The organism is Pseudomonas psychrophila (assembly GCF_001043005.1).
GTDB classification, from domain to species: Bacteria; Pseudomonadota; Gammaproteobacteria; order Pseudomonadales; family Pseudomonadaceae; genus Aquipseudomonas; species Aquipseudomonas psychrophila.
The window spans coordinates 398,795-629,480 of the sequence record NZ_JYKZ01000002.1; the positions used below are offsets into that span (position 1 = coordinate 398,795).

Sequence of the window (230,686 nt, forward strand, 5' to 3'; positions counted from 1 at the left end):
TCGCTCTTCACGCTTTTTACGGGTAACCCAGTAAACGAAGTAGCACCAGGCGATAAACGGCAGACCGAAGTACAGCGCGATTCGCTGCTCAGGATCAAAGGCAATACCGACGCAGGCCAGCAAGCAACACAGCAGAGCGCCGAGAGGTACCCAAGGGTAGCCGCGCACACGAAAATGCAGGTCCTCGACTCGCCCGCCATTGGCGACGTATTGGCGTCGAAAGGCTATTTGGCTCGCCGCGATGCTCATCCACACGACCACGACTGCAAGGCCCGAGATCGACACCAGGGCCAGATAGACCGTATCAGGGGCAACCACGCTGCTGAGCAGAGAGGCCATTGCGCCCACCATGCTCAAAACGATCGCGTTGACCGGCGTGCCCCGTTTCGAAAGTTTCACGTAGCGTTTAGGCATGTGGCCTTGGTCACTCAATGTCCAAAGCATGCGCGACGCGGCGTAGAGCCCCGAGTTGGCAGCGGAGATCAAGGCGGTGAGAATCACAAAGTTCATGATGTCCGCTGAATAAGGGATGCCTATCAACTCGAACACCATGACAAACGGACTTTCAATGACTCCCGCCTGTTCGCGTGGCAACAAGGTCGCCAGGACGAAAATAGTACCTACGAAGAACAGCGCCAGACGCACTACCGTCGTACGGATGGCCTTGGGCACACTTTTCTGAGGATCTTTGGCTTCACCTGCCGCAATCCCGATAAGTTCAGTTCCGGAAAAGGCGAAGGAGACCGCTAGAAGTGTCATTGCAATGGGAAGGAATCCCGTAGGGAAAAGCCCTTCACGGGTAAAGTTCGAAAGCCCGGCACCCTGTAGATTCTGGACCTGGAAGAGACCGCAAATAGCACCGCCACCAATGACGATAAACGTAATCACGGTCAAGACTTTGATGAGCGAGAGCCAGAACTCGGTTTCTGCAAAAAGACGGACAGACACCACGTTGCTCAAGAACACCGCAATGGCAAACAGCGCGCTCCAGATCCACACGGGCGTGTCTGGAAACCAGCGAACCATCAGGATGCCCGCCGCCGTGAACTCCGAACCAATGGCGACTGCCCACGTGAGCCAGTACAGCCAGGCCACCGTATAGCCCGTACCCGGGCCGAGGTAGCGCGTTGCATAGCTACTGAACGATCCGGTTTCTGGCATCTGTACCGCCAGTTCGCCGAGACAGACCATTACCAGATACACCATCACCGCACCGATGATGTAGGCAATCACGGCGCCGAGGGGCCCGGCCTGATTAACCGTGTAGCCGGAGGTGAGGAATAATCCCGTACCAATGACGCCACCCAACGCCAACATGACAATGTGTCGGGTTTCCATTTCTTTCTTGAACTTCAAGCTTGGATCGGATTGATCACTATTTGCCTGGATAGTCATGGTTGTATTCTCATGAAATGCTCGGACAACAATCTCTTGCAACTGCCCCGTCGGCAGCACAATGAGAGTGTCGCTAGTTGTTATTGTTTTCACTATTCATGAAGGACTGTCCGGCCTTAACTCCGGAAGCCTTATCGTTTTCAGACGCCCACGTTAGTGAAACGCTCTCTCTTTCCGGCCGGCAGACTTTCATGGCGCTGTTTGTCGCGAACTGACGCACAGGCTTGTTTAAGATCCGCCACCAAGTCTTCCGTATCTTCAATCCCTACGGAGATCCTGACCAACCCCTCGGAAATCCCGAGCGCCTCGCGCTCTTCCAAGGTGTTTTCTACATGGCTAGTTGTCCGTGCCGGCCCATAGATGGTTTCAACCGCTCCCAAGTTACCCGCCCGATGGGCGTACTTGAGCAGCGGTAACAACTGAATCACTGTGCCCATGCCCCCTGCCAGCACGAAGCTGACAATTGCGCCAAATCCGCGCATCTGTGAGCGTGCAATCGCGTGACCTGGATGCTGAGGCAATCCCGGGTAGTTCACAGACTCCACCAACGGCTCGGAGCACAGGTATTCAGCCAATGCTTGCGCGCTTGTCTGTTGCTGGCGAAGACGCAAAGCCAGAGTCTTGATACCCCGAATAATCAGATACGCCGAGAATGGGTCCAGCGAGGCTCCATTGATTTCACGATAATGGCGAACCTGAGACATCAGCTGTTCGCTGCCGCAGACCACGCCTCCCAGCACATCGCCATGACCGGACAGGAACTTCGTAGCACTGTGCACGACGACATCGACCCCGAGAGCAAGCGGGTTCTGATTCAACGGTGTCGCGAACGTATTATCGGCGATGACCAGCGCCCCGACACTTTTCGCCGCCGCCACAAGACGTCGAATATCCAGAACTTTCAGCGTGGGGTTCGTCGGGGTTTCCAGATAAAGGACATTGCAGCCTTTAGCGATCTGATGCTCGATGGCGTCTATGTCGAGGGTATCGCAGAGCGTGACTTCTACGCCCATGCGCGGAAGAAACTCTTCAAAGATCTTGTTGGTTCCACCGTAACTGTCGCGGGTAGACACCACGCGCTGGCCACAGGCCAGAAAGGTATGCAGCACGCCACTGATTGCAGCCATCCCGGTACTGAAAGCGACAGCCGACTCGGCGCTTTCAAGCTCGCAGAGCTTGTCCTCCAGCACAGAAACCGTTGGGTTGCTCATGCGGCTGTAGATGAAGCCAGGCTGTTTACCCAGCGCCACGTCATACCACTCATCGATGTCATGGTAGCCATAAGCGGCACTGACCACGATGGGAGTCTGAGTAGCGTTGTAAGGATGCTGGACCTGTTCCCCTCCCCACACCACTCGCGTCCCCAAACCAGCGCCCTGGTTCAAGCCGGGCTTTAACTTGTCATCCATAAATCTATCTCGCATCGATGGAACACGGATGTTCCGATTGGGCTTGCGAGGACTATATGGAAGGGTTGAGTGTGTGAAAAATCATGTTATCTGGGGCTAAGGGCCTGTTTTTTTAATGGGTGGCCGCTATGCAGGGCTGCCGTCAATGCCGGACACAGGCATTGCGGGCAAGGTGTCGAGAAAGTCGGCGATCTGACGGGTCGTCCTCAAGTGAATGACAGGAATATGCGGCCCTGCGGTTTTGCGTACTGCTTCGATGCCCGGACGCGAGCCTTGGTCGAAATTCCATACGTACTTGAGGAACACCCAATCGAACTTTTCTCCACAGCCGGCTGGAAGGTCAGGTCGAACGCGGTTAGTTACGCTGCGCATAATCACCCGGGTGAAACACGTGAGGCGCGGCGTATCCAGCCAAATGATCACGTCGGCACGAGGCAGGCGAAGGTCGAAGGTACGCCGGGCATAATTGCCCTCACACACCCAGGCATCCGATGCGACGGCCTGGCTGACCCGCATGCGGAACTGTTCAGCGTCCGGTTCGGTCCAGCCGGGCTCCCAGAACAAAGGGTCCAGGTGCACGACGGGCAGGTTGAGGCGTTTGCCCAAGGCTCGGGCGAGGGTTGATTTACCGCTGCCGCCATTTCCCAGTATTACAATCCGTTGCATGGTGACTTCCTGTTGAAAAAAACAGGAAATCTTACCGATATGGATGGCCAGTTAACAGCGGAAAAGAATGGCTTTGTGCTTATATATTTCGTATGCTAACTATTATATTTCACATGCGAAACAATATCATGACCCCTACCCGGCACACCGTCATTGGCCCTGACGCAAACCCAGTACAACTCACCGTTCACGGGGCGATCGGTACCGCCCTGGCAGTCGTTCAGATCAATCCTGCTACTGCAGTCACCGAACGAATGTATTTTCCGTTTGCACAGTTTCTGGCAGAAAACGGCTTCACCGTGATCACCTACAACTACCGGGGAGTTGGCAGAGACGGCCCACACCCCAAGGATGTCAAATCCGGATTTACAACGTGGGCCGACAACGACGTCGAAGCCGTTACGCAGTGGGCATCCGAGCATTACCCGGGCCTGGCCCATATGGCTGTAGGCCACAGCTTTGGTGGTCATGCCATCGGTTTGTGCGCAAGCAGTCGCACGCTGAGCGCCGCGGTGACAATCTGCTCACAAGCAGGCTGCCTCAGGTTTATAAAGCCAGGCATGGAACGCTTGAAAGTATCAATCCTTCTCAAGCTCATAGGCCCTCTTACCGCAAAGCTGCTCGGTTACGTTCCGGGGCGCAGGTTGGGCCTGGGAGAAGATCTTCCTGCGAATGTCATGCTCGAATGGTCCCGCTGGACCAGCCTGCGCCATTACTTTTTTGATGACCCGTCCGTCAACGCCGCCGCCAGATTTGCCCGACCCTCGATACCCATTCTGGCGCTGGGTTTCAATGACGATCCCTGGGCACCGGCGCAAGCCATCGACCTGATGATGGGGCACCTGACTGGATGCACTGTTGAGCGCCGCCAGCTAGGCCCTGAAGACAGCGACGGATCTGCTGTCGGTCATCTGGGATTCTTTCGCAAGCGACACGCGAATGCGTTATGGCCGATAGTGGCCGATTGGCTGAAGACCCAATTGCCGGATATTCAAAAATGAAACATGACCGTCGCTACATTTACCTGCTCAACACCGCGCAAAAAAGCCTGTCCAGGCATATTGAGCGGCACATGACCCATACCGCGGGCATCAGTGCGACTCAAGCCGGCGCCCTGTTTGTGATCCGTGCCCACGATGGCGCTCTCAGTGGAGAAGTGGCATCCGCCCTGGATATTGCGCCGTCAGCCATGACGGGGCTGGCGGATCGAATGGTGAAATCAGGCCTGATTGATCGTCGGGTCGATGACCAGGACAGGCGCAGCTTCCGGCTCTGGCTTACAGACGCCGGGCGACAAGCAGCACTGCAGGCGATGACTGAGTTGGCTCCCTTGAACACACGGCTGACGCAAGGGTTTACCGACAACGAGCTGGAAGTTGTTTCACGCTGGCTAAGCGCTGTGCGGTCTATAGGCGAGCCCGTTTAATGACCATGGCTGCGCACGCTGTGCGTGATAACCCCCCAGATCGACAGGTCGTCTCCTTCCATAACGTACCTGTCCGGGTATTTGGAGTTTTCAGACTTGAGGATCACATCCTTGCCGCGCAAACACAGGCGCTTGCAGATGGGGTCATTGTTCAGCAGCGCCACCACAATATGGCCGTGAACCGGCTCAATTGAGCGGTCAATGACAGCCAGATCACCTGAAAAAATCCCGACCCCTTGCATGCTGTCGCCTTCAATCGATGCCAGATAGACATGCGGCGCACGCACATTGAGCACCTGATCCAGAGAGATCACTTTCTCGATGTGGTCTGCAGCGGGCGACGGGAATCCCGCCGGGATCTTGAATGAGCAAAGCGGCAAACCTGTCCCGCCCTCAGCAAGAGGTCCCAAAAATGTGAAGCTCATGACGCACGCCTTCGTTTAACTGTATGAATATACAGTTAACGATGTAGGACGATTCTGGTCAATATTTCTGTCAGAGATTTCGACGAGAGGAACGCCCTATTGCTCCAAGGCTTCAGTGATACCCGTATCGCTGCCTTCACTCGCCGTGCTTCACACACTGGTTTCGCCCAAGAGCCTTGGCGCTATACAGCGCCTGGTCTGCCGCTTCGATTAAACCCTGCACGTTATCCAGCTGCGCACCTGTGGCAGAACTGATCCCGATACTCACACTGACTCGTCCCAACGGGCTGGCGTTGTGGGGGATGTTCTCTTGCTTCAAGCGGTCGAGGATAAGTTGCGCCACCACTGCTGCACCCTCAATGTCGGTGTTGGGCATGATGACGCTTATCTCTTCTCCGCCATAACGGGCCACTAGATCCGACGGTCGCCGAACGCACTCCTCCAAAATCCTGCCAACCGTCTGCAGGCAGGCGTCCCCGGCCACATGCCCAAGGGAATCGTTGTACAGCTTGAAATAGTCGAGATCGATCATCAGCAGTGCCAAGGGCGTCCCTTCCCGCTGCGCACGTCGCGCTTCTATGGCTAATGTCACATCAAAGCAGCGCCGGTTGGCCAAGCCGGTCAGGGCATCTTTCATCGCCAGTAGCTCAAGCTGGCGGTTCGACGAAAGCAATTGCTGCTGAGCCCCCCGTAACTGACCCTCTACCCGGGTTCGACGACGAATATCCAGGATCAAAAACCGACCGATCAGACCGGTGAGCCCCAGCAGAGCAGTCACCACCACGGCCGACAACAACGCCTCGATACGCCACGCCGCGAGGGCTTCGCGCTTTCCCAGTGCGACGGTCGTTATCAGCGGCAACTGATTACTCTTTCGAAAGGCGTAGAGCCGCTCCACGCCGTCAAGACTGGAGGTGAACGATGCGGTACCGACGGATCGATCTACCAGGTATTTTGCATAGATCGGCGACTTCGAAAAGTTGCGGCCCATGTCCTGCTCACGGAAGGGATAGCGAACCAGCAACGTACCGTCGGTATAGGACAACCCGATGGCCCCCTCCTGCCCCACGTCGATCTTGCCAAACAGACGCAGGAAGTTTTCCACGCCAAGGGTTACTGCTACCACCCCGGCAAACGCTCCGTGGGCATCATTGAAGCGCCGGCTGACAGTGACCACCCATTCATGATTGGCACGGCTCTGGATTGGCGGGCCGATAAAGGTCTCACGGGACGGATCGTCGCGATGGTGAATGAAATAGGCACGATCACTGCTGTTGGCCCCGGCCGGTATCGGCCGGTTGGAAGACATCAACCAGCGTCCGTGATTGTCGTAGATCGTGATCCCGCTGAGCTGTGGCATCAGGGGTTGCTGGCGGTCGACCAGCGCACTTAGCCGTTCGATCTGGAGGGAGCCGCTACCTTCAGTCTCCAGACGTTCCACGAGCCCGAGCAAAAGCAGCGAACTTTGCCGGACAATGCCTTCGGAGTAAGTAGAAAGCGCCTGGGTGAGGTTCAAACCATGGACGTTCACATCCTCCAGCGCTCGATCTCGAGAGGCCAGTACTTTCCAGACAGTCAGCGAGGCCAGGGAACAGCCGATAACCAACAGCAAAAGAACAACCAGGTGGGTATCGCGCTTCACGTCATTACCTAATGGAAAGTCCACTTTTCCGTTCAAGCTACTGTTGGGGAAAGGCAATAACGGCAGCTGTTTGCCTTCACCTTGAGCAAGGATACAAGCAGTTACACATCGCTGCAGCAACAGATTGTCGCGTCACGGGACAGATGCACTTAGCCCCGTGGAATGAGAAACAATCCACAAAAAAGTTACACCGTCGGCCAGCGCCCAAAGCCATGGATGCCTTGCACTTTCGACCCGTTATTGGGCTGGCGATAGAGGGTCACCCTTCTACGCTACGCTCGACCGTTTCTGTAGAAAGGGCTTCGAGCAGTACCTGCTCCAGAATGGCAAAAAAACACTTTATATGGGCCTGCTTCAAGGCCTGAGGTCGGGTCACCAGATAGACCTCCAGATCTGGAAGTTCAATGTCCTCGAACACCTCGATCAGATCCTTCGCCAGAACACGAGGCAGTACGCCAACCCCCAGACCTCGACGCACCGACTCGAGTTGCACGGTGAACGAGTTCACGCTGATTTGCGCACGGTCAAGACCAGCGGCTTTTGCTGCGCGCATTTGCGGCAACATGTCGAGCGGAGGAAGCAGGGCCACATTGACTGCAGTGGCCACCGTGACTCCTGGAAATCGCTTGAGGTACCCGGAATCCGCGAAGACACCGTAGGTGAAGCGACCAATGGGTCGATAAATCAGCGAGGGTTCGCCAAGGTGAAGGGTGCGTATCGCAATGTCTGCAACGCCGCGGACGATCTTGTGAAAATCGGCTGTGATCAGTAACTCCACCGAGCAACGCGGATGCAAAGTGGTGAAGCGACTCACGGCCTCCAGCACCCCAGAAGAAAACCCCTCCCCTGCACTGACCAGCACACTGCCGGACAGCTCTGTGTGCAAACCCGGGGTGTCAGCAACGGCTTGACGCCTCAAGCCTGCTTCAGCAGCCGTGGCCACGTCCACCAGGGATTGGCCACGCGAGGTTAACCGGCATCCTTCAACACCCCGCTCTACAAGGGGCTCGCCCAAGGCAGCTTCCAGCTGAGTCAGGCGGCGGGACACGGTAGAGGCCGCAATACCCAGCAACTGGCCCGCCCGAAGAAAGCTGCCACGCCGCGATACCGCAAGCAGCAGTCGAAGATCGTCCCAATTCGCTTGCAACGCCATGCGTCATATCCTCCCTGGTCTGCATATGTGCAAAGCCATTATGCAGTACTCGCTGTTTTTCAGAAGCGCTCTAAACGGTATATCTACAGGCCTTCGAAACCACTGGATTGGATTGTATGCCTACCGGCCAAAAGGACTCTGCACAACACGCGCCGCGCAACGTATTTGTGACCGGCGCAACCGGCTTGCTGGGCAACAACCTGGTGCGAGAACTTCTCGCTCGCGGCTATACCGTCAAAGCGCTGGTCCGCTCAAGGGCCAAAGGCGAACAGCAGTTCAAGGACCTGGCAAATGTGCAGCTTGTCGTTGGAGACATGGCCGAGGTCGAAGCATTCGCCGCTTCACTGCAAGGCTGCGATACGGTGTTTCACACTGCGGCGTATTTTCGCGATAGCTACAAGGGCGGCAGCCACTGGAAGGCTCTCGAACAGATCAATGTCACCGGTACACGAGAACTGCTTCAGCAGGCATACCATGCCGGAGTACGACGATTCATCCATACATCGTCCATTGCTGTACTCAACGGCGCACCGGGCACGTCTATCGATGAGACGTGCCTGCGGGCCGAGACAGATGCCGATGACTACTACCGCAGCAAGATCCTCAGCGACCGGGAGGTGTTGTCGTTCCTGGAAACCCACCCCCAGATGCATGCCTGCATGGTGTTGCCCGGCTGGATGTGGGGGCCTGCCGACATGGGACCGACGTCCTCAGGACAGTTGGTCAACGATGTGGTGAACGGTAAGTTGCCCGGGCTGATCCCCGGTAGTTTCTCCGTTGTCGACGCCCGTGATGTGGCAGTCGCGCTGATTGCTGCTGCCAGACATGGCCGGCGAGGTGAGCGCTATCTGGCAGCAGGCCGTCACATGACGATGCGTCATCTGGTACCTGCTCTGGGACGCATCGCAGGCGTCAAGACACCCGTGCGACAAGTGCCCACGCCCGTTCTGTATGCCCTGGCGGCGGTGCAGGAGATCTATGCCCGCCTGACCGGCAAGCCCGTTCTATTGAGCATGGCCACCCTGCGCCTGTTGATACGAGAGGAGCACCGCACCCACTTCAACCACCATAAAAGTGAACAGGAACTGGGCCTGAGCTTCCGGGCGCCAGAACTGACAATCATGGATACTGTGACGTGGTACCGTGATCACGGCTGGTTTGAAAGCCACGGGACGCGGGCCTCCAGGAAGAACCGCCCATCCGTCACCGCCGACAACTAACCTCCGGAACCCGACGGCCATCGCCTCCCAAACCGATGGCATGGGGCTTGTTACAAGTGAGCCTCCCCAAGCACAAGGACGTAAACACACTGTGAACAGGACAATAATCCTGATGCGCCATGGCCAGCCACAGCTGGACGAATTCGGCAAACTGTCAGCGCTCGACATGAAAGACTGGATCGAGCACTACAACCAATCCGGAATCACCCGCCAGCCGGCGCCCGATGCCAGCCTCGAACTCGCCGCAACCGCCACGGTGATCGTCTCAAGCAGCGCACCTCGAGCGCTGACCTCCGTTCGGGCGCTCGGCCTGAAACCTTCCTTGGTCGACGCGCTATTTTGTGAGGCCCAATTGCCTTATGGCCGCTGGAAGCTGCCACGCCTATCGCCGTTTACATGGGCATTTGTGCTACGCCTCTTGTGGTTGTGCGGTTACTCACCCGGCGTTGAATCCGCTGCCACTGCCAAGGGCCGCGCCTGCGCCGGGGCGCAACAACTGCAGTCCATGGCCAGCGAAGGAACGGTCCTGCTGCTCGGCCATGGGTTAATGAATCGCATGATTGCCAGGCAACTGGCAGCAAATGGCTGGACTCGCGAAAAACCCAGTGGAAACCGGTACTGGAGTCCGCAGGTGTATCACTGCGACGGTGGTTGATCGGCCCCCACAGGGCGCAATCAAGAACGACTATTGGTTCACGACTTGTTGCGCGTTGATCAAAATGAGTATGCTGAGCGCCGGCTGATACTGCCTGCCGCTCGCGCCCCCAGGGACTGGTGAAAGTATTTTTGCACTCTCCAAATCCTGTCGATTTTCTTGCAGTCGAGGTTTGGCAACGCGAGCACCCGTCTGCCTCGACTCCAGGAGGAACGATGATTTCAATTGAACACGCCAAGCAAATGGCCAAACGACTGCGTACTGTGCTTGAAGCGCGCGGCCAAGAGGTTACGCATTCGACCGCGCTGGAACTGGTAGCACAGCAACTGGGCTACAAGAACTGGAACACTGCGTCAGCGCTGCTGCCCCAGGAAACCACCCCAAACGCGATAACGTTCGAAAGCCCAATCCCCATAGTCCGAATGTTCGATGAAGCCAAGGCACGCGAGTTTTACCTTGATTTTCTGGGTTTTCATGTCGAGTTCGAACACCGCTTCGAGGCCGGCATGCCTCTTTACCTGGGGATCAGCCGCAACGGGTTGAACATCCACCTTTCAGAACATCATGGCGATGCGAGCCCCGGGACAACGATTTTTGTCCCGATGCACAATATCGAACTGCTTCGCGATGAATTGCTGTCCAGGCAGTACGGGTACGGACGTCCCGACATTGTCCAGCAGGGTTGGGGGAAGATACTGGAAGTCCATGACCCGTTCGGGAACCGGATCAGGTTCTGCGAAGACTGATTGAACCGTGCACGCGGGATAATCTGATCCAGGAGTGAACCCGCCCTGACCCGGGCTGGTTTGTTCCGGGATTCGCCACCACGCCGTAACAAAACCGGACCCCGCAGGTGCAGAAAACCTTACTGACCTGAAAGCCGACGTGTATTCATGGAGGAAAAAATGCGGATTTACATCACAGGTGCTTCGTGTGCGGGCGTGACCACTTTGGGTCAAAAGCTCGCAACATTGCTCCGCGTACGACATGTCGATGTCGATGATTTTTTCTGGATGCCCACCAACCCTCCTTTCACGACCAAGCGACCTGCCAGTGAGCGCGTGTCATTAATCCAGCAAAAACTGGGTCACGAAGACTGGGTGTTGACCGGTTCTTGTATGGACTGGGGAGATGCACTGGTGACCCGGGTCGACCTGATTGTATTTATCGTAACAGCAACACCTGTGCGCCTTGAGCGGCTGGCGGCGCGTGAAAAAAAGCTGTTTGGAAATCGGATAGCAGTCGCGGTGACATGCACCAAATACATGGGGATTTTCGGGAGTGGGCCTCGCAGTACGACAACCCGAATTTCTCAGGGCGCAACCGGGCGAGGCACGAGTTGTGGCTATCAGAACAAATAGCCCCCGTCTTACGGATTGACGGGGCTGACAGTGTTGAAAAGTTGGCAGTGGAAGTCATTCAAGCGTTACCGCCAACCCCTTAATAGCTCGAAATCAGGAGGGTCTATTCACTCATTCGATTGATAAGCCGGATTAAGGCTCCCCCCCCATATCCCTTCTGGGTCCGAGGTACCACTTCAAACGCAAGCCAACGACTTGTCTTCAGAGCCAAGTCACAGTAATCAAGTAACGCCCCGACTGCACTGGCTTGCCCGAACCATCCACCAACTCGAATCGTTGATTGTAATAGCGACCGTCTGGACTGCTGACAGCGAGCAATTTGACTTTGACGCTGGAATGCCCGGCAGCACTGACTGAGCGGGTCGATTCTACTGTGCGTACGTTAACCGCTGTACCCAGCATGGGCTGCGGGCATCTTTGAAGTTCAAAGCTCGAACTCATGTTTACGTGGGCAATACAGCTCGACTCCACAACACTGCCATGAAACTGGATAACCCCTTGGCCTAAAGGGACAGCAGCCTGGCTGCCACTGTTCAATGCAAAAAACAGACTTGCACCTATCGCCAATCGATTAATGCTCATGCTGATGCTCCTTTAGGTTGTAAGGAACGCATCGACAAGTCTGGCTGATATCTTGAATTTATTTTGGAAGCCGCTGTATTTTTCCTGAAAGTGAATCGCTAATCATTGTGTGGACTCATATTGAGTTCCACTTTGGCCGGCTGCTACCTCCCTCAATGGACTGCAACCTGACTGAAGCTGTCAGTCGACCTGAGGGCATTGTTTGGAGGGTGTGTACCAGTGGACTGCGGAGTCGGCATAAACGTGTTTTTGCTTTTGAGGCTTGAAGGGCGTGTCGAGCGTACCCAGTGCTATCGAAACCCAGTCGGCAAATTCGCCTTGTGATCGTGACCAGAATAACGTCGAACCACAGTGTGCGCAGAACTCGCGTAACACCGTCTCCGAGGAAGCATACGTTTTGATACTGCTGGCGCCGCCAAGTATCCGTAGCGCGCTGCGGGGAACGCTGGCGTACGAAGCGAATGCAGCCCCGTGGCCTTTACGACACTGGCTGCAATGGCAATGACTCACTGCTGTTGGTGGAGTGAGTAGTTCGTAGCAGACTGCTGCGCACAGGCAGCTTCCTTGATACACCTCTGTCATACGCTCAACCCTGCACGTGAAAAGATGCCAGCATAACCACCTCAACCAAGACCGTCGACCGACTGCTTTTGGCCCTGAGCGCTCAGTCATGACGAGGCATGGGTTCTGAATACCGGCCATGAAGGGGGGGTGAACGTACGGCCACCAACGCCAGATCTACATACTCAGAGGCCGCCATCAAGCCAATGGCGGCCTTGTGTACCGGTGACCCTGGCGCGACAAACGATTAAACTTGCGTGCTATCCAACGCGCTCTCAGGAAGAGGCCAAGCATGTTCGATCATCCAACCCAGCCCGAAATTGCTGAATGGTTCGCCAGGTTCGAAGTCCCCGAGGTGGCATACAGCGTCTGCTCCATCGACCTGAGCAACGAACCGCCCGAGCATTGGTTCTTTAAGCGCAACCGATTGCGGCCTGAAAGCTTGAAGCTCGACCTGTGCATACCCTCCAGCGGGAACTGGTGTGTCGACCTCTCGCGTCATGACAGACAGTTCAACATCCAGTGGCGCCAGAACGATGACTTGCGCATTGAGTCCCAGCAACTGCGCTACCGCAAGCTGATCAAGTGGCCTCGGCTGCACAGACTCATGGACTTCCCATTGCTGGTCGGACAGCTGGAACAGTGCCTTGGTGTACGCTTTGTGCGCCATGCCAATTTAGGGGCGCGCTTGCTGGAGCCCGAGGCGCTGGCGTGCAATCCAAAAATCCGCCAATGGTTGGCCCCTTGTGCCGACACCTTCGGCTGGAACAGGCAAATGCAAGCAGAGTAACGTGCAGGCAATCATTTAAGATTTCTGCCGCACTTTATACGTCGCGACCGAAACTGCACGTGTTGGCTGGACACACCTTCGGATAGCTGAACTGCCAAGGGCAGCCCGCCGCGCAAGCCATGACAAAAGCCTCAACCTGGCGTTGCACTCTCCCGCGCGAAGGCGAATGGAATATCTTGCTGGCAAGTTAATCTGCTCAACCACACAAGGAAGTCAATGCTGAGCTCACTCGTATCAAATGGTCAGCCATCTGCGTCCGACCGATCAGAACTGGAAGTGCCTTGGTGGAGTTTTACCAAGACCCTTCTAGCCGCTACCGCGCTGTGTTTGGTGCGTGATGGACGGCTCGGACTGGACTCCTCGATTCTTGATCAACCTTTCACGTTACGCCAACTGCTTCGACATGAGGCAGGGCTCGCCGACTATGGTGAACTTGCGGATTATCACGCCGCCGTCGCTAACGATGAGGCCGCATGGTCAGTAGAAGAAATGATGCAGCGCCTTGATGGTGCCCGGCTTCGATATAGCCCCGGAACCGGATGGCGTTACTCGAATGTGGGTTACCTGCTCATCGGCAGGCTAATTGAACAGGTGACCGATCTGTCGCTTGAAGAAGCCGTGGATCGATACGCACTGACGCCGCTGGGTCTTTCGAGCGTTCGCTTCGCCAAAACGCGAGCAGACTTACGAAATGCTCACCTTGGAAATGGATCAAATTATGACCCCGGCTGGGTATATCACGGCTTGCTGATAGGCCCCATTTCGCAATCAGCGCTATTCCTCGACCGACTTCTCGCGGGGCACCTCCTGCCTGCGGGTTTGCTCCAGGAAATGCAGGTAGCAAAAGCATTGGGGGGGCCGATTCCTGGACGCCCATGGCTTGCACCTGGGTACGGCCTGGGTTTGATGCAGGGTTCGATTGAAGGGGGTTTTACCCTCTGCGGGCACACCGGTTGCGGGCCCGGTGGTGTTATTGCCGTTTACCGTATCTGCGACGGCGGTGCATCGGCGTGTTGCGCTGTTTTTGACGCAGGCACCCCTGAAGGCGCCGTCGAAGTCCTCGTTGTCGAGAAACTGCTACAGGCTTTGCGATAAAGAATGGATTCGCCCAGGACCTTTGGACTACAGCCCCATAATCTGCGCACCACTGGTTTATGTCGATTGCAGCCCCTTGTGACAGGAAGCAATCGGCCAGAAGCGACCGAAAACAGAAGGCCGTCATCTGAGCGAGAGGGGCTTGTCGATCAAATGCCCACGCGCGCCCAAGACCTCGCCAAGAAAGACCAGGGCCCGACGAAAAACCGGGTGGCAATCGCCATAAGGCAAATGCTCGAATGAAGCCCAGAAAAACTCGAAAACATGACCATGGTCATCAAGCGTCTGATGTGACCATTGCTCAGGCAGTGGTCCAGTCGCCTGACACAGTTGAAACGACCAGATCTGGCCCTGATGACCGGAATCCCAACATCCCAGATCGTCTTCGATTGTAGCGGTGCTTATCCCTGACTCTTCCACCAATTCACGCAGAGCCGCACGACAGGGTGCCTCCCCCTCCTCAATCGTTCCCTTCACCAGTTGCACCCCGGCCTGCGGATGACGGAACAAAAGGATCTTGAGAGGCTGTGCAGAAGACAGAACTACTGGGCAGACTTTCTGGGCAAGCATGGCGATGTCCGTATCGAAAAAACGAAAGCTCACCATCATACGCTTTCAGCGATCACGTAATGGCAGCGGCTGGAGCCTGTCGTTTTGCCCAGCAGTCGCCTCACTGCTGCGGTGCAACCATCCGTAAGCGTATATCGATGTTGTCGGAAACAAGGCTGTCAGACCACTCGCCTGCGCCGACGTTGAAGTCACTGCGTTTAAGGACCAACTCTGCGTCGAAGATGCCAATGGCTTGATCTGATTTCAGAAGCACCGGCACTATGACCTCCCGGGTCAGCCCCCTGAGTGTAAGGTTGCCCGTGATCTGGTAGCGGTTGTTGCCCAGGTCTTTGATGAGGGTCGACTCAAAGGTCGCCACCGGATAAGCCGTGGTGTCGAACCAGGCGGATTTTTGCAGCTCAGTGTTGGCCTCTTCGCTACCGGAGTCGATGCTGTTGAGGTCGATGGCCAGTTTGGCCTGGGCAGCCTCGGGGTGAGCGGTATCGAAGTCGAGGGTCCCGACAAACTTGCCAAATGTGCCATACACCCTTGATCCCATCTGGTTGTAGGTAAAACTGATGGTGCTGGCTGTGGGATTTAAGTGGCTGTATTGGGCCCCGTCAGCGCCAGGAAAAAAGCCGAGGCTGAGCGTGACAGCCAGTGCGGTCGAACGAATAGATCGAGGGCTCATTGCATTCTCCAGGGCCGGCCCCTTATGGGTCGACGTGTCTAGCAGCAGGTGAACTGAAGCAAAGAATCACCGTTTGTTCCAGCCCGCACGCAGTTCACGACTCATGTTTTACCTGACCGTGTACAAAAGCGACTGATGACAGCTCCCGTCTAAACCCAGACGCTCACCCAGCACTTCTCTCAATCTGCAGCACCGTTGCCCTGCTCTAACAAAACCGCACCCTGGCCTTGCAGGCTTAAATGATCCCCTGGATTACGCAGGGGGCAGTCTTCCATCGACAGGCATCCGCAACCGATACAACCGTCAAGCTGATCACGAAGCCGGGTCAGGCTCAGAATCCGCTCAGTCAGCATGTCTCTCCACCCCGTGGAAAGGTACGCCCAGTCCTTTGAAGTCAAAGGTCTTCCCGTTGGAAGTTCGTCCAGCGCAGCCTTGATCGCGGCGAGCGGAATGCCCGCGCGTTTTGCAATCTTGATGATGGCAATGCGCCGAAGAGTGTCCCTGCCATAACGACGCTGATTACCTGCACTGCGCTGCCCGTGAATCAGCCCTTTGGCTTCATAGAAGTGGACGGTGGCTATCGTAACGCCGCATCGGCGGGCTAACTCTCCGACCGAAATAGGTACGCGCACATCAATCATGGATTCCGTTCCCCTCTTGACCTCATCTATACATGAGGTTTTATAAGGAGTGTCGGTTTGCCTTTGCAAGCCTTCATTCGCAGCTGCGGATGATTTCTTGAAGTGGAGCCAACATGGACAAGCGTCACATCCCATCAGATCAATCCTCACAACACGGATCGAACCCATGGCCCTCAGAAGATAGCGCCCCTTCAAGCACAGGCTGGGGAGCCCTGCTCTCCGGCAGGAATGGCATGCGCTCTCTCGCACTTGCAGGCGGAGTCGTCCTTCACGCAGTCAATGTCTATATTTCCACGACGATTCTGCCCTCTGTCGTTAGGGACATCGGCGGTATCGACTATTACGCCTGGAACACCACACTGTTTGTCGCGGCATCGATTCTCGGGTCGGCGTTGTCGGCCAGGTTGCTCCAGAGCGCGGGGCCCCGCGGGGCCTACATGATCGCAACACTGGTGTTTGCGATCGGTACGCTGATTTGTGCGTTCGCGCCCTCAATGCCTTTGATGCTTGCCGGACGCATTATTCAGGGACTGGGTGGCGGGTTTTTGTTCGCGCTCTCCTACGCCATGATCAGGCTTGTTTTCAGTGAAGCCTTGTGGCCACGCGCAATGGCCTTGATCTCCGGGATGTGGGGGGTAGCAACGCTCATTGGCCCTGCGGTTGGCGGCGTGTTCGCAGAGCTCGGCATATGGCGGGCTGCATTTTGGTCGCTGATTCCAGTCGCTACGCTGTTCGCCCTGCTCGCGGTGGTCGTATTACCCAAACGCGGCTCGCAGAGCACTCCAGCCTCCCCGCTTGCTCTCACTCAACTCGTTCTCCTGACATCGGCTGTTCTCGTTATTTCGGCGGTCAGTGTCTCCTCAGTTTTCATCTTGAACATGGTCGGCCTGGGAGTCGCCGTCCTGCTGACGGCCTTGCTGATAACAACGGAAAGCCGCGCCCGGCACCGCTTGCTGCCAGAAGGTGCGTTGCGGATTACATCGGCCCTGGGGGCGCTTTATGCAACCATGTCGCTGCTTGCGATCGCCGTAACCAGTGGCGAAATATTTGTGCCGCTCTTCCTTCAGGTTCTCCACCACCAGTCACCTCTGGCTGCGGGCTACCTTGCAGCGCTTATGGCAGCCGGGTGGACGCTGGGATCAATCGCAAGCGCCGGTGCCAATGGCAAAAACATCAGGCGCGCGATCCTCGCCGGCCCGATACTTGGATTGGCGGGTATGGTTGCGCTTGCCGTTTTGATGGGAACTGAAAGCGAAGGCAACTGGCTCGCACTTACCCCTATCTGCCTGGCGCTGGGCGCTATCGGGTTGGGCGTTGGACTGGCCTGGCCGCATCTGCTGACCCGGGTCTTCCAGGTATCCTCGGCAGGTGAGCAGGACCTGGCAGCAGCATCGATCACAACCGTACAGTTGTTCGCCACTGCGCTCGGTGCGGCCCTGGCGGGAATGGTGGCCAACATTGCGGGCCTGACCGATCCCGGGGGTATCGTGGGCGCCTCAAGCGCAGCAACCTGGCTTTTTGGAGTGTTCGCACTGGCACCGATGCTAGGTGTTTTGACGGTCTATCGAGTGCTATTCCATCATCCGAGTGCGGGACAACGGGAGCAGGCTGCAGACACTCCATCATTCTGACTCAAGCGTTCGTATGCCTTCCATTGCACGGTTGTCTACAGAGGAAGACAACCGTTTGTGCCGAGCACCGACTCCAGACGCTCAAGGAACACACCAACTCTATGGGGCACGTGCTGTCGGGTGGGCAATATTGCGGTGATGTAGAGCTGTTCAGGACTGACATCCTGCAACTCGATCAGGCGCAGGGTTCCGGCATCCAGATCATCACGGACATCCCAGTATGTCAGCATCGCCACCCCTAAACCTTGCCTGCTCGCCGCTCGTACCGCCTCGACGCTGTTAGCCGAAAAAACGCCCTCCGCCCGTATGGCAACCGCGTCACCGTCACGCATGAAGGGCCAGTAAGGCATTCCGTGCAACGCTATGCGACGGTGGCCCGACAGTGCGTCCATCGTGGCCGGTATGCCGTGGTATTTCAGATAGGCGGGGCTGGCGCACAGCACTCTGGGATTTGGGGCGAGGGGGCGCGCGATCAAAGCCGAATCCCGCAATGTCGCAATGCGGATAGCGACATCGATTCCGAGACCGACAATATCCACGATGCTATCCGAGAGTGTCAGATCAACCCGTAGCGCCGGGTGCTCAGCCAACAGATCGGGAATCAGGGGCATGATCACTGACTGTCCAAAAACGCTGGGAGCAGTGACCTTCAAGACACCACTGGCCGTACCGGCATTGGATTTGAGACTGACTCTAGCCCCTTCACTGGCTTCCAGCAGCGTGGTTGCAAAGGGTAGAAATGTTTCGCCTTCGGCCGTTAGCGACACGGAGCGCGTTGTTCGATGAAACAACCGAACACCCAGTTCGCCTTCAAGAGTGGCCAGCCTGCGGGACACTGTCATGGGCGACAGGCCAAGCCGTCTGGCGGCTGCCGAGAGACTGCCACTTTCGGCAATGGCGCTGAAAACTTCCACATCTGAAATCTGCATCATTGCATCCGTTTCTGATAAAGCGGCTTATCGTTTTCGCTGGCTTCTAAACGTTCCCATCCAAGCTTACTGTCCTCTGCATCAATTTCTACCGGCATTTTTGTCAAAAGAGGACTGGACACATGAATGACTATAACCAGCAGATATTATCTCACTATGATATTGGCGACCTGAGATTGAGAAATCGTCTTGCCGTAGCCCCCATGACGCGAGTGAGTGCCACCGAAGCGGGGCTAGCGACCCCTGAGATGGCGCGTTACTACGAGCGGTTTGCCAAAGGGGACTTTGGCCTGATCATTACCGAAGGGCTTTACACCGATCAGAAGTATGCCCAGGGCTACCCCTTCCAACCAGGGATTAGCGATGTTGAGCAGGCTCTGGCGTGGCGTGTTGTGACAGATCTCATTCATGCCCACAAAGGCGCTGCATTCGCACAACTCATGCACGCTGGAGCACTGAGCCAGGGCAACCGTTTTGAAACTGCAACCGCTGCGCCCTCCTCTGTGCGACCGAAAGGTACGCAAATGAAGTTCTATTACGGTGAGGGGCAGTATCCGATTCCCCAAGCGATGACGGATGAAGACATCGCTGATGCCATCACCGGATTCGCACAAGCGGCGACTTTGGCAACCCGTGATGCGGGATTCGATGGTGTCGAAATACATGGAGCGAACGGCTACCTGCTGGATCAATTCCTGAGCGACTACACCAATCAACGACAAGATCGCTGGGGCGGCAATGTCCGCGCGCGGATTGGACTGACACTGGAAGTCTTTAAGGCGGTCAGGGCTGCAGTCGGTGCGGGTGCGCCCGTCGGCGTGAGGATTTCCCAGAGCAAGGTGAACGACCATGCACACAAATGGGAGGGAGGCGAAGCAGCCGCCGAAGTGATTTTTGGTTCGCTCAAGGACGCTGGCGTGGACTTCATCCATGTGACGGAGTTTGAGGCATGGCAACCGGCATTCGCCGAAGGAAACTCAAGCCTGGTGGAGCTGGCTCGGCGATATGCTCCTAAGGTGGCGATCATTGCCAATGGCGGCCTGGATAAGTCGCAACGTGCTGGGCAAGTAGTGCGAGACGGCGCCGATATGATCGCGCTGGGCAAGGCGGCTCTGGCCAATCCCGACCTTCCCCGCCGTCTGGCAACCCACACCGACCTCGCCCGGTTCGACACTTCGATTCTGGGGCCGATTGCCGATATCAAGGACAGTGAGTTGAATGTGGCGTGACCCCACTCACAGATTTTGCGCGCAGACCCTAGATACCCGTTTGTGCCTGTACAGCTGAAAGAACATGCTCGAAGGTCGCAAGCACGCGCGCCTGTTTGCGACCACGTGGGTGAGCGACCGCTTCACGGCCTCAATCTGTGCAGGCTTGCCTTGCCGGTCTTTGGCTTGATATCCCCTGCCCCGGCAGCTTTCAGCATTTTTTGAAACGTTGAGCATTCAATATGAAGAGCAGCCGGGCACGACGCCGCACGACGAAGCTCATCGCGTACGGCACTGAGGCGCTCAATGGTGCGGTCCAGTTCATCAGCCTTTTGCGAAAGCCGCTGACGATCAATGGCTGGCTGACCGTCAACGTCCAGCATGGCGGCTATTTCGTCCAGTGAGAACGCCGCAGATTGCCCGAGCGCAATCAATGACAACTGCTGGAGCACGTCGGCCCGAAATACGCGGCTCAGGCCACGACGTCCTATCGAGCGGATAAGACCCTTTTCTTCGTAATACCGAAGGGTTGAAGACGGCAGGCCAGAATGTGCAGCCACTTCACCGATAGTCATCTCTTTCATGCTTGACCTCAAGTGGACTTGAACTTGCAGACTGCCCGGATAAAACCACCAAAGCGGGCTAAAGACAAAGGGAAATATGATGGAAACAAGTGAGACGATAATGCGCATTCTGTTTGTTGGAATGGCCGCCACGCTGATCATGGACGTATCGGCTTTGATTCAAGCACGGGTTCTGGGCGTTGCGTCAGCTGACTATGGACTGGTCGGTCGCTGGCTGGGCCACATGGTAGACGGGCAGTTTCGTCATGCCTCGATCAAGGCTGCGCCCAAGGTCAGGAATGAGCGCTTGGTTGGCTGGGTGTTTCATTACATTACGGGCTGCGTCTTCGCGATGGCGCTTGTCGGTGTCCAGGGCGTTGCCTGGCTCTGCAACCCCTCCTTGGTGCCTGCGCTGATGGCTGGTTTGATCAGTGTGACTGCACCCTTTTTAATCATGCAGCCCGCGTTTGGTTTCGGTATCGCTGCGTCCAAAACCCCGGCACCGAAGGTAGCAAGACGCAGGAGCGTGATTGCCCATCTGACGTTTGGGGTCGGGCTCTTTGGGGCCGGCTGGATGTTGGTGCTGCTCTTTCCTGCGCCGCAGTGCCTGGGGTGAACACCTGCGGGAGCACCGGCGCCAACTGAGCCTCCCGCTCCCGGCGGTATTCTGGCCGAAAGCGCAGGCTCAGTCCTCAACACTGAGGCATGTGAGCATGCACAATGGTTCGAGGGGTGCAGTGCTTAATCTACCCATGAATCATGCAAGCAACCAGCGTTCGACCTGATCTGCCCCGTGCTCCATTTTCCAGGCTTTAAGCGTCTTGTGATTACCGCCCTTTGTCTCGACGACTTCGTTGGTGAACGGGTTCAGATAACGCTTGAGAGTCCGGGCAGCCCGCTGAACCTTGCGCCCCTCCACCGTCCCGTCCATGGCACTGGCAAGATCCGGCTCAAGCAGAGCGACGATCTGATGCAGGTTGACACCGTACGCCTCCATCAGTTTATGCAGTTTGTTTTCAAATTCGGTTTCTGCCTGGAAGGACTTGTCGTTCTTTAGCGCTTCCAGAACCATCTGGTGTTCGATGATCTGGCGTTCGAGGTCCCGGTATTTAGCAACTTTAGACATGCGCTGATGCTCTCCAAGTAACGGCTGTGAAAAATAGACAGGTCATTGATAAGGATGACCAAAGGCCTGTCTGGATGCGGCAGGCGCTGATCGCTTTATAATGATCCGGTTTTGAGTGCCCCCCTAGTTGAGTCGTGAGGACCCAAGGGAGAAAAGTGCACCCTGAAACAAATAAAAACAGGTGACTACTTCAAAAAACACGCCCACCCACCTCACCTTCTCGAGTGACTGACAAGTCCCTCGATAAAAAACTCTATATGCCCTCGAGGACTGTTTGAAATTGGCCACGCATCGATCTTTTGAGCAATAGCCCTGAAAGCCTTTGCACTTTTGGAACGAGGGAAGCTTCGGTAAACAGCTCGTTGCATAAGCGCAGCCTTGCGCACATCCTGGTCGTACGGAATTGCCCCTACGTATTGCAAGGTGACACTTAAAAAACTATCCGTAATCTTGATTAACTTTGCGAACAGTCTTTGACCGTCCAGTGGCGTGTGCTGCATATTGGCCAACACCCGAAAACGGCTTATACCGTAGTCACGATTAAGCAACTTTATAAGTGCATACGCATTGGTAATTGAAGTGGGTTCATCACACACCACCAATAAAACATCCCGGGCGGCCCGAACAAAACTCACGACCGATTCACCAATACCGGAAGCGGTATCAATTACCAGGACATCAAGGGTGTCCGCTATATCGCTGAATACCTGAATCAAACCTGCGTACTGTGCCGCCGACAAATGCGCCATGTTCCGATCACCTGACGCTGCATGGGCTATGAGCACTCCGCCAGGTCCTCGCATCAGCACATCGGACAATTCGCAACGGCCTTCAATCAGATCGGCAAGCGTGTACTTCGGGTTTAAGCCCAGTAGAACACCAATATTCGACAATCCCAGGTCAGCCTCCAGCAACACGACCCGCTTACCGAGCTCAGCCAGCGCCAATGAGAGGTTAACCGCGACAACGGTCTTGCCTACGCCTCCCTTACCGCTTGTCACAGCGATAACTTGTACAAAATGTTCGCACTCCATACTCTCAACTCCTTCCCTGTGTGACGCGTGAACATTCTCGTAAAGCGAGGGATAACTAAATAAGCTTAACCACTACCCCTGATTAATCGGGCTCATGTTTAGTCGCTGATACGTTAAGTTCGACTGACGGTATGACACCGTTAAACCAACGATCCACCCACCTGTCCCAGACAGTCTGACGGACTAAATTGAACGCCGGCAGCATCGAACAGCCTGCCGTACAAGAGGGCCATGCATTTAGCCACAAAAGTGGGTGAGCACTGAGGTTTTATTGTTAATGAACAGCCCGGAGCTCCCCAAAAGCAGCTCAATGACGCCTTAATTGACCCGCCAGGGAGGTTAAATCAGACGCCACACCGCTAATTTATAAAAAAATAAAACAAAAGAAAAGCCACACGAAATAAAACCCAACCTTGAATTAATAAATAAGCCAACCAAATGACGCCAATAACTCGTCAACTTAACATGCTGAGATCATCATGGGCGCCTCCCTTATAAAGAAGATATCCCCCTTCAAGCCAGCACCCAGCCATTCAAATGGCGCCAGCAACCCGTCAACTCTATTGTTAAACTCAAAAAATAAACAGGGTGGCGGGTGACAAAAAATCAGCGCTGGCACTATGATCAACTCATTCCACACTCCAGCCCACACCCACAACTTAGACATCACTGTATAGCCTCCTACCCCCTTCAACTTGACGAGTCAAAACAGCGCTCATGAAAAGCACATGATCCGTCATTAATTAACTTACCCTGCACGACCTCACCTGCAACAATAACTTTTTAATTATCTGACAGCACCAATGCACTTAAAGGCCTGCGCGGATGATTGCCATCAGCAAGAGCCGTCGCACAAACAACTCATTAATCTACAATCAAGGCAGGCTTATGACAAACGTATCTGGACGAGGTTGGATGTGGGCTTATCGCAAGATGCGCAGTCTGTTATGCCCCAGACTGTCATCTGCCTACCGAGCAACCCTGTATGTACTTAGAGGCGATACTGGCGTTTTTTATAACACCCTCACGCATCAAAAAATCCGCATCCGCAAATAACCGGTCCGCCTTCAATTTTCTGAAGGCTGGATGACGACATTGCCGTCGCAACAGTTCGAGTCAACACGGTGCGTCCTTTCGTCCTCGCCGACATGCAAGCGGCCCGTAGCTATTGACTGATTTAAGGCAAGCCCCCCTGTGACCCTTATCGCGCCCCGGGTTACTTCATGGCCGGGCCTTCAATAGCGACGCGACTGGTGCTCTTGACCTCACGCAACGCCAGGCTCGACTGGATGGAAGCTATACCCAACTGGCGCCTCAACACGCTTTCGACAAAATCACTGTAACTATCAAGATCCCGGGCCAACACTTGTAAAAGGTAGTCAGCATCACCCGTGATCTTGTGGCACGACAAAACCTCTGGGAGTTGCTTGATGACCGCCTCGAAGGCTTCCGGGGTCTGATCGGTGTGCGTGGCAAAACGGATGTGCACGAATGCCATGATGTCCAGCCCCAACATCCGCCGATCCAGGTTCGCCTGGTAGCCCTTGATCACGCCCTCCTCTTCCATTCTTTTACGCCGTCTCCAGCAGGGCGTAAGACTCAAGGAAAGTCGTTCGCTCAACTCAGCGTTGGAAATGCTGGCGTCCTCCTGCAGCAAGGCCAGGATGGCCAGGTCAGTGTCATCAAGCGCCACACGTTTGGTATTTTTTTTCATATTATTTCTTTTTAAAGGAAAATATTACCCAAGATACTAATCTCACCAACAATAAAAGCAAAGAAATCGCATCTAACCCCGAACAAAATAGATACCTGAACAAAAACAATGGATGCGAATAAATGTTTACAGTTTTTAGCGACTCTCATCGATTGCACCACGGCACCGAACTGAAGGACGGCGTGCTCAAGCCCTCTTTCGAGCAGCCAAGCCGTGCAGATACCGTGCGTGACAGGGTCAGGCATGTCGGGCTCGGCGAGATCATCGCTCCGCGAACATTCGACCGGGCGTGCTACGTCAACGCGCACAGTGAGCGCTATGTTTCCTTTTTGGAAACGGCCTGGTCCGAATGGACGGCAACCGGCCGCACCCACGACGCCCTTCCCCTCGTATGGCCAGTGCGAGACTTGTCCAATGAACACGTCCCCGCTTTCATTGATGGCAAGCTGGGCTTCTTTGCAATGGATGCCGGTTCACCGATCACCAGCACCACGTGGGAAGCGGTCAAAACCAGTGCGGATATTGCACTCACCGGCCTGTCATTGATCAACGAAGGGCAAAACAGCGCCTTTGCCCTGTGCCGTCCGCCCGGCCACCATGCCGCACGTGAGTACATGGGAGGCTATTGCTACCTGAACAACGCTGCCATTGCCGCCCAGCAAGCAATTACTCAGGGGGCAAAACGTGTGGCGGTACTGGATGTTGACTTCCACCATGGCAACGGAACACAAAACATCTTCTATGACCGTCATGATGTGATGTTTGTCTCTTTGCATGGCGAACCCTCGGTTTCCTATCCGTACTACTCGGGCTTCAGTTCCGAATGCGGTGCCGGTGCCGGCGAAGGTTTTAACCTCAACTACCCGTTGCCAAAAAATACGACCTGGCAGCGTTATGAAAATGCCCTGATTCACGCCTGCAGAAAACTCAAGGACTTCGCACCTGAACTGTTGGTTATTTCGTTAGGCGTCGACACATTCAAAGATGACCCCATCAGCCACTTCCTTCTGGAAAGCCATGATTTTTTCGGCATGGGTGAAATCATCGCCACTGTTGGCGCCCCTACGCTCTTTGTCATGGAAGGCGGTTATATGGTCGATGAAATCGGGATCAATGCGGTCAACGTACTTCACGGGTATGAAAGTAAACAGCACTGAACCTCCGTACCCGATATAACTTTTACGACTCGCCACTTCGAGATAACTGAAAATGACTCTGTTCATAAACGTTGATAACGCCGCCTCGCTGTTTGGAAAAATGGGTATTGGTAATGCCATCCAACAAATGGCTCTTTATATCAAGGCTGATTACTGCCGCTGGGCAGACTTTGATAAATCTCCGCGCACAGCCAATCACTCCGAGTCCGGGGTCATCGAGTTGATGCCGACCGATGATGGCAAACAGTACTCATTCAAATACGTGAACGGCCATCCTGCCAATGCCATCAGAAACCTGCCGACAGTTATGGCATTTGGCGTCTTGGCCGATGTCCAGAGCGGATACCCCACCTTCCTCAGCGAACTGACCCTGACCACAGCGGTGCGAACCGCGGCAACGTCAGCACTGGTGGCGCAGTCCCTGGCACGCAAGAACTCGACATGTATGGCCCTTATCGGCAATGGCGCCCAGAGCGAATTCCAGGCCATTGCCTTTCATGAAATGCTGGGGATCAACGAGGTGCGGATCTTTGATATCGATCATGCTGCCTCGTTGAAGCTCAAGCGCAACCTGGAAGCTTACACAGGCATCACGGTCACCGTGGCCACCTCGGTGCATGAAGCGGTCAAAGGTGCCGATATCATCACTACTGTCACGGCGGACAAGGCATACGCGACCATTCTGACCCCCGACATGATCGAGCCTGGCATGCACATCAACGCGGTCGGCGGTGACTGTCCGGGGAAAACCGAACTTCATGCCGATATCCTGCGCAACGCCCGGATCATCGTCGAGTTCGAGCCCCAGACACGCATCGAAGGCGACATTCAGCAACTGGCCCCAGACTTTCCGGTCATCGAATTCTTCCGCATCGTCCGGGACAACGAACCCGGCCGCGAAAGTGACACTCAAGTCACAGTGTTCGATTCTGTTGGCTTTGCCCTCGAAGACTTTTCTTCACTTCGTTACTTACATGACCTGGCTTGCAAGTATGGCCTGGGCGAAAAGATCCATTTGGTGCCCTCCCCGAAAAACATCAAGAACCTGTATCAGTTGATTGAAGGAACTTCTGGTCATTCACCTGTCTTGCGCAGTCAGAAGTCACAACTCACCTCAAGCTGAACGTGTTCACCCTTGGCGTTTCAGTCAGGTGCCAATCCACCTGACACTTCATTAATCAGGCGCACGCCAATCAGCCTCAACGTGCAAGACATGACCACACACTTTATAAAAATAAACCTGCACTCTTTTTCTGCCAAAACTCAAAAACATAAAATCAAGAGGTTTTGTGATGAAAACTGACACCCATGATTTAACTGAACGGCCCGCATTACAGCGCACGCTCAGCAATCGTCACATTCAACTAATGGCCATGGGGGGTGCTATTGGCACCGGCCTGTTTATGGGTTCCGGAAAGATAATCGCCCTGTCCGGAACCTCGATCATTCTTATCTACATGATCATTGGGCTCTTTGTTTACTTCGTCATGCGAGCCATGGGAGAGCTGCTTTTATCCAACCTCAACTTCAAGAGTTTCGCGGATTTTGCCGGTGCCTACCTAGGCCCTCGAGCAGCCTTCTTTCTGGGATGGTCGTACTGGCTGAGCTGGAGCGTTGCGGTGGTAGGGGACGCCGTGGTTGTCGGGGGGTTCTTTCAATACTGGTTCCCTGATGTACCGGCCTGGATACCCGCCATCGGCATGATGTTTACCCTCTTTGCCCTGAATGTACTAACCGTCAGGCTGTTTGGTGAAGTTGAATTCTGGTTCGCAATCATCAAGATCATCGCCGTCGTTACGCTTATCGGCGTGAGTGCCGTGCTGATTGGCAGCTCCTTCGTATCCCCGACGGGGGTTACGGCTTCACTGACGCACTTGCTGGACAAACAAGCGGCCTTTCCTAACGGGCTATTCGGCTTTTTTGCCGGTTTTCAGATGGCGATCTTTTCCTTCGCGGGCACCGAATTGATCGGTACTGCGGCCGCTGAAACCAAGTCGCCAGAAAAGACGTTGCCCAAGGCCATCAACTCCATACCGCTCAGAATCATACTTTTCTATGTGCTGGCACTGGCCTGCATCATCGCCGTAACCTCATGGCAACAAGTGTCCGCCAACAAAAGTCCTTTCGTTGAACTGTTCCTGATCGCGGGGTTTCCGGCGGCCGCCGGCATTGTAAACTTTGTCGTTCTGACCTCTGCAGCCTCCTCAGCCAACAGCGGTGTTTTTTCGTCCAGCCGGATGCTGTTCGGCCTTGCCGACCTGGGTAATGCACCCCGTATCTTTAAACGGCTTTCGAAAAACAGTGTTCCACTCACCAGCCTGGCGTTCACTACGTTCCTCATGCTGTTGGGGGTGCTGCTGCTGTTCATCATCCCTGAAGTCATGACCGCCTTTACGATCGTATCGACAGTCTCGGCCATCCTGGTGATTTTTACCTGGTCGACCATCCTGGCGTCCTACATCGCTTACCGCAAAACACGGCCCGACCTGCATGCGCAATCCAGGTACAAGATGCCAGGAGGGCTGCCCGTGGCATGGTTGTCCCTCGCTTTCCTGGCATTTGTGCTGTGTCTGCTTGCCCTTCGACCTGACACCCGCCTCGCCCTGTGCGTGATGCCTGCCTGGTTCATATGGCTGGCCATTGCCTATCAAGTAACGCAGTTCAGGAACAGGCCGTCAGCCAGTCACGTAGTCAGGCAACCCGGCTAAAGCTTCTGATGATTTATGGCCATGGATTGGCCATAAATTGAACATCGAAGAGGATCAGGCCTTGTAGCGCAATGCTTCCACCAGTAAGGCAAACGCAGGTGAAGCCTGGCGTCGACTCGGGTAGTAGAGGTGAAACCCGGCAAACCGTGGCGACCAGTCTTCCAGCACATGAATCAGGCGCCCTGCATTGAGGTGGGGCACGACCAGATCGTGGGGAATGTAACTCAGCCCAAAACCATCCAGCGCAGCTTGCAGCAGTTGATAAACACCGTTGTAGGTCACCTGGCCCGTCACCCGGACATTGAGGCTTTCACCCTCCTTGGCAAACTCCCAGGCATACAGACCGCCGTTCGTGGGCAACCGCAGGTTATTGCACAAATGCTCCGTAAGCGCCCGAGGTGTCGTGGGTAATGTTCGATGGGCAAAGTAGGCAGGCGAACCCACTACCGACATGCGCATGTCCGGCCCGATGCGGGTGGCAATCATGCCCTGCGCCACATCCTCGCCCAACCTGACACCGGCATCAAAGCCTTGAGCGGCAATATCGACAAAGCTGTAATCGCAGCAAACTTCCACCGAGATATCCGGATACCTGGGGAGAAAGTCCTTGAGCACCGGCCGAATGATCTGATCCAGCACATGGTCCATGGCATTGATACGGATTGTGCCCGCAGGGGTGTCGCGCAAATCACTCAGGCCGGCCAGTTCGATTTCGATTTCTTCGAAATGAGGCCCCACCCGCTTCATCAACCGCTCGCCCGCCTCGGTGGGCGAAACGCTGCGCGTGGTACGGGTCAACAGGCGCAGTCCCAATCGAGCTTCCAAACCACGAATTGTGTGACTGAGCGCTGATTGCGAGACCCCGAGTCTGGCAGCTGCCTTGGTAAAACTTCGCTCCCTCGCAACAGCGAGGAAGGCAAGCAGATCGCTGGCGTTTTCCCTAAGCATTAATGAGGCACTCACATAAGTGTTTTCGAATTCTAGCGGCTAATCATGATAATTCGCAGCTGATAGAGTGAACAACTTGCTCCAAATGAGCGCACCTCAGCCTAGGCAGAGCGTACTGGGCTTCTCAATTTTTCACGCCGCTCTCTATCAGTCGTCACCGGCGGCCATTGCCTTAAGGGAATCGTCATGAACAGCCTCGCAGCCACGGCGTTATCGCTGTCATTGCTCGCCCTTGAAGTACCCGCAGAGGAGAAATCAATGCTCATCATCCATCCCAACGGTTCTCAGCCATCGGCCAAGGGCCCAAGTGATTACTTCACCGGTACCGTTCGCGTCGATGCGCCTTTCAAGGGAACCCAGGACGCCCGTGTCAGCGGCGCTACAGTGACCTTCGAGCCCGGAGCCCGCACTGCCTGGCACACCCACCCGCTGGGCCAGACCTTGATCGTGACCGCCGGGTCCGGCCTGGTACAGGAACTGGGGCAGCCCGCCCGTTCAATCAAACCGGGGGACACCGTGTGGATCCCGCCTGATGTCAAACACTGGCATGGAGCGACTGCCACCACGGCGATGACTCATATCGCCATTGCCGAAGTGCTGGACGAAAAAGTGGTGGACTGGATGGAGCAGGTCAGCGACGAACAGTATGCCCAAGGCCTTTGATTCCTGTGCGTTTAACGCTCTCGCCAGTTGCGGCTACGATAACTGCGGCAAGTCACACTTAGTCGCTGCAATCAGCACTCACTCGAGGTATTCATGAAGAACACCCGTAACGTCACCGTCGTCATAGGCGCAGGCTCCATTGGCCAGGCAATTGCCCGCCGTGTCAGCGCGGGCAAACACGTGGTACTGGCCGACCTGCGGCAGGAGAACGCCGATACGGCGGCCAAGGTGTTGCTCGACGCAGGCTTCGAGGTCACCACGGCTGTCGTCGACGTTTCCTCCCGCGAGTCGGTCCAGGCCCTGGTTCAATTGGCAACCACCATTGGCGAGGTCACCGCGGTGATCCACGCTGCCGGTGTTTCTCCGTCCCAGGCGCCGGTATCGACCATCCTGCGCGTGGATCTGTATGGCACGGCACTGGTGCTGGAAGTGTTCGGCAACGTGATCGCCGAAGGTGGATCAGCAGTGGTCATCGCCTCGCAATCAGGCCATCGCCTGCCCGCCCTCACACCGGAGCAAAACAAGGCACTGGCCACCACCCCTGTCGAAGAGTTACTGGCACTGCCGATGCTTCAGGCAGACCAGGTGAGCGATCCATTGCACGCTTATCAGATTTCCAAACGCGGCAATTCGTTGCGCGTCATGGCCGAGGCGGTGCGTTGGGGCAAGCGCGGGGCACGGGTCAATACCATCAGCCCGGGCATCATCTTTACCCCATTGGCCAGAGATGAACTCAGCGGTCCACGCGGCGAAGGCTACCAGCGCATGATCGACCTCAGCGCCGCCGGCCGTGGCGGAACACCCGATGAAGTCGGTTCGGTCGCAGCACTGTTGATGGGGCCTGAAGGGACATTCATCACCGGCAGCGACTTCCTGATGGATGGCGGTGTCACCGCAGCCTACTGGTACGGCGACCTGGCGCCTCAGGAGTAGATGCCCCGCCTGCCGGGCGGAACAAAAACTCGGGTCCACCGCTGGTCACAAAAGACGAACCCCGCCTGAGCGTAAAGGTCTGACACGTTATGGCAAACAGCGCGGCATGCGCTGCGAAGCGTCGGCCATCTACAGCGGAGGTTCAGTGATGAGTGCCCTGACAATTGAAGGTTGGTGTAAAAACAGTCCCGACGACAGTCCTACCCCGGTAGGTGAGATCCATTTTTATGTCGACGGCCCCCTCCATCGACGTATGGAACAAGCTGAGGAACGGCTGCAGAAAACCCAGGAACCTGAAGTCATGGTCGACGTCGACATGACCACACTGGATCTGACCCTGCCCGAGGGGTATGGCCCATTGTCAGACTGCCAGATGCGGGTCTATTTACATCTGGATCGTGGGCAGTTTCATTTGGTCGGACATCAATCGAGCGACTCAAGCTTGATCTACACCAATGCGGTCCTGATTGACCAACTGCTTTAGGCGCAGCGGCGCAACGCCTCTAAAACGGACTCCGCACGTTTGGCCATGCACTGGATCAAGCAAGGCGAGCACTGCGCCTGGCATGATCCAGTCTGTCGAACCGATGACTCGGCATACCTACTGACCCACTGAATTCTGACGGCACGCTGTCAGAATTTCACGCCTTGCCTCTTAGAAGTCCACGGTGGCGGAAAGCTCAAAAGTTCGCGGTGCGCCCAAGCCAAGACTGGATAACAACGGCGTGCCCCAATAGGCTTTGTTGGTCACGTTGGTCACGCTGCCGCGCAATGTTACCGGGCGACTGGCGAACTGGGTTGTGTAGCGCGTGCCCAGATCGTAGATGGTGTGGCCAGGCAGCGACTGCGAGTTGTCGGAATTGATGTACTGCTTTGACACCGACGTCGCATTGGCAGTCAGCGTCAAGCGTTCCACGATCGAGGTGTCCCATTCCACACCCAGCTTGCCTTGCAGCTTGGGCAGTCCGGTAGCCGTCTTGCCTTCGTTGACACCGCCTGCGGCCTTGGTGATCTTGGGATCGACATGGGCAACACCACCCATCAGACGTACGTCATGCAGCGGCGAGCCGAAAAAGCCCCACTCGATGCCACGGTTACGTTGCTCGCCGCCAAAGGAAAAGATATTGGTGTCAGGGTCCGTATAGCTATTGGGACGCTCGATCTGATACAGGCTGATGGTGTGGGTAAAATCACCTAGATCCACCTTCACACCGACTTCCTTTTGCTTGGATTTGTAGGGTGCGAACACATCCCCGGCATTCGCCGCTGTCATCGGTGCTGTGGCCCCCTTGCTCAGGCCCTCAATATAGTTCGCGTATACGGAAACATTCTCGCTGAGCTTTACCAGCAACGCGGCAGCAGGTGTGGTTGCACTCTCGTCATAACGGTTGGTACGTGCCCCGGTGGTGGTGCTGAAGGTGTCGGTGAGCACTTGCTGGCGGCGTACACCTAGAGTCAATTGCACCCGGTCCTCCAGGATCGACAACGTGTCCGCCACACCGTAGCTGGTAAGGCGGGTTTGCGAGTGTGCAATGTACGGAAAATTCTTGGCTGCAGCCAAGCCCCATACCGGGTTGTAGATATTGGTAATCCAGTCCGCGCCGGGCACCTGACGGCGCCCATAGTCTTTTTGGGTATCGCCGTAGTGCGTGGCATTCACGGTCCAGCGATGCCCGATCGAGGCTGTATTGAAGCTACCCGTCAGGCCAGCCTCCCCCGAAGTTTTCTCAAGGTCCATTTTCAACTGCCCCATGGATGTCTTGAAGTCGCCCGCGTCATTGAACACCTCGGCCAGCATGGTGCCGCTGTATTCGTAATGGGTCCTGCTCACTCCGTAGGCGGCATAAGCCATCAGGGTGTCGGTCAGGTCGAACTCACCGCGAATGATCCCCCCCCTGTCCTTGGTCTGCACATAAGCCCAGTCTGGGTTTAACAGGGTATCTGCCTTGGGGGGCTTGGGCACTGCAAGGCCGGAGGCCAGGTTGATCCCGCGATTCTGCCCGCGTACCCGGTCTTCACTTTCATACAGATCGGCAGAGAGCCTGACGCGCTCACCACGCCAGTCCAGGCCAAGCGACGTCAACTCGGCTTTCTGCTCCTGATGATTAATCGCGCCGTCACCATCACGGTACACACCGTTGAAGCGCACGCCAAACTGCTGGTCTTCACCGAAACGCCGGCCCACATCGAGATGCCCGCCGAACTGAGCATCAGACATGTAGGTGCCCGTCAGACGAGTCAGCGGTTCGGCGCTCGCACGCTTTGGCACCAAGTTGACGGCACCGCCCACCGAGCCACCCGGTGGCATTCCATTGAGCAGTGCAGACGGGCCTTTGAGCACCTCGATGCGCTCGTACATTTCTGGCGAAATTCGATAGTAGGGGGCCACGCCATACAGGCCACCAATAGTCACATCGCTAATATTGCTGGCGAAGCCACGTATGGAGTAGTTCTCGCTGAAAGTACCGGTCAAGCCATTGCTGAACACTGACGGGTCAGTCGCGGCAATGACCTGAGTGATGTTCTGGGCCTGGCGGTCGGCGATGTATTTTTCCGTGTAGCTGATGGTACTGAAAGGCGTCTCCATGAAGTCCTTGTTACCCAGTAAACCAACCCGACTGCCATAAGCGACCTGATCGCCGGCATAGCTGGCTGGCAACTCGGCTGGCGATGCCATTTCGCCCTCAACCATCGTGGCAGGGAGCGTTGATACGCTCTTTTTTTCCTCATTGGCCGAACTCTCGGCGTAAGCCGGCAGCCCCGTCATGGACAACGCCATGCCAAACAACACGGTCTGCACGGCTACACAGGTACGATTCAAGGCAAAAACTGCTCGTGTTGACGCAATACGGTTTTGAAAATGGTGTTTGCTCACGCGATGGCTCCGTCAATTGAGAAGGCTTCCTCTGAATCTAAATACAAGGAATGTTTTTAATGAGAATCGTTAATTATGAAATATGCGGCTGGCACAGCCCCGCCAGGGTTCAGCCTTGATAGCCCTTTATGACGTCCTCGATTACGCGCTTCAGGGAGGCTGGACTGGCGCCGGTTACATACCAGGCCTGGGCATCGACGAAGATCACCCGGCCGTTTTTCCAGGCATTGGTCTGGCGCAGCAACGGATTGCCCATGCTCTGCACATCCATCACCGCCCGGCGCTCCATCACGGCCGTGCGGTCAACCACGTAGATGATGTCGGGATTGGCTTGCTGGATGAATTCACTTGAAACAGGTTGGCCATGCAGCCCCGCTTCGGCCATCGGACTAGCAGATTTAACGCCCAAGGCATTGAAGATGAATCCATAGCGAGACTGCACACCGAAGGAACTGAAAGCACCGTTGTTATGCAGCACTACCAGTGCTTTTTCCGGCCGCCCTTCAGTGATACGCCTTGCTTCCTCAACTTTCGCGTCGAGTTCCAGGGCTTTCTGTCCTGCAAGGTTTTCCTTGCCGAAGATCCGCCCCAGGGTCAGCAAGTGATCCCTGATGACCTCGATATGGCGCGTCTCGCTATCTCGATAGTCGACATCGAAATGAATCGTCGGAGCCATTTCGCTCAGTTCCCGATAGTGGTTGGCCTGCAGCGACGTGATCAATATCAGGTCAGGCCTCGCCCGATGAACCCGCTCAAGGTTGGGCTGGACAATAGCGCCCAGATCCTCGACCCCCGGCGCGTCCTTGTAGCTGGACAGAAAGTGCGGGATGAAATCCTTGGGCATACCGGCCACAGGAACACCCAACTGATCGAGAAAATCGACCTCATTCATGTCCAAAGCAACCACGCGCTGTGGAGCACGATCGATCACGGTTGTACCCAACTGATGCTGCACCGTGACCGGCGCAAACGCCTCCTGCCCTGATTGCGCCCTGGCGGTTTCCCGGGGCGATTCAAGCGGCTTCTCATTGCACCCTTGCACCGTGACAAACGCGCCGATAAGCAGGGCCAGCAGCCACAATCGAAATGTGAGATCAGTGCTCATTTAGCTTCTCTTTCTGGATTGAAGTAATTGCACAGGCGTCCACGTGGGCTGTGGGTGATCTCGAAGTCCAGCCCGTAAAGCTCACCAAGCCGCGATTCAGTGATCACCTCATCAACGCTGCCGGCGCAATACACTGCGCCCTCCTTCATCGCGACAATGTGATCGCAATAACTGGCGGCAAAATTGATGTCATGCACGACTAGGATCACGGTGCGTGCGTGTTCGTCGCAGAGTCGGCGCAATGCCCGCATGATCTGCACGGCGTGTTTGATATCAAGATTGTTCAGCGGCTCATCCAGCAGCAGGTAATCCGTCTGCTGGGCGATGGTCATGGCCAGAAATGCCATTTGTCGCTGCCCACCACTGAGTTCGTCGAGATAGGCATGGCGCAGCGCTTGGAGCGAGAGAAAATCAATGGCCTCGTCGATCACTCGCTGGTCTTCACGGGTCAACACTCCACGGCTGTAGGGAAAGCGCCCGAAGGCGACCACCTCTTCTACTGTCAGACGCAAATTGAAATCCGGCGCCTGACGCAAGGTGGCCACGCGTTTGGCGTATTCGCCGACACGAATGCCTGCAACTGCACGGCCCTCGATGCGGACTTCTCCGGATGTTGGCTCCATCAACCGTGCGATCATCATCAGCAAGGTGGTCTTGCCCGCGCCATTGGGGCCGATCAGCGAAGTCAGCTGCCGAGAGGGAAAATGGGCGTCAACACCGCGCAAGACCGTCTTGGCGCCATAGACCTTATGGATATCGTGGACGGTGATCATGAGGCTCCCCGGGTGCGCACCATCAGCAAAAGGAAATACCCGCCACACACCAGATTGACGAGAATTCCAACGGTGGTTTTGTAGTTGAAGACATGCTCGACCAGAAGTTGGGCGGCGATGAAAAGCCCAATGGCAATCACGCAGCCCAACGGCAAAGTAACTCGGTGCCTGAAGGTTCGGGCAAGCGCATAGGTCATGTTTGCCACGAAGATGCCCATAAACGCGGTGGGCCCGAGCAGGCTGGTTGAAATCGCGACCAGAGCGGCAATTAGCGCCAGATGCAGGCGCACGTTACGCCGGTAATCAACACCCAGGGAAATAGCCTGGTCACGCCCCAGAGAAAGCACATCGAGGGTCGGCAAGGTTCTGATGCCTACTAGGCAAACACCGGCAACCAGCAGTCCGGCATACAGCAACTGCTGCGGCTGTGCCCGATTGAACGAGGCCAGGCTAAAGCTCTGCAGAATCGAGAACTCGCCAGGGCTGACCTTGAGCTGGACAAACTGAGTAAATGTGCCGATGACCATCGTCAGTACCAGCCCGATCAGCAGCAGGAAATAAACGTTGCTCTTGCCATTACGCAGCAGCCAGCGATGGATAAGCCACGAGTAACCAAGCAACAGCAGTACAGACAGCAGGAAGTTGCCGTTACTGCCCAACAACATCACGCTGCCGGCTCCCAGAAATAGCACCAGCAAGGCCTGCCACAACAAATAGACGGCTTCGTAGCCCATGATCGCCGGTGTCAGTATCCGGTTGCCCGTAATGGTCTGGAACGTGATCGACGACCAGCCGATACAGATCCCGCCAATCACCATTGCCGTCAGGCGGGCAATCCGCCTGGGAATGATGTAGTCGAAATCCAGCCCCGAACGCAGGAACACGAACCCCAGTGCCAACAGGAGCACTACGCCCCATATCCCATGCCTGGAAACGAGGCGCATCATCGGTGCCTCCAAATGATCAGCGCCAGGAACAGCACACCACCCATGCTGCCTGCTGTAAGACCAATCGGCACTTCAAACGGGTAGATAATCAACCGTCCAAGAATGTCGCAGACCAACAGCAATGAGGCGCCACCCAGCGCAACCATAGGCAGCGTACGGGCCAGATTATCGCCATAACGCAGCGCCACCAGATTGGGAATGACCAGCCCTACAAAAGGAATGGCGCCGACCGTAATGACCGTGGCTGCCACCGTGATTGCCACCAATAACAAACCCAGCGCCACGGTTGCCGAATAGTTCAGGCCCAGGCTCATGGCCATACCCTCACCCATACCGACCACGGTAAAACGGTGCGCATACACATAAGTCAGGACTACGATCGGCAGAATCAGGTAAATGATTTCGTAGCTGCCCTGTACGACCCTGGAAAAGTCACCCAGCAACCAGCCCTGCATGCTTTGCATGATGTTGTTGTGATAGGCATAGAACTCGGCGATGGCGCTCAGCAAGCCGCCATACATCAGACCTATGACCGGAACCAGTACCGTGCTTTTGAACCTGATGCGGCGGATGATCGCCAAGAAGATCAAACCGGCGGCGAAACAGAACACCAACGCAAACAGCATGCGCCAGATAGTACCGGCCCCCGGTGCCAGTACGATCGACGCCAGAATGCCGAGCCTGGCCGCATCCAGCCCGCCCGAAGTGCCCGGTTCAACGAATTTGTTGCGCACAATGTGCTGCAAGATGACGCCGCACACGGCCAGGCCAACCCCCGTCAGTATCAACGCCGCCAAACGCGGCAGCCGGCTGGCCGTCAATGTCAGCCAGGCATCGCCTGACAGCGACAACAGCTGCGTCCACTCCATCTGCCGTGCGCCCACCGACAGCGACGCGCCGCAAAGCAGGGCAAACAACACACATACACGCACCCGCATCAGACCCGCTCACTGTTCAGCGGTGTGCCGACCCGCCAGCCTTTGGCGGTCCGGCGCTGATCCAGAAAATGTGCGTAATGGCCTGCGTTGGCAAGCAAAGCGCCAGGTTCGCCCTGTTCGACAATCCGGCCCTTATCCAGCACCACGATCTGGTCCGCCATCGACACGGTCGACAGCTGATGCGCAATCACCACCACGGTGCGACGCCCGCGAAGTCCGGCCAGTACCTCGGCAATCACAAGCTGATTCTCGGCATCCAGGGCAGCGGTGGCTTCGTCCACCAATAGAATGGGAGCGTCCTTGATTAACGCACGGGCAATTGCGATACGCTGACGCTCACCGCCCGACAGGCGTGTACCGCCCTCACCCACAGGCGTGTCAAGGCCTTGCGGTAAACGCTCGACAAGCTCACTTATCCCGGCTTGCTGCGCAGCGTCCAGGACTTCGGCTGCGCTGGCATCGGGCCTGCCGATACGAATGTTGTCGGCAATGCTGCCCAGGAACAGATAACTGTCCTGAAAAATCTGGCCGACATGGTCCGCCAGCTGGCGACTGGACATCTGACGTACATCCACGCCCCCCACCAGCACGCAACCCTCGTTTGCATCGAAGAACCGCGCAATCAGCCTGACCAGCGTGGTCTTGCCTGAGCCCGAAGCACCGATCAAGGCTGTCATGCTGCCTGGTGCAATACGCAGGTTGACGTTATGTAGTACATCTGGCTGATCAGGGGCATAGCGCATGCTCACCCTGCGCAATTCCACACTGCCATCACGTGGCGGCTGCGGTTGGTCCGGCTCCAACAAAGGCTTTACCGCGAAGATGCCCTGCACAGCTTCAAGCTGACCGCACGCACTGCGCAGGATCTCGGCATAGCTGGCCACGTCCAGCAACGGGTCGATATAGCGACTGGTCAAGAGCAGCGCGACCATCACCGCAACCACCGAATCTGTATCCAGCGTGCCGCCCAATTGGGCGTTGAGCCACAGAGCAGCCGTAATCATCAAGGCTGCAAAAATGGCCTGCACGACCCAGGCATTGAGTACAACCGAGAGCGAAGACTGATAAATCAACCGCAAGCCAGACTGGCGTTGCCGCTCGATGGCCTGTTCGAGTAACTGTGAACTCCCGCCCTCACTATTGAATGCGCGCAGCACTGACTGGGCCTGTGCAAACTCGACCATACGCTGGCTGGCATCGGCGAAATGACGATGGTAAGCCTGATCGGTACGCCGCCCCAGGCGCGCGGTCAACCACAAAGCGACGGCCAGAATCGGCAGCCCTAGAAGCGCGATAAGCCCCATTGGCCAATGCAAAGCCAACAACGCAACGACGATCACCAAAGGCGTCACCGCCCCAGTGATTACCGGTGTAAATACGTGCGCTGGCAATTGGGCCACCGTCATCATCCCCTGGGTAATCACATGACCCAGATGGCTGGTGTTGTGGGCCGTGAACCAGCCCAAGGGCAAACGCGCAACATGATCGCCGATACGTTGGCGTGAACCCTGCAGGATAACCACACCCACTGCCACACCAGCCCTCTCCACCCTACGGCGCCAAGCCCAGCATACGGTCATTCCGGCAAGCGTCAGAATCAGCCACAGCGCCGCACCGCGCACATCTTCTGCCAGCAGATACCCCAGCACCGGTACCAGCGTGGTGAGGGTCAAGCCGCTGAGCAATCCATAAGACACCGTCATCAATACATAACGATGGAAAACAGGCGCATCGTCGCCCAGCAGCTCTATAAAGGCTTTCAGCATGACGACACCGCCGGTTCTTCGCAGTTATGGTAGTCACCCAACGCCCACAAATGGGCATATAGCCCCTGACGTGCCAGCAACTCGGCGTGGTTGCCTTGTTCATGGAGCGTGCCGTTATCGAGCACAATGATCTGGTCGGCATGCATCACGGTGTCGAGTCGGTGGGCGATGACCAGAAGTGTGCGGCCCTCGGCGAAGCGCGACAGGGCATCCTGGATTGCAACTTCACTTTCGGCATCCGCCGCCGCCGTGGCTTCGTCGAGCACCAGCACGGGCGGATCGAGCAAGACGGCGCGAGCAATACTCACTCGTTGCAACTCGCCGCCGGAAAACTGCGCATCCTCACCCACCACCGAGTCATAGCCGCGAGGCAACGCGAGAATGCGCTCATGGATATTGGCCATTCGCGCCGCCTCCTCTACCTGCTGCCGGGAGGCCGACGGCCTGCCCAGGGCAATGTTGTCGCACACACTGGCATGAATCAGCCGCACCTCCTGCAAGACGAAGCCGATATGCCGGTACAGCGTAGAAGTCTCAATGTGGCGCAGGTCCACGCCACCGAGGGTGATACGACCTTGGGTGGGGTCAAAAAAACGCAGCAGCAGGCGCGCCAGGGTTGATTTCCCGGCGCCGGAACGACCGACTATGGCCGTCGTTGTACCGGGCTGGAGTGCAAAGCTGATATCCAACACTCCCCTGCGCCCGGCGTCATAGGTGTAGCCGACGTGCTCCAGGCAGATTTCACTGCCCATAGGCAACAACTGCATGCCGGGCGCGGGTTGTTCAAGCACCGGGGTATCGAGCAGTGCCTGCACGCGGCTGGCAGCACCCGTGGCGTGGTTAAGGTCGTGAGTGACGTAGTGCAGCAATAGCAAGGGACCACATAAACCTGGAGTCACCAGGGCGAATGGCAGTACATCCAGCGGCACGATCCAGCCCAACGCAACGAAAGAAGTTCCAAATGCCAGCACCGTACCCAGTACAGCGACCGGAGATATCATCGCATTGGCGTTGGCCATTGAGCCCACCAGAGGGCGGGTGAAACCGATAAAAGCATGGGCGAAAGCGTCGATGGCCTCGCGGTAACTGTTATGCGCCTTGCCAATTGCCCCGAACGACTTGACGACCGGGATGCCATTGACGAACTCGACCACGGCATTGTCTATGCGCCCCATCCCCTCGACGAACGCCTGCATGTTGCGCTCGCTGGCCTTCATGGCGCGGGTGAAAAAGAGGAAGAATCCGGGAAACGGCAAGATCGACACGATCGCCATGCGCCAGTCCATCGCAAACAGGTAGACAAGCGAGATAACAATAGCGCCTACCGCGCGCCCCACCGTCGTATAGAAATGCGCGGTCAGGCTGTGCAGCGTATTGATGTCGTCCTGTATTGCCTGCTTGACCTCACCGGATGCACGACGTGTGAACCACCCCAGGGGTACGCGGCTCAGTCGCTGGATAATCGCCATACGCAGGTGATAAGTGATGCGATTATCAGCCAGGTGGGCGAGAAGTTCTGCGGCGGATATCAGCAGCATTCCCAGACACAGGCTGGCGATACCGGCGATCACCACCCACCACACTTCGTGGGAAACGATGCCCGAATCGCCGAGGGCCAGACTCGCTATATGCGCAATGCCTGCCAGCGGCACCAGCGTCAACATTGAACCGCAACCCGCGAGCGCGGCGGCAACAATCAGCCGCCCACGAATGGGGCTCAGGATCTGGCTGATGGGGCCACGCCCCTTGGGTTTGGCCGAGACCGTGTCAGGAGTGTCCATGTCAATCAAGCGTCCATAAATTCAGGAGGATGGAATGGCTTTCGCACTCCAGCGCAGGGCAAACAGAAGGGAGTCGGATCACATGGGATTGGCCCGGAAATCAGAATCTTAATTAGTTGCATGACTATAAACTAATTTGCGCAATGCTGACAAGACAGCTACAAGACACTCCTCACCGCTCAAGGAACAGCCATGAAAGCGTCACAACCACCCGCCTCCCGCGGGCGTCCGCGCACCATTACGCGAGAGCGCATCGTCGAAGCCGGTATTGAAATCGGCTTACCAAGCATTACTTTTGTCGGCGTAGCCGCTGCATTGGGGGTCAGCCACATGGCGCTTTACAAGCATGTTGCAAACCTTGAGGCGCTCAAGAATCTGGTAGTCGAAGAGATCTTCACTCGGTGGCAAATACCCCGGGCCGACGTAGAGCAACGCAGTGCGTTGAGGGAGTACCTGACGCTGTTCGCCACATCGGTACGGGTGTTTGTCAAAGCGCACCCCGGACTGACGCCCTACGTCATCCGCAGGCTGGCAGCGACACAACCCATGCTCGCCAAGATCGACGAGCATCAAGGCCATATCGCACAGGTCTATGGCCTCTCAAAGGAAAACGCACGCTGGCTGCTGGCGACAGTGGCATTCCACGGTATCGCCGTGGCCGATACGGTGTATTCGGTAACAAGCCGAGCGCCTGTTATCGAAGCAGATCGCTTGGCGGAAGAAACCGAAATGGAGGTGGAGCTGGACCAGGGCATGCGCGCGCTTATCGTAGGGGCACTGGTCCTGCTTGAGGAACAGGCTCAGAAGGATAGTCAGACGTTCAGTACCAAGTCGTAGTACACAGGGCAAGTTCGGCAGCCCCAATGATCACTGCCGTTCAATCGCAGCTTCGCGAATCAACCTGTCAACGGCCTCTATGACGTTCATCATTGAGGCCGTTTTTTGCAGCGTTTTTTGAAACGACCCCTTAATCATGTCTTGCGCCACCTCTTGCGAACAAACGCAGCCCTGAATGACACGCCTGCAACACATACTCCGTCTATAGAAAGGGAACTACTGAGCCAGAGCCGGTCCAAACAGGTTCAAGTCATTTAAGTTGTAGAAATCAGGGGTCAGGTGATGAACAAGCAGGAAGAAGGATGAGCGCCAAGACGAGCCACGGCTGGATCTGGGCATACACCAAGATTCGCGGCCTGCAATGCTCCCGGCTGACTTCGGCCTACAGGGCCTCCCTCTACGTGATGCGCGGTGATACGGGAACGTTTCACAGCGATCTGAGCTGGCAAAAAAATCGCATCCGCCGCTGAACCGGCAACCAGCACCCTCTCCCTTCAAACCTGCACGTTGCCGTGCGACGGGTTTACTTGCGCCATCGAAACCTTTACATAATTGGTTCGACCCGCCAAACAATACATAGACAGGAACACGCCCGGGTCCAATGATGGACCGCTGCATCCGGATACAGACCTCTAATAAAAACAATCGAGTGTCGTGAGCCGCCATGAACATCCTTTACGATGAACGCGTCGATGGCATCCTGCCCGACGTCGATCTAGCCCTGCTTCTGCACACCTTGCAGGCACGTTTGCCGGGCCTTGAAGTCCTGCATCAGCGTGAAGAGTTGAAGCCGTACGAATGCGACGGCCTTAGCGCCTACCGCACCACGCCCCTGCTGGTGGTGCTGCCACGTCACCTCGACGAGGTGCAGGGCGTGCTGCAGATTTGCCATGAGCTGCGCGTCCCGGTCGTCCCTCGCGGGGCTGGTACCGGTTTGTCCGGTGGTGCATTGCCGTTGGAAAAAGGCGTACTGCTGGTCATGGCCCGCTTCAACAATATCCTCCACATCGACGCCGCTGCCCGAACTGCACGGGTTCAGCCGGGGGTGCGCAATCTGGCGATTTCCCAGGCGGCGGCACCGTTCGGCCTTTATTACGCCCCCGATCCGTCCTCACAAATCGCCTGTTCGATCGGCGGCAACGTCGCGGAAAACGCCGGTGGCGTGCATTGCCTAAAGTACGGTCTGACCGTGCACAACCTGCTCAAGGTCGAGGTTCTTACCGTAGAAGGCGAGCACCTGACATTGGGCTCGGACGCACTCGACTCCCCTGGTTTTGATCTGTTGGCGCTGTTTACCGGCTCCGAAGGCATGCTCGGGGTGATCACCGAGGTCACGGTCAAACTGCTGCCCAAGCCTCAGACAGCCAAAGTGCTGCTGGCGGCATTCGATTGCGTTGAGAAAGCGGGTCGAGCCGTGGGCGACATCATTGCCGCAGGCATCATCCCCGGCGGCCTGGAGATGATGGACAACCTGGCCATCCGCGCTGCGGAAGACTTCATCCACGCAGGCTACCCCGTCGACGCCGAAGCCATTTTGCTGTGCGAACTCGACGGTGTTGAAGCCGATGTCCATGACGACTGCAACCGGGTACGTCAGGTCCTGGAGCAGGCCGGTGCCACCGAAGTGCGCCAGGCTAAAGACGAGGCTGAGCGGGTGCGCTTCTGGGCCGGGCGCAAGAACGCCTTCCCGGCTGTAGGTCGCCTCTCGCCTGATTACTACTGCATGGACGGCACCATCCCGCGCCGTGAGCTGCCGGGGGTTCTGCAAGCCATCGCCGCGTTGTCGGCCGAGTACAACCTGCGGGTAGCCAACGTGTTCCACGCCGGTGACGGCAATATGCACCCGTTGATTCTGTTCGATGCCAATCAACCGGGCGAACTCGATCGCGCCGAAGCCTTGGGCGGCAAGATCCTTGAGTTGTGTGTAAAGGTCGGCGGCAGCATTACCGGCGAGCACGGCGTGGGTCGCGAAAAAATCAATCAGATGTGCGCGCAGTTCAACAGTGATGAACTAACCCTGTTCCACGCTGTAAAGGCTGCCTTCGATCCCGGTGGCCTGCTCAACCCCGGCAAAAACATTCCCACCCTGCATCGCTGTGCCGAGTTTGGCGCCATGCACGTTCACATGGGTCGATTGCCCTTCCCTGAACTGGAGCGTTTCTGATGCACAAAGAATCCGATCTGGATGACAGCGACCGCCTGCTGGAACAGGTCCGGCAGGCCCTTCAGTACGCTACCCCGCTACGTATTCAGGGTGCCAACAGCAAGATGTTCCTTGGCCGCCCCGTAGCGGGTGAAGTGCTCGACACCCGCTCCCACCGGGGCATCGTCAGCTATGACCCAACCGAACTGGTGATCACGGCCCGCTGCGGCACCCCCTTGTCGGAGTTGGCGCAAGCTCTGGATCAAGCCCAACAAATGCTGCCCTGCGAACCGCCCTCGTTCGCAGATGCCACGGTAGGGGGCATGATTGCCAGCGGGTTATCGGGACCTCGCAGGCCCTGGTCAGGCTCGGTCAGGGACTATGTCCTTGGAACACGGGTCATCACGGGGCACGGTAAACATTTGCGCTTTGGCGGCGAAGTCATGAAAAACGTCGCCGGCTACGATCTGTCCCGCTTGATGGCTGGCAGTTATGGCGTGCTTGGGGTGGTGACCGAAGTGTCCCTCAAGGTACTGCCCAAGCCTCGGCAATGCCTGAGTATCAGCCTGGAACTGGACCCCGAACGCGCCCTGCTGCGCCTTGCAGAGTGGGGCCAGCAACCGCTGCCGATCAGTGCTGCATGCCACGATGGCCAGCGCCTGCACATAAGACTTGAAGGCGGCGATGGCTCGGTGGCAGCGGCCCATGAACGGCTCGGTGGCGAGCTGCTGGATTCTTCGTACTGGACCGATCTCAACGAACATCAGCTGAGCTTCTTCGACGAGACCCAGCCCCTTTGGCGGCTGTCCTTGCCCAACAACACTCCCTGCCTGGCTTTGCCCGGTACTCAACTGATCGATTGGGGCGGTGCGCAGCGCTGGCTCAAGTCAGATGCCGATGAGGCGTTCATTCGCAACGTCATGGCAGAAGTCGGCGGGCATGCGACCTGCTATCGGCACGGCCTGGTCGACAGTCCGTTTCAGCCCCTGCCCGATGTGCTGATGCGCTACCACCGCAATCTGAAACAGCAACTCGATCCACGGGGCATCTTCAACCCCGGTCGCCTGTACGCGGAGTGTTGAGCCATGCAGACCACCCTGAGCGACAAAGCACGCCAGTTGCCCCGCGCCCTGGAAGCCGAAAGCATCCTGCGCAGTTGTGTGCACTGTGGTTTCTGCAACGCCACGTGCCCGACCTATCAGTTGCTTGGCGATGAACTGGATGGACCGAGAGGCCGTATTTACCTGATCAAGCAAGTGCTCGAAGGCAACGAGGCCACACAAAAGACCCAGCAACATCTGGACCGTTGCCTGTCGTGCCGCAATTGCGAAACCACCTGCCCTTCCGGCGTCGATTACCACAACTTGCTGGATATCGGCCGGGCCGTGGTCGACGCTCAAGTGCCCCGGTCGCTAGGGCAGCGCTTGTTGCGCGAAGGCTTGCGCAGTGTTGTCCCGAGTACCGGTCTGTTCAAAGGGCTGGTCAGCAGCGGTCAGGTTCTACGCCCATGGCTGCCCGGTCCCCTGCAGGCAAAATTGCCCCGCACGGTGCCTGCGGCAAAACCTCGACCGACCACTCACCATGCCCGACAGGTGCTGATGCTCGAAGGCTGCGTGCAACCGAGTCTGTCACCTAATACCAACGCGGCGGCCGCCAGAGTTCTGGACCGGCTAGGGATCAGTGTGAAGCCTGCCCGTGAAGCCGGTTGCTGCGGCGCCGTGGATTATCATCTCGACGCCCAGGCGACGGGCCTTGATCGCGCCCGCCGTAACATCGATGCATGGTGGCCCGGCATTGAAGACGGAGCCGAGGCCATTGTGCAAACTGCCAGCGGTTGTGGCGCCTTCATCAAGGATTATGGCCACCTGCTCAGCAGCGATCCGGCTTATGCCCGCAAGGCAGAAAGGGTCAGCGCGCTGGCCAGGGACCTGGTTGAAGTACTGCACGATGAGCCCCTGGAAACGCTTGGCATACACAGCGATCAGCGCCTGGCGTTCCACTGCCCTTGCACCTTGCAACACGCCCAAAAGCTCACTGGGGCGGTTGAAGCCCTGCTGGCCCGAGTCGGGTTCAACCTGACAGCGGTTCCCGACAGCCACCTGTGCTGCGGTTCGGCGGGGACTTATTCGCTGACCCAGCCCGAGCTGTCCCGACAACTGCGCGACCAAAAACTCACTGCACTGGAGAGCGGCCACCCCGAGGTCATTGTGACGGCCAATATCGGTTGTCAGTCCCATCTCGACAGTGCAGGCAGAACCCCGGTCCGCCATTGGATCGAACTGTTCGAAGCCGCACTGCCCCAACCCGGAGAGCCACCATGCAAACCAAAGCCGTACTGAGTCAGAAAGAAGTCAGCCAAATCCTTGCCGTGGCCCGCAGCGAAGCACAGAACAACCAATGGGCCGTCACCATCGCCATTGTCGACGACGGCGGCCATCCGCTGGCCCTTGAACGCCTTGACGGTTGCCCGCCGATCAGCGCCTATATCGCCACTGAAAAGGCGCGCACCTCGGCGTTGGGTCGACGCGACTCCAAAGGCTATGAAGAGATGGTCAATGGTGGACGCTACGCCTTTTTGTCTGCCCCCCTGCTGACTTCCCTGGAAGGTGGCGTGCCGATCATCGTCGGTGGCCATGTGATCGGTGCCGTCGGTGTCTCCGGAGTCAAGGCCGAACATGATGCACAAGTGGCCAGGGCCGGCGCGCAATGCCTGAAATGACCCGGCCACGATGCACCCAAGCAAGCAGTTCCTCTATGGGAGCGAGCCTGCTCGCGAAAGCTTCAGCACGATCATTCGGGTAAACCGCGTCGTATGAATCGCGAGCAGGCTCGCTCCCACAATAATCCCTGCAAGGCGCGAATTCTCTGGGTGCCGAAGTCCTAGTGGGAGCGAGCCTGCTCGCGAAAGCATCAGCGCGATCATTCGGGTAAACCGCGGCGCATGAATCGCGAGCAGGCTCGCTCCCACAATAAACCCTGCAAGGCTCGAGTTCTGTGGGTGCCGAAGTCCTAGTGGGAGCGAGCCTGCTCGCGAAAGCATCAGCGCGATCATTCGGGTAAACCGCGTCGTATGAATCGCGAGCAGGCTCGCTCCCACAATAATCCCTGCAAGGCTCGAGTTCTGTGGGTGCCGAAGTCCCAGTGGGAGCGAGCCTGCTCGCGAAGGCATTACTTCGGATTAACGGGCAAACCGCAGCGCACGCCTAAAGGCGCTCACCACTGGCGTTTGTCCGGGCGCTCCAGGCCCAGTTTTTCTATCCGGTAGCGCAACATGTCCCGGCTCAACCCCAGCAGGCGGGCCGATTTGGTGACGTTCCAGTCGGTCTTGTCGAGCATCTTGCGCACCATGTCGCGCTCCACTTCCGGCAGGTTCATCGACTCCATACCGTTGTAAACCGCACGTGGCTCATGAAGCTGCGCCTCCAGTTGCATCTGGGGCTCATCCACCAGGCTCAGGCACACGTTCAATTGATTCGCAGCAATGGTGTCGCTTTGGGCCAGCAGCACGGTTTGCTCAAGCATGTTGCGCAGCTCACGCACATTGCCCGGCCAGCTGTAATTGAGCAGCAGTTCTTCAGCCTGATTGCTGAAATGCAGATGCTGCTTGCCATAGCGTTTGCCATGACTGGCGAGGAAGTGTCGCGCCAGCAACAGAATGTCCTGACCCCGGCTGTGCAGTCTCGGCACCTTGATCGAGATGATGCGCAGACGAAAAAACAGGTCGCGACGGAATTTACCCTGTTGAACCATCTGTTCCAGGTTGCAGTTGGTGGCGCTGATAACCCGCAGATCCACCTTGCGCTCCTTGACCGAACCGACACGGCGAATCGTCCGGTCTTCCAGCAACTTGAGCAGCTTGGCTTGCAGCAACAGGTCCATCTCTCCGACTTCGTCGAGAAACAGCGTGCCACCATCGGCGGCTTCCACCAGGCCCACACGCCGATCCTTTGCGTCAGTGAAGGCCCCTTTCTCGTGACCGAAGAGCTCAGATTCCACCAGATTGGACGGTATCGACGCGCAGTTGAATTCAATGAACGGGCCTTTGCTGCGTGGGCCGTCAAAGTGCAGCGCCCGCGCCACCAGCTCCTTACCAGTGCCGGTCTCGCCTTCCACCAGAACAGGCGGCAAGTCGGTGTTGGCCATCCGGCGCTCCGCGTCGAGCAACTGGGCAATGGTGCCCTTGAGGTATTGCATGGGCGCCGAATCGCCGATCAAGGCCTGAACCCCTGATTTCTGAGCCTCACGCTCCTGATAAAACGACAGGGTGCGCTCCATGCGATCAGTCGCCATGGCCTTGTCCAACAACAGCTTGAGCTCAGCCAGGGCTACCGGTTTGGTGACGTAGTGGAAGGCGCCCTCCTTCATCGCAATCACCGCATCTTCTACGTTGCCGTACCCGGTCATCATGATCACTTTCAAATCCGGCGCGCTGTCGCGCAGCTTCTGGATCAGGTCATGGCCACTCATGCCCGGCAGTGAGTTATCAGTCAACACCACGTCAGGGGTGAAGGCCGTCATTTTTTCAAGCGCCTCTTCAGCCGAATGGCAGATCGTCACCTCGAAGTTTTTACGCTCCAGATAAGTCTGAATATTCTCGGCTAAAAGCTCGTCATCCTCGACCAGCAGAATGCTGTGTTCCATATTCTTCTCCCGTTGCCACTTTAAAGTTGAGTCGCACGCGGGTTCCTTCCTGCTCTCGGCTGGTCAGTTCGACCGAACCTTCGAAGCGCTCCATGATTCTTTTAACCAACGCCAGGCCGACACCCAGGCCGCCTTGCTTGGTGGTAAAAAACGGTTTGAACACCATCTGTTGCTGCTGCGGGCTCATGCCTTTACCCGTATCGCTCAAGGTCATGCTCAATTGCCCCGGCTGCGAGGATTCGATGTCGATCATCAGCACGCCGCCCTTGGGCATGGCCTCCAGGGCATTGGCAAACAGGCTGTTGAGGATTTGCGTGAGCAGCACTTGCTGACTGACTACCGGCTCAAACGCCGGTGAATTGAATCGTACTTCCACATTCGAACTGCGGATCAGGGGTTCGAAAGCGCTCAAGGTGTCTTCAAGCGCCAGCACCAAATCCACGGCTTCGGACTCTTCAGTGGCCGGGCGCAAGGAAACAAGCAGCTCACGGACCCAACGCGACATGCGGTCGACCTGATTGATAATGTCACCGATATTTTTCTGTGCACCTAGGCTGGCGAGGCCCTGGGACAGTTCGGCACTTGACCGTATGTTTGCCAGAGGGTTGCGCAAGCTGTGGGCAACGGCTGACGACATAGCTCCAAGGGCGACAAAAGTTTCGTTAGCAATCAGCTGCTTTTGCTGGCTTTCGAGCAGTCGGGCGGCGCGGCGCACGATCCAGAACAACGCCAGGTAAATCACCAGTCCGCCCAGTATCGTCGCCAGCCAGATGCTCTTGAAGCCGCGCTGTATGCGCGCTACCAGGTCCGCGGGCTCCTTGTAGATCTCCACCATGGCAATAACGTGACTTTTGTCGGCGTTAAACATCGGTATGTAGTTTTCAACAAACAGGTAATCGGGCTCACGCAGCAGTCGCTGTTCAGGGCGTTCATCGTTAATTTCGTGATAACTGGTGGAGACCGCTTCCTTCATTTCAAAGGACTGATCCAGTTCATCGTCATTTTCAATACGCACCCCGATCAGTTCAGGATTGGTTGACCAGACCACCGTGCGGTCAAGGGCATACACGGTAGCCAGAAGAAGGTCCGGCAGGTGCTCCACATGGTCCAGAAACTCAATGCGCGCCGTTGTCCGCGTCTCGGGTGCAACGTCTGGATAAGCCTTGTCCTGACGCGGATCGAGCATCTCACCCATGGTACGGTCGGGCGTGATAGCGGCATGCCGGATCTCTGCCGCACCAATGGCCTGGATAAATTGCGCGGTCAGGATCGAGTCCCGCTCAATGCTCTCTTCGACCAAAAAGCGCGTGGATATGTAGCCCAGCCCCAGGGCTACCGCGGCAATGATCAGAAAGCTGCCCAGAGAAAACCAGCGCAACAGGTTGAACTGCCTGCGTTTGAGCAGTTGCGCATGGGGATCGGCTTCTGTTTTATCGGGTAACGGCATGGGTGTTCCCCGGTAGCTGATCTGAGTCCTTTCAGTCGAGTTCAGAGTCAGTGTAGGCGTCCGTTAACAAGACGGACGATACAATGATGCTATTTAGCCTCTACTGCACGTGCGCTGACAGAGACTGCTGGCGATCCGTTTCTTCCTGCAAGAAGTCCATGATTGCCTGCGCGGCGCTTTCATCCAGCCGCAGGTTGGGCATTGGAATCTTGCCGTATTGTTCGAACAGTGCCATCGCAACCGGATCCTTCTGCACCAGCATGCGATCCGGCTCACGTATCCAGCGGCTCAGCCAGACCGGATCGCGCTGCCGGGTCACCCCGATCAGATCGGGGCCGATACTGCGCATACCGATGCCTTGCCCGTCCTCCAGGCCCAGGCTGTGGCACGAGGCGCAACGCGTACGAAAAAGCTCTTCACCGTTGCTTGGTGGACGAATTTCAGGGGCATCTGCATAGCTTTGTTCGAGACTGGGCTGCTTCCAGTTTTGCAAGGTATTGGCCAGTTGATCAGCCAGAATCCAAGGATTTTCAAAGGGCGAAGCTTTCATCCAGCGACCGGTTTGCTGATTGCCTACGATCAGGCTGAGGTTGTGATCCTTGGTCCGGCCGTTGTCGACACCCTCAATGAACAACCCGAGTTTGTGCCGCAGTTCGGTGACGGCGTCGAACTCACCGGTGAGAAACTGCCAGCCGGGCCCTGCCTTGAAGCGTTGCGCGTAGGCCTTTAGCACCTGGGGTGTATCGCTCAATGGATCGATGCTGATGGAGTAAAAGAAAATATCTTTGCCGACCCGCTCCCCCAGCAGCTTTTGAACCTGGCGCAGACGCGCCGTTTCGAGGGGACACGAATCACTGCACGAGGTGAAGATGAAATTGATCACCACCACCTTGCCCTTGATCATGTCATCGAAAAAACGCATCTGCCGACCGTCCTGATTGGTCAGCAGGGTGTTGGGAAAGTAGTCACCGCCCCAGGGCGTTACGGGTTCATTGACCGGGACCGGCTCGGCTTCATGGGCGACACACACCTGAGTCCCCAGCAGGCAGGTGACCAACAACACCAAATGCATGCGCAGCGCACGGCAAAGGGCCAATTGAGCACCCATGAGGTTCATTGGCTCACCTTCACTTGTGGGCCCAGGCCATCGCCCTTGCGGAAAGTAGGCAATGCGGCCGAATTTACATAGCGCACACCGTCCCAGCTGGGCAGCGGAGTCGGCATCAACTGGAATTGCCCCGGTTTCTCTATGTCCCAACGCAGCAGCATGGAGTTGTCTTCATGCTGGGTGTTGTGACAGTGCTCCATGTAGGTGCCAGCAAATTCGCGGAAGTTGATCGCCATTTCGACGCTGTCCAGCCCATCTTTTTCCGAGCCGATACGGTACACATCTTTGCGAGCCCACTTTTCCCATTCCGGCGGAGCCTTGCCACCCCGACTGAGAATGATCCCTTCCTCGAAGTGCACGTGCACCGGGTGACTCCAGCCCTTGCCGCCGGCCTTGATGTTCCACACCTCAAGCGTGCCGAACCCGGCAGTCCCTGCATCGGTTGGACCGCTGGCCAGCTGGGTGGCCGCATTCAGCCGTCTGGGGTCCATGTGGAAGCCAAAACCGCCATCGGTCTTGACCGTCCAGGGTGCTTCGTCAGTCCCGTCAGAGCGGCCGAAGATGAATGTACGGTGGCGAGCCTTGGCCAGCAGAGCCTTGTCTGCCGCATTGTCGCGATGCAGCTTGAGCGGGATCATGACCAACCCTTCTGCCTTGCCCGGCTTCGCGGGTTCATAGGCAGCGGGGTCCATGGCCAGATCCTGCCCGGTGTAAGCCTTGACGTTGAACTGCAACACCATGCCGACTGCCGGGTCGCCCTTGTCCCATTGCGGGCCTTTGCTCGACTGCTTGATCACTGCCAGGTATTTCTGCGACAGCACATCGCCCAACGCTACGGGTTCTTTAGGACCCTTGCCGTCGTCATGCACCAGCAGGTTAACCATGAACAGCTTGTCCCCTGGCTTGATTCCGTTTTTCGCGAAATTAACGATGATGTCAAAGCGTTCGGCGATGCCCTGGGTCGGCAGGATTGCGTTGTGGTTTTGCTTGTCGCCGTCTGCATCCAGGTCCATGGAGCCGTCAAAAGGAACGCTGTGCTCCATGATGTTGCCGTCGTTGGCGATCATATGGAACGGCACCCGGGCATAGGAAACGCCAGAACCTTTTGGTCCCTGGAACTCGCCGCCAGTGCCTTTGATTTCACGCACCATGGCCAGTTTGAAGTAGCGCGATACCGAGCCATTGAGGATACGGAACCGATAGCTGCGAGCACGTACGTCCAGGGTCGGCTTCCATTGCCAGTTCACCAGCATCTGGTCACCGATAAAACCGTCGGTGTTGAACGGGTTGAACCACAGCTGACCATTTGCATCCCAGGCCTTGTCGGCGAGTACCAGATTGACGTCGTAGTCGCGATTGCCCCACGCCAGCGCGCTGCCACTGGGCAAGCGCAGGTTGACGCCGTCGTTCACTGATTCGTTGCCACGGTCCAGGGCGCTGTAGTAGTTCATCATGGCCGCGTTGCCCTTGTAGACATTCTGCGCGGTGAAATCGAGCATGTGATCGTGAAACCAGTGTGTGCTCATGGTTTCGCGCCAGTCGCCACGGATGTTGATCGTGCCGTTTTCGCAGGTCTTGCGGCTCGGCCTGAGATCGTTGGTCCACAGGGTTTCACCGGGCGCACACGGGAACGCTGCACGGGGGTCATGGGCGTCGGTGTTGATGCTGTCGTAGCCGGCCAGCTGGATCGGCCAGCGATAGTCGTAATACTGCCCAGGGAAGAAGAACGCGTTAGCATAGCCGTCGCTTTCAGCTGGCGCGTGGCCGTTGTGTTCGTGGGTGCTGATGGTGTGCAGGCCAAAGCCCATGTTGGCCGCCGGATCGATCGGCAAGCCGTTGTAATGCCGCATCAGTACCGGCTGACCGTAGCGCACCATCAACAGCTTCGGTGGCAAGGTGCCATCGAAGGTCCAGACCGAATTGTGGTTTTGCACCGGCATGTTGGGGTGAAAGCGCGCATCCACGCCCTTGGCTGTGCCATCGGTTGCCGCTACGCCCGCCACGTTGTGGTACAGGCCACCGGGGCCGAACTCGCCCAGCGCATAACCGTGCATCTGCCGACTGTCCCGCAGGCCGCCATTGGTCCGCGCCCCGGTCTGCACCGTCTTGTAGGCCAATTGCGGGTAAAATTCGTTCCAGCGCTGATGGGACCAACCCTTGCCTGGCGGACGCCCTTCGGCAGACGAGCCAATGCGGCGATTGAGAAAAAACTCGATTTGCGCCTGCCACGGGTTGCGATCCACCACATTCGAAAACTGGCTGGGAAACGGTGTCAGCCCCGGTTGACGCAAGAAAGCGTCGAGGGCCGCTCCCGGTGGCGCACTGCGGGCGACACTGGTGGGGTCCTGCTGCGGCAGCGGGCCAATCGCCGCTGCCGGAAACCCCAAGGGCGCTGCAGGTGTGGTCGGGTCAAGTTTTTCCGGGCCGAACTCTTCGAACAGTACCAACTGCTGGGTAAACGGTTGAGCGCCAAACAGCGGGCTGGGTTTACCGTTGGTGGGGTAGTTGAAGCTGGTCTGCACCGCCGGCGGCAGGATGTTCTCTTGACGCATGGTTGCACGGGTGCCTTTGACCCCATTGGGCAGGTCGAAGGAATCCAGGTTGGCTTCCGGCAAGGTCAGGATGGCGTTCAAGGCTGCCGGTTTGTCAGCCGGCTCATCATAAAAAGCGGACGGGTCTGAAGGTTCAGGCTGTCGTTCGTCATCGATGGGGCTGGCACGCAGAGGCGTGATGCCCAGGATCATTGTCAGCAGAACACTCAGCGGAGCTAGCACACCGAGCCATTTGGAAGGGAACCGCGCTTTTATGTCCATCACCAGCCGCCTCGAAATCATGAAGGGGGTAATGGAACAGGTGCAAGGAGCCCGCCACTTTTAAACAATTACTTACAAATAAAACAATCTGATAAAAAACAATTACCTGCATGCAACTATCTTCTGAAGCCTGCAATGTCTACCCGCAAGGCACCCGCTAGTGGGGAAAGCTCACACCCGCTTTCTGGGGTATTAACTTGAATGACAGTTGGACGCACGTCCCCTCTCCCTTGGAGCTTTGCAGGCTTGCCGAACCGCCGTAACGCTCCATGGTCCGCTTGACCAGTACCAGCCCCACCCCAAGCCCGCCTTGCTTTGTAGTAAAAAACGGGCGGAACGCCATGCTGCGTTGCTCCTCGTTCATGCCTTTGCCGTTATCGCTCAATACGACGCTGACAATGCACCCATCGTTTGCAACCAGCTTAATCGTCAGGGTTCCGCCCTTGTCCATGGCGTCCAGGGCATTGGACAACACACTGCTCAGAATATGGTTCAACTGCAGCTGCTGGCTAAGCACCATCGGTGTGGATTTCGGCTCGAACTCAACCCGGATCGCAGCCTTGGCAATCTGCTGCTCAAAAGCTGCGAGGCTGTCATGTAGCGCCGCCACCAGATTCACCGGCTCGGCATCGCCGCTGAGCGGGCGCAGTGATTGCAGCAGTTCGCGAACCCACTTCGACATCCGGTCAACCTGTAACACGATGTCGTTGATGTTCTTGTGGGCCGCGCCACTGTCGAACTCCAGCGCCAGTTCGGCACTGGAGCGAATGGTCGCCAACGGGTTGCGCAAACTGTGGGCGACCGCCGAGGACATCTCACCCAGCGCAACAAACGTTTCGTTGGTCACCAGTTGTCTTTGCTGGGCCTCAAGCAGCATGGCGGCCCTTCGTACGATCCAGTACAGCCCCAGGTAAATCAGCCCTCCACCCACAGCAGTGGCCAGCCAGATCAGCAGCAAACCACGAACCATACGATGGATCAGGTCGCTGGGTTCCTTGTAGATCTCGACCATCGCCGTAACCTTGTCGCCATCGGCATCGAATAACGGGATGTAGTTCTCGATGAAGATATATTTGGGCGGGACTAAAAATTTTTGCTCCATGCGCTCTTCATCGACACTGTGATAGCGGGCCGACACGGGTGTTTTGGAGTTGAAGGCACGGTCCAGGTCTTCGTCAGCATGGATGGTGGTACCGATCAGCGCAGGGTTGGTCGACCAGATTATCGTGCGGTCCGGTGCATAGATGTTGGCAAGGATCACATCGGGCAAGTGCTCGATGTGATCCAGAAACTCGCCTCGCGCACTGGCGCGAGCCTTGGGGTCGACGTCGGGGAAGTCCTTGTCCTGGCGCGGGTCGAGCAATTCACCCATGGTCCTGACGTTGGGTATCGAGACATGGCGAACCTCGGCCGAGGCAATCGCCTGGATAAACTGGGACGTCAGCAACGCATCGCGGTGCACGCTCTCGGCAATCACGAACTGGGTCGAGACCGCCCCCAGTGCTGCTGCCACTGTACCGATCACGGCGAAGCTGATCAGCGAGTACCAGCGCAACATATTGAACGCTGGCTTGCGTGAGCCCATGCGTTCATTGGCCTGGTCGACCCGAAGTGTTCTAGTCGGCACACTCATTGACGTTGCTTCCAACAATGCCCCTCTAGGGTTATAGCCCACTTACGGGCGTTTGCCCGATTCCGGGTGTCCCTCACCCTTCATTCCCCGCTACCCCCAATTGACCCCAGGTGTGGGGACTGATGCCCGTCCGGCACTGTCGGCTGGCAACCTGCCGAATGCCCCAAGGCTCTTGTAGCCGGGGCTTGCAGAGCCATCGCCACCAGTTGGTATGGAACTTGCCAAAACCGTCCTAACTGGCCCACCTCCGAGGGGCAGGTCTCCATTAGAGGGAATACACATGCACCCTTTACTGTCCAAAACGGCGGCCGTCCTGGTCGTCAGCGCACTGGCCCAAGGAATCTCCCAGGCGGCGCTGTTTGCAGTCGACACCGGGCCATACATACCTGCCAACGGGGGCTTTGCCGCCTGGTACCAAGACAGCCATGGCCGGACCCTCGACTTGTGCCTGTCCAAAGCAGTGAGTTCCCGGGTACCCGGCACACCGGGTGCACCTACCTACATGTGCAACCTGCTGCCAACCCCCGGTGTGTTTGATGATGCGCAGCCCGTGGTGTTTCCCACCAACTTTCCTGACGAAGCTTTCTGGTTTACCGCAGACGCAGCCATCGTCGATGCAGCCCGTGGCATCGACCTGTCCTACGGCTCGGCCATCGAGGCGGCCTTCGCCGCAGAAGAACCCGTCGAGGGTGATCAGGTCAGTTTTGCCCGCGTGCGGATTCGCGTCGATGTGCCGGTTGCCGGTACGTACGTGATTACCCATCCCTACGGCATCGAAGTGTTCAATATCGATACCCCGGGGCGGCGGGCAATCAACATGACCCGGGACATCGGCATCGGGTCACCCAAAACCTATGATGGCGCCCTCAAGGGTGATGTCGGGCCATTCCTGCGCAGCGTCAACGGGCCTTACACCGAGACCAATCCAGTGAGCGGTGGCGCCGAGCAGTTCATCGGTGACCCCAATCTCAACGAAGCCGTAACCGGCAGCCCGTTCAACACCAATTACATTCGCATCGAAGGCCCTGGCGGGCTGGATTTGCGCAGTACGGTGTTTGCCATCTCGGGCAAATTGTCGGCCGTGGTTCGCCCCACCCCCCTGATCACCCAGCGCAGCACCTACTCACGCAGACAGGGTGCCAGTGCCCCTATTGCACAGCAGGACGTATTTGTCCTGGCGCCACCGCCTCCGGCCACTGTCTCCCTTAGCAGCAGCACCCCGGCGCTGAAACTGACCGAGGCCGATACCACCGGAAACTGGTACGTCCAGAGCTCGATCAACCCGACCTTGCCAACCACCTTGCAAGTCACCGCCGACAACCATCTGGCGATCGCCAGCAGCACACCCACCACCCTGCCCATGGCCCTGACCGATCTGGTGGTAATCCAGCGTGCCGAGTACAGCCTGAGCTCCGGGCAACTGACGCTCGTGGCCTCGACCAGCGATGAAACGTCGCCGCCGGCCCTTACCGCAACGTCCGGCACCGGTGCTGCCATCGGCGCATTGAGTGGTAGCGCAGCGGTGAAAACGCTGACCACGGGCATCTCACCGATCCCGCCAGCCAAAGTCCGCGTGACGTCATCCAATGGCGGCAGCGATACCGAAGAAGTGGTCATTGTGCAATGAACGCTCACATGCCCAGACCCTCATCAGGAGGCATCATGAACAATTGGCCACGCCTGGCGCTCAACGCCCTGGGACTGACTCTATCGCTGTCCGGCAGCGCATTCGCTCAACTCGCTGCCGTCGACCCTGGCCCCTACACCTTCGCCACGGGTAAATTCCCCATGTGGTATCAGGACAACAATCTGCTGTCGATGGAGCTGTGCCAGTCCCGGGCGGCAAGCTCGCGGGTAGCGGTCAGCGTGCCGCCGGCGTACATGTGCACGTTGCTGCCGGAGCCGGGAGTTTACGACGACACACAACCGATGATTTTCCCGGATAACTGGCCTCCGGAAGCCTTCTGGTTCCTCGCCGAGGCCACCATTCCTGCGGTGGGTAACAGCGGCTTTGAACTGGATGCCTACGTGGCCGGGATCGAAGCCGCCTTCGCCTCGGAAAACCCGGTGGATGGCGACCAGCAAAGCTTCGCCCGAATTCGCATCCGGGTCTCGGTCCCCGTGGCGGGGGTCTACACCATCACCCACCCCTACGGCGTGGAAACCGTTAACGTGACGGCTCCGGGGCGCCGGGCTATCAACATTACCCGTGACGTCGGCATCGGTGCGCCAGGCAACTTCAGCGGTGCGGTAAACGGCGCCATTGGACCATTCCTGCGCAGCGTCAACGGGCCGTATACCGAAGTGAACCCGGACACCGGCGCGGTCGAAACCTTTGTCGGCGATCCCAATCTCACTGAGCTCGTCACCGGCAGCCCCAACAACACTAACTTCGTCCGCATTACCGGGCCGACGGGCAGTATCCAGACCAGTCTTTTCACTGTCGCGGGCAAGGTGCTCGATAACCGGGCGCAAACCCCGGTAGAGATTGCACGTGCGACCTACCGGCGGACCGCTGCCGGAGCCAGCAGTAACACTCGGGTCGAAGTGTTCGCCAAAGGCCTGAACAGCTCATCCGTGTGCTTTCGCGAATCCATTGCCCTGGTCGCCGGTCCACCCCTGTCGCCTTGCCAGACCAACCTGATTGGCGACAACAATGGCCTTTTCTTCGGGCAGCGCTTGCTCACCGGAGCCGTGCCGCCGGTCGTGGTGGTGACCGCCACCAACCCCACCGGCACGACACGCCCCACCTCAGTGTCGAGCAAACTGACTGACCTGGTGAAAATCCAGACCGCGCGCTACAGCTGGGACAACAAAAGCCTGCTGATCGAGGCGACTTCAACCGATGAAGTGGTGATTCCCGACATGGTTGCCCAAGGCTACGGGCGCCTGTCCAAAACCGGAACCTTGCAGAGAATTACCGTCGCTGGCCTGGTTCAGCCTCCCGCCAGTGTCACGGTCAAATCTGCAGCGGGTGGCAGTGATACCGAAGCCGTCGTGGTCGTCGGTACAGCCCCCGACATAGGCTCGAACCAGCCGCCGGTGGCCATTGCCGATACGGCCAGCACCAGCTTTGGCGTGCCGATTACCCTCAACGTGCTGGCTAACGACACTGACCCGGATGGTAATACACCGCTCAGTATCACCGCATTGACCCAACCACCTGCAGGACAAGGCACGGTGGCCCTGAGCGGCAGCGCCTCTGTGATCTACACCCCGCCGGCAGTGGTCAACGCACCGTTGACCGCCACCTTCACCTACAAGGCCCAGGACATTAAAGGCCTCGCCTCGACCACCGCTGCCACCGTCAGCATTACCGTAGCGCCAAACCGGCCTCCGGTAGCGGTCAACGATGCCGTCGCGACCCTGGGTGTCGCCATCCCGATCAGTGTGCTGACCAACGACACCGACCCGGAAGGCAACCTGCCGCTGGCAGTCGCCAGCTTTACCCAACCGGCAGCGGGTCGCGGCACGGTCACCAGTAATGGCACCGTCCTCACTTATACCCCGCCAGCCACGGTGACAGCAGCCTTCACCGCTACCTTCACCTACCTCCCGCGGGACAGCCTGGGATCGGTCGCCACGGCACCCGCCACGGTTACCGTGCAAGTCTCGCCAAGACCTGCGGCGGAAACCTTTACCGTCACCACGGCAACCGTCTCGGCGCGTTCCAACAACCGCTTCACCTGGGACTTTGCCGGTACATCATCGGTGATCACCGGCAACACCATCACCGTCCAGGTCACTACCCCCACCGGGCTGGTCACCCTGGGCACTACCACGGTACCGGTGACCGGGCGCTGGCGGCTGACGGTGAGCAACATCACCACCGTGGTGCCTTCGGCGAACCCGACCGCGACCATAACCTCGTCCCAGGGCACCGTACGCACTGTGTCGGTTACCGCGAACTGAGCCTGCGCCCTATCAGCCTTGCGCTGATGGGGCGCATCTCCTGCCAGAGGACACCCCCCATGAACACTTCAACCGTCGCCCTGCTCTGCATGCTTGCGCTCAGTTGCAGCGTGGGTGCGCAGGCCGATGACTTGATGGAAAACGACGACCTCGGCGCCGCATCCGACCTGGGCGAGTTGCCCGCGCCGGTTGGCCAGCAGGCATTGATCCAGCAGTACGGACAGGCCAATACCGCCAACGTGCAACAGAACGGCCAGTCATTGCTGGGCACCATTGTGCAGTCCGGCAGCAATCAGGAAGCCTTCATCCTGCAACAGGGCAACGACCTGATGGCAATGATCACCCAGCAAGGCAGTGGCAATAGCGCTGACATCAGCCAGAGCGGCAGTCACAACCGTGCGCAGATATCCCAGAACGGCAACAACAACGACGCCACCATCAATCAGGCGGGAACGGGGCAACAAAGCGCCGTCAACCAGGCCGGGAATGGCATGAGCGTTTCAGTCAAACAATATCGTTAAAGCACTGCGCTACCTGGAGGTTTCATCATGTTTAAACTGACGCCCCTCACTGCCGCCATCCTGGTCATCGTCAGTGCCCAGGCCATGGCTGACGACAGCCTGTCCACCCAAAACCAGTACGGTACGGCCAATATCGCCGACGTGAAGCAAAGCCAGGCTCCCTTCAGCACCGCGAACCAGCAGCAGTCCGGCCAGGGCAACGACGCTGCCGCTGTGCAAGACCATGCAACCAGCCCCATAGAGCAGCATCAGGACGGTGATTACAACGCGGCTTACGCCGAGCAACTGTACGAAAACTCCAGCACCATCACTCAGCAACAGCTTGGATCCTTCAACGTCAGCCATGCCAGCCAGTCCATCGGCGAAGGAGGCAGCGTGGTGCTGCAACAGCAGCAAGGCGTCGGCAACTTTTCGTTTGTCTACCAGGACAGTCAGGACGGTACCACCGGCCAGACGCTGCAGTTCGGCGACGGCAACGAGGCCTATATCGAACAGATTTCTCCGGGCGTGGCCAACAACGCCCTGGTCATCCAGTACGGCAACACCAACTACGGCACGGCTGAGCAAGTGTTCCATACAGCGGGCCAGATCGACATCAACCAGGCAGGTGATGGCAACTACGCCTACGCCGATCAGCGTAACGGCCTGGGTGGTAACGTGACGGTCAACCAGTACGGTGATTACAACGGTACCGAAGTCTGGCAAGAGACCCAGGCCAGCAGCCAGACCACCATCAATCAATACGGTATGAGCAACGAAGCGATCGTCGACCAGAGCTTTGGCGAGAACAACTTCGCCCAGATCCTGCAGGTGGGTGACTTGAACGCCATTTACGCCGACCAGTTCGAATCAGTCAGCTCGACCCTGGCGCTGTACCAGGAGGGTACGGGTAACGTGCACTTCACCTATCAGGCCGGTGAAAACCAGGTACTCACGGCCACCTCGCTGGGTAACGACAACAAGGTCTACGCCAGCAACTGGAAAGGGCCGCAAGCGGGTGGCCAGTTTGGCAAGGACCAACGCGCCACGGTTAACCAGGTGGGCAGCGCCAACGTCGCCAGCTTCACTCAGGACGGCGTCGGCCACATCATGACGACCCATCAATCCGGCACTGGCAACGCAACCACCATCAGCCAGGCCGATAACTACAACGAGCTGTACTTCGATCAGAACGGCAGCGACAACATCCTGATCGCTGACCAGCGCGGCACCACCAACCTGGCTCAGGGTTTCTCCAGCGGCAACGGTAACAGCACCACGTTCGAACAGTCCGGCAGTGGCAACCAGGCGTTCACCGCACAGGTGTATGGCAGTGATAACCAGATCACTGTCAAACAGGCAGACACCCTGAACGTGGCGTATGTAACCCAGGGCGGGACTGGCAACATCGCCCGTGTCGACCAGAGTGGCGTGACGCAACTGGCGACCGTGCAGCAATCCGGCTCGGCCAACCAGGCCACCGTGTTTCAGCAATAAACCCGAGGCAAAAAAACCGCGGCCCCTTCATACAGGGCCGCGGTTTTTTTATGGCTGCGCAGACTGCGTGCCTGCCAGTCATCGCGAGCAGGCTCGCTCCCACGGGTGTGGTTTAAGGTGTTGCGAGCACTGCTGAACTTGTGGGAGCAGGCTGGCTCCCACACACATTGAGTACTGCAAAGCCTGTGGGAGCGAGCCTGCTCGCGATGACTGGCACACGTAGCAATTCGGTTATTCAGCGTCGGGGTCTATTTTGTTTTGGGACAAGTAACGGCCCAGTGTTTCATTCTGCACCGGGGTTGAGCTGTCTCCCGCCACTTGCCACATCTTGCGCTCAATACCCTGGGCCACCAGGTGCCCGACCGCTGATTCAATTGCCGATAACACACACAGCTGCGCAGGCTCGTTGGTGGTGTAGCCCACTTCGGCTTCAAGCAGTTTCTTGAACTCGATGAACTTGAATACCCCGGCACTGCGGCCCACCGAATAGATGGTCTTGCTGGTCATGACATTCGCCAGCACCTGGCCGCTGCGCACATCCACCGCCCGCAAATTTACCGACACCTGATCGACCCGATATTCCCGCGAAATGTCGATGCCCAGATACCGTGCGCCCTCCCCGCCGCTGCGCACGTTGGTGTCGTAGGCAATGATGCCGCCTTCGAGCATCAGGTTCGCCGCCTGGAGCGGAGGCAACTCGCCCTGGATATTGACCGGTGTGTCGGCCTTTTTCTGCGAGGCGCGAATGATCTTGCGCTCGGTCAACAAGTTCTGCAGGCCTTCACGTTCAAGCACCACGAACCAGCCGCTGGATTGCATGGCATCCATCAACATACTTGCCGCACCCTGGGTGACGCTCGTGGAAAACGAGCTGGCCGGGGTCGGTTTGTATTGACCGGTCTGATCGCGAAAGTTGTACACCACGGCCATCAGGCGGCCTTTGGGCCGGGGCATTTTCAGCAAGTCGTAATAGGTCGACGCCCGAGGTGTCAGGGTCGGTGCCTCGGTATCCTGTTCGGCCGACATCGTGTCGCGCAGGCTGCAACCCTGCAAGGCGGCACACAATAGCCCCAGCATCAATATTGTCTTCATGTCCATCACTCCCCATCGCCCCAAAGCCCCGTCAGGGAGCGAGGCCATTAACCTGGATTTCAGAGATTTCACCGGTAGCCCGGTCGGTCACGACAATGGTCAGTGCCCCGGAATCATCGGTAACGTTCACGATAAAAGCGTCAGTGGACAGGCTCCCCGTGTTGCCGGTAGAGATGTTGTCCAGCAACTGGCCCAGCAACCGCGACTGCAATTGGCTGGTAAAACGTTCAAGGGCCGAGGTGCCGACAGGGGTAATGCGTGCCTTGATGTCGGGATCGTCAAAGTCATTCTGTGACTGGGCATTGTTCAGCAACCATGTGCCGTTCAACGGGTTGCCGCCAAACGAGGGGTTGATGGGCGTGTACACCAGTTCGGTGGCCTGTGCCAGGCCACAACCCCCCAGGCAAAACAGCCAGAGGCAGGCACGCTGCGCACGTTTTTTTGTTTTCATAGTTCGTCCCTCTCAAGGTCCGTGGTGTCTTGCAACAAGGTTTCCAGCTTGCGCTGGACAATCTGCCCGCGGACCAGGTCGGCAGCCTCGTAGGCTTCGTCCTTGAGTTCCACGGTGTTAGGGGCCAGGAAGCGCCGGTACACCAGGCGTTGCTGATATTCCACCGTGACCAGGCTGCCCCAGCGCGCAGAAGGTCGCTCGCGGACCACCAGGTTGAAATCCATCGGGCTGGTGGCACGCAGGCGCTCACTGAACGCGTAGTAAAAGTCATGGCCAATGTGTGAAATCGTGTCATCGACGATAAAACCCAGCATTTCTTCGTCCCCCCTGGCCGCACCAAGCGGCATCAGCAGAACCATGGCCACCGCGGCCAACGTGCGACATTTCATGGTTGCACCCCCTGCAGGGCACCGGACTGCCCTTTGTTCCGCCCGGAAGTACCGTCGAGAAAGGCTTTCTCGGCAACAAACTGCCAGTCCTTGTAGCTGTCCATTGCGCTGAAGTCCGACCACTGACTGGGAAAGTCCGCCTGTTTGAGCGGCTTGTCGGTGGAGGGGCTGCTGACGCCCGTTATGCGACCGTCGAAACCGCGCTGCAGGGTCCACTCACCGCCCCCGATCGGGTCCGGGTAGAGCTGACGGATATGATGCTTGGCATCGGGAAAACGCTCGTCCTGCAACAGGTCTTCCAGGGCTTTGGGGTACTGGGCCAGGCCCGGAGAGACGCGGTAGTAGCTACGCAATGCCTGGGCATATTGAGTGCCGACCCACAGCAATTGGCGTTCGCGATCGCGGCGCGCAGCGGTCGACCACAACTGGCCTGCACTGGCCAGCCCCATGCCCATGAGCATGATCAGGAACAGCACGCCCAAGTAAGTGAACCCTGCCTCACCGGACGGCCTACCACTCGGAATAAAGACTGCCATCACGCGCCCTCCCGGTAGCACCGCTTTTGATGTCTGCCACCCCACCCGCTACGCCTTCAGGAGGGGGGACCAGGACCCAGGTGTCCTTGCGTTCGGCAATCGGGTCCATGGGCGAATTGCGCAAGTAGCGTTGCTCCACCAATTGTTCAAGGGACTCGGGGTAGTGCCCTGTGTCGCCGTAGTAATGATCCAGCGCTTCGCGCATCGCCGACAGGCTCTGGCGCAAGGTGGTTTCCCTGGAGGCTTCCAGGCTGTTGAAGTAGCGCGGCAAGGCGATGGTCATCAACGTGGCAATGATTGCCATGACCACCATCAGCTCCAGCAGGGTAAAGCCTTGTTCCCGGCGCATAAGCTCACCACTCCCGGTACGCAATGCCGTTGAGCCCTTTGCCCCGGGCCTTGGAGTACACGTCAAACACGTCTTCACCTTCACGCGGGCTTTGCGCCGAGCTGTCGTAGGAACGCAACCCCCATCCACCCTCGTCGTCCCGTTTAACTGACATCAACGGGTCGTGGGGCACTCGCCGCAAAAAGTAGAATTTGGCCCCCTTGGCGCTGCGCACATCCCGTACACCGTCCACCAGCACTTGCAGATTGGGCGGATAGCCGCTGCTGTTCAGGGACTTCTCGATGTAACCGGCGTCGAATGCGCGCTTGTAGGCGTCGATGGCATCGCGAATCTGGTAGAGGGAGGTGCGCAGATCCTGCTCCTTGCCCCGACGCACCACCGTCTCGGTCAGCGGCGCAGCCATACCGGCCAGCAGGCCGATCAGGGCCATCGTCACCACGACTTCGATCAAGGTAAAACCACGTTGCGAGGCGTTCATGATCAAGGCTTCTCTACGAAAACTTGGGTGGTGGCAGCCATCGGGGTGTTAATGATTTCGGTGCGGGTCGCCGGCTCCATCCCGCGATCAGGGGCCTGTATGTGCATGCTGGTTTCGGTGCCGGTCGGGAACTCCATGTCCGAGGGGCTCTGGTACGGCAGGTTGCGCACAATGCGCGGGGTGATCGACAGCACCAGCTCCGACTGGCCAACGGTGTCTTTGTTGCTCCCGAACAGCCGGCCCAGCCACGGGATGTCCCCCAGCCCCGGGATCTTGTTGCCGGTGGCGCCATGGTCGTTGCGCACCAGCCCGGCGAGAATCTGGGTTTCGCCGTCGTGCAGGCGCAGGGTGGTCTGGGCGTTGCGGGTGTCGACCTGGACCGGAATCGTGCCTTGCCGGGTGGGTTGCAGTGGCGTGGCGTTACTCACTTCCAGGGCGATCTTGATAGCCACTTCATTGTTCAGGTGCACGGTGGGCTGGACTTCGAGCTTGAGGCCGACATCAAGGTAGGTAACGCTTTCGGTGATCACCGGGCCCTGAGTCGAGGGCACTGCAGTGGCGCTGATGATGGGTACGCGCTGACCGATATGGATGCGCGCCTGTTCGCGGTTGCTGACCCGAATCACCGGGCTGGCCAGGGTGTTGATGTCATTGTCCTGGGCGTTGATCTTGGCCTGGGGCGATGGCGAGATGCTGATCCTGCTGGAGGTGATGCCTTTGAGTTGATCCAGCACCGTCACGTCTCCGCCTGCACTGTTCAATACCCCGAAAGTGTTCGGCCATTGCAGGCCAAGGTCGAGAATGCGCTGGCGGGCGACTTCCATGACTTCCACTTCCAGCACCACTTCAGGGTTGGACTGGTCCTGGGATTGCAACAGTTTTTCCGCCATGCGCACGGCATCTTCGCTGTCGCGCATGGTCAGGGTGTTCAGGCGTTCGTCGACGAACACATCACGGGTTTTGAGCATGGTCTTGATCATGTTCAGCGCGGTATTGGCGTCGATGCTGGTCAAGTAGAAGGTGCGCATCACCAGCTCTTGATAGTCCTTGAGCTTCTGCGGCGAATCGGGGTAGATCAGCAGGGTGTTTTCGTTCACCACTTTCTGGTGCAACTGGTTCTGCTGCAGCAGCAAGGCCACAGCATCTTCGATGCGCACGTCACGCACGAAGATGGTGGCTTTCATGTCCGGGCGCAGGTCCTTGTCGAAGATGAAATTCAAACCGGCGACCTGGGACAGCACTTCGAAGATCGTCTTGAGGTTGGCATCGCGAAATTCCAGCGTCACCGGGCGATCAAGACGGGTGCGCAGTTGCGGGTACTGCACGACGTTGCGACTCTGAACCAGACGAATGCTGCCTTGCAGTTCGAGGGCACCGTCATTTTTCGGGTCCAGTTCCAGTATCTGCTTGACCTGGCGATCAGCACCGTAGATGTCACCGCGACGCAGGTCGCCACGGGCCAGCTCCAGCTTCTCATCCATGCTGCGCAGGTAGTCCAGCTGACGCAGGGAGTCCTGGGCACGCCGGTTGTTCGGCTCGATGGTCAACACCCGGCCGTATCCCATGCGGGCGGCGGCAAAACTGCGCTTGGCGCGGTCCTGATCGGCCTCGGTCATCAGTGCCGTAATCGAACGGGCGCGACCATGACTCAGGGCCAGGTGCAACTCGGTATCGCGGGGGTTCTCGCGCAGTCCGTCCTCGATCCGTGCCAGGCCGGCTTCATACTGGCCCGCCTCGATCAACTCTTTCGCTTCCTTTTGCGCGACCTTGGCGGTGCTGCACGCGACGAGCACGGCGCATAAGCCAAGGCTGATCATCAAACGGGATCGGTTCATTGCGAGCTCCCCACAGACAGTGTCTGAGACAAATGCAGCGGCAGGTAGACGAAGCTCAACTCCACATCGGAAATGCCCTCGATCCGCCACGTTTTGTCGATGACGTCGCCTTTGCGCACGACGTATATTTTTTCTCCGTCCTGCAAAAACACTTGCAGGTCGCGACGGTCATCAAGCCTGCCGACAAATTGGAAAGGCATGGGGGGTGCGGTCGGGGCTTGTTCGACCGGGGCCGCGCTGACGGGTTGCTCGATGACCGTGGCAAGGACCGCTGCAGCCTTCCAGCTGCGAGCGGAAAACAGATCGCCGACCGGGCTCAGGTCACGGATCGGACCGGCCTTGGCCGTGGCCGATACAGGAGGCAAGGCTCCCCGCAGGACGGATGCTTTTTTGCCCGCAGGGGCGACGACGGCAAGCGGGTCGTCGCTCTCCTGTACCGGTTGCAGGTATCCGGCGCCCCAGGTCAAAGCCGCAGCCACGCCAAAGAACGCGACCCAGCTCACCACGCGTTTGTTGTTCATCATGACCTCGACAGATAAAGGGTCATGCGGATCCGGCCGGTCAGGTCGGTGTCGGCGATCTTTTTACGTTGAAACTCCACGTCCTCCACCACCACCGCTGGCAACTGCCCCAGCAACGCGTGTAGAAAACGACGCAGTTGCGGATAACTGCCGCGTACCGGCAGCAAGATCTGATAGCGCGCCAGGTGGGTCTTGGGGTCGATACCCAAGGAGTATTCGCCACGAGCCAGGGTGATGTGTTCCAGGGCGGCCAGGGCATAGATCTTGTCGATAGCCACGGTGGCCTGGGGCTGGGACGGCAGCTTGCTGCGGAAATCGTCGAGCTGGCGTTGCGGGCCGGCCGGAGCCGCCACGCTGCCGTCTTCGACACGGGCCAGGTACTCGCTGGCTTCACGGGTCTGTTGATTGAGCTGCTGCAACGCTTGCCACTCGGGCATCAGCACGACCGGGCCATACACCAGCGCAATCAGCACCAGCGCCGCTCCGGCCAGGCCGGGAACACCCAGACCCTGGAGGTATTCGTGGACGATCAGCCTAGGGATTTGCATCGCCAATCTCCCACGTCGCCGACAGATTGAATTGCACCGGGTGTTCCGGCACGTTGGCAACGATTTCGTGACTGAGCAGGGACACATCGGACAGCTCGTCACTGGCCTCAAGGCGCCGGTGAAAATCGAGCATGGCCTCCAGATCGCGCGCTTCGGCACTGATGCGGACCTGACCCTTGCGTGCATCCGGGGTCAGGCTGAGCAAGGCGATGTTGTCCAGCGGCAGGCTTTCCAGGGTGGCAAACAGGCGCTCCCACGGGCGGCGCAATTGCTGAGAGACCTTGCGCATCTCCGCCAGGTTCTGTGCCTGCTCACGGGTTTGCGCCGCGGTCAGGCCGCCCTTGGCGCCGCTGTTGCCGGTCAGCACACGTTGGGTGGTTTGCAAGTCACCTTGCTGCTGCTGGGCCTGGGCGCTGAAATGCTGTTGCCCAACCAGGCAACCCGTTGCCAGCAGCACACCGGCCACCAGCAGGCTCCAGCCCAAGGGGCTCGAACGGCGAGGCGGTTGAAAATCGAGCATGAGGGCGCGCATGTCAGGCCACCGCCCGGGACATGGCATACAGGCTGTCGCGTACGCCCGTGCGGTCCTCGTCCAGCGTACACAGCAGCACACCCGGCACCTGGGGCGGTGAGTCCAGGCGTGCCGGAGCGTGCAGGTAAATGCTCAAGGGTTGCTCGCTGCTATCCCCTTGCAGCTGGAGCTCGCGACTGATTAATGCCCTTAGAGCCGTATCGCTGTCGCTGCTGCCCACCGAGCGCACTGCAACCCAGCGCCCTTGCCGAGCCAGCAGCAAAACGCTGCGCACAGGCTCAGCCACGACGAAGAGAAAGTCGTCGCTATCCAGGTGTTTGTCGAAATGGTTGAACGCAGCCATCAAGTAAGGCTGGACCGAATTCAGGTGCAGGCCGCGCCCCTTGGCCAGGCTGCGCAAGCGCTCCAGCAGTGCCTGGGGGAGCGCGGCCGCGATCCGGTCGTAGCCTGACGGCTCGGCCGACAACACCAGGCTCCAGGCTTGGCTCGGGGCGCCGTAAAGGTCCTCGAAACACAATTTGGCGAACCCCTGCAGCTCATCGGGACGGTTGATCTGCTCGCTCCAGGGCACGAGGCAAAAGCGGCTGAAGTGCCCGGAAATCACTACCCGCAATTGAGCTCCAGTCGCTGTGTGCTCACCCAAAAGACGGTCCAGGGTTTCCAGGGCAACCGCCCACGCATGGAAGCCTTCGTCGATAAATCCGACGCTGCTCAGCCAGCGGGTTTCGCCGCCGTGGCACTGGCCAAGGCCCACACCACTGGCGCCGAGCACGGCCACATACTGATCACGAGATAAAAGTGACACGGTTGATCTCCTCGAGCGTGGTCCGCCCTTCCAGCACCAGTTCCAGGGCTGACTCGCGCAGCAGGCGCAAGCCACGGCTACAGGCCAGGGCCTTGATCTTTGCTACGGGCTGACGCTCGACAATCATCTGGCGCAGTTCATCGTCCAGGTGCAGCAACTCAGCAATGGCCGTGCGCCCGCGATAACCGGTGCCCCGGCAATGGCCGCAACCCTTGCCATGAACGAAGTGGTAGCCAGAGACCTTGTCTGGATCGAGACCTGAGAGGTGCAGCTCATCGACACTGGGCTGATACGGCGTGCTGCAGGTTGCACAGACCAGCCGGATCAACCGCTGGGCAAGCACTGCGTTCAGGGCCGAGACCAGGCTATAGGGGTCGATTTCCATTTGGGTAAACCGGCCAATCACGTCGAACACGTTGTTGGCGTGAATGGTGGTGAATACCAGGTGTCCGGTGAGGGCTGATTGCACGGCAATCTGCGCGGTGTCGGGGTCGCGAATTTCGCCGACCATGATCTTGTCCGGGTCATGACGCAAAATAGAACGCAGGCCCCGGGCGAAGGTCAGGCCTTTTTTCTCGTTGACCGGAATCTGCAAGACTCCCGGCAACTGGTATTCCACCGGGTCTTCAATGGTGATGATCTTGTCCACGCCGTGGTTGATCTCGGTGATCATCGCGTAGAGGGTGGTGGTCTTGCCGCTGCCGGTGGGGCCGGTGACCAGCACCATGCCGTAGGGTTCGGCTGCCAGGCGCCGCAGTTGGCGCAGGGTTTCATCGGCGAAGCCCAGGGCCTGCAACTGTACGCCGCTGACCTTGTCGGCCAGGTCCTGCTTGTCCAGTACCCGCAGCACGGCGTCTTCGCCAAATATGCTCGGCATGATCGACACCCGAAAGTCGATCTGACGACCGCTGATACCAATTTTGAAACGGCCATCCTGAGGCACGCGCTTCTCGCCGATATCCAGTTCGGCCATGACCTTGACCCGGGAGATCACCTGCTCGGCGAACTCGCTGCCCTGGATCTTGCTGATGTTGTTCAGCACACCGTCGATGCGGTACTTGATCACCAGGCCGCCACCGGTAGTGCCCAGGTGGATATCGCTGGCATGCATTTTCAGTGCGTCGTAGAGGGTTGAGTTGACCAGTTTGACGACGACGCTGGCATCTTCACTGATGCTGGTCAGGGACAAGCTTTGCAGGTTATCCCGCTCAACATGGGTATCGGCCTGGGCATTGAGCGATTCCACGGCATGAAAGCTCTCTTCATGACGGGCCAGGTAGGCCTTGAGGTCATCGGCATGCACCAGGTACAGCGGCGCACCATGCAGGCAGTCATCGATCCAGGCCAACCGCGCGGTATCAAAGGGATCGGCAAACACACCAATGACCATGTCGTCATGGCGCAGCAGCATGAATTCGCGTTTGAGGCATTGGGCCAGAGTGACCCGGTCGAATACCGGGGTGGCCTTGAACAGGGTATCGGTGTGCAGAACGGGGTAGTGCAGCGTGCGACCGAGGCATTCGATGAAAGGCATGGGGGCCAGTTCACAGAGTACCCCTAGTGCTTGAAGTACCCGTTCGCCTGAAGTGACAGCCAGTGCGCGGGCCTGGGCCAGTTGTTCACTGGAGAAAGGAGACGGTACGCAGTCCGGGAGCGCCGGTTCTACGGCAAGGGATAGACGGTCCATGGCTTGCTCTCCAACGCCGGGGGCTTGATGCCCTGTCGACGCGGCGAGCTATTGCGGCCTGAGCCGGAACGTCTAGTCGCGTCACTACTTCCCGGTGAGCAAGTGTTCGTCGTCAGGGGCATTGGATGCCGTTGTTCGTCGGCGATCCGCCAGCACCCAACTGCCGTCGTACAACTGCAGCGGGAAACTCTCGTTCCTGTTCTTGCGTCGTTCGACGAATCCTTCAGCGCGGTTGGGGCTTGTGCCCGATTCGCGGTTCACCCCTAAAAGGTCAAAAATTGCTCGTGCCAGTTCGGCCAATGGAAACGGCTTGAACAGGATATGACTGACCCCTCGCTTGCGGGCCCGATCACACACTTCTGTGGTGGGGTGCCCGGTAATCAGTACAAAGTGACACGTCCTGTTCTGGCGAACGGTATCGAGAACTTCAAAACCTTCCATATCGGGCAAGCGGTAATCGAACACCACCACATCGGGAGCAAAACCCTCGGCTACACCAATGGCTCTGGCACCTTCGTGCGCTATCTGGACTTCCAGCCCTTGCGCCTGCAGATAATCCTGCAGGTTTTGTGCAAGCAGCTGCTCGTCATCAACAACCAGTACTTTGTTCACCAAGGTGGACTCCTTGTAACCGCAGGTCCGAGTATCAAGCCTGACGGAGTGCTCACCTTACTTAGGCTTGAGCACACTTCATGCCAGGCAGCGCAGCGGTCTTACTGCCGCTGCATCTCCTTGATACTCATGATAAAAAATTATCCCTGTTACTCCATCCCCCAAAGGCGGGGACGCGCACGGGTGTGGCTGGAAGCTTTTCCCCACTATTGGGGCCGGCTTCACTCAGTGTTAGTCCGTTCGATCCGGTTGCGCGACCTTAGCTGTTCCAGGACCTGAAGGCGCGCCTGAGACTGTTGCTGTTGGACGAGATAAGTGCGAACCATTGCAAATCCCTGTTCTTCTGTGACATCAACTTCATCCAAGTGGTTCTCCACATAAATCAGATGCCATCCCACCGCAGTGCGCACCGGCTGGCTGATTTCGCCTGGAGCCATGCTAAAGGCCACTTCATCAAACTCAGGCAACATGCGCCCCTTGGAAAAGTAGCCAAGATCCCCGCCGGCGCTGGCTGATGAGCCTTCAGAACGGCTTTTGGCCACGCGGGAAAAATCGGCGGCCCCGATAATTTCCCGACGTACCTCTACCAAGCGTAGTCGCGCGGCTTCGATTGTGGCGGCACTCGCCCCCTGAGGGACCTTGATCAGGATATGCCGGGCCTGCACCTGCGCCGGACGGTTCATTTCACTGCGGTGTTCCTCGTAAAAGTCGCGCACCTGCTGCTCATCCGGCGGGGCGACCGCTGTCATTTCGGCAAACACCTTTTGCGCCGCCAGTTCGCGGCGGGTGTACTCGGTATAACTGGCCTCGTCGAAGCCGGCATCGTTGAGCTTGCGTGCAAACACATCGGCGCCACCCACTGCCTGGCGCGTTTTCTCGACTTGCTCAGTTACCACCGCATCGCTGATCACTACGTCTCGCTTGACGGCTTCTTGCCAGAGCAATTCCTTGTCAATCAAGGCATCCAGCGCCTTCAGCCGTAATTGCTGATAAGCCTTGGGATTGCGAATGTTGCCCACTGCCCGTCCCTGATCTTCCAGGTACTCGGCGAAATAGCGTTCCAGGCGAAAGGCGGGGATTTCGACGCCATTGACCCGTGCCACGACGGGCTCATTGCTGCACAACGCCACGGGACCCCAGAGGGTCAGCAGGATCAACCAATTATTGAGTTTCATAAGGGGTCTCCGGTCAGGGCATCGCAGCAACGGGTTTGTAGGGGGCTACCAGGTAAAAGCGCTGATCCGGCAGTTCCAGTGTGACGACATGGGCTCCATTGAGCCCCAGCCGACGACCGGGACCGAAGCTGATCTGCGGTGTCAGCCCGGTGGCAAAGTCATGCAGGCCTTCCAGGGCACTGACCAGTTTTTCACGACTGGCATCCCTTCCGGCCTGCTTCATGCCTTCGGCGAACAACAGCATCGAACTGAAGGCACCTACTTGCACAAAGGCGTACTGCCCGCCCAGGCCCGCGGACTCGCGAACCCGGGTCAGCGCCAGACGCCCGGCCGGTGTCCAGTCACTGGGTATAAAGGGGTAGGCAATAAACACTCGGCGGGAAAACTCAACGGGGACTTGAAACAGATCCCCTGCCACCTGCTGCGCCGTGGCAAACAGATAAGGCGCCTGACCTGCCGCCTGCAAGCGGATGGCGAGACGACTGAAACCGCCGCTGCTACCCAGGTAAAATACCGAGCGGGAAGCAGGCGGGAGTGGCTCCTGCACCGGGTCGTAGGTCTGCACCTGGACGTTTTGCCAGGCATGAGCCTGTAAATAGAGGCCAAGTTCATCCGCGACCTTTTGCTGTCCGGGTGCGCCGGCGTACAGGATCAACGTGGGCCCCTGCAGCGCTTCAAGCTGCTGGCTGGCGAAGTCGGCCAACGCAATGAGTTGCTCGCGCAGCCCGGGCAAGGGTTCGAATATCAGTCTGCTGGACTGGCTCGTGCCGAGCAGTGACAACGCACCGATCAACGGAACGCCCGCCTGTTCCAGATGCTGTGCAAGCGATGTGTCCAGTGCAGGGGCCAGTGGCGCGATCATGGCGAATACCTGCTCCTGTTCGATCAGCCGGTCCAGTGCCTGCTCGGCGCTGGCGCGATCCGGGCCGGGATCGAGGATGGTCAGGCGCAGCTGCCGACCATGAATGCCTCCGGCCTGGTTGATTTGCGCCACGCTGCCATTGAGCACCGCAGCCAGGGTGGCGCCCTCTTCGGCCAGCGGTCCTTCGGCAGGCAACAAGGTGCCCAAGTGCAGGGTTTTGGCATCAAGGCCGGGATCACGATCATCGGTCACGCGCTTGAGATAAGCCGTGAGGTTGCGCTGGTCATTGATCGACAGCACGAACCGCGGCATGGCCGGGTCGAGCCGATTGCCGCCGGGATCACGGCCCTCCTGAACGGCCCGGGCCAACGCGCCGTCCGAGTACGCCGGGTAATTGCGGCCATTGACCTGCTGCTGGCCATGACGGCTGCTGAGCCGTGACCAGCTCAGGTCTGGCGGTCGTACCCCGCCCTCAGGGCGTCCGAGCCCATCGGTGCCGTGGCAGTTGGCACATGGCAGGCTGGTGGCGGGCAACAACATGCCGGCGACGCCGACCCTGGCCATGATGAGCTCACCGCTCGCCGACATACCCTCACGGTACAGGCGCTTGCCGGCACTTTCGTCGGGGGTCAGTGGCAATGCCTGGGCGCAGGCTATGACGCCTGAGAGCAGTAGCATTGCAGAGGCGAGTGAGGCGTTCATGGGACGCGCTCAACGCCCGACCACTGGCATTGTCAGCAGCTGCAAACGCTGGGCAATGGCAGCAGCCGGGGCATCGGGGCGTATCTTGCTCCAGCGTTTGTTGGCCACGTCGCCCACAATCAGCTGCGTGGAGTGTTGCTCGGGCGTTGGTACGATCTGGCCAATGCGCCCCAGCACCAGTTCCATCTGCGCCTTGTTGCCGGTCAAAAAAAGCCAGTGGGGATCATCGACCCCTTGTTTCAAGGTGTAAGCCTTGAGCACCGCCGGCGTGTCACGCAGCGGATCACTGGTAAGGGAAATAAAGGTAATGCCGTCGGCCTTGTCCCCCAGTACTTCACGCACTTCCTTGAGCTTGCGGGTGATCAACGGGCAGGCATCGGTGCAGCTGGTAAATATCACGTTCAGCAACACCACACGGTTTTGCAAGGCATCGCTGTAGAAGCGCAGTGTCTGACCATTCTGGTCCAACAGCGGGGTGTCGGTGAACCAGGTTTTTGCGTCGCGGGTGCCGGTGGCCGGCGCTGCCACAGTCGCGGTGGTCGCAGGTTCTTCTGGTACCGACGGGTTATGCCCTTCGTGGGCGAGCGCCGCTGTGCTGAACAGGCAAAAACACACACTCAGAGCAATACGGTCCAGGGTTTTCATGGATGCTGCTCCATTGCAACGGCGGTGTGTTTGGCATGGGCCCCGCGCTGGCCGCTGAGTTTTTCCACTTCATGAATCAGCACCGCAGGGTCGGTGAAACCGTAATAACGGGTCCAGTTCCGACTGTTGCCATCCCCCACCAGAATCAGCGGAGCATGATTTTTCAAGTTGGCACTGAACGTCCCCAAGCCCTTGAGCGTGTCATTGACCGATTGGGTCGACCCCGTCAGCCAGCTCCAGCCCGGTCCGCTCTGAAAGCCACGGGCGTATTCATTCAGCCGACCGCTGTCGTCACGCTGCGGGTCAATGCTGATGGAGACCAGTTGCACTTCGCTGCCGACCCGTGCACCCAGTTGTTTCTGCACCTTGCCCATGATGGAGGACACCACCGGGCAGACCGTGGTGCAGCTGGTGTAGATGAAGCTCATGACCACGATCTTGTTAGCCACCAGGTCAGGCTCCAGATGCACCGATTTGCCGTTCTGGTCGACCAGCGCGACGTTGGCAAAACTGACCGGGGCGCCCTGGGCGCTAGCGGGGGTTGCCGTCATGTCGTGGCCGGCATGTTCATCCGCCGAATGAGCCTGGGCCTGGCCAATACCGTAAGCCAACAGCCAGAAAGTCGTGAAAGCACACTGCGCAAATCGGTTCATGTCGATTTCCTCTTCAATGAGCAGCGCCGGGAGCAACCCGCACGCTGGCAAAAGTCTTGTCGTCGAAGCCCGCACCCAGGGACGCGGCACGTACATGCAAGTACCAGGCACCGGGCTGGTTGAGCGTCAGCGGAACTTCATAAACACCCTCACCCACCTCCAGCGCCGCCACCGATTGCGCTCGTGAGGACGGTGCGAGGAAGTAACGCACCTGGACATCCTTGACCCCGCTGCGTTGAGTGTTTTGCTTGCCCTGAACAATGCGAAAGCGCACCACATAGGGACTGCCAAGGGTCGCTGTGACGGTATCGAGCATGAACTCGACCTTGGGCACGCCCGCGACCCGGGTACTCTGTATGGCCGGCTCTACATCCGCCGTGAAGCAGTGAATGATGTTGGGTTGATTCAACAGGAAGGCCACATCGAAACGCCCGGCGGGAGGCAGCTTGATCCGCGCGCTGTAGAGCCCGGGCGAGACTTCCCGCAGGCTGCGGTCAATCACCATTGCTGCCCGCGCCACTTGGCCGCGGTTGGGGTAACCCGACATCGGGGCATTCATGCCCTCTGCATAGAAGTAAGTGGTGTTGTCCACCGGGTTGACCACGAACACCGCATTGTCGTCCCGCGACACCGCCAGACTTGAGGCCAGAGGCAAATCACCGGCAAGGCGCGGCGCCTGGGGACCGGCTTCGAAACCCTGACTGATCGGGGTGCGCCCTTCTCCCAGCGAGGCGAGGTTGATCATCGTGACCTTGGCCGACGCCAGGCCGCGTATGTAGGCATAAGCCTTGGTGAACACCACTTGATAAGGTTCGGCGGACACCGCCACGTCATGGATCAACGAGTCGTTGCTGGCGTCGATGACCGAAGCCTGATTTTCAAGGGTATTGAGCACGATGCCAAAGCGCCCGTCGGCACTGAAACCCATCGGCCCCAGGCCCTGCTTGAGCTTGATAACCCTGCGTACCGACAGGCTCACGGCGTCAACGACTGTTACCGTACCGTCCTGACCATCAGCAACGTACACGGCCTGGGACAGCGCAGAGAAGGCAATCGACAACGGGTGCGAACCGGTCTTGAGCTGCTTGCTCAGGGTCAGGCTGGCGATGTCGATGATGCTCACCGTGCCGTCATCGCGGTTGCTGACAAACGCCTGTCGGCTGTCCTTGCTGAAGGCGATTTCATGATGACCGGCACCGGTTGCCACATGTTTGAGTGGCTTGAGGCTCTGCGCATCGATCACCGTCACCCCGGACTGCTCGGGTGCCCTGGCATTGTTGCCCACCCACAACAGGCGCTCGTCCGGCTGCAAAGCCACCCGCACCGGATTGCTGCCCGCCGCGACCGAGTCAACCAGCTTGAATTGCTCGCTGTCGATGACCGCCACCGCATCGGCATTGGGCATGGAAACAAACACCCGTTTGTTGTCTGCGGGTGTGACCCAGTCCATGGGCGGCTGTTTCAGTTCGATGCGCGATAACGTACTGGTGATCCCCCCTACAGACACTTGCGGGTCTACCACTGAAACGCTCGCATCACGGTTCATGACCATCAGGTAGTAGCTGTTGAGATCAAGCAATGGACGCGCGCCGATGCTCGACTTCAGAAATACCCCGACCCGCGACTTGCAGCTGTGTTCACGCCCCTGAGCCAGGTCAGCGGCAACGGCCTGCGGGTCGAGCCAGGCACCTGGCGCAACCCCGGCCAGCGGCTGGCCGGAGGTTGTGTCCGTGACCCGGAAGCGAACATCGGCAAACTCACCTTCACGCAAGACGCCGTCTTTGGCCAAGGACTGTACCTGCAGGGCGACGGTTACACCGTCACGCACCAGTTTTTGTTCGCCCTCGCCCCGGGTTTCGGCCGCCCGGCACGCGCCTCCCGGGGCACTCAATGCTGTGGCGAGCAGCCACACACAAACACCGGTTCCAATGGCCTTGCTCATGGTATTTCTCCCCCTCAAATTCCCGCTTGCCGCTCCCCCCGTACGGCAGGAGCAGGCGTGCTCACTCCTGCCGATACCTGCGGCCCATCAAGGCGCGGGGGCCGGTTCGGGCTCATTGGAGACTCGCAACAGCCCCCACAACCCGGCGGTGTTGCCATAGGCCGCGTAATCCCGGAAGAGGTAGTCCCCCGGTATTGCATTGGTGCCCCCGGCGCTCGGATGCATGAAACTGAAGTGAGCAGCCGGCAGGACGCTCTCGTGGGCGCCGATATACATCGACATCGGGTTGTAGCCGAACCGCACCGAGCCCACCCCGGGAGTCCACATCGGATAGCCACCGGGATCGCTTTTTTCCGACTGGAACGGGTTGACTGACCACACGTGTCCGTCCAGCTGGAACGTGCTGCCACGACTGCCGCCGGTAGGCATCAGGATGTGGGTACGGAACGGTTGCCCCGGTTTCACATAGAGCACCGGCGTTTGCGGATCGCCTCCCACCAGCGCGTTGCTGTAAGCCATGTGCGCATTGGGCACGTCAGCGTAGCCCGCACCGTCGGCATGGCCGAAGGGTGCATCTGGCGCCAGCCCGAAGCGATACCACAGCGGTTCGGCCTTGTAATTGATCGCCATGCTGGAGTTGTCCTGCGGATCCGTCGGTACCCCCAGGCCTTCAGCCGCAATGCCTTCCACTGGCCGACCGCCGGCCCAGCGGATGTTCAGGGCTTTTTGCCAGACCATCGCAAAGTCGCGGTAAACCGCCTGCCCCGGCGCCGTAACGCTGGCATTGACCTTGCGGATATCGTCAACCCAGGTAGCCCCCACCGGCAGGATGCTCATGGCACCTCCCAGGCCTTTTTGCGGCTGCTTGATCACATCCGCCGGGGTGAAGTTCAGCCCGCCGAACTCCACGGCCGTAGCGTTGATGTTGTCGACGCTGCGACCCAGCTGAGTGATCGGTTTGCCTTCACGCTCAAGGTGACCGGCGTAGTACTGATAAGTACGGCTAGGGTACGCGCCGCTGTTGCCAAGCCGGGGAGCAACGGTCTGGACCGGGTTGGCACCGACGTTGGCACCATCAGACTTGGTGATGTCATACGCCAGCAGTTGCGCATGCAGGCCTACATGGCTGGAGGGCCGCATCAGGTTGTTGCTGAAGGTGCTCGATCCGTCACTGCCATTTCGATCACGCTTGACTACACCTTGCATCACGGCGGTCTGGGCCAGGTCGGGCATGACGCTCGGCAGCCGATTTTCCAGTGTGATGTTGATGCAGTCCCCGGCCGTTGCACGCAACACCAGCGGCTCTACCGGCACGCCGGGTTTGAGCTTGCCACTGATCGGGTCCAGATCGGCCTTGCGTACATAGAGGATGGCCGTTGGATCGTGCAGCGGGCCGCTTTGCCCGCCGAGGGTCATGGTTACCCCGTCTTCAGGATCGGTCACGGTTACTTGGGCGATACTCACCGGCCGCGAGTTGTACACCAGGGTCCCGCCAGCGGGTTTCAACAGCCCGCCCACATGCTGGCCAATGCCTGCCGGATCGCCGAGGGTCAGCCCCAACGGATTGCCGAGGATGTCGTTGGCCAGTGCTGCGACCACTTCATAGTTGCGCTGCACAGTGGGACGGGTTCCGATGCCATTGGGGTTGGCGCTGATTCTTGGGCATGAGCCTTCGAAGGCCACGGTGTTGCGCATACCGGCCGGTTTCGGGTTATTGGGCAACGCAAACAGGTCGGCTCGTTGTGCGGTGTAGTTGCGCATCACACCCCAGATCCCGCTCCAGTAACCCTCAATCGAAGCGTCCATCGAATACAGATAATCGCCAGTGGTGGCAGCTGAACTGGACAGCATCGAGATAGGCGCGATAAAGCCCATCTGTTCCGAAATCCCGATCATCTGCGAGGCGCGCCAGCCGGAGTTGGAGCTGTTGCCGAAGCCAGAGCCGCTTTGCAACCACTTCACGCCGTGCAGGGTCACGTTGTGCTCTTCTTCATGGCCGCCGGCATGCACCCGCAGCCGCACATTATCACCCGTGTAGGTACGCAACATCGGCGTGAACGGATCGCCCGGTTCGGCGCCGCCACGGTTGATGTGCGGTGGAAACAGCGTGGTGCCGCCCGTCGGCCCGGTGGCGGCCGTGATCAGGTTAGGTGCCAGGTTCATGGCCGCAATAGCCCGGTCGGTGCGGCTTTGCAACGCATAGGCAAGGTCTCCACCAAGGCCGTCTGCCTGCATGCCACGTTTGCCGTCGGGGCCGACTTTGTTCGGGTCGTATACCCGCAGCGCCAGTGGTTCATTGCGGTAATTGATCACGAACATGCCAGGGTCATCGACAGAGATGGCCTGTGGGCATGGACGACTTGGGCAACCTGCAACCCGTCCGCCCTGCACTTCGACGATGCCTTCGAGCAAGTTACTGGCGTTGTTGCGCACCGGCGGGTTAATGGCGTAGCGAAAGCTGTCCGCCGTGGCCGGAAAGGCCTGGGGATTGGGCACTCCGTTGGGGCCCGCACCCACATAGACACCCGCTTCATAGGCGTGCTGAAAATCGCTGTATTCGAGGAAAAACTCACGGAAGCTGTCGTTCTTGCCATCGCCGTCCAGATCACCGGTGGACACCACGGCTTGCCACGAGGTCGGCCCGCCATCCTGGCGCGCGCCGCTGTACAGGGGCTCACCCGTTTCGGCGTGGAACCAGGTGGAACCGGCCGGTTCAGCCAGCACGGTGGCGTACAGGCCAATCTGCTGATGGGTCGACGGGCCCAGATGGTCGTGGGTAAAGATCGTCCCCAGCCCACGGTCTATGCCTTTGCTGTTAACCACAGGGTCGACAAACCAGCGCTGCATCGCGGTGCGTGCGCCCACCCAATCAGCCCGGCCAAACTGGCCGAAGTACGGGTGATTCTTGGCTTTGGGACAGGCCGGAGTTCCATCGCGCACATCTGCCCCCGTGCACTGGTTGAAGGTGCGGATGGCATGGATGCGTTCCTGCACGGCGCCGGGCGATAGCACACCGTCTTCATAGTTCCAGCCGTTGGCCGAACCGTCTGCGGCAGTCAGGTCCCATTTAGGCAGGTGAATATGTTGGCCAATAACATCGGTTGGGGTGCGTACCTGATAATCGTCCATCTCATAGGTGGCCGGCACCAGGTTGGTCTGCTGGTACTGCACGCAGTCAAAGGTGTTCATGCGCATCACCAGTGGTTCAGGCGGCCGCTGCTTGGTGATCACCGGCCAGGCGTCTTCCCACAAGGCAAGAATGCGCGCCTGGGGAAAATGGTAGCCAACCTTGTTGTACACCGCGTCGAACTGGATATTGGCCGCTTTATAGATGCGTGGGCGATCCGCGGTAAAGGTCGAGGATCCGGTGAACGACATGCCATCCATCCGTTCGCCGCTGTTGAACTCGCCGGTTCCGGCGCCACTGGTCAGGCGTTTTTGCCGATCATCCATGCACGGCTCGTAATACGGCGCACCGGCGATTGGCAACGCGCCGTTGGTGCGGAAGTTGCGCGCGACAATCTGCTTGCCGGGTAACAGGGCATAGCTGGGGTGGTCTTTTTTGGCGTGGAAGGCCATGGCGGCCTGTTCGACCTCAGTGCCCTCTTCAGGCATGTAGATCGGCTTGGCCAGCGTCACCTCCTTGGAAAAATCCAGCGAGGTGGTAATGGTGTGAGCCTTGCCTCCGGAAGAAAATCCGGCCAGGGAGTGTCGTCCAAGGCCCCCATCCCAGCCGCCGGACTGAGCCGGGTCGAGGTTGGCCCACAGAGCCTTGCCGCTGGCTTTGAGTGCTTGAGCCTTGGTCGCGTCGAGCATATCCAGCGGCGGAGTGGGTGGACGTTGTCCGACCGAGCTTTCCATGCCGCCGATCCAGAACGGATAACCGGGGTTTTTCAGGCTGCCGTCAGCATTGCGGTTGGCTTCACTGCGATCCACCAGAGCCAGCGAGCCAATGGCCCGGGCGCTACCACCTTGATGCTCGCCGTCGTCATCATCGTCCCCTGCTGCAATCAGGGTTTCACTCACTCTGGGCACCACAGCCACCTTGCCTGGCATCGGCGCCATGGCCTTGCCGGGCAGCGGTACGACTGCAGGAATCGGGGTGCCTGCGACGATTTCACCGTCGGGCAATGCCCGGGCGCCAGCGGCCGGTTTGCCACTGCGCAAGGCAAAAGGCTCAGTGTGATAACCGTCGCTGCCCTGTTGTGACACCTCTAGCCGAGTGCCTTCTTCAAACACATCATGCACCCGCCACATGGCCCACATGCCTTGGGCAAAGTGCGGGTAGAAGTGGCAGTGATAGATTGCATCACCGGCTACACGGTTGCGGTTACCCGAACCGCCGTTGGCAATTTCGTAGGTGTACCCGGCCCCCGGACCAATCCCCTGGGCGTCCACATAATCGGAGTTGTCATCGTTGGGATTGAACAGCCATTGATGGCCATGCAAATGGAAGATGTGTTGCTCATGCCCGTTATGGGTATTGCGAAACTTGACGAAGTCACCGATGTAGCTGTGGTTGACGTTGGACGGCTCGGCCGGGTACAGCGCCATGCTTGCCTTGACCCCTGTTTGCTCGGCACGGGGCAGCTCGCCGGGGCGGATGCTCTCCAGCCCGACATTGGCCGGTACGTCCACCAGCATCGCTACGTCGCCAACCGTGTGCGAGCTCAGAAAAAACTCTTCATAGGCGCACGACAGGCAGTCATGCATTGGGCCAACCCCTAGGCGGTTGGCGACCACTTCGGCCCCCATGCCGCCTGAGCCATAGTTGATCATGAACGAATCGCGGGTCGGCTCAAGGACGTGAGCCATGACCGGGTCTGCCCAATACGCCGGAAAGGCCTGGGTGACAGCGGTTTCGTCCTGGAACTGCGAGGCAAAATCACGGAAGGGTTCAAGACGATTGGGCAACGCCGGGTTGCGTTTGCCGATGGACTCCAGCGGATAAGTCGCAGGCGGGAAACTGCCGTCGGCGTTGCTGCCCATCACAATCGCATCGCTTTCGCTGGAGATGATTTCATTGCCGTCGACCATGTTGATGATCGGCGTACCGGCCTTGCCTTCCCGGATCCAGGGTTGACGCTGCGGGTAGCGGGCCTGGTAATCGACAATCGGCTGGCCTGTGGGTGTCCGGCCGCTGGAAGCCAGGCGCATCTCTTCTTCGGTCACTGTATTGCGATAGTGGCGACCGCCCTTGGGCATCACCACCACTTCACCGAACAGACCGTTGGCAACGTTGCCTGCATCCCCTTCTCCGCCGAATGTGGCACCACGGCTGCTGGCGGCGAATGCGCCTTCGCGCTCGGCATAGAGGGTATAGGAACGGGTCGCACCGGGGGCTACCAGAGTATTGGCGTTGCGCCCGGTGTACGAAGAAATATCGTCGATGCTGTTGACCGCTTGCAGACCGTTGACCTGAAACCCGACATGGCGGTCACTGACCTGCTCATCGACCTTGAAGTTGTTGTTATCGACCTGGACTTCGCCTTCTATCTCGCCCTCCTCCCCGTCTTCCTGACTACCGGGGTTGGCCTGGTAGGCCAGCAGGTTCTGCAGGTTGATGGTCAGGCAGTCACCGGCAGCCACCCGCAACACCAGCGGCCGCGGGCGCTTGTCAGGCCGCAGCGTGACCTTGCCCGGCACCGCCGCACCCCCTGCGGACAATGGCTGGTCGTGGTCATCCACCACATCACGGCGCAAGGCGAACATCATGCCGTTGACGTTCTGCGCCCCCAGGCGGTTGAACATCAGCGGCTGGTCCAGGGCGACGATGTTCGCCACCAGATTGCGTTCGCAACGTGCTGCAGCCTGGGCCGTTTCAATACCGATCAGTGGCGTGACCATTAACAGCAGGTTTAACAAATGATGAGCGTGGGGGATGCCGTTCATGATCGCTGATCTCACTGTAGGTGCTCAGGGAGTGATTCTCGCTAAACCCAATACTGCATAGGCCATGCCATAAATATTTTTGCTTAAATTCAAATGCTTACGCTTTGAATCGGTTAATACGGGGGATATTCCCCACCCTTTCCCCACTTTCTGTACTGCCTGCCATACCCAAAGATCGGCTAATCAGCCCCAGCACCGCGTTCACAGCGGCGCGTCTGCTGCCAGACCCTGCAGACGCCGGTATTGGCGCAGGACGCTGGGTACATAACGCTGGGTTTCGGCGAACGGCGGGATCACGCCACCACGACTGAGCACCGCTTGCGGCCCGGCGTTATAGGCCGCCACGGCCAGGGCAATGTCGTTGTCGAACAGGGTCATCATGCGTTTGAGGTATTTGGCTCCGCCCTGAATGTTGGACTGGGGGTCGTAGACGTCCGTAACCCCCATTTCCCGAGCCGTGTCGGGCATCAATTGCATCAGCCCTCCCGCCCCCTTGGGTGATTTCGCTTTGGGGTCAAAGTTGGACTCGTGCTGAATCACCGCAGACAACAGCGCAGCCGGTAACTGATTGGCCGCCGCTGCCGCCAGAACCATCTCGGCATAGGGCTGTGCGGTGATCATCTGTGGCTGTTGATCGAGGCTGGCCTGCGCCTCTGCAGGCTCGCGAATCACACGTTCATAGTGTCGGCCGGGACGGTGCACATTGGACAATACGTAGCTGCCGCTGGCGTCCCGGGATACAAACACGTCGGCGTTTACGACAGCGCTCATCAGCAGTGCGCCGAGCAGTGCGCCGAGCAGTGCCGTGGTCAGTGTCTTGGTCATTTTTGCCTCCCCCGACCTGCCCCTGAAAATGGGGGTAATGCCCCAGTGGACGGTCGCGGGTTAGCCCTATGCAAGCACCGAGCCGTATCGTATGAGGGCTGAATTACGGGGGGTTCAGGCACGTCGAGGGGTCTTAGCATGGCAATTGCATAAGCCCTGCTGGCGACTGTGCTGCCCACTGTGTGAGGTCATCATGAATCTGCGTTTGCGTTGTGCACCGCGAATCCAACACGGGTTCACCCTGCTCGAATTGTTGGTGGTACTGGTGGTCCTCGGGTTATTGGCCGGGATCGTCGCGCCCAAGTATTTCGCCCAGTTGGGCCGCTCCGAGGTCAAGGTGGCCAAGGCGCAAATCGAAGGGTTGGGCAAGGCGCTGGACTTGTACCGACTGGAAGTCGGCCACTACCCCTCAACCGAACAAGGCTTGCAGGCATTGGTCACCGCGCCCAGCGACGAAACCCGCTGGACAGGCCCTTACCTTCAGAAAAAACTGCCCCAGGACCCCTGGGGGCGTAACTACACCTATCGCTATCCCGGCGAAAACGGTGAGTACGATCTGCTGTCCATGGGCAAGGACGGACAGCCCGGTGGCGATGGCGAAAACGCTGAAATCACCAGTTGGCAATGACGGGAGTCGCAACGATGCGCTTTCATCTCAAGGCAGTCGGCAAAACGGGCGTGGTCACCATGACCGTCGAGGCTCAGGGCGATGGCGAGGCCCGGCGCATGGTCGAAGATCAGGGCATGCGCGTGGTCAGTCTGCACGCCGAGCGCCGCTGGCGGGCATGGCATCTGCATCAGCGCGAGACCTTCAACCTGGTGTTGTTCAGCCAGGAACTGACAACCCTGCTCAACGCCGGCCTGCCATTGATCGATGCACTGGAAAGCCTGGCCGAAAAGGAAACCGCACCCCAGGCCCGTAAAACCTTGAGTGAACTGGTTCGCCTGCTGTACGAGGGCAAATCCTTCTCACAGGCTTTGGCGCAGTTGTCAGCCGTGTTCCCCCCGCTCTACGTTGCACTTGTGCAGTCCAGCGAGAAAACCGGGGCAGTGGGTGAGGCTCTGGGACGTTATGTCAGCTACCGGCAACGCATGGACGAGGTCCGGCAGAAAATCGTCAGCGCATCGATATACCCGCTGTTGTTGCTGGTGGTGGGCAGTGGCGTGGTGTTGTTCTTGATGGGTTACGTGGTGCCCCGCTTCAGCCTGGTGTTCGAAGGCCTGGGCGAGAATTTGCCTTGGCTGTCGCAGATGCTCATGCGCGGCGGGATGTTCCTTCACGCCCATCAGGGCGAGTTTTTTGGTGCTGTAGTGGCGAGCATCGTCGCCATCATCGTGCTGCAGCGCCGGCCGGCCTTTCGCCGGGCGGTTGGCCGGCTGATCGAAAAACTTCCGGCGGTCCATAAACGTATCGTCATGTATGAACTGGCGCGGTTTTACCGTTCCCTGGGCATTTTGCTGCAAGGCGGTATCCCGCTGGTCACTGCCATGGGAATGGTCCGTGGCCTGCTGACGGTGGCGTCCAGCCTGCGCCTCGATCAGGCCTGCGAACGGGTGCGCGAAGGCCAGTCACTGTCGACCGCGCTGGAGCTCAATCACTTGGTGACGCCGGTATCCCTGCGCCTGCTGAGGGCTGGCGAGCAGTCGGGTAATCTTGGGCAAATGATGGAGCGCAGTGCCGACTTCTATGACGAAGAGATTGGTCGCTGGATCGAATGGTTCGTGCGCTTGTTTGAACCCCTGCTGATGACTTTCATCGGCCTGCTGATCGGGGTCATCGTGATCCTGATGTACATCCCGATTTTCGAACTGGCTTCCAGTATTCATTGATCACTAGCAGACGCGTTGTATCTGTGGAATCTGACTACCCGGTTTAGCGCACGGACTGCGGTGAGGCCTTCGCGAGCAGGCTCGCTCCCACAGTGGGGTAGTGTCTGGCCCCAGATGTGGGGACACATTAATTGCTGTGGGAGGTTGCTGATAAGTTAAACCATTCACCCGTTCTTTCGTACTTGAACGCTGGAATATCAACAGTCATCTGACAACCTTAGCTAACAGCACTGTCGCGCAAGAGTTGCATGGGTGAAATAGAATGCTTATCGGTTACGCAGGTTGCTCATCGGATGATGTAACAACTCCCTTGCCCTAATAACAAAGCAGCGCTATTCCTTATGTCTGCCAACATATAAAAACAGGAATACCGTGATGCCTAGGTTCGTTGTTGTCCCTGCCGTTCCCAAGGAGACCGGATCAATGCGCATTGGATCGCGCTTCTACTGCACCACCGCCCCTATAGACTTCAATATCTATGACAGTGAGGCCCAGTGCAGGCTGCCAGACACCTTTCCCGACAGGGGGGACGCAGATAAAGCCTGTAAACAGCTCAATACTGCAAGCCTGCAACGCATGATCAATGAAAGTGTCTACGCCAGTTCACCCTGATACTCGGTTGCACTTGGGTATAACGTGTAAAAAACAAAACCGTCTGCGCCCCTTAATCGAAAGTATCGATTCAAACGAATAGCCCAACTAACTTATAACATCCAACCAGGTGAAGAAAGTGCGGTTAGTTACGTACCGCACACCGCATTGTTTGTACTTTTATATGGGGATGACTTGCCAAAGGTTCCCATTCATCCATAAAGACAAAGCCTTGTTTCAGATAGAAGCTGGAGGCTCTTGCGTTGTCCGGGGATACGTCCAGATAAACGCATTCATGCCCATCTTGCAGGGCCTGGTGTTTAACAGCCCTCACCAGTTGAGCGGCAGCGCCAGAACCACGGAAATCAGGTGCGATCCACATGCCGATCAAGTTGTAGCGATGGGTTTGACTCAACGCGGCACCGATCATGCCGACCGGCTTGCCATCCTTGATCGCCAGCCAGAATTTCGTTCCGATTGCTGACGATGCACGCTCCTGCCACTGGGCATCGGTGTAGTTGGCCGCCGTTTCATGGCTCACACCAAACGCCGCAGGTGAGTCCAAAAGTGCTGCAAGACGGACGTGCTTCAACAGCATCCAGTCCTGTGTTTGCGTCAAACGAATGTCCATGTTCTTCTCTGCTCCAATGACTGAAATTACTCGTTCAGTGACTTTTCAAAACGCACATCACCCTCAGGCAACTGTTCCACCACTTGCCAGCCCAGGCTTCGATAGAAGCCGCTGGCACGACTGGTTTCAGCGGTTTCAAGCCAGATGGTGCGGTGGTGTTGAAACAGGAATTCCTCGGCCCTGGCCATCAGGCGGCGGCCCACTCCGCGCCCTTCGAACTCTGGCCGAACAAAAGCGGCAAACACACAGCCATCTTCAGCGTCAGCCATTGAAAACCCGACCGGCACTCCCTCAACCTCTGCCACCCAAACGCATGGCGAAGCCGACATAGCTTGGCGTATGGCGTCGGGCGTAATGCCCATTTCGGTCAACTGATCATGGGAGAGGTGGTTCTCCGTGACACTGGTTCGAATATCAAAGATGGCGCTGATGTCTGCCTGATTGGCGATTCTGACTGTCGTTTCCATGAACGGCTCCTTGTCTGTCATCCGCCAGAGGGTATCTGCCCGGGCGGGTACAGCACAACAAACGGCAAATCAGCCATACCCAAAAGAGATGGCTCCATCTGAAATCAGCACTACAAGTGTGTACCAATCGCTGCCTAAGATGAGTCATGACTCCTTACAAATGCCGCCAGCGTCACGCGGCGCACAAAAACCGGAGATTGCTCGATGACCCTTCCTGCCGCCTGCGAACACCCGCCCCTTCCCGACCTAGTGCGCGATGAACTGAGCGATTTGCTCGGCACACGATTTTCTACCTCGGCCAGCGTGCGCGAGCACCATGGCAGCGATATTTCCGCACTCGATCCAATGCCACCGGATGCTGTGGCCTATGCCAACAGCATCGAAGACATCGTCAACATTAGCGCCGCGTGCTATCGCCACAATGTGCCGATGATCGCCTATGGCAGCGGCACCTCTCTGGAGGGCTGGTTGCAGGCGTCCCACGGCGGCGTAAGCATTGATGTTTCAGGCATGAACCGGATTATCGATATTCGTGTCGATGACATGGATGCCACCGTACAGCCGGGGGTGACCCGCAAGCAGTTGAATGCCGCGCTGCATGGCACCGGTCTGTTCTTTCCCATCGATCCGGGTGCCGACGCGTCCTTGGGCGGCATGGCAGCCACCCGCGCGTCCGGAACCAACGCCGTGCGCTACGGCACCATGCGCGAAAACGTCCTGGCCATGACCGCCGTACTGGCCGATGGTCGCGTGATCAACACCGGTGGGCGTGCGCGCAAGTCTTCATCCGGATACGACTTGACCCATTTGTTGGTGGGTTCGGGCGGTACGCTGGCGACCATCGCCGAGCTGACCGTCAAGCTGCACCCGATTCCCGAAGCCATTTCGGCTGCCGTGTGCCGCTTTCCGAGTGTCGATCTGGCCGTACGCGCCGTCATTCAGACCATCCAACTGGGCGTTCCAATTGCCCGTATCGAATTGCTAGACGCCTTGACCATGAGAGCCCTCAACGCCTACAGCAGCACCCAACTGCGCGAGGCACCCTCCTTGTTCTTTGAACTGCATGGCTCTGAAGCGGGAGTAAAGGAACAGATTGAGACGGTGCGCATGGTCGCCGACGAGCACCAGGGGCTGGACTTTGAATGGGCGGTCCATCCCGAAGATCGCAGCCGCTTGTGGCAAGCACGCCACGACGCTTATTTTGCCTCCCTGGCCCTGCGTCCCGGTTGCCGCTCCCTGACCACCGATGCCGTGGTGCCGATCTCACGACTGGCCGAGTGCATTGAGGCCACCGCTGCGGACCTTACTGAACATGGCTTGCTCGCCCCGATTTTCGGTCACGTGGGGGATGGCAACTTCCATGCGCTGATTCTGGTCGACCCCCATAACCCGGACGAAGTCGAACGTGCTGAAGCGGTGGCCCATCGACTGGCAGAGCGGGCAATTGCCATGCAAGGCAGTTGCACCGGCGAGCACGGCATAGGGCTGACCAAACAACACTTTATGGCGGTAGAACACGGAGCCAACGCGGTGAGCGTCATGCAGGCAATCAAGGCAGCGCTGGACCCCAAGCAACTGATGAACCCCGGGAAGATTTTCCCTCGCGGACACTCCACAGGCTGAGGCGCTGTACCATTATCGGCCCCTTACATTCGAGTCCTGCAGGAAGCGCCTCAATGGAAATCCGCCAGATCAAATACTTTGTTGCAGTCATCGATTGCGGCAGCTTGTCCAGGGCCGCACGCCAGGTGCATGTGGCGCAATCGGCATTGAGCAAGCAGATGTCGGCGCTGGAGGAGGATCTGGGGGTGCAACTGTTCCATCGCAGCCACAACGGCGTGGTTGCCAGCGAAGCGGGCAAGGTTTTTTACGAATATGCCCAGGGCATGCTCAAACATTTGAGCGATGCCCGCGCTGCCGTCAACAGCAGCCAGGAGGAAGTCAGCGGGTCGATTACGGTGGCGTTGCCACAAAGTGTCGCAACCATTCTGGCCATGCCTCTCATGCGCGCAGTGGCTGCCCGTTACCCAAAGGTGGCGTTTCATCTCAACGAAGAGTTGACCGGAAACGTCATGGATCAACTGCTCCATGGCCGAGTTGATCTTGCTCTGTTCACCTCACTTGATTTGCCCCCGCAGGTGATGTTCAGCGCATTGATCGAAGAAGATTTTTATCTGATTCACCGGGCCCATGCACCCGACGCACCGCCCGCCGGCGAGGTTTCCCTGGAGCAGGCGCTGGCCAGGCCTTTGGTGTTCCCCAGCCAGGCCCATGGTCATTGCACCCGTACCGTCGTTGAGCACGCAGTAAAACAGCGTGGTTTGGCAACGGGCGAAATCGCCATGGAAGTCAACTCCGTACACATCCTCAAAAGTGCGGTCGAAGCAGGTATTGGTCACACCATCATGCCGCTCAACCTTGCCATGCGAGAAATCGAGGACGGGCGCTTGGTCGCCCATCGGATCGCAGCTGAGGGCGTGTCACGAATCCTGGGCATTTGCAGTTGCGCCTCAATGCCCGCCAGCCACCTTAAAACCCTGATCAGTGAACTGATCCGCGAGATCGTGGGGGGGATGTGTCAGAGCGGTGACTGGCCTGGAGGTCGCGCCCTCGATCCGTAAGCCCTGCCATTTCACAATCGCCCCTACAACAATAAGAAAGAGGCTCGAGATGAACACCTTATCGCCGCTCCCCGGTGACATGCCGGACCACGCACTGCATTCGGCCTATCGCAAAACCGCATGGCGGGTCATTCCGCTGCTGATGGTCTGTTATCTGGTCGCTTATCTGGACCGGGTCAATGTCGGCTTCGCCAAGCTGCAGATGCTCGATGACTTGAAATTCAGTGAAGCGGTCTACGGGTTGGGGGCCGGCGTGTTCTTTGTCGGTTACCTGATGTTCGAGATCCCCAGCAATATCGCGCTGCACAAGTTTGGAGCCCGACGCTGGATTGCCCGAATCATGATGACCTGGGGCCTGCTGTCGGCAGCCATGATGTTTGTCGAAACGCCCATGAGTTTCTACCTGCTGCGCTTTCTGATTGGCATCGCCGAAGCCGGCTTCTTCCCCGGGATCATCTTCTACCTCACCACCTGGTTCCCGAGCCATCGCCGCGGGGTGATGATTTCATTGTTCATCGCGGCCTTGCCGATCTCAAGCATGCTCGGCTCGCTGATTTCCGGCCTGATCATGCAAACACTCGATGGCGTGGCAGGTTACGCCGGCTGGCAGTGGTTGTTCGTGATCGAAGGATTACCGGCCGTGGCACTGGGTGGCGCGGTGTTCTTCCTGTTGCGCGATCGCATTGCAGATGCCCACTGGCTCAGTCACGATGAAAAACGCGGCATGCAGGCCGCACTGGACCGCGAAGCCAAGGCAAAATCTCACCATTCAGTGCGCGATGGTTTGCTGAACCCGAAAATCTGGTTGCTGGGCGCAGTCTACTTTTGCCTGGTGCTGGGCCAATACGTCATCAGCTTCTGGATGCCGACTATCATCCGCAACAACGGTGTTGCCGAACCCTGGGCGATCGGCGTACTGAGTGCTATTCCCTACTCCGTTGCGGCCGTGAGCATGGTGATGGTCGGGCGCAGCAGCGACCGTTTTCGTGAGTATCGCTGGCACCTCGCGATCTGCGCTTTCATCGGTGCCGGCGGCGTGGTGTTCGGCACCCTGTTCGGCGCCAGCCTGTGGTTGTCGATGATTGGCCTGACTGTCGGTACCGCGGCGATGATCAGCAGTTTGCCGGTGTTCTGGGGCATGCCCACTGCCGTGGTGGGTGGCGCAGCGGCGGCGGCCGGGATCGCGCTGATCAACTCGCTGGGTAACGTGGCCGGTTTTTTCAGCACGATCGTGGTCGGCTGGTTGACCCAACTGACCGGCAACACCCAGGCCGCCATGTATTTTATGGCCGGCGCTCTGGTGATAGGCGGGCTGCTGGGGTTGAGCGTGTCGCGCACGCGTGATGAGCCGATTGTGGCGATGAAAACAGCGCCCTGAGCAGGTACTGAGACGGGGCTGAACACCACACGTCCTGTGGGAGCGGGCTTGCCTGCGATGCCATCGCGAGCAAGCCCGTTCCCACTTCAGCACGGCTCAGTTACCCCGCCCGCCCCCGAATGACCAGTCCTCGGCCTCTGTGGTGGTCACAACCACCATCACATCTTCAGGATCGAGGCCTGTGGCACGGTTCAGTTTCTTGACCAGGTCTTGATAAAAAACCTGCTTGGTCTGCGTAGAACGCGACCGCCCTGCCGTTATGGCAATCAACACAAAGTCATGGCTGCGCGGCCCGCCAAGGTAGTCACGATCGAAAATCAGCTCACCCGCCTCATGCTGGTCAATGACCTGAAAACGATCCGCCAGCGGCACCTCGAAACTTTCCACCAACGCATCGTGAACCCCCTGTGAAAGCGCCTGCAAATATTCGACAGACTTGCCCCGGTGCAGCGAAATTCGTGCAAACGGCATGGCGCATTGCTCCTTTGAAGTGGTGATCGTAAAAATCTATCAAGTCGCAACCCTTGCGAATATCAGATTAAATGACGCCCATCGTTCCAAAATTGTGGATGATCAAATGAGACGGCCTGCCTTCGACCTCGATGTACTGCGCACGTTTGTGACCGGCGTGGAGCTCAACAGTTTTGCCAGGGCGGCAGATCGCCTGGGCCGCTCGACGTCTGCCGTGAGTGCACAACTCAAGAAGCTTGAGCAACAGATTGGCACACCGGTATTGGCCAAATCCGGTCGGGGTCTGGCACTGACGCCAATGGGCGAATCCTTGCTGAGCCATGCCCGCCGACTGCTGGAACTCAACGACAGCATTTTCCAGATGTTGCATGAAAACCAGACGGCAGCAACCGTACGCCTGGGACTTCAGGAAGACTTTGGCGAGCACTTTCTCAGCGATATTTTGCGCAGATTCGTCACGACCTATCCGATGGTCAGCCTGGAAGTCAGGATCGCGCGCAACGCCGAACTGCTGACCCTGATGGACAACGGCGGGCTTGACCTGGCGCTTGCCTGGGACACCGGGCTGGCGTCCACCTGCGTAAAGCGTCTGGGTGAAACTCAACTGCACTGGATCGGGTCGCGAGACAGACCAACTGGTAACAGGCCTGCCGAGGCGCCACTGCCCCTGATCATGTTCGACGCCCCTTGCGTCATGCGCAGCGCGGCGATCAAGGCGCTGGATGAAGCACACATTGCCTGGCGAATTGCGCTGACCAGCCCAGGTGTGGGGGGAATTTGGGCAGCCGTAGCAGCCGGATTGGGGGTGACCCTGCGCACCCGCATCGGGCTGCCGAGTCATCTCGTCATTATTCGCGACTTACCTGCGCTGCCCACGTTGGCTTATGTGCTGCATCGCGTAAACGAGCACCTAACCCCTGCCGCCAGGCTGCTGGCCGAGCTGATAGAAACAAGCCTGCAAGAGCAGTCGATGACCAATGGGTTGGGCCCTGGCTGACCTCCCCTATTGGCTCTCTGACTTTGTTGCCCCCTGCATGAGCTTGCGTTTCACTTGCCTGAGGTAGCTATTGACGATGAGCTTGTGCGCCGGGCCCACCGGCACCATGTAGAGGCGACCGTAGGCGTTGTGGGTGACCACGGAGGATGTGACCAACAGCACATGATCGGTGGTTATCGAAAGGCAAATCATCACATCCAGATGCCGGTCACGCTCGGTCAGCACCAGCATCTGGGGAGCACTGTGCTCCACCAGGAAAAAATCCAGATAATCCCCCGCTTCCACGGTTTCTCGTCGGGTGCCGGAAAACCCACCAATGCGTTTCACGCCAAACAGGGAGGAGATTGCATCACGCGTCCGAAACGCCAGGCGCATGGGCATTCCCTGTTCGGCCGTCATGAGGTTCCAGGCTTCAAGCGCCGTGATTTGCGCTGGAAGCTGGACCGATCTGCTGTCGTGGTAATCGAGTTCAGACACTTTACGAAGCGTGCGTACTGGTGATGTGAAAGCCAAAGCCTACCTCCTGGATACTGACGAAAATTCCATTTTTTCAATCGCCCCGGGCAGATCCAAACAGCCTCAGCGCCCCGGCTGCCATTGCGGGTGCATCGCAAGCTGCTCATGGTTGAGCCATGGAGCATCATGCTCAACCCAAATGTGAAACTGCGCACGCACACCCGGGTCTTCGTCCAGAGTCGCGACACGAACAATCACTGCCGGTGCTGCGGTTCGCTCTGCCACAAGGTGAGAGCCGCACAGCGAGCAAAAGCGACGCAATTTCCCTGGGGAAGACTCGTAACTGCTCAGGTGCTCATGCCCCTTCGTCCAGCGAAAGTGCTCACGCAAAACACCCGCCGTGGTCACGAATGCTGCCGCATGGGTTTTGCGGCACGAGTGACAATGGCAGTGGCTCATCGGCATGTCGACACTGTCAATTTCATACCCGATTGTTCCACAGGCGCAGCTTCCTTTCATTGGATATTTCCTTGTTGATGAGGGGGATACGGTGACCATCAATAACCTAAAGCAGACGTGTATCGGTCACAACCCCAGCGCGCTAGACCGGCTGAAGGCGTCAGCGGTCTCTTCTCGCTTTGCGCGTCTTCGATTAGGCTCGTGCGCTTAACCGAATTGCCATTTTGGAAACGGAGTCTGACGTGAACACAGGGATTGTGACATTTGCCACGTGTGGCTATGCCGTTATCAACGGGCTGATCGGGGAGCAGGAACTGGCCTGGGCGAGAAAGATGACTGACGCGCTGGTGGAACGCTATCGTTCAGGGGAACCGTCAGCACGGGCCGCCGGGGTGAGCATTGGGGACGCCAGTCGACAACATCCGCAGCGCAATCCCGATGTTGAACCGGGTCAATACAGTCACGAACCGTTTATCATCGGCGATCTTGTCGCGCTGGAACCCGGCTTTGCGCGGTTCCTTTGTCAGCAGTCGATCTGGACGTGCGCCGCCCGGCTGCTGGACTGCGCGCCAGCTGAGGTGCTGTTTCATTTCAGCAATATCACACGTAAACCCGGTGAGATCGGCCCTGCCGTGGGCTGGCATCGTGACGCTGACAATCGATACTTTGCCAGCGATGACGGGCGCACCCTGCGGTTATTGATACCGCTTCAGCACATGAGCGCGGGCAATGGCGGCACAGCCGTGGTGCCAGGTTCACACCTGCATGCCGAGACCGCCATCGACACCGCGCTATCCCCCGACGTTCCGGCTGCGGGATGCCTGGCGTTGCACTCAGGCACGTTGCACGGTGGTTTACCCAATCGCAGCCGGCAGAACCGGGATGTCATAGTCATCCAGTTCGGGGTGCGCTCATCACACCTCAGAGCCCACGCGAGCGAAGCAATGGCGCTATCGTCTCGCGAGGACTTCCTGAAGGTGGTCAATGCCTAGTTTTTCTTGCCCAGGTTGCCCAGGCCGCCGAGCAGGCCGCCAAGACCGCCCAAGCCACCCGTGGCAGTACTTCCCCCCGTCGTGCCGGTGTTTACCTGACCGCCAGTTGAGGCCGTTGCCCCACCAAGACCGCCAAGACCGCCAAGCAAGCCACCGTTGCCACCATTACCCCCCAGCCCCAGCAAACCGCCCAGTCCACCCAGCCCGCCGGTATTTGTACCGGTGCCTGCACCTGCTGGCGGATTGAGATAGCCACCGGATTTATCCAGCACACCGCCTACGCCGCCAAGCACTCCGCCCACCAGGTTAGTGACCGGGTTATTGCCTGTGTCTGCCACTTTGTCACCTAGCCCCCCTACCGCACCGCCAACCTGTTTGAGCAAACCGTCCACTGGTTTGCCCAAACCGGTTGTTGTACCCACCTTGCCCGTTACGTTCTCAACCAGTGAAATCACCGGCACCACAACTTTGTCATTCACGCCGCCAGTCGCCTTGCCCAGTTGACCACTGGTTACGTTGGTAGTCAGCGTATTGCCGAGCATGGTGACTGTGGTTCCGACCTTGTTCACCAGACCACCCGTGGTGTCGGTGACTTTGCCCACAACGCCCCCGACGAGAGGAATCTGGCTGATCGGCGTGTTATCGACCAACCCGCTGACGCCCGTTCCGAGTGACGAAACCCCTTTGCCGACGTCGCTGACCCCAGTGGTGACACCGGCCACGGTGATACCCAGCGAGTTTTTATCAGTGCCCAGGGACCCCAGACCGTTGGTCACGCCATCAGTAATGGAGGACACCGCGTTGCCAGTATTGACCACTAGCCCGCCTGCTGCGCCGACCACAGGAACTTTGGTCAGGGTCGTCCCCACATCGCTGACCAGATCACCCACACCGCCCAGGCCCTTGCCCAGTTCATTGGTGACCTGGCCTGTCACCAAAGGCGTCTGGGTAGTGGTTGTGACAGGAGGCGTCGTTGTGTTGCTGGTGCTGATGGTGGTCTTGGAGCCACCGCCGCCGCTGCTGCATCCCGCCAAAGCGGCGGTCATGACCAAACATAAAGCGGTGCTCGTTTTCAACCCTAGTTGAGTGCTCATAATCAACTCCCTTGAACGTGCCATGCCTAAGTTCGAAAGCCCCCTGTTCTGAGTTCAAGGGACATTCCATCCGTGAGCACATAACAACTCCATAGGCTTCAACACACAATTCACAACTTGGTATTAACACTCTATATAGCGCGGCCGCGACTCAACTAAAGGACTAATACGCTCGGATTAATAACCGCCTATAACGTCATCACCATCAACCCCAACGCGGGTTTCATCAGTGCCCTGCACGTGGGCCACTCCTTAAGTTATAAGCACAATTAACAGCCCCCCTGTTTTCTAAATAGACGTTCAGAACCGGCCACCGGCCTGAAATCATCAAGGAGTATTGGCCGCAAGGGATTCAATACCTGCCTCAACCGCTCAAATCTCCTTGAATTGATAGCGGGGAACCCCCGCAACGGGCACACGGATACTGTAGATATTTCCGGCTGCCGGGCAGTCAGCCAGCTCGGCTGGTGACATGCCGAACCTGGCACTGGTGATAAACAGTGTGCTCATGTCGGGGCCGCCGAAACAGCAACTGGTGGGGCGCGGGACCGGCACGTCGAGCACACGGGTCAGCTCACCGTGGCGGTCATACCTGAGCAGACAGCCACCATTGAACTGGCATACCCAGATGCCCCCTTCACTGTCCATTGCCAACCCGTCAGGGCGTCCAAGGTCTGGCGGTGTAAGGGCAAACACCGACACGTCGTCCAGGCAGTTGCTGTGCGCTTGGTAACGAGCCCGAAAAAGGGTGCGGGCCACTGAATCGACAAAGAACACCTCACTGCCATCAGTCGACCACACCAGCCCGTTGGGCAATCCGAGACTGTCCAGGATCACCGAGGCATTCAGACCTGGGTCGTAGCGATACAGCTTTCCTGAGTGTTGGCTGTGAGCTTCGTCCATCAACCCCGTGACAAACCGGCCCTGAGGGTCGCAAGCGCCGTCATTGAAACGGTATGAAGAGTGCGTGCTGGCCGGTTGCGACTGGCGGGTAACCCGCAGGGTGTCACGGTCAAGGATGGCGATGCCGGCATCACGGGCAAATATCAGGTTACCGGCATTGGTCAGTGCCAACGCGCCGATCCGGGAGGGTGATTGGTAAAGCCGGGTAAGGTTGGCCTGGGTATCCAGGGCATTTATCTGCCCTCGGGAAATGTCCACGAACAACAGGCGATGACTGATTGCATCCCAGACCGGGCTTTCGCCAAGATCCGCCTGGCACGCAGAAAAAAGGCACAACGACTCCTGAACAGGCATCTCAACATTCCTTGATCTGGTCCCACAAGCGGGCAACCTGCTCGGCGCTGGAGGCCTTGACCCGAGCCAAATCGAGGGGATAGTCGACCCCCGGGTTCTCGACAAATCGCGTCGCGGTGAACTGGCCATTGCTGGCCCGTAGAATGTAGCCGGTGTCTTGGCACAACTCAGAAGCCAGAAAAATCACGCCGGATGTAACCCATTGAGGTTTCAAATTGTCCGGCTCGCCGCTCACGCCCCACATGCGGGTCTTGGCCACCGGTGATACGGCGTTGACCAGGATGCCATCGGCCGCGCCTTCCATGCTCAGTGCATTCATGATCCCAAGCTGGGCCATCTTGCCTGAGGCATAGGCCGTCAACCCCGGCTGCGCATAGTGCTGATACATGGCGCGGTCCGAAGATGTCAGCACCACCCGTGCAGCTTCTGAGCGCCGCAGGTATTTCCAGGCATGCTTGGAGAGCCAGATCGGGCTGTAGATGTTGATATCCAGCGCACGTTCAATAAACGTCGATTGCGCCTCTTCAATCGACTGATAACCGACCCAGCCCGCGTTGTGGATCACAATGTCCAGTTGTCCGAACGCGTCGATGGCCGTCTCGATCAATTGCTGACACACCTGCTCGCCAGCCAGATCACCATGATGGCCGATCACGTTGTATCCCTGGGCTTCAAGGGTGTGTGCCGCATCCAGAACAACGGAGTCGTCAATGCCATCACCCATCTTGTCCGCACCACTATCACTGATCACGACATTGGCACCCAACTTTGCCAATTCGCGTGCATAACTCAAACCCAGCCCACGGCCAGCACCCGTTACAACGGCGGTTTTTCCGGAAAAGTTCATGGATAATTCCTCGTATTTATCACGTCACCTTAACAATCGGACGGGAAGTTGTTTAATACTAAACAGGAACTCAGTTGATACGCTGCGCCTATCACGCGGCCTATTTAAAGCCGTTGAGGAATCAAGCCTTCTCTATAATTAATTGTTACCCTGCTCCGGCAACAGTGATCTATTCAAATCAAGGAACACTGGAAATGATCGAAACCCGACTGCTCAGGCAGTTCATCGCGGTGGCTGAAGAGCTGCACTTTCATAAAGCTGCAATTCGCCTGCATATGGCCCAACCGCCCCTGAGCCAGGCCATTAATCGCCTGGAAGGTAAACTGGGTTTCAGCCTGTTCACCCGCAGCAAGCGCGAGGTAAAACTGACACCCGCAGGCACTGTCTTTTTGCAGGCCGCCTATCAAACACTCAAAGCGCTGGAACGGGGGATTGAACACGCTCGCCAGGTGTCCGAAGGCAGTGCGGGGACCCTCACGGTGACTGCCGTCTCCATCGCGTACTACGAGCCATTGCTCAGCACCCTCAGGCGGTTTCGCCAAACCTTTCCCAAGGTTCAACTGGTCATCAAGGAAATGCCATCCTCCAGCCAGGCCAAGGCGATTCTGGCCGCAGAAGCCGATATCGCCTTTATGCGCAAACTGCCTTTTTCGGCGCAAAACATCGAATCGCGCCTGTTGCTCGACGAAGCCATTGTCATGGCGCTGCCCCTGGACCATCCCAAGGCGCGGCCAGGTCCGGTCGAGCTTCGGGATTTCGCCGACGAGGACTTCGTGTTCACCCCCCAGGCCCTGGGCAGCGGCTATCACAGCCAATTGATTGCCTTGTGCGAAGCCGCCGGTTTTTACCCAAAAGTGGTACAGGAAGCCGCGCAGATCCATACCCTGATCGGCCTGGTGAGTTGCGGTTTTGGCGTGGCCCTTGTGCCTGAGTCCATTGCCAGCTCGAACATGCGCGACAAGGTTGTGTTTCGCCCGATACGCCCGGTGGCAGAGTCTGCCAACCCTGCCATCGGGCTCTACATGAGCTGGCATACCCACAACCCGTCACCGCTGATCAACCCTTTTATCTCCATGTTCGACAGCGCCAGCCAACAGCCCGACTAGAACCTGGTCTGCAAGCCCACACGCAGGGTGCGCCCCGGAGCGGGCATGAAACTCTGAGCCAGCGGGTCGAGGTAATAACGGTCAGTCAGGTTCTGCAGCGAAACATTCAGCTGGGTGTGGTCCTTCCACTTGTAGTTGAGGAACAGATCAAACAGCGCCACTTGTTCATAGACCAGTTGCGGCGTGGTGGCGCCGGTTTGCCATTCATTGTCGGCCTTGACGGTCGGGCCGGAGGTATAAGTTCCACGGCCGCCGACGGTAAGCGTCTGGTCAAAAAAGCGCAGGCCCGTGGTCAGGTTTGCTGCAAAGCGTGGCGGGTTCTGGGTATTGGAATAAGAACCCATGAAGCTGCCCGGCGTGCAGTTGGGCGTTTTGCTCAAGTCCTGATAGGGATTGGAGCTCGCGCGCAAACGTGCTGCGAAAGTCGAGTCGCAGGTTTCGGTTTTCAGGTAGTAAGTGGACGATAAATCTGCAAACACCCGGCCCGCGTCGTAATGCGACTGCAACTCCAGGCCGCTGGTTTTGAAGCTGTCGGTATTGCTGAACTGCATCAGGCCCATCAGCCCCGGGCTTGGGTCGTAGTAGCGGGTGATGTAGTTCTTGATGTTGGTGTTGAAGTAGGCAACCTTGATGGCCGCCGAATCGTTGTCCACCAGCAGGCTTTTATGCAGGGTGCTGGCACCGATCTCCCAGTTGCTTGAGCGCTCGGGTTTCAGGCCCTTTCCGGGCATGGTCTGCAAGACGCCCTGACTGGTTTCGAACAGCGAGGGCATGCGCAGGCCCTGGGTGTAAGACGCATAAAAGAACGTGTCCGGCGCCAGCTCGACGTTGAAACCAATGGCAGGCGCAAAGGCACCGCCGCTGTCGCTTTGTTTACCGGAGTACGCGTAACCGCTGACCACCTCGCCAACCTGGGATGGATACACCGTAGATTCAGTTGCGCCGAAGTCGTTGTAGCGCGTGCCCTCGAAAGGGAAGTTGGTGTTGTTGAACACGATACCGTTGTTCAACCGCGGGTCCGTAGCGTCGGTGTACTGCCCGTTCTGATCCGGGAACCACATCATGTTGCCGTAGCTTTGCGGGCTAAAGACCCTCAGGTACCTCAACTCACGCTCCTCTCGCAGGGCCGTCGAGTGGGCAACGTGATCCTTGGTGCGGTAATAGGTGTAGCGACCACCACCCCACAGCGTCAGCCTGTCGACCGGCTGGTATTCCAGTTTGCTGTGCAGGCTAAACTCCTGCCGGGAACCGTCGCGCAGGCTGCGGTTGGCATTGATGTCGTCCTGATGGGTGACCACACCTTTTTGCGGGCGCAGTTCCTCGACCTGGAACGAGCCGCCCACATCCAGCTTAAGGTCGCCGAAGTTCGTATCAAACTGCGAGGTATTGGCCAGGTCGCCGCCAATGCGCCGGTCGGCCTGGCGGGTCCAGTTGCGATCCGAGCGATAACGTTGGGAAGCCGGCGCCAGCACCGAGGTCAGGTTGCTGGTTTGCGCATCCGTCATCCACAGGCTGGCTGTCAGGTCCACCAACGGGTTGGCGCTCGGGAGGTAGTTGTATCGGGCGGTATAGGTGTCGATTTTGGTGTGGCCCAGCGGGTACTGGTAGATGCCCCCGGTGCCGAAACGAAAAATGTCCGAGGGCATGATCTCGCCAATATGGCCGTCGTACCGTCTAAAGCCCAGCTCCAGCGTATGGTCATCGGCCGGGCGAATGGTGGTTTTGATCAGGTAGGAGTCGGTCTCTGACGATGAGTTGAGGACCTCTTCGCCGGGGTTATAAGTTGTGGCAACCGTCATGTCTTCGCGACCATAACGGTCAAAAGTGCGGTAACGGTCCTGACCCTTTTTACCGGCGAAATAGTTGCCCTGATTTCGATGCGCGTAGGCGGCCACCACATCGAAATAGTCATGGGTGTAGGCAAACGCGGCACTGCCGGACTGCGCCTCTGAGCCGAACAGCCCGCCACGGTTGCGGTGCGGCTCGGAGTAAAGGGTCTCAGTGGCCGAATGGCCGTCACGGGAGGCGGGAGCAACGCCGTTGTTCCACACATCGCCCTTCAAGCGCAGGCCAACGGTGTGACCGTCACGCAAAATGTCGTCTACGCCGATGGTGCGCATCTTTACCGTGCCGCCAATGGCACTCGATGTCAGGCTCGGGCCCTTGTCGATGGTGATATCGCTGATCAGGTCAGGGTCAATGTAGCTGCGCTGCTGGGTACCGGCATAACCACGATACACATCCAGCGCCTGTTGCGAGCCATCGACCGTGACGGCTACCCGGCTTTGCCCCTGGATGCCACGAATGTTCACATCCAGGCCACCGCCATTACGGCTGTCCCCCACCTGCACACCCGGCTGCCCCTTGAGCACATCACCCACCGAGATCACGCCAAATCGTTGCATGTCTTCGCTGGAGATATACACCGACGATCGCGGCGCCAGATAGACCTCTTCAATGGCCGGATCTTCCCCGGTGACCTTCTGCGAGGGCAGCACAACAGCCCCTCCCCCCTGAAACAACTCGACGCTACCATCCACCCGGCGCTGATAACTCAGGCCGGTGCCTGACAACAGTCGCGTCAGGCCCGCCTCAGTACTGAAGTCGCCCTGCAGTCCCTTGCTGCTCTTGCCTGCCGTCAGCGTCGAACTCCCCGCCATGCTGATGCGCGCCTGCACGCCGAAACGCGAGAGCACCTGATCCAGCGGACCTGCATCGATGTTGAAGTGCTGACGCTCGTCAGCAGCGAAAACGGCTGCGCTGTAAAGCGGTTGCAGGCCCAGAATAAGCAGGCCGAAGGTACGGGCGCACAAAACACTTGCGGGGGATATCATGCAGGGCTCCTGAAGGTGAAGACCCACCTGTTTCGGTGGGTTATTCCTGAAGGCCCCGCCAGATTCAAAAAACTATCGCGCTGCACAAAAAATAATTTCAGACCGGTACCACGGTGACCCAATAGCGGGTCCGGCGCTCGATGCGTACCGGTAACGCATGGGCCACCAACGCCAGCGCCGCATCGGTGTCGTCGAGCTGAAAACTGCCAGTCACGCGCAAACCCGCAACCTGTTCGCTGCAGCGCAAAATTCCGGGCCTGTAGCGTGACAGTTCGGCCAGCAGAACATCCAGACGCATGCGCTCAGCCGGTAAAATGCCACGCAGCCACGCCTGGGCCATGAACACATCAGTGAGGCTTGCCGGGTGGAGACCCTGAGCATCCACCCGCGTTCGCCAACCGGCCTCAAGCAGTAAGGGTGTCCGGTTGTGACGCGAGTTCACCTGTACCAGGCCACGCAACACCGTGACCTGAGTGCCCAGGCGATCATGGCGCACCAGCAGATTAGCCCCACGGCCATACAGCACGGCATCGGGGGTGACCAGTTGCACCGAACCTGACTTGGCCTCCACATTCAGAGCCAGTTCGCCTTCGATCAACTGCACATGGCGACGGTCTGCCTGCCAATCCACGTTGGCCGCACTGGCGGTGTTCAACCATAACGACGTGCCGTCGGCCAGCCGCCACTGACGACGCTCGCCGGTGGAGGTGCGGTAAGTGGCCAGAGCTGTTCGCATAACGGTGGACTGAGCGCCTTGCCAGGAAACCCCGCCAAACAGCCCCAGTGCCAACAAGCACTTGAGTACCTGCCTGCGGCGCCGAGGGTCTGTGCCGGCAGATTCAAGCGCCCTGCGCGCCGTTGCATCGGATAAAAGAGCGGCCCCGGGCTGCATCAACAGCGGCAGGCTACTGACACGTTGCCAGGCATGTTCATGCTCGGCGCTCGCCTGGCGCCATTGCTGCAACGCCAACTGATCAGTTGCACTCATGAGCCCGGACTGCATGCGGACGATCCAGTCGATGGCCGTATCACGGACACGGGGATTAACTGAAACACCGCTCATTCGAAACGGCTCGCGTAGCAGACACTGAACGCCTTGCCCATGGCCCTCTGCACTTGGGCCACGCTCAAGCTCAACTGCGCGGCGATCTGCGGATAGGTCAAGCCATCGAGTTGGGACAAAAAGAAAATCTGCCGGACCCGGGCAGTTAATCCGATCAGCAGCGAATCGAGTTGCAACAGGGTTTCGATCGTCAGGTAGCGGTCTTCGGGAGAAGGCTCCTCGCCTGCTGGCCGGGCAGCCAGGGCCTCAAGGTAAGCCCGCTCGATTGCCTGACGCCGCCAGCGGTTGATCAGCAGGCCATTGGCAATCGTTGCAAGAAACGCCATGGGTTGGCGCAGTGCCTGAGCATCGTGCTTTGAACGCAGTACACGGATAAACGTGTCGTGAGCCAGGTCCTCGGCATCGGCACTGTGCCTCAATCGCCGATGCAGCCAGCCCCGCAGCCAACCATGATGATTCGCATACAACTGCTCGACGGGCGAGACGATCCTGTCGTGAGACATGTGAGATTCGCTTGATCTAAATGATAATTCTTCTCATCTTATTATTTGTCACCGACTTTTGTACAGCTCCTGCGAAGATTCCTGGGATTCAGGCAGGTGAAAATAACCGTTTCAGGGAAAGACATTTCACCTGATCAGCGCACAACCGCGAGCAAGACCCCAAATCCCACCAGCAGCCCCCCGAAAGCGCGGTCGATCCAGTGACGCACGGCGAGCAACCGCCCCTGTACCGACCCAGTAGAGAAACACAGTGCAACCAAAGCGAACCAAACCACGTGCGCCACTGATATAAAAGCGCCATAGCCAATCTGCACCGCCAGCGATGTATCGGGCTGCACCACCTGCATGAACAAACTGACAGTAAACAGTGTGGTTTTCGGGTTGAGTGCATTGGTGAGAAAGCCCGTGCGCAGCGCCGCCAGATCCGACAGCGGTGCCGCCGGGCTTTCGGCTTGCCCGCCACGGGGCTTGGTCCGCAGCATCTTCACACCGAGATAAATCAAGTAAATCGCGCCCACCAGCTTGAGCGTGCTGAACAGCCAGGGCGACTTCTGGATCAGCAGGCCCACGCCCAGCAGGGTGTAGGTCACATGCACCAGCACCCCCAGACCTATGCCCAGTGCAGTCAGCACCCCGGCGCGGCGCGACAGCAGCAAACTGTTACGTGTGACCATTGCAAAGTCCGGCCCCGGACTGATGATCGCAAGCAGGGTTATTGTGATTACAGCTATCAATTCGGTCATGACGTATCCTGTCGATAGTTAACGAACAGACGCCATGCTATTGGCACCGACTGCAGATGAATAACGATGATATCTGACAACAATAGTGAGTCTGACTCACCACTCACGCATGGGCGACTGCCATCCCTGCTGGCCTTGCGTTGTTTTGAGGCCGCAGCGCGTCAGGAGAATTTCAGCCGTGCCGCCAGCGAGCTACACCTGACCCCCGGCGCAGTCAGCCGCGCCGTACGCTTGCTCGAAGACGAGCTGGGTGTGGAGCTGTTCGAACGTCGCAGCCGCCGGGTGTTTCTCACGGATGCGGGCCGCTTGCTGGCGAAGGCTGTAGGCGATGGTCTGGGGCTGATGGCACAGGCCATCGACACGTTGCGCGCCAACGCGCGCCAGAAACGGGCCTGGGTGCTGTCCTGCGAGCCTACGCTGCTGATGCGCTGGCTGATTCCGCGCTGGCCTGACTTCCAGGCCCGGCATCCGGGCATCGACGTGCATCTGGTCGCTGGCGGAGGACCGTTCAGCTTCGCCAATGACATCGATCTGGCCATCCGCCGTGACGATTTCCCCTGGGCCGACGGATACCACGCAGAGCCATTGTTTGCGGAAAAAATCGGCCCCGTGTGTCGCCCGGACAAAGCAGCCCACTGGTTTTCTACGCAGAACGGTAGCCCGGAGCAGCGGGGCGAAGCCCCCCGGCTGCACACCCGCACACGGCCGGGCGCCTGGCAGGAATGGGCCACGGCTACAGGCCTGACCTTGCCTGAGGCACCGGGACAGACTTTCGAACACTTCTATTTCAGCTTGCAGGCGGCCGTGGCTGGCCTGGGCGTGGCCATCGGCCCTTGGCATCTGGTGCGCGACGATCTGGACAGCGGTGTACTGACTGCGCCAGCGGGCTTCGTCGAGGACGGCTCACGTTACTGTCTGCTGTCGCCCCGGCCGTTGATTGCCGACAGCCCTCAAGCACAGTTGCTGGCATGGCTGCGAACGATGGTTTGAGCTCGACTGGCCGAGGCTATGCCAGCAACCGGGTAATCCAGCGGGCCTGCTGGTCGATTTCCTGCACCTTGTCTTCGGGCACGGCCTGCCGCGCCCGGGCAAAGCTGGCCAGCACCTTTTGCTTTTCGAGCAGCATGCGTTGCCACTTGCCCAGAAATACAGGACTGCGCGCCTGCATTTGCAAAGGTCCGAAGTACAGTTCTTCGGCGGTGTAAAGCACCGGCCCGGCGCGCTCGGCAACGATGATTTCGTAGTAGAAGCCGTTTTCCCGCAGCAGCTCTTCGCACAGGATGCGGTAGTTGTTTTCCATCAGCCACTGGCGCAAGGGTTGCTCGCCGCCATTAGGTTGCAGGATCAACCGCTCCCGGCCACTCAGGCGTGCCTTGCCACTCTCCAGGATGTCGCGAATGGTCTCGCCGCCCATGCCGCAAATACTGATCGCGGTGATTTCGTCTGCCGCCTCGATCGCCGCCAGACCGTTGGCCTGACGCACGGTGATCTGCTGCTCCAGACCGTTATCGCGCACCGTGCGTACTGCGGCGTGGAATGGGGTCTGCGCCACTTCCCCTGCCACTGCCGCCGCGATGGCTCCACGGCGCATCAACGCCACCGGCAGATACCCATGATCAGAGCCAATATCAGCCAGGCGTGCACCTGCCGGCATATGAGCCGCCACGCGCTCCAGGCGCATGGACAAAGTGTGTTCGTTCAACGTCAGTTCCTTTTAACCACAAATACCCGGCACCGTGGACATGGATGCTGGCGGCACATGATGCGTGGTGAGGCCGCCGGGGTAAAGCGCCTGCACCACCTCGGCAGGAGCAAAAGGTCGCACAATCGTTAATGACCCTCGCGAGCAGGCTCGCTCCAACAGTTGAGGTCACGCTTGCCATCACATATGGTTATCCGTATATTCGGATAACCATATGTATAGAGCCATCCCCCATGCTCAATCCCGCCGCACTGTTCAAATGCCTGTCCGATGAAACACGGGTACGGGCCACCTTGCTGATCGCCCGCGAGGGGGAGTTATGCGTCTGTGAACTGGTCTGCGCGCTGGATGACAGTCAGCCAAAAATCTCCCGCCATCTGGCTCAGCTGCGCGGTTGCGGGCTGCTGCTCGACCGTCGCCAGGGTCAGTGGGTGTATTACCGGCTCAATCCTGAACTGCCGGACTGGGTGCGCAGCGTTATTGATACAACCCTGACCGCCAACGCCCACTGGCTTGAACAAAACAGCGTTCGTCTTCATGCCATGGGCGACCGCCCGCTCAATACCACTGCTTGCTGCTGACCCGGCACCTGTCGAGACATCCCATGCTCATAGCATTCGCGATTTTTTTACTGACTCTGGTACTGGTGATCTGGCAACCCAAAGGGCTGGGTGTCGGCTGGAGCGCATCCTTGGGCGCTGGACTGGCGCTGATTGCAGGGGCTGTAACGTTCCAGGACATTGCGCTGGTATGGGCCATTGTCTGGAATGCCACCGCTACGTTTATCGCAGTGATCATCATCAGCCTGCTGCTCGACGAGGCAGGTTTCTTTCAGTGGGCAGCACTGCATGTGGCGCGCTGGGCCAAAGGCGACGGTCGTCGCCTGTTCGTGTTTACCGTGCTGCTGGGCGCCGTGGTATCCGCCCTGTTTGCCAATGACGGGGCCGCCCTGATCCTGACCCCCATCGTCATTTCCATACTGCTCGCCTTACGCTTCTCTGCTGCCTCTACCCTGGCCTTTGTCATGGCTGCCGGGTTCATTGCCGATACGGCGAGCCTGCCGCTGGTGGTGTCGAACCTGGTCAACATCGTTTCGGCAGACTATTTCGGCCTTGGCTTCAGTGAATACGCATCGGTCATGGTGCCGGTCAACGTCGTCTCCGTGGCCTGCACGCTGTTGGTGCTGTACGGTTTTTTCCGGCGTGACATTCCTCGGCACTACGCCCTGGATGACCTGCCAGAGCCACGCGAGGCCATACGCGACCCGCTGACTTTTTATGTCGGCTGGGCCGTATTGGTCCTGCTGCTCACAGGCCTGTTTGCACTGGAGCCAATGGGCATTCCGGTCAGTGTAATTGCGGCCGTGTGCGCTGCCCTGCTGTTCGCTGTTGCTGCCCGGGGCCACATCATTTCCACCCGGCGCGTGCTGCGCGAAGCCCCTTGGCAGGTGGTGACGTTCTCCCTGGGTATGTACCTGGTGGTGTACGGGATGAAAAATGCAGGCCTGACTACTTACCTCACCATGGCCCTGAACCACATGGCCGAATTCGGCCTCTGGGGCGCGACTTTGAGTACCGGGCTGCTCGCGGCGTTATTGTCTTCGGTCATGAACAACATGCCTGCGGTATTGCTGGGGGCGCTCTCGATCCAAGACACGCAAGCCAGCGGCGTAATACGCGAGGCCATGATCTACGCCAACGTCATCGGCTCCGACCTGGGCCCTAAAATCACCCCCATTGGCAGCCTCGCCACGCTGCTCTGGCTGCATGTCCTGGCACGCAAGGGCATCCGCATTACCTGGGGTTATTACTTCAAGACCGGGGTGATCCTGACCCTGCCAATCCTGCTGGTCACCTTGTGTGCCCTGGCCTTGCGCCTGAGCGTTTAGTGCCGTTGAAAAGAGGGAATACCGTGCGCGTTCTGTTTATGTGTACCGCCAACAGCTGTCGCAGCATCTTGTCCGAAGCCATGTTCAACCATCTGGCACCGCAAGGCTTCCAGGCTGTCAGTGCAGGCAGCTTTCCCAAGGGCCAGGTTTTGCCCCGCAGCCTGACCACCTTGCTCGAAGCCGGAATCGCTATCGACGGCTTGAGCAGCAAAGGCAATGACGCCTTCCAGAACAACCCGCCGGACATTGTCATAACCGTCTGCGACAAGGCCGCCGGTGAGGCCTGCCCTGTGTACTTCGGGCCGGCCCTCAAAGCTCATTGGGGACTGGAAGACCCCTCCGAGGTCAAGGGCGACGACGCGGCCGTGACTGCTGCGTTTCACGCCACCCTGGCGCGTATCGAAACACGCTGCCGGGCATTCCTCGCCCTGCCCTTTGCCCAACTTGATGCCGCGACCCTGAAATACGAACTCGACCGCATCAGCACCCTGTAACCGGAGCCACCATGATCGACTCGCTGCCCAATCTCGACACCTCGTTGGTTGATGCCAAACCCAGTGACCACGACGGCCGGCATAAACCGCGCATCCTGCTGCTGTACGGTTCGACGCGCGAACGCTCGTTCAGCCGCCTGCTTGTCGAAGAAGCCGCCAGGTTGCTCGAACATTTCGGCGCCCAGACACGGATCTTCAACCCCTCGGGCCTGCCACTGCCGGATGACGCGCCGAACGACCATCCAAAAGTCCAGGAACTGCTGGAGCTGATGCAGTGGTCTGAAGGACAGGTGTGGTGCTCGCCCGAGCGACATGGTGCGATGTCCGCCGTGTTCAAGGCGCAAATCGACTGGGTGCCGCTGGCCTTGGGGGCTGTTCGCCCGACCCAGGGCAAAACCCTCGCGGTGATGCAAGTCTGCGGGGGGTCGCAGTCGTTTAACGTGGTCAACCAACTGCGCGTGCTGGGACGCTGGATGCGGATGTTCACCATCCCCAATCAGTCTTCAGTGCCCAAGGCATATCTGGAGTTTGACGAACGCAACCGGATGAAACCGTCGGCGTTATATGACCGCGTCGTCGATGTCATGGAAGAGCTGGTGAAATTCACAGCGTTGCTGCGCGATCGCCCGGATCTGGTTGACCGCTACTCGGAGCGCAAAGAGTCGGCGCACGAACTTACCGAGCGCGTGAACCAGCGCTCAATTTAAAAGCGCCAGGATGAGGGCCGGGTGTTCTGAAAAGTCGACCCAACCCTCGGGTCGACTTTTTCATCCGGCCTTCAGAGATGCCTGAACACTGCCGCTGCTACAACGCCCGCCGCAATTGCGGGCAGTGGTTTCTTGAGCACCAGCATCACCACTCCAGTGGTGAGCAAGGCAAGTCGTGCGCCGTTGTCACCGTTAAGTGCCAGCGGCGCCAGCAGCGCGACCAACACTGAGCCCGACATGGCGCTGATAAACTGCTGCACACGGTAGTTGATGGGGACGAAGGACATTACGAAAACGCCCCCCAGGCGCGTGACCAAAGTGACCACGGCCATGATCAAAATGATGATTAATGTGCCGTAACCTGCGCTATCAATGCTCACTTTTTCTTCTCCATCCACACAGCGCCAAGAACGCCACCCGCCAGAGCCCCGACCACCACATGGCTATTTTCAGGCAAGTACCTGTGCGCCAGCAGTGACGAGGCGGCTGCCACACTCCAGATGACCAGCATGCGCAGGTTCTTTTGCCCTCCGACCACCATGGCCAGCAGAAAGCAGCCCATCACCATGTCCAGACCCAGACTGACCGGGTCCTTGATATCACTGCCAAAGTACACGCCCAGCCAACTGCCCAGCACCCATGCCGCCCACAGGGCAATACCGCCGCCCAGAATCAGGCCTATGCCTGACTTGCCGCTGTTGAATGCCTGCATCGACATCGCCCAGTTGGCGTCCGAGATCACCAGCATCACGCCGTAACGCTTGGCGGTGGGAAGCTCGCGCAGCCAGGGATACAAGGTCGCCCCCATCAAAAGGTGCCGCGCATTGATCGCAAACACCGTCACGATCAATGGCACAACGGGCACCTGCGCACCCCACAGGTCCAGTGCCGCGAACTGCGAGGCACCGGCAAACACCAGGGCGCTCATGAGCAGGCTCGCGCTGTCGTCCAGCCCTGTCTGCGCGGCAGCAAGACCAAACGCAACGCCAAAGACCACCACAAACAGAGAAATGGGCAATAGCTGTTTGAAGCCTCCCCAGACTTCATTCCAATTCAGCTCGACCGAGCTTTTATCACCACTCAACAAAACGTCACCTCATCTGTTCCACTGCATGCTTTTGTTATGCCAGCATTCTGCGGGTTTAAATTTAATCCAGACAAGGCTTAAGTGTTAAAAGCTACATTCGTTTCTCAATGGCCGGGCGAAACCCGTTAACCACGATGTACAGCAGTGGCCCCACGGACACGAAAACGGCCGTCACCACCATGTAAGGCAGCACAGCCCCCAACGATCGCCCTTTGGCGCGTGCATCCCGGTACATCCAGACACAGGCCAGGGCCGCGAGCACATAAAGATCAATCACCACCTGAGCCGTGTCAGGGCTAGACATCAGCCCCAGACCGAACTCGACAAGGGACTGATCCGCCTGCCACATCGTGTAGGCCGTGTAGGCAGAGAAGCCCAGTAAAGTGGCGAGTGCCAAATAAGGTCTGTTCATGTGGTTTCCCGGGATAACAGTGGGCGATAAGGTGCAGCCACGTTAGTGATACTTTTGCCTCACCCGCAATGACCTCGCAGGTCATGGACTCAGACCTTTACCAGTGCCAGAGTTGACGCATGAACAGCCAATCCTTTCCCCGCACCACTGCCCCGACAACCGCCGGCCCGCAGTTACGTTTGCTTCGTCGTCAAGCCAGGTTGAGCCAGCTGGAGCTGGCCTTGATCACGGGCATTTCCCAGCGCCATTTGAGTTGCATTGAAACCGGACGGGCCCGCCCCGGCCCCGGCACTCTGCACAACTTGCTGATGGCCCTGGAGGTCCCGCTGGAGCAGTGCAACAGCCTGTTCCTGGCGTCCGGTTACGCACCTCGCTACGAAACCACCCCGCTGTCCTCCCCGGCAATGGACGCCGTGCGCGACGCCATCACCCATGTGCTGCACGCCAATAATCCTGCTCCGGCGATTGTGCTGGGCAGCCACTGGGAAGTGCTGGCAGCCAATGCCAGCACCCAAGTGCTGTTCGATCTGCTGGGGCTGCCTACCGACGCTACGCAGGGCTTGAATCTGCTGACCACCCTGCTGCAACCCGGCGGCCTCGGCGACCACTTGATCAACCCCGAGCAAATCCGCAGCATTGCCTGGCAACGGGCAACCCGCGAGGCGCTGGACAACCCGCTCCTGGCCGAACTGCTGCAAAACCTCGATGCCCCGCCGTCCTGCTCAGCCGTGAGCAATGAGCTGCCACCGCTGGTGTTGACCCGTATCCGCTCCCCCCACGGCGAGCTGAATTTCATGTCAACGTTCACCACATTCGGCATGCCGCTCGACATCACGGTGACGTCTTTGCGCATCGAGCATCTGATTCCTGCCGATCCAAAAACCTGGCAGACCATGACGGCCGCATACGCCCGCTCACTGCTTGAGCAGCCTCCTGGCTAGAGGCTCAGCCCATCAACCCGACCACCCGGTGCCGCGACACATTGGCCTGGCATTGCACCAGTTGCGCCACTTTCAGGTAGTCACTGCCCTGCCCCCCTTCGCGCTCGAACACACGACCGGCAAAGTCGTGGGCCCAGCGCTTTTCGTCCTTGCTTTCGTGGCGACCGATCTGCTCCCTGACATGCCCCTGGCGCTGGTTGAGTTGCTCAATCACCCCGTTGACCCGCACCAGCCCTTTGTCCACCGTGGCCATCAACTGTCGCAGCTCGGCCCGGCCCGTACCTTTGGGCGCAATCAAGGGTGCGCCCAGCAGGTTTTCCTCCTTGCTGTGCACCGGGGTAAAACTGGCCCGGGCGAAGAGTTTGTCTTCACCCTGGATCGACATCTGGCCCTTGAGCTTGCCCCATTGCGACTCGGTAGCCGAGAAACGCAATTTCGCTTCGTCGTTGACCTCGGCATGCAGCCCGGCCTGGGCCAGGCTGGTGTTGAAGCGGCGCAGGATCTGGCGCTCGTTCATGTCATCGTCCAGCACCACGGCAATCGGCCCCGGCATGTGCCGTCCGGCACTGAACAGCAGGGTCTCACTGCCCGAGGCCTGCACGGCGTTCAGCGATTCCAGCCCCTGAATGCTGAAACGGCTGCGCAGCGGCTGGTCCAGGTTAAGGCCCAACTGGGCATCGACACTGGAGGCCGATAACCGGCTGCGGTTCTCCAGCAGGTCGTTGAGGCGCTTGACTGAACGGGACAGGGTTTCGCCATCCAGTCCGCTCTTGGCCGGGCCATTAAGGCTGCGGCCAAGATCGCGCTTGAAACTGCTCAGGTGTTCGGTCACCTGGGTCAGGTACAGATGCGCGGCCTGAATCGAAGAAGACTGCTGGTTCAACTGCAGGCTCAGCCCGGCCATTTTCCCCGGCTGGCGCTGCACGCTGGCCAATTCGGGCGGCTTGGCATTGCGCACACGTTGCTGGGGCACGCTATCGCGCTGCTGGGCCTGAGTGCGCATGCCCAAGTCATAAGAGGCAATGGCCGTGCGTTCGTTTACAACTTTCATGTCGGGTGTTCCGGTTCTGGGTTACATCAGGTCAAACAAGGAAATGGCGGCCACGCGGGTGTAGACCTTCTGGCTGGCCTGCATTGAAAGCTCGTAGCCACTGACCTGCAGGAACGCAGCGCCCAGGTCCAGCTGCGACAGATCGCCCTGGACTTTCTGGTTGGCCAGCGACACATCGGCGTTGCCGTTGCCCAGCAGGGTCAGGGTGTTCTGGCGCCCGCCCAGTTCGGTCAGCCCGCCGAGCACGCGGCCGTGGGTCTGGTCCAGGGTGTCCAGCGTGTCCTTGAGTTGTTGGCGGGTGGCCGGGTCGTTGGGCGCGGTCTTGAGGCTGTCGACCAGGCTGTGCAGAGTGTTCAGCAGGTCGGCATTGGGGCCCAGTATTTCCCTGGCCGTCACGTTGTCATCGATCATCACGCCATTGCCCACGACCGCCTGACGGTGCTGGTCGTTGCCAGTGACGCTATAGATGCCGCTGGCCGGGTCAAAGGTCACCGCCTGGGTGTCGCTGAGCGTGCCGGAAAACATGTAGTTGCCCGCTTCATCCTTGGCGTTGAAGTAACTCATGATGCTGTGTTCCAGGCTCGACATTTCATCGGCAATAGCCGAGAGATCCTCGCCGCTGTTGCTGTCGTTACCCGCCCACAGCAGCAGATCGCGCACGCTGAGCATGGCGTCGGAGCCGGACTTCAAATAGGTCTCCTGCACCATCAGGTTGTCCGATACCCGGCCGATATTGAGGTTGTATTGCCCCAGGCTGGCCTGCTCGCGTTCGATGCGCATCAGTCGGGCGTTGGCAATCGGGTCGTCCGAGGGCCTCTGGATGCGCAGGCCGCTGCCGATTTGCGCCTGCAACTTGCCAATCGCCTCGGCGTTGCGGTTCATGTTGGCGTGCATCAGGGCAGAGGTTTGTACGTTGGTCACTCGCATGGTCGTGGGCCTTTACTCAAGTCGGGGTGCCGGGCTTCAAACAGCCGCCAGAATGGTGTCGAAAATACTGTTGGCGGTCTGAATGACCTTCATATTGGCCTGCAGAGCCTTGTTGTAATCCATCACTGCCTGGGCTTCCTCGGTATCACTCACCGCACTCACGCTGTCGCGCTGGCTCTGGGCCTGCTCGGTGACGGTGATAGCGGACTTGAGGTCGGCCTGGTTCTGTCGGCTGGCACTGGCCACATCCCCCAGCATGCCGCTGTAGGCTTCGCTCAAGGTCACCGAGTTGCCGCCCACCGTGACCTTGGTGTTTTTCAGTTCGATCAGGTCCAGCAGCACCTGGTTGTTGCCGCTCTCGCCCGCAACGCCAGACAGCGCCAGTTCCTCGGGCTTGACGTTATTCATTTGCAGCAGGCCGTTGCTGCTGTTGGGGTCGAACGTCAGCAGCGGGTTGCCCGGGTTGCCATTGAGGTCAAAACCGGTCGCAAGGGTGTCATTGACCAGGGTAGCCAGCGCCCCGGCCATTTCCTTGAGGCTTTCACGGGCCGGCAGCAAGTTGTTGTACTCGGCGTTGTAGAGCCCGCCGAACGCGCCGCCCAGGGTGTCCTGACGCAACGGGAAACGGGTACCAGAAAAATTCAGCGCCACTTCCTGTTCACCCGCAGCGTTGAGGGTGATCGACAACTGGCCCGCGGTTTTGCCGCTGACCAGCGGCTGGCCGTTGGCGAAGGAGACGGTCAGGGAGCCGTCGCTGCTTTCGCTGACACGCACATCTGCGTACTTGCTCAGCTCGCCCACCAGGGATTCGCGGTGATCACGCAGTGCAGAACTGTCGGCGCCGGTGGATTCGGCCTGCACGATTTTCTGGTTGAGCAGCGCCAGGTTATTGCTCAGGCCGTTAATTTCGGTGCCCATCGCCGAGCGTTGCTCATGCAGGGCCTTGAGCTGATTGTCGATAGTGCTGTTGAGCCCGTTGAAGCGCTGGGTGAGATTTTTCATCTCGGACAGGATCTGCTGGCGCAACGGGATATCGCCGGGGCTGCTGCTAGCGGCGCTCAGGGCGGCATAAAAGTTGTTGAGCCCGGTACTCAGGTTGGAGCCCTCGCCCGACATCACGCCTTCAAGCGAGCTGAAGTAGTCCTGACCGGCCTGGTAGTAGTTCATGTCGGTGGTGGCACGCCACAGCTGCTGAGTCTTGAAGTTGTCGCTTATGCGCTTGACGCCGATCACGTTGACCCCGCCACCCACCTCCTGGCCCTGCCCGCCGACCGAACCCGTCTGGACGGTCAAGCGGCTGTAGCCCGGGGTGCGGATGTTGGCAATGTTCTGCGCTGCCGCGTTCAGGGCGACTTGCGCCGCCGATACTCCGGAATATCCGATCTGGCCCATGAGGCTCATGTTTCAATCTCCTTGCGCGCAACCCGCATGTTCTGGGCAAAGGCCGGTGAACGAAGTTCGGCTGCACGGCTGACGGTGGAAGTGAGGTCCTGTGTGCTTGAGGCGACCGGAACGGCGCCCGGCTTAAATACCAGGTCATCAATAGGCCCGCTGCGCGAAGTAGCAGACGGCGCCCTCGGCGACACACCGGTCTGGCCAAGGTCGGCCAGAATCGAACGGGTGTAGTTGCGGGTTTCTTTGAATGGAATACGCTCGACCCACTGACTGACACTGATCGTGCCCTTGCGCGGGTCGCCATTGCTCTTGAGCCACTCATCCACACGCCCGGGCCCGGCGTTGTACGCCGCCACCGCCAGCGCCGTAGCGCCGTCATAGCGCTTGAGCAGTTTGTCCAGATACGCCGTACCCAATTGCTTGTTGTACTCGCCATCACGGGTCAGGCGCTGCTCGCTGTAGTGCAGGTTCAACTCCTGGGCCATTTCCCGGGCCGTTCCCGGCATCAGTTGCATCAAGCCACGGGCGCCCTTGGGCGAGACCACCGCAACCCGCCCGCCCGACTCGTGCTGAATGACTTTTTCCACCAGCGCCACCAACCCGGCAGCCCCCTTGCCAAGGCTGTCGATACCGCGCTGCCAGGTGTTGACGATGGGTGCCAGCAAGCTGTCGACCCTCTGTGGTTTCGGGGCAGCAGACGGCAAATCATGGTGGGCTGCCCGCACATGGGTCAGCGCCTTGTTGGCTGCCAGCAGGCCAGCCGGTGCCACAGGCGCGCCACATTGCCCGCTCTGGGCCGGGGCCGCGGGGGATGTGGACGGCATGCCCGGAGACAGCTGCTTGACCAGCATGTCGGCAATCCCGGTTTTGCGATGGCCGGCCAGCTTTTCGGCCAGCGCTTCGTCGTGGAACTCACGCAAGGTGTCGCCCTGGCGGCTGCGCAATGGGCTGCCCTCGGACAACACATCGCCCGCCTTGCGCATTTGCTTGAGGATCTGCTGCAAGAACATGGCCTCGAACTGCTCCGCCACATTTTCAAGACGTGCCTGGCGTGGGACGGCCACATCGGCAGAAGACTCCTGCCCCGATTTTCGGTGTTGCGAAATTTGGGTAATGCTCATGGTGAAAAGGGCCTTAAATCACGATCAATTCAGCGTTCAGGGCACCGGCCTGTTCCAGTGCCTGCAATATGCTCATCACATCATCCGGCGTCGCCCCGAGGCTGTTCACCGTCTTGATGATGCTGTCCAGGTCGGCACCGTCGGGCCAGGCGAACATGGGGTTGCGCTGCTGGCTGACATCAATGTCGGAGCGCGGGACAACGGCGGTCTGCCCGCCCGAAAACGCGCCCGGCTGGCTGACTTGCGGGGTTTCGCTGATGGTCACGGTCAAGGTGCCGTGAGCCACCGCCGCCGCCTTGACCCGCACCCCTTGCCCCACCACCACGGTGCCGGTGCGGCTGTTGAACACCACCTTGGGCCGGGTTCTGCCTTCCTGCACGTCCAGGGATTCAAGGATGGCCATGTAGCTGACGCGCTGGCTGGTAGCAATCGGCGCCGTGACCGACACCTTGGTGCCATTCAGGGCCGTGGCGCTGCCGGCGCCAAAACGTGCGTTGACCGCTTCGGCAACCCGGCTGGCCGTCTGGAAGCTGGGTTTGCGCAGGTTGAGCATCACATCGCTGCGTTCGTTGAAATCGCTGGGGATCATCCGCTCGACCGTCGCCCCGTTAGGGATCAGGCCCGAGTTGGAGCTGTTGACCGACACACTGGAGCCACTGCGCCCCGAAGCCTTGACCCCGCCCACCACCACGGCGCCCTGGGCCAGTGCATAGACTTCGCCGTCCACCCCCATCAGCGGGGTCAGCAACAGTTGACCGCCGCGCAGGCTTTTCGCATCGCCCAGGGACGAGACCGTCACGTCCAGGGACTGCCCGGGACTGTACGATGCCGGAATGCTCGCGGTGACGGTCACTGCGGCCACGTTTTTGAGCTTGGGATCGACATTGGGCGGCAGGTTGATGCCGAACTGCTTGATCAGGTTGGCCACTGACTGGTTGGTGAACTTGACCTGATTCTTGTCGCCGCTGCCGTCCAGCCCCACCACCAGGCCATAGCCAATCACCTGGTTGGAGCGGATCCCTTCAATATCCACCAGATCCATCAAGGGCGCCGTGTGTGCTGGCATGCCCAGCAACAGGGCCAGCGCCGCCAGCCCACTGTATAAAATGCTTCGCATAAAAAACTGTCCACTCACATCGGAAACAAGGGGCTGGCAAAGAAGCGCGTCAGCCAGCCTGCCGAGTTGCTGTCGTTCAGCACGCCTCGCCCGGCATAGGAGATACGGGCGTTGGCCACACTTTGGGACGACACCTGGTTGTAGCGGTTGATATCGTCCATGCGCACCAGTCCGGCCAGACGGATGAATTCGTCGCCCTGATTGAGGCGCAGCGCCTTCTCGCCCTTGACCAGCAAGGTGCCGTTGGGCAGCACCTTGTGCACCGTTACCGCAATCGAGCCTCGCAGGGTGTTCTGCTGCGAACTGTTGGAGGAACCGGAAAAGTCACGCCCCGCACCCAGCTTGGTTTCCAGGTTGGGATAGGCCTTGCCCAGAATGGTCGGCACATCAATGCCCACGCCGGATTTTTTGCCAAAGCTGGTGCCGGCACTTTTGCTCGACTGGGTCGACTCATCGAGCACGATGGTCAGAATATCCCCCACCCGTACCGCACGTTTGTCCTGGTACAGCGAGCCGCCGAAACCCGAACGGTACAGCCCGCCACTGCTGGTCGGTGGAACGCTGTAATCCAGCGGCGGCGGTTCAAAAGCACTGGAATCCTCGTCAGGCAGGATTTCGTTGAAGCTCTGGCAACCGCCGAGCACCAACAGCAGAGAGAACAGGATGAAAATACGCATAATCCTGCTCAGACGGTCTGGTTGAGGAACTGCAACATACCGGACGAGGCGTCCAGTACCTTGGCATTGGCTTCATAGGCACGCTGGATGGCCATCATCGAGACCATGGCTTCCACCACTTCGACGTTGGACCCTTCCAATTGGCCCTGCTTGAGCACACCCAGGCCGTCCTGACCGGCAACACCTTCAACCGGCACACCGCTGGCGACGGTTTCCTGATACAGATTGCCGCCCAGGGCCTGCAAGCCTGACGGGTTGGCAAAGTTGACCAGGGTGATCTGCCCCAGCTGCACCGGCTCGGTGCCGCCCGGCAATACCGCTGTGACAATACCGTCGGTGCCCACCATAAAGTTCTTGTGCCCTACGGGCAGTTGGATCGCCGGGGTCAGAGGCAAGCCCTGGGTGTTGACCAGCATGCCTTCGGCATTGAGCTGCAATTGCCCGCTTTCGGTGTAGTACGTCTCACCGTTGGGGCCTTCTATCTGGAAGAAGCCCGGCCCACTGATGGCAAGGTCCATCGGCTGGCCGGTGGTCTGGATATTGCCTTCGGTGAAGACTTTTTGCGTGCCCACCACCCGCACGCCGCTGCCCAGTTGAATGCCAGAAGGCACGGTATTGACTTCATCGGCCTGGGCGCCGGGCGGGACTTCGATGCTGTAGAACAAATCCTCGAACACCACGCGGTCGCTTTTGAAACCCACGGTGTTGACGTTGGCCAGGTTGTTGGCCACGGTGGCCATCGCCTTGTCTTGCGCGGCGAGGCCGGTCTTGCTGATCCAGAGTGCGGAGCTCATGTGTTAATTCCTGTCGGCCATCAATTGGCGCGAATCAAGCTGTTACCCGCCGTGGACAAATCCTCGGCGGCTTTCATCATCTTTACCTGGGTCTCGAACAACCGGCTCAGGCTCATGGTGCCCACCAGTTCATCAATGGCCGAGACGTTGCTGGCCTCCAGAAAACCCGAAGCCAGTTGCACGTTCTCGTCGGTGGCTGCAGGCATGCCATCGCGGGTTACCAGCAGCCCGGCGTTGTCCTTGCTCAGTTGGGCCGCGGGCACATCCACCAGCTTGATCTGGTCGACTTCGACCATCTGCGGCTCACCCCGGGGCAACACGGAAATACGTCCGTCGTTGGCAATGCGGATGGAGTCGAACTGGGGCAGCACGATCGGCCCGCCCTCGCCCAGTACCGCACGGCCATTGATGGTCAGTTGCATGTCGGCGTCCACCTGCAAGCTGCCGTGACGGGTATAGGCTTCGCCGTCCTGCCCCTGTACCGCGATCAGGCCCGGGCCCTTGATCGCAAAATCCATGTCCCGGCCGGTGGCCATGAGCGCGCCAGCTGCCAGGTTCACGCCATTGCTCTGGGCCATTGCCAGATGGCGGCTGTCGTAGCCATAACCTTGCACCGGCACACTGACGGACTGTTCCAGATCACTGCGAAAGCCCGGGGTGTTGACGTTGGCCAGGTTATTGGAGCGCACGGCCAGGGCAGTCATCGTGCGGCTGGCGGCGGTCATTGCCGTGTATCCCAAACGATCCATGGGTCAGCCTCAAATGGAGTTGAAGAGCACTTGGGTCAGCTCTTTGTTGGTCGACAACACCTTGCTGTTGGCCTGGTAGTTACGCTGGCCTTCCATCAGGCCGACCAGTTGCTGGGTCATGTCGACGTTGGAGTTCTCCAGCGCCCCCGCCGTCAGGTCGCCAAACAGGCCGGTGCCCGGGGTGCCTATCAACGGGTTGCCCGACTCGCCCGTGGCGCTCCAGCGCGTGGCGTTTTCGTTTTTCAGGCCGTTGGGGTTGATGAAGTTGGCCAACACCACCTGGCCTTGCAGCATCCGCTCACCGTTGCTGTAGGTGGCATAGACCTTGCCATCCTTCTCTACGGTGACACCGGTGTTTTCACCTGCGGGATAACCGTTCGGATTGTTGGTGGCCACCACGAAATCCGAGGCACTCTGGGTGCTGCGGGTGTAGTCGATATTGATGTTCATGGCATCCACGCCCGGCAGCGCGAAGTTGATATTGACCGGCCCCACCGGGGTGCTCAGTTGGCCCCTGGTATCGAAGGTCATCGGCTCGGGGCCGCCCACCTCAGTGTTGCCAACGTAGTAATGGGCCTCCCAGGTGTTGTCCCCGGTCTTGACGAAATACTGCGTCAGCGAATGCTGTTTGCCCTGGGAGTCGTACACCGGCGTGGTTTGAGTGCTGGTGTAGCTGTTGAGGTTGGTCGGGTCGAACGGCGTGACTGTGACCACGTCCTTGTTGGCGTCCAGATTGACGGCAAAATCGATTTTGTCCGTGGCCTTGGCCCCCAGATTGCCGTTTTGCAGGCGCAGATCGCCCACCACACCGACCTGCAGATTGCCCGCAGCATCGACTGGGTAGCCTTGCAAAAATTGCCCGCTGGCATCCACCAGATAGTTGTCGCGGTCTTTGCCAAAGGCACCGGCGCGGGTGTAGTTGATATCACCGCTTGAGCTGCGGGTTACGAAAAAACCGCTTTCGGAGATCGCCAGGTTCAAGTTGTTGCCTGTCGCAAAGTGCGAGCCGCCCAGGCCCATGCTTTGGGTCTGGCCCAGTACCCCGACGCCCATCGCCTGGGTGCCGGAGTACAGGCTGCCAAACTCGGTACGCGATGACTTGAAGCCCACGGTGCCGGAGTTGGCAATGTTGTTACTGATGCTGTTGAGTTGCTGGGACACGGCATTGAGGCCGGTCAGGGCAATATTGAAACTCATGAACGTTGGCCTTGTGCAAATTGACTGAGAGAGCGCTGAAACGGGTTGGAACCACTGCGTGGCAGGAAGCTGGTTAACGGCGTGGGTTCACTGAACTCGGTGATCTTGTAGAACGGCACATCCCCCACGCCCTCAATGGCGAGCACCGGCCCGTCACCGCCCAGGCGCACGCTGCTGACCTTGCCCTTGACTTCAACCCTCAGGCTTTCACCGCTGCTGGATTTGACCTCGATATCGTATTTGCCCGGTTTGAGCCCCAGCGCCTGCGGATCGATTTCAAAACCGACACGGCCAGGCTCACTGGGTGGCAGTGGAATTTCGGTCTTCACGCCGTTGGCATCGGTGAGCACTACCACCAGATCCGAAGCGCTGTGCTCCAGTTCCACCTCACCCTGGATCGGTTTGTCGGTGATGTTCAGTTCATCAACCGCCACCTTGACCACCTGCCCCACCAGCGTGGAGGCGCTCAGGTACTGCAGGTTTTCCAGTAGCACCATGTTGTTTTCAGTCAGTGCCGACATTTTTTCCAGGCTTTGTACCTGGGACATGGTGGCGAACTGGCTAAGGAACTCGCTGCTGTCCACCGGTTTGGTGGGGTCCTGGTTCTTGATTTGCGCAACCATCAACTGAATGAAGGTGTTCTGCATTTCGGCACCGTTGGATTTGGGGCCTTGTTGACCGCCACCCCCCGGGGTGACGTTGTCATTGTTGACTGTACTCATCAGGCTTCTCCCAATTTCAGCAGGCCTTGCTGCATGCTCTTGATACGGTTGAGCACTTCCACCCCGGTTTCAAAACTGCGAGTGGCGGACATCATGTCGGTCATTTCTTCGATTTCGCTGATGTCCGGGTAGTACACATTGCCGGCGCGATCAGCCAGGGGATGGTCGGGTTCGTGACGCGTTTTCGCTTCGCGCCCCGCCGTCACCACATCCATGACCTGCACGTGGGCGCCGCCCATGCCGACGCCTCGGCTCAACTCGTTGTTTTCGTAAACTGCGGCGAATACCGGCTTGCGAGCCTGATAAACATCCTTGGCGGCGCCTGCGGCGGAATCCACGTTGGCCAGGTTGCTGGCCACGGTGTTCAGGCGCACGGTCTGGGCATTCATCGCAGAGCCGGCAATCTGGTAAATGGAGTCAAAAGCCATAGTGTTCAGCGTCCTTCGATGGCCTGTTTGAGGCCTCGAAATTTCATGTTGAGAAAGGTCAGGCTGGTCTGGTAGTCCGACGTGCTTTTGGCGAAGGCGGCCTGCTCCACACTCAACTCCACGGTGTTGCCGTCTTGTGCTGACTGCGCCGGTACGCGGTATTGCAGGCGGGCCTGCGTGCTCAGACCGGAAGATGACGCGTTGCGGCCCATTTCTGCGGCGAAGTCCAGATCCCGGGCCTTGAACCCCGGGGTGTCTTCGTTGGCCAGGTTGGCGGCCAGAATTTCGGTGCGTTTCATATGCAGCCCGAGCGCACGCGTATGCACACCGAGCGCGTCATCTATCCTTATACTCATTGCCTGTACCATTGATTGAAGTTGAGGTCATGCCTCTTGCCCGCAGGTAATTGCAGGAAGCGTGCCCACTTCAAAAAACAGGTTTAACTTGCTGATTTAAAAGAAATTAAATGAATACACGAAGAGTGTTAGCGGCCGCTTTGCTTCCGCTTCAGGCATCTAAGGGAGCACCAGGAGGAAGGCGCATTTCCTCTTGCGCGCCCATCGGCGCTCTACTGTTGCTGGCCTGCTCCGCGGCGGTGGCCGACGAGGCCCTTGACCGGCAAATCGATCAAGCCGTGGGGCAGTACTTCACCCTGCAGCTGATAGACAAAACCGCAGACCAGGGCTGGCAAGCGTCGCGCTTGACCCACAAGGTCTTTGCCCTGCCTGAAGGGGCGCCCACCGCCCCCTGCGAGCAGCCACTACAGATAGACAGCAGCGGGCATGACTGGCGGGGCTAAGGCCGCGTGCGCCTGACCCTCACGTGCGCTGCACCCCAGTGGTCGGTTGACGTCACCAGCCAGGCCACGGTGTTTATCCGGGCGGTGGCCGCCGCGCAGATCATTGAGCGCGGGCAACTCATCACCCAGGCCATGCTCGGGTACCAGGAAGTACCGGTGACCCGCCAGAGCACCGGGCTCTTCAACAAGGTGGATGAGGTGGTCGGCCTGAGCGCCAAGCGACGCACCCGCAGCCAGCAAGTGCTGACCCGGGACATGCTGGTTGCGCCCTGGCTGGTCCGCCGTGGCGAACGCGTGACGGTACTTGCCAACCACGGTGACATTCATGCCAGCACCCAGGGTGAGGCCCAGCAGGACGGACGCCTGGGCATGGTGATCAGGGTCAAGAACACCGCCAGCGGTAAAATCATCGAGGCCAAGGTGATCGGCAGCGGCAAGGTCAGCAGCACCTTTGAGCCGCCTGGAAAATAATTTGCCAAGGGATTTAAGTGCGTCGAATCATCGGTCGCCTTTTGAGTGTCAGCGGGCAGAACAAGCTGCACCGCCACAATTTCAACACTCAATGCTCACCAGGAATTTCGATCATGGCCCTGACTATCCACACCAACTACTCCTCGCTGCTGACCCAGACCAACCTGAACAAGACCAACAACGCCCTGGCCGTCAACCAGCAGCGCCTGGGCACTGGCCTGCGCATCAACTCTGCCGCTGACGACGCCGCTGGCCTGCAGATCGCTACCCGCATGAACGCTCAGTCCAAAGGCATGGCGGTGGCCCTGCGTAACGTCAGCGACGCGTCTTCGCTGCTGCAGACCGCTGATGGCTCGCTCAACGAATTGACCGACATCATGCAGCGCATGAAAGACCTCGCCACACAGTCTGCCAACGGAACGAACAGCGACGCCGACCGCACCTCGATGCAGGCCGAGTACGACGAGTTGGGCAAAGAAATGCACAACATCATGGAGAACACGGCTTACGCTGGCGAAAAACTGTTCGGCAGTGACGGCACCACCGGCAAATTCGGTTCGGCCGTGGCGTTCCAGATTGGCGCCAGCGCCGCAGAGACCCTCGACCTTGACCTGTCGGCACAAACCTCCGGCCTGGGCACTGAACTGGGCGGCTTGTCTAAGAGCTACGGCGCAGCCCCGGTATCCGGCACTGAAATCTCCACCAGCACCGCCGCCAACGCCCAGATCACCGCATTGAGCGCTGCGCTGGACAGCGTGGGCGAACTGCGCGGCCAGTTTGGTGCCAATATCAACCGCCTCAACCACACCGCCAACAACCTGTCCAACGTCAAGGACAACACCGAAATGGCCCGTGGGCGCATCATGGATGCCGACTTCGCCAGCGAAAGCGCGATGATGAGCAAGAACTCCATGCTGATGCAGTCGGGCATCTCCATGCTCAAGCAAACCGGGCAAATGCCGAGCATGGTTATGTCCTTGTTGGGCTAAAACCCAAGGCAGGACGCTTGAACAAAAACGCCCCCGAAGTGATTCGGGGGCGTTTTTTTATCCTGACGCACTGTGGTGTGAGAGGACGGAGGGGATGAAAACGCCTCCTGCTCCACCCATGCTTTTCTCGTCCCAATAAAAATGGCCCGCTGAGCGGGCCATGTTCACAGGTCTGTCAATCAGGCCTTGCGCCATTGCTCCATGCCGACCTCGTCGAGCATCCAGTCCCGGCTGGGTTGAATGGGGCAGCCCCAGACAGTCGTGCAGGGTGATCGCGGTGGCCGGTATCGGGTAATCAGGTGATTCCAAACCAGGGCATAGGCCGTGGCCGCAAAGGTATACGGCGTGGAGATCAACTCGCCTTAGATTTGCGGGGCCTGCAGGGCGGGCATCAAGGGGCGGGTCACATCTATGGGTTTGTCCATTGAAAATGTCTTTGCAGAGGGCGGCGATCCGCAAGCAACACAGGGTCAAGCCCGCCACCCTTGTCGGCCAGACTCTGCATGCCTGCGGTCTTGGGTGGGCCATTGCATCACGATTATTACAAACAGTTCTCAGCCTCATTGCAGGGACCATGCCACCTCTTAGATATTTTTTATCTTGTTGTTTTATATGCACTTATTATAAATTTACGAGGCCCTCCAAAGCGTGTTTTTCCTCCTCTGTACCCTGGCTCTTCCGCCAGAGGGAAGCAGGCTTTCCGCTGTTTGGCATGATTCGTACAGGCATTACGCGAGTGTTAGCCATTTACCCAAGCGTCACGTTCGGACAGGCCCGACAGAGTGCTTTTGGATACCGGAAAGTAGAGCTGCACCTCGACAGGTTAACCCTTTGAAAGAACACTCTTTTTGTGAATATTAAGAGCGGGGACAACCCGTCAAGGGCTTTGCTTTAGCCGGCTTCATTCAGGCTCAGTGCTGAGGGGGGATTACGATTCGCCCTTAATTAAAATCAGAAATACCCTACATGAGTCGCCGAAGACTGAAGCGTAAGATTGCGCTCCCTAGCATGGTGACTCCTCTGAATGAACACTTTTGATGCGAATATGAAGACCGGTCACAGCCAGCAACATGCTTTATTCTGCCCGGTGCTATACACGCTGACATTGTTCAAGGATGAAGAAAAACGCACTGTCGAATTGGGGTTTTCCGGCGGTCGCCTGCTTGAACGTCTGTTGCAAGAGCCCGGGCAGGTGATCGACCGCGACACCCTCGTGGCCTATGCCTGGTCAGACCGTGTGGTCGGCCCCGGCAGTCTCAACCAGCAGGTCTATACCCTGCGCAAGATCCTGGGTGACGAGAAAAACCTGCAGATCATCCAGACCGTGCCGCGTCGCGGCTACCGCCTGAATCCAACCTACATCATTGAACAAAGCAGGCTGGCAAGCGCCACACCGCTGCCCCCCCTGGCAACCGGGCAGGCAACCGCGCAGCCTTATGCAGCCCCTGCACGGGCGCCCTCCGGCATGGGCCGTCGGTTCATGGCCATCACCGCGATTACCGTGGCGGTTGCCGGCTACTTTTTCGCCCTGCCGTCTCCTGAGCTCTATGCCAGCATGCAGAGAGTAGGGACCAATACCGTGATGTATGTCGATCAGCAGGAACCCCAGGTCAAGGAGCTGATCAAAACGACCCGTACGCTCAGCGAGCGCATGATCCAGCTGAGTGATCAACCGATCGAGCTGGCGATCGTTGGCAGCGCCGATGGCGAGTACCAGATCTATTGCTCCCTGCACTCGGGCCAGCACCATGTGCTCAAGCTGCACCGTGACGACATTCAGAGCGTCAGTGATGCACGCCTGCGCGACTGCGTAAACTGAGCGCCCGCCAATAGAATCTGCGCGGCTACCTGCCGCGCAATACATTACCCTTCTAGTTAACCCCACGAGCCGCTGCTGGCTGGATGTAATCAACATCGCCCGGCGCATAACGCGCATGGCCGTCAGCAAACAGTTGGCGGTACAGCGCCTCCGCCTGACGCGTCAGCAACAGCAGTTCGATACGCCGGTTAACACCGCTTTGCGGCTCCTCAGGGCGCAGGGGCATGCCATCTGCCTGGGCCGAAACCTGCAACACGCCCTTGACCGGCAAGCCCGCGGCGACCAACCCCCCCCTGGCTTGCAAGGCACGCTCGCCGGACAGGTTCCAGTTGTCATAGTCGCGCTTGCCGCGATAAGGCGTGGCATCGGTATGGCCGCTGATGATCAGCTTGTTGTCGATCTTGGCCAGTTCTTGCGCCAAAGCCCCCAGCAGGGTACGAAAGTGCGGATTGATGCGGGCGCTGCCCCGCTCGAACATAAAGCGCGTGGCATCATCCTTGATCAGAATTCGCAGACCCTGGGGCACGACTTGCACCTCGATATTGGCCAGTGCATCCGTACGCTCGGCGAGCAGGCTCATCAGCCTGGCCAGTTCCTGCATATCAGCCTCGGATTCGTAGCGCTCGGCCTGCAGCGGTGCTGTGTCTGGCGCCAGTGGCTGTGCCAGGGATGCCACAGAATCGGCCTTTACGATCTCCTGGGCCACGGCGCTTTCAAGCGGCACGGCACTGACACCGTCGAAAATACCGGCACCCCCTTCGAACACGGTGTCATAACCCTCCCCCCTGAGTGCCATACGCTCTGCATCGGCCTGGGGCTGAATGATCCACAGCACCATGAACAACGCCATCATGGCCAGAGTGAAGTCCGCAAACGCGACCTTCCAGGCGCCGCTGTGCAGCACTTCATGTCCGCGTTTGCTGCGGCGCTTGATAATGATTTGCTCGCCTGACTCGCTAGCTCGTCTCATTGACCCGGTCCTCGTAAGCCGTCACCCAGTCTTCCAGGCGCTTGAAGGTCGGTTTGACGTCCTGCTCAATCAGTTTGCGCCCGGCGTCTACGGCCAGCAGCGTCGGCTTGCCCGCCAGATGCGCCACCAGTGTGGTGCGCACGCACTCAAGGGCCGACATCTCGGTGCGGATACGCTGAGCCATCGCATTACTCAAGGGCTCCATCAGGCAGTAGCAGAAGAAGATCCCCAGGAAAGTGCCTACCAGCGCAGCCGCAACATGGGCACCAATTTCGGCGACCGAGCCGCCGATGCTGTCCATGGTGATAATGATGCCGAGGATGGCGGCCAGAATCCCGAAACCGGGCATGGCTTCACCCACCTTGAACAGCGAACGGGACGGCAGCAGCAGGGCTTCATGCATGGCGTCCAGTTCTTGCTCCAGAAAGCCTTCCATCTCATGGGCGCTGATCTTGCCCATCGCCATCAGGCGAAAGTTGTCGGCAATAAACGCCATCAGGTTTTTTTCCTGAAGGATCAACGGGTACTTGCTGAAAAGATCGCTTTGCTCAGGCTCCTCGATATGCGCATCCAGCGCCTTGAGCCCCCCTATTTCAACGGTTTCCATCAACTCGTAGAGCAACATCAACAGCTCGCGCTGGAACTGTTCGCCACGGCGGCGGAACGAAAAAACCCCCTTGGTCTGATGCCACATTTCAATCAGGACTTCCTTGGGGTTACCGATGATCAGGCTACCCAGCGCTGCGCCCACGACGATCAACAATTCGGAGGGCTGCCACAACACGTTCAGTGAGCCACCCGCCCAAGCGAACCCCCCCAGCACGCAGCTGAGGATGATGATTGCACCTAAAATTTTCTGCACGTCACATTACTCTTGGTTAAAAAATGATGAGCCTTCTCGATCGCCTGCTTGCTGATCTGGCAGACCCTGGCATCGCTGATGTCGAGTACCAGGCCGATTTCCTTGAGGCTCAACTCATGCTGGTAGTAAAGCGTCAGCACCAGGCGCTCGCGCTCGTTGAGCGGGTCCAGTGCCTGAGCCAACAGGCGCTCGTTGAGCACACGTTCCTCAACACCGCGACCTGAATGTTGAAAGTCCTGACTGCCATCACACAGCAAGGTATCGAGGCTTTCGATGGCTTCGGCCGCTTCTGCCTGCAAGTAGCCTTGATACTGTGTTTCGCTCAGCCCCGTGGCCTTGAGCACTTCTTCATCACGGGGTGCTCGACCCAATTGCCGGGTCAGGCTGCGCAGGGCGTCGCGCACTTTGTGCGCCTGCTGGCGCACTTGCCGGGGGCGCCAGTCCAGGCGACGCAGTTCATCCAGAATCGCCCCGCGAACACGCAGGGCGGCAAAGCGCCCAAACTGCTCATCCGGGGTGCCGTAGCGGCGCAACCCCTGCAGCAGGCCCATCAGGCCAATCTGCTCCATGTCCTCACGGTCCAGCACCTGGCTGGCCTGTAGCGACAGCTGATTGACAATGCGCTTGACCAGCGGCAAGTAGCTCAAGATCCAGTGCTGCTCAACATCCGGAGTCAGTGTTTGCGGGCAGTGATCTGCGCCACTCGATCCGTGATCGACCAAACTATGATTGTTCATGGCGTTGTTACTGCACCAGCAACTTGCTGACCAGCGCACCGCTGAACGGTGCTGTCAGACCCTTGCTGGCAAAGTCCTGTCGCAACCGGGTCTCGATCCGGCCTTGCACCTGATCAATACCCAGTTGGCGCAACTCATCAAACGAAAGCTGAGACAACGAACTGATCACCGAATGGCGTACCAGCGGTTCGATCTGTTTGAGGGTGTCAGCTTTTAGACTGGTGTCCGCCTGCAGGGCCAGATCAAGCACCACATAGCGCTCACGCCCTTGCCCCGGCAGATTGACGATAATTTTTTCGATCGGGTAAAACGCCAGGTCACTACTCGGCTGTACCACCCCTGCGGTCGCACCCTTGATCATCGGGCGCAAATACAGATAACCACCCACCGCTGCACCCACGGTGATCACCGTGTTGAGCCCCACTATTAATAAAATGACGCGTGACATCGACATGTAAAAGTTCAATCCACTTGGAGTTCAGTTTCGGTTTGGCCGTACAACGGCGCCAGGGAGGTCAAACGGTCACCAGCACGCCGTTGTCGCGCTGCGTGGGTAAATCTGCGGGCGCCTGCCCATCCTGTACGGCATCGGCATCGGCAATGGCCGATTCACGGGCTGACCGGCCCTGATCACGGGAGGAATGCCCTCGCGAATCGCTGGACACCTGCACGTTCACTTGCAGGCTGTTCTGCTCCACCAGTTCCTGGCGCAAGCGTTCGCTGGTGGCCGCCAGCAAACGCGCAACATCGGTCTGGGCAGCGGAGATATGCACGCTCAGGCGGCCGGATTCATGACTGATGAAAATTTCCAGGCTGCCCAGTTCAGGCGGGTCCAGGCGAATCGTGGCTTGCTGAAAACGTTGCTGGACCTGCACCTCGACGGTTTCACGCAGGGCATGGAGCATTTGCTCCCCCCAGCGGGCCTGCGGTTCTGCCAACTTGAGCCCGCGTTCCAGCACCGGACCTGAAGTCTGGGGGGCCGGCGTCAATGGCGCAGGCGCAGGCGCAGCAGCCCCCTCTGTGCCCGACAGCGCCTCGAGCGTGGCGGTCACTGCCAGCGACACGCCTTCACTGGCGGCACTCATAACGGGCATGACCATTCGCACTGCCGGTGCATCGCGCTTTTCCAGCATCATTGCCAACCCGTCGACGGGCAGCTCGCTGGGGGTTCGGGCCTGCCCGGATACCGGCGCCATTCGGTTTGAATCACGGGCGGCAACCGGCTCCTGGGCGGTGTGTGACGCCATGCGGGCCAGCAGCCGTTCACCGGACACGGCTTGCACCGCCGGTGCAGCAACCTCACGGGCCTGAACCTGGGCGTTTTGCTGGCTCAGCATCATGTTCAACCACTGCTGCGGGTCCACGACAGGATCCTGTTGCAGCTCGGCTGCCGGCCCGGACTGCGCCTCGGCTTCAGCCTCGGGCAGTGGCTCGGTGGCGGTCAGCTCCACAGGCAATTCAGCCAACGGCAAGGGCGGATCGAGTTCGGGCTGCGGCGCCACGTACAACAGCGGCGCCAGATCGCCCATCACCAGGGCATCCTCGACAGGCAGGTTACGGGGATCAAAAGCGGCACCGATTCCGCCGAGCAGCGACAAGGACATGTCCATGACTAGACCTCCCCCTGCACACTATCGAGCAGGGAGTAGGCGCGACGCCCTTCCCCATGTTCGGTGTGACGGCCCAACAGGCCGCCAACACGCTGGCATTCTCGCGTGCAGCCCTGCAACGCCCGGGCATGCAGGGCTTTGAGAGGCTCCAGGCGCGCCTGCAGCTCTGCGCCCAGCTCACCGGTGACTCTCAAACGCTGCAGGCCCTGGCGGATCAGCGCGTCGATTTCGCCAATGCGCGCCCAGTCCTCTGCGGCCAGCGCGGCACTGAGCAATTGCCCCAGATGATCCAGGCGGCGCAAATCAATGGTGTGAGGCATTGACACCTTCCCAGCCGTCACGAATCTGCCCCAACAGATGCACAACTTCATCAATACCGGTAACCGACAGGGACACACTGACGTCCACCAGACGGTGCAGGCAGTAGTCGTAAAGCCGTGACAGGTCCTGCACCAGCTCACCGCCCTCTTCATAATCGAGTGTGCTGTTGAGTGCGGTGAGAATGTTCATGCACTTTTCCAGCGATTGGCCCTTGAGTTCGTAATGGCTGGCCTCGATGTGCCCGCGTGCCCTGCTCAGTTCATCGAGCAGACCATCGAACATCACCAGCACCAGTTCATACGGCGAAGCGGCACACACACGGACTTCAAGGTCGACTGCGCGGTACCCGTCATAGCTATCATTCATTTTTCAAAATCATCCAAACATGCTGAAGGTTTGCTCCATCGACGCCATGACCTGCGCCAATTGGGTGTATTGCTTGAGGTAACGCTGGTAGTGGTTCTGGTACTTGTTCTCCAGTTCGTCGAACTTGACTTCGACTTTCTGCAGCATGCTGTTGAGGTTGTCCTTGCGGGCCTTCATCGCTCCGGTGCTGGAGCTGGTGTAAACCGCCAGGCTCTTGTCCATGCTGTCGATCATGTTTCCCTTGCCGGAAAAGAGCTGTTCAAAAGCATCCGGGTTGGCGTCGAGCATCTTTTCAAACGCCTTGGTATCGACTTTCAACTTGCCGCTGGAATCCGCCAAAATGCCGAATTCCATCAGGGTGATACCGTTGAACTGGGTACGCAGCACGTTGTTGACCATCGACTCGACCGCGCGGATGCCCGAGTCGCCAGCCAGAGGCCCGCGTCCGCCCTTTTCTCCCCCCGCCGAAGTCAGCGTGTCGAAGGTGGCGAACAACGTATTGATCGCCGAGATAAATTCATTGAGCTTGCTGTTGGTGGCGCTCTGGTCACGGCTGATGTTCACGGTCAGCGGCTCGTCACCGGCCTGATGCACCTTGCTGAAAGTCAGGCTGACGCCGTCGATCATGTCCTTGAATGTGTTGGAGCCCTGTTGCAACTTCATGCCGCTGGCGTCAGCACCCAGGTACACAATCGCGTCCTGGCCCTTGGACAGTTCCTGCCGGTTGCCCAGGCTGGCTTCCAGGGCACTGCCAGTGGCATCGGTGCGTAATTCAATGCGGTTGGCTTCGCCGGTTTCCTCGGCGCTCAGTACCATCGTCACTTCGCCGCCGCTGCGTACCAGCGTGGCCTTTACGCCCTTGTTGTCAGGGTGGGCATTGATAGCCGCCGCCAGCTCTTCCTGGGACAGGCTGCCGTCGCCATTGCTGTCGCCCGCGCTCAGGTCCACGGCAAATTCCTCGCCGTTCTGCTTGATGTAGAACGTGCCGCTGGATGCCGCATCGGTACCCAGGCCTCCGAGTGCAACCTGATGCCGGCTGGCCAGTTGCTCGACAAAAAACTGGTAGCTGCCTTCCTTGGCGCTGGGGCCGAGGGTGGCACTGGCCATGCCTTCCTTGCTGAACACCGCCTGGTTGATCAGCATGCTCTTGTCGGTGCCCTTGAGCCCCTTGACCGCTGAACCGAGCGCCTTGAGCGCAGTATCCAGAGTCGTCACGGCCGCCAGCTGTGCCTTGTATTTGGTCTCGTTGCGCTGGGCCTGGGCCAGTTCACGCTGAACTTCATATTCAGCAAGAATCTTGGCCTGGGTCTGGATGTAGTTGGTATCAATTGCCATGTCTAATCTCTCCTATCCAAGGTAGTTAGCAAAGCCTATGCCAACATTTAACCTATTGATTTATAATGGTTTTTATAAAATTACCGAGAAACTCACCTTCCCCATCGCGGGTTTTCTCAGCCCCGGGTGGAAGGTGCGTTTCCGCCCTGTCGCCCACACTTAATCGTCAGGGCCTGTTTGTTGAAGGCGACCTGAATGGACAGTTGATTAATCCCTTGAGGGCAACGTGGCGGTAAACGATTGGGGGGCAGGCACCCGGTGCTGGCTGTGCACGCACCGGGTCAAAGCGAAGGGGAATACACCTGGGCACTGTCGTGATGGGCCAACTGCTGAAAAATCTCGCTGTGCATGGCCAGCAACTTGCCGTTGCGCTCATTGAGGTCTCGGCAACGCTCGACACTGACGATCAGGGTTTTCCAGGCGCGCACCAGGGTCGCGCGCCGATCGGGGGGGTACAGGTCGATCAGGCTTTGCATCGCATGGGTGTCGGTGCCCAGGTGAAACACCTCAAGCACCCGGCTGCGGCGCCGGGCACGGGCACCGGCGGCATCCATCAACGCCGAGATCTGCTCATTGGCCGTGGTGATGGCGTCACACTCGCGGGCCATCAAGGCCACTTGCAGATGGCTCATGCATCCGTGCAGCCGTGTAAACCCAGTCAGGTCATCGTGCACATCCTGCTCGATAACCTTGAGCAACTGCTCGCGCTGGCTCACCGCTCGCCCCGGTGATAGGTCAGCATGGCCCCGGCCAGCGTGGCGCTGTCGCTGCTCAGCTCACCGGCGGCCAGGGCGGCCTTGAGTTGCGCGACTTTGCTCAGGTCCACTTGCGGCAATTGCCCCAGCGCCGACTGGATGCGTTCCAGGCCCGGCTTGACCGGCGCCGGTGCGCTGATCGGGGCCACAGGACCGCCCGTGCTGCGCTCGCTGCTGCCGGACGCGGCGAGCTCGGATGGCTGGCTGATGCTGATAACAGGCTGTCGAGTGATTTCCATGATGGGTTCCAGAACGGGTAATACGGTGTAAAGGCGACCCTTTGGCGAACCGCTTAAGGACAAAAGGCAAAAAATCAGCCAAACACTTCCTGCGCCTTGTTGCGCCACCAGGTCTGGCTCGCCAGACCGTCCTGGATTTTCTGCTCCTGTTGCGCCAGGGTCGCCTGCCACTGGCGCATCTTGTCCTCGATAACCTGGACCAGCACCTGCTCCTGGCGCACCACGTGCTGCAACTCGTCCTGGATGCGTTTGAGGGTCTGTTCGGCCAGTTTCAGCTCGCGCACCTGCAAATTGATCATGGCATGCAACGTCGCCTTGTACTGTTGCTGGTTGTGGCGCTGCAAGGGTGTGGTCGTGGCGCTGGTAAAGCCGCACAGTCGGGTCAACCCGGCAATGTTGTTGCGATAGCGGTCGCACAGGTTCTGCTGATATCCGACCCGGCCCATGACCTGGCGCGCCTGGACTCCGCGCAATTGGGCCAGGCGGTTGAGCATGTTGATGCGGTTTTTCATGGCTGCATGCCCCGTTCACTCAAGCGATTTTTGCTTCTGTGGGAGCGGGCTTGCTCGCGATGATCGTCAACGATGACGCGTACTGGCTGAGTCAATGCGGCGCCCTGAAGACCATCGCGAGCAAGCCCGCTCCCACACACAAGCAGCGTTGTTTCACGACCGGTCATTTGACGATGCTCTGCAACGTGTCGATGCACAGGTTCAACGGTGCGCCGACCCCAACATCCTGACGCAGGAACCGCTCGATATTGGGTGCCAGCTTGACTGCACGATCCGTCACCGGGTCCATACCCGGGGTGTAGCCACCCAGCGGGATCAGGTCCTTGATACCCTCATAGGTGCTGCTGTACTCCTTGAACGTACGGGCCGCCCCCAGGTGTTGGCGCCCGGCCACCTGACTCATGCAGCGACTCACCGAGGCCGCCACGTCGATCGCCGGGTAGTGCCCCACATCCGCAAGCTTGCGCGACAACACGATATGGCCGTCGAGAATGGCCCGGGCACAGTCCACGATCGGATCCTGTTGGTCATCGCCTTCGGCCAGCACGGTGTAGATCGCACTCAGGCTGCCACTGCTGCTTTCCCCGTTGCCCGCACTCTCGACCAGCTCCGGCAGCATGCCGAAGACCGAAGGCGGATAGCCCTTGGTGGCAGGGGGTTCGCCCAGAGCCAGGGCGATTTCACGCTGGGCCATGGCATAGCGGGTCAGGGAGTCGATCAACAGCAGCACATGCTTGCCCTTGTCGCGGTAATACGCCGCAATGCTGTGGCACAACTCGGCGGCCTTGAGTCGCATCAACGGCGATTCGTTGGCCGGGGCCACCACCACCACGGCCTTGCGCAGGCCTTCAGGACCCAGGGAGTGCTGGATAAACTCCTGCACCTCGCGGCCCCGCTCGCCAATCAGGCCAACCACTACCACCTGTGCCTCGGTCTGGCGCGTGATCATGCCCAGCAACACACTCTTGCCCACCCCGCTGCCGGCAAACAGCCCTACGCGCTGGCCCTTACCCAGGGTCAGCAGGCCATTGATCGCCCGTACGCCCACATCCAGCGGCTCGCTCACCGGTTGGCGCTTGAGCGGGTTGACCCTGGGCAACTCGACTTGCAGGGTGTCGCGCCCGCTGAGCTTGCCCAGATCGTCCATCGGTTCGCCCAGACCATTGATCACTCGCCCTAACCACGACTCGTCGATGTGCAAGGCCTCTTCCTGCCTGGCGGCAAACACCCGCGACCCCGAACTCAGCCCCACCGGTTTTTTGAACGGCATCAAGTAGGTGATATCCCGATTGAAGCCCACCACCTGGGCATCGAGCATCTCCCCGTCAGCCTGCTCCACATAACACCGCTGCCCGGTCACCCGATGGCAACCCAGGCTTTCGAGCAAAATGCCGGACATGCGCACCAGCCGCCCGCTGACCTTGGCCAGTTGCACGGTATCCAGTGAACGCAGCGCCTCATCCAGTACAAAAGGTTTGTACACGCCTTACTCCTCGCTCAGGTTCATATGCTCGGACAGGGTCGCGACGCAGGCATCCAGACGCTGCTGGCAGCCCACGTCCACTTCGGCCTGGGGCGTCACGATGCGGCACTCCCCCAGCGCCAGCGTTTCGTTCGCCACCAGCCGCCAGCTTGCGGCGCGCTCGGGCACCAGATCCTTGATCCGTGCAAACTCCTGGGGATGCAGGTTGATGTGCACATTCACCGCCTCCAGCGGCATGGTCGACAGAGCCTCTTCCGCCAGGGTCAGCAATTGGGTGGGGTTCAGGGTCAGTTCGCAGCGAATCACTTGCTCCGAGACCTTTTTGACCAAGGCCAGCAGCTCCTGGCGACGGCTGTTTTCAAAGCTCGCCAAAAAGCTTTGCAGTTGCCGGTTGACGGCTTCCAGCGGCGCACTGGCCAGGTCAAAAGACGCTCGCCCCTGCTGGCGGCCCTGCTCCTGGCCTTCCTCTAAGCCCTGCTCACGGCCAGCGTCATAACCTTGCTGGCGGCCATGCTCCTCGCCCTGGACAAGGCCTTCCAGATAGCCCTTTTCATTGCCTTCCTGAAAGCCGTCCGCGATGGCGCGTTGCAGGGCAATCGGATCGTTTTTCCACTCCGGCGCCAAAGCCTCCGGTAACGGTGGAAAACGGTAGGGGCGCCAGTCTCGGGTCTTGCCCTTCAGTACGTTGATCGACACAGCGCACTCCTCACTCTACGGTCTGTTCACGGAACAGCTGTACCGCAAGGCCGCCTTCGGTTGCCAACTCCCGCACCACCGCCATGATTTCTTTGCGTACCTGCTCGACCCGGCTCATGGGCACCGGGCCCTGTCGACGGTTCAATGCTTCCATCTGCTGCATCTGGCGACGGGGCATGGCGCCCTGGATCGCCTTGACCAGGGCCGGTTCCGCGCCCTTGAGCGCTACCACCCACTCACTCAGGGGGATGGCCTCCAACAATGCCTGCAACACTTCCTCACTCTGGCGCGAGAGGATAAAGAAGTCATACATCTCATCTTCAATGCGCTCCACCAGGGAGGTGTCCTGGGCACGCAACAGCTCGAACATCTGGTCGCGGTTGCCCTTGTAACGATTGAGGATGTCGGCCGCCTGCTTGACCCCGCGCACTTGCGAACCCTGGGTCGAGAGCACTGACAGGCTGCGGTCGATCAGTTGCTCCAGCTCCTTGATCACATCACCGTTGATCTCACTGAGGTTGGCAATGCGGTACAGCAACTCGTCCTGACGCCAGGTCGGCATGCTCTCCAGCACTTCACCGGCCATGCCCGGAGGCAGGAAGGCCAGGAACACCGCTTGCATCTGCGCATGCTCCTTGGCAATCAGCGTGGCGAACTGCTTGGGGTCGACCCATTCGAGCTTGACCATCTTGGCGCGGATTTCCTCGCCGTAGATGCTGTCCAGCAGGCTACGGGTAATGTCACTGCCCAAGGCCTTGCCCAGCATGCCCGACAGGTAGCTGCGTGAAGCGCCCTTGATGCTGCTTTGCTCTTTGTAATCGTCGAAAAAGCGGCTTATCACCTCGGAAACCATCGGCTGCTTGACGTTGCTCAGGCGCGCCATTGCCTGGCTGATCAGCACGATTTCCTCACGTGAAAAGTGACGCAGCACCCCTGCCGAAACACTGTCACCCATACTCAGCATCAGGATCGAGGCTTGCTCAAGGGAGTTCATGGTGCGGCTCTGCGCCGTACGGGCATTAACTCCCTGCAGGGCATCAGAGGGAGGTGTTGAGATGGTTTTCATTGCGGCCTATCCACTGTTTGATCACTTCCGACACGCGTTCGGGGTCGTTTTTAGCCAACATCTGCAAATGCTCGATTTGCAGTTCCAGTCCCGAGCCCGGTGCCGGGAGACAAATTTCAGACAGCGGATTCAATCCGCCCAGTACCGACACCCGGCCTGAGTCCTCATTGCTCTCGGCGATCTTCGTCAAGGCATGCTCATTGCCCAGTGCCAGCTCGGCATCGGCCATCGGCACCAGCCCCTGCTCCTTGCGACCCATAAGGCGAGACAGTGCCGGGCGCACCACCATCAGCAGCAACAACAGGCTGATCAGGCCAAACAGCCCTATTTTGACCAGCTCATGCAGCTTGTCGTCCTGCCACCACAGCGGTTGCTCGATTGACATGTCTGCAGCGGCAAACGGGAACACACTCAGGGTCAGCACGTCGCCGCGACTGCTGTTAAAGCCCACCGCGCTCTTGAGCATGGTTTCCAGGTCGGCGCGGGCTTGCGGCGACCAGCCGCCATCTGCCTCGGCGGTGCCGTTCAACACCACGGCAATGCTCTGGCTGCGCAGGCTGAACGGCGAGTATTTGACGTGGGTGACGCTCTGGTCGTAATCGAGCTTGCGATTGGATTCCTTGCGGATCGACGTCGCCCCCTTGTCGGTTGTCGTGGTCGTGTTGGCGGTGTTGGCCGTAGTGCCCGGCGCCGGTTTGGCGGGCGGTGCCAGCGGGCGATTGCTCAGCGAACCCGGAACCCCCAGGGCCAACTGGTCCAGAACGCTTTCATCCTGCAACACCTCATTGCGCAGGCGCGGGGTGTCGCCAAAAGCTTGAACGGTTTCTTCTTTCTGACTGAAGTCGATATCAGCCGTGACGCTGATTCGGTAGTTGCCGTGGCCCAGGATGGGGGCAAGCACCTGTTCAACATTGCCCGAGGTTTTTTGCTGGTACTCCTCGACCAACTGCCAACTCTGCGCCGGGGCGCCACTGGTGTTGAGCCCGCGGGACAACAGCGCGCCGTACTGGTCGACAACGCTCACATCCTTGCCTTGCAGCTTGGGCACACTGTTGGCCACCAGGTTGACGATGGCGCCCACCTGCTCCGGCGTCAGTTTGGCTCCCGGGCTCATCTGCAACATCACCGAAGCCTTGGCCGGCTCACGGTTGCTCACCACAAACGAGCTGCTTTCCTGCAGGGCCAGGTGTACCCGGGCATTGTCGATACCCTTGAGGGCCATGATGGTACGGGCCAGTTCGCCTTCCAGGCTGCGCTTGAGGCGCACGTCCTGGACAAACTGGCTGGTGCCCAGCGGCTCGTCCTTGTCGAACAGGTCATACCCGGCGGGCACGGCGACCTGCACGCCTTTGGCACTGAGCAGCATGCGCGCGCGGCCCAGGTCGGCTTCGCGTACCAGAATCTGCCCGCTCTGGGGGTGCAGCTGATAGGCGATCTTGTCGGCATCGAGCACCTGCATCACGTCGGCGGCGGGGTACGCTTCCCCGGCACCGTACAGCGAGCGCATGGCGCCTTGATCGCGCCACAGGTAAAACACCACGGCGAGGGCCAGCAGGCCTGCCAGCCCGGCCATAAGCCCCAGCCCCAGACGCGGATCAAGCTTGACCCCGCCCAGCAGCGGCTTGAGTTTATCGTTGATTGTTTGCAGCACGTTCAGCACTCACTGGTCGGTTACAGCGGCATTCTCATCACGTCATCAAATGCCGTGGTCAATTTGTTGCGCACTTGCAGCAAGGCACTGAATGCCACACTGGCTTTCTGACTTTCGATCATCGCCCCGGCCAGATCATCGCTCTGGCCACTGTCGACGGCGGCCATCGCCTTGCCCGCCACATGTTGCTGGGCGTCTACCGAGCGCATGGCCTGTTCGAACGCCGTACCGATACCGCCGCTGGCCGTTTGCTCGAACAGGGCTGCGGGCTGGATCATCGGGTTTTGCACCAGGCCTTTGGCCTGCTCCATCTGGCCCAGCATGTTTTGCTGGACACTCAAAATCGAACTCATGGGTATTGCTCCACTGGGGTTGGAATATCGGGTGAAGGTGAACGGACAGACTCAGAAAGCCGGCATCGATATTCCTTGTTCGCGCATGGCACTCAGTCGATAGCGCAAGGCGCGGGGGGTCATGCCCAGGCTGTGCGCCGCCTTACTTTTATGGCCGTCGAATTTGCGGATGGTATCCAGCACATGCTGGTACTCGGCCCACTTGCCGGTGGCCCGCAACGCGGCCTTGCCGTCACCAGGCTCGACTTCGAGCAGCGGCAGCGGGCTGGCGCAGGCAGCCGTGGCGGCCAGCCCCAGGTCCTGCGGCTGGATGAACAGCCCTTTGCGCAGGATCAGCGCCCGTTGCAGGGTGTTTTCCAGTTCGCGCACATTGCCCGGCCAGTCATGCTGCAAGAGCGCCTGGCAGGCCTGTTCGGTGAGCAGGCCATCGGCATCTTCCTGGGGGGCGTAGCGCCTGATAAACCGCCGGGCAAGGGCCAGCACATCGTCCTGGCGCTCGCGCAACGGGCTGATGTGCAAAGGCAGCACGTCCAGACGAAACATCAGGTCGGCGCGAAAGCGCCCCTGGGCCACCTCTTCGCTCAGGTCACGGTTGGTCGCGGCAATAATGCGTACGTCCAGGGCGATTTCCTTGTGCCCGCCCAGACGCTCCACCTTTTGTTCCTGCAACACGCGCAACAGTTTGGCCTGCAGTCCCAGGGGCAGCTCGCCGATTTCGTCCAGCAGCAAGGTGCCGCCATTGGCCATTTCAAACTTGCCGCACTGGGCCGTCACTGCGCCGGTAAAGGCGCCGCGTTCATGACCGAACAACAGGGATTCGAGCATCTGCTCGGGGATGGCAGCACAATTGACCGCCACAAACGGGGCATTGTCGCCGGAGGCAAAACGGTGAATGTAGCGCGCCATCATTTCTTTGCCGGTGCCGGTTTCACCGGTAATCAGGATCGGCGCGCGGGTCACGGCCACCCGCTGGGCCATCGCCAGCAGACGGCGCCCCGCAGCCGAACACGACACAAAGCTTTCCTGGGCAGTGGCAGCCGCCGCATGGCGTTGCAGCAACGCCTTGATCTGGGTGGCACTGAACGGCGCCAGCAGGTAGTCCACGCACCCTCTTTCAAGCAGCGCCGTTGCACGTTCCTGCTCGGCGTACTCCACGACCGGAACCACACTTATATGGCGGGCATGACGAATGAAGTTTTCAGTCTCGGCATTTAGCAGTTGAACTGAAAAACCGCTGACAAATACAAACACCAGGGGGGCTTGATTGAACACATGCGCGTGCAACTGGGTATAACTTTCAACACAGATTACAGGGCAGCGCTGTTCAGACAAACTGTCCACTAATATTGAATACCCTTTATTGTCCGGATGACCCACCACAATAACCGGGGGCTGTTCGGTGCGGGTTTCAAACAAAGCAGAAGTTGTATGACTGTACGAATTAATAACCGGTCTCACCGTGTATACCTGCGGTTTGGATCGCGAGTGTCTGTCGACATGAACCCTGGCACCCGGCGTGGGGAAGTGTTCATGACGGTGCGATACCTGTGCGTGTTCGTTTCGGGTGCTGGCTGCACTCAAGCGGCCTGTAAAGACTCACGTTCCTGTGACCGGTCGAACTGTAGGCAAGGCCGCGACAAAACTGAAATCATTAACCATCAAATCGCCATGATCCCTGTCAAACGCCGATTTGACAGTTTTTGATTTAGGAATTTTAAGGCGGATTCCTATACTCGCCACCAGCCAGGCGCTCCCCGACCCCAGCAGGCAGTGGAGGTCTGCTTCTCGATTCCAGGAAACGAATCACCTGCCCCCCGGCAGGCACGAGATACAAAAGGATGCGCGCTACAACTTCCAGGAACGATCTTTTCACTATGACTGGTTATAGAAAAGTCCAACATCAGGTGCCTGCAGACGACCTGTTGTTTTTAAAGCCCGAGAAACTGGGCCGGTACTATCACAAAGTACCTATTTATATAAAAGAGCTGGCCGGTAAATACCCGAAGGCACTGAGCGATTATTTTTTAAGTACCTATCGAATCAACAGTGACCTGTGCGAAGTGGTTGTCCATGAAACACAACAACCGGACCCGCAATGCAGGTTCATGACCGCTATCGGCAAAATCGGTTTCAGTATCGACCGCCCGTTATTAAGCGAGTTGCTGGAAAGTTACTACGGTGGATCCACGCCCCCCGCCCAGGATGAGCCGCCGGTCAGTTCGTCGGAACACCGCATGCGGACGCGGCTGGGTGTCGATGTGTCGACCATTTGCGCACGCATTCTGATGGGGGATGTCCCGCTGGGCACGATCAACAGTTCGGTGAGCACCTATGAAGAGATTCACTGGGCCTACTGCATCGAGTTCGTGTTTTGCAGCACCGCCACCCAGTGGGTGTCGTCGGTGTTCCTGTCTCTGGATGCCCAGGCCGTCGATGAGCTGACCCGCCGCCTGAGCGACGATCAACCCTTGCCCCAGGCCGAGGGCGCCGGGTACCGCATCGTCGAACTGCCGGTACACCTGGACTGCGTGCTGGCCCGGACACTATTGCCACTGAGCAATGTGCTTGCGTTGCAAGTGGACGACATCCTGATGGTGCGTTTGCTGGACCGCTGTGAAGTTCATATCAAGCAGCAAAAACTGTTTCACGGGGCCATTTCCGAAGATGACGGCGCCTTGTTTTTAACCTCTCTGGACAGTGTTAACAGCCAATGAACAACTCCATTTCCGATTCCGACTTCGACCACCTTCTCAATGACACGCTGCCCGCCTTTGACGAGGACCTTGCGCCAGAGGCCAGCCCCCCCGAAGCCGCTCCCCTGCCACAACAGGACTTGAAGTTTTTCGGCAAGATCCCGGTCACCGTCACCCTGGAAGTGGCTTCAACCGAAATTTCCCTGCGCGAGCTGATGGACGTTAATGCCAGCAGTGTGATTGCCCTGGACAAACTGGCTGGCGCGCCGCTGGACGTCAAGGTCAACGGCGCCCTGTTTGCCAAAGCCGAAGTGGTTGTGGTGCATGGCAACTACGGCCTGCGCATTGTGGAACTCAGCGGTTCCAGCCTGAGTGACCTGGCGTTATGAAACTGATCAAGCCAGCCGTTTTCTGCATGTTGGTCGCGCTCGTGGCGTGTGTGCCGCAATGGGCCTTGGCGGCCAACGGCGAGATCTCGCTGTTTAGCCTCAATGACGGTGAAAACGGCCAGGAACTGAGCATCAAGCTGCAAATCCTGGTGATGATGACGATGCTGGGTTTCTTGCCGGCCATGTTGATGATGATGACCAGCTTTACGCGCTTCATCATCGTGCTGGCCATCTTGCGCCAGGCCCTGGGCCTGCAGCAGAGCCCGCCCAACCAGATACTGATCGGCATCGCGCTGTGCCTGACCATGCTGGTTATGCGCCCGGTGTGGCAAGAGGTCTACCAGGATGCCTACCAGCCTTTCCAGAACGATCAGATCACCATGGATCAGGGCCTGGACGTGGCCAAAAAGAGCATCAGCGGTTTTATGCTCGCACAAACCAACAAGGCCTCGCTGGAGACCATGGTGGCGCTGGCCAACGAAACATTGCCCGAGAACCTTGAAGATCTCGACTTCTCCCTGCTGCTGCCGTCTTTTGTGCTCAGTGAGGTGAAAGCTGCGTTCCAGCTGGGGTTCATGATCTTTCTGCCCTTTCTGGTGATTGACCTGGTGGTCGCCAGTGTCTTGATGGCAATGGGCATGATGATGCTGTCACCCATGATGATCTCACTGCCCTTCAAGCTCATGGTGTTTGTGTTGGTGGACGGCTGGGCCTTGTTGATGGGCACTCTGGCCAGCAGCATCCAGCCCTTTGGAGGTTCGTGATGATGACTCCCGAAGTCGCCGTGGGCCTGGTGGGCCACGCCGTATTGGTCACGGGCCTGATTGTCTGCGTACTGGTGGTGCCCAGCCTGCTCGGTGGCCTGCTGGTGAGCGTGTTTCAGGCCGCGACCCAGATCAACGAACAGATGCTCAGCTTTCTGCCGCGCCTGCTGATCACCCTGGGCATGTTGATGTTTGCCGGCCACTGGATCTTGCGCAAACTCAGTGACCTGTTTATCGAAACCTTCAAAATCGCCGGGTCCCTGGTGGGCTGAACCGATGAACGCGACCGAACCCCTGATGAACGCCACCCAGTACTTGCACACACTGCAAGGCTACTGGTGGCCGTTTTGCCGGCTGCTGGCAGTGTTCAGCATGGCCCCGCTGTTCAACCACAAGGCCATGTCGAAGAAGGTCCGGGTACTGCTGGCCCTGGTGGTCACCGCAGCCATTGGCGGCGCCCTGCCCCCGGTACCGGATGTCAACCCGCTGTCGGCCCAGGGTGCGCTGCTGGCCCTTGAACAGATCGCCTTCGGCCTGATCCTGGGGCTGTGCCTGCAACTGGTGTTCACCGTGTTCAGCGTGGTCGGCGAAGTCGTGTCGGCGCAGATGGGCATGACGATGGCGCGCTACAACGATCCGGTCAACGGGGTGTCGTCGTCATCGATCGTTTACCAGCTGTATTTCGTGTTGCTGGCGTTCTTGTTTTTGTCCATCGACGGGCACCTGGTGACCCTTAGCGTACTGTTCAAAAGCTTCAGCCACTGGCCCGTTGGCAGCGGGCTCAACTACCAGAGCTACACCGTGTTCATCCAGGCCGTCGCCTGGGTATTCAGCGCCGCCGTGCTGCTGACCCTGCCCATGGTGTTCTGCGTAGTGCTGGTGCAGTTCTGCTTTGGCCTGCTCAACCGTATTTCACCTTCGATGAACCTGTTTTCCCTGGGGTTCCCGATCACCATTCTGGTGGGCCTGCTGTGCATCTACATGACCTTGCCCAACCTGCCGGAAAACTACCTGCACCTGACCCGCGACCTGCTGGACAACATCGGTGCCATGCTCGAAGGAGGGCCGGATGTCTAACAACAGCGCCCAGGAAAAAACCGAAGACGCCACGCCCCAGAAGCTGCGCAAAAGTCGCGAAGACGGTGAGGTCACCCGTTCCAAGGACCTGTCCACCACCGTGTCGCTGATTGCCACCCTGTTGATCCTCAAAATGGTGTTTTCCAGCTATTACCACGGCCTTGAGGAAAGCTTCCGGATCTCGTTCCTGAACTTTCATTCCAGCGAAATCACCCAGGAGGATCTGGGCCTGATTCTGAGCCACAACATGGCCCTGTTCGTGAAGATACTCGCCCCCCTGCTGCTCACCAGCATTCTGGTGGTGGTGTTTTCACTGATCCCGGGGGGCTGGGTGTTTGTGGCCAAGAACTTCTACCCCAAATTCAGCAAGCTCAACCCGATCACGGGCCTGGGGCGCATCGTCTCGAAACAGAACTGGGTCGAACTGTTCAAGTCGATGGCCAAAATTGCCGTACTGATCGGTGTGGCCTGGATGTTAATCAGCGACGCTGTCCCTCAACTGATCGCCTTGCAGCGCACCAGCCTGCCCACGGCCATCGGTACGGCGTTCAACATGACGTTCAACATCCTGATCGCGCTGATGGGCATATTTGTGGTGTTTGCAGCCATCGACATTCCGATCCAGCGCTACTTCTTCCTGAAAAAACTGCGCATGACCAAACAGGAACGCAAGGAAGAGCATAAAAACCAGGAAGGACGCCCCGAGGTCAAGGCCCGGATCAAGCAGATCCAGCGCCAGATTTCCCAGCGCCAGATCAGCAAGGTGATCCAGGACGCCGATGCTGTGATCGTCAACCCGCAGCACTACGCCGTGGCCATCAAGTACGACACCAACAAGGCCCAGGCGCCCTTCGTGATCGCCAAGGGCGTCGATGACATGGCCCTGTATATCCGCAAAATGGCCATCGCCCACAAGCTCGAAGTGCTTGAGATACCGCCCCTGGCCCGGGCCATTTACTTCACCACCCAGGTCAACCAGCAGATCCCGGCGCCGCTGTATGCAGCCGTCGCCCATGTGCTGACCTACATCCTGCAACTCAAGGCATACAAGAGCGGTATGCGGGTCAAGCCGCAGTTGCCGGACAACCTACCGATACCCGAAAGCATGGCGAACAAGGCATAAACATGAACGTATTGCACAACCTCCTCCCGACGCTGCGCAGTGGCCGGATCGGGATCCCGCTGGTGATTCTGTCGATCCTGGCGATGATCATTCTGCCCTTGCCGCCGTTGCTGCTGGATATTCTGTTCACCTTCAACATCGCCATGGCCGTGCTGGTGCTGATGGTCAGCGTGTCGTCGAAAAGCCCGCTGGACTTTTCCCTGTTCCCCACGGTGATCCTGATCACCACCCTGCTGCGCCTGACCCTGAACGTGGCCTCGACCCGGATCGTGCTGCTCGAAGGCCATAACGGCACGGGGGCCGCGGGCAAGGTCATCGAGTCGTTCGGTGAAGTGGTGATCGGCGGCAACTTTATCGTCGGGATGATCGTGTTCGTGATCCTGATGATCATCAACTTCATGGTAGTCACCAAGGGCGGCGAGCGGATTTCCGAGGTGACGGCGCGCTTCACCCTGGATGCCCTGCCCGGCAAACAGATGGCCATCGATGCCGACCTCAATGCCGGCCTGATCACCCAGGATCAGGCCAAGCAGAGGCGCCAGACCATCTCCAAAGAAGCCAACTTTTACGGCGCCATGGACGGTGCGTCGAAGTTTGTGCGCGGCGATGCGATTGCCGGGATCCTGATCCTGATCATCAACCTGTTCGGTGGTTTCGCCATCGGCCTGTTTGTGTACGACTTGCCGGCCGGGCTGGCCTTTAAGCAATACGCCCTGCTAACTATCGGTGACGGTCTGGTGGCCCAGATCCCTGCGCTGTTGCTGTCCACCGCCGCGGCTTTGATCGTGACGCGGATCAACGAATCCGCCGAAATCACCACCCAGGTGCGCCGCCAGTTGCTGGCATCGCCGAGCCTGCTCTACACCGTGGCCGGGATCCTGCTGGTACTGGGCCTGGTGCCCGGCATGCCGCATATCGCATTCCTGGGTTTTGCCGCGGTTGTCGGTGGCGTGGCCTGGAGCGTCTCGCGCTTTCAGCCACCGGCCGAGGCCGTTGAACTTGAAGCGGTCAGCGCACTCAGCGCGGCCATGCAAAACGAGCGCAGCCAAAGCCTGGCGTGGGATGACATCCCCCACGTGGAACGGCTTTCGGTGTCACTGGGCTACAAACTGGTGGGGCTGGTCAATGTAGCGGCGGGCGCGCCCCTGACACAACGCGTGCGCGGTTTACGCCAGACCCTATCGGAAAACCTGGGTTTCCTGCTGCCCGAAATCCAGATCCGCGACAGCCTGCGGCTCATGGCGGCGCACTACTCCATCCATATCAACGGCGAGCAGATCGAAGGCGCCGAAATCCATGCCGATCACCTGATGGCCATCCCTTCGGCCGACCTGTATGGCGAAGTGGACGGGATCCTGGGCATCGACCCGGCCTACAAAATGCCGGTGGTATGGATCAAGCCGGTCGACAAGAGCCGGGCCCTGAACCTGGGTTATCAAGTGGTTGACTGTGCCGGAGTGATTGCCACGCACCTGAACAAGGTGATCCGCGACAACCTGGCGGACATCTTCAAGCACGATGACGTCGACAACCTGATGCAACGCCTGACCGAACTGGCGCCCAAACTGACCGAGAACCTCAAGGCCCAGCTGTCCTATACCCAGCAGCACCGGGTGTACCGCCAGTTGCTGGTGGAGAACATCTCGTTGCGCGACATCGTCACCGTGGCCACGGCACTGGTGGAAAGCAGCGAAAGCACCAAAGACCCGGTCCTGCTGGCTTCCGATGTGCGCTATGCCTTGCGCCGCAACATCGTCTCGAGCATTACCGGGCGACGCGATGAAGTCAGTGTGTTCGTGCTCGACAATGCCCTGGAAAACACCCTGCTGGGGGCCTTGAGCATTGCTCAGCAAGCGGGCCCGGTGAGTCTGGACAACATTCCCGTGGAGCCCAACCTGCTCAACCAACTGCAAAACGCCATGCCGGTGGTCAAGGAAAAACTGCGCAAGGACGGTCATCCACCGGTGCTGACGGTCATGCCGCAACTGCGTCCGTTGCTGGCGCGCTATGCGCGGGTATTCAGCCCGGGGTTGCATGTGCTGTCGCAGAACGAAATCCCGGAGAACGTCAGCGTCAATATTGTCGGGACGCTGGGGTAAACACCCGGCCATGCGGGCTTGCTGTTTGCGGATGGAGGTCAAATCCGATGCACCACAACAACAAAAAACGACTCACGGAGACGCTATGACCGAGACACCGGAAATGCCTCAGGTTTACACCCGCCGCCTCTTGCTCAGACCCTTCACGGAGCAAGACTTCCCGGCTTTTATGGGCTATCACTCACTGCCTGAAACCTACCGCTACCTGTTTAAAGTGCAACCTGACCCACAGGCCATCCGGGAGCGCTTCGAGCGCGCCTTGAACCCCCAGGCTGAACATGACGGAGATGAAATCCGTTGGGCCGTAATCAAACATCCGGAAGGAATCCTGACCGGTGAAGTGATGATTCGACTGACCTGCAAGGCGTCCCGACAGGCAGAGATCGGTTGCATTTTCGCCCCGTCGTTTCACCGGCAAGGCATCGCATCGGAAGCGCTGACGGCGCTGATTGGTGTGGCTTTCAAACGCTACGATTTGCATCGCTTGTTTGCGTCCATCGATATCCGCAATACCGGCTCATATACTCTGTTCAGCAAACTGGGATGGAAACAGGAGGGTTGTCTTATTGAAAACATGTGGGTCAACGGCGAATGGACCAGCCGTTATATCTACGCCATGTTGGCTCGCAACTGGCAGACCTAACGGGTTTAGTGCTTTTGAAGAACTCATACCGCTCCGTAGCAGTTGACGAGTAGAACGAGGCTACGTTCGATCGCGAAGCGGTCGCAAATCAGCAACACGCGGGGGTGGGCGTGGCGCCGATAAGCCTGACACGACACTTTCAGACAGATCCGCGGCCCAGGGAGTGACATTTCCTACAGGCCGATTCTAGTATGGCCGCGCATCACTCCCCGCCCCATAAAAAAAACGTATGGAAACTCTGAAAATGCCCTTCACCCGTACCCTTCTTGCCCTCTCTTTGGGCATGGCTTTACTGCAAAACCCGGCCTTCGCTGCACCGCCACTGTCGATGGCCGACGGCGTCGCCCGCGTCAGTACACAGGACAGCAATGCCTGGGTCGAGATCAACAAGGCCGCGTTCGAAAACAACATCCGCGTGCTGCAAACCACCCTCGCCGGCAAGTCGAAAATCTGCGCAGTGCTCAAGGCTGATGCCTACGGCCACGGGATTGGCCTGCTGATGCCGTCGATCATCGCCATGGGTGTGCCTTGCGTCGGTGTTGCAAGTAATGAAGAAGCACGTGTAGTGCGTGAAAGCGGCTTCAAGGGCCAACTGATCCGCGTGCGCACGGCGGCACTGAGCGAGCTGGAAGCAGCATTGCCGTACAACATGGAAGAATTGGTGGGTAACCTCGATTTCGCCGTCAAAGCCAGCCTGATCGCCGAACAACACGGTCGTCCGCTGGTGGTTCACCTGGGTCTTAACTCAAGTGGCATGAGCCGTAACGGTGTTGAAATGACCACGGCTGAAGGCCGTCGCGATGCAGTGGCTATCACCAAGGTACCGAACCTTGAAGTGCGGGCGATCATGACCCACTTCGCAGTCGAGGATGCCGATGACGTGCGCGCCGGTCTCAAGGCGTTCAACCAGCAAGCCCAATGGTTGATCGACACGGCTCAACTGGATCGCAGCAAAATCACCCTGCACGCGGCCAACTCGTTCGCCACCCTTGAAGTGCCAGAGTCGCACCTGGACATGGTCCGCCCTGGCGGCGCGCTGTTCGGTGATACCGTGCCGTCCCACACCGACTACAAGCGCGTGATGCAATTCAAATCCCACGTGGCCTCGGTCAACCGCTACCCCAAGGGCAACACCGTCGGTTACGACCGCACCTACACCCTGGGCCGCGACTCGAAACTGGCCAACATCACCGTTGGTTATTCCGACGGCTACCGTCGCGCCTTCACCAACAAAGGCATCGTGCTGATCAACGGGCACCGTGTGCCCGTGGTGGGCAAGGTCTCGATGAACACCCTGATGGTCGACGTCACCGACGCGCCGGATGTGAAGAGTGGCGATGAAGTGGTGCTGTTCGGGCATCAAGGCAAAGCCGAAATCACCCAGGCAGAAGTTGAAGACATCAACGGCGCACTGCTTGCCGACCTGTATACGGTGTGGGGCAATTCCAACCCCAAGATCCTGACCGACAAATAAGCCGATCTGTAGCCCCTGTAACCCTGACAAGCTGGGCGAGGCTGCGGTTACAGGGGTTCAGCCCGTCATTGGAAACACCAGGCAACATTCCCGAGCATGCGTTAATGAGAAGCGCTATCATTGCGATCCTTGTCAGTGTCTGCTCTGGAATTGCAATCGATGCTCACGTCCTCTTCTTCCACACGCTGTGCCTTGGGTGAACTCTACGTTCAACACCATGGCTGGGTGGTGCAGTTGCTGCGCCGCAAACTGGGCAATCATGAGCAGGCGCTGGATCTGGCCCAGGACACCTTTTTGCGGATGCTGCGCACTGACACGCAACCGGTGTTACGAGAACCGCGAGCCTATCTGACGACCATTGCCAGCCGCCTGTGCGGCCAGTATTTCCGCCGTCAGGCACTGGAGCGGGCGTACATGGAGTCGCTGGCGACCCTTGAGCCAGAGCATATGCCTTCCCCGGAGGCGCGCCTGCTGGTGCTTGAAGCACTGGACGCTGTCGGCCAGGTTCTCGATGGCCTGGGCGCCAAAGTGCGGGAAATCTTCCTGCTGTCGCAACTGGACGGACTGACCTACCCGCAAATTGCCGCGCGCATGGGCCTGACAGTCAACGTCGTACAAAAAGCCATGCTCAAGGCTTATCGTCACTGCTATAGCGCGGTCTACACCGGGTGAGCCTGTTCGAGCCCGGCAACGCTCAGCGCCTGGACCAGGACGTGGTCGAGCAGGCCCTGCAGTGGATGGTCATTGTGCAATCGGGAGTCAGTACCGAAGCCGAACGTCAGGCCTGCCAGCATTGGCGCACGCAATCCCCGCAGCATGAAATGGCCTGGCTGCGGTTAACCGGGCTAAACGCCGATTTTCGCGACAGCACCCGCATGCTCCCCGCCGCAGGAGCGCGCACCTTGTTGCGCTCACGCAACGTCACTTCTCGACGCACCCTGCTCAAGGGCTTTGCCGGTCTAGGAGTGGCGCTGGCCACGGGCTACAGCGTTCGTGAGCGGATACTGCTGCCAGAGCTGTTCAGTGACTACCGCACCGCGACCGGTGAACGCAGGCAGGTGTCGCTGGCCCAGAATACCGATCTGACACTGGACACCCATACCGCCCTCGATGCCCGGACCACGGGCTCGGCTACCGACCTGACGCTGAACCTGGGCCGTGTACTGATCACCGGGGCCAACATCAGCCTGAGCACCGCCTACGGCCGGGTGCAGCCCACGGGCTACTCACGATTAGTGATCAGTCAGAACCTGCCCGGAGTCGATGGCACACGAGTGCAAGTTTTGACCGGCAGCGCGTCGATCGAGCTGGCATGGGGCGACAGCTTCAGCCTTGGTGCCGGTCAACAGGTGACGTTTGACAGCAGCGCTGCCGGACCTCGTGGCCAGGTCATGACCGGAGCCGATGCCTGGGTCAACGGCCTGTTGATCGCCGAACGCATGCCGTTGTCCCAGGTCATTGCCCAACTCAACCGCTATCGTCCAGGCGTGGTGCGCTGCGACCCGGCAGTGGCCGCATTACAGGTATCGGGCTCGTTCTCCATCGACCGTCCGGATGCCAGCCTTGACCTGCTTGCCCGCGTGCTGCCGATTCGTGTGCAGCGTGTGTTTGGCTACTGGGCCAACGTGGTCGCCGCCTGAAGAACATTTATTTTCAGTACAGGCGGCAGTTTTTTTCATCTGGTGCATCAAGTTCAGGGAAGACGCTGATTAACAGCGCAATGCCGACCCTTTTCACACATGGACAGTCTTTATGCACAGCCCACTTACCCCCCTTGCCGGTGCATTGCGCACCGTTGTACTCGGTTTATCCATCGCCACGGCCAGCCACCCAGCATTCGCAGCAACGGGCGACGAGCACGCCTACCACATCGCTGCGGGCAATCTGGACTCGGTATTAGGCAGCTTTGGCCAGCAATCGGGCGTGATGATCGCCGTTGATTCGACGCTGACCACCGGCATCCACAGCAGCGGTTTAAGCGGCAACTTTGCCGTCAGCGAAGGCCTGCAGCGACTCCTTGAGCCGCTGGGCCTGCAAGCGGTGAGCGAAGGCGACGGTTTCAGGGTTATTGCACGACCGACCCAGAACAACGGGCAACTGGAGTTGCAGGCCACTCAGGTCATGTCAAACCAGCTCGGCACCATCACCGAAGGCAGCGGCTCATACACCCCCGGCACCATCGCCACGGCCACCCGCATGGTGCTCTCGCCACGTGAAACACCGCAGTCGATCACGGTGATTACCCGTCAGCACATGGATGATTTTGGCCTCAACTCCATCGACGAAGTGATGCGCCACACCCCGGGGATCACCGTGTCGACTTTTGACAGCGAACGCACCAATTACTACGCCCGCGGTTTCTCAGTCGAGAACTTCCAGTACGACGGCATTCCCACCCTGCGCAACTCGGCGTACTCGTCGGGGCAAACCCTGAGCGACATGGCCATCTATGACCGGGTGGAAATCCTCAAGGGAGCAACCGGCCTGCTGACCGGTGCCGGCGCGCCCGGTGCGACGATCAACCTGATCCGCAAAAAGCCGACCCGCGACTTCAAGGCCAGCGTCGAGGTAGGGGCTGGCAGCTGGGACAATTACCGCACCCAAGTCGACGTCAGCGGCCCGCTCACCGACAGCGGCAACGTGCGCGGCCGCGCCGTGGCGGCCTATCAGGACAAAAACTCGTTCATGGAACGTTACGAGCGCAAGACCGGTGTCTATTTCGGTACCCTGGAAGCCGATCTGAGCGATGACACCCTGCTGACCGTGGGCTTCGACTATCAGAACAACGACCCTCATGCCTCGGGCTGGTCAGGCAGTCGCCCATTATTCGACCGCACGGGCGAACCTATCGATGTAAAGCGCTCGTATAACAATGGTGCCAACTGGAGCCGCTGGGAGCAGACCACCCAGAGCGTATTCGCCACTCTGGAGCACAGCTTCGCCAACGCCTGGGTCGGCAAGGCGCAGCTCACCCATCAGGTCAACAGCTACGATGCACCCCTGGGCTCGGTCATGAGCGGCCCCTCTCCCGCCACCGGCCTGTCATCGATCTATGCCAACAAATTTACCGGCAACACCCGCACTGATGCTGCCGACGCCTACTTCAGCGGCCCCTTCAGCCTGGCCGGCCGCGAACATGAACTGGTCATCGGTGCCTCAGCGTCCAGCGCCCACTGGCGAGGCAAGGACTACGGCAACCCGACCTTTTTAAGTGCCAACGTGGTTGATTTCTGGAACTTCGATGGCAAGACCACTGAGCCGAACTGGGGCGCACCGACCCAATACAATGACACCACCACGCGACAAACCGCAGGCTACCTCAGCGCCCGCTTCAACCTGACCGATGAGCTGAACCTGTTGCTCGGTACACGGGTCGCCAACTACTGGCTGACTGGCGATTACGACACCACCGAAACTGGCCGTCTGGTGCCATATGTGGGGGCCACCTACGACCTGAACGACAACTTCACGGCGTATGCCAGCTACACCGACATCTTCATGCCGCAGACCTACAACCGTGATCGCAACAACAAAGTGCTTGAGCCGGATGAAGGCAAAAACTACGAAGTGGGGATCAAGGGCGAGTTCTATGGTGGCAGGCTGAACACCAGCCTGGCCTACTTCGAGGTGCATGAAACCAACCGTGCCGAGCCGGATGCCGAATACAACGCGGACCCGACCAACCCGTCGATTCTTTATGCGTCGATCGGCACCAAAGCCAAGGCCAAGGGCTTCGAAGCCGAAATGTCCGGTGAACTGGCACCGGGCTGGCAAGCGCAGGCAGGTTTTACCCACAAAATCATTCGCGACAGCGAAGATAAAAAAATCTCCACCTGGGAGCCTGAGGACCAATTGAGCGTTTACACCACCTACAAATTCAAGGGGCCGCTGGACCGTTTGACCATCGGCGGCGGTGCGCGGTGGCAGAGCCGCAGCTGGCAGAACATCTACAACCGCGCCAGGGACCAGTACCAGGACTTTAGCCAGGATGCCTACTGGCTGGTCGATGCGATGGCCCGCTATCAAGTCAACGAGCACCTGTCCACCACACTCAACGTCAATAACCTGTTCGACAAGCTGTACTACACCAACATCGGCTTCTATAACACCGCCTATTACGGCGACCCGCGCAACGTGATGCTCAATACCCGCTGGGATTTCTAGGCCGTATGTCAGCAGCCAAAGAGTCCTGCCACAGCCCCTTGTAGCCGCTGACGAGTAGAACGAGGCTGCGTCCGGCTTCGAAGCAGTCGTAAATCCAGAAATGGCGGTGAGCCAGTTAAAACCGGATATCAGGATTTGCGATCTCTACGTCGCAGTGGCGCACCAACCGGTCGCAGCCTTCGTTTCTCGTCAGCGGCTACAAAATCTGCCCGTAGCCATTCTGCAACCGAAAACGGTAAGCCGTGCGGGCTCGTGAATGCGAATAGTAAAGATTGGTAAATAGAATTGATTATCATTGGTGTAGATGTAAAACTTTGTAACCAATTCTCGTTTACGCAGTTCCAGTCCGGAGTATTCGCAGATCATGCGCCCACTGTTCACCCTCCCCACGTCAGCACTCACGCTGGTTGCCCTGGGTATTTTCAATCACGCCCTGGCCGATGAAAACACCCTGAATCTACCGTCCACAAGCATCACCTCCACGGCCGACAGCGATGAAGCGCCACAGGGTTATCAGGCCAAGCCGAATGCAACGACTACACGGTTGAACCTCACGGCAGGTCAAACGCCACAGGGCATTACCAGCATCAAGCGTGAACAACTGGATGACTTCAAACTCAACAGCATTCGCGATGTGCTGGAGAGTACTCCGGGGGTGAACGTGCAAAAGGTCGAGACCGACCGCACCTACTTCACCGCCCGCGGTTTTGATATCACCAATTTCCAGTACGACGGCATGGGCATGGGGCTGACTGGCGGTGTACTGGTGGGCGATATCGACACGGCCCCCTATGAGCAAGTCGATATTCTGCACGGTGCCAACGGCCTGATGACGGGCACCGGCAACCCTTCGGCCACGGTTAATTTCATCCGCAAACGGCCCACGTATGAACCTGAAGCCAAGGTCAGCGTCAGCGCCGGGTCCTGGGACAAGCGCCGCGTCGACCTGGATGTGTCCGGGCCGCTGACGGACTCAGGCAATGTGCGCGGGCGAGTGATCTATGCCAACGAAGTGGGCAATTCCTATCTGGATCGTTACTCCCGGGAAAAGAACATTTTCAGTGGCATGCTGGCCTTCGACCTGACCGACGACGACACCCTGACCGTGGGTTACGAAGACCAGAAGAGCGACGCCAACGGTGCCAGTTGGGGGGCATTGCCATTGACCGACAGCAACGGCAATGCGTTGCACTACAGCAGCACCCGCTCCAACATTGCCCAGCCCTGGGTGTACTGGGACGTACGTACCACCCGCGCCTTTGCCGAGTGGCAGCACAGTTTCGCCAATGACTGGAAGTCGACGCTGACCCTGACCGCCATGGAGCACCGCGAAGACACCGACATGTTCTACATTTATGGCGATAAAGCCTCGGCTACCGGTTACACGGGCCTGGCCTCCAACTACAAGGGCAAAACCCGCGAGCTGGATGGCGACCTTTCGTTCAGCGGCCCTTTCAGCCTGGGCGGTCGCGAACACCAACTGACGTTCGGCGCCAATGTGGCGCGCTCACGCACCCATGAAACGTCGCTGTACGGCACCTCGTCATATTACACCCCGGTGTCGCTGGAAGACGCCCTCAATGGTTCCATCCCCAAGCCCACTTACAGCAATACTGCCCTTGCAGACGCGACATCGAACTATACCGACCGCCAGAAAAGCCTCTATGCCGGCGCCCGTTTCAGCCTGACCGACGACCTGCACCTGATCACCGGTGCGCGCATGCTCAGTGCCGACAGCGACGGTGACAACTACGGCTCGCGCCGCGACGTAAGGGTTCATGGCAAGATCACGCCGTACGCAGGCGTGGTCTACGACCTCACGCCGAAATACTCGCTGTATGCCAGCTACACCAAAATCTTCAATCCGCAGTACTACCTCAACACTCAGGGCCAGGTACTGGAACCCCTGGAAGGCAAAAGCTACGAGGCCGGCATTAAGGGGCACCTGCTGGACAAGCGACTGGACGTTTCGGCTGCGGTGTTCCACACCAAGCAGGACAACGTCGCCACTTATGTTGGCTTTGACTCTGCCCTGGGCGGTTACCTGTATGACGGCATGTCGTATAAAAGCAGCGGCCTGGAACTCGAAGCCTCGGGGGAACTGGCACCAGGTCTGCAAATCAGCGGCGGCTACACCTATGTCTACATAACCGATGCCGACAACAACCGCGGGCGCAAATTTATCCCGCGCAATGCACTGACCTCATCCATGACCTACAGGTTGCCGATGGCGCCTAAGGTCAAAGTGGGTGGCAGCCTCAAATGGCAGAGCAAAATCGAGAACGACGACGCTCCGGCCGCGAACCAGGCCGCTTATGCGCTGGTGGGCCTGATGACCAGCTATGACATTGATCCGCACTGGAGCACCCAGCTCAACCTCGACAACCTGACCAACGAGAAGTACCTGCAAAGCGTTCGATACGGCCAGAGCAACTACGGTGCACCGCGCAACGTGACGGCGTCGGTCAGCTGGAAGTTCTAAACCTGGAACGTGACCAGTTGCAGCCTGCTCGCGAACGACCTTCGCGAGCAGGCTCGCTCCCACCATAGTTCCTGCAAGGCTCAAACTCTGTGGGCGCCGTAGTTCCTGTGGGAGCGAGCCCGCTCGCGAAGGCAGCACAGTGATTGCACCGTGTGGTGCATGAATCGCGAGCAGGCTCGCTCACACACTTGAATGACCTGCCACACTGGTGTAACAGGACCACTACGCCACGCAGGTATGCCATGGACTATCCCCGCATTACATGGATTGCGCTCAGTATGAGCCTTGCATTCACCGCACAGGCCAGCGATACACCTGTCCACAAGGCTCTGCTGATAGGCGTGGACGGCATGCAATACCAGATGCTGCAAACAGCCATTCAACAGAATATGGCCCCCACTATCGCCAGCCTGAAACTGCATAAAAGCTACACCGGCGGCGTGCTGGGTACCTCCACGGAGCAACCCACGGTCAGTGGCCCCGGCTGGACAACCATTCTGACCGGCAGCTGGGTTGACCGGCATCAGGTCAGTGCCAATGACGAGGCGTTGCGCAATCAGGCGCCCAGCCTGTTCAAACAGTTCAAGCTGGCATTCCCTGACCGCAAGACTGCCAGTATCGTCAGCTGGAACGTGATCAACGCACACTTCGCCGAGGATATTACCCAGGGTTACATTGACCTGGCCGTCAAGTGCTCGGGGGTCGATCCGTGCGTCGTCGACAACGTCAGTCATGAACTGGAAACCGGCCAGCCCGATCTGTTGTTTGCCCACTTCGATGAACCCGATATCACCGGCCACCGACTCGGCTTTACCCCCGAGTATCAACAGGCGATTCAGACCGTAGATGCCCAGCTCGGGCAGATTCTCCTGGCGCTGCAACGCCGTGAAAAAGCCCATCCCGAAGAAGACTGGCTGGTGATCGTATTGCCCGATCACGGCAGGCACTTGCCTGAAGGCAAGGACCACGGCCAGCAAACCCTGAGCGAAAAAACCACTTTTATTGCCATGAACAAGACGGGCAACGCACACTTGCGCGCCCCCATCGTTAATCCGTCAAATCCCGACTTCAAAGGCCTGTATGGTTTTGCCAGCCAGGCCGACATTAGTCCGACCGTGCTGGCCTGGCTTGGGGTAAAACCGGATCTGACCCGTTACACGATGGATGGCCTGCCCCTGATCGGGCCCGTGGGTGTCAGACAGCTCACTGCGCAGCAACTACCAGATCGCGCCCAGGTCAACCTGTCCTGGCGTACAGAGACCCCGACGGGCAAGCCCGTACAGATTTACCGCGACGGCCAGCCCATCGCCCGGCTCACCGACCATGAACATTCCTATGTCGATAACGATATCCAAGCGTTGAAGGGGCCCATCAACTACACGCTGGTGTTTAACGGGGTACCGGTATCGCGTCTGGTAACCCTGCATGAGCAAACGTCGACGCCATAAAAAAGGCGCTACCCGATCACTCGGGCAGCGCCTTTTTCAAGACCACTGTTGTTCACTTAAGCGATTTGCGCCTCTGTGGGAGCGGGCTTGCTCGCGATGAACTCCAGAACACCGTATTTACTCAGCCAATACGCGTCTTCGTTAACGACCATCGCGAGCAAGCCCGCTCCCACATTTGAAAGTGAACTGGTTTACACCAGGCTTTTGCTTACCACTTCAAACACGTCGCTGGACAGATCGCCCGAATTGCGGATGCGTTCCAGTTCAGCCTTCATCAACGCCTGACGGGCAGCATCGTATTTGCGCCAGCGGGTCAACGGCGCCAGCTGCCGCGAAGCAATCTGCGGGTTAAAGCCGTTGAGCTGGATCACCAGGTCCGCCAGGAAACGATAGCCGGAGCCATCCGCTGCATGGAAGTTGATCAGGTTTTGTCCGGCAAACGCACCGACCAGAGCCCGAACCTTGTTCGGATTCTTGAGGTTGAATGCCGGGTGTTCCATCAACTGACGCACACGCTGCAGACCACCGGGCAGTGTGCTGCCTGCCTGCACGCTGAACCACTGATCCATGACCAGCGGATTGTCCTTGAAGTGCTCGGCAAAACTGGCCAGCGCCGCGGCTTTTTCAGCCTCGTATGGCGAATTGACCAGCACCGCCAGCGCAGTCAGGCGCTCGGTCATGTTGTCGCTGTGTTCGAACTGCTCCAGAGCCGCCGCCAGCACTTGCGGCTTACCGGCAAGCATCAAATAAGACAGCGCGATATTTTGCAGTGCACGACGGGCGAAGTGTTCGGCTTCGGCCACGTATGGAGTGACTTTCGACACTTCCCGGTTAGCCTGGTAGCGTGCCCATAAACCATCAAACAGGCTGTCTGCCAACTGCTTGCGGGCACATTCGCGGGCGATGTGAATGGCCTCGACATCGGCCACGTCACTGATTTCAGTCAGGTAGGCTTCGCCTGGCAACGACAGCATTTCGGCCACCATGGCCTGATCCAGCGCCTGATTCCCCAGCACACTGCGCAAGGCTTCAATCAAACGCGGGTCCATGACCAGTGCTTCACCGCGCTGATGCTGCCCTATCAGCTCCTGCAGCACCTGCACCGACAGTTGCTGGCCTGCATCCCAGCGGTTAAAGCCGTCGGTATCGTGTTGCATCAAAAACATCAGTTGGTCGCGGCTGTAGGCAAAGCTCAGTTTCACCGGTGCCGAGAAACCACGCAGCAGCGAAGGCAACGGCTTTTCGTTGACGCCCACGAAGGTGAAGGTCTGTTGGGCTTCGGTTACAGACAAGACACGGCTAGTGCCCTGGGCCACAGACTCACCCGCCAGTTGCAGGGCGATTTCAGTCCCTTGGGCGCTCAACAGGCCCAGCTCCACCGGAATCACGAACGGCAGTTTTTCGACCTTGTCCGGGGTTTCCGGGCAGCTTTGGGCAAAGGTCAGGCTGTAGGTTTTCTGTGCGGCATCATAGTGCTCGCTGACGGCCAGACGCGGCGTGCCTGCCTGGCTGTACCAGCGCTTGAACTGGGTCAGATCGGCACCATTGGCGTCTTCCATGGCCTTGATGAAGTCATCGCAGGTCACTGCCTGACCATCATGACGCTCGAAGTACAGATCGCTGCCTTTACGGAAGCCCTCGGGCCCCAGCAAGGTGTGGATCATGCGCACCACTTCCGAACCCTTTTCGTAAACGGTCAGGGTGTAGAAGTTGGAGATTTCGATAAAGCTGTCTGGACGCACCGCGTGGGCCATGGGGCCCGCGTCTTCAGCGAACTGGTGGGTACGCAGATAGGCCACGTCCTGAATGCGCTTGACGGTGCGCGAGTTCATGTCTGCCGAGAACTGAGAGTCACGGAACACCGTGAAGCCTTCCTTGAGCGACAGCTGGAACCAGTCACGGCAGGTCACGCGGTTGCCCGTCCAGTTGTGGAAGTATTCGTGGGCAACGATGGCCTCGACCCGCTGGTGAGCGGCATCGGTCGCGGTTTCGGCGCGGGCCAGCACGGCGCTGGAGTTGAAGATGTTGAGGCCCTTATTCTCCATCGCGCCCATGTTGAAGTCATTTACGGCCACGATCATGAAGATATCCAGATCGTATTCACGACCGTAGGTCTCTTCATCCCAGCGCATGGACTTTTTCAGGCTGACCATGGCGTGCTGGCATTTGTCGATGTTTTCGGGCTCGACATAAATGCGCAGCGCCACGTCACGATTGCTCATGGTGGTGAAGCTGTCTTCGACGCACCACAGATCACCGGCCACCAGCGCAAACAGGTAGGCCGGCTTCATGAACGGATCTTCCCAGGTTGCCCAGTGTCGACCGTCTTCGTCGGGACCACTGGCAATCGGGTTGCCGTTGGACAACAGGATCGGGTAGCTGTGTTGCTCGGCCACCACGGTGGTGGTGAATTTGCTCATCACATCCGGGCGGTCGAGGTAATAGGTGATCTTGCGAAAGCCTTCGGCCTCGCACTGGGTGCAGAACATCCCGCCGGACTTGTACAGCCCTTCCAGCGCGGTATTGGATTCGGGGTGGATCCTGACGCTGGTATCGACCACAAATTGCTCGGCGGTCGGGTGCAGGATCAGATGGCTGTCGCCGAGTTGATAGTCGTCAGCCGCGAGTTCGATGTCGTCCATGCTGACCGACAGCAACTCAAGCTGCTGGCCGTCCAGCACCAACGCCGGCAACCCAGCGCCACGGGCCGGGTTGCGACGCATCACCAGTTGCGCATGGACCAGCGTGTGGTCTTCGAACAACTCAAAGGTCAGGTGCGTTTCGTCGATCAGGTACTCGGGCGCCTGGTAGTCCTTCAGGTAGATCATTTGCGGTTGTTCGGTGCGCATGCTGGAGTCCTTTTACTGATGCACGGCCAGTTGATAGGCCGTGTATTTGCGAATGTTGATTACGCCGGTGTCAAAGATCAGGTACTGGCCCTTGATCCCCATCAGCGTGCCTTCTACGATCGGGTCCTTGTCCAGATTGAAGCTGACGATCTTGCTCGGGTACTGCTCGACCGGGTAGCGAATCTCGATGGGCTCAACGTTTGACAAAGGTTGGACCGCTTGCAGGCCAAAACGCTCCTGCAGGGTTTTCATACCTTCGGCGCAGCTCTCGAACAGTTGTTCACGCACCGCGGCAAGGTCAACAGGTTCGGCATCGCCCTTGAGCAGTGCACGCCAGTTGGTGCGGTCGCCCACTTGCGAGCGGAACAGGTCTTCGACAAAGCCCGATTGCTGACGGGTTGCCACCCGCACAATCGGCAGTGCCTGGCTGGCGCCCTGGTCGAGCCAGCGTGTCGGCAACTGGGTGGCACGGGTGATGCCCACCTTGATCCCGGAGGAGTTGGCCAGATATACCACGTGGTCGGTCATGCAAAACTGCTCGCCCCACGACGGATCACGGCAGGTGCCTGCCTCGTAGTGGCAACGTTCCGGGCTCATGATGCATACATCGCATTGCGCCAGCTTGGTCATGCACGGGTAGCAGTAGCCCTGACTGAAGCTCTTTTTGGTCTTGCGTCCGCAGTGAGTGCAGTTGATCTCACCCAGGTATTCCAGACGCAGTTTGGTGCCGATCAATGGATTGACCGGCACCTCGGTATCGCCCAAACGAAACGCATACTGAACAGTCGGCGTTTCAAGGCTTGCCGACATCTTGCTGATTGCACCGCGACCAATCTCAATCAATGGATAGCATCCGACTTGAACAGGATGTTAGGCACTGGCGCCGATTTGGAGCTGCACTCTTGCGGCCCCATGTAACCGGTGCGCTGATCTTCAGGCAGGTTGTGTACTTCCCAGGCAATCATCGCCTGCAACGACAGCTCGCGCTGTTCAGGGGTGAGTTTGTTGCCGTCTGCCCATTTGCCGATTTCAACGGCCAGTTTCAGGCTCTGATAGATCTCGGGGGTGATGTTTTGAATCATTTCGTTGAAAGAGGACATGGTTCTGTTTCCGCTCTAAAAAGTAAACCTGTAGTCGCTGCCGCAGGCTGCGATAAGGTCCAAAGGACCTTCAAAAAAATAGGGCCGCTGCGCAGCCCATCGCAGCCTGCGGCAGCGACTACAGAGTTAAGCCATCTGTTTGCGCCGCGCCCACAGACCGCCCAGCAAACCGGTCAGGCACCCAATCACCAAACCGCCCACATGGGCCGCGTTGGCGATCTGGCCAAAGCCGATCATCGACACCAGCCCGGACATGCATAGCGCCAGCCACACCAGCATCATCACCAGGACCCCGCGAGGCAGGTGATACAGGGGGTTTGGCGCCATCATCTGGTAAATCCAGATATGCCCCAGCAGCCCGTACAACACTCCCGACAACCCGCCAAACAGGCTCGGGCCACCAAACAGGTACTGGGCGAAGTTGGATACCAGGCTGAACAACAGGCTCAAGCCAATCAGGTTGATGCTGCCCTGACGCACTTCAATGCGCCGCCCCAGCTCCCAGAACCACATGCCGTTCATGGCAATGTGCAGAAAGCCGAAGTGGATCAACATCGGGGTGAACAATCGCCACCACTGCCCCGACGCCAAGCTGTCGGACAACGGGACAAACTGGATGTACTGGCCTCGAATGCTGAAATCGAGAAACGTCAGCCCGCTCAGGGCCGACAAGTTGTCCCCCAGTTGGGTCACTGCAGCGACGATTACACACAGCAGCAAGATGATCCCGGTGGCCGGGCTGGCACGCAGTTGCTGGGCGAAACCGGGCCGGGGCATGGCTGCCGGGCGCTCAACGATGGGCAATTCGTGCTCGGGGTCACCCACAGGAAAACGCTGGTACAAACTGCGCACATCGTCGGCGATGTTCTCTGGCGCCCACAACACTTGCTCGCCCGCCTCTTCGCTGACCCGATGCGGTACTTGCATGCGCCTGAGCAACGCGACAAAACCGCTCAGGTCGACGGACAGCGGCAAACGTAAAACAGCTACAGCACTCATTGAATGGCCTCTGGGCGATCTACATTCACCCATACAAATTTGTTCGGATCGAGCCGGGTTTCCTGATCCAGGCGGTAAGCCACCAGCTTGCCGTACAACACCGCGCTGTAATCCAGGCACGCCAGGTTCGGCCGGATTGGCGCAGGCCGACCGCTGCGCCAGTAGTGGCCGACAAACAACAGCGGCTCATCAATGCCGTAGCGCAACAAGGCACTTTTCTCAGTGGAGGACAGCGGTTGTTGCGCCACCCGATCGGGCAATGCGTCAGGCTGGAACACGATATCGCCGTAGGTCTTGGGGTCGTCTTCCCAGAATTTGGTGCGAAAGAACGCCCTCGTCAGACCATCACCACCTGTCAGGGTCATGCCGCCCGGCAAACGCATGTCAGTGCCGCGCAACAATCGATTGAAGCTCAGGTCGGCAAAGCTGCCCGACACCCCGGCCGCCGTCAAAAAAGCCTCATCAATGCAGCCTTCGGGGTATTGCTCGCGCAGGGTCGCAATCACTTCGGCGTCCCAGCATGCGTGCACGACCCGGAAGCGCCCGGCGTCGACAAACAGCGGCATGTCGTAAAACCACTGCACGAACTCGCGCCATTCGCCGGGATACTTGTCGAACTGCTCCAGTGTTTCGTGAATCAGTCGGGCATGGCGCGGGGTGTGCTCACGCACAAACTGCTTGCCACTGCCGGCAGGCGCGGGTGTGCACCAGCCCAATGCGTTGAATTCATGGTTGCCCATCAGGCACAGGGCCTGACCGGCCTTGACCATGTCGTAAACAATATGCAGCGACTCGCGAATACGCGGGCCGCGGTCAATGATGTCACCCAGGAACACCGCCATCCGTTGCGGGTGTCGCCAAATACCGGCGAGTTTTCGATAGCCAAGACGCTCCAGCAGGTGCTCAAGGGTATGAGCACAGCCATGCACGTCACCGATCAGATCGTAACTGCGCGCTGGATCGAGCATCAGTCAGCCCTACCGCCCAGTCGGCTACCCCAGCCAAGCTTGGTCCGACACACCTCATAGTAGTTGTGGTCCAAGGGGTGAATCAGGCGCAGCTTTTGCGCTTTTTTGCTGACGGTGATGGTGTCGCCCGGAGCACAGGTGAAATGGTTCTGACCGTCGCACGAGACTTGCGGGTAGATCTGCATGTCCTTGGCCACCACGATTTTCAGCTCACTGTTGCCATCGACCACAATCGGGCGACTGCTGAGGGTATGTGGGTACATGGGCACGATCACAATGGCGTCGAGTTTGGGGTGCATGATCGGGCCGCCCGCAGACATCGCGTAGGCCGTAGAGCCGGTTGGCGTGGCCACGATCAGGCCGTCGGCCTTTTGGCTGCACACAAACTGGCCGTCGATATGCAGTTCGAACTCGATCATGCGCGTGGACTTACCGGGGTGCAGCACCACGTCATTCAGGGCGTCGCCCTGACCAATGGCTTCGCCATGACGTCGAACCTCGGCTTGCAGCAGAAAGCGGTTTTCAACCAGATAGTGACCGTCGAGCACTTCAGCCACTTTGACTTCCAGCTCATCGGGACGGATATCCGTCAAGAAGCCCAGGCTGCCACGGTTGATGCCCAGCACCGGGACGTTGTGTCGGGCCAACGCGCGGGCGGCGCCCAACAAACTGCCATCGCCGCCGACCACAATCACCATGTCGCAGACTTCGCCGAGCATTTTGCGCGACGAGGTTTGCAAGCCATGACCGGGCAACACCTCGGCGATGGTGTCTTCGAGGATCACGTGCATGTGCCGCTCAAGCAGGAATTTTTTCAGTCGGCGAACCGTGTCGAGCACTTGCGAGCTGCCCAGACGACCTATGATGCCGATATTACGAAATTGCTCCATGGGGCTCCTGCGGGATTCAATGCGTGCGAAAACAACGATTATGGGCGAAAGACGACGATAGACAAAACCCTTTCAGCCCCCGGCGTCTGGCAAACAGCTATGCTCGCACAATGACACTCTTCCCCGACTTGCTTGACCTGCCCCATCAATTGCGCCACCCCGAGGTGCGCGATCTGGCGTGGGTGATTCTCGCCCCGCCAATGCTGAGTCGCACTCCCTGGCCACAGCGTCATCCACTGGCAGGCAGCGACTGGGTAAACGCTCCGCAGCAACTTGAACACTGGCTGCGTGAACTGGACCAGTGCAGCGAGCCGCTGCTGCACTGGCTGGCACTGGCAACCACCCGGCGCCTGGGGCGCTACTACGAACGTCTATGGCAATTTGCGGTGCAGCACGCCCCAGGTGTTGAGTTGATTGCTGCCAACCTGCCAATCCGTCTGGGCGGGCACACCTTGGGGGAACTGGACCTGTTGCTGCGGGACCGCGACGGCGTGCATCACCTGGAACTGGCAATCAAGCTCTACCTCGGCCCCCAGGACGGAGACGGCACAGACCACGGCCAATGGCTCGGCCCCGGCAGCAATGACCGGCTGGACCGCAAGCTCAAGCACTTCAGCCAGCATCAGCTACCCATGTCCAGCCGCCCCGAAAGCCGCGAAGTCCTCGCCAGCCTCGATATCCAGACGTTTAGCGCACACCTGTGGCTCGGTGGCTATCTGCTTTACCCGTGGCCGGGGCAGTCACAGCCTCCGGCTGGCGCCAACCCGCAGCACCTGCGCGGAAGCTGGCTGCATCAGCGCGACTGGCCGGCGTTTGTGCGCCAGAGTCCTGCCGGGTGCTGGCAACCCTTGCCCCGGCATGCCTGGCTTGCCCCGGCACACTATGGCCCTGAAGGTATCTGGACGGCGCAGCAGCTGGACGTGTGGCTTGCCGAACTGCATCCCCAGGCACCGGCCCAGCTGTTGGTCCGTCTGGTGCCAAACAATGACGGCGACTGGGAAGAAGCCGAACGTTTATTTTTAGTGTCCGACCTTTGGCCAAATGTGCCGGGCAACCCTGAAAGCTGACGTATCTCAGTGCGAAATTACCCAACTCGCTTAAAGTAAAGGTACTCCGTCGCACAAGAACGGAGGCTTCAGACCTGAACTGTGAGGAAACACCATGTCCTGGAAAAGCACCGCCCACCACTACAGTCGAATGTCCATCGCCCTGCACTGGCTTATGGTGCTGTTGTTTGTACTGATTTACGCCGCCATTGAGTTTCGCGGGATCTTTCCCAAGGACAGCGACGGCCGCAACCTGATGAAAGACGCGCATTTCATGCTCGGCCTGACGGTGTTCGCGCTGGTCTGGCTGCGCCTGCTGGCCCGAACGCTGGGCGTTGCACCGAAAATCACCCCCACCCCTCCCGCCTGGCAAACCGCGTTGGCCACACTGATGCACTGGGCGCTGTACCTGTTCATGATCGCCATGCCGGTACTGGGCTATCTGGTGTTGAGTTACAACGACAAACCGGTGTTTTTCTACGGCTTCGACATCCTGCCACTGACCGCCAAGGACCCGGACTTCGCCAAGCAGATCAAGAGCTGGCACGAACTGGGCGGCACCATCGGTTATTGGCTGATCGGTTTACACGCAGTTGCAGGGCTGGCGCACCACTACTTGATCAAGGACAACACCCTGCTGCGCATGCTGCCTGGACGCGGTTAAACCTGCAGGAGCGGGCTTGCGCGGCAAAACGCAGCGCGAGCAAGCCCGCTCCCACATTGATCCTGCATTCCGGGTGATTACGCAAACCCCCGGCGGCCTTGCAAGCCGCCGGTGTGGACAAACACCAGACGCATCCCCCGCGCAACGACCCCTTCCTTGACTGCCTGCTTCAGGGCCATCAACGCCTTGGCTGTATACAATGGCTCCAGCGGCAACCCACTGGCCGCTTCGCTGTCATGAATAAACCCCAGCAAATCGTCATCGACCCTGGCAAAACCACCGCGACTGGCTTCTATCAACTGAAAATTGCGCTCCGTTGCCCCGCCCGCCTGCAAAATGGCCTCCACCTGCGGCGCGACACCGTGATCCAGTGGCACCGCCAACGCGCCATACACACACCGCACGCCCTCCTCGCCCAGCACCAGCCCGGCCAGAGTCGTACCCGTGCCAGCCGCCAACCACCAGCCGTCGTAATCATCCCAGCTAACATCCGACAGTTGACGGCGCACCATGTCCACCAGCGGCCGGCATCCCGAGGCTCCCGCCAGCCCGCCACCGCCCTCGGGCACCTGATGCAACTTCGGGTACATGGCCTGCCAGGACTGCCAGAAGCCGGGTTCATGGCGGGCCCGATAACCGGCAAAACCCAGCCAGTGCAACTGCATGCCATAACGCTCAAGGTCCATCGTGGTGGGGGTTTGCTGAGGATGACCGCGCAACAGCCCCACGGTGGCAAAGCCAAAACGCTTACCGGCTGCCGCCAGGGCATGCAAATGATTGGAATGGGCGCCCCCCAGGCTGATCAACCCCTCAGCCCCTGCTGCATGGGCCGCCAGCAAGTGCTCGGTGAGCTTGAACCACTTGTTGCCGCTGATCAGCGGATCGATCAGGTCCAGACGCAGCACCGCCACCTCCACCCCTGCCTGTTCCAGCCAGTCAAGGTGCAGGCGCTGCAAGGGCGCATGGGGGTGCCAGTTGATCAAGGGCAGCATTAATGGGGGCTCCGTTTGAAAAAGTGCAGTTTACAGCCACAACAGCCCGTCGGCTTTCATATACAAGCCACCCAATAAACTGACTCGACATCAGGCTTCTTGGTAAGGTGTGCGCCGAATTTTGTAGCCTGGCTGGCTGCTGCTATCTGTTGACTTAAGCGAGACACCCCACTCATGCCCGAACCGATCCCTCTTAAAGATCACGAAAGCGAAAAACGCCTGGTCAATAAAAGACTGATCGCCTGCGCGGGGCTAGTACTGGCTATCAGCTGCGCGCTGATCGGCCGTATGTATTTTTTGCAGGTCACCGAGTTTGACTACAACTCGACGGTCTCCGAGAACAACCGGGTACACGTGCTGCCCATCCCCCCTGAACGCGGTTTTATCTACGACCGCAATGGCGTGCTGCTGGCCGATAACCAACCCAGCTTCAATATGACCATCACCCGCGAACGGGCCGGCGATACCGCCAAAGTGCTGGACTCAGTGATCAGCATCCTGCATTTGCCTGTAGAAGACCGTGCGGTATTTGCCAAGGCCATGAAGCAGGCGCGCCACCCGTTTGATCCCTCCACCCTGCTGTACGAGCTGAGTGAAGACCAAATCGCCCTGCTGGCCGTGAATCAATTCCGCCTGCCGGGTATCGATGTCGAGGCACAGTTCGTGCGCCATTACCCCCAGGGTGATCACTTTGCCCATTCGGTCGGGTATGTGGGGCGAATCAACGAAAAAGAAGCCAAGCAACTGGATGCCACCCAGTACCGGGGCACGCAGTCCATTGGCAAGACCGGCATCGAACGCTTTTATGAAAATGAACTGCACGGCAAGGTCGGCTTTGAAGAAGTCGAAACCAACGCCCAGGGCCGGGTCATGCGCGTACTGCGCCACACCGATGCCGTGGCCGGTAAAAACATCGTACTGAGCCTGGACATCAAGCTGCAGGAAGCTGCCGAAGAAGCCCTGGGCGATCGTCGTGGCTCGATCATTGCCCTGGACCCGAAAACGGGCGAAGTGCTGGCCATGGTCAGCAAACCCAGCTTCGACCCCAACCTCTTTGTGACCGGCATCAGCTCCAGGGACTATTCGAGCCTGCGTGATTCCATCGACAAGCCGCTGTTTAACCGGGCCTTGCGTGGCCTGTATGCACCCGGCTCGACGATCAAGCCCGAAGTGGCGATTGCGGGTCTGGATAGCGGCGTAATTTCCGCCTCCACGCGGGTGTTTGACCCCGGCTATTTCCAGTTGCCCAATGTCGATCACAAATACCGCAACTGGAACCACAGCGGCGATGGCTGGGTGGACTTGAACGCGGCGATCATGCGCTCCAACGACACCTACTTTTATGACCTGGCCTCCAAACTGGGCATCGACCGCATGCATGACTACATGGCGGAGTTCGGGCTTGGGCAGAAGGTGTCCCTGGACATGTTTGAAGAGTCGTCCGGCCTGATGCCGTCCCGTGAGTGGAAGCGCAGCACCCGTCGCCAGGCCTGGTTCCCCGGTGAGACTGTCATTCTGGGGATCGGCCAGGGCTACATGCAGGTCACCCCCCTGCAACTGGCCCAGGCCACCGCACTGATTGCCAACAAAGGGGTATGGAATCGTCCGCACCTGGCCAAAACCGTTGACGGCACGCCGCCAGTGGATGAGCACCCGATCCCCAATCTGGTGCTGCGTGATCCCCGGGATTGGGATCAGGTTAACCACGCCATGCAACTGGTGATGCACGACCCGCGCGGCATCGCCCGGGCAGCGGCCCAGGGTGTGCAATACCGGATTGCCGGCAAAAGTGGTACTGCGCAGGTGGTGGCGATCAAACAAGGCGAGCGTTACAACCGCCTGAAAACCGCCGAGCGCAATCGCGACAACGCCTTGTTTGTGGGCTTTGCGCCGGCGGAAGATCCCCAGATCGTGATTTCAGTGATGATCGAAAACGGCGAAGCCGGTGGCCGGGTGGCGGGTCCCGTGGTGCGCAAGGTGATGGACGCCTGGCTGCTGGACAACCAGGGCGTGCTAAAACCGCAATACGCCAGCCCCCAGGTCAAGGCGCACACCACACCGCATGTTTGAACAGCGGCCCTCACCACGCCTCTCCTTCCGGGAGAGGCGTGGTGAGAGGCTTTTGCTATTGCTCTAGCTCTTAATACCGTGCATCTACCGGTTTTCCGCCTTTGGGCCAATCCTTGGCCTTGTCGACAAAGTCAGGCCGTGGCTGATGGGAGAAGTACTCAGCCACATCCACCGCTTCCTGATCCGATAACCCGCCCTGCCCCAGCGGGAATTTTTCGTGGAAACCGATCGGCATGTTGCGTTTGACGAACGCCGCCGCCGTGTACGTGCGTGCCATGCCCGCGCCGATATTGAACGACTCGTCCCCCCACAACGGCGGGTACACAAAGCTGCCGTCGGCATGCTTCAGGCCCTGACCGTTGTCACCGTGGCACACCGCACATTGCTGCGCATAAATCACCTTGCCGTTTTCAGGATCGGGCTTGATGTTGGGATCAACCTTACCCACGCCCCGACCTGCCACCTTGTCGCCCGCGACGGTGTTCATTTTCATCCAGTCAAAATACGCCACCATCGCCTGCATATCAGGTGAAGCCACCGGCAACGGTTTGCCATCCATCGAACGGCGAAAACACCCATTGATCCGTTCTTCCAGCGTGACCTCCTTGCCCGCACGCGGCGCATAGCTTGGGAAAAAAGCCGAAACGCCCACAAACGGCGAACCATCAGCCACGGTACCCGCGTTCAAGTGGCAACTGGTGCAATTAAGCGCATTGCCGACGTTGTCCGGCAGCAGCGCTTTGGTTTGCAAGTGCAAGCGCATGCCGCGCACCACCTGATCGGCATTGGCGGCGCTGAGCAAATTGGCCAGTCGCGGCGTCACAAATGCGCTCTCGTCAGTGGTTTGAGGGTTGAGCTGCTTGCGCATCCTGGCCACTTGCGCGGGTTTGATCGCCGGGGCGTCATTACCCCAACTGCTGCGCACAAAACTCAAAATTTCAGCCATTTCATCATCCGCCAGCCGCGCGAACCCTGGCATGGTGTAAACCCGTGGGTGCGTCGCGGTTTGCGGGGTTTTCCAGCCGGTCAGGGTAATGTGCAGCAGCGTAGTGGGGTTGGCCGCCACGATCCCCGGATTGCCGTTCAACGGCGGGAACATGCCTTTGACACCGCCTCCATCCGGGCGATGGCAATCGGCGCAGAACTGCGTGTAGCCCAAGCCGCCACGGCTGGTAAATAGCGTGTCCGGCGCCTTGACCGGTTCGATCGCCACAGCGGGCATCGGCAAATCATCCTTGCCCGGTGGCAGCGACTTCAAGTAACTGGCGATGGCGGTCAAATCCGCGTCGGTGAAGTGCTGGGTACTGTGATGAATGACGTCGGCCATGTTGCCCGAGACCGTGGCAAACCGGTTTTGCCCGGTTTTGAGCAACTGCACCGTGTCCTCTACCGTCCACAGGTTGCGCAGACTCAAGGCGCGCCACTCTTCCACGGTTTCACCCGCCAGGTAGTGCTTGCCACGACTGCCCCCATCGTCCATAGCCTTTTCCTGGAAGGCGATACCCCGAGGCGTGTGGCAGGAACCGCAATGCCCCAGCCCCTGCACCAGATAAGCACCCCGGTTCAGCTCGGCACTTTTACCGGGGTCGGCAACGAACGGCTGATGATCGACAAACGCCCAGTTCCACAGCGCCAGGCCCCAGCGCTGATTGAACGGAAAGCCCATGTCCGCTTCAATATTCGCCATTTTTACTGGCGTTACGTCCTGCATCAAATAGGCGTAAAGCGCGCGCATATCCTCTTCGCTCATCTTGGCGTAGGACGGATACGGCATGGCCGGGTAGAGGTTCTGCCCCGCAGGTGTCACGCCTTCGCGCATGGCCCGGTCAAATTGCTCAAAGCTGTACTGACCGATGCCGGTCTCGGGGTCTGGCGTGATGTTGCTCGAATAGATCGTACCCATCGGCGTTTTCAGCTCCAGCCCACCTGCCATCACAGCCCCTCCCTGGGCGGTGTGACAGGCTATGCAGTCGCCAAGCCTGGCCACGTACTGGCCCCGCTCGATCAGGGATTTTTCGGGGACAGGGGCCGTTGTCGGCTCACCGGCCTGCACCTGAACAGTGCAAAACAACGTCAGGCCGACCAGCGCCAGACGTGGGAAAGTAGAAAGCATCGCGTTATTCCTTTAAGGCGTCGATCTGGGGTGATCCCCTCGAAACGGGCCGTGCTGGTATTGTTATTGACTCCTCACACAGGGGTTGTACTGGCTTTTAAAGGCGGGGCGTTTGACCAGGGTCATGGCCGTGGCAACAAGGTCGCGCGAGCGCTGGTGGCACGTATCACAAGCGCCGCCAGAGCGACTGGCCCGCAGGCCTTGATCGCCACTGGGCCTGTATCGGCAATAAATTTTTGCCGTAATAACAAGCTGTTATCTGCTGGCACAACAAATGCTTTCTTACCCCCAAAGCACAGAACCTTGTATCGCCAGCCCCGACCTGGAGATGCAACAACCTGCGTGAACCCCGACGCTAAACGCGTCCGGGGTCATCTAGAGGAGCGTAAGGATGGCAACGCCTGTTACAGCGTCACCGATCAACATGCCCACGGTAAAAACCGTGGGCTTTCTGGTGATACCAAACTTCACCACCATCGGTTTTGCCTCAGCCATCGAAACCCTGCGCATGGCCAACATGGCCGCTCGCTGTGAAATGTTTCGCACCGTGATCATCGCCCCCACCCTGGACCCGGTCACTGCCAGCAATGGCATGCGCATCCTGCCCGACCATGTGGTGGGTGAGACGCCAAAACTGGACATTTTGCTGGTGGTGGGCTCAAACCCCATCGTGTCCCATCTCAGTAGCCGGCCGGTGCTCAACTGGTTGCGCAAGCTGGCCCACGAAGGAGTTGCGCTGGGCGGAATTTGCACCGGAAGCTACTGGCTTGCCCGCGCGGGTTTGCTCAAGGGGTATCGCTGCACCATTCACTGGGAAGACATCGAAACCCTCAAGGACCATTTCCCGGGGATCATTATTTCCAATCAGCTATTTGAACTGGATCGCGACCGCTACACCTGCTCGGGCGGCGTGGCGTCGATGGACATGACCCTGCAACTGATCGCTCGCGAGCCGGGAGGCCGGGAAATCGCGGCCCATGCTGCCGAACTGCTGCTGTGTGACCGGGCGCGGGGAGCGCAGGAGCAGCAACGGGTGCCGCTGCGCCAGAAGCTGGGGACCTCCCAACCCAAGCTCAGCCAGGTGGTAGCCATCATGGAAGCCAACCTTGAAGAGCCGGTCAGCCTTGAAGACCTGGCGCGCTTGAACGAGGTGTCGGTGCGTCAACTGGAGCGTCTGTTTCACAAACACTTGCAGCGCACACCGAGCCAGTATTACCTGGAACTGCGCCTGGCCAGAGCGCGAAGCCTGTTGCTGCGCAGCGAGTCGCAAGTACGCGATATCGCCCTCGCCTGCGGCTTTGTCTCGGCGGCACATTTTTCGAAATGTTATAGCCGGTTGTTTGGGGTTTCGCCGATTGGCGAGCGCAAGCAAGTGGCGTTGCACTGAGCCCTGCCCACAGGCCAAAAAACCTGTGGGAGCGGGCTTGCTCGCGATGGCTTTGACGCGGCCTGACAATCAGTGCGCATCGATGCAATCGCGAGCAAAACCGCTCCCACAGGCGTATTTCAGCGGTGTATTTAGTCTTGCAACGCGGTGTGCGCTGTTTCGCGACTGGCCAGCATCGCAACCAGCGCCACCGCAGCCGCTGCCAGCAAATACCAGGCCGGGGCCATTTTGTTGCCGGTCATATGAATCAGCCAGGTGGCAATAAACGGGGCAGTCCCGCCGAACACCGCGTTGGCCACGTTAAAACTGAAGGCAAATCCGCTGAAACGGACCCGGGTCGGGAAAATCTCGGCCAGGAAACACGGCAAGGTGCCGTCGTTCATGGCCAACATCGCGCCGAAGGCAATCTGAATCATCAGAATTACCAGCAGCGACGGGTTGCCAAGCATCCCGAACAGCGGAAATGTCAGCAGCAAAAACAGCACCGACGCGGTGACCAGCATGGTCTTTCGGCCATAACGGTCAGACAGCGTGCCCATCAGGAAAATCAGGCCGATATAGGTCGCCAGCGACACTGTCGAGGCGGTAAATGAATCACTCTCGCTCATGCCCATTTCAGTCGACAGATAGGTCGGCATGTAGCTGAGCAACAGGTAGAACGCCACGGCGTTCAGGCAGGTCACGCCAATCCCGATCATCACTGCCCGACGATGCACGGTCAGCAATTCACGGACCGGTGCATGGGTCGCACACTCCTTGGCTTCAAGCCGCTGCTCCATTTCCAGGAACTTGGGTGAGTCCTGTAAATGCACCCGGATATAGCGCCCTACCAGACCAAAGGGGGCCGCCAGTAAAAACGGCAAACGCCAGCCCCAGTCATGAAGGTTTTCGGCAGTCATCAAAGCGTGCATTCCGGCAACAAACATCGCGCCAAACAGCAATCCTGCTGCAGTGCTCGCGGGCACAATGCTGGTGTAAAAACCGCGCTTGCCCTCGGGCGCGTATTCGGCCAGGAACGCCGAGGCCCCCGCATACTCCCCCGACGCTGAAAACCCCTGCATCAGGCGAATCAACAGCAGCAACGCCGGGGCCCACAATCCGATTTGGTTGTAGGTGGGCAGAATACCGATGCAAAAGGTCGAGAGGGTCATGATCAGAATCGACCAGGACAAGGCACTGCGCCGTCCGTACTTGTCGCCAAAATGACCCCAGACCAGACCACCGATGGGGCGCACGATAAACGACAGGGCAAATACCGCGAAGGTCGCCAGCAGCCCTGTTGTGGTATCGGTTTGGGGAAAGAAGGTCAGCGCAATGACAGTAGCCAGGTAACCATAGGCTGCGTAGTCAAACCACTCGACAAAGTTGCCCATGAAGCTGGCCGTCGCAGCACGTCGCAAGGCCTTGCGCTCGCTGAGGCGCTCCGTTTTCTGCTCGAGGGTCAGAGGTAAAGAAAGGCTTGGACTTGGGATACTCATTGAGCACCTCCGGAGAAAGAGATGCTGGGTTGGAAAACGGCAAGCGACGTCGGGACGCGGGACATGACAGATACCCTCATTGTGTTCTTTTTGGCAGGGGTAAACAGGTCAGAAAACGCTGCGTAATCTGCGTACGCATGCGCTGGTATCGGGCTTGGCAATTTTGTGGGAGCGGGCTGGCCCACTCCCACAGGGGCAACGCAACTCTACTTCTTGATGATGTTGTGCTGCGGGCCGTACGGGAAATGAGTAATGTTCTCCCCGCCCTGTTCGTTGACGATCAGGATGTCATGCTCGCGATACCCGCCCGCACCCGGACGACCTTCGGGAATCATGATCATCGGCTCGATGGACACCACCATGCCCGGCTCCAGCACCGTGTCGATGTCTTCACGCAGCTCCAGCCCGGCTTCGCGGCCATAGTAATGGCTGAGAGTGCCAAACGAGTGGCCATAGCCAAAAGTGCGGTATTGCAGCAGGTCATGCTCCAGGAAGATTTCATTGAGTTGCAAGGCGATGTCCGAGCAACGCATGCCGGGCTTGATCAGTTTCAGACCGGCCTCATGCACCTGGACGTTAACTTCCCACAGCCGTAAATGTTCGTCCGAGCAATGATCGAGAAACAGGGTGCGCTCCAGCGCCGTGTAGTAACCGGCAATCATCGGGAAGCAGTTGAGACTCAGAATGTCGCCCTTGTTCACTTTGCGGCTGGTCACCGGGTTGTGCGCACCATCGGTATTGATCCCCGACTGGAACCAGGTCCAGGTGTCCATTAGCTCGGAATCGGGAAAGGTACGGGCAATTTCCCGCACCATGGCCTGGGTCGCGTGCAGCGCCACTTCATATTCGGGCACCTGATCACGCAGCGCTTCCACGATGGCCGCGCCGCCAATATCGGCGATCCGTGCACCGTGGCGAATAATGGCGTGTTCTTCGGCTGACTTGATCATGCGCATACGCATGCACGGCGCGCCAATATCCACGAGCTCGGCCTGGGGGTAACGGCTGGCGAGCTTGTCGCGATTGAGCAGGTTCATGTGATCGAACTCGATCCCGATGCGACCGGCCTTGGGCAGCGCCTGCTGGATCGCGACAAAGTAGTTATCGCGCTGCCAGTCGGTATACACAATGTTGTCGGTGCCCATGGTCCGTCGCCACGGCTGGCCGCCATCAATATTGGCGCTGATGGTCACCGCACTGTCCTGAGTCACCACCAGCGCATAGTTGCGGCCAAACGAGCAGTACAGGAAATCGCTGTAATAGTTGAGGTTGTGATAGGACGTGAAGACCGCAGCGTCGATATTGTTCTGCGCCATATAGACTCGCAGCTTCGCCTGACGGTTGGCGTACTCCTGGGCCGAGAACGTGGGAGAGACCTTTTCACCGTTTTTGATCTGAATGGTTTTCGGCATTTGCATGTCTTGGGTCCTTGTCTGTGATCGAGCATCAGAAGCCGCCAGAGGGCGAGTCGTTGAGGATCATTCGAACAGATACAAGAACGGCTTTTTTGTGCGAATCCGACCTGTAGTTGATCAGATCCGCTGTGTAAACCTGCCCCCATTGCTTGACTCACAAAACAGCCCAACTTGACCCAGCGGCTACAGGTTTCGTCGTCAACTGCGCGTCGTAGCAGTTGACGAGTAGAACGAGGCTACGTTCGATCGCGAAGCGGTCGCAAAACCGGTAGACGCGGTATGCCTGATAAGCCGTGAAAGCTGATGTTACGACGGCTACGTCGGGGTGCCGCATCACGCCGCACGCAGCCTCGTTCTACTCGTCAGCTGCTACGGATCGCAAGTACCCTTTTGCGCGCAGCCACTAGAGGAGCGCGTTTGACCGGCAACAGAGTAGCTACAGCTTAATTAAGCATTTGTCTCTCGACGCTGAAGCCTTAAAGTACCCGCCCCTGAATAACAGACTGCAGGCGAAGTTCGCGTGTTTGAATTAACCAGCTATTTCGGCCTGTTCCTGGCGGCATTCGGGGCCGCGTCACTCCTGCCCATGCAATCGGAAGCCGTGCTGGTCGGCATGCTCCTGTCCGGCAAGTACGTCGCCCTGACACTGCTGGTCGTGGCCACCCTCGGCAATGTCCTGGGTTCAGTGTTGAATTGGGTATTGGGCCGCTCGGTCGAGCGCTTTCGGCACAGGCGCTGGTTCCCGGTCAGCGAGCAAAAACTCGACAAGGCCCGCGCGTTCTATCTGCGCTATGGCCGATGGTCGCTGCTGCTGAGCTGGGTGCCGATAATCGGCGACCCGCTCACCATGATTGCCGGCATCATGCGCGAACCGCTATGGAGTTTCGTGCTGATCGTCACCCTGGCCAAGGGCGCCAGGTATCTGCTGTTGACGGCAGTCACGCTGGGCTGGACGTAAGCGACCAGCCCGCACTCACTCAAACCGGGCTTGCAGTGATGCGTTGCTCCATCACAGGCGGGTATTCAGGCAGCCAGGATAGCGGCATCAGTTGATTGTATTTTTGATAGAACGAGGACTGAATCCGGCCGCGAATCTGCTCCAGCTGTTCAATCAGATCCACCAGCGCTTGCTGCTGCGAGGCCAGACAAATTTCATCCTCAGCCACATCGCTGTCGGGCAATGTGATTGCCTGCAGCGCAATACGTTCACTGAAGTAAGCAGGCACTCGTCGACCATTGCGATGCAATTGGTTTTCGGCGCGATAGCATTGAACCAGCCCGGCCAGGATCATTTCGGCCTTGTTCAAACCGCTGGCCATCCGCGGCTTTACATTGCGCTTTTCGTCCAGGGCCGACTGGTAGCTGACCAGTTGCTCATTGCACGCCAGAACATCCGACTCAAGCTTTTCAAGAAACTGCTGCTTGAGCGCCATCAGTTCATTGCGCACGTCGGCAATCTCGTCCTGATAGATCCCCAACGCTTGATTGCGGCGCTTTTGATGTTTTTCGAATCCCGAGTGATGCTCTGCCTTGTAGGCACACAATTCAGCCTCGCGCTCGCGCACGCTGTACTCCAGGCGCTGCAGCCGTATCGCGTAATCGCTCACCAGGCTGTCTATGGCACGTTCGAAATCCTGGTCAACCTGTATACAACGGCTCACCGTAGCGCCGATATCCAGTGCATCCAGCCGGTTTTGAACCGCAGTGAGCCGCGATTCGGCCCATGCCAGAACCTTTTCTCGCTCCAACTCAAGGGTCACACGGATGGTCTCTTCAGTCGCCGTCAGCCGGGTTGCTTCCTCAGGGGGATAGCCCTGCTCACCGTGGCGCCGGGCTTGCTCAACGATGTTGAGATCCCGTTTCAGGTGTTCAAACTCAGGCGGGACAAATAAAGGATTGCCAGTACGCTCGCGACTGCGATCAGCCTGCTCCAGAATGTTCATCAGTTTTTTGAATAACTGCATGGCGTTCGCTCCGAAAAAGAGGTCGTGAAGCCAAATCACCGATTTGAACGTAACGGCCGAGCTTGAAACTCGCCGCAATCGTCAGTGCCATCAAGCGATTCCGGGAAAATTCAGGAGATACATCAAGGAAGCAGCGAGGTGAGGATGATGCCTGCATCAAGCAGAGCGTGATCCGTGATCCCGACAGCAAACACTTAGGGAATAACCTTAGTGTCAAAATCATGCCAACGCCTGCCATGAATGACAAGCAATAAGTAGCACATAGCCATCAATCACGGGCATACGCTTGAAAAACGGGGATTTTTTGCGTTTAAACGACAACGTTTTTGCCGCAAGAACGGGCCAGAAAGTACAAAGGCCTGAAGAATCAGGCCGGCGGGAAATAATCCCGGAGCGCCTTCAAGCGCTCCGGGTTTTGCACATCAGCGCTGCATGCCCCAGCGCTTGACCGTGACCCGCTCAAGGGTAGCGAACACCAGGTTCTCCACCAGCAAACCGATCAGAATCACCACCGCCAGCCCGGCAAACACCTTGTCGGTGTACAGCTCGTTGCGGTTCTGGAAGATATACCAGCCCAGGCCGCCCTTGCCGCTGGTGGCGCCGAACACCAGCTCGGCAGCAATCAGCGTGCGCCAGGCAAATGCCCAGCCGATTTTCAGACCGGCGAGGATCGATGGCAGCGCTGCAGGGATCAGGATAAACAGCACGAAGCGAATGCCTTTCAACCCATAGTTGCGCCCGGCCATGCGCAGGGTTTCCGAGACGCCGAGAAAACCCGCATACGTGTTCAGGGCCAACGCCCAGAGCACCGAATGTACCAGCACGAAAATCAGGCTGTTCTGCCCCAGCCCGAACCACAGCAATGCCAGTGGCAACAGGGCAATGGCCGGCAACGGGTTGAACATCGACGTCAGGGTGCTCAGCAAATCACGACCCAACTGGGTCGAAACCGCCAGCGTGGTGAGCGCAAACGCCAGAATGATCCCGATCAAGTAGCCCTTGAGCAGCACCACCATGGAAATGCCCACTTTGCTCAACAACTCGCCGCTGATCAAACCGCTATACAGGGCACTGCTGGTTTGCAGGAACGTGGGTAACAGCAGATCGTTGTTCTGGTAACGCGCAACCAGCTCCCAGAGCACGGCCAGGACTATCAGAATCAGGCTTTTACGTAACCAGCCATGCTGCCAGAGCCGCTGCCCGAGGGGCAGTTCGCGCTCCAGCGGTACCGTCAGCAACGGCTCCAGGACCACTTCATACTCCTGGCGTACAGATGATGATTGGCTCATCGGGCAATCCTCCACGGCTCAATAAGCGATACGGATATCAGCGAAATTCAGGGGTTGTTCGTCAGTGCCTGCATCGGGTTCATCGAACAGCAGCCGATGAATGCGCCGCGCCGTGTGCTGGAACCCCGTACCGCCCAGGCTGTGCAGGTCGTACTGATGGCTGTTGATTTCAGCGCGCACACGACCCGGGTGCGGCGACAGCAGCAAGATCCGGTTACCGACTACCAGCGCCTCTTCGATGGAGTGCGTGACAAACAACAAGGTAAAGCGCACCTCCTCCCAAAGCAGCAGCAACTCTTCCTGCATCTTGCGTCGGGTCAGGGCGTCGAGTGCGGCAAAGGGCTCGTCCATCAACAGGATTTTCGGCTGCATCGCCAAGGCCCGGGCGATCGCCACGCGAGCCTTCATGCCACCGGACAAGGTGTGCGGGTAAGCATCGGCAAATGCAGCCAGGCCGACCTTGTCCAGATAATGCAGTGCCCGCTCCTCGGCTTCGCGCCGTGGCAGGGTTTTGGAGGCCAGCAAAGGGAACATCACGTTTTGCTTGACCGTCTTCCAGGGCGGCAGTTGATCGAACTCCTGGAACACCACCATACGGTCCGGCCCCGGCGCGGTGACGGCCTGGCCCTGGAGGCGGATCTGCCCCTCGCACGGTGTGTGAAACCCGGCGACTGCCTTGAGCAACGTCGACTTGCCGCAGCCCGAAGGGCCAAGCAGGATAAAGCGGTCCGCCGGATCGATTTCAAAACTGACCTGATGGGTTGCCCTCACCACACGTTGCGGCGTGCGGTACTCAAGGCTTACCTGATCGACCGACAACAGGGCAGGCCCTGTTGCGTTCAAGTGGCTGGCCGTGTGGCCTTGCACGGAGGCGTTCATGGCTGTCAGCTCCCCTGCAGCGGTTTGGCGTCCTGGAAGAAGTAATCTTTCCAGGAGTCGGGTTTGTTTTTGATCGCGCCAACGCGGTACAGAAACTCAGCCAGTGGGTAAGTGTTTTTCGGCGTCACGCTGAACTCGTACTCCGGGGTGTCGATGATCTTCAGCAACTCGTCGCGATCGACTTTGGACTTGGTTACACGAATGTATGTGTCAGCGGCAGCAGCCTTGTCGTTCTGGGCAAACTCGGCCGCCTCGGTCAACGCCTCGACGAAGGCCTTGTAGGTTTTAGGGTTGTCGTTACGGAACTTCTCGGTGGCAAACAGCACGGTCGGTGAGTTGGGGCCGAGCAAGTCGTAGGTATTGAGCACCACGTGTACGTTGGGGTTTTTCAGCGCCTGATCCTGGAACGGCGGGTTGGAAAAATGCCCGCTCAGCTCTGTACCACCGGCAATCAGCGCAGCCGTGGCATCAGGATGGGGAACGGCGATGGTGTACTTGTCCAGCCGGTTGAATTCCTTGTCGCCCCATTGCTTGGCAGCCGCGTATTGCAAGAAGCGTGACTGCACGGAAACACCCACTGCAGGCACGGCAATGCGGTCCTTATCGGAGAAGTCGGCAATGGTTTTGACGTTCGGGTTATTGCTCAGCAGGTAGTACGGAAAGTTGCCCAGCGATGCCACGGCCTTGACGTTCTGCTTGCCGTGGGTGCGGTCCCAGATAGTCAGCAGCGGGCCAACCCCGGCGCCGGCAATGTCAATGGAACCGGAAAGCAAGGCATCGTTGACCGCCGCTCCGCCGGACAATTGAGTCCAGTCGACCTTGATGTCGATGCCCTCCTCCTTGCCGTGTTTCTCGATCAGGTTTTGATCGCGCACCACGTTGAGCAGCAGGTAGACAATGCCGAACTGTTCGGCGATACGGATCTCGCCTTCGGCATGGGCCACGGTAGGTGCGACCAGGCTGCCGGCAAGCAGACTCAAGCCCAGGCCTACACTGGCAGCGACGGTTTTGAATGATTTGGGCATGGTTATGCTCCTTGAAATAGGGACGATCAGTAAGGGGCATTGCCCTGAATGGTGGTGCGATAGAGCTTGCGCCGCAGATGGCTTGGGCATCCGGCAGCGAGATGGATCAGCGAACGGTTATCCCAGAACACCAGGTCATGGGGCTGCCATTGATGGCGGTAGATGTTTTCAGGCAGCACGCTGTGGGCGAATAGCTCTGCCAGCAACTGGCGGCTTTCATCCTCGGGCAGACCTACGATGCGAGTCGTAAAACCCTCGCTGACAAACAGGGCCTTGCGGCCATTTTCCGGGTGGGTCCGTACCACCGGATGCACCACCTCGCTGACCTGAGCCAGTTGCTCCGGGGTCAGGGTCGGGCGCCAGTTGCCTTCAAATTTGGTTTCGCTGTAGCGCGCCGTATACGAATGCGCGGCCGAGCGGCCCTCCACGGCGCTGCGCAAGGCTTGCGGCAGGCCGTCCCAGGCTTTGTGCATGTCAGCGAACAGCGTATCCCCGCCTTCGCTCGGCAGCTCCTGGGCATGCAGCATCGAGCCCAGGCTCGGCAGCTCTTTATAGGAAAGATCGGAGTGCCAGAACTTACCCGCATCCCCCAAGCCGATGGATTGGCCGTTCTCGATAATATTGGAGACGATCAGAATTTCCGGGTGGCCGGTGAGCAGAAACTGCTTGAGCACATGAATCTGCAAGATGCCAAAACGACGACTGAAGGCGATCTGTTGCTGCGGGGTAATGCGCTGATCGCGAAACACCACCACGTGATGCTCCAGATGCGCGCGGTGAATGCGCGCAAAATCCTGGTCATTGACCGGCAACGCCAGATCAAGCCCGATGATTTCGGCACCCACGGCACCGCTGAACGGGCGGATTTCAAAAGACTGGGGGGCGATGCTTACAGCAATCGCAGAGGCAGACGGTGCAGACATAAATCACTCCCACGCAGAGCACACCCAATGGCGCGCTGATCGATCAGAAACTCACGGAGGTCCCGTGTTGGTTCATTTCGTGCGGCGCGTCGATTGGTCGACCTGTACGCAGGGGTATGACTTTATAGGTATAAGAAATTTAATTTAAATACCGTTAAGGAATAAGCATATGACCTGTGATCCGGCTTATTTCGCTCCACGGCCTAAAGCACTGATGCGCCCTGCCGATGGACTTGAATGGCATAAGGTTTAAAGGACGAATCGACATGGTCGGCAGCATCAATCCCTTGGCATCCAGCCTGAATATCCAGAGCGTGGCCAGCACTGCATCCAGCAAGGCGCCGGACAGCAGCGCCGTGAGTGACGCCAGCACCACGGCCACCGAGCAGGTCAAGCCGCGAGCGTCCAGGGGCGCCAATGCAGCACCTGCGCCAGACAGCAATGACGACAGTTCAGACACGGTCAAGCAGCTGAAAAAACAGATCGCGCAACTGCAAAAACAGCTCCAGCAGCAGATGCAGGCACTGCAAAGCATTCAGGCCAGCGACCAGAGCCCGGACGCCAAGGCCGCTGCCGTTGCCGGGGCCCAGGCACAAGTGACGGCGACCACTGCGGCGCTGCAAGCGGCCACGGCCGCATTGCTGCAGGCACTGACAGCCCAGGGCAGCAGCGGCTCGGGGTCGATGGTCAGCACCAAGGCGTGAGCTTTAGGGCAGGCGCGCAGAGCGCCTTATAGATACTTAGGTGGGAGTGAGCCTGCTCGTGAATGGTTATAGCGAGCGGCTTGCCCCCACGGGTGAAGCCACTCTGCAGCCGCTGAACCTCAGGTCGGTAAACCGCTACGCTGTAGCCGGTATACGGTCCAGGCGTAGAACACTAGCGCCAGGCCCGCCAGCGAGCCCCCCGCCAGCCCGATCCAGGCAAAGCCAAAATGGCTGCCAACCGAACTGCCCAGCAGTGCACCGCCGCCGATCCCGATGTTGTAAATCCCCGAGAACATTGCCATCGCCACATCGGTTGCATCGGGCGCCAGCGTCAAAACTTTGGACTGCATCGCCAATCCAAAACCCATGATCGCCATCCCCCAAATGATGCTCAGCACACCCAGGGACTCAATCCAGTTGCTGGCCGGCAACATCAACAACAGGCTAAGCGCGATCAAGCCCACTGCCGTCAGCAGAAAGCCTTGGGGGTTGTACTTGTGGAACCAGCTGAAACACAGGGAGCCGATAATCCCTGCCCCACCGAACAGCAGCAGGATCAAGGTCACAGTGCTGCCGCTCATGCCGGCCACCCCTTGCACAAAGGGCTCAACGTAGCTGTAAGCCGTAAACTGAGCAGTAATCACCACAGCGGTCAACACATAGACCGCCACCAGCGCAGGTCGCTTGAACAGCACCGGCAGGCTTCTGAGTGAGCCCGAGTTCTGGCTCGGCAACAATGGCAGGGTTTTGGCCAGCCAAAACACCAGCAACGCGGCCAGCCCGGCAATGACAACAAAGGTGGTGCGCCAGCCCATGGCTTCACCCAGCAAGCGACCCAAAGGGACGCCCATGACCATCGCCAGCGACGTACCGGTTGCCAACAAACCCAGCGCCTGTACCTGCTTGCCCTCTGGGGCCAGCCTTACCGCCAGTGACGCGGTAATCGACCAGAACAGGGCATGAGACAACGCTACCCCGATCCGGCTTAACAGCAGGATGCCAAAGTTTGTCGCCAGGCTCGATAACACATGACTGGCGATAAACAACCCGAACAGCACGAGCAACAACTTGCGTCGCTCGACGTTGCGGGTCAGCAGCATGATCGGCAGCGATGCCAGTGAAACCACCCACGCATAGATGGTCAGCATCAGTCCGACCTTGGCAGTGGACAGATCAAAACTGCTGCCAATCGCACTCAACAACCCCACAGGTACAAATTCGGTGGTGTTGAACACGAAAGCGGCCAGCGCAAGCGCGATGACCGGTTGCCAGTTGGCAGTGGAGGTAGAAGTGGGGTTGGTCATTTAAAGAATGCACTACTCGCTATCGATGATCTAACAAGCCCATGACACGACCGCCCTTGCAGACCCTTCGAGCCAGAACCACGCAGACGGTAGTTTATAGCCTTCTCAAGGGGCTGTTGATGAACATCTGCTCTTGCTCTGAAAATTTTTAATGGATCCACTGAAGTAACTCATATTTTTATTTTGTGTTCGGTAATCGCCAAAATAACCCAAAAAACCCAATAATCCATCAATGTGAAATTGACTTGAAAGATCTGGATACCGCCTAATGGATCCATAAAAGCAATAACACCTGATCTGGAGATTGGTCATGTACCCAAAAAACACCTGGTATGTCGCATGCACCCCCGATGAAATCACCGACAAGCCTTTGGGCCGGCAGATTTGCGGCGAGAAAATGGTTTTCTATCGCGGCCACGAAAACAAAGTCGCCGCTGTCGAGAACTTTTGCCCGCATCGCGGTGCTCCCCTGTCACTGGGTTATGTCGAGAACGGCAACCTGGTGTGCGGCTATCACGGACTGGTCATGGGCTGCGACGGCAAAACCGTCGAGATGCCCGGACAGCGGGTACGCGGTTTCCCGTGCAACAAGACCTATGCCGTGGTCGAACGCTACGGCTTTATCTGGGTATGGCCCGGCGATCAGGATCAAGCCGACCCTGCCTTGATCCACCACCTGGAGTGGGCGGTGAGCGATGAATGGGCCTATGGCGGCGGCCTGTTTCATATCGGTTGCGACTATCGCCTGATGATCGACAACCTGATGGACCTGACCCACGAAACCTACGTACACGCCTCCAGCATTGGCCAAAAAGAAATCGACGAAGTCGCCCCGACCACCACGGTTGAAGGCAACGAAGTCGTCACGGCGCGGCACATGGAAAACATCATGGCCCCGCCGTTCTGGCGCATGGCATTGCGCGGCAACAACCTGGCCGACGATGTGCCGGTGGACCGCTGGCAGATTTGCCGCTTTTCGCCACCCAGTCATGTGTTGATTGAAGTCGGGGTCGCCCACGCGGGCAAAGGCGGCTACCACGCAGCCCCCGAGTTCAAGGCATCGAGCATCGTGGTCGATTTCATCACCCCTGAAACAGACACTTCAATCTGGTACTTCTGGGGCATGGCGCGCAACTTCAACCCTCAGGATCAGGCTCTCACCGCTACGATCCGCGAAGGTCAGGGCAAGATTTTCAGCGAGGACCTGGAGATGCTCGAACAACAGCAACAAAACCTGCTGGACCACCCGCAACGCGCATTGCTCAAGCTCAATATCGACTCGGGCGGCGTGCAGTCACGCCGCGTCCTGGACCGCATCATCGCCAGCGAACGCACACCCGAGCCACACCTGATCGCCATGGCGCAGTAATTCCCTGACGGGGGCGAGCGCACGTGGGCCAGCCCCCTCAATGGCAACGCTTTGAGGAAGCAGCATGATTGATGTGGTGGTGGTATCACGCAACAACGAAGCACAGGGCATTTGCACCTATGAACTGGCCAACGTCGATGGCAGCGCCCTGCCCGCGTTCAGTGCCGGTTCGCACATTGATGTGCACCTGCCCGGCGGGCTGATCCGCCAATACTCCCTGTGCAACCATCCTGACGAACAGCATCGCTACCTGATTGGCGTGCTCAAGGACCCAGCTTCACGGGGCGGCTCGCAAAGCCTGCATGAACACATCAAGGGTGGCGATCGTCTGCGCATCAGCGAACCGCGCAACCTATTCCCGCTGGTCCACGAAGCCCGCCGCAGCTTGCTGTTTGCAGGCGGGATAGGGATTACCCCGATTTTGTGCATGGCAGAACGACTCGCCCACAGTGGCGCAGATTTCGAAATGCATTACTGTGCCCGCTCCAGCGAGCGAGCGGCTTTTGTCGAGCGCATCCGCAACTCGCCTTTTGCTGACCGGGTGTTTTTGCATTTCGACGAGCAGCCAGAAACCGCCATGAATACCGCTCAGGTACTGGCCAACCCGCAGCCCGACACCCATTTGTATGTGTGCGGGCCCGGTGGTTTCATGCAGCATGTTTTAGACAGCGCACGCGCTCAGGACTGGCAGGAAAACGTCCTGCACCGCGAGTACTTCGCCGCCGCCCCGGTTGACAGCAGCAACGATGGCAGCTTCTCGGTCAAGGTGGGCAGCACCGGCCAGGTCTTCGACATTCCGCCCGACAAAACCGTGGTTCAGGTCCTGGAAAGTCACGGCATCGATATTCCCATGTCGTGCGAACAAGGGGTCTGCGGCACATGCCTGACCCGCGTACTTGAAGGTGTGCCGGATCACCGCGACATGTTTCTCACCGAAGAGGAGCAAGCCTGCAACGATCAGTTCACCCCGTGCTGTTCGCGCTCGAAATCGCCCATGCTGGTGCTGGATATCTGAACCTCAATCGGAGCGGTGAATCACTTTCATCCGCTCATTGGCGGTGGCCGAGCCGAAGATTTCGGCATAGCGCAATGTCGCGTTGGCGTGCTCGCGCATGATCGCTTCGGCGCGGGCACCCTGGCGACTGACCAGCGCATCGAACACCGAATGATGCTGCATATGGGCATAGTTGAAGCGCCGGTATTCACGGGCCATGTCTTTTCGATCAACCGCCAGCGCCGTCACTGAAGCAAACGGCAAATGATCATTGCGGGCCAGGGCATCGGCAATGGCCGGGTTGTGACTGCCTTCAACGATGACCTGATGGAAACGCATATTGAGGTCGTGATAGACCTCAAGATCGTCCTCGGTGACGAAGCCTTTATCGAACAGCTCGTCCCCTTGCAACAGGCATAACTCAAGGGCGGCCCGCGCCTCTGGCGACAGCCCGCGCTCGGCAGTCAACCGTGCCGCCAGACCTTCGAGCACCCCGCGCACTTCCACCGCCCCCGCGATGTCATTGGCACTGACCGAGCGCACCTGAAAACCGCGCCCGCCGAAACGCACCAGCAAGCCTTCCTGCTCAAGCGTGCGAAAGGCCATGCGTACCGGCATGCGGGAGACGCCGAACAACTCGGCAGTGGGAATTTCCATGAGGCGTTCGCCAGCGGCAAGCTCGCCAGAGGCAATCATCTTGCGCAGTGCAATCAGCACCAATTGACCGGGTTTGCTCATCCAGGCAGCATCCAGAAAACGTGAACGGCCATAGTAACGCATGAGCGGCTATAGAGACTGAGCGGCGCGCACACTCCTCAGCATCCACCGCCTGGCACACCTCCTTGTGGGAGCGGGCGTGCTCGCGATGGTATCGACGCGGTTCGGCAGACACACCGCACGGCCTGCATCGCAGGCGCCCCTACATCGACAACGGATAACTCACGATCACACGGGTCTGGTCGAAGTCGCTGTTGAAGCTGCGACGGTTGGTGGCGTTGTTGACGCGCAAGCTGAGGTTCTTCAGCGAGCCGCTCTGGAACGTATAGCCGACCTCGGTATCGCGCTCCCATTCCTTGCCGTTAGCCCCCTGTTTGGTAGTGGCGTTGTCGCCATGACCATAGCGAACCATCGCCAGCAATCCAGGCACCCCGAGCGCGGCAAAGTTGTAGTCGTAGCGCGCCTGCCAGGAGCGCTCGTCGGCATTGCTGAAGTTACCGTTGAACATGTCGTTGCCCAGCGTGCGCCCGCTGCTGCCGTACACCGACATCCAGCCGCTGTCCCCGCTGACCCGCTGCAACCCCAGGTACAACGTGTGCCCGCCCGTAGCCGCGGAGAACAATCCGTACGCCGTGCGGCTGCTGACCCGACCGATACGCGCGCTGCCATCGTCCTTGTCGATGAAGTAACCCAGATTGGCGCCCAGCACCCAGTCACCCACCGGCTGTTTGTGCAGCAGATTGAAATAGCTCTGCTGGTAGATATCCGCCAACTGCGAATGCCACGCCCCCACCTGGGTACGCTGCTCATTGAAACGGTACTCAGCCCCCGCGTAGTTGAATCGGTCGGAGGTCACGCCCGGCGCAGCCCAGGCCGCCAGATCCTGCATGTCTGAAGAATTGCGCAGGCTCACGGCCCGGTATTGCCCCGCCTGCAGCCCCAGGCCTTCAATCTCCCTGGACACCAGCATGGCGCCACGGAAGGTCTGCGGCAGCAGTCGCCCATCGTCGTAGCGCAGCACCGGAACATCCGGCAGCAGTTCGCCAACCTTCACTTCCGTTTCCGAAAAACGCGCCTTGGCCGCCAGTCCTGCCCGGCCAAAGTTATCGGCCGCGCGACCATCGCTGTTCACCGGCAGCAGTTCGGAACCACTGGCCACGCGACTGCTGTCGAGCTTGACCCCAAGCATGGCAATCCCTTCCAGGCCAAAACCCACAGGCCCCGGGGTGTAGCCTGAGCTGAATTTCAGAATAAAGCCCTGCGCCCATTCATCCACCTTGCTTTTGCCGGCGCTGTGGTCACGAAAATCACGATTGAAGTAGTAGTTGCGCAGCATCAGATCGGCCTTCGCGCCGTCAAAAAACCCTTCATCCTGGGCCATTGCCGAGGCACACACCGACAACGACAGCAAACCTGTAAGCATCTTCATTATTATTGTTCTCCGATTGTTGGGCGCAGCCGCTCCCCGCAGCTGATACAGCCCGCCCAGACAGATAGATAGATAGATAAGGGTATGCGCCCGGCCAGGCCGGGCATTGATCAGAAGGTTGAATCAGGCCTGGGCGAACGCCGGTTGTGCCTGCGAAGTCGACGGCTTGAGCAGCAGCAAGCAACCGGCCGCGATCACGAAGACGATGGCAAACACGCCATACAGGTGCAGGGGCTGCCAGCCGGCATCCAGCAGAAAACCGGCCACAATGGGCGACAGGATCGCGCCGATACGACCAATGCCGATCCCCCAGCCCACGCCCGTCGCTCGTACGGATGCGTCATACACCACTGGCGACAATGCATAGAGCCCGGCAACGCAACCGTTGGAAAACAGCCCAATCAGCAATCCAAGCCCAAGCGCGGCCATGACCGAAGACCCTGAGCCGACAAACAGCACCAGCAACCCTGCGGTAATCAACATGAACAGCGACAACACCCGGGTCAGCGGCCAGCGCGATGACAAGCCGCCGATCAGCGCCGCGCCAAAAATCCCGCCAACACTCAACAGCACGCCACCGGTAATACCTTGTTGCGCAGAAAGCCCAGCTGACACCAGCAGTTTTGGCGTCCAGCTCATCACAAAGTAAAAGCCGAACATCACCAGGAAGAACAACAGCCAGATCAGCAGCGTGGTACGGCGCATGGCAGGCGCCAACAGCTTGGTCAGGCTTGAACTGGATCCTGCCGGGCTCGCCACGACAGGGGGCATTTGGCTCAAGACCGGCTGACCCAGGCGCCGGGCCAGGTTATTGATGCGCTGCAAGGCCGTGGCCGGGCGGCGCGCAAGCAAAAAGTCCAGCGACTCGGGCAGCCACAGCAACACCAGCGGGATCACCGCAAAGGTCACAACCCCGCCGAAGACAAACACCGAACGCCAGCCCCAATGCGTCAACAACCAGACCGCCAGCAAGCCGCCCAGTGTCGCGCCCAAAGCATAGCCGGTGGATTGCAGGCTCACTGCCAGGCCGCGCCAGCGCTTGCTGGCGTACTCGCTGGCAATCACGTTGCTGCTGGCCAGAATCCCGCCAATCCCCAGCCCCGTAAGCCCGCGCAACAGCGCCAGCTGCAATGGGGTCTGGCTCAGCGCCGAAAGCAGCATGCCCGTGCCGCTCACCACCAGGCACAACAGGATCAATGGGCGTCGACCGATGCGGTCCGCCCAGGGCGCAAGAAACAGTGAACCCGCCGCCATGCCAAACAGCCCGGCACTGAGCAACATGCCGATTTGCGCTCCACTTAGGGCCCACTCCGCCGACACTGAAGCCGCCGTGAACGCCATTACCAACACATCAAAGCCATCGATCATGTTCAACACGATGCAGATCCCGATGGCGAGCCACTGGAAGCGCACCATCGGACCGTCATCCACGCGAGCTTTCAGATCGATATCCATCATTGCACCTGCCTGTCGCAAGCGACCCGGGCAAGGCAAACGCAAAACACGGCAGTGCGCGCAGACATAAAGCGGACAGAACCCTGACAGTTCTGTGCTCTGGATAAGCCTTTCATGACGAGACCCTTTTTTTGTAATTTTTATGGGCGACGGTCAGGAAGGAATCCAGCCATCGCCAGGGCGTAGTCAACCTGTTAATGGATCCACAGGCAATATGATGGATTGTCACAATCTCAAGAACCCCTACCCTCAGATCCTGAAACCGGCGCAGGGATATTATTTATTTCCTTTAAATACAACAGCTTGTATTACAAATACCCTCTACACTTTAGCGTTCGATTATCGACCAATCTCGTAGCCAGAAATCCTGTCTGGCCACGAACCCAGTATTAGTCACTTGAAAATCGATTTATTGGATCCACTGAAGCAGTGTTTTCCGGGTATCACTCGACAAACGCCAGGCTCGCCTGTGCGCCACGAATGGAGGCGATTCGGTAGTCGGCTTCTGGCAATAGATAGGCAAAAAAGAACTGCGCAGTTTGTAGCTTGCCGGCGCGTACAGGGTCGCTGTCGGGCAGCAAACGGGACACCCGCGCCCCTCGTACCCAGGCAAACCCCATCAGGGCCACCCCGCACAACCGCAAAAAGTCCCCGGCAACCCGATAGGGATACTCGACCTCTTCGCCAGCGCGCTCACGAACTGCGCCCACCAACGCTTCAAGCTTGTCGCACAGTCGCTCCAGCTCAGTGCCAAAACCGGCACACTCCGAGACCTCCAAAGCCAGCGCGGACTCCTGGCGCATCACCGCCAGCAACTCGGCAAACGCCAGGCCGTCATCGCCCAGTACTTTGCGCAACAGCAAGTCATTGGCCTGGATCTCGTTGCTGCCTTCATAAATCATCGCGATCCGGCTGTCGCGCAGGGTTTGCTCGATCGCGAACTCGCTGACATAGCCGTAACCGCCGAACACCTGCAAAGCGTTGCTGGCCTGGCGAAACCCCTGGTCGGTGAAAAATGCCTTGATCACGGGCGTCAGCAGTTCTGCCAGTTGCAGGGCGCGCTGTCGCTCGGCCGGACTCTCTTGGTGCTCAGCCTCATCGAGCAGATGCGCCACCCAATAGCCCACGGCCCGCATCCCCTCGGTGCAGGCGCGCAACTCCAGCAAGGTGCGGCGCATGGCCGGGTGAAAATGGATCGGGTCGGCGGCGTCGGCACTGACGCCTACAGGCCGCACCGGCGCACGCATCTGCTTGCGTTCCAGGGCATAGTCGCGAGCGTTCTGCCACGCCGCTTCGGCGTGCCCCAGTCCCTGCAGACCCACGTGCAGCCGCGCCGAGTTCATCATCACGAACATCGCCGCCAGGCCGCGATTGGCCTCGCCAATCAGCCAGCCTTGAGCCTGCTCGAACACCAGCGAACAGGTCGCGCTGCCCTTGATCCCCATTTTGTGTTCGATACCGTCGCAACGCACGGTGTTGACCTGATGGTGGTCCAGCAGCTTGGGCACCAGAAACAGCGAAATACCCCGGCTGCCAACAGGCGCACCGGGCAGTCGTGCCAACACCAGATGCAGGATATTTGCGCTCAGGTCGTGTTCGCCGCCAGAAATAAACAGTTTGCTGCCGCTCACACGATAACTGCCGTCGTCTTGCGGCTCGGCACGACAGCGCAGCAGGCCGACGTCGCTGCCTGCCTGCGGCTCGGTCAGGCACATGGTGGGCAAGACTTCACCGCTGACAATCTGCGGCAAATAACGCGCCTTGATCCACTGCGGGGCATGGGCCTTGAGGCACAGGTAGGCACCATGGGCGATGCCGGTGTACATGGCCCAGCCATGATTGCAGGCATAGAGCATTTCCTGCAGCGCCGCGTCGAGCAGCTGCGGCAAGCCCTGCCCGCCGTAGGCCTCATCGCACGCCAGGGCTGACCACCCGCCTTCGGTGTAGGCGCGATACGCCTCGACAAATCCGGCGGGCGTCGTCACCCGGCCCGCGTCGAAACTACATCCCTGGCGGTCGCCACTGCTGTTGATCGGCGCAAGCACCTGGGCGCTGAACCGCCCGGCCTCTTCAAGCACCTGGCGGGCCAGCGCCAGATCGAGGTCCTGGAAGCGCTCTGTTTGCGCCCAGGCCTGTGGGGCCTCAAGCCAGTGTTCAATCACAAAGTGCATGTCGCGCAGCGGCGCCTGGTATTGCCACATGGGAAAACCTCAAATCGTGGAAAAATGCGGATTCTCGATCAGTACCGCCATGCCCTGGCCACCCCCGACACACGCAGCGGCAATGCCATAACGCAGATTCTGCTCACGCAGTTGCCGGGCCAGGGTCAACACCAGACGCAATCCGGTGGCGGCCAGGGGATGCCCCAGGGCAATGGAGCCGCCTCGGCAGTTGAGTTTTTGCAGGTCGAGTTCCAGCGCCTGAGCCACGGCCAGAACCTGTGCACCCTGCGCCTCGTTGATTTCAAACAGATCGATCGCGTCCAGTGCCAAACCGCTGCGCTGCAGCAACAACTGGATCGCAGGCACCGGACCTATCCCCATCAATTGCGGCGCTACGCCGACCACCGCCGTCGCCAGCAGAGTGGCCAGGGCCGGCTGCCCCACCGATGCACGGGCGACCAGCGCGGCAGCGGCGCCATCCACCACTGCGCAACTGTTACCCGCCGTCTGCACACCACCCGGGTGAATTGCCCCCAGCCTGGCCAGGGCTGCGGCGTCGGTGGAACGCGGATGACTGTCGAGGCTGACCGACTCACATCCACGCGGCAGGCTGATACCCCTCGGCTGGTAGCCCTCCAGCTCAAACACTTCATTGCGCAGGGTGACGATCTCACCTGCCAGCCAGCCGCTGGTCTGTGCGTGAAGTGCCTGCTGGTGACTGTTCAGGGCATATCGGTCCACCGCCTCACGGCTCAGGCCGTACTCCGTAGCCAGGATTTCCGCCGTGGCGATCATGTCCACGCCGGGAGCCGGGTCGTACAGCGCCTCCCAGAGAAAATCCTTGAACTCGACCGGCGCCCCCAGGCGGAATCCACCGCGATGGGTGTAGCCGGCAATCGGGTTACGGGACATGGACTCCGTGCCCACGCACAGCGCCAGTTCCATGCCGTCCTGCAGCTGCCCGGCAGCCTGGCGCAGCAGTTCAAACCCGGTGGCGCAAATCCGTTGTACCGCCAGCGCAGGCACCTGTTGTGCCACGCCACTGTAAAGGCCTATATGGCGCGGCAACATGTACGCATCGAAACTGGCCTGGGCCATTGAACCCGCCAGTACCGAGTCCACTGCCCCCCCGTCCAGCCCGGCACGGGCCAGTACTTCACGGGCGACCTTGATCCCCATGTCGATCGGTGAAACCTGGGCCAATGCCCCGCCCAGGTCGACCCACGGTGTACGAACTGCCTCAAGAATGGCGACATCGGTGAATGCCGAGTACTGCCCCCCAGGGCTCACGACGGCTTGCCAGCACGCAGGATCGAAGACGCCTGCCCGCGATATAGCGCTTCCACATGCGCCGCTCGCCATTGCAGCACTGCACGCTGATTGATCGAACCCTTGTCGGTGATTTCACCGCGATCGATCGACGCGGCCTCATCCTGCAGCGCGATCCATTCCAGGCGACTGGCATTGCCACTGGCCTGAAGATTGAGCCGCTGCAACCAGTCAGCAAACCACTGGCGCACCGGCTCACTGGCCAACACTTGCGCCTCACTGGCATCGGCGGGCAAACCCGATAACTGTCGGCACTCATACATTCGCGCAAACACCAGGGCCCCCAGGCATTCGCGATCCGGCGCTGCAATCACCAGATCCTGAACATAGGGCGAACCTTCGAGCACGGCCCGGTTGCGCAGCGGCCCCACGCTGACAAACACCCCGGATGACAATTTGAAGTCCTCGGCCAGTCGTCCATCGAACATCAACCCCCATTGCGGGTTGCAAGGATCGGCCAGCTTGATGGCGTCACCGGAGCGGTAAAAGCCTTCATCGTCAAACGCCTCGGCACTCTGCTCAGGGGCGCGCCAGTAACCGGGCATGATGTGCGGGCCGCGAAAGCGCCCTTCCAGCTTGCCATCCACCGGTACCAGACGGACCTCACAGCCCGGCGCCGGCAGACCGATGTAACCGGCCATCGACAACGGCCCGGTGGTGAAGGTGCATGAAGGCGAAGCCTCGGTCATGCCCAACCCGGCCATCATGCGGATGCGTTCGCCACAGTGTTGCTCGGCAACCCGGTCGAGGCGGTCCCAGATACTTTGCGAAAGGCCCGCCGCGGCGAAAAAGAACAGTTTGATGCGGGCAAAAAAACGCTCGCGCAACTCGCTGTCGGTTTCCAGCGCCGTGACCAGTTCTTCCCAGCCTTTAGGCACGGTGAGGTAGGCAGTAGGCGAGATTTCCTTGAGGTTGCGCAGGGTTTCGGCAAAGCCCTGAGCCGTTGGTTTACCGCCATCCAGATACAGCGTACCGCCGTTGTACAGGACGATCCCGAGGTTATGGCTGCCGCCAAACGTGTGGTTCCAGGGCAGCCAGTCCACCAGCACCGGGGGTTCTTCGGCAAATACCGGAAAGGTCTGCAACAGCATTTGTTGATTGGCACAAAGCATGCGCTGGGTGGTAATCACCGCTTTGGGCAGCTTGGTCGAGCCTGAAGTGAAGAGAAATTTGGCGATGCTGTCCGGGCCTGACGCCATGAACGCAGCCTGGGCCTCGGCGCCGCCCGGCTGCTCCAGCAAACTGGCAAAGCTCACCTGGGGCCGCCCCGCCATCTCGCCGCGTACCGCTACCAATGGCGTGTCTGCGGGCAATACCGCGTCCACGGCACGCTGGTAGACCGCAGCATCACTGACAAAGATCAGGCCCGGCTGCAACAGGTCGCAGACATGGCGCAACTTGGCAAAATCCTGGGACAGCAACGAATAGGCAGGCGAAACCGGGCAGTAAGGAATACCGGCGTACATCGCCCCCAACGCCATCTGCAAATGCTCAATATCGTTGCCCGACAGGATCGCCAGCGGACGCTCTGCTCCCAGGCCATAGGCCAGCAGGCTTTGTGCAATGGCGCGAACGTCTTCCAGCATCTGGGCATAGCTGATGCGACGCCATTGGCCATCAGCGTCCCGTGCAGCGATAAAGGTGTGCCCGGGCCGGATCTGCGCCCAGTGCACCAAGCGATCAAGCAAGCGTTCGGGCATCGGCTCCAGGGTTTCCAGGGAGCGCATGTGCAAGATGCCGCCGACCTCCAGCACTTCGACCGCCGGCTGACCGATGGCCACCTCGCGATAACGTGGCGCCGGTGTAGGGGACTTGGCCGGGGAATTGAATTCGAAACTCACGTCATGCTCCTCCATCAAGGCATGCGCTGCCCGTCCGACACTTAAGCGGCATGGCGCAGGCATGGCTCCTTGTTATTGTTATGCCTTGTGCAGACGATCAGATCGGGTAGTGACGCGGCCCGTTCTGCAAGGTGATCCATCGCAACTGGGTGAATTGCTCGATCGACGCCTTGCCGCCAAAACTGCCGTATCCGCTGGACTTGACCCCACCGAAAGGCATTTGTGCTTCGTCGTGAACCGTAGGGCCGTTGATATGGCAAATGCCCGATTCGACCCGCTGGGCCAGCGCCAGGGCACGCCCGGTGTCGCGACTGAAAATCGCCGCCGACAAACCGAACTCCGAATCGTTGGCCAGGCTCAGCAAGGCCTCATCACCGTCACCGCGCAGCAGCACGGCAACCGGGCCAAAGGACTCTTCGCGGTACAGGCGCATGCTCGGGGTTACGCCATCGAGCAACGCCGGTTGCATGATGCTGCCCTCGACCTGACCGCCCACCACCAGCCGCGCGCCTTTGCCGACCGCATCGTCGATCAGTGCCTTGATCCGCACACCGGCGCTGGCATCCACCAGAGAGCCGAGTACCGAGCCGTCCGTCTGAGGGTTACCTGCGCGCAAGGTGGCAACCTTGGCCGCCAGCTTGTCGATAAAGGCATCAGCCACCTTGTTGTCCACGATCAGCCGCTCGGTGGACATGCAGATCTGGCCTTGATTGAAGTAAGCGCCAAAGGCTGCGGCGTCGACTGCGGCGTCAAGGTCAGCGTCGTCCAGCACCAGAAACGGCGCCTTGCCCCCCAGCTCCAGAAGGGCCGGCTTGAGGTGACGGGCTGCCAGTTCGGCAACAATGCGCCCCACGTGGGTTGAGCCGGTAAAGTTGACCCGGCGCACCGCCGGATTGGCGATCAGTCGCTCGACAATCGCCGGTGCATCTGCCGGAGCATTGCTGATGACGTTGACCACGCCATCGCCCAGTCCCGCATCCTGCAACACCTGGCCAATCAACCGGTGAACGGCCGGGCTCAGCTCGGAAGCCTTGAGCACCACGGTGTTGCCGCACGCCAGCGGCATGGCCAGCGCACGGGTGGCGAGAATCACCGGGGCATTCCAGGGCGCGATGCCCAGGATCACGCCACAGGGTTGACGCAAGGCCATCGCAAAGCTGCCGGGCACATCGGAAGGGATCACTTCGCCGTTGATCTGGGTGGTCATGGAGGCGGCCTCACGAAGCATGCCGGCCGCCAGCTTGACGTTGAACCCATACCAGTTGGCCATAGCCCCGGTTTCGCCCGCCGCCTCGATAAACTCGCTCGCCCGTGCCTGCATCAACTCGGCAGCAGCGAGCAGCCGCGTACGTCGTTCATTGGGCGCCAGCGCAGCCCAGGCAGGAAAAGCAGCCTGAGCCGCGGCAACTGCGGCATCGGCATCTTCCAGAGTGGCGGCGGCCACGCGTGACACCACCTCACCCGTCACCGGGTTGCAGCGCTCGAACGTTCGGCCATCACGGGCCGGGCACGACTTTCCGCCGATGAGCAGGGGCACGTCCAACATGGTGATTCCTCTTTATTGTCGTTATCGGGAATTCATTTACAGGGTGCGACCGGCGCACCCTGAACAGCGAGATTAGCGCTTGTAGGCTTGCAGGCCTGGCTTGATGCTCTTGTCATCGAGGAATTGCTTCATGCCCTGCTCACGCCCGCCTTCGGTGTCCAGCAGTCGCGACTGGTCGAGTTTGGCGTACAGGTAATCTTCGTTCTGCTCCCAGGTCAGTTCGCGGCAGCGCTTGAAGCCATGCTTGGCCGCACGCAGAACAACCGGGTTTTTCTCCAGCAGATTGCGCGCCAGTTCAATGGTGACTTCACGCAGCTGCGCCAGCGGCACGCTCTCATTGACCAGGCCCATCTCGGCGGCTTTACGCCCGTCGAAGGTCTTGCCGGTCATGATGTAGTACAGCGACTGGCGGTGGCCTACGGTGTCTGCCATTGCCTTGCTGACCAGGTTGCCCGGTGGAATGCCCCAGTTAATCTCCGACAGGCCAAACGTAGCCTCGTCGGCGCAGATGGCCAGGTCGCACGCCACCAGCGGGCTGAAGCCGCCACCAAAGCACCAGCCATTGACCATGGCAATCGTTGGCTTGGCGTACATGCGCAGCAACTTCCATTGCCACTGCGACGCTTCACGGCGGATTTTCTCCTGAAGAATCTCGGGACCGGCGTCCACTTCGCGAAAGTACTCTTTCAAGTCCATGCCCGCCGTCCAGGCATCGCCCGCACCGGTCAACACCAACACGCCAGCTTGCGGGTCCTGCTCGAGGGTTTCCAGCACGTCGATCATTTCACGGTTCAGGGTCGGGCTCATGGCATTGCGTTTTTCCGGACGATTGAGAATCACCCAGGCGATGCTGTCTTCGATTTCGACTTTGACGGTTTTCCAGCGGCCTTCGTATTGGCTCATAGCGATTGCTCTCTTGTTGTTCGCATGAAGATGAGTAAAAACTAACCGGCAAAATTAGTTATGTCAATTAACCATTAATTAAATTAATCAAATTTTTTGGCAGCAAACGCTCGTAAAATAACGCAGCGGTGGCTATCAACCTTCAACCGCGGCAAACTAGATAGGTTTATTAACTTCATTCGAGCAAGGACCCCTCTATTTATGGCCAAGTCAGCCACCCCTGTCGTCGCCCAAGAGGCCCTGCCTGAAAGCCCGGACGTACAGGCCCCCCTGGACACCGCGCTGGACGAACTGATCGGCTATGCCATGCGTCGCGCCCAGCTCAAGCTGTTCCAGAACCTGATCAGCCGACTGTCGGCCCATGACCTGCGCCCGGCGCAGTTTTCGGCAATGGCGATCATTGACCAGCATCCCGGCCTGATGCAGGCAGACCTGGCCCGTGCGCTGGCGATTGAGCCTCCGCAGGTGGTGCCATTGCTCAACAAGCTGGAGAGTCGGGCGTTGGCGGTACGGGTTCGTTGCAAACCCGACAAGCGCTCCTACGGCATATTCCTGAGCAAGACAGGCGAAGCCCTGCTTAAAGAGCTCAAGGCCATCGCTGCCCAAAGCGACATCGACGCGACCTCGGCGCTGGATAGCGCCGAGCGTGAAGAACTGCTGCGCCTGCTGAAAAAGGTGTATCAGGAGTAAGCCGGGGCTGTAGCCACTGCGTAGCCGGACGCAGCCTCGCATGGCTCGTCAGCGACTACAGATTCGCCACCCTCTCCGTGTTGTAGTCGCTGACGAGTAGTACGAGGCTGCGATCGAGCGCGCAGCGGTCGCAAATCCGCAACACGCGCAGTGCCTGATTAACCGTGCAAGCCGGTTTCACGACTGCTTCGCAGCCGGACGCAGCCTCGCACAGCTCGTCAGCGACTACAGATTCGCCACCCTCTCCGTGTTGTAGTCGCTGACGAGTAGTACGAGGCTGCGATCGAGCGCACAGCGGTCGCAAATCCGCAACACGCGCAATGCCTGATTAACCGTGCAAGCCGGTTTCACGACTGCTTCGTCGCAGTGGCGCACCAAACCTGACGCAGCCTCGCACGGCTCGTCAGCGACTACAGATTCGCCACCCTCTCCGTGTTGTAGTCGCTGACGAGTAGTACGAGGCTGCGATCAAGCGCGCAGCGGTCGCAAACCGCCCCTACCAGATCGGCAAGGTATAGATGGCCAGAAAGCGGGTCTGGTTTTCATCGCGAAAGGCCGCACCTGTCGGGAAGTCGTTTCGGTAAATAGACTTCCTCGCCAAAAGACCCAAGTTTTTCAGCGGCCCGCTCTGGATCACGTACCCCAGTTCCATCTGAAACTCGCGCTCCTTGCGATCATCCGCATTCAAGGACGCCAGTTCGATATTGTCACCGCGCACATAACGCAACCGCCCTTTCAATCCCACCACCCCCACCGCCGTGAAGTCGTAGTCGTAAATGGCCTGCCAGGTGCGCTCCTTGGCATTGAGAAAGTCCGAACTCATGGTCATTTCGCTCATGCCCATCAGCTCTGTGCCGGAGATATATGGCGTTGCCGTATCACCGCTGGAATGCATATAGCCCACGCTTAAACGATGCCCCCCCAATCGATAACCCAAGAGCGCCGATGCGTTGATGTTGTCGACCTTGCCTGCTTTGGCACTGCCCGCCTCATCACTGAAAAAACTGCGCAGGTCGGTGGTCAGCACGCCGTCACCCAAGGGCAGGTCATGCAGCAATGCCAAGGTGCTTTGCTTGTACAAATCCGCCACCTCGACATGGTAGGCACGCAGGCTCAAGTTTTTGTTGACCTGATAATCACCGCCGCCGTAAGCCAGGTGCGAGGTTTCGGCCGAGCCCTTGAATCGGCCATTGGGGGACGCGATGGTCATGGCCTGGTAGTTGGTGGAGTCACGTTTGTTGATCGCGTCGATATAACCGGTATTGAAGGTCAGGCCGTCAATCTCCTTCGAGCTGACGATGGTTCCGCGAAAAGTCTGGGGTAATAGCCGCGACGGACTGGCAAAGGCAAACGGCAGAAAGATCGAGACATCACCGGTCTTGAGCGTGGTCTGGCTCACACGCAGCTTGCCGGTGAAAGCCAGTCGCGAGTACTCATCCGCCGCCTGTTTGTCGCTGTTGACCGGCAGCAGTTCGGTGCCGCTGCGGTCAGGCGACGAGTCCAGCTTGACCCCCAGCAGACCGCGCACATCAAGTCCGAAGCCAACCGTACCTTCAGTAAAGCCCGACTCCATGTTGGCAATGAAGCCCTGAGCCCATTCCCGCGCTGCGGTCTTGGCGCCACCGTCCTTGTAATCACGGTCCATGTAGTAGTTGCGCAAGGTCAGGGTGCCGTGACTGTCTTCGATAAATCCCTGGGCCCAAACCGGGGTGCTGAACAGGCACAGGGCAATGCACGAAAGCGGGAACAAGCGCAGGGCGCCTTGGTTGAGCGTATGCATATTGAATGTCCATTTATTGTTGTTTTTGACAGAACCAGAACGCTCTCTTGGCGTTTCCTGAGCCAGAGAATGGAAACAAGTCAAAGCAACGTCAATCATAAATGACCGATAATCGAACATTATGTTTCTTATCTAGTTTTGATAATCACTGGCAGATACGGGCTAAAAGCCTGTCTTAAACACCTTAAATCTCATATTGAAGCCAATAACAATCTCAGCTTCTTTTTTTAGTTATCTTTGTTAATCTTTATTTGGCTCGCAGAAAGCCCCCCTACAAAAACAATAACGAGGTTCGTCCATGAACACTCCACAGCATCGCTCGACGCTGACAATCGCTTTGTGCTTTATCGTTGCGCTTATCGAAGGGTTCGACCTGCAAGCCGCCGGCACTGCCGCCGCAGGCCTGCGCCAAACCTTTGCCCTGGACCCGAAAATGATGGGCTGGGTGTTCAGTGCCGGGATCATCGGCCTGCTGCCCGGCGCCTTCTTCGGCGGCTGGATTGCCGACCGCATTGGTCGTAAAAAAATCCTGATCGGCGCGGTCATCCTGTTTGGCGTCTTCTCCTTGTTGACCGCCTATGTAGACAGCTACTCCCATTTGCTGCTGGTGCGATTCATGACGGGCCTTGGTCTGGGTGCCGCCCTGCCCAACCTGATCGCTTTATGTGCCGAAGCGGTTGACGAACGCCGTCGTGGCACAGCGATCAGCATCATGTATTGCGGCGTGCCACTGGGCGGCGCATTGGCAGCGGTAGTGGCGATGTTCTCCCATGACCACTGGCAGACCACCTTTATCATCGGCGGGCTGGCCCCGTTGCTGGTGGTGCCGCTGATGATCATGCTGCTGCCCGAGTCCCGGGTTTTCCGCCAGGACGTCAGCCAGGCCTTGCGCGTGTCCACCGGCCAGGCACTGTTTGGTGAAGGTCGTGGCCGTTCGACCCTGGCGCTGTGGCTCAGTTACTTCTTTACCCTGACCGTGATGTACATGCTGCTGAACTGGCTGCCCACGTTGCTGCTCGCCCAGGGCTTTACCAAGCCGCAGGCGGGCATGGTGCAAATGCTGTTCAACATAGGCGGTGCTTTGGGCTCCTTGCTCGGTGGCCTGCTGCTGGACCGCTGCAACCCGATCAAGGTGGTTCTGGGCGTCTATGCCGGGCTACTGGCATCACTGGCCGGGATCGGCTTTTCGGTAGGGATTATGCCCGTGGCCACCGCAGGCTTTGCCGTGGGCCTGTTCGTCATGGCGGCGCAGCTGGTGCTGTATGCAATGGCTCCGCCGCTGTACCCGACCGCCGTACGAGCAACCGGTGTCGGCGCTGCGGTCGCTATTGGGCGCCTGGGTTCGGTTGCAGGTCCCTTGGCCGCAGGTCAGATCCTCGCCGCCGGGGCAGGTACGGCCGGGGTGCTGCTGGCGACCTCTCCGGGACTGGTGATTGCGGCATTGGCGGTGATCACGGTGATTAACCGCGCCAATCAAAGTGCGAGCCTGAAACCGGGCTTTGTGGCCGCTGACCAGTAACCCAAGGCTGCGCTCTGTGGCTTGGAGCGCCTCGACAGCGTGTTTGTTTAGGTTCTGCCGATCTCAGGATTCAAAGGTTTGAATCCTGAGATCACCGGTTGTCTGTTATTAACGTTCGATGCACCGCACAACCATAATCGAACCTCAAGGACGACCCGCAATGCCATCCACTCCTCCCCAACAGGCCAAGGGCGTCTTCGGGCTCTTCTGCCTCGCCAGTTACCTGTTGTCGCTGTCTTATGGCACCACTTTTTTACTGGCCATGATGCTCAGTGCCCACGGCGGCAGTGAGTCGGATGCGGGTACGATCATCTCGGTCGCCATGCTCAGCACCTTCATGGCCGTGATTTTTTCCGGCCATCTGACCGACCTGTTCGGCGCTCCCAGGGCCATAGCCTGCGGGGCTCTGCTGCTCGCCGCGGCCTGCCTGGGTTTCGCCACCTTGCCGGGTCATGGCACCGCAGTACTGATCTTTGGCTTGGTGCTGGGGTTGGGCTGGGGAGTGTTTTACACCCTGGGGCCGATCGTCGTGGCCATGCTCATCGAGCCCGCGCAACGGGTGAAACACTTCGCCTTGCTCTCGGGCAGCATGATGACCGGCATCGGCACCGGGCCCTTGCTCGGCCGGGCCGCCCAGGCATTGGGTTATCCAGTGGAGTCGGCGTTCCTGGTGGCGGCCTTTGCCAGCCTGCTGGGTGGTCTGGTGTTTGTGGTCATCGGCCCTGAAATCAAGCGCCAGCACAGCACCCTAGGCCCTGTCATAGCCTGCAAAATAACGTTGCCGGCCACTGGGCGCGTACTGCGTTCCAGGGCCGTGTTCGCGATCATGATGGTTGGCCTGGGCGGTGCCATCTTCGGAGGGTTGTCCAGTTTTCAAACCTCCTACGCGACGCTCAATCAGCTGGACTATTCACTTTTCTTCCTGGGCTTCATGGGTGCCGCAATCACCTGTCGCCTGCTGGTTGCGGGGTTGATTGTCAGGCGCGACCCCTATGTCATGTCCTGCTTGCTGACGGCCTTGATGGTGGTTTCGGTGTTGATGCTGATGTTCTTTGTCAGCTCCGGGTTCACCTATTTATTGGCTGCCATTGTGCTTGGGGTCGGCTACGGCCTGACGTACTCGGTAATCAACGGCCTGGCTGCCAACGAAGCACCTGCCGGGCTGACGCCACAGTCGCTGGTGCTGTTCAGCCTGGCGTATTTTGTCGGGGTATTTGGTTTCCCCTGGCTGGCCGGGCAGATCATCGTTAACTACGGAATGCACACCCTGCTCTGGATAATCCTGGGGATTGCCTTGTGCAACTGGTCCATTACCCTGGGCCGCCTGGTATGGCGGCTGCCTCTGTTCCAGAACACCCCCCCACCCCGGACCTTCGCGAGCAGGCTCGCTCCCACGGTTAAAGTCCCTCCGGTCACTCAGCCAGGGAGCCTGCCTTCACCCCCCCACACTCCAACGGAATAATCTGCGCAGTGCCATGCCGAACCCCGCGTTCGGCCATCACATGACGCGCCAACTCCGTCACCTCCCCCACTGTGCCCTTGAGCACCGAGACTTCCATGCACTTGCCCTGATCCAGGTGCACATGCAGCGTCGACAGCGTCAGGTCATGGTGCTCATGAAAGGCCGTATTCAGACGCTTGGACAACTCCCGCGTAGCGTGGTCATACACGTAGCTCAAGGTCGCGACACAGGCACTTTGCGGGTCACCCTGCTCCGGTTCCAGCAACCCGGCACGCAACAAATCACGTATGGCCTCGGAGCGCCCCTGATAGCCGTGGGTACCAACCCGCTCATCAATGGCAGCCAACAAATCATCGTCCAGCGAAATAGTGACCCTCTGCATCCAATCAGCCTCGCAGTTATGAACTTTTGACATAGACTTCATACCCAGCATCTGATCAGGCCAATAGCCATCAATTGAGGGAGAAGCAGTGTGAAGCAGTCACGGACTAAAAAACAGCTGGCTTTATGGATGATTGGAGCCTGCCTGAGCGCAGGTATCTCGACTGCCTGGGCCGCCGCCCCGGCACCCACGCTGACCTATTCATGGCCCACCAATGCTGGTCCGCTGGACCCCCGAGGCTATTCGCCCAACCAAATGTATGCCCAGGCAATGGTCTATGAACCCCTGGTGCGGTACACGGCACAGGGCACTCTGGAACCCTGGCTCGCAACTCACTGGACCGTGTCGCCGGACGGCAAGACCTACACCTTCACCCTGCGCGACAACGTAACCTTCAGTGATGGCAGCCCATTCAACGCGAGTGCCGCCAAAACCAACCTTGATGCGGTGCTGGCCAACAGTAAGCGCCACCAGTGGATGGAGCTGGTCTCCACCCTTGAGCGCGTCGAAGCGCCGGACGAGCACACGTTGGTGCTGGTGCTGAAACATCCTTATTACCCGACCCTGATGGAGCTGGCACAAGTACGCCCGTTGCGTTTTGCCGCGCCAGACGCCAAGCCAGGCACGCCGGTGGGTACCGGGCCTTGGGTGCTTGCCCAAACCCGGCGCGGCGAATACGACCGCTTCGACCGCAACGAGCACTACTGGGGGCCGAAACCGGCCTATGACTCGGTACTGGTCAAGGTCATCTCCGACCCGGACAGCCGTGCCATCGCGCTGCAAACAGGTGAAATCGATCTGATCCAGGGCGCCGACGGCGAAATTTCTCCGGGGACCTTTGTGCGCCTGCGCGATTCGGGCTTCAAGGCTGCCATTTCCGCACCGCTGGCCACTCGCACCGTGGCCATGAACACCGGCCTGGCACCGACCAATGAGCTGGCGGTACGCCAGGCGATCAATCAGGCCGTGGACAAGGACACCATCATCGCCAAGGTGCTGCATGGCCAGGAACCCCGTGCCGATGCGCTGTTCGCCAGCAACATGCCCTATGCCGATCTTGGCCTCAAGGCATTGCCCTATGATCCCGAGCAGGCGAAAAAAACCCTTGAGGCCGCAGGCTGGAAAGTCCCTGCGGGCAAGAGCATTCGCGAAAAAGACGGCAAAACCCTGAGCACCGAGCTGGTATTTCTGGGCCCCAGCGCCCTGCAAAAAAGCCTGGCTGAAATCATTCAGGGAGAGTTGGCCAAAGTCGGTATCGAGGTCAAATTGCGCGCTGAAGAAGACGGCGCACTGGTCCAGCGCCAGCGTGAGGGCAAGTTCGGCATGATCTTCGCCGACACTTGGGGCGCGCCCTACGACCCGCACTCATTCGTCAGTTCCATGCGCTACGCAGGTCACGCGGATTACATGGCCCAGCGCGGCCTGCCGATGAAGGACGCCATCGACCATAAAATCGCCGAGGTACTGGGCGAAAAGGATGAAAAAAAACGCGCCGAAGATTACCGCGAAATTCTCACCACCCTGCACGATCAGGCCGTGTACCTGCCGATCTCGCACCTTACGGCCATCAGTGTCAGCGGTAAAAACGTCGACAACGTGCAGTTCGGCAGCACGTTGTTTGACGTGCCGTTCGAGGTCATGCACCCAACCACCGGGAAGCCATAAATCATGCTGCGCTATATCATCCTGCGGCTTGTGCTGCTGATCCCGGTGCTACTGGGGGTGTCGCTGATCGTCTTTGTCCTGCTGCATCTGGGCAACGGCGACCCGGCACTGGATTACCTGCGCCTGTCGCAGATCCCGCCGACCGACACCGCGCTGGCCGAGGCCCGCCACGCACTGGGCCTTGACCGCCCCCTGCCCGAGCAATACTTCACCTGGCTATGGAATGCCCTGCATCTTGATTTCGGCATTTCCTATATCACCGGGCGTCCGGTGCTCGACGACATTCTCTATTACCTGCCTGCCACCCTGCAGCTGGGCGGGCTTGCCCTGCTCACCACCCTGGTGATGAGCATTCCGCTGGGCCTGGCGGCGGCTCGCTGGAAAGGTCGCTGGCCCGATCAGGTGGTGCGTTTCATCACTTTTATCGGGGTGTCGATGCCCAACTTCTGGCTGGCATTTCTGTTGATCGCCTTGTTCTCTCTGTGGCTGGGCTGGTTGCCACCGATGGGCCGTGGTGGCCCGCAGCATCTGCTGATGCCGGTACTGGCCATTGCATTAATGTCAATGTCGATCAACGCCCGTCTGCTGCGCGCCAGCCTGCTCGACGTGCGCCAGCACCGTCATGTGTTCTACGCCCGGGCCCGCGGCCTGAATGAGAAACGGGTGTGGCGGGACCATATCCTGCGCAATGCCTGGATGCCGCTGGTAACCGCAACGGGCATGCATATCGGCGAGTTGCTGGGCGGCGCACTGGTGATCGAAACCATCTTCGCCTGGCCCGGTGTCGGGCGCTTCGCGGTCAGCGCGGTGCTCAATCGCGACTTTCCGGTGATGCAGTGCTTCACCCTGCTGCTGACCACGCTGCTGGTGGTGTGCAATCTGGTGGTGGACATCTGCTACGCCTGGCTCGATCCACGTACGCGTTTGTCGGGGGTGATGGCATGAGCGAAATAGCTGCGGCTTATACAAGCAAAAAACACGGCCTGCGCATCGGTTATGTACTGGTGGCCCTGCTGCTGGTGATGGCGTTGCTCGGCCCATGGCTGGCGCCTTATGACTCGACACTGGTGAATCTCGACGACCGTCTGCTGCCCGCCAGCGCCAGTCACTGGCTGGGTACCGACCATCTGGGTCGCGACGTACTCTCGCGCCTCATCGTCGGAACGCAACTGTCCCTGGGCAGCGTAGTACTGGTGCTTGGGCTGGTTCTGGTGCTGGGCGTGGTTATTGGCGGTATCGCGGGCATCGTCGGCGGCAAGGTCGACATGTTCCTGATGCGTCTTTGCGACATGTTCCTGACCTTCCCGACACTGGTGCTGGCGTTCTTTCTGATTGCCTTGCTGGGTACCGGCCTGACCAACGTCATCATCGCTATCGCCCTGTCCCACTGGGCCTGGTATGCGCGGATGGTGCGCGGCATGGTCCTGGCGCAGCGCAATCGCGACTATGTGCTGGCTTCGCAACTGGCCGGCGCTTCACGCCTGACCCGCCTGCGCCAGCACGTGATGCCCAACGTCGTGGGGCAACTGCTGGTCCTGGCGTCGATGGACATCGGCCATATGATGCTGCACGTCTCGGGACTGTCCTTTCTCGGTTTGGGCGTCAGCCCGCCGACGCCTGAGTGGGGGGTAATGATCAACGACGCCAAGGAGTTTATCTGGACCCAACCGCAGCTTCTGCTCTGGCCCGGCCTGATGATTTTTATCTCGGTCATGGCCTTCAACCTGCTGGGCGATGCATTGCGTGACCGGCTCGACCCAAGCGTACTGGCGGAGATCAAGGAATGAAGCACACATTGACCATTCGCGACCTGACCCTCAAACACCAGCAACGCACCCTGGTTGACCGGGTGGAACTGACCCTCAAGGCTGGCCAGGTGCATGCGCTGGTGGGCGCCAGCGGTTCCGGCAAGTCTCTGACCAGCCTGGGCATCCTCGATTTATTGCCCCCCGGTGTACACAGCAGCGGCGCAACCTTGTTGCTGGACGGCATTCCGGTTGAAGCCGCGCACCTGCGCGGCCGCGAAGTGGCGCTGGTGTTGCAAAACCCGCGCAGCGCCTTCAACCCCGTGCGCTCATTACGCCAGCACGCACTCGAAACCTTGCAGACCCGCGGCCTGGGAGGCGCAGAGGCCGAGCAACTGATCCAGACCACCTTGCACGAGGTCGGCCTGCACGATGATCAACGGGTGCTCGACTCATTCGCCTTTCAACTGAGCGGCGGCATGCTGCAACGAATGATGATTGCCCTTGCGCTGCTGGCCGACAGCCGTTTTTTGCTGGCCGACGAACCCACCAGTGATCTGGATGTAGTGGCCCAGGCCCGCTTTCTCGACCTGCTCGAGCGGCTGGTGGAACAACGCAACCTGGGCGTGCTGCTGATCACCCATGACATGGGGGTGGTCGCGCGCTGCGCCGACCGGGTGAGCGTCATGGCCAACGGGCGGATTGTCGAGCATGCCGGTGTGCATGAGCTGTTTAACGCACCGCAAAGCAAGGAAGCGCGCACGCTGCTGGCGGCGCATCACTCATTGACCCTGGAGGGCTGCGCGCCATGAGCTTTATTCAAGTACGCGACCTGAGTCACGGTTACACCGCTGGCGGTTTTTTCAGCAAACGGCATCGAGTGCACGTGCTCGACGGATTGAATCTGGACCTGGAACAAGGCCAGAGCCTTGGCCTGCTGGGGGGCAGCGGCAGCGGCAAAAGCACATTGGCGCGCCTGCTGATGGGCCTGGAAAACGCCGATCAGGGCAGCATCGTGTTCAATGGCCAGCCGCCGTTTTTGCAAAGCGTGCAGATGGTATTCCAGGACGCCCTCAGCGCCTTCAACCCCCAGCGCAGCATTGGCTGGAGCATTGCCGAGCCTCTGCGCCATCTCAGCACAATGTCTACCGAGTCGTGCAAGGCCCGGGTTGAACACCTGTTGCAGCAGGTCCAGCTGGAGGCCCGGGACATCGACAAACTCCCCGCGCAACTGAGCGGCGGCCAACTGCAGCGCGCCGGTATCGCCCGAGCCATGGCGATCGGGCCGCAACTAATTATTCTCGACGAAGCCCTGTCCAACCTTGATCGGGTGCTGCAAGTGCAAATTCTGGATTTGCTGGCACAAATACGGCGTGATTCGGGCACAGGCTTTTTGCTGATCACCCATGATTTGAGCCTGGTGCAGCGTTTTTGCCAGCGGGTGGTGGTATTGGCCGAAGGCAAGCTGGTGGAGGACATGCCCGTTACCCCGCAGATGCGCTTTACCCACCCGGCAGCACGGACCTTGCAAGAAGCAGTGCTGCCGGCAATGCCGAGGGCGAGCAAAGTCTATCGCGAGACGGCGATCCTGTAGCACTCCTGTGGGAGCGAGCAAGCCCGCTCCCACCGTGATGATGAAGCTCTGGTTTTGTGAGGCTCACGTCCCGCTTTTAACCTTGCTCCATACCCGTGTCCGTACCCGCTCAAGTTTCAGGGGCAGCGGCTCAAGCGGGAACAGCGTCTGCATGACGTCCTTGCCGGGGTAAATCTCCGGATTGTCGCGGATCTTTTCGTCTATCAGTGCCCTGGAGTCCTGATTGGCATTCGGGTATTTGAGATAGGTAGTGGTCTGCGCAATGACTTGCGGGCGCAGCATGTAATTGATAAATGCCAGGCCCTGTTCGGGGTTGGGAGCTTCCTTGAGCAGGACCATGCTTTCGACCCAGATCGGCGCGCCTTCACGGGGGATGCTGTAACGGATGTTTCGACCATTGCCGGCCACTTGGGAGGCGGTCTTGGCGTCCTGCACCCCGCCTGCCCAACCCACCACCACACACACGTTGCCATTGGCCAGGTCGGTAATGAATTTGGACGAGTCAAAATAGCGAATATATGGGCGCAACGTCAGCAGCAATGCCTCCGCTTTCTGGTAGTCCTCAGGGTTGGTGCTGTTGTAGGGCAGCCCCAGGTAATGCAGGGCGATAGGGATGATTTCGCCGGGAGCGTCCAGCATCGCCACGCCACACTGGCTGAGCTTGCTCAGGTTCTCGGGCTTGAAGATCAGGTCCCAGGAATCGACCGGCGCATCCGCCCCCAGTACGGCCCTGACCTTGTCGACGTCATAGCCCACCCCCGTGGTGCCCCACAGGTAAGGCACGGCGTAGCGATTACCCGGATCGTTACTCTGCATCTTGGCCAGGATGTCCGGGTCCAGGTGTGAGCGATTGGGCAACTGCGCAGGGTCCAGCTCCTTGAGCACCCCGGCCTTGATCAGGTTGGGCAGCAGATCCCCGGTGGCCACGACAACGTCATAGCCACTGCGCCCGGCCATCAGCTTGCTTTGCATCACATCGCTGTTATCGAACACGTCGTACATCGAGCCGATTCCAGTTTCGGCCTTAAAGTTTTTCATCGTGTCGGGGGCAATAAAGTCGTACCAGTTGTAGATGTTTACCTGCTGCTCAGCCGCAACCGCGCTCGCAAGGCTGCAACTCAACACCGCGGCCAGGGCCAGGCGCATACCGTTTTTATTTTTCATGTTCAGGCTCCGATCAACAGTTCGCGACGACCGTCTGCATGTTCGAGCTGTGTGCCCGACAACAACAAACGGCGATCCTTGAGGTAGTCGTAATCACGGCGGGCAGCCTTCAGTTGATCAAAATCCAGCGCCACCACCTGGCGATTTTCTTCGCGCCCGGCTTCAACCAGCACCCGCCCAAACGGGTCGACCGCCATACTGCCACCCGCAAACACCAGCCCGTCGTCCCCAGCCCCTACGCGGTTGACCATCACGGCGAATGCCTGGTTTTCCTGGGCGCGGGCCATGATTGCAGTGCGGTGCACAGGGCCATAGGGATCCATGTTGCCGTTGGTGACGATGATCAGTTCGGCCCCCAGTTGCGCCAGGGCCCGGCTGGTTTCCGGCAGTTCGATGTCGTAACAGATCAGCAGACCAATCCGAACGCCCTGCCACACAACGGTGGTAAAACGGTCGCCGGGGCAGAAGTCGCCACGCTCCGAGGGCCAAAGATGGGTCTTGCGGTACTGCAGCGTGATCCCCTCGGGCGTCACCAGTACCGAGGTGTTGTAGAACGTGCCCTCATGGACCTCGGCAATCCCGACCACCACACCGACACCACGCTCCCGTACGGCCTGCAGCACAGCGTGCAGAGTCGGGCCGTCCAGGGGCTCGGCCACCTGCGCCAGCTGTTGGCCGCCGACAAATCCGGTCAAGTGGGTCTCGGGAAATACCAGCAAATCCGTATCGCCAGCGCAGGTGGCGATGGCATTCAGTGTGCGCGTCAGGTTATAAGCGGTGTCGCCGTCACGGCCAGCCAGTTGCACCAATTCAATGTTCATCTCGGATCCTTGTACCCAGGGATGAGCCGAGTATGGTGCGCGGCACAGCGCCAATAAATGACTTCGATGGGGTAACACCCGGTGGGTAGTGAGATGAATCTGACGTTGCAGGATGTGGCTTGGCACGACGCAGTGGGCCGGGTGATCGAAACCCTCGACCAGTCCAACTTCTGGACGGGGCTGGTGCGTTTGCTGGGCCGTTATGTGCCCGTGGACAACTGGGTGGTGCTTGTTTACAGCGCGGGCAAGCCGCAGGTTCTGGCCGAATCCCCCGGGGAAGACGGCGGCATGGACTCGTTGTTCCAGGATTACCTCAAGGGCCTGTACCTGCTGGACCCGTTCTATATTGCCAACCGTGAATCACCGAAAAGCGGGTTGTTCCGCTTGCAGGACGTGGCTCCGGAATGCTTTGAGCAGACCGATTACTATCAGCGTTACTTTCGCCTGAACATCGTCACTGACGAAGTGCATATCAATGTGCAACTCGACAACGAACGCACCCTGAGCCTGTCACTGGGCAGCCAGTGCCGGTTCAGCCTTGAGCAGACCGCGTTGCTGGGGCTGGTGCAGCCTTGGGTGGCCGCACTGATGCGCCAGCGTCTGATCTTTGAACGCGAGCCGCGGGAGGCGCCCGAGCTGACTCCCAACTGGCAAAGCCGCCTGGAAGCCGCTACTGAACAGTTGAGTACACCCCTGACCGCGCGAGAAATGGAGGTGGGCCTGCTGCTGCTCAGCGGCTGCTCGAACAAGGAAATCGCCCGAAAACTGGCAATTTCTGCAGAGACGGTGAAGGTGCATCGCAAGCACATGTACAGCAAGCTGGGAATCAAGTCACAGTCCGAACTGTTCTCGCTGTTTTTACAGGCGCAGGAATAAAAAGCACCTACCGTTGCACTTCCTTGCAGTGTAAGTTTAGAAATGTTTTGTTTCATTCATCCCACATTTCTACCCAACTGACTGCAAAGGAATGCCCAGCACAATGGATTTTTCACTTAAGCATCTGGCCGTGGCAACCATGATGATGGCCAGCCTGTCCGCGTTCAGCAACGCTGCACACGCCGCCATCACACCGCAACAGAGCGCGGTTATTCTCAAGACATTCAGTGGCACTTCAGCCACTGATTTCAGGGAGTTCCTGAGCGGTCTGGCCAAGAGCGATCTGGCCAGGACCGACAACCTTGAGCAAACCATCAACGCCTACCTCGATAACCAGGCCCTGGCACCTGAACAACAGAACGAAATCTATCGCCTGCTGGGCCTCTACACGCGGTTGAAGTATGGCAGTGAAGCCACGCAAACCCTGCGTGAGCTGGTTGCGATCCCGACCGTCAACGTGGACGGTGTGCCCACGTACGAGAACCCTCAGTTCATCAAGATTGCCGACAAGATCAAGGGCCTTGCCCAGGCCTTCAACCTGAACTTTCGCAATGTCGACAACCGCGTTTACGAAATTACCCTGCAAGGCAGTGGCGATGAAGTCGTCGGTATTCACGCCCACGCCGACGTAGTGCCCGTGACCCCGGAAAACTGGGTGTTGAAGGACGGAACCCGACTCGATCCGTTCAAGGTCACCCTGATCGGTGATCGCATGTACGGTCGCGGCACCGAGGATGACAAAAACGGCATCGTGGTGGCCATGTACGCCATGAAAGTGATCAAGGAAGAGAAGCTGCCACTGGCGAGGAACTTCAAGCTGCTGATCGACACCACCGAGGAAACCTCCGGTGATGCCATCCCCTATTACTTCGAAAAAAACCCGGTCCCCAATTACAACCTGGCGCTGGATGGCGGCTATCCGGTAGTGATTGCCGAGAAAGGTTACGGCACCGTCATGGCCAGCTTTGCACGGCGTAACGCCGAGGGTCAGGGCGCTGAAATCATCTCGCTCACGGGCGGCATGGCAACCAACCAGATCCCTTCGACCTCGGTCGCCACCCTGATCACGGACAAGCCTGCAGAACTGGCCGCTGAATTGAATAAGGCCGGGGCGCAATACGCTAAGCGCAACGGCGGTAATTTCGAAGTGAATGCCAAGGTGGTCGGCAAGGATGTAGTGCTGACCGTCACGGGCGTGTCTGCGCACTCCTCTGAGCCCGAGTCCGGGGTGAACCCGGTGGCAAGGATGCTGGATTTCATCAGCAGCGTTGACGGCCAGATCGCCCTTAAACACAACCACATTACCGACGCGGCTCACTATGGCGCCGAGAACTGGGGGCTGGACTACGAGGGTGGCAAGTTGGGGATTGGCTTTGCCGATGCGTTCATGGGCCCGCTGACCACTTCACTGACATTTGTCGGGCTGGACGACAAGGCCCTCAAGCTTGCCGTCAACCTGCGCGTGCCCAAGGGCAAGTCCCCGCAAGAACTCAAGGCGCAAATTGCCGAGAAGCTGGATGCCTGGAGCAAAAGCAAGCACGTTCCGGTGACGTTCGACTACAGCATCGCCGAACCCATGTACCGCAACCCCGAAGGTGAATGGGTCAAGGCGCTGCTGGCCGTAGCCAGCGAAAACCTGGGCATGGAACACACCTTCGGCACCTCGGCGGGTGCTACATCGGTTCATGAACTGCCTAACGGCGTGCAATTCGGTCTGGCCATGCCCAACGTCAAATACACCGGGCATACCGACAACGAGTTCAAGACGGTCGAGCAGTTCATGCTGGACTTGCAGATCGTCACCGAGATGATGGCTCGCGTCGGGCAATTGCCCAAGCTGTAAGGGAAACGCCACAAAACCTGTGAGAGCTGGCTTGCCTGCGATGCATATGACGCGGTTTATTTGAACGATCGCGGTGATGCCATCGCGAGCAGGCTCGCTCCCACAGAATCTTCAGCACCTACAGAATCCGAGCCTTGCAGGGATTTTTGTGGGAGTGAGCCTGCTCGCGATGCAGGCGACGCGATCTGTCTGGGCTACTGCGGCGATACCATCGCGATCAAGTCGAATAGTCGCACTGCCGCTCCCACAGGTTGGATTCGAGTCAATCCGCAGGCTTCCAACCCACCTGCTGCAACGCCGCAAGCAATCGCTCAGGCTTGAGCGCCAGCACCGTGTTGCCACAGCCTGTCAGGTCATCAGCGCCGAGCATGGCATTGAGAATGGCTTCTTCCACTGCATCGGCCGCTGCCACAAACAGTGGCGAGATGTAGTCGTTATTGACCATCTGCAATGCCGTTGTCGGCTCACCCGGATGACCGAAATTGGCCGCCGGCAAGTTGTTGTTGCCCACCGCAAAGGCAATGAAGATATCGCCGCTGGAGTCCTCGGTTCCTCCCCCCACCCGCGCCAAGCCGACACTGGCACGCTGTGCAAGACGGGTGCACTGATGGGGCAACAAGGGCGCGTCGGTAGCAATGGTAATCACGATCGACCCCATGCCCGGCACGCCGACATTGACCCCGCTTTTGAAGGGCGATGGCACGTCATCCAGCACCGTGCCGACCGGGTAGCCGCCCACCCGCAAGGCTTCACGCACGCCGTAGTTGGCCTGCACCAGTGCCCCTACCGTCCAGCCCCCCTGCTCCGGGCTCAATACCCGTGATGACGTGCCGATCCCGCCCTTGAATTCGTGGCAGATCATTCCGGTACCGCCCCCGACGTTGCCCTCTGCCACAGGCCCGGACTCGGCCGCTTGCAGGGCAAGTTGCAGATGCTCGGCAGTCACGTGCTGGCCCCAGATATCGTTCAACGTTCCGTCGTAGGTCTCCAGCACCACGGGCATGCACCAGTAGGTATGTTGCTTGCCCATCTCCCGCTCGGCAGCTACCAGCGCATCGCGAACCACGCCCACACTGTGGGTGTTGGTATAGGCGATGGGCGAGGTCAGCAAACCCGCCTCGCGAATCCACTCCAGCCCCGTGGCGTCGCCATTGCCATTGAGCACATGCACACCCGCAAAACACGGCTGCAAATGGGTGGCTCCGGCCCGCGGCTCAATCACGGTGACACCGGAATGGATGGAAACCCCATCGGTTTCAACATTGAGCGTGTGATGCCCCACTCGCACACCCGGTACGTCGGTGATGGCGTTGTACACGCCCGGGGTACCTGAACCGATAGTGATGCCAAGCTCTCGGATACGCATGGTGCTGTTCTCGTCATTCGATTAAGTGCCCCCAGTTTAGGAACCCGGCAGGCACTTGACGATAACCCCCATTCACTACCCCTGAGGGGTTACTTGTCCGACTTGATGCTGGTCCAGACCCGGGTGCGCACCCGTTCCATTTTTTGCGGCAGCGGTTGCACCACATACAGAGACTTCAACGCCTCGCTGGTCGGGGTCAGGTTCGGGTTGCCAGTGATGTCCTTGTTGATCAGCCCCAGCGAGTCCTTGTTGGCATTGGGATAACCAAGAAAGTCGCTGATCCCGGCGATAACCTTGGGCTCCAGCAGGTTATTGAGAAACTCGTGGGCTTCTTCGACATTTTTCGCGCTTTTAGGGATGGCGAAGGTGTCAAACCAGATCGGCGCGCCCTCTTTGGGCAAGCGCCAGTCGACCACTACACCGTTACCCGACTCTTTGGCGCGATTGCCGAACTGGTAGAAGCTCCCTGAATAACCGATGGCCACGCAGATGTCGCCATTGGCGATATCAGTCATGTACTTGGCCGAGTTGAAGTAGGTCACGTAGGGACGGATCTTGAGCATCAGCTCCTTGGCTTTTTCATAATCGGCTGGATTCTGGCTGTTGGGGTCCAGGCCCAGATAGTGCAGCGCCAGCGGCAGGATTTCCGACGGTGAATCGAGCATGGCCACGCCGCAGGATTTCAGCTTGGCCATATTCTCGGGCTTGAACACCAGATCCCAGCTGTCCACCGGGGCATTTTCGCCCAGCGCGGCCTTGACCTTGGCCGGGTTAAAGCCGATCAGCACCGTGCCGTACATGTAAGGCACTGCGTACTGGTTGCCGGGGTCGTTGGTGTCCAGCAACTTGAGCAGGGCCGGGTCCTGATGCTGCCAGTTGGGCAGTTTGGACTTGTCCAGTTTCTGAAATACGCCAGCTTTGATCTGGGTATCGAGGAACTGGTTGGACGGCACCACCAGGTCATACCCCGAGTTGCCTGTCAGCAGTTTGGCTTCAAGGGCTTCGTTGGTGTCGAAAGAGTCCCAGGTCACCTTGATGCCCGTCTGTTTGGCGAAGTCCTTGGGTACGGACGGCAAGATATAGTCCGCCCAGTTGTAAACCCGCAACTCGCGCTGCTCGGCATGTACGCCGCCGGCCAGCAGCGTCAGCCCGCAAACAGTGGCGCCCAGTAAGCATTTCAGAGTGTCCATGGATCAGTTCCCCAGGTTCGGCGTGAGATCGATAGTTGTTATGTTCTGTACACGGCAGAGGCCTGCAGAAGGCCGAGGGTAATGACGAAAGGATTTGTTGTTATTTGAGTGGTGGGGTTGATTCTTGCCGACAGCCAGAACCGATCACAGAGGGAGGCAGGCCAAAAGGGGATTTATATGGCCATTGTGCGTGTCCGATTCTATGTCCGGGACGCAGATTCAGGGGCTAACACTAGATCTGTAGGGGCTTGCTTGCCTGCGATGCTGACGACGCGGTCTTTGCGCCGTACCGGGTAGATGCCATCGCGAGCAAGCCCGCTCCCACAGGGATTTGTGCCAGACAGCGGATGCAGCCGACGCGGTCTGTCAGGTCAAAACTCTACAGCCAACCGATTGGCCAATGCCTTGGCTTGTAGTGCAACGTCCGTCACCGCAGTGCTTTCCCACCACATGCCACGCAACGGCGGGCCCATCGCAAACAGCTTTTGTCCCGGCTCGCCGTCGGCATTCAAAACCGCTCCGCCCGCGTCAGCGGCAATGCCCAGCCCCAGGTTGCCGGGCCGTATCAACCCGCGCTGCAGCAGTTGCCGGGGCAAGGCTTTATCCACCCGGCGCCAGTCATACTCAATGCCGGTGGAGTTGATCAGCCCATCCCCTTCTACCCACACCGCTTCAGTTTGCCCACGGTAACGCAGACGAATTCGAAGGCCGGCACTGTCTACACCTTGCATGGACGCGGCACGCACCGTCAGCCGACCTTCCTTGAGCAACCGCTCCAGCAAGGCATTGCCCTGGGGCGGCGAGCGATGGTGATGGCTTTCCCACCAGGGCCGCACATGACGCACAAACTGTCGGCGCTGTGCGTCGCTGGCCTGGCTCCACAGCCGGGCGATATGCACCCGCACAGTGTCCAGCGGCGCCTGCCAGTCGATGCCCTGCTCCAGGGCCAGCGCACATTGGCGACGCAGTTCGCGCAGCAGTTGCAAGGGGCTGCGGAGATCCGGCGCCAGGGACAAAAAATCCTCCCAGGCTGGCGGCTGGCGGCGTACATGGGGCAGTAGTCCGTGACGCGAATAGACCTCAATAGGCCCGCGATGCCCGGCCTGACTCAAGGACTCCAGGGCATCAACCATGGTCAGCCCCGAGCCGATGATCAGCACCCGGGCATCCGTGGGCAGCGCTCGTAGTGCGTCGACATTCCAGGGGTCCAGTGCTGCTGCGTTAAGGCCGCTGGACTCGCGCTGGGCAGTTCGGGCCGCCGGGAACATGCCCGTGGCCAGTACGGCCGCAGCGGCCTGCCACTGGGCACCGTCCTTGAGCGTTGCCCTCACCCCCTGTTGGAGGGTTTGCAGGTCGATCACTTCATCACGCACATGGATCAGGCTTGAGCCATTGGCCTGACCGATGATCAGTGCTTGCGCCAGGCGCTGCTGGGTATACAAACCAAACAGCCCCCGGGGCGGGAATAATTCACTGACCGGCACATCCTGGGTACCGGACTCGGGCCAGCCGCCCTCATCAAGATGGGCCTGCAGCCAGCGTGTCAGGTCATCGGCATCGTCCGGTTCGATACTCATGCGCGCCGCATTACCGTTCAGGGTATGCCCCAGTTCGGTGGCGCTATAGGCTTCGCCCCGGCCCAGTTCGGGCCTGGGCTCCACCAGCACGATGCGCCGGGCGCCGGGTAAACGCAGCAGTTGCATGGCTAACAAGGTGCCGCTCAGGCCACCTCCGACAATCAAAACATCGGCCTCACGGATGGCAGGAGTTGCCTGTCCGGTTTGCGGCTCACTCATGGTTACTCACTCATTCTTGGATTTATTAAGCGCTGAACGCAGGATCGATCGCCAATCCTGCGTTCAGCTCCCCCGCTGTGTCCAGCACCGGGGTTCAGGCCCGTTGTTTTTCCTGGGCGCGATTAAGCTCTCCCAGGTTGCGGTAGCCAGGCCAATGAGCTTTTACCAACTGTTGCTGGGCTAGCAGCTCTCCTGCAACGCCCGCGGGCGATGGCTGCGCAACTCGGCTGCGGGGGCGGCGGCCTGCTGCAGCTGGAAGTCGAATGCAAGCTCGGCATAGCGCCCCGTCACATCACGGGCGCCATCGTCGCGAAACTGCACCTCGCCGACCAGACCTTCACGGGTGGCATAGGCAAAGTCATCCCACAGGTACTTTTCGCCCGACAGGTTGATCTGCGTGGTCAGATGCCGGTGGCCAGGGGCCGAGATAAAGAAGTGCACATGGGCCGGACGCTGGCCGTGGCGCCCCAGCAGATCCAGGCATTCCTGGGTCGGCCCCTGTGGATCGCAGCCGTAGCCCGATGGCACGATACTGCGGGCGCGATAGCGACCTTCGGCATCGGTAATGATGCGCCGACGCAGGTTGTACTCAGACTGGCTCTGGTCGAAAAACGAATAGGTGCCCTTGGTGTTGGCGTGCCACAGGTCGACCGTGGCGCCAGCCAGCGGCTTGCCCTGAGTGTCGAACACCTGACCTTCAAGGAACATCACGGTGGCAACACCCTCTTCACTGCCGTCGTCCATCCGTGCGTGCCCTGCGGACAGCGGCGCACCGGCCACGTACAGCGGGCCTTCGATGGTACGCGGAGTGCCGCCGACCTGACCGGCCTGCTCATCCTTGGCGTCCTGCAACAGGTCGATAAAGTGCTCGATGCCCAGGCCTGCTACCAACAGACCGGCTTCCGAGCGGCCGCCCAGACGGTTGAGGTAGTCCACGGACTTCCAGAATTCGTCCTCGGTGATTTCAAGGTCTTCGATGATTTTTGCGCTGTCCTGCAGCACACGCAAAATGATGCTTTTGAGGCGCGGGCTGCCATTGTCGCTGCCAAAGCCGGCGGCTTCTTTAAAGAAGCTCTGGATACCGTCAGTGTGGGAAATTTTCACGGTCATGGGGCTCACCTTATCTTGTTCTTGTGCGAGGGAATGAAAGGGTTAGCGGTCGTCGTCATGGATCGAGGACGGGTGGCGGCACAGCCCTTCGATCTCGATATCCATGTACGGAAAAAGCGGCAATTGCAGCAGGGTGTCGTGCAATGCCTCGACGCTGGCCACGTCGAATACGCTGTAGTTGGCGTAATGCCCGGCAATGCGCCACAGGTGGCGCCACGTGCCTTCCTGTTGCAGGCGCTGGGCCAGTTCCTTTTCGTCGGCCTTAAGCTTCGCAGCCTTGGTCGGGTCCATGTCCAGCGGCAGGTTTACGGTCATTTTTACGTGGAAAAGCATGGGGTTCTCCTTGAAGAAATAGGGGAAGAGGCTGTGGGAGCGGGCTTGCTCGCGAAGACGTCGAGGCGCCTGCATCGCGAGCAGGCTCGCTCCCACAAGGTTTGGTTCAGCGGCTGAAGCGCGCCAGGCGCTCTTCGTCCAGCGTCAAGCCCAGGCCCGGGGTACGCGGGATGTGCAGTTCAAAATCGCGGTACTGAGGTGCCTCGGTCACGATGTCTTCGGTCAACAACAGTGGCCCGAACAGCTCGGTGCCCCAGGTCAGTTGCTTGAGGGTGAGGAACGCATGGGCCGAGGCCAGCGTGCCTACCGAGCCTTCAAGCATGGTGCCGCCGTACAGCGCGATCCCCGCTGCCTCGGCAATCTGCGCAGTACGCAGCACGGCGCGTGGGCCGCCGTTTTTGGCGATCTTGAGGGCGAATACGCTGGCCGCGCCGTCAGCCGCGAGGCTGAAGGCGTCCTCGACACTTTCGATGGATTCGTCGGCCATGATCGGCGCCGGACTGCGCTGGTTCAGGCGCACCTGGCCCGAGCGGTTGACCCGTGAAATCGGCTGTTCAATCAGGTCGATACCGTTGTCACCCAGCACCTGACAGCCCCGAATGGCCTGGGACTCGTCCCAGTACTGGTTGACGTCGACGCGCACGCTGGCCCGGTCGCCCAAGGCCTTTTTAATGGCGAGCACATGCTTGAGGTCCTGCTCCAGCGGGTTGGCCCCAATCTTCAGTTTGAAGATCCGGTGACGGCGCACATCCAGCATCTGCTCGGCTTCGGCGATATCGCGGGCGGTGTCGCCACTGGCCAGGGTCCAGGCCACTTCCAGGCTGTCACGTACCCGACCGCCCAGCAGCTCGCTGACCGGCAGCCCCAGGCGCTTGCCCTGAGCGTCCAGCAACGCGCTTTCGATCCCGGACTTGGCAAACGTATTGCCTTTGGCAATCTTGTCCAGGGTCTGCATGGCGGCATTGATATTGTCCGCAGGCTTGCCCACCAGCATTGGCGCCAGGTGCGCATCAATGTTGGCCTTGATGCTTTCCGGGCTCTCGTACCCGTAGGCCAGGCCACCGATGGTGGTGGCTTCGCCGATGCCTTCGATACCGTCACTGCAACGCAGGCGCAGGATCACCAGGGTCTGCTTGCGCATGGTATGCATCGCCAGCGTGTGCGGGCGGATGGTGGGCAGGTCGACGATCAGGGTCGTCAGGCTTTCAATCAGGACTTGGTTCATTTGAGTGTTCCCGTCAGGTACTTGATACCGGCCCTTCAGCCGAGGTCGCCGCCGCCGACCGGCAGGGTTACGCCGGTGATATAGGAGGCTTCGTCGCTGGCCAGAAACAGGATCGCGCCGACCTGTTCATCGAGGCTGGCGTAGCGTTTCATCAGGCTGCTGTCCAGGGTCTGGTCGACGATTTGCTGGTACCAGACTTTCTCGTCCGGGGTTTGCTCGGCGTCATTGCGCGCAATCCGGCGCGGCGGTGCCTCGGTACCGCCCGGTGCGGTGGCGTTGACCCGAATGCCGCGCTCGGCGTTCTCGAACGCCAGGCAGGCGGTCAGTGCATTCACCCCGCCCTTGGCCGCGCCGTAAGGCACGCGGTTGACACTGCGGGTGGCGATTGAAGACACGTTCACGATCGCGCCATGGCCCTGTTCCAGCATGTAGGGCAGCGCCGCATGGCAGCACCACAGGGTGGGGAACAGCGAACGGCGTACTTCGGCCTCGATTTCTTCGACCTGGTAGTGCTCGAACGGCTTGGCCCAAATGGTGCCGCCCACGTTATTGATCAGAATGTCGAGACGGCCGAAGGTTTTTACCGCCTCAGCCATCACCCGAGCGCAGTCGGTGTATTGCTCAAGGTCGGCTGTCAGAGTCAGCACGCCCTCGCCCTGCAGCTCGAACACCAGCTCGGAGCGGTCCACCGCGATGACCCGTGCGCCTTCAGCCAGCAAGCGTTCACACACACGGCGGCCGATGCCTTGGGCAGCGCCGGTGACCAGCGCGACCTTATTGTCGAATCTGTTGTTCATGGCAACCTCGTATAAAAAGGAATCAAGCGGCAGCGGCGAATTTTTCGTAATAGAAATTGGCCGGTGTAATGCCTTGTTCGCGGATATAGAGGTTGACCGCCTCAACCATCGGCGGCGGGCCGCACAGGTATACGTCGACATCGCCCTGGTTCAGGTGGCATGGCTCGATATGCTGGGTGACGTAGCCCTTGAGCGGGTGCTGGCTCTGCGGGTTGGCCACGCAGGCACTGAAGCTGAAGTTGGCAATGCGGGCGCTCAAGGCCTGCAGCCGATCCAGTTCAACCAGATCAAAGTCGTTGCTCACGCCATAGATCAGATGCACAGGGTGCGGGCTGCCCTGCTCGGCGATTTTTTCCAGCATTGCGGTAAACGGTGCCAACCCCGTGCCTCCGGCCAGCAGCAACAGCGGGCGCTGGATCTGGCGCAGATAGAAGCTGCCCAGCGGCCCGGCCAGGGTCATGCTGTCACCTGCCTTGGCAATGCCGGTCAAGAAGGTGCTCATCAAACCGCCCGGCACATTGCGAATCAGAAAGCTGACCTCGCCATCCTTTTGCAGCGTGCTGAAGGAGTAAGCCCGCGACTGATCGCTGCCCGGTACGTTCAAGTTGACGTACTGACCCGGCAAGAAAGCCAGGCTGCTCAGAGACTCGCCCTTGATCGACAACGCGATCGTGCTCTCGGACAGCTGGCGCACATCACTGATGCTGGCTTCAAAACTGGCCTGCTGGGTCTTGCACACCGTCGAAGATGCGGGCACACGCAATACGCAGTCGCTGGCGGCACGCATCTGACAGGTCAGCACGTAGCCCTGCTCAACTTCATCTTCGCTCAGCGCGTCTTCGATGTATTCGTCGCCCAGCTCGTAGGTTCCGGCTTCGGCAAAGCACTTGCAGGTACCGCAGGCACCGTCTCGGCAGTCCAGCGGGATATTGATGCCCTGGCGGTAAGCCGCGTCGGCGACGGTTTCGTGGCTGTTGGCTTCGATAAAACGGGTAACGCCGTCTTCGAAATTGAGCGCAATTTGAAAGCTCATAATGTACCTCGCAGGCAATGCCGGGCCCCAGGTGCCCGCAGGCACCTTCAAGCACGCATCACAGCGTTGATCAGATGTGGTAGATGTCGATGACCTGACGCACGTAGTCGTTCTTGAGCACTACTTTTTTGGCCTTGATCAGCGGCTGGGCGCCGCGCAGGTCGAGGGTGTAAAAGCTGGTGCCGAAGTAGCTGTCGGTGGTCTTGTAGCGAAAGCTCAGGGTGTGCCAGTTGAAACGCACATGGCACAGCCCGTCGGCCTCGTCGACGATCTCGATATTGCTCAGATTGTGCGAGGTGCGGGTGTCGGGCATGGTCGCACTGGAGCGCTCGGTCTTGATCCGGAACACCCGGTCTTCCAGGCCGCCACGGCTGCCGTACCAGATCAGCGAAATTTCGCTTTGCGGGTCTTCGGTCAGGGTGTCGTTGTCGTCCCAGCACGGCATCCAGAAGCTCGCATCGGCGGCGTACAGTTCCAGCCATTGATCCCACTGGCCGTCGTCCAGGTAACGCGCTTCGCGATACAGAAATTCGCACACCATTCCATAGAGGCTATTCATTACACGGCCTCCAGAGGAATCAGCTCAGGCTCGCACGCCGTGGCCTTGAGCATGGTTTCCTGCCAGTACTTGTGTTGCAGCACAAACAGGCCTTCGTCTTCGGTACGAACACCGGACAGCAGGGGCTTGAGGTCGATTTCTTCGGCGCCGGCATCGGCACCTTCGATCCAGTGCTCGGCGCCGCGTGACATATCGTTCCAGCCACGACCCGCGCCGTAGCCGGTCTGGCAGGAGCGGAACTCTTCCAGGTCATCCGGGGTGGCCATGCCGCTGACGTTGAAAAAGTCTTCGTACTGGCGAATACGTTTGGTGCGCGCCTCGCTGCTCTCGCCCTTGGGCGCGATGCAGTAAATGGTGATCTCGGTCTTGTCGACGGAAATGGGCCGGGCGATGCGGATTTGCGAACTGAACTGATCCATCAGGTAGACGTTGGGATACAGGCACAGGTTGCGCGAGTTTTCGATCATCCAGTCGGCGCGGGCCTGGCCGAAGTCGCGGGACAGTTCGTCGCGGCGCTCGTAGGCCGGGCGATCCTCGGGGTTGGCCCAGCGGGTCCAGAGCAGCAAATGGCCGTGGTCGAAAGAATAGAAACCGCCACCGCTCTTGGCCCAGCTACCGGCGCTCATGGTTTTGATTTCTTCGCCGGCTTCACGCAGGGTGCGCTGGTTTTGCGTGGCAGCGTAGTTCCAGTGCACAGAACTGACGTGGTAGCCATCGGCGCCGTTTTCGGCGGCGAGCTTCCAGTTACCTTCGTAGATATAGGAACTGGCGCCGCGCAGTACTTCCAGGCCATCGGCGGACTGGTCGACGATCATGTCGATGATCTTGGCCGACTCACCCAGGTGTTCGGCCAGGGATTTGACGTCGGGATTGAGGCTGCCAAACAAAAAGCCGCGATAGGACTCGAAACGGGCAACTTTGGTCAGGTCGTGGGAGCCTTCGCAATTGAAACCTTCGGGGTAGCCGGCCGCGCTCGGGTCCTTGACCTTGAGCAGCTTGCCGCTGTTGTTGAAGGTCCAGCCGTGGAACGGGCAGGTGTAGCTGGCACGATTGCCGGTCTTGTGCCGGCACAGCATGGCGCCGCGATGGCTGCAGGCGTTGAGAAAAGCATTGAGCTCACCGGCCTTGTTGCGCGCGATAAAAATCGGCTGGCGCCCCATGGTGGTGGTCAGGAAGTCGTTAATGTTGGGGATCTGGCTCTCGTGGGCAAGGTAGATCCAGTTGCCCTCGAAGATGTGGGTCATTTCGACTTCGAAGAGATCAGGGTCGGTGAACATCTCGCGCTTGCAGCGGTAGATGCCCTTCTCCTTGTCGTCTTCAAGCATGGCATTCAAGTAATCGATTCCCAGGGACATGGCCGGGGCCTCCGTTGTTATTATCCAGGCCCGGTCAGGTTAGAGCGTCGATTCAAGGAGCAATATCCGTTTACTGCGGATCGCTATCCGATTACTGCGCAAAGGGGATGTTTCAATCGTGGGAGCGAGCCTGCTCGCGAAGCGCATTCGCGAGCAGGCTTGCTCCCACAGTGGGGAGGGGGTATTTCAATGCCGGCGCTTGAAGGTGCTCGAAGGCAGCTCGCCGAACTGCAAACGGTAGCTTTCGGAAAAACGCCCCAAATGTAGAAAACCGTAATCGAGTGCCAGTTCGGTGAGGCTGCGGACCCTGCAACTCGGGTCGCTCAGGCAGGCGTGGATACGCTCAAGCTTGCGTTGGCGGATGTACTGCAAGGGGGTGACGCCCAACTGGCGTTCGAACAGGGTGTACAGCGAGCGCGGACTCATGCGCGCCTGCGCAGCCAGGTCCTCAGCACTGAGCTCCTGCTTCAGGTTGCGTTCGATGTAATCGAGGATGCGCTCGATGCTGGCATTGGGTGAAGTCAGGGATTCACGGGTGATGTTGGTCTGCATCAGCGTCAGCAACTTGCTGCCGACAATCTGGGTGTAGTGCTCTTGTACCCGCAGTAACGGGTCACTGGCCTCCGACTCCAGGCACACCATCCCCAGCAAGCCGAGAAACCCTTCCAGCTCATCGAGCCGGTAGTGATTGCGCATGAAGCGCACACCGCCCGCAGGTCGTCCCCAACGCTGCTCGTCGCAAATGGATTCGAGCACGTTGACCGGTAATTTCAGGATGAATTTTTCACAGTCCTGGGAGTACGTCAGGTCGACCGGGTCGTCGGGATTGATCAGCAACAATTCCCCCGGTACCAGATGGTGTTCACGGGTCGGACCACGCCACAGGCAATTGCCGCTCAGCAGCACCTGCAGGTGAAAGATGGTCTCCAGCGCAGGCGAAGTCACGCGAACACTCCCGCCATAACTGATGCGACACAGATCAAGTTCGGCGAATTTTCGGTGATTGAGGCTCGCCAGTGGTCGTGTGGTTCTGGAGAGACCAATACAGTGCTGGCCAACATGCTGGTTCACATAATCGGAAACGGCATGTGGGTCTGCATGTCTGAACACACTACTGCGCTCACTCAGCAGGTGGCTATCCATCGGCAAGGTACTCGGTGTTGTCATTTTTATGGGTGTCACGTACGCCAGAGTAGGCACGGTCATGATTGCAGATCAATTGGACCCTTGACTAATGTTCGATAATCGAACGGTTTTAGCCGACCGGCTGAGCCACTTCGGTTGACGACGACATAACCTGTGCGGCTTAGACCAACAATATAGAGAAGATCAATGTTACCCCGCCTAAGCCCTGCCCCTTTGTACCTCGCGCTGGTCAGCGCACTGACTGCCACCGCCAGCCAGGCCGCTGACCTGAGCTGGGTCGATCCCGCCGTCGCCTCGGTCAACTCACAGGTTATTTCGCTGCGCCATACCATTCACCAGAACCCGGAGATGGGCAATCAGGAGTTCAAGACCGCTGCATTGGTCGCTGAACAGCTCAAGAGCCTGGGTCTGGAGGTGCGCACCCAAGTGGGTAAAACGGGGGTGGTGGCCGTGCTCAAGGGCGCACTGCCCGGCCCGGTCATGGCCCTGCGCGCGGACATGGACGCGTTGCCGGTCAAGGAGATGACCGGCCTGCCGTACGCCAGCAAAGCCACCGGTACGCGTCTGGGCAAGACCGTGCCGGTCATGCACGCCTGCGGCCATGACACTCACACCGCCATGCTGCTGGGCGCCGCCAGGGTGCTGGCCGAACACCGCGATCAGGTCGCGGGCACGGTGGTCTTTGTGTTCCAGCCCGCAGAAGAAGGCGCGGCGGACGTTGACGAGTTCGAGTCAGATACCTTGATTGGCGCCCAGGCAATGATTCGCGACGGCGCACTGGACTCGCCCAAGGTCGAAGCCATCTTCGGCGTTCACGTCATGGCGGGTTATCCCACCGGACACCTGTATTACAAGGCAGGCACCGTACTCAACAGCAGCGACGGCTTTCGCATCATCGTCAAGGGCAAGCAGACTCACGGCTCAGCACCCTGGAGCGGCGTTGATCCCGTGGTGGCCAGTGCAGGCATCATCAACGGCCTGCAGACCCTGGTCAGCCGGCGCGCCGACCTCACCCAGGGGATGGGCGTGATCAGCGTCGGCACTGTCAATGCAGGTTCGGCGGCCAACATCATTCCCGAAACCGTGGAAATGACCGGCACCATCCGCAGTAACAGCGCTGCGGTGCGCGACACCCTGCTGCAAAAAATGCCGCCACTGGTACAAGGCATCGCCAGCGCCTATGAGACCGAAGCCAACCTGCTGCTGGTCAACCATGCACCGGTCACTACCAACAATCCGCAACTGACGGCCGCCATGATCCCGGCACTCGAACTGGCAGCCCCGGGCAAGGTGCAACGGCTGGAGGCATCCCTGTCCCCAAGCGAGGACTTCTCGTATTACGCCGAAAAAGTGCCAGGTTTGTTCGTCTTTTTGGGGGCCACGCCTGAAGGACAGGACATGAGCAAAGTGCCGAATAACCATAGCCCCTACTTCACCGCCGACGACGCGACCCTGGCTACGGGTGTGAAGGCGCATGTGCAGTTTGTAATGAATTATCCGGGCCGGGATCGCAGCAGCCTCTAACCCCCCGCTAGATCTCTGACTGACCGCACTGATCGGGCCGACTCCCACCGCACCTCGTCGGGAGTCAGGCCGCATGTGCCCGCGCCTGCGGGCTCCTTGTGATCCAGACACTCCGCCACCGCGCCATGCTCGCCCGAACCCGAAAGTGCCTGAGGGGATGACCGGCATACTGAAAACCGACCTGCCAGTCACATATGTAGTGCGCAAAAATAATCACTACATATGTATTGACGACACGATTTTCCCCCAGCATTATGCAGACGTCTTCCCCACCGGAAGCGCTGGAAAGGGTTGTTGCAAGCATGTCCGACGAGCTGTCGGGCTGTTCCGGGATAGGTACTGCCCACAAGGCAGAATTGATGAAGCTGACCTGGCTTGATCGTCCGCGTCAAAGACGACAGAGGGGCTTCAAGAAGCTTGTGGTTGATGCGTCATGTCACCCTGGCATCCTGGTTTACGCTGCTCTCCCTCGCTTTACGCTCTTTATGTAGTGTTATGTTTTACGACTACATATGACGAACTCAAGACAGATCTGCTTTAGATGGACACTACGTAGCGCTGCAAATGCAGTTGCGCGAATCAATTAGACAGATCAACGAGTGGTCAAGGAGTTAGCTATGAACCTGAATAACCAACCGACTGTTAATGAGCTGGCTCGACTCTTCGCCGCCCAGAAAGACACGCTGAACGACCACATTCTGTGGATCAGTGACGCCGGTGATGTTCGTATCGATGCAGTGACTTCGTGCAAGGAAGAAACCAGTTTCGAGGAGGACCGTCCACAGATGCGAGCCCACCTCAAAATGTACCGCCGTGGCCAAGGCTACGTGGGCAAGAAGGCTGCCGCCGATAACGACTACATGGCGCGTGTCCTGCAAACCTTGACCCTGACTTGGGAAAAGGCTCAAACCGAGCCAGCACTGGTCAAAGTTAACAGCTACAGCTGATAACCTGCTGCTGTAACAAAAAGCCCCGGACAATCTCCGGGGCTTTTATGTTTCTGGCACATCGGTGGTTAGCTTCAGCGTCCCATTGTGGGAGCGGGCTTGCTCGCGATGGCATCGCCCCGACCTGTCTGCCAGACCGCATCGTCAACATCACAGGCAAGCCAGTTCCCACAGAATGGGGTCAACCCCAGTTTTCAGCTCGGCTTCAGATCGCCCGCTCCAGTTCAGGCACTGCCTCGAACAAGTCGGCTACCAGGCCGTAATCAGCCACCTGGAAGATCGGTGCTTCTTCGTCCTTGTTGATCGCAACGATCACCTTGGAGTCTTTCATGCCGGCCAGATGCTGGATCGCGCCGGAAATCCCCACCGCGATGTACAGTTGTGGCGCAACGATCTTGCCGGTCTGACCGACCTGCATGTCGTTAGGCACAAAACCTGCGTCAACCGCCGCACGGGAAGCCCCCACGCCTGCGCCGAGTTTGTCCGCCAGCGAATATAGATGCTTGAAGTTGTCGCCGTTCTGCATGCCGCGACCGCCCGAAACGACGATTTTGGCTGCGGTCAGCTCAGGACGGTCCGACTTGGCCAGTTCTTCACCCACGAACGACGAAGTCCCTGCATCGTGAACCGCTGCAATCGCTTCAACCGCTGCCGAACCACCTTCTGCAGCCACCGGGTCGAAACCGGTCGCACGTACGGTGATCACTTTTACCGGCGCAGTGGACTGCACGGTAGCAATGGCGTTACCGGCATAGATCGGGCGCGTGAAGGTGTCAGCGCTGATGACCGAAACGATCTCGGAGATCTGATCCACGTCCAACTGCGCAGCAACGCGCGGCAGGATGTTTTTGCCGTTGGAGGTAGCGGCCGCCAGGATGTGGCTGTAACCGGCCCCCCCACCCACTTGAACAAGAGCAGCGACAAGAGGCGCCACATTTTCAGGCAACTGATGGGCGTAAGCCGCGTTGTCGGCGACCAGCACTTTAGCCACGCCAGCGATTTTAGCGGCGGCTTCGGCTACTGCGCCAATGCCCTGGCCTGCAACCAGAACGTGGATGTCGCCACCGATTTTAGCGGCAGCAGCCACGGTGTTCAGCGTGGCCGGGGCCAGTGCTTTGCCGTCGTGTTCTGCGATTACGAGGATAGTCATGATTCGGCTCTCCAATTCAAAGCACCTTAGCTTCGTTTTTCAGTTTCTCGACCAGTTCAGCCACCGACTTGACCTTGATACCCGCGCTGCGAGCAGCCGGTGCTTCAACTTTCAGGGTCTTGTTGGTCGAAGCTGTCGAAACGCCCAACGCATCTGGCGTCAGCACTTCAAGCGGCTTCTTTTTGGCCTTCATGATGTTTGGCAGGGACGCATAACGCGGCTCGTTCAAACGCAGGTCGGTGGTGATGATCGCCGGCAAGCTCAGCGAAACAGTTTGCGCACCGCCGTCTACTTCACGGGTCACTGCAACCTTGTCGCCTGCCACTTCAACTTTGGAAGCGAAGGTGCCCTGACCGAAACCGGTCAGCGCGGCCAGCATCTGGCCAGTCTGGTTGTTGTCGCTGTCGATGGCCTGTTTGCCCAGGATCACCAGCTGAGGCTGTTCCTTGTCGACAACGGCCTTGAGCAGCTTGGCCACGGCCAGCGAGGTCAGATCTTCGGCGGACTCGACGAGAATGGCGCGATCTGCACCCAGTGCCAGCGCGGTACGCAGCTGTTCCTGAGCAGTGGTCGGGCCGATGGAGACGACGACGATTTCAGTCGCAACCCCCTTTTCCTTAAGGCGTACGGCTTCTTCCACAGCGATTTCGCAGAAGGGGTTTATCGACATCTTGACGTTGGCGAGGTCAACGCCGGAGTTGTCCGCTTTGACGCGAACTTTAACGTTGTAATCGACCACGCGCTTGATACAGGCCAGCACCTTCATAGTTTCTCCCTCTATGGCTACAGGAGCAGTGCCGACAAAAAACAGCACTGCGTACCTGTGTTGATTGGAAAGCCCTTAAACCGTTGCGGGTTCGACGGGCAATATCAGTTGATCCGGCACCGACTGCCCCGACGTGCGTGCCACGAAGTAATACACCAGCGCTGGCAGCGTCAGGCCGATGATCCACGAGATATCAGTCCCGCCCAGTTGTTCCACCAGAGGCCCGGTATAGAAGCTGGTAGCAATAAACGGCAATTGAACCACCACCCCAAAGGCGTACACCAGAATACCGCGCAGGTTCCAGCGCCCGTATCGGCCATTCGGGTTAGACAAGGCAGGCACGTCGTAGCGCTCTTTGCTGATCAGGTAGAAGTCCACCAGGTTGATCGCGCTCCACGGAGTGAAAAACGCCAGCAAAAACAGGATAAATGCCGAGAAGTCCTTGAGAAACGAATGCTGCCCCAGTAACGCCAGTGCGGTGGCAAAGCCCACCATCAGCAGGATGTAAAACAGGCGCAAGGGTTTGGAGATGTCGTGGTTACCGCGAAAGCCGCTGACAATGGTCGCCAACGACATAAAACTGCCGTAGGCATTGAGCGTGGTGATGGTTACCTTGCCGAACACCACGCAGAAATACAGCAGCGCCGCCATTGCACCGCTCGCGCCCATACCAACGATGTACGACACCTCGTGCCCGGCAAACTTGCTCCCTGCCAGCGCCGCCACGAACACACCGAAGACCATCGAGATTTGCGAGCCGACGACCGAGCCCAACCCTACCGCCAAAAAGGTTTTCAACGAAGAGGTGTTCGATGGCAAGTAGCGCGAGTAGTCCGCTACATAAGGCCCGAAGGCAATCTGCCAGGAGGCGGACAACGAAATCGCCAGTAAAAAACTGCTCAGCGAAAAGTGTTTATTACTGAGTAGCAGGCCAATGTCGTTTTGTGAAATCAAGGTGTAGAACAGGTAGAAAAACGCCAACACCCCGACCACGCTCGCCACGCGTCCGATCATATGAATGGTGCGATACCCCAGAACGGTCAGCAGCACGATCAGCGCCGCAAAAATCAAAATCCCCCACGAATCGCTCACCCCGACCAGTTGCCCGACCGCCTGCCCGGCCAGTACCGAACCGCTGGCTGAAAAGCCCACATACATCAGGCACACCAGCACAATCGGGATCACGGCGCCGTAGACACCGAACTGCACCCGGCTGGAGATCATCTGTGGCAATCCCAGTTTTGGGCCCTGCGCTGCGTGCAACGCCATGATGGTGCCACCCAGCACTTGGCCGATCAGCAGGCCGATCAACGACCAGAACACATCGCCGCCCAGCACCACGGCCAGGGCCCCGGTGACGATCGCGGTCACTTGCAGGTTGGCCCCGAACCACAGGGTGAACTGACTGAACAGGCGCCCGTGGCGCTCCGACTCAGGGATGTAATCAATAGAGCGTTGTTCGACCAGTGAGGCCCGTTGTGAATCCTGGTTGTGCGTGGACATAAGCAGTTCCTTCAGGCTGGCACCCAAGGTGCGCCGTGTTGTTTTGGGAAAGACTTTTCCAATCCTTGACCGAACCTCAGTGCATCCATGCAACAACGGGCAGGCTCTATTACGAACCTGCCGCAAACCGATTATTTGGCTGCGTCGAGCAAGGCGCGGGAGATGATGATTTTCTGCACCTCGGAAGTGCCTTCAAAAATCCGCAAAATCCGTGCATCACGCACGTAACGCTCCAACGGCAAGTCCCGGCTGTAACCATATCCGCCGTGCAATTGCAGAG

At 58.9% G+C, this 230,686-nt stretch carries 216 protein-coding genes and 1 pseudogene (2 of these 217 cut by a window edge); 80 read left to right on the forward strand and 137 right to left on the reverse strand.

Translation table 11 applies throughout. The features are described from left to right. The 3 genes from TU76_RS07970 to TU76_RS07980 all read right to left on the reverse strand — a co-directional run. Positions 1-1,395: the 5' portion of an amino acid permease gene (locus TU76_RS07970; RefSeq protein ID WP_048351408.1), read on the reverse strand. 42 nt of this gene lie to the left of the window's left edge; 1,395 of the gene's 1,437 nt are visible here — the first part of the coding sequence; the start codon lies at positions 1,393-1,395; its stop codon lies beyond the left edge, outside the window. Positions 1,396-1,535: 140 nt separating this feature from the next. Next, positions 1,536-2,804: a cystathionine gamma-synthase family protein gene (locus tag TU76_RS07975; protein ID WP_048351409.1), complete on the reverse strand. Its 1,269-nt coding sequence runs from the start codon at positions 2,802-2,804 to the stop codon at positions 1,536-1,538. A 126-nt stretch (positions 2,805-2,930) separates the two neighbouring features. Beyond that, positions 2,931-3,470 carry a P-loop NTPase family protein gene (locus TU76_RS07980; RefSeq protein WP_019825679.1) on the reverse strand — a complete coding sequence of 180 codons (540 nt, stop codon included), beginning with the start codon at positions 3,468-3,470 and terminating at the stop codon, positions 2,931-2,933. A gap of 128 nt (positions 3,471-3,598) precedes the next feature. On the opposite strand from TU76_RS07980, the gene TU76_RS07985 reads away from it, so the two are divergent. Together TU76_RS07985 and TU76_RS07990 are read left to right on the forward strand one after the other, a co-directional pair. Next, positions 3,599-4,471 carry an alpha/beta hydrolase family protein gene (locus TU76_RS07985; RefSeq protein WP_048351410.1) on the forward strand — a complete coding sequence of 291 codons (873 nt, stop codon included), beginning with the start codon at positions 3,599-3,601 and terminating at the stop codon, positions 4,469-4,471. After that, positions 4,468-4,896, forward strand: coding sequence for a MarR family winged helix-turn-helix transcriptional regulator (locus TU76_RS07990; RefSeq protein ID WP_019825677.1), 429 nt, complete (start codon positions 4,468-4,470; stop codon positions 4,894-4,896). The genes TU76_RS07985 and TU76_RS07990 overlap by 4 nt, the downstream gene beginning before the upstream one ends. Here the strand turns inward: TU76_RS07990 and TU76_RS07995 are convergent. From TU76_RS07995 to TU76_RS08005, 3 genes are all read right to left on the reverse strand, one after another. Continuing rightward, entirely contained in the window at positions 4,893-5,321 is a 429-nt protein-coding gene (locus TU76_RS07995) for a LexA family protein (protein ID WP_019825676.1), read from the reverse strand. The two genes, TU76_RS07990 and TU76_RS07995, sit on opposite strands and share 4 nt — an antisense overlap. 136 nt (positions 5,322-5,457) lie before the next feature. Next, the gene (locus tag TU76_RS08000) at positions 5,458-6,963 is read right to left on the reverse strand and encodes a GGDEF domain-containing protein (RefSeq protein ID WP_019825675.1); all 1,506 of its coding nucleotides are present in this window, start codon (positions 6,961-6,963) and stop codon (positions 5,458-5,460) included. A 259-nt stretch (positions 6,964-7,222) separates the two neighbouring features. Then, positions 7,223-8,116 carry a LysR family transcriptional regulator gene (locus TU76_RS08005; RefSeq protein WP_048351411.1) on the reverse strand — a complete coding sequence of 298 codons (894 nt, stop codon included), beginning with the start codon at positions 8,114-8,116 and terminating at the stop codon, positions 7,223-7,225. A gap of 116 nt (positions 8,117-8,232) precedes the next feature. Between TU76_RS08005 and TU76_RS08010 the strand changes: the two genes are divergently transcribed. The 4 genes and pseudogenes from TU76_RS08010 to TU76_RS08025 all read left to right on the forward strand — a co-directional run bounded on the left by TU76_RS08010 (position 8,233) and on the right by TU76_RS08025 (position 11,435). Beyond that, on the forward strand, positions 8,233-9,336 hold the full coding sequence (locus TU76_RS08010) for an SDR family oxidoreductase (RefSeq protein ID WP_048351412.1): 1,104 nt from the start codon (positions 8,233-8,235) through the stop codon (positions 9,334-9,336). A gap of 112 nt (positions 9,337-9,448) precedes the next feature. After that, positions 9,449-9,991, forward strand: coding sequence for a histidine phosphatase family protein (locus TU76_RS08015; protein ID WP_019825671.1), 543 nt, complete (start codon positions 9,449-9,451; stop codon positions 9,989-9,991). A 215-nt stretch (positions 9,992-10,206) separates the two neighbouring features. Beyond that, on the forward strand, positions 10,207-10,737 hold the full coding sequence (locus tag TU76_RS08020; RefSeq protein WP_019825669.1) for a glyoxalase superfamily protein: 531 nt from the start codon (positions 10,207-10,209) through the stop codon (positions 10,735-10,737). A 159-nt stretch (positions 10,738-10,896) separates the two neighbouring features. Beyond that, positions 10,897-11,435 (forward strand): annotated as a pseudogene (locus TU76_RS08025) (ATP-binding protein). A 118-nt stretch (positions 11,436-11,553) separates the two neighbouring features. Here TU76_RS08025 and TU76_RS08030 read toward each other — a convergent pair. Both TU76_RS08030 and TU76_RS24655 read right to left on the reverse strand, forming a co-directional pair. After that, entirely contained in the window at positions 11,554-11,934 is a 381-nt protein-coding gene (locus TU76_RS08030; protein ID WP_019825665.1) for a fimbrial protein, read from the reverse strand. 180 nt (positions 11,935-12,114) lie between these two features. Continuing rightward, on the reverse strand, positions 12,115-12,516 hold the full coding sequence (locus TU76_RS24655) for a GFA family protein (RefSeq protein ID WP_082136512.1): 402 nt from the start codon (positions 12,514-12,516) through the stop codon (positions 12,115-12,117). Positions 12,517-12,787: 271 nt separating this feature from the next. Here TU76_RS24655 and TU76_RS08035 point away from each other — a divergent pair, with 271 nt between their 5' ends. Both TU76_RS08035 and TU76_RS08040 read left to right on the forward strand, forming a co-directional pair. Continuing rightward, positions 12,788-13,285, forward strand: coding sequence for a hypothetical protein (locus TU76_RS08035; RefSeq protein WP_048351413.1), 498 nt, complete (start codon positions 12,788-12,790; stop codon positions 13,283-13,285). Between the two features lie 216 nt (positions 13,286-13,501). Further along, a complete protein-coding gene (locus TU76_RS08040) occupies positions 13,502-14,380 on the forward strand; it encodes a serine hydrolase domain-containing protein (RefSeq protein WP_046809456.1) in 879 nt (292 codons plus the stop codon). A gap of 123 nt (positions 14,381-14,503) precedes the next feature. Here TU76_RS08040 and TU76_RS08045 read toward each other — a convergent pair whose 3' ends face one another. The 3 genes from TU76_RS08045 to soxR form a co-directional block, all read right to left on the reverse strand. Next, a complete protein-coding gene (locus tag TU76_RS08045) occupies positions 14,504-14,950 on the reverse strand; it encodes an NUDIX hydrolase (RefSeq protein ID WP_037032326.1) in 447 nt (148 codons plus the stop codon). A 100-nt stretch (positions 14,951-15,050) separates the two neighbouring features. After that, positions 15,051-15,620 (reverse strand): YceI family protein, encoded by a 570-nt coding sequence (locus TU76_RS08050; RefSeq protein WP_046809455.1) that lies wholly within the window; start codon positions 15,618-15,620, stop codon positions 15,051-15,053. A gap of 179 nt (positions 15,621-15,799) precedes the next feature. Beyond that, positions 15,800-16,261: a redox-sensitive transcriptional activator SoxR gene (soxR, locus tag TU76_RS08055; protein WP_046809454.1), complete on the reverse strand. Its 462-nt coding sequence runs from the start codon at positions 16,259-16,261 to the stop codon at positions 15,800-15,802. A gap of 233 nt (positions 16,262-16,494) precedes the next feature. On the opposite strand from soxR, the gene TU76_RS08060 reads away from it, so the two are divergent. Then, positions 16,495-17,892: an MFS transporter gene (locus TU76_RS08060; protein ID WP_019825653.1), complete on the forward strand. Its 1,398-nt coding sequence runs from the start codon at positions 16,495-16,497 to the stop codon at positions 17,890-17,892. Between the two features lie 35 nt (positions 17,893-17,927). On the opposite strand, the gene TU76_RS08065 is transcribed toward TU76_RS08060, so the two are convergent. After that, positions 17,928-18,821 carry a LysR family transcriptional regulator gene (locus tag TU76_RS08065; RefSeq protein WP_037032310.1) on the reverse strand — a complete coding sequence of 298 codons (894 nt, stop codon included), beginning with the start codon at positions 18,819-18,821 and terminating at the stop codon, positions 17,928-17,930. A 122-nt stretch (positions 18,822-18,943) separates the two neighbouring features. Between TU76_RS08065 and TU76_RS08070 the strand changes: the two genes are divergently transcribed. Next, entirely contained in the window at positions 18,944-20,050 is a 1,107-nt protein-coding gene (locus TU76_RS08070) for an oxidoreductase (RefSeq protein ID WP_048351415.1), read from the forward strand. A 122-nt stretch (positions 20,051-20,172) separates the two neighbouring features. Here the strand turns inward: TU76_RS08070 and TU76_RS08075 are convergent, their stop codons facing one another. Then, complete coding sequence (locus TU76_RS08075; RefSeq protein WP_048351416.1) at positions 20,173-20,613, reverse strand: helix-turn-helix domain-containing protein; 441 nt, start codon at positions 20,611-20,613, stop codon at positions 20,173-20,175. 100 nt (positions 20,614-20,713) lie between these two features. Between TU76_RS08075 and TU76_RS08080 the strand changes: the two genes are divergently transcribed. Continuing rightward, positions 20,714-21,208, forward strand: a complete 495-nt coding sequence (locus TU76_RS08080) for a DUF2938 domain-containing protein (protein ID WP_019825646.1) — start codon at positions 20,714-20,716, stop codon at positions 21,206-21,208. 141 nt (positions 21,209-21,349) lie between these two features. Here the strand turns inward: TU76_RS08080 and TU76_RS08085 are convergent, their stop codons facing one another. The 3 genes from TU76_RS08085 to TU76_RS08100 all read right to left on the reverse strand — a co-directional run bounded on the left by TU76_RS08085 (position 21,350) and on the right by TU76_RS08100 (position 24,466). Beyond that, positions 21,350-21,718, reverse strand: coding sequence for a histone-like nucleoid-structuring protein, MvaT/MvaU family (locus TU76_RS08085; RefSeq protein ID WP_019825644.1), 369 nt, complete (start codon positions 21,716-21,718; stop codon positions 21,350-21,352). Between the two features lie 212 nt (positions 21,719-21,930). Then, on the reverse strand, positions 21,931-22,752 hold the full coding sequence (locus TU76_RS08090) for a MinD/ParA family protein (RefSeq protein WP_048351417.1): 822 nt from the start codon (positions 22,750-22,752) through the stop codon (positions 21,931-21,933). 1,216 nt (positions 22,753-23,968) lie between these two features. After that, complete coding sequence (locus TU76_RS08100; protein WP_019825640.1) at positions 23,969-24,466, reverse strand: Lrp/AsnC family transcriptional regulator; 498 nt, start codon at positions 24,464-24,466, stop codon at positions 23,969-23,971. Between the two features lie 122 nt (positions 24,467-24,588). On the opposite strand from TU76_RS08100, the gene TU76_RS08105 reads away from it, so the two are divergent. From TU76_RS08105 to TU76_RS08115, 3 genes are all read left to right on the forward strand, one after another. Next, the gene (locus TU76_RS08105) at positions 24,589-25,623 is read left to right on the forward strand and encodes a histone deacetylase family protein (protein ID WP_019825639.1); all 1,035 of its coding nucleotides are present in this window, start codon (positions 24,589-24,591) and stop codon (positions 25,621-25,623) included. Between the two features lie 52 nt (positions 25,624-25,675). Continuing rightward, positions 25,676-26,746 (forward strand): ornithine cyclodeaminase, encoded by a 1,071-nt coding sequence (locus tag TU76_RS08110; protein ID WP_019825637.1) that lies wholly within the window; start codon positions 25,676-25,678, stop codon positions 26,744-26,746. Between the two features lie 169 nt (positions 26,747-26,915). After that, entirely contained in the window at positions 26,916-28,331 is a 1,416-nt protein-coding gene (locus TU76_RS08115) for an amino acid permease (RefSeq protein ID WP_019825636.1), read from the forward strand. A gap of 54 nt (positions 28,332-28,385) precedes the next feature. Here the strand turns inward: TU76_RS08115 and TU76_RS08120 are convergent, their stop codons facing one another. Continuing rightward, positions 28,386-29,279: a LysR family transcriptional regulator gene (locus tag TU76_RS08120; protein ID WP_037032303.1), complete on the reverse strand. Its 894-nt coding sequence runs from the start codon at positions 29,277-29,279 to the stop codon at positions 28,386-28,388. 186 nt (positions 29,280-29,465) lie between these two features. On the opposite strand from TU76_RS08120, the gene TU76_RS08125 reads away from it, so the two are divergent. From TU76_RS08125 to TU76_RS08135, 3 genes are all read left to right on the forward strand, one after another. Then, positions 29,466-29,942: a (R)-mandelonitrile lyase gene (locus TU76_RS08125; RefSeq protein WP_082113405.1), complete on the forward strand. Its 477-nt coding sequence runs from the start codon at positions 29,466-29,468 to the stop codon at positions 29,940-29,942. A 93-nt stretch (positions 29,943-30,035) separates the two neighbouring features. After that, positions 30,036-30,875 carry an SDR family oxidoreductase gene (locus tag TU76_RS08130; protein WP_019825633.1) on the forward strand — a complete coding sequence of 280 codons (840 nt, stop codon included), beginning with the start codon at positions 30,036-30,038 and terminating at the stop codon, positions 30,873-30,875. 148 nt (positions 30,876-31,023) lie between these two features. Continuing rightward, a complete protein-coding gene (locus tag TU76_RS08135; protein WP_048351512.1) occupies positions 31,024-31,359 on the forward strand; it encodes a hypothetical protein in 336 nt (111 codons plus the stop codon). A gap of 171 nt (positions 31,360-31,530) precedes the next feature. Here the strand turns inward: TU76_RS08135 and TU76_RS08140 are convergent, their stop codons facing one another. The 7 genes from TU76_RS08140 to TU76_RS08170 form a co-directional block, all read right to left on the reverse strand. Then, complete coding sequence (locus TU76_RS08140) at positions 31,531-33,750, reverse strand: TonB-dependent receptor (protein ID WP_048351419.1); 2,220 nt, start codon at positions 33,748-33,750, stop codon at positions 31,531-31,533. 109 nt (positions 33,751-33,859) lie between these two features. After that, positions 33,860-34,855, reverse strand: coding sequence for a siderophore ABC transporter substrate-binding protein (locus TU76_RS08145; protein ID WP_048351420.1), 996 nt, complete (start codon positions 34,853-34,855; stop codon positions 33,860-33,862). Continuing rightward, entirely contained in the window at positions 34,852-35,628 is a 777-nt protein-coding gene (locus TU76_RS08150) for an iron ABC transporter ATP-binding protein (RefSeq protein WP_019825625.1), read from the reverse strand. The genes TU76_RS08145 and TU76_RS08150 overlap by 4 nt, the downstream gene beginning before the upstream one ends. Then, a complete protein-coding gene (locus tag TU76_RS08155) occupies positions 35,625-36,575 on the reverse strand; it encodes an iron chelate uptake ABC transporter family permease subunit (RefSeq protein ID WP_019825623.1) in 951 nt (316 codons plus the stop codon). Before TU76_RS08155 ends, TU76_RS08150 begins: the two co-directional genes overlap by 4 nt. Next, entirely contained in the window at positions 36,572-37,513 is a 942-nt protein-coding gene (locus TU76_RS08160) for an ABC transporter permease (protein WP_019825621.1), read from the reverse strand. Before TU76_RS08160 ends, TU76_RS08155 begins: the two co-directional genes overlap by 4 nt. Further along, entirely contained in the window at positions 37,513-39,279 is a 1,767-nt protein-coding gene (locus tag TU76_RS08165) for an ABC transporter ATP-binding protein (protein WP_019825620.1), read from the reverse strand. The genes TU76_RS08160 and TU76_RS08165 overlap by 1 nt, the downstream gene beginning before the upstream one ends. Beyond that, positions 39,273-41,060, reverse strand: a complete 1,788-nt coding sequence (locus tag TU76_RS08170; RefSeq protein WP_048351421.1) for an ABC transporter ATP-binding protein — start codon at positions 41,058-41,060, stop codon at positions 39,273-39,275. Before TU76_RS08170 ends, TU76_RS08165 begins: the two co-directional genes overlap by 7 nt. A gap of 192 nt (positions 41,061-41,252) precedes the next feature. Here TU76_RS08170 and TU76_RS08175 point away from each other — a divergent pair, with 192 nt between their 5' ends. The 6 genes from TU76_RS08175 to TU76_RS08195 all read left to right on the forward strand — a co-directional run bounded on the left by TU76_RS08175 (position 41,253) and on the right by TU76_RS08195 (position 46,759). Next, positions 41,253-41,897: a TetR/AcrR family transcriptional regulator gene (locus TU76_RS08175; RefSeq protein WP_048351422.1), complete on the forward strand. Its 645-nt coding sequence runs from the start codon at positions 41,253-41,255 to the stop codon at positions 41,895-41,897. A gap of 302 nt (positions 41,898-42,199) precedes the next feature. Beyond that, positions 42,200-42,367 (forward strand): hypothetical protein, encoded by a 168-nt coding sequence (locus TU76_RS25380; RefSeq protein ID WP_019825614.1) that lies wholly within the window; start codon positions 42,200-42,202, stop codon positions 42,365-42,367. Between the two features lie 194 nt (positions 42,368-42,561). Next, complete coding sequence (glcD, locus tag TU76_RS08180) at positions 42,562-44,061, forward strand: glycolate oxidase subunit GlcD (protein WP_048351423.1); 1,500 nt, start codon at positions 42,562-42,564, stop codon at positions 44,059-44,061. Further along, positions 44,061-45,122 (forward strand): glycolate oxidase subunit GlcE, encoded by a 1,062-nt coding sequence (gene glcE / locus TU76_RS08185; protein ID WP_046809442.1) that lies wholly within the window; start codon positions 44,061-44,063, stop codon positions 45,120-45,122. The genes glcD and glcE overlap by 1 nt, the downstream gene beginning before the upstream one ends. Positions 45,123-45,125: 3 nt before the next feature. After that, positions 45,126-46,379, forward strand: coding sequence for a glycolate oxidase subunit GlcF (gene glcF, locus TU76_RS08190; RefSeq protein ID WP_046809441.1), 1,254 nt, complete (start codon positions 45,126-45,128; stop codon positions 46,377-46,379). Next, positions 46,358-46,759, forward strand: a complete 402-nt coding sequence (locus TU76_RS08195) for a heme-binding protein (RefSeq protein WP_019825608.1) — start codon at positions 46,358-46,360, stop codon at positions 46,757-46,759. Before glcF ends, TU76_RS08195 begins: the two co-directional genes overlap by 22 nt. A 494-nt stretch (positions 46,760-47,253) precedes the next feature. Here TU76_RS08195 and TU76_RS08200 read toward each other — a convergent pair whose 3' ends face one another. The 5 genes from TU76_RS08200 to TU76_RS08220 form a co-directional block, all read right to left on the reverse strand. Next, the gene (locus tag TU76_RS08200) at positions 47,254-48,681 is read right to left on the reverse strand and encodes a sigma-54-dependent transcriptional regulator (protein ID WP_019825607.1); all 1,428 of its coding nucleotides are present in this window, start codon (positions 48,679-48,681) and stop codon (positions 47,254-47,256) included. Next, a complete protein-coding gene (locus tag TU76_RS08205) occupies positions 48,650-50,128 on the reverse strand; it encodes a sensor histidine kinase (protein ID WP_046810822.1) in 1,479 nt (492 codons plus the stop codon). Before TU76_RS08205 ends, TU76_RS08200 begins: the two co-directional genes overlap by 32 nt. A 100-nt stretch (positions 50,129-50,228) precedes the next feature. Continuing rightward, complete coding sequence (locus TU76_RS08210; RefSeq protein ID WP_048351424.1) at positions 50,229-51,245, reverse strand: SCO family protein; 1,017 nt, start codon at positions 51,243-51,245, stop codon at positions 50,229-50,231. Next, positions 51,242-54,049 (reverse strand): multicopper oxidase domain-containing protein, encoded by a 2,808-nt coding sequence (locus TU76_RS08215; RefSeq protein WP_048351425.1) that lies wholly within the window; start codon positions 54,047-54,049, stop codon positions 51,242-51,244. Before TU76_RS08215 ends, TU76_RS08210 begins: the two co-directional genes overlap by 4 nt. A gap of 157 nt (positions 54,050-54,206) precedes the next feature. Next, positions 54,207-55,682 carry a sensor histidine kinase gene (locus tag TU76_RS08220; protein WP_048351426.1) on the reverse strand — a complete coding sequence of 492 codons (1,476 nt, stop codon included), beginning with the start codon at positions 55,680-55,682 and terminating at the stop codon, positions 54,207-54,209. 280 nt (positions 55,683-55,962) lie between these two features. Between TU76_RS08220 and TU76_RS08225 the strand changes: the two genes are divergently transcribed. The 4 genes from TU76_RS08225 to TU76_RS08240 are packed head-to-tail and all read left to right on the forward strand — an operon-like array spanning position 55,963 to position 61,591. Beyond that, positions 55,963-57,309 (forward strand): hypothetical protein, encoded by a 1,347-nt coding sequence (locus TU76_RS08225; protein ID WP_046810818.1) that lies wholly within the window; start codon positions 55,963-55,965, stop codon positions 57,307-57,309. A 35-nt stretch (positions 57,310-57,344) separates the two neighbouring features. Then, the gene (locus TU76_RS08230) at positions 57,345-59,594 is read left to right on the forward strand and encodes an Ig-like domain-containing protein (RefSeq protein WP_048351427.1); all 2,250 of its coding nucleotides are present in this window, start codon (positions 57,345-57,347) and stop codon (positions 59,592-59,594) included. 59 nt (positions 59,595-59,653) lie between these two features. Further along, positions 59,654-60,115 carry a curlin associated protein gene (locus tag TU76_RS08235; RefSeq protein ID WP_019825600.1) on the forward strand — a complete coding sequence of 154 codons (462 nt, stop codon included), beginning with the start codon at positions 59,654-59,656 and terminating at the stop codon, positions 60,113-60,115. Between the two features lie 27 nt (positions 60,116-60,142). After that, on the forward strand, positions 60,143-61,591 hold the full coding sequence (locus TU76_RS08240) for a curlin (protein WP_046809685.1): 1,449 nt from the start codon (positions 60,143-60,145) through the stop codon (positions 61,589-61,591). Positions 61,592-61,822: 231 nt separating this feature from the next. Here TU76_RS08240 and TU76_RS08245 read toward each other — a convergent pair whose 3' ends face one another. The 20 genes from TU76_RS08245 to TU76_RS08340 form a co-directional block, all read right to left on the reverse strand. After that, positions 61,823-62,683, reverse strand: a complete 861-nt coding sequence (locus TU76_RS08245) for a CsgG/HfaB family protein (protein WP_019825596.1) — start codon at positions 62,681-62,683, stop codon at positions 61,823-61,825. Positions 62,684-62,714: 31 nt separating this feature from the next. Next, the gene (locus tag TU76_RS08250; RefSeq protein ID WP_019825595.1) at positions 62,715-63,134 is read right to left on the reverse strand and encodes a curli assembly protein CsgF; all 420 of its coding nucleotides are present in this window, start codon (positions 63,132-63,134) and stop codon (positions 62,715-62,717) included. Further along, positions 63,131-63,493 carry a curli production assembly/transport protein CsgE gene (gene csgE, locus TU76_RS08255; protein ID WP_231984418.1) on the reverse strand — a complete coding sequence of 121 codons (363 nt, stop codon included), beginning with the start codon at positions 63,491-63,493 and terminating at the stop codon, positions 63,131-63,133. Before csgE ends, TU76_RS08250 begins: the two co-directional genes overlap by 4 nt. 26 nt (positions 63,494-63,519) lie before the next feature. Beyond that, positions 63,520-64,059 carry a type II secretion system protein gene (locus TU76_RS08260; protein WP_019825591.1) on the reverse strand — a complete coding sequence of 180 codons (540 nt, stop codon included), beginning with the start codon at positions 64,057-64,059 and terminating at the stop codon, positions 63,520-63,522. Continuing rightward, entirely contained in the window at positions 64,034-64,408 is a 375-nt protein-coding gene (locus TU76_RS08265; RefSeq protein WP_019825589.1) for a type II secretion system protein, read from the reverse strand. The genes TU76_RS08260 and TU76_RS08265 overlap by 26 nt, the downstream gene beginning before the upstream one ends. Before the next feature lie 4 nt (positions 64,409-64,412). Then, the gene (locus TU76_RS08270) at positions 64,413-64,886 is read right to left on the reverse strand and encodes a type II secretion system protein (protein ID WP_019825587.1); all 474 of its coding nucleotides are present in this window, start codon (positions 64,884-64,886) and stop codon (positions 64,413-64,415) included. A 2-nt stretch (positions 64,887-64,888) separates the two neighbouring features. Further along, entirely contained in the window at positions 64,889-66,721 is a 1,833-nt protein-coding gene (locus TU76_RS08275; RefSeq protein WP_019825586.1) for a secretin N-terminal domain-containing protein, read from the reverse strand. Next, on the reverse strand, positions 66,718-67,242 hold the full coding sequence (locus tag TU76_RS08280) for a hypothetical protein (protein ID WP_048351428.1): 525 nt from the start codon (positions 67,240-67,242) through the stop codon (positions 66,718-66,720). Before TU76_RS08280 ends, TU76_RS08275 begins: the two co-directional genes overlap by 4 nt. Then, complete coding sequence (locus tag TU76_RS08285) at positions 67,242-67,790, reverse strand: type IV pilus inner membrane component PilO (protein WP_019825583.1); 549 nt, start codon at positions 67,788-67,790, stop codon at positions 67,242-67,244. Before TU76_RS08285 ends, TU76_RS08280 begins: the two co-directional genes overlap by 1 nt. Further along, positions 67,777-68,322: a PilN domain-containing protein gene (locus tag TU76_RS08290; protein ID WP_019825581.1), complete on the reverse strand. Its 546-nt coding sequence runs from the start codon at positions 68,320-68,322 to the stop codon at positions 67,777-67,779. Before TU76_RS08290 ends, TU76_RS08285 begins: the two co-directional genes overlap by 14 nt. Position 68,323: 1 nt before the next feature. Further along, positions 68,324-69,127 carry a hypothetical protein gene (locus TU76_RS08295; protein ID WP_048351429.1) on the reverse strand — a complete coding sequence of 268 codons (804 nt, stop codon included), beginning with the start codon at positions 69,125-69,127 and terminating at the stop codon, positions 68,324-68,326. After that, positions 69,108-70,814, reverse strand: coding sequence for a GspE/PulE family protein (locus TU76_RS08300; RefSeq protein ID WP_048351430.1), 1,707 nt, complete (start codon positions 70,812-70,814; stop codon positions 69,108-69,110). The genes TU76_RS08295 and TU76_RS08300 overlap by 20 nt, the downstream gene beginning before the upstream one ends. Before the next feature lie 84 nt (positions 70,815-70,898). Continuing rightward, positions 70,899-71,429, reverse strand: a complete 531-nt coding sequence (locus TU76_RS08305; RefSeq protein WP_037032292.1) for a response regulator — start codon at positions 71,427-71,429, stop codon at positions 70,899-70,901. 218 nt (positions 71,430-71,647) lie between these two features. After that, the gene (locus TU76_RS08310; RefSeq protein ID WP_048351431.1) at positions 71,648-72,601 is read right to left on the reverse strand and encodes a peptidylprolyl isomerase; all 954 of its coding nucleotides are present in this window, start codon (positions 72,599-72,601) and stop codon (positions 71,648-71,650) included. Between the two features lie 13 nt (positions 72,602-72,614). Beyond that, positions 72,615-74,165 carry a cytochrome c/ABC transporter substrate-binding protein gene (locus TU76_RS08315; RefSeq protein ID WP_048351432.1) on the reverse strand — a complete coding sequence of 517 codons (1,551 nt, stop codon included), beginning with the start codon at positions 74,163-74,165 and terminating at the stop codon, positions 72,615-72,617. Positions 74,166-74,174: 9 nt separating this feature from the next. After that, on the reverse strand, positions 74,175-74,810 hold the full coding sequence (locus tag TU76_RS08320; protein ID WP_019825570.1) for an SCO family protein: 636 nt from the start codon (positions 74,808-74,810) through the stop codon (positions 74,175-74,177). Continuing rightward, the gene (locus tag TU76_RS08325) at positions 74,807-75,463 is read right to left on the reverse strand and encodes an SCO family protein (RefSeq protein WP_048351433.1); all 657 of its coding nucleotides are present in this window, start codon (positions 75,461-75,463) and stop codon (positions 74,807-74,809) included. The genes TU76_RS08320 and TU76_RS08325 overlap by 4 nt, the downstream gene beginning before the upstream one ends. A 13-nt stretch (positions 75,464-75,476) precedes the next feature. Beyond that, positions 75,477-77,405 carry a YncE family protein gene (locus tag TU76_RS08330; protein WP_019825566.1) on the reverse strand — a complete coding sequence of 643 codons (1,929 nt, stop codon included), beginning with the start codon at positions 77,403-77,405 and terminating at the stop codon, positions 75,477-75,479. Positions 77,406-77,492: 87 nt separating this feature from the next. Continuing rightward, complete coding sequence (gene mnxG, locus TU76_RS08335; protein ID WP_046809681.1) at positions 77,493-83,297, reverse strand: manganese-oxidizing multicopper oxidase MnxG; 5,805 nt, start codon at positions 83,295-83,297, stop codon at positions 77,493-77,495. Between the two features lie 201 nt (positions 83,298-83,498). Further along, complete coding sequence (locus TU76_RS08340) at positions 83,499-84,122, reverse strand: lytic transglycosylase domain-containing protein (RefSeq protein ID WP_048351434.1); 624 nt, start codon at positions 84,120-84,122, stop codon at positions 83,499-83,501. Between the two features lie 193 nt (positions 84,123-84,315). Here TU76_RS08340 and gspG point away from each other — a divergent pair, with 193 nt between their 5' ends. The 3 genes from gspG (at position 84,316) to TU76_RS08355 (ending at position 86,564) form a co-directional block, all read left to right on the forward strand. Further along, complete coding sequence (gene gspG, locus TU76_RS08345; protein WP_046809061.1) at positions 84,316-84,750, forward strand: type II secretion system major pseudopilin GspG; 435 nt, start codon at positions 84,316-84,318, stop codon at positions 84,748-84,750. Positions 84,751-84,764: 14 nt separating this feature from the next. Beyond that, complete coding sequence (locus TU76_RS08350; protein WP_019825560.1) at positions 84,765-85,952, forward strand: type II secretion system F family protein; 1,188 nt, start codon at positions 84,765-84,767, stop codon at positions 85,950-85,952. Between the two features lie 423 nt (positions 85,953-86,375). Next, entirely contained in the window at positions 86,376-86,564 is a 189-nt protein-coding gene (locus tag TU76_RS08355; protein WP_231984103.1) for a hypothetical protein, read from the forward strand. A gap of 124 nt (positions 86,565-86,688) precedes the next feature. Here TU76_RS08355 and TU76_RS08360 read toward each other — a convergent pair whose 3' ends face one another. Beyond that, positions 86,689-87,174 (reverse strand): GNAT family N-acetyltransferase, encoded by a 486-nt coding sequence (locus tag TU76_RS08360; RefSeq protein ID WP_019825556.1) that lies wholly within the window; start codon positions 87,172-87,174, stop codon positions 86,689-86,691. A gap of 26 nt (positions 87,175-87,200) precedes the next feature. Beyond that, positions 87,201-87,641, reverse strand: coding sequence for a GNAT family N-acetyltransferase (locus TU76_RS08365; RefSeq protein WP_048351435.1), 441 nt, complete (start codon positions 87,639-87,641; stop codon positions 87,201-87,203). Between the two features lie 204 nt (positions 87,642-87,845). Between TU76_RS08365 and TU76_RS08370 the strand changes: the two genes are divergently transcribed. From TU76_RS08370 to TU76_RS08380, 3 genes are read left to right on the forward strand one after another with little or no spacing between them, the layout of a single operon-like run. Then, positions 87,846-89,264: an FAD-binding oxidoreductase gene (locus TU76_RS08370; protein WP_048351436.1), complete on the forward strand. Its 1,419-nt coding sequence runs from the start codon at positions 87,846-87,848 to the stop codon at positions 89,262-89,264. Between the two features lie 53 nt (positions 89,265-89,317). Then, positions 89,318-90,262, forward strand: coding sequence for a LysR family transcriptional regulator (locus TU76_RS08375; protein ID WP_046809058.1), 945 nt, complete (start codon positions 89,318-89,320; stop codon positions 90,260-90,262). A gap of 49 nt (positions 90,263-90,311) precedes the next feature. Continuing rightward, positions 90,312-91,640 (forward strand): MFS transporter, encoded by a 1,329-nt coding sequence (locus TU76_RS08380; RefSeq protein WP_019825550.1) that lies wholly within the window; start codon positions 90,312-90,314, stop codon positions 91,638-91,640. Positions 91,641-91,736: 96 nt separating this feature from the next. Here TU76_RS08380 and TU76_RS08385 read toward each other — a convergent pair whose 3' ends face one another. Then, positions 91,737-92,111 carry a tautomerase family protein gene (locus tag TU76_RS08385; RefSeq protein WP_046809057.1) on the reverse strand — a complete coding sequence of 125 codons (375 nt, stop codon included), beginning with the start codon at positions 92,109-92,111 and terminating at the stop codon, positions 91,737-91,739. Positions 92,112-92,217: 106 nt separating this feature from the next. Between TU76_RS08385 and TU76_RS08390 the strand changes: the two genes are divergently transcribed. Continuing rightward, entirely contained in the window at positions 92,218-93,108 is an 891-nt protein-coding gene (locus TU76_RS08390; protein ID WP_048351513.1) for a LysR substrate-binding domain-containing protein, read from the forward strand. 6 nt (positions 93,109-93,114) lie between these two features. Here TU76_RS08390 and TU76_RS08395 read toward each other — a convergent pair whose 3' ends face one another. Next, entirely contained in the window at positions 93,115-93,621 is a 507-nt protein-coding gene (locus TU76_RS08395; RefSeq protein ID WP_048351437.1) for a DUF2867 domain-containing protein, read from the reverse strand. Positions 93,622-93,687: 66 nt separating this feature from the next. Then, positions 93,688-94,083 (reverse strand): GFA family protein, encoded by a 396-nt coding sequence (locus TU76_RS08400; RefSeq protein WP_019825545.1) that lies wholly within the window; start codon positions 94,081-94,083, stop codon positions 93,688-93,690. Between the two features lie 182 nt (positions 94,084-94,265). Here TU76_RS08400 and TU76_RS08405 point away from each other — a divergent pair, with 182 nt between their 5' ends. Continuing rightward, positions 94,266-95,015, forward strand: a complete 750-nt coding sequence (locus tag TU76_RS08405; RefSeq protein WP_231984104.1) for a phytanoyl-CoA dioxygenase family protein — start codon at positions 94,266-94,268, stop codon at positions 95,013-95,015. On the opposite strand, the gene TU76_RS08410 is transcribed toward TU76_RS08405, so the two are convergent. The 3 genes from TU76_RS08410 to TU76_RS08420 form a co-directional block, all read right to left on the reverse strand. Further along, complete coding sequence (locus TU76_RS08410; protein ID WP_053070212.1) at positions 95,012-96,109, reverse strand: collagen-like triple helix repeat-containing protein; 1,098 nt, start codon at positions 96,107-96,109, stop codon at positions 95,012-95,014. The two genes, TU76_RS08405 and TU76_RS08410, sit on opposite strands and share 4 nt — an antisense overlap. Before the next feature lie 372 nt (positions 96,110-96,481). Continuing rightward, positions 96,482-97,366: an SMP-30/gluconolactonase/LRE family protein gene (locus TU76_RS08415; RefSeq protein WP_048351438.1), complete on the reverse strand. Its 885-nt coding sequence runs from the start codon at positions 97,364-97,366 to the stop codon at positions 96,482-96,484. Between the two features lies 1 nt (position 97,367). After that, positions 97,368-98,213 carry an SDR family NAD(P)-dependent oxidoreductase gene (locus tag TU76_RS08420; protein ID WP_048351439.1) on the reverse strand — a complete coding sequence of 282 codons (846 nt, stop codon included), beginning with the start codon at positions 98,211-98,213 and terminating at the stop codon, positions 97,368-97,370. Positions 98,214-98,407: 194 nt separating this feature from the next. Between TU76_RS08420 and TU76_RS08425 the strand changes: the two genes are divergently transcribed. Continuing rightward, positions 98,408-99,319, forward strand: a complete 912-nt coding sequence (locus tag TU76_RS08425) for a LysR family transcriptional regulator (protein WP_048351440.1) — start codon at positions 98,408-98,410, stop codon at positions 99,317-99,319. On the opposite strand, the gene TU76_RS08430 is transcribed toward TU76_RS08425, so the two are convergent. The 4 genes from TU76_RS08430 to TU76_RS08445 form a co-directional block, all read right to left on the reverse strand. After that, on the reverse strand, positions 99,316-102,153 hold the full coding sequence (locus TU76_RS08430) for a TonB-dependent receptor (RefSeq protein ID WP_048351441.1): 2,838 nt from the start codon (positions 102,151-102,153) through the stop codon (positions 99,316-99,318). The two genes, TU76_RS08425 and TU76_RS08430, sit on opposite strands and share 4 nt — an antisense overlap. A gap of 97 nt (positions 102,154-102,250) precedes the next feature. After that, positions 102,251-103,216, reverse strand: coding sequence for a FecR domain-containing protein (locus tag TU76_RS08435; RefSeq protein ID WP_048351442.1), 966 nt, complete (start codon positions 103,214-103,216; stop codon positions 102,251-102,253). After that, positions 103,213-103,719: a sigma-70 family RNA polymerase sigma factor gene (locus TU76_RS08440; RefSeq protein WP_019825530.1), complete on the reverse strand. Its 507-nt coding sequence runs from the start codon at positions 103,717-103,719 to the stop codon at positions 103,213-103,215. The genes TU76_RS08435 and TU76_RS08440 overlap by 4 nt, the downstream gene beginning before the upstream one ends. Before the next feature lie 134 nt (positions 103,720-103,853). Next, positions 103,854-104,462, reverse strand: a complete 609-nt coding sequence (locus TU76_RS08445; protein WP_048351443.1) for a LysE family translocator — start codon at positions 104,460-104,462, stop codon at positions 103,854-103,856. A 66-nt stretch (positions 104,463-104,528) separates the two neighbouring features. Between TU76_RS08445 and TU76_RS08450 the strand changes: the two genes are divergently transcribed. Continuing rightward, positions 104,529-105,452, forward strand: coding sequence for a LysR family transcriptional regulator (locus tag TU76_RS08450; RefSeq protein WP_048351444.1), 924 nt, complete (start codon positions 104,529-104,531; stop codon positions 105,450-105,452). Positions 105,453-105,468: 16 nt separating this feature from the next. On the opposite strand, the gene TU76_RS08455 is transcribed toward TU76_RS08450, so the two are convergent. After that, complete coding sequence (locus tag TU76_RS08455; protein WP_048351445.1) at positions 105,469-106,164, reverse strand: tRNA (adenine(22)-N(1))-methyltransferase; 696 nt, start codon at positions 106,162-106,164, stop codon at positions 105,469-105,471. Positions 106,165-106,397: 233 nt separating this feature from the next. Between TU76_RS08455 and TU76_RS08460 the strand changes: the two genes are divergently transcribed. The 4 genes from TU76_RS08460 to arsH are packed head-to-tail and all read left to right on the forward strand — an operon-like array spanning position 106,398 to position 109,253. Then, positions 106,398-106,745 (forward strand): metalloregulator ArsR/SmtB family transcription factor, encoded by a 348-nt coding sequence (locus TU76_RS08460; RefSeq protein WP_019825523.1) that lies wholly within the window; start codon positions 106,398-106,400, stop codon positions 106,743-106,745. A 23-nt stretch (positions 106,746-106,768) separates the two neighbouring features. Further along, positions 106,769-108,052, forward strand: a complete 1,284-nt coding sequence (locus TU76_RS08465) for an arsenic transporter (RefSeq protein ID WP_048351446.1) — start codon at positions 106,769-106,771, stop codon at positions 108,050-108,052. Positions 108,053-108,075: 23 nt separating this feature from the next. After that, positions 108,076-108,546, forward strand: coding sequence for an arsenate reductase ArsC (locus tag TU76_RS08470; RefSeq protein ID WP_019825519.1), 471 nt, complete (start codon positions 108,076-108,078; stop codon positions 108,544-108,546). Between the two features lie 11 nt (positions 108,547-108,557). Next, the gene (gene arsH, locus TU76_RS08475) at positions 108,558-109,253 is read left to right on the forward strand and encodes an arsenical resistance protein ArsH (RefSeq protein WP_019825517.1); all 696 of its coding nucleotides are present in this window, start codon (positions 108,558-108,560) and stop codon (positions 109,251-109,253) included. 71 nt (positions 109,254-109,324) lie between these two features. Here arsH and TU76_RS08480 read toward each other — a convergent pair whose 3' ends face one another. The 3 genes from TU76_RS08480 to TU76_RS08490 all read right to left on the reverse strand — a co-directional run bounded on the left by TU76_RS08480 (position 109,325) and on the right by TU76_RS08490 (position 110,752). Beyond that, positions 109,325-109,633, reverse strand: a complete 309-nt coding sequence (locus TU76_RS08480; RefSeq protein ID WP_048351447.1) for an AzlD family protein — start codon at positions 109,631-109,633, stop codon at positions 109,325-109,327. Beyond that, positions 109,630-110,340 (reverse strand): AzlC family ABC transporter permease, encoded by a 711-nt coding sequence (locus tag TU76_RS08485; protein ID WP_019825513.1) that lies wholly within the window; start codon positions 110,338-110,340, stop codon positions 109,630-109,632. Before TU76_RS08485 ends, TU76_RS08480 begins: the two co-directional genes overlap by 4 nt. A 91-nt stretch (positions 110,341-110,431) precedes the next feature. Continuing rightward, on the reverse strand, positions 110,432-110,752 hold the full coding sequence (locus tag TU76_RS08490) for a hypothetical protein (RefSeq protein ID WP_037032280.1): 321 nt from the start codon (positions 110,750-110,752) through the stop codon (positions 110,432-110,434). Between the two features lie 119 nt (positions 110,753-110,871). Here TU76_RS08490 and TU76_RS08495 point away from each other — a divergent pair, with 119 nt between their 5' ends. Beyond that, entirely contained in the window at positions 110,872-111,693 is an 822-nt protein-coding gene (locus TU76_RS08495) for a helix-turn-helix domain-containing protein (RefSeq protein WP_048351448.1), read from the forward strand. 4 nt (positions 111,694-111,697) lie between these two features. On the opposite strand, the gene TU76_RS08500 is transcribed toward TU76_RS08495, so the two are convergent. The 12 genes from TU76_RS08500 to TU76_RS08555 are packed head-to-tail and all read right to left on the reverse strand — an operon-like array spanning position 111,698 to position 122,227. Then, the gene (locus tag TU76_RS08500; protein WP_048351449.1) at positions 111,698-112,744 is read right to left on the reverse strand and encodes a hypothetical protein; all 1,047 of its coding nucleotides are present in this window, start codon (positions 112,742-112,744) and stop codon (positions 111,698-111,700) included. A gap of 21 nt (positions 112,745-112,765) precedes the next feature. Further along, complete coding sequence (gene flgL, locus TU76_RS08505) at positions 112,766-113,671, reverse strand: flagellar hook-associated protein FlgL (RefSeq protein ID WP_019825507.1); 906 nt, start codon at positions 113,669-113,671, stop codon at positions 112,766-112,768. Between the two features lie 36 nt (positions 113,672-113,707). Then, positions 113,708-115,072 (reverse strand): flagellar hook-associated protein FlgK, encoded by a 1,365-nt coding sequence (gene flgK / locus TU76_RS08510; protein WP_048351450.1) that lies wholly within the window; start codon positions 115,070-115,072, stop codon positions 113,708-113,710. Then, positions 115,069-116,187 (reverse strand): lytic transglycosylase domain-containing protein, encoded by a 1,119-nt coding sequence (locus TU76_RS08515; RefSeq protein WP_048351451.1) that lies wholly within the window; start codon positions 116,185-116,187, stop codon positions 115,069-115,071. Before TU76_RS08515 ends, flgK begins: the two co-directional genes overlap by 4 nt. 13 nt (positions 116,188-116,200) lie before the next feature. Beyond that, entirely contained in the window at positions 116,201-117,304 is a 1,104-nt protein-coding gene (locus tag TU76_RS08520; RefSeq protein ID WP_019825504.1) for a flagellar basal body P-ring protein FlgI, read from the reverse strand. A gap of 14 nt (positions 117,305-117,318) precedes the next feature. Then, positions 117,319-117,981 carry a flagellar basal body L-ring protein FlgH gene (gene flgH, locus TU76_RS08525; protein ID WP_019825503.1) on the reverse strand — a complete coding sequence of 221 codons (663 nt, stop codon included), beginning with the start codon at positions 117,979-117,981 and terminating at the stop codon, positions 117,319-117,321. 8 nt (positions 117,982-117,989) lie between these two features. Beyond that, positions 117,990-118,775 carry a flagellar basal-body rod protein FlgG gene (gene flgG, locus TU76_RS08530; RefSeq protein ID WP_019825501.1) on the reverse strand — a complete coding sequence of 262 codons (786 nt, stop codon included), beginning with the start codon at positions 118,773-118,775 and terminating at the stop codon, positions 117,990-117,992. A gap of 20 nt (positions 118,776-118,795) precedes the next feature. Continuing rightward, on the reverse strand, positions 118,796-119,524 hold the full coding sequence (locus TU76_RS08535; RefSeq protein ID WP_037032268.1) for a flagellar basal body rod protein FlgF: 729 nt from the start codon (positions 119,522-119,524) through the stop codon (positions 118,796-118,798). Positions 119,525-119,533: 9 nt separating this feature from the next. After that, complete coding sequence (gene flgE / locus TU76_RS08540) at positions 119,534-120,721, reverse strand: flagellar hook protein FlgE (RefSeq protein ID WP_019825495.1); 1,188 nt, start codon at positions 120,719-120,721, stop codon at positions 119,534-119,536. After that, on the reverse strand, positions 120,718-121,443 hold the full coding sequence (locus tag TU76_RS08545) for a flagellar hook capping FlgD N-terminal domain-containing protein (protein ID WP_048351452.1): 726 nt from the start codon (positions 121,441-121,443) through the stop codon (positions 120,718-120,720). The genes flgE and TU76_RS08545 overlap by 4 nt, the downstream gene beginning before the upstream one ends. Then, positions 121,443-121,871 carry a flagellar basal body rod protein FlgC gene (gene flgC / locus TU76_RS08550; RefSeq protein ID WP_048351453.1) on the reverse strand — a complete coding sequence of 143 codons (429 nt, stop codon included), beginning with the start codon at positions 121,869-121,871 and terminating at the stop codon, positions 121,443-121,445. The genes TU76_RS08545 and flgC overlap by 1 nt, the downstream gene beginning before the upstream one ends. 5 nt (positions 121,872-121,876) lie before the next feature. Continuing rightward, the gene (locus TU76_RS08555; RefSeq protein WP_019825490.1) at positions 121,877-122,227 is read right to left on the reverse strand and encodes a flagellar basal body protein; all 351 of its coding nucleotides are present in this window, start codon (positions 122,225-122,227) and stop codon (positions 121,877-121,879) included. A 218-nt stretch (positions 122,228-122,445) separates the two neighbouring features. Here TU76_RS08555 and TU76_RS25385 point away from each other — a divergent pair, with 218 nt between their 5' ends. The 4 genes from TU76_RS25385 (at position 122,446) to TU76_RS08570 (ending at position 125,949) form a co-directional block, all read left to right on the forward strand. Beyond that, positions 122,446-122,670 (forward strand): hypothetical protein, encoded by a 225-nt coding sequence (locus TU76_RS25385; RefSeq protein ID WP_167523328.1) that lies wholly within the window; start codon positions 122,446-122,448, stop codon positions 122,668-122,670. 6 nt (positions 122,671-122,676) lie between these two features. Next, positions 122,677-123,141: a flagellar basal body P-ring formation chaperone FlgA gene (gene flgA / locus TU76_RS08560; protein WP_167523329.1), complete on the forward strand. Its 465-nt coding sequence runs from the start codon at positions 122,677-122,679 to the stop codon at positions 123,139-123,141. 113 nt (positions 123,142-123,254) lie between these two features. Continuing rightward, the gene (gene lafA / locus TU76_RS08565; protein WP_019825486.1) at positions 123,255-124,130 is read left to right on the forward strand and encodes a lateral flagellin LafA; all 876 of its coding nucleotides are present in this window, start codon (positions 123,255-123,257) and stop codon (positions 124,128-124,130) included. A gap of 1,024 nt (positions 124,131-125,154) precedes the next feature. Then, positions 125,155-125,949: a winged helix-turn-helix domain-containing protein gene (locus TU76_RS08570; RefSeq protein ID WP_019825484.1), complete on the forward strand. Its 795-nt coding sequence runs from the start codon at positions 125,155-125,157 to the stop codon at positions 125,947-125,949. Positions 125,950-126,001: 52 nt separating this feature from the next. On the opposite strand, the gene TU76_RS08575 is transcribed toward TU76_RS08570, so the two are convergent. The 17 genes from TU76_RS08575 to TU76_RS08655 all read right to left on the reverse strand — a co-directional run bounded on the left by TU76_RS08575 (position 126,002) and on the right by TU76_RS08655 (position 140,363). Further along, positions 126,002-126,919: an OmpA family protein gene (locus TU76_RS08575; protein WP_048351454.1), complete on the reverse strand. Its 918-nt coding sequence runs from the start codon at positions 126,917-126,919 to the stop codon at positions 126,002-126,004. Continuing rightward, a complete protein-coding gene (gene motA, locus TU76_RS08580) occupies positions 126,906-127,781 on the reverse strand; it encodes a flagellar motor stator protein MotA (protein ID WP_019825479.1) in 876 nt (291 codons plus the stop codon). Before motA ends, TU76_RS08575 begins: the two co-directional genes overlap by 14 nt. Beyond that, the gene (locus TU76_RS08585; RefSeq protein WP_048351455.1) at positions 127,766-128,518 is read right to left on the reverse strand and encodes a FliA/WhiG family RNA polymerase sigma factor; all 753 of its coding nucleotides are present in this window, start codon (positions 128,516-128,518) and stop codon (positions 127,766-127,768) included. The genes motA and TU76_RS08585 overlap by 16 nt, the downstream gene beginning before the upstream one ends. A gap of 7 nt (positions 128,519-128,525) precedes the next feature. Further along, entirely contained in the window at positions 128,526-128,972 is a 447-nt protein-coding gene (locus TU76_RS08590) for a flagellar basal body-associated FliL family protein (RefSeq protein WP_048351456.1), read from the reverse strand. A gap of 61 nt (positions 128,973-129,033) precedes the next feature. Beyond that, on the reverse strand, positions 129,034-130,128 hold the full coding sequence (locus tag TU76_RS08595; protein WP_048654680.1) for a flagellar hook-length control protein FliK: 1,095 nt from the start codon (positions 130,126-130,128) through the stop codon (positions 129,034-129,036). 2 nt (positions 130,129-130,130) lie between these two features. Then, complete coding sequence (locus TU76_RS08600; RefSeq protein ID WP_019825471.1) at positions 130,131-130,448, reverse strand: hypothetical protein; 318 nt, start codon at positions 130,446-130,448, stop codon at positions 130,131-130,133. Continuing rightward, a complete protein-coding gene (gene fliS / locus TU76_RS08605) occupies positions 130,432-130,815 on the reverse strand; it encodes a flagellar export chaperone FliS (RefSeq protein WP_019825470.1) in 384 nt (127 codons plus the stop codon). Before fliS ends, TU76_RS08600 begins: the two co-directional genes overlap by 17 nt. 9 nt (positions 130,816-130,824) lie before the next feature. Beyond that, positions 130,825-132,150, reverse strand: a complete 1,326-nt coding sequence (gene fliD, locus TU76_RS08610; protein WP_048351457.1) for a flagellar filament capping protein FliD — start codon at positions 132,148-132,150, stop codon at positions 130,825-130,827. A 281-nt stretch (positions 132,151-132,431) separates the two neighbouring features. After that, positions 132,432-132,866, reverse strand: a complete 435-nt coding sequence (gene flgN / locus TU76_RS08615; RefSeq protein ID WP_048351458.1) for a flagellar export chaperone FlgN — start codon at positions 132,864-132,866, stop codon at positions 132,432-132,434. Next, a complete protein-coding gene (locus tag TU76_RS08620) occupies positions 132,863-133,144 on the reverse strand; it encodes a flagellar biosynthesis anti-sigma factor FlgM (protein WP_048351459.1) in 282 nt (93 codons plus the stop codon). Before TU76_RS08620 ends, flgN begins: the two co-directional genes overlap by 4 nt. Positions 133,145-133,218: 74 nt before the next feature. Beyond that, the gene (locus tag TU76_RS08625) at positions 133,219-133,656 is read right to left on the reverse strand and encodes a flagellar FliJ family protein (protein ID WP_048351460.1); all 438 of its coding nucleotides are present in this window, start codon (positions 133,654-133,656) and stop codon (positions 133,219-133,221) included. Between the two features lie 163 nt (positions 133,657-133,819). Then, positions 133,820-135,139, reverse strand: coding sequence for a flagellar protein export ATPase FliI (gene fliI, locus TU76_RS08630; RefSeq protein ID WP_048351461.1), 1,320 nt, complete (start codon positions 135,137-135,139; stop codon positions 133,820-133,822). A 3-nt stretch (positions 135,140-135,142) separates the two neighbouring features. Further along, on the reverse strand, positions 135,143-135,835 hold the full coding sequence (gene fliH / locus TU76_RS08635; protein ID WP_019825463.1) for a flagellar assembly protein FliH: 693 nt from the start codon (positions 135,833-135,835) through the stop codon (positions 135,143-135,145). A 10-nt stretch (positions 135,836-135,845) separates the two neighbouring features. Continuing rightward, positions 135,846-136,901 carry a FliG C-terminal domain-containing protein gene (locus TU76_RS08640; RefSeq protein ID WP_019825462.1) on the reverse strand — a complete coding sequence of 352 codons (1,056 nt, stop codon included), beginning with the start codon at positions 136,899-136,901 and terminating at the stop codon, positions 135,846-135,848. Further along, the gene (gene fliF / locus TU76_RS08645; RefSeq protein WP_048351516.1) at positions 136,873-138,552 is read right to left on the reverse strand and encodes a flagellar basal-body MS-ring/collar protein FliF; all 1,680 of its coding nucleotides are present in this window, start codon (positions 138,550-138,552) and stop codon (positions 136,873-136,875) included. The genes TU76_RS08640 and fliF overlap by 29 nt, the downstream gene beginning before the upstream one ends. 20 nt (positions 138,553-138,572) lie before the next feature. Next, positions 138,573-138,905 (reverse strand): flagellar hook-basal body complex protein FliE, encoded by a 333-nt coding sequence (fliE, locus tag TU76_RS08650; RefSeq protein ID WP_019825460.1) that lies wholly within the window; start codon positions 138,903-138,905, stop codon positions 138,573-138,575. A 51-nt stretch (positions 138,906-138,956) separates the two neighbouring features. Continuing rightward, a complete protein-coding gene (locus TU76_RS08655) occupies positions 138,957-140,363 on the reverse strand; it encodes a sigma-54 dependent transcriptional regulator (protein WP_088500095.1) in 1,407 nt (468 codons plus the stop codon). Positions 140,364-140,779: 416 nt separating this feature from the next. On the opposite strand from TU76_RS08655, the gene TU76_RS08660 reads away from it, so the two are divergent. From TU76_RS08660 to TU76_RS08725, 14 genes are all read left to right on the forward strand, one after another. Further along, positions 140,780-141,619, forward strand: coding sequence for a FliM/FliN family flagellar motor switch protein (locus tag TU76_RS08660; protein ID WP_048351462.1), 840 nt, complete (start codon positions 140,780-140,782; stop codon positions 141,617-141,619). Further along, positions 141,616-141,987 (forward strand): flagellar motor switch protein FliN, encoded by a 372-nt coding sequence (locus TU76_RS08665; protein WP_048351463.1) that lies wholly within the window; start codon positions 141,616-141,618, stop codon positions 141,985-141,987. Before TU76_RS08660 ends, TU76_RS08665 begins: the two co-directional genes overlap by 4 nt. Positions 141,988-142,013: 26 nt before the next feature. Continuing rightward, complete coding sequence (gene fliP, locus TU76_RS08670) at positions 142,014-142,751, forward strand: flagellar type III secretion system pore protein FliP (protein WP_231984428.1); 738 nt, start codon at positions 142,014-142,016, stop codon at positions 142,749-142,751. Further along, positions 142,751-143,023, forward strand: a complete 273-nt coding sequence (locus TU76_RS08675; RefSeq protein ID WP_019825455.1) for a flagellar biosynthetic protein FliQ — start codon at positions 142,751-142,753, stop codon at positions 143,021-143,023. Before fliP ends, TU76_RS08675 begins: the two co-directional genes overlap by 1 nt. 4 nt (positions 143,024-143,027) lie before the next feature. Further along, positions 143,028-143,828: a flagellar biosynthetic protein FliR gene (gene fliR, locus TU76_RS08680; protein WP_019825454.1), complete on the forward strand. Its 801-nt coding sequence runs from the start codon at positions 143,028-143,030 to the stop codon at positions 143,826-143,828. Next, complete coding sequence (gene flhB, locus TU76_RS08685; protein ID WP_048351464.1) at positions 143,821-144,951, forward strand: flagellar biosynthesis protein FlhB; 1,131 nt, start codon at positions 143,821-143,823, stop codon at positions 144,949-144,951. Before fliR ends, flhB begins: the two co-directional genes overlap by 8 nt. 2 nt (positions 144,952-144,953) lie before the next feature. Beyond that, positions 144,954-147,050, forward strand: a complete 2,097-nt coding sequence (locus TU76_RS08690) for a flagellar biosynthesis protein FlhA (RefSeq protein ID WP_048351465.1) — start codon at positions 144,954-144,956, stop codon at positions 147,048-147,050. 85 nt (positions 147,051-147,135) lie between these two features. Further along, the gene (locus TU76_RS08695; protein ID WP_048654681.1) at positions 147,136-147,693 is read left to right on the forward strand and encodes a GNAT family N-acetyltransferase; all 558 of its coding nucleotides are present in this window, start codon (positions 147,136-147,138) and stop codon (positions 147,691-147,693) included. Positions 147,694-147,937: 244 nt separating this feature from the next. Continuing rightward, positions 147,938-149,167, forward strand: a complete 1,230-nt coding sequence (gene alr / locus TU76_RS08700) for an alanine racemase (RefSeq protein WP_019825448.1) — start codon at positions 147,938-147,940, stop codon at positions 149,165-149,167. Between the two features lie 159 nt (positions 149,168-149,326). Beyond that, on the forward strand, positions 149,327-149,839 hold the full coding sequence (locus tag TU76_RS08705; RefSeq protein WP_046809038.1) for a sigma-70 family RNA polymerase sigma factor: 513 nt from the start codon (positions 149,327-149,329) through the stop codon (positions 149,837-149,839). Continuing rightward, positions 149,836-150,807 carry a DUF4880 domain-containing protein gene (locus TU76_RS08710; protein WP_048351467.1) on the forward strand — a complete coding sequence of 324 codons (972 nt, stop codon included), beginning with the start codon at positions 149,836-149,838 and terminating at the stop codon, positions 150,805-150,807. The genes TU76_RS08705 and TU76_RS08710 overlap by 4 nt, the downstream gene beginning before the upstream one ends. A gap of 112 nt (positions 150,808-150,919) precedes the next feature. Then, the gene (locus TU76_RS08715; protein WP_019825443.1) at positions 150,920-153,331 is read left to right on the forward strand and encodes a TonB-dependent siderophore receptor; all 2,412 of its coding nucleotides are present in this window, start codon (positions 150,920-150,922) and stop codon (positions 153,329-153,331) included. Positions 153,332-153,695: 364 nt separating this feature from the next. Beyond that, entirely contained in the window at positions 153,696-155,813 is a 2,118-nt protein-coding gene (locus TU76_RS08720) for a TonB-dependent siderophore receptor (protein ID WP_019825441.1), read from the forward strand. A gap of 278 nt (positions 155,814-156,091) precedes the next feature. Beyond that, complete coding sequence (locus TU76_RS08725; RefSeq protein ID WP_048351468.1) at positions 156,092-157,261, forward strand: alkaline phosphatase family protein; 1,170 nt, start codon at positions 156,092-156,094, stop codon at positions 157,259-157,261. A 191-nt stretch (positions 157,262-157,452) separates the two neighbouring features. Here TU76_RS08725 and pepN read toward each other — a convergent pair whose 3' ends face one another. The 6 genes from pepN to TU76_RS08755 form a co-directional block, all read right to left on the reverse strand. Continuing rightward, on the reverse strand, positions 157,453-160,110 hold the full coding sequence (gene pepN / locus TU76_RS08730; RefSeq protein WP_019822463.1) for an aminopeptidase N: 2,658 nt from the start codon (positions 160,108-160,110) through the stop codon (positions 157,453-157,455). 12 nt (positions 160,111-160,122) lie between these two features. Beyond that, a complete protein-coding gene (locus tag TU76_RS08735) occupies positions 160,123-160,953 on the reverse strand; it encodes a DUF2797 domain-containing protein (protein ID WP_019822462.1) in 831 nt (276 codons plus the stop codon). Further along, on the reverse strand, positions 160,950-161,210 hold the full coding sequence (locus tag TU76_RS08740) for a YeaC family protein (RefSeq protein WP_019822461.1): 261 nt from the start codon (positions 161,208-161,210) through the stop codon (positions 160,950-160,952). Before TU76_RS08740 ends, TU76_RS08735 begins: the two co-directional genes overlap by 4 nt. A 126-nt stretch (positions 161,211-161,336) precedes the next feature. Next, entirely contained in the window at positions 161,337-162,209 is an 873-nt protein-coding gene (locus tag TU76_RS08745; RefSeq protein WP_019822459.1) for a rhomboid family intramembrane serine protease, read from the reverse strand. After that, positions 162,206-163,177, reverse strand: a complete 972-nt coding sequence (locus tag TU76_RS08750) for a metallophosphoesterase (protein ID WP_019822457.1) — start codon at positions 163,175-163,177, stop codon at positions 162,206-162,208. The genes TU76_RS08745 and TU76_RS08750 overlap by 4 nt, the downstream gene beginning before the upstream one ends. Further along, the gene (locus TU76_RS08755) at positions 163,177-164,067 is read right to left on the reverse strand and encodes an NAD(+) kinase (RefSeq protein WP_016780735.1); all 891 of its coding nucleotides are present in this window, start codon (positions 164,065-164,067) and stop codon (positions 163,177-163,179) included. Before TU76_RS08755 ends, TU76_RS08750 begins: the two co-directional genes overlap by 1 nt. Positions 164,068-164,177: 110 nt before the next feature. On the opposite strand from TU76_RS08755, the gene TU76_RS08760 reads away from it, so the two are divergent. Together TU76_RS08760 and TU76_RS08765 are read left to right on the forward strand one after the other, a co-directional pair. After that, positions 164,178-165,134 carry a DUF1853 family protein gene (locus tag TU76_RS08760; RefSeq protein WP_048351469.1) on the forward strand — a complete coding sequence of 319 codons (957 nt, stop codon included), beginning with the start codon at positions 164,178-164,180 and terminating at the stop codon, positions 165,132-165,134. 94 nt (positions 165,135-165,228) lie between these two features. Continuing rightward, entirely contained in the window at positions 165,229-165,777 is a 549-nt protein-coding gene (locus tag TU76_RS08765; protein ID WP_019822450.1) for a cytochrome b, read from the forward strand. A 77-nt stretch (positions 165,778-165,854) separates the two neighbouring features. On the opposite strand, the gene TU76_RS08770 is transcribed toward TU76_RS08765, so the two are convergent. Beyond that, entirely contained in the window at positions 165,855-166,769 is a 915-nt protein-coding gene (locus TU76_RS08770; protein ID WP_048351470.1) for a 1-aminocyclopropane-1-carboxylate deaminase/D-cysteine desulfhydrase, read from the reverse strand. A gap of 174 nt (positions 166,770-166,943) precedes the next feature. Here TU76_RS08770 and mrdA point away from each other — a divergent pair, with 174 nt between their 5' ends. Beyond that, positions 166,944-168,839: a penicillin-binding protein 2 gene (gene mrdA, locus TU76_RS08775; protein WP_048351471.1), complete on the forward strand. Its 1,896-nt coding sequence runs from the start codon at positions 166,944-166,946 to the stop codon at positions 168,837-168,839. A gap of 70 nt (positions 168,840-168,909) precedes the next feature. Here the strand turns inward: mrdA and TU76_RS08780 are convergent, their stop codons facing one another. Next, the gene (locus tag TU76_RS08780) at positions 168,910-170,952 is read right to left on the reverse strand and encodes a c-type cytochrome (protein WP_048351472.1); all 2,043 of its coding nucleotides are present in this window, start codon (positions 170,950-170,952) and stop codon (positions 168,910-168,912) included. 391 nt (positions 170,953-171,343) lie between these two features. Here TU76_RS08780 and TU76_RS08785 point away from each other — a divergent pair, with 391 nt between their 5' ends. After that, positions 171,344-172,339 (forward strand): GlxA family transcriptional regulator, encoded by a 996-nt coding sequence (locus tag TU76_RS08785; protein ID WP_019822443.1) that lies wholly within the window; start codon positions 171,344-171,346, stop codon positions 172,337-172,339. Positions 172,340-172,470: 131 nt separating this feature from the next. On the opposite strand, the gene TU76_RS08790 is transcribed toward TU76_RS08785, so the two are convergent. Both TU76_RS08790 and TU76_RS08795 read right to left on the reverse strand, forming a co-directional pair. Then, positions 172,471-173,712 carry an MFS transporter gene (locus TU76_RS08790; RefSeq protein ID WP_403212633.1) on the reverse strand — a complete coding sequence of 414 codons (1,242 nt, stop codon included), beginning with the start codon at positions 173,710-173,712 and terminating at the stop codon, positions 172,471-172,473. Between the two features lie 311 nt (positions 173,713-174,023). Beyond that, on the reverse strand, positions 174,024-175,235 hold the full coding sequence (locus TU76_RS08795) for a M24 family metallopeptidase (RefSeq protein WP_046808835.1): 1,212 nt from the start codon (positions 175,233-175,235) through the stop codon (positions 174,024-174,026). Positions 175,236-175,752: 517 nt separating this feature from the next. On the opposite strand from TU76_RS08795, the gene TU76_RS08800 reads away from it, so the two are divergent. Continuing rightward, positions 175,753-176,190, forward strand: a complete 438-nt coding sequence (locus TU76_RS08800; protein WP_019822435.1) for a YqaA family protein — start codon at positions 175,753-175,755, stop codon at positions 176,188-176,190. Positions 176,191-176,209: 19 nt separating this feature from the next. Here TU76_RS08800 and TU76_RS08805 read toward each other — a convergent pair whose 3' ends face one another. From TU76_RS08805 to TU76_RS08825, 5 genes are all read right to left on the reverse strand, one after another. Then, positions 176,210-177,196: a hypothetical protein gene (locus TU76_RS08805; protein WP_019822433.1), complete on the reverse strand. Its 987-nt coding sequence runs from the start codon at positions 177,194-177,196 to the stop codon at positions 176,210-176,212. Between the two features lie 422 nt (positions 177,197-177,618). Beyond that, complete coding sequence (locus TU76_RS08810) at positions 177,619-178,485, reverse strand: ABC transporter permease (protein WP_048351474.1); 867 nt, start codon at positions 178,483-178,485, stop codon at positions 177,619-177,621. An 18-nt stretch (positions 178,486-178,503) separates the two neighbouring features. Continuing rightward, on the reverse strand, positions 178,504-179,364 hold the full coding sequence (locus TU76_RS08815) for an ABC transporter ATP-binding protein (protein ID WP_048351475.1): 861 nt from the start codon (positions 179,362-179,364) through the stop codon (positions 178,504-178,506). Between the two features lie 5 nt (positions 179,365-179,369). Next, positions 179,370-180,389: an ABC transporter substrate-binding protein gene (locus TU76_RS08820; RefSeq protein ID WP_048351476.1), complete on the reverse strand. Its 1,020-nt coding sequence runs from the start codon at positions 180,387-180,389 to the stop codon at positions 179,370-179,372. A 26-nt stretch (positions 180,390-180,415) separates the two neighbouring features. Further along, a complete protein-coding gene (locus TU76_RS08825) occupies positions 180,416-181,312 on the reverse strand; it encodes a TauD/TfdA dioxygenase family protein (protein WP_019822426.1) in 897 nt (298 codons plus the stop codon). 266 nt (positions 181,313-181,578) lie between these two features. On the opposite strand from TU76_RS08825, the gene TU76_RS08830 reads away from it, so the two are divergent. Continuing rightward, entirely contained in the window at positions 181,579-182,016 is a 438-nt protein-coding gene (locus TU76_RS08830; RefSeq protein WP_019822424.1) for a hypothetical protein, read from the forward strand. 119 nt (positions 182,017-182,135) lie between these two features. Here the strand turns inward: TU76_RS08830 and TU76_RS08835 are convergent, their stop codons facing one another. After that, positions 182,136-183,320, reverse strand: coding sequence for a sugar transporter (locus TU76_RS08835; RefSeq protein WP_019822423.1), 1,185 nt, complete (start codon positions 183,318-183,320; stop codon positions 182,136-182,138). Between the two features lie 310 nt (positions 183,321-183,630). Here TU76_RS08835 and TU76_RS08840 point away from each other — a divergent pair, with 310 nt between their 5' ends. Next, entirely contained in the window at positions 183,631-184,689 is a 1,059-nt protein-coding gene (locus tag TU76_RS08840; protein ID WP_048351477.1) for an aromatic ring-hydroxylating oxygenase subunit alpha, read from the forward strand. A 64-nt stretch (positions 184,690-184,753) separates the two neighbouring features. Further along, positions 184,754-185,704, forward strand: coding sequence for a PDR/VanB family oxidoreductase (locus TU76_RS08845; protein WP_048351478.1), 951 nt, complete (start codon positions 184,754-184,756; stop codon positions 185,702-185,704). 3 nt (positions 185,705-185,707) lie between these two features. Here the strand turns inward: TU76_RS08845 and TU76_RS08850 are convergent, their stop codons facing one another. The 8 genes from TU76_RS08850 to TU76_RS08885 form a co-directional block, all read right to left on the reverse strand. After that, on the reverse strand, positions 185,708-186,421 hold the full coding sequence (locus TU76_RS08850; RefSeq protein WP_046810628.1) for a GntR family transcriptional regulator: 714 nt from the start codon (positions 186,419-186,421) through the stop codon (positions 185,708-185,710). Between the two features lie 181 nt (positions 186,422-186,602). Beyond that, positions 186,603-187,829: an OprD family porin gene (locus TU76_RS08855; RefSeq protein ID WP_048351479.1), complete on the reverse strand. Its 1,227-nt coding sequence runs from the start codon at positions 187,827-187,829 to the stop codon at positions 186,603-186,605. A 123-nt stretch (positions 187,830-187,952) separates the two neighbouring features. Next, positions 187,953-189,284: an MFS transporter gene (locus tag TU76_RS08860; RefSeq protein WP_048351517.1), complete on the reverse strand. Its 1,332-nt coding sequence runs from the start codon at positions 189,282-189,284 to the stop codon at positions 187,953-187,955. Between the two features lie 443 nt (positions 189,285-189,727). Then, a complete protein-coding gene (locus TU76_RS08865) occupies positions 189,728-191,485 on the reverse strand; it encodes an acyl-CoA dehydrogenase (RefSeq protein WP_048351480.1) in 1,758 nt (585 codons plus the stop codon). 9 nt (positions 191,486-191,494) lie between these two features. Further along, entirely contained in the window at positions 191,495-192,736 is a 1,242-nt protein-coding gene (locus TU76_RS08870; protein WP_048351481.1) for a thiolase family protein, read from the reverse strand. Then, on the reverse strand, positions 192,733-194,616 hold the full coding sequence (locus tag TU76_RS08875) for a feruloyl-CoA synthase (RefSeq protein ID WP_048351482.1): 1,884 nt from the start codon (positions 194,614-194,616) through the stop codon (positions 192,733-192,735). Before TU76_RS08875 ends, TU76_RS08870 begins: the two co-directional genes overlap by 4 nt. A gap of 97 nt (positions 194,617-194,713) precedes the next feature. After that, entirely contained in the window at positions 194,714-196,162 is a 1,449-nt protein-coding gene (locus tag TU76_RS08880) for an aldehyde dehydrogenase (RefSeq protein WP_048351483.1), read from the reverse strand. 72 nt (positions 196,163-196,234) lie between these two features. Continuing rightward, entirely contained in the window at positions 196,235-197,065 is an 831-nt protein-coding gene (locus TU76_RS08885; RefSeq protein WP_019822412.1) for a p-hydroxycinnamoyl CoA hydratase/lyase, read from the reverse strand. Positions 197,066-197,266: 201 nt separating this feature from the next. Between TU76_RS08885 and TU76_RS08890 the strand changes: the two genes are divergently transcribed. Further along, positions 197,267-197,755, forward strand: a complete 489-nt coding sequence (locus tag TU76_RS08890) for a MarR family winged helix-turn-helix transcriptional regulator (protein ID WP_019822411.1) — start codon at positions 197,267-197,269, stop codon at positions 197,753-197,755. Positions 197,756-198,251: 496 nt separating this feature from the next. Here the strand turns inward: TU76_RS08890 and TU76_RS08895 are convergent, their stop codons facing one another. Next, complete coding sequence (locus TU76_RS08895) at positions 198,252-199,535, reverse strand: OprD family porin (protein ID WP_019822410.1); 1,284 nt, start codon at positions 199,533-199,535, stop codon at positions 198,252-198,254. A gap of 298 nt (positions 199,536-199,833) precedes the next feature. On the opposite strand from TU76_RS08895, the gene mhpT reads away from it, so the two are divergent. Both mhpT and TU76_RS08905 read left to right on the forward strand, forming a co-directional pair. Further along, positions 199,834-201,054: a 3-(3-hydroxy-phenyl)propionate transporter MhpT gene (gene mhpT / locus TU76_RS08900; protein ID WP_019822408.1), complete on the forward strand. Its 1,221-nt coding sequence runs from the start codon at positions 199,834-199,836 to the stop codon at positions 201,052-201,054. Between the two features lie 160 nt (positions 201,055-201,214). Continuing rightward, entirely contained in the window at positions 201,215-202,516 is a 1,302-nt protein-coding gene (locus TU76_RS08905; RefSeq protein ID WP_048351484.1) for an MFS transporter, read from the forward strand. On the opposite strand, the gene nikR is transcribed toward TU76_RS08905, so the two are convergent. Beyond that, positions 202,467-202,898: a nickel-responsive transcriptional regulator NikR gene (nikR, locus tag TU76_RS24665; RefSeq protein ID WP_046810626.1), complete on the reverse strand. Its 432-nt coding sequence runs from the start codon at positions 202,896-202,898 to the stop codon at positions 202,467-202,469. The two genes, TU76_RS08905 and nikR, sit on opposite strands and share 50 nt — an antisense overlap. A gap of 90 nt (positions 202,899-202,988) precedes the next feature. On the opposite strand from nikR, the gene nikA reads away from it, so the two are divergent. The 5 genes from nikA to TU76_RS08935 are packed head-to-tail and all read left to right on the forward strand — an operon-like array spanning position 202,989 to position 207,902. Then, on the forward strand, positions 202,989-204,563 hold the full coding sequence (gene nikA / locus TU76_RS08915) for a nickel ABC transporter substrate-binding protein (protein WP_048351486.1): 1,575 nt from the start codon (positions 202,989-202,991) through the stop codon (positions 204,561-204,563). A gap of 3 nt (positions 204,564-204,566) precedes the next feature. Further along, the gene (nikB, locus tag TU76_RS08920; RefSeq protein ID WP_019822398.1) at positions 204,567-205,508 is read left to right on the forward strand and encodes a nickel ABC transporter permease subunit NikB; all 942 of its coding nucleotides are present in this window, start codon (positions 204,567-204,569) and stop codon (positions 205,506-205,508) included. Continuing rightward, positions 205,505-206,350, forward strand: coding sequence for a nickel ABC transporter permease subunit NikC (nikC, locus tag TU76_RS08925; protein ID WP_046810613.1), 846 nt, complete (start codon positions 205,505-205,507; stop codon positions 206,348-206,350). Before nikB ends, nikC begins: the two co-directional genes overlap by 4 nt. Further along, on the forward strand, positions 206,347-207,120 hold the full coding sequence (locus tag TU76_RS08930) for an ATP-binding cassette domain-containing protein (RefSeq protein ID WP_048351487.1): 774 nt from the start codon (positions 206,347-206,349) through the stop codon (positions 207,118-207,120). Before nikC ends, TU76_RS08930 begins: the two co-directional genes overlap by 4 nt. Beyond that, on the forward strand, positions 207,117-207,902 hold the full coding sequence (locus TU76_RS08935; protein WP_019822391.1) for an ATP-binding cassette domain-containing protein: 786 nt from the start codon (positions 207,117-207,119) through the stop codon (positions 207,900-207,902). The genes TU76_RS08930 and TU76_RS08935 overlap by 4 nt, the downstream gene beginning before the upstream one ends. A 63-nt stretch (positions 207,903-207,965) precedes the next feature. Here TU76_RS08935 and TU76_RS08940 read toward each other — a convergent pair whose 3' ends face one another. After that, a complete protein-coding gene (locus TU76_RS08940) occupies positions 207,966-209,066 on the reverse strand; it encodes a polyamine ABC transporter substrate-binding protein (protein ID WP_048351488.1) in 1,101 nt (366 codons plus the stop codon). A gap of 2 nt (positions 209,067-209,068) precedes the next feature. After that, positions 209,069-209,887: a carbon-nitrogen hydrolase family protein gene (locus tag TU76_RS08945; RefSeq protein ID WP_019822387.1), complete on the reverse strand. Its 819-nt coding sequence runs from the start codon at positions 209,885-209,887 to the stop codon at positions 209,069-209,071. 93 nt (positions 209,888-209,980) lie between these two features. On the opposite strand from TU76_RS08945, the gene TU76_RS08950 reads away from it, so the two are divergent. Further along, positions 209,981-210,763, forward strand: a complete 783-nt coding sequence (locus TU76_RS08950; protein ID WP_048351489.1) for a response regulator transcription factor — start codon at positions 209,981-209,983, stop codon at positions 210,761-210,763. Positions 210,764-210,866: 103 nt separating this feature from the next. Next, entirely contained in the window at positions 210,867-212,606 is a 1,740-nt protein-coding gene (locus TU76_RS08955) for a dipeptidase (protein ID WP_048351490.1), read from the forward strand. Positions 212,607-212,868: 262 nt separating this feature from the next. On the opposite strand, the gene TU76_RS08960 is transcribed toward TU76_RS08955, so the two are convergent. The 11 genes from TU76_RS08960 to TU76_RS09015 all read right to left on the reverse strand — a co-directional run bounded on the left by TU76_RS08960 (position 212,869) and on the right by TU76_RS09015 (position 224,513). Continuing rightward, positions 212,869-213,972, reverse strand: coding sequence for a DmpA family aminopeptidase (locus tag TU76_RS08960; RefSeq protein ID WP_048351491.1), 1,104 nt, complete (start codon positions 213,970-213,972; stop codon positions 212,869-212,871). Between the two features lie 89 nt (positions 213,973-214,061). Continuing rightward, positions 214,062-215,162 carry a polyamine ABC transporter substrate-binding protein gene (locus TU76_RS08965; protein WP_019822380.1) on the reverse strand — a complete coding sequence of 367 codons (1,101 nt, stop codon included), beginning with the start codon at positions 215,160-215,162 and terminating at the stop codon, positions 214,062-214,064. A gap of 371 nt (positions 215,163-215,533) precedes the next feature. After that, entirely contained in the window at positions 215,534-216,958 is a 1,425-nt protein-coding gene (locus tag TU76_RS08970; RefSeq protein WP_048351492.1) for an FAD/NAD(P)-binding protein, read from the reverse strand. A 180-nt stretch (positions 216,959-217,138) separates the two neighbouring features. Continuing rightward, entirely contained in the window at positions 217,139-218,068 is a 930-nt protein-coding gene (gene catA, locus TU76_RS08980) for a catechol 1,2-dioxygenase (protein WP_048351493.1), read from the reverse strand. A 42-nt stretch (positions 218,069-218,110) separates the two neighbouring features. After that, positions 218,111-218,401 (reverse strand): muconolactone Delta-isomerase, encoded by a 291-nt coding sequence (catC, locus tag TU76_RS08985; RefSeq protein WP_019822375.1) that lies wholly within the window; start codon positions 218,399-218,401, stop codon positions 218,111-218,113. A gap of 106 nt (positions 218,402-218,507) precedes the next feature. Beyond that, positions 218,508-219,626 carry a muconate cycloisomerase family protein gene (locus TU76_RS08990; protein WP_019822373.1) on the reverse strand — a complete coding sequence of 373 codons (1,119 nt, stop codon included), beginning with the start codon at positions 219,624-219,626 and terminating at the stop codon, positions 218,508-218,510. A 35-nt stretch (positions 219,627-219,661) separates the two neighbouring features. Next, positions 219,662-220,423, reverse strand: coding sequence for a 1,6-dihydroxycyclohexa-2,4-diene-1-carboxylate dehydrogenase (locus TU76_RS08995; RefSeq protein WP_019822371.1), 762 nt, complete (start codon positions 220,421-220,423; stop codon positions 219,662-219,664). A gap of 22 nt (positions 220,424-220,445) precedes the next feature. Then, positions 220,446-221,456 carry a benzoate 1,2-dioxygenase electron transfer component BenC gene (gene benC / locus TU76_RS09000; RefSeq protein WP_019822369.1) on the reverse strand — a complete coding sequence of 337 codons (1,011 nt, stop codon included), beginning with the start codon at positions 221,454-221,456 and terminating at the stop codon, positions 220,446-220,448. A 70-nt stretch (positions 221,457-221,526) separates the two neighbouring features. Further along, positions 221,527-222,015 (reverse strand): benzoate 1,2-dioxygenase small subunit, encoded by a 489-nt coding sequence (gene benB / locus TU76_RS09005; protein ID WP_048351494.1) that lies wholly within the window; start codon positions 222,013-222,015, stop codon positions 221,527-221,529. After that, on the reverse strand, positions 222,015-223,370 hold the full coding sequence (benA, locus tag TU76_RS09010; protein ID WP_019822365.1) for a benzoate 1,2-dioxygenase large subunit: 1,356 nt from the start codon (positions 223,368-223,370) through the stop codon (positions 222,015-222,017). Before benA ends, benB begins: the two co-directional genes overlap by 1 nt. A gap of 186 nt (positions 223,371-223,556) precedes the next feature. Next, the gene (locus TU76_RS09015) at positions 223,557-224,513 is read right to left on the reverse strand and encodes an AraC family transcriptional regulator (protein WP_019822363.1); all 957 of its coding nucleotides are present in this window, start codon (positions 224,511-224,513) and stop codon (positions 223,557-223,559) included. 189 nt (positions 224,514-224,702) lie between these two features. On the opposite strand from TU76_RS09015, the gene TU76_RS09020 reads away from it, so the two are divergent. Both TU76_RS09020 and TU76_RS09025 read left to right on the forward strand, forming a co-directional pair. Beyond that, complete coding sequence (locus TU76_RS09020) at positions 224,703-226,040, forward strand: amidohydrolase (protein ID WP_048351495.1); 1,338 nt, start codon at positions 224,703-224,705, stop codon at positions 226,038-226,040. A gap of 617 nt (positions 226,041-226,657) precedes the next feature. Beyond that, entirely contained in the window at positions 226,658-226,987 is a 330-nt protein-coding gene (locus TU76_RS09025) for a hypothetical protein (protein ID WP_019822358.1), read from the forward strand. A 205-nt stretch (positions 226,988-227,192) separates the two neighbouring features. On the opposite strand, the gene TU76_RS09030 is transcribed toward TU76_RS09025, so the two are convergent. From TU76_RS09030 to TU76_RS09045, 4 genes are all read right to left on the reverse strand, one after another. Next, complete coding sequence (locus TU76_RS09030; RefSeq protein WP_048351496.1) at positions 227,193-228,137, reverse strand: electron transfer flavoprotein subunit alpha/FixB family protein; 945 nt, start codon at positions 228,135-228,137, stop codon at positions 227,193-227,195. A 16-nt stretch (positions 228,138-228,153) separates the two neighbouring features. Beyond that, a complete protein-coding gene (locus tag TU76_RS09035; protein ID WP_048351497.1) occupies positions 228,154-228,903 on the reverse strand; it encodes an electron transfer flavoprotein subunit beta/FixA family protein in 750 nt (249 codons plus the stop codon). Between the two features lie 75 nt (positions 228,904-228,978). Next, positions 228,979-230,406: a purine-cytosine permease family protein gene (locus TU76_RS09040; RefSeq protein ID WP_046809888.1), complete on the reverse strand. Its 1,428-nt coding sequence runs from the start codon at positions 230,404-230,406 to the stop codon at positions 228,979-228,981. 131 nt (positions 230,407-230,537) lie between these two features. After that, positions 230,538-230,686: the 3' portion of an acyl-CoA dehydrogenase family protein gene (locus tag TU76_RS09045; protein WP_048351498.1), read on the reverse strand. 994 nt of this gene lie beyond the right edge of the window; only the last 149 of its 1,143 coding nucleotides appear in the window; the start codon falls outside the window, past its right edge; its stop codon occupies positions 230,538-230,540.

Coding starts and splice junctions, on each gene's coding strand:
- TU76_RS08300 (WP_048351430.1), bottom strand. CDS start 70,814: ATGGACCGTCTATCCCTTGCCGTAGAACCGGCGCTCCCGGACTGCGTA.
- TU76_RS08135 (WP_048351512.1), top strand. CDS start 31,024: ATGAGTGCCCTGACAATTGAAGGTTGGTGTAAAAACAGTCCCGACGAC.
- TU76_RS08830 (WP_019822424.1), top strand. CDS start 181,579: ATGGTCGGCAGCATCAATCCCTTGGCATCCAGCCTGAATATCCAGAGC.
- TU76_RS08155 (WP_019825623.1), bottom strand. CDS start 36,575: ATGATGCGCCTCGTTTCCAGGCATGGGATATGGGGCGTAGTGCTCCTG.
- TU76_RS08490 (WP_037032280.1), bottom strand. CDS start 110,752: ATGAACAGACCTTATTTGGCACTCGCCACTTTACTGGGCTTCTCTGCC.
- TU76_RS08850 (WP_046810628.1), bottom strand. CDS start 186,421: ATGAGCAAACCCGGTCAATTGGTGCTGATTGCACTGCGCAAGATGATT.
- TU76_RS08200 (WP_019825607.1), bottom strand. CDS start 48,681: ATGGAACACAGCATTCTGCTGGTCGAGGATGACGAGCTTTTAGCCGAG.
- TU76_RS08240 (WP_046809685.1), top strand. CDS start 60,143: ATGTTTAAACTGACGCCCCTCACTGCCGCCATCCTGGTCATCGTCAGT.
- flgL (WP_019825507.1), bottom strand. CDS start 113,671: ATGCGAGTGACCAACGTACAAACCTCTGCCCTGATGCACGCCAACATG.
- TU76_RS08825 (WP_019822426.1), bottom strand. CDS start 181,312: ATGTCTGCACCGTCTGCCTCTGCGATTGCTGTAAGCATCGCCCCCCAG.
- TU76_RS08105 (WP_019825639.1), top strand. CDS start 24,589: ATGTTTACAGTTTTTAGCGACTCTCATCGATTGCACCACGGCACCGAA.
- TU76_RS08325 (WP_048351433.1), bottom strand. CDS start 75,463: ATGAACCGATTTGCGCAGTGTGCTTTCACGACTTTCTGGCTGTTGGCT.
- flgH (WP_019825503.1), bottom strand. CDS start 117,981: ATGCGTATTTTCATCCTGTTCTCTCTGCTGTTGGTGCTCGGCGGTTGC.
- TU76_RS08285 (WP_019825583.1), bottom strand. CDS start 67,790: ATGCAAATCCCTAGGCTGATCGTCCACGAATACCTCCAGGGTCTGGGT.
- TU76_RS08115 (WP_019825636.1), top strand. CDS start 26,916: ATGAAAACTGACACCCATGATTTAACTGAACGGCCCGCATTACAGCGC.
- TU76_RS08520 (WP_019825504.1), bottom strand. CDS start 117,304: ATGCGAAGCATTTTATACAGTGGGCTGGCGGCGCTGGCCCTGTTGCTG.
- flgG (WP_019825501.1), bottom strand. CDS start 118,775: ATGAGCTCCGCACTCTGGATCAGCAAGACCGGCCTCGCCGCGCAAGAC.
- TU76_RS08940 (WP_048351488.1), bottom strand. CDS start 209,066: ATGAAAAATAAAAACGGTATGCGCCTGGCCCTGGCCGCGGTGTTGAGT.
- TU76_RS08675 (WP_019825455.1), top strand. CDS start 142,751: ATGATGACTCCCGAAGTCGCCGTGGGCCTGGTGGGCCACGCCGTATTG.
- TU76_RS08085 (WP_019825644.1), bottom strand. CDS start 21,718: ATGTCTAAAGTTGCTAAATACCGGGACCTCGAACGCCAGATCATCGAA.
- TU76_RS08170 (WP_048351421.1), bottom strand. CDS start 41,060: ATGGACACTCCTGACACGGTCTCGGCCAAACCCAAGGGGCGTGGCCCC.
- TU76_RS08365 (WP_048351435.1), bottom strand. CDS start 87,641: ATGGAAACGACAGTCAGAATCGCCAATCAGGCAGACATCAGCGCCATC.
- TU76_RS08690 (WP_048351465.1), top strand. CDS start 144,954: ATGAACGTATTGCACAACCTCCTCCCGACGCTGCGCAGTGGCCGGATC.
- TU76_RS08045 (WP_037032326.1), bottom strand. CDS start 14,950: ATGCTTGCCCAGAAAGTCTGCCCAGTAGTTCTGTCTTCTGCACAGCCT.
- TU76_RS08885 (WP_019822412.1), bottom strand. CDS start 197,065: ATGAGCCAATACGAAGGCCGCTGGAAAACCGTCAAAGTCGAAATCGAA.
- TU76_RS09040 (WP_046809888.1), bottom strand. CDS start 230,406: ATGTCCACGCACAACCAGGATTCACAACGGGCCTCACTGGTCGAACAA.
- nikC (WP_046810613.1), top strand. CDS start 205,505: ATGAGCGAAATAGCTGCGGCTTATACAAGCAAAAAACACGGCCTGCGC.
- TU76_RS09035 (WP_048351497.1), bottom strand. CDS start 228,903: ATGAAGGTGCTGGCCTGTATCAAGCGCGTGGTCGATTACAACGTTAAA.
- TU76_RS08430 (WP_048351441.1), bottom strand. CDS start 102,153: ATGATATCCCCCGCAAGTGTTTTGTGCGCCCGTACCTTCGGCCTGCTT.
- TU76_RS08945 (WP_019822387.1), bottom strand. CDS start 209,887: ATGAACATTGAATTGGTGCAACTGGCTGGCCGTGACGGCGACACCGCT.
- TU76_RS08570 (WP_019825484.1), top strand. CDS start 125,155: ATGAACACTTTTGATGCGAATATGAAGACCGGTCACAGCCAGCAACAT.
- TU76_RS08340 (WP_048351434.1), bottom strand. CDS start 84,122: ATGACCAAGACACTGACCACGGCACTGCTCGGCGCACTGCTCGGCGCA.
- TU76_RS08720 (WP_019825441.1), top strand. CDS start 153,696: ATGCGCCCACTGTTCACCCTCCCCACGTCAGCACTCACGCTGGTTGCC.
- TU76_RS08860 (WP_048351517.1), bottom strand. CDS start 189,284: ATGGATATCGATCTGAAAGCTCGCGTGGATGACGGTCCGATGGTGCGC.
- TU76_RS08250 (WP_019825595.1), bottom strand. CDS start 63,134: ATGAAAACAAAAAAACGTGCGCAGCGTGCCTGCCTCTGGCTGTTTTGC.
- TU76_RS08015 (WP_019825671.1), top strand. CDS start 9,449: ATGCGCCATGGCCAGCCACAGCTGGACGAATTCGGCAAACTGTCAGCG.
- TU76_RS08385 (WP_046809057.1), bottom strand. CDS start 92,111: ATGCCGTTTGCACGAATTTCGCTGCACCGGGGCAAGTCTGTCGAATAT.
- TU76_RS08350 (WP_019825560.1), top strand. CDS start 84,765: ATGCGCTTTCATCTCAAGGCAGTCGGCAAAACGGGCGTGGTCACCATG.
- mnxG (WP_046809681.1), bottom strand. CDS start 83,297: ATGAACGGCATCCCCCACGCTCATCATTTGTTAAACCTGCTGTTAATG.
- fliR (WP_019825454.1), top strand. CDS start 143,028: ATGAACGCGACCGAACCCCTGATGAACGCCACCCAGTACTTGCACACA.
- benB (WP_048351494.1), bottom strand. CDS start 222,015: ATGAATAGCCTCTATGGAATGGTGTGCGAATTTCTGTATCGCGAAGCG.
- TU76_RS08725 (WP_048351468.1), top strand. CDS start 156,092: ATGAGCCTTGCATTCACCGCACAGGCCAGCGATACACCTGTCCACAAG.
- TU76_RS08970 (WP_048351492.1), bottom strand. CDS start 216,958: ATGAGTGAGCCGCAAACCGGACAGGCAACTCCTGCCATCCGTGAGGCC.
- TU76_RS08220 (WP_048351426.1), bottom strand. CDS start 55,682: ATGAGTGTGCCGACTAGAACACTTCGGGTCGACCAGGCCAATGAACGC.
- TU76_RS08195 (WP_019825608.1), top strand. CDS start 46,358: ATGCAAACCAAAGCCGTACTGAGTCAGAAAGAAGTCAGCCAAATCCTT.
- TU76_RS08665 (WP_048351463.1), top strand. CDS start 141,616: ATGAACAACTCCATTTCCGATTCCGACTTCGACCACCTTCTCAATGAC.
- TU76_RS08770 (WP_048351470.1), bottom strand. CDS start 166,769: ATGCTGCCCTTGATCAACTGGCACCCCCATGCGCCCTTGCAGCGCCTG.
- flgE (WP_019825495.1), bottom strand. CDS start 120,721: ATGAGTTTCAATATTGCCCTGACCGGCCTCAATGCCGTGTCCCAGCAA.
- fliD (WP_048351457.1), bottom strand. CDS start 132,150: ATGGCAATTGATACCAACTACATCCAGACCCAGGCCAAGATTCTTGCT.
- TU76_RS08275 (WP_019825586.1), bottom strand. CDS start 66,721: ATGAACCGATCCCGTTTGATGATCAGCCTTGGCTTATGCGCCGTGCTC.
- mrdA (WP_048351471.1), top strand. CDS start 166,944: ATGCCCGAACCGATCCCTCTTAAAGATCACGAAAGCGAAAAACGCCTG.
- TU76_RS08315 (WP_048351432.1), bottom strand. CDS start 74,165: ATGAACGCCTCACTCGCCTCTGCAATGCTACTGCTCTCAGGCGTCATA.
- TU76_RS08065 (WP_037032310.1), bottom strand. CDS start 18,821: ATGCAGATTTCAGATGTGGAAGTTTTCAGCGCCATTGCCGAAAGTGGC.
- TU76_RS08370 (WP_048351436.1), top strand. CDS start 87,846: ATGACCCTTCCTGCCGCCTGCGAACACCCGCCCCTTCCCGACCTAGTG.
- TU76_RS08310 (WP_048351431.1), bottom strand. CDS start 72,601: ATGAAACTCAATAATTGGTTGATCCTGCTGACCCTCTGGGGTCCCGTG.
- nikR (WP_046810626.1), bottom strand. CDS start 202,898: ATGCAGAGGGTCACTATTTCGCTGGACGATGATTTGTTGGCTGCCATT.
- glcF (WP_046809441.1), top strand. CDS start 45,126: ATGCAGACCACCCTGAGCGACAAAGCACGCCAGTTGCCCCGCGCCCTG.
- TU76_RS08865 (WP_048351480.1), bottom strand. CDS start 191,485: ATGTGGCAATACCAGGCGCCGCTGCGCGACATGCACTTTGTGATTGAA.
- flhB (WP_048351464.1), top strand. CDS start 143,821: ATGTCTAACAACAGCGCCCAGGAAAAAACCGAAGACGCCACGCCCCAG.
- TU76_RS08740 (WP_019822461.1), bottom strand. CDS start 161,210: ATGTCCTCTTTCAACGAAATGATTCAAAACATCACCCCCGAGATCTAT.
- TU76_RS08330 (WP_019825566.1), bottom strand. CDS start 77,405: ATGAGCAAGGCCATTGGAACCGGTGTTTGTGTGTGGCTGCTCGCCACA.
- TU76_RS07995 (WP_019825676.1), bottom strand. CDS start 5,321: ATGAGCTTCACATTTTTGGGACCTCTTGCTGAGGGCGGGACAGGTTTG.
- TU76_RS08175 (WP_048351422.1), top strand. CDS start 41,253: ATGAAAGCGTCACAACCACCCGCCTCCCGCGGGCGTCCGCGCACCATT.
- TU76_RS08050 (WP_046809455.1), bottom strand. CDS start 15,620: ATGAGCCCTCGATCTATTCGTTCGACCGCACTGGCTGTCACGCTCAGC.
- TU76_RS08950 (WP_048351489.1), top strand. CDS start 209,981: ATGAATCTGACGTTGCAGGATGTGGCTTGGCACGACGCAGTGGGCCGG.
- TU76_RS08160 (WP_019825621.1), bottom strand. CDS start 37,513: ATGCGGGTGCGTGTATGTGTGTTGTTTGCCCTGCTTTGCGGCGCGTCG.
- TU76_RS08235 (WP_019825600.1), top strand. CDS start 59,654: ATGAACACTTCAACCGTCGCCCTGCTCTGCATGCTTGCGCTCAGTTGC.
- TU76_RS08820 (WP_048351476.1), bottom strand. CDS start 180,389: ATGCCCAAATCATTCAAAACCGTCGCTGCCAGTGTAGGCCTGGGCTTG.
- TU76_RS08230 (WP_048351427.1), top strand. CDS start 57,345: ATGAACAATTGGCCACGCCTGGCGCTCAACGCCCTGGGACTGACTCTA.
- TU76_RS07985 (WP_048351410.1), top strand. CDS start 3,599: ATGACCCCTACCCGGCACACCGTCATTGGCCCTGACGCAAACCCAGTA.
- TU76_RS08905 (WP_048351484.1), top strand. CDS start 201,215: ATGCCATCCACTCCTCCCCAACAGGCCAAGGGCGTCTTCGGGCTCTTC.
- TU76_RS08585 (WP_048351455.1), bottom strand. CDS start 128,518: ATGAACAATCATAGTTTGGTCGATCACGGATCGAGTGGCGCAGATCAC.
- nikB (WP_019822398.1), top strand. CDS start 204,567: ATGCTGCGCTATATCATCCTGCGGCTTGTGCTGCTGATCCCGGTGCTA.
- TU76_RS07980 (WP_019825679.1), bottom strand. CDS start 3,470: ATGCAACGGATTGTAATACTGGGAAATGGCGGCAGCGGTAAATCAACC.
- TU76_RS08750 (WP_019822457.1), bottom strand. CDS start 163,177: ATGCTCGATCCAGCGCGCAGTTACGATCTGATCGGTGACGTGCATGGC.
- alr (WP_019825448.1), top strand. CDS start 147,938: ATGCCCTTCACCCGTACCCTTCTTGCCCTCTCTTTGGGCATGGCTTTA.
- gspG (WP_046809061.1), top strand. CDS start 84,316: ATGAATCTGCGTTTGCGTTGTGCACCGCGAATCCAACACGGGTTCACC.
- soxR (WP_046809454.1), bottom strand. CDS start 16,261: ATGATTGATGTGCGCGTACCTATTTCGGTCGGAGAGTTAGCCCGCCGA.
- TU76_RS08640 (WP_019825462.1), bottom strand. CDS start 136,901: ATGAAAACCATCTCAACACCTCCCTCTGATGCCCTGCAGGGAGTTAAT.
- TU76_RS08575 (WP_048351454.1), bottom strand. CDS start 126,919: ATGAGACGAGCTAGCGAGTCAGGCGAGCAAATCATTATCAAGCGCCGC.
- glcD (WP_048351423.1), top strand. CDS start 42,562: ATGAACATCCTTTACGATGAACGCGTCGATGGCATCCTGCCCGACGTC.
- TU76_RS08260 (WP_019825591.1), bottom strand. CDS start 64,059: ATGGCAGTCTTTATTCCGAGTGGTAGGCCGTCCGGTGAGGCAGGGTTC.
- TU76_RS08495 (WP_048351448.1), top strand. CDS start 110,872: ATGAACAGCCAATCCTTTCCCCGCACCACTGCCCCGACAACCGCCGGC.
- TU76_RS08320 (WP_019825570.1), bottom strand. CDS start 74,810: ATGAAAACCCTGGACCGTATTGCTCTGAGTGTGTGTTTTTGCCTGTTC.
- fliE (WP_019825460.1), bottom strand. CDS start 138,905: ATGAGTTCGATTTTGAGTGTCCAGCAAAACATGCTGGGCCAGATGGAG.
- TU76_RS08400 (WP_019825545.1), bottom strand. CDS start 94,083: ATGAAAGGAAGCTGCGCCTGTGGAACAATCGGGTATGAAATTGACAGT.
- TU76_RS08290 (WP_019825581.1), bottom strand. CDS start 68,322: ATGCGCGCCCTCATGCTCGATTTTCAACCGCCTCGCCGTTCGAGCCCC.
- TU76_RS08360 (WP_019825556.1), bottom strand. CDS start 87,174: ATGGACATTCGTTTGACGCAAACACAGGACTGGATGCTGTTGAAGCAC.
- TU76_RS08515 (WP_048351451.1), bottom strand. CDS start 116,187: ATGAGCATTACCCAAATTTCGCAACACCGAAAATCGGGGCAGGAGTCT.
- TU76_RS08590 (WP_048351456.1), bottom strand. CDS start 128,972: ATGTCGATGTCACGCGTCATTTTATTAATAGTGGGGCTCAACACGGTG.
- TU76_RS08215 (WP_048351425.1), bottom strand. CDS start 54,049: ATGGACATAAAAGCGCGGTTCCCTTCCAAATGGCTCGGTGTGCTAGCT.
- TU76_RS08995 (WP_019822371.1), bottom strand. CDS start 220,423: ATGAACAACAGATTCGACAATAAGGTCGCGCTGGTCACCGGCGCTGCC.
- TU76_RS08790 (WP_403212633.1), bottom strand. CDS start 173,712: ATGGGCAACTTTGTCGAGTGGTTTGACTACGCAGCCTATGGTTACCTG.
- TU76_RS08845 (WP_048351478.1), top strand. CDS start 184,754: ATGATTGATGTGGTGGTGGTATCACGCAACAACGAAGCACAGGGCATT.
- benA (WP_019822365.1), bottom strand. CDS start 223,370: ATGTCCCTGGGAATCGATTACTTGAATGCCATGCTTGAAGACGACAAG.
- TU76_RS08245 (WP_019825596.1), bottom strand. CDS start 62,683: ATGAAGACAATATTGATGCTGGGGCTATTGTGTGCCGCCTTGCAGGGT.
- TU76_RS08795 (WP_046808835.1), bottom strand. CDS start 175,235: ATGCAAATGCCGAAAACCATTCAGATCAAAAACGGTGAAAAGGTCTCT.
- TU76_RS08165 (WP_019825620.1), bottom strand. CDS start 39,279: ATGCTGAAAGCCTTTATAGAGCTGCTGGGCGACGATGCGCCTGTTTTC.
- TU76_RS08040 (WP_046809456.1), top strand. CDS start 13,502: ATGCTGAGCTCACTCGTATCAAATGGTCAGCCATCTGCGTCCGACCGA.
- TU76_RS09025 (WP_019822358.1), top strand. CDS start 226,658: ATGAACCTGAATAACCAACCGACTGTTAATGAGCTGGCTCGACTCTTC.
- TU76_RS08225 (WP_046810818.1), top strand. CDS start 55,963: ATGCACCCTTTACTGTCCAAAACGGCGGCCGTCCTGGTCGTCAGCGCA.
- TU76_RS08785 (WP_019822443.1), top strand. CDS start 171,344: ATGGCAACGCCTGTTACAGCGTCACCGATCAACATGCCCACGGTAAAA.
- TU76_RS08930 (WP_048351487.1), top strand. CDS start 206,347: ATGAAGCACACATTGACCATTCGCGACCTGACCCTCAAACACCAGCAA.
- TU76_RS08020 (WP_019825669.1), top strand. CDS start 10,207: ATGATTTCAATTGAACACGCCAAGCAAATGGCCAAACGACTGCGTACT.
- TU76_RS08005 (WP_048351411.1), bottom strand. CDS start 8,116: ATGGCGTTGCAAGCGAATTGGGACGATCTTCGACTGCTGCTTGCGGTA.
- TU76_RS08955 (WP_048351490.1), top strand. CDS start 210,867: ATGGATTTTTCACTTAAGCATCTGGCCGTGGCAACCATGATGATGGCC.
- TU76_RS08205 (WP_046810822.1), bottom strand. CDS start 50,128: ATGCCGTTACCCGATAAAACAGAAGCCGATCCCCATGCGCAACTGCTC.
- TU76_RS08120 (WP_037032303.1), bottom strand. CDS start 29,279: ATGCTTAGGGAAAACGCCAGCGATCTGCTTGCCTTCCTCGCTGTTGCG.
- lafA (WP_019825486.1), top strand. CDS start 123,255: ATGGCCCTGACTATCCACACCAACTACTCCTCGCTGCTGACCCAGACC.
- benC (WP_019822369.1), bottom strand. CDS start 221,456: ATGAGCTTTCAAATTGCGCTCAATTTCGAAGACGGCGTTACCCGTTTT.
- TU76_RS08935 (WP_019822391.1), top strand. CDS start 207,117: ATGAGCTTTATTCAAGTACGCGACCTGAGTCACGGTTACACCGCTGGC.
- TU76_RS08465 (WP_048351446.1), top strand. CDS start 106,769: ATGCTCATAGCATTCGCGATTTTTTTACTGACTCTGGTACTGGTGATC.
- TU76_RS08545 (WP_048351452.1), bottom strand. CDS start 121,443: ATGAGTACAGTCAACAATGACAACGTCACCCCGGGGGGTGGCGGTCAA.
- flgK (WP_048351450.1), bottom strand. CDS start 115,072: ATGAGCCTCATGGGCCAGATCGGATATTCCGGAGTATCGGCGGCGCAA.
- TU76_RS09020 (WP_048351495.1), top strand. CDS start 224,703: ATGTTACCCCGCCTAAGCCCTGCCCCTTTGTACCTCGCGCTGGTCAGC.
- TU76_RS08855 (WP_048351479.1), bottom strand. CDS start 187,829: ATGAAGATGCTTACAGGTTTGCTGTCGTTGTCGGTGTGTGCCTCGGCA.
- TU76_RS08745 (WP_019822459.1), bottom strand. CDS start 162,209: ATGAGTGCTGTAGCTGTTTTACGTTTGCCGCTGTCCGTCGACCTGAGC.
- TU76_RS08150 (WP_019825625.1), bottom strand. CDS start 35,628: ATGATCACCGTCCACGATATCCATAAGGTCTATGGCGCCAAGACGGTC.
- TU76_RS08705 (WP_046809038.1), top strand. CDS start 149,327: ATGCTCACGTCCTCTTCTTCCACACGCTGTGCCTTGGGTGAACTCTAC.
- csgE (WP_231984418.1), bottom strand. CDS start 63,493: ATGGTTCTGCTGATGCCGCTTGGTGCGGCCAGGGGGGACGAAGAAATG.
- TU76_RS08840 (WP_048351477.1), top strand. CDS start 183,631: ATGTACCCAAAAAACACCTGGTATGTCGCATGCACCCCCGATGAAATC.
- TU76_RS08595 (WP_048654680.1), bottom strand. CDS start 130,128: ATGGACATGTCCTTGTCGCTGCTCGGCGGAATCGGTGCCGCTTTTGAT.
- TU76_RS08425 (WP_048351440.1), top strand. CDS start 98,408: ATGATCGAAACCCGACTGCTCAGGCAGTTCATCGCGGTGGCTGAAGAG.
- TU76_RS08390 (WP_048351513.1), top strand. CDS start 92,218: ATGAGACGGCCTGCCTTCGACCTCGATGTACTGCGCACGTTTGTGACC.
- TU76_RS08110 (WP_019825637.1), top strand. CDS start 25,676: ATGACTCTGTTCATAAACGTTGATAACGCCGCCTCGCTGTTTGGAAAA.
- TU76_RS08415 (WP_048351438.1), bottom strand. CDS start 97,366: ATGCCTGTTCAGGAGTCGTTGTGCCTTTTTTCTGCGTGCCAGGCGGAT.
- pepN (WP_019822463.1), bottom strand. CDS start 160,110: ATGCGCACCGAACAACCGCAAATGATCTACCTGAAGGACTACCAGGCG.
- TU76_RS08500 (WP_048351449.1), bottom strand. CDS start 112,744: ATGAAAGTTGTAAACGAACGCACGGCCATTGCCTCTTATGACTTGGGC.
- fliS (WP_019825470.1), bottom strand. CDS start 130,815: ATGAATGATAGCTATGACGGGTACCGCGCAGTCGACCTTGAAGTCCGT.
- TU76_RS08815 (WP_048351475.1), bottom strand. CDS start 179,364: ATGAACGCCTCCGTGCAAGGCCACACGGCCAGCCACTTGAACGCAACA.
- TU76_RS08010 (WP_048351412.1), top strand. CDS start 8,233: ATGCCTACCGGCCAAAAGGACTCTGCACAACACGCGCCGCGCAACGTA.
- TU76_RS08715 (WP_019825443.1), top strand. CDS start 150,920: ATGCACAGCCCACTTACCCCCCTTGCCGGTGCATTGCGCACCGTTGTA.
- TU76_RS07990 (WP_019825677.1), top strand. CDS start 4,468: ATGAAACATGACCGTCGCTACATTTACCTGCTCAACACCGCGCAAAAA.
- TU76_RS08835 (WP_019822423.1), bottom strand. CDS start 183,320: ATGACCAACCCCACTTCTACCTCCACTGCCAACTGGCAACCGGTCATC.
- catC (WP_019822375.1), bottom strand. CDS start 218,401: ATGCTTTTCCACGTAAAAATGACCGTAAACCTGCCGCTGGACATGGAC.
- TU76_RS08075 (WP_048351416.1), bottom strand. CDS start 20,613: ATGAAAGAGATGACTATCGGTGAAGTGGCTGCACATTCTGGCCTGCCG.
- TU76_RS08080 (WP_019825646.1), top strand. CDS start 20,714: ATGCGCATTCTGTTTGTTGGAATGGCCGCCACGCTGATCATGGACGTA.
- TU76_RS08535 (WP_037032268.1), bottom strand. CDS start 119,524: ATGGATCGTTTGGGATACACGGCAATGACCGCCGCCAGCCGCACGATG.
- TU76_RS08420 (WP_048351439.1), bottom strand. CDS start 98,213: ATGAACTTTTCCGGAAAAACCGCCGTTGTAACGGGTGCTGGCCGTGGG.
- TU76_RS08145 (WP_048351420.1), bottom strand. CDS start 34,855: ATGAGCACTGATCTCACATTTCGATTGTGGCTGCTGGCCCTGCTTATC.
- TU76_RS08270 (WP_019825587.1), bottom strand. CDS start 64,886: ATGAACGCCTCGCAACGTGGTTTTACCTTGATCGAAGTCGTGGTGACG.
- TU76_RS09030 (WP_048351496.1), bottom strand. CDS start 228,137: ATGACTATCCTCGTAATCGCAGAACACGACGGCAAAGCACTGGCCCCG.
- TU76_RS08265 (WP_019825589.1), bottom strand. CDS start 64,408: ATGCGCCGGGAACAAGGCTTTACCCTGCTGGAGCTGATGGTGGTCATG.
- TU76_RS08035 (WP_048351413.1), top strand. CDS start 12,788: ATGTTCGATCATCCAACCCAGCCCGAAATTGCTGAATGGTTCGCCAGG.
- TU76_RS08805 (WP_019822433.1), bottom strand. CDS start 177,196: ATGCAGTTATTCAAAAAACTGATGAACATTCTGGAGCAGGCTGATCGC.
- mhpT (WP_019822408.1), top strand. CDS start 199,834: ATGAACACTCCACAGCATCGCTCGACGCTGACAATCGCTTTGTGCTTT.
- TU76_RS08990 (WP_019822373.1), bottom strand. CDS start 219,626: ATGAACCAAGTCCTGATTGAAAGCCTGACGACCCTGATCGTCGACCTG.
- TU76_RS08210 (WP_048351424.1), bottom strand. CDS start 51,245: ATGAACCTCATGGGTGCTCAATTGGCCCTTTGCCGTGCGCTGCGCATG.
- TU76_RS07975 (WP_048351409.1), bottom strand. CDS start 2,804: ATGGATGACAAGTTAAAGCCCGGCTTGAACCAGGGCGCTGGTTTGGGG.
- TU76_RS08880 (WP_048351483.1), bottom strand. CDS start 196,162: ATGTTGGACGTGCCCCTGCTCATCGGCGGAAAGTCGTGCCCGGCCCGT.
- TU76_RS08620 (WP_048351459.1), bottom strand. CDS start 133,144: ATGGAAATCACTCGACAGCCTGTTATCAGCATCAGCCAGCCATCCGAG.
- TU76_RS08960 (WP_048351491.1), bottom strand. CDS start 213,972: ATGCGTATCCGAGAGCTTGGCATCACTATCGGTTCAGGTACCCCGGGC.
- TU76_RS08600 (WP_019825471.1), bottom strand. CDS start 130,448: ATGCCTCACACCATTGATTTGCGCCGCCTGGATCATCTGGGGCAATTG.
- TU76_RS24655 (WP_082136512.1), bottom strand. CDS start 12,516: ATGACAGAGGTGTATCAAGGAAGCTGCCTGTGCGCAGCAGTCTGCTAC.
- TU76_RS08780 (WP_048351472.1), bottom strand. CDS start 170,952: ATGCTTTCTACTTTCCCACGTCTGGCGCTGGTCGGCCTGACGTTGTTT.
- TU76_RS08060 (WP_019825653.1), top strand. CDS start 16,495: ATGCGCTCTCTCGCACTTGCAGGCGGAGTCGTCCTTCACGCAGTCAAT.
- TU76_RS08660 (WP_048351462.1), top strand. CDS start 140,780: ATGACTGGTTATAGAAAAGTCCAACATCAGGTGCCTGCAGACGACCTG.
- TU76_RS08765 (WP_019822450.1), top strand. CDS start 165,229: ATGTCCTGGAAAAGCACCGCCCACCACTACAGTCGAATGTCCATCGCC.
- TU76_RS08355 (WP_231984103.1), top strand. CDS start 86,376: ATGCGCATTGGATCGCGCTTCTACTGCACCACCGCCCCTATAGACTTC.
- TU76_RS08965 (WP_019822380.1), bottom strand. CDS start 215,162: ATGGACACTCTGAAATGCTTACTGGGCGCCACTGTTTGCGGGCTGACG.
- TU76_RS08895 (WP_019822410.1), bottom strand. CDS start 199,535: ATGCATACGCTCAACCAAGGCGCCCTGCGCTTGTTCCCGCTTTCGTGC.
- TU76_RS08125 (WP_082113405.1), top strand. CDS start 29,466: ATGAACAGCCTCGCAGCCACGGCGTTATCGCTGTCATTGCTCGCCCTT.
- catA (WP_048351493.1), bottom strand. CDS start 218,068: ATGACCGTGAAAATTTCCCACACTGACGGTATCCAGAGCTTCTTTAAA.
- TU76_RS08070 (WP_048351415.1), top strand. CDS start 18,944: ATGAATGACTATAACCAGCAGATATTATCTCACTATGATATTGGCGAC.
- TU76_RS08460 (WP_019825523.1), top strand. CDS start 106,398: ATGCTCAATCCCGCCGCACTGTTCAAATGCCTGTCCGATGAAACACGG.
- TU76_RS08760 (WP_048351469.1), top strand. CDS start 164,178: ATGACACTCTTCCCCGACTTGCTTGACCTGCCCCATCAATTGCGCCAC.
- TU76_RS08280 (WP_048351428.1), bottom strand. CDS start 67,242: ATGAACAACAAACGCGTGGTGAGCTGGGTCGCGTTCTTTGGCGTGGCT.
- flgC (WP_048351453.1), bottom strand. CDS start 121,871: ATGGCTTTTGACTCCATTTACCAGATTGCCGGCTCTGCGATGAATGCC.
- TU76_RS25380 (WP_019825614.1), top strand. CDS start 42,200: ATGAGCGCCAAGACGAGCCACGGCTGGATCTGGGCATACACCAAGATT.
- TU76_RS08450 (WP_048351444.1), top strand. CDS start 104,529: ATGATATCTGACAACAATAGTGAGTCTGACTCACCACTCACGCATGGG.
- TU76_RS08435 (WP_048351442.1), bottom strand. CDS start 103,216: ATGAGCGGTGTTTCAGTTAATCCCCGTGTCCGTGATACGGCCATCGAC.
- TU76_RS08130 (WP_019825633.1), top strand. CDS start 30,036: ATGAAGAACACCCGTAACGTCACCGTCGTCATAGGCGCAGGCTCCATT.
- TU76_RS08890 (WP_019822411.1), top strand. CDS start 197,267: ATGGCCAAGTCAGCCACCCCTGTCGTCGCCCAAGAGGCCCTGCCTGAA.
- TU76_RS08625 (WP_048351460.1), bottom strand. CDS start 133,656: ATGAAAAACCGCATCAACATGCTCAACCGCCTGGCCCAATTGCGCGGA.
- TU76_RS08440 (WP_019825530.1), bottom strand. CDS start 103,719: ATGTCTCACGACAGGATCGTCTCGCCCGTCGAGCAGTTGTATGCGAAT.
- TU76_RS08755 (WP_016780735.1), bottom strand. CDS start 164,067: ATGGAGCAATTTCGTAATATCGGCATCATAGGTCGTCTGGGCAGCTCG.
- TU76_RS08030 (WP_019825665.1), bottom strand. CDS start 11,934: ATGAGCATTAATCGATTGGCGATAGGTGCAAGTCTGTTTTTTGCATTG.
- TU76_RS08380 (WP_019825550.1), top strand. CDS start 90,312: ATGAACACCTTATCGCCGCTCCCCGGTGACATGCCGGACCACGCACTG.
- TU76_RS08410 (WP_053070212.1), bottom strand. CDS start 96,109: ATGAGCACTCAACTAGGGTTGAAAACGAGCACCGCTTTATGTTTGGTC.
- arsH (WP_019825517.1), top strand. CDS start 108,558: ATGATCGACTCGCTGCCCAATCTCGACACCTCGTTGGTTGATGCCAAA.
- TU76_RS08090 (WP_048351417.1), bottom strand. CDS start 22,752: ATGGAGTGCGAACATTTTGTACAAGTTATCGCTGTGACAAGCGGTAAG.
- TU76_RS08810 (WP_048351474.1), bottom strand. CDS start 178,485: ATGAGCCAATCATCATCTGTACGCCAGGAGTATGAAGTGGTCCTGGAG.
- TU76_RS08555 (WP_019825490.1), bottom strand. CDS start 122,227: ATGAGTATAAGGATAGATGACGCGCTCGGTGTGCATACGCGTGCGCTC.
- TU76_RS09015 (WP_019822363.1), bottom strand. CDS start 224,513: ATGGATAGCCACCTGCTGAGTGAGCGCAGTAGTGTGTTCAGACATGCA.
- TU76_RS08100 (WP_019825640.1), bottom strand. CDS start 24,466: ATGAAAAAAAATACCAAACGTGTGGCGCTTGATGACACTGACCTGGCC.
- TU76_RS08695 (WP_048654681.1), top strand. CDS start 147,136: ATGACCGAGACACCGGAAATGCCTCAGGTTTACACCCGCCGCCTCTTG.
- fliP (WP_231984428.1), top strand. CDS start 142,014: ATGTTGGTCGCGCTCGTGGCGTGTGTGCCGCAATGGGCCTTGGCGGCC.
- glcE (WP_046809442.1), top strand. CDS start 44,061: ATGCACAAAGAATCCGATCTGGATGACAGCGACCGCCTGCTGGAACAG.
- TU76_RS08375 (WP_046809058.1), top strand. CDS start 89,318: ATGGAAATCCGCCAGATCAAATACTTTGTTGCAGTCATCGATTGCGGC.
- TU76_RS08445 (WP_048351443.1), bottom strand. CDS start 104,462: ATGACCGAATTGATAGCTGTAATCACAATAACCCTGCTTGCGATCATC.